This window comes from Cytobacillus gottheilii (assembly GCF_018582665.1).
GTDB lineage: Bacteria > Bacillota > Bacilli > Bacillales > Cytobacillaceae > Cytobacillus > Cytobacillus gottheilii.
In genome coordinates, this window is sequence record NZ_CP071709.1 from 3,885,937 (window position 1) to 4,116,622 (window position 230,686).

The window sequence follows — 230,686 nt, forward strand, 5'->3', positions numbered from 1 at the left end:
TAGCTGCGTCTTAAGAGCTTCAAGACGTTCTTCTAACCGTTGATATTGGCCTACAAGATAGAGAATTTCTTCACGAGCCATACGGAGACCTACGGTCATTCCAATACTCGAGGCAGCTGCTTGTTTTAACTTTCGTATTAGCGTGATACTAATATTCTTGTACACCGACGTCTTTAGTTCTTGGAGTAATTCATCTTCTCTCTTTTGACAGATATCTTTCGGCAAGTAGCCACATTTCAAGAGGTATATTGCCGTTTTCCCATCCCATTTTTTGAAAACGGTCAAGAATTCAGGGAAATATCGATCTAGTACATTATGCATTTGTGCTTTAATGGAGGAAAGATCTTCCTGAATAATGTCAAATAGTTTTACGCCTTCACGCAGCTCTGCATATACACCTTCAGGTAAAGTGGGCTCATGGTAGCGCCCGGCACGAATGAGTTGAGCAATGACTTTTGCATCCTTGGTGTCATTCTTGGTAGGGGAATCATCATCTAATTCCTTTGACTTTTTGACCTTCATTGGATTGACTAGAACCACCTTTATCCCTTGTGATTTCAAGAAATAAGCTAAGGGAATCCAATAATGGCCGGTCGGCTCCATGCCAATAATCACATTGGGACGGCCTGTTTTTTCGCTTAATTCTTTTGCCCACTCAAATAATAGCTTGAATCCCGCTAAACAGTTCCAGAAAATAAGCCGTTTGGATAACTCAATTCCCCGATCATCAATCACCCGGGCAACATGTCTGTACTTTGCAATATCGACACCGATAATCAGTGTGTGTTCATTAATTTGCTTAATTCGTTCATTTTGTGTAATATCCATAATAGAAGTCTCCCTTCGGTACTTAATTCGAGGTCATGCATGACACTCTCTATCGTACCAAGGGGACTTTTTTTTTGCACATCGCTTAAACTTCGAATTATAGCCAAATTACTTTATTACAGGAATGCTCCTCGGAGCAAGCTCCTGCGGGGTCTCACCTTTTCCTCTATTGCCCACAGGAGTCGAGTGTCCTCCGCTTCATTTCACTCATGTCTGAAAGATATAATATAAAATAATTAATAAAAAACCAAATGATTAGAAAGTGTTGTTTTCTAATCATTTGGTTGTATCACTAGACTGAATACTTATGCCAGCCCCTTTTTCATATTTATATAGGTATTCTGCCTTCTCTCTATTTCCCTGTTTCCGCAAACGTTTTAATCCGCTCGCTGATCTCATCTCTGACACGCTGGAAAAATGCCCACTTCTCTTCTTCTGTTCCTTCTGCTTTGGCAGGATCATCAAATCCCCAGTGTTCTCGTTTCACATGAGGAGGTGTCACTGGACATTTATCAGCCGCATCACCGCAAAGTGTGATAACTAAATCGGCATGATTCAAGATTTCAGGATCAATGATATCGGAAGTTTGAGATGTTATATCAATACCAGCTTCCTTCATCGCTTTAACAGCATTCGGGTTTAAACCATGCGCCTCAATACCTGCACTGTACACGTTCCACGAATCACCTAAATATTTCTTTGCCCATCCTTCAGCCATTTGGCTGCGGCAGGAATTGCCTGTACATAGAAAATAAATCGTTTTTTTAGACATATTTTATTCCTCCATTTAAATAATCAATAACCAAATATATAATCCAACCAGTGTGATAAATAATGTTGGAATCGTTAAGATGATTCCCGTCTTAAAATAGGTGCCCCACGAAATCTTTACTCCTTTAAGGGATAAAACATGAAGCCACAGCAAGGTTGCGAGTGAGCCAATTGGTGTAATTTTCGGCCCTAAATCAGAGCCAATCACATTTGCATAAATGAGCGCTTCACGAATAGCCCCCGTTGTATTTGTATCTGCGATCGCGAGCGCATCAATCATCACAGTCGGCATGTTATTCATAACCGACGAAAGGATCGCAGCAATAAAGCCCATCCCGATGGTTGCCGCAAAAAGACCCTGATCTGCTGTCGCTTGAATCACATCTGCTAAAACGCTAGTTAAACCTGCATTACGCAAACCATACACCACGACATACATTCCAATCGAAAAAAATACAATTGCCCATGGAGCTCCTTTAATGACTGTACCTGTATTTACCGCTGGACTTCTTTTTGCCATGATTAAAAAGAAAATAGCAATAAGACCAGCAATGATGGAAACAGGAACCTTTATAAACTCACTAACAAAATAACCAATTAATAAGATCCCTAAAACAATCCAGGAGAGACGAAACATTTTTCCGTCTTTAACCGCTTCAGCCGGATTCTTCAAATGGTTTGAATCATATTGTTTTGGAATGCTTTTTCGAAAATATAAATACAAAACAATAATACTGGCCGCTAATGAGAAGAAATTTGGAATAATCATTCTGGATGCAAATTCTACAAATCCAATGTCGAAAAAGTCAGCAGACACAATGTTCACGAGATTACTGACGACTAATGGAAGTGAAGTTGTATCCGCAATAAATCCACTTGCAATGATAAACGGGAAAACCATCTTTTCCTCAAATTTAAGATTTCTGACCATCGCGAGTACAATTGGCGTCAAAATCAAAGCCGCACCATCATTTGCAAAAAAGGCTGCAACCAATGCTCCCAAAATGGAGACATAGACAAACATTCTGACTCCATTCCCTTTTGCCGCTCTCGCCATATGCAGTGCCGCCCATTCAAAGAAACCAATTTCATCTAAAATAAGAGAAATAATAATAATAGCAACGAATGTCAAAGTCGCGTTCCAAACAATTGATGTGACATCCAATACATCATTAAAATCGACTACACCCGCAAGAAGTGCAAGAATGGCACCTCCACAGGCTGACCACCCGATTGATAGCCCTTTAGGCTGCCAGATGACAAGGATCAGTGTGGCTAAAAAAATTACGGATGCCAGTATAATTTGAGTCATCTTACTCCCTCCTTTTACTCACAGGAAATTCTTAATCCCTGTTCTTCAAGTTGTGCTAATTTATCATCCTGACTTGGAAGGTGACTCAGCAGGTTCTGTACCAGTTGGTAGTATTCACTGTTTTTATTCAGCGAATAAAAAATCCACTGGCCTCTGCGTGTTTCCCCCACAACCCCTGCATCCTTCAGTTTTCTGAGATGCTGGCTGATTGCAGGCTGGCTCATGTTAAAAATCCCGACAAACTCACACACACAACAATCATGATGATCAAGAATTTTCACCATTGTTAAACGTGTTTTATCACCTAACAATTTAAGGATCTGTGCTGCTGTTCCGATATCAAGCGTTGATTCCAACATTTCCGCCTCCCTTTTCCCTACATCACTATATAATGATATGCTTATATATGTAAATACTTATTTTGTCTCTCTTCCTTATATGGATATCCGTCAATGTACAAAAATAGAAAAGTTTCTTTGTTTTACTTTTAAATAATAGTAAAAAGGTGAAAAATTGAATTATATAAACATTTTAGTGCTTAACAAAGATATGCCTGTTTATAAAACAGGAGTTAAGAAGAAGGTGAAACGTGGAAAAAAGGTGCAGAAAAATTTGGTATAACGATGAAATCTATTATCTCATTAAAACAAACGAGTCAGGATATTGCGAAATAAAAAAATCAAATCTGAACTATATTGAATTAATCCATCGCAGTGAACTCAAAGAAACAAAAGATGATCATAAGTTATAGAAAAAAGACCCTCTCTACGGGTCTTTTTTCTGAGATTATATTGGATATATGTCCCTAAAAAGTGAGCTATATAGCTTAAAAGTGTCTTAGAATTGTCGTATTACTATATACCGCGAAAATGTTATCATTAATATGATATATATGTTTTCGTAAAAGACTGATCCAGTCAGTATATGTATTTTTATTCTATGAGGAAAAGCTATAATATTAAAATGAAAAAGGAGCTGTACTTCTTGAAAATCCAAATTAGTGATAAAGCATTGCAGTGGTTTAAGGATGAGGTTGGTTTAGAGCCGGGAAAAAAGGTTCGCTTTTACTCGCAAATTTATGGAACAAGTCCAGTCCAAGAGGGATATGCTCTTGCCTTTACGATCGATAATGATTCGAGAAATGCGGTTGTCGAAACCGTATCAGACGGCATCACATTCTTTGTTGAAGATGCTGATCTATGGTTTTTTAATGGTCATGATCTATATGTAGATTATAATGAAAAAAGTGATGAAGTGGAGTATGACTATATTAAACCAGAATAATGTGATCATAATAAAACCCTCTGTGCGGGCAGACTCTTTATCTGCTCAGAGGGTTTTTGCATATATGTTATTTGAATCATCGTGTATTCGCATTTAATAGGAAGTATCAGCAGGTTGGTACCGTGGTAAGTTCCTCAAACTCTTTCATCGTGCTATTTATCTTCGTTTGAGTGGTAATGACTGTTTTTTGAGAATGCTGTGTAATCGCACTAACCTTTTGTACTTCTTGGTAAATATTTTCAATGTTTTCATTCATCTTTTTAATCGCACTGTCAACATTAGTAGCCAATTTCCTCACTTCTGTCGCTACTACATTAAAACCGCGGCCATGTTCTCCTGCCCGTGCTGCTTCAATCGCCGCATTTAACGCTAATATATTCGTTTGAGAAGAAAGATTTTGAATTGATTTAGACAATCCTCTAATGACATCTGTTTGTTCCTGCAGCAAGTGAATCGCTTTTATATTCTCATTCGAGTTATGGCTAACAATTTCCCCCAAATCAGTCGATAGGTCATTTAGCTGAGAAACAATTTCTACTGTTTTATTTTCACGCTGTGTTATATCGGTTGCTATTTTTAGGACGGCGTCCACTTTTCCTTCTTTGTTTAAAACAGGCATATACGTAGCCTCAAGCCAAATAAGCTTCCCGCATTTGCCAACGCGCTGGATTTTTTCCTGAAATTCTTTTCCAGCTTTTAAATGATTCCATAAGGCAGCATATTGAGGACTATGCTGCAATTCTAATGTGCAAAATTGCTTATGCCTCATCGTTTTCATTTCATTGACACTGTATCCTAATGTCTGGGCAAAATTTTCGTTTACCCAAATCACTCTGCCCTCTAAATCAAATTCTATAAGAGCTAAGTTACATTCCAATGAAGCTAACACAGAATTCGGATCCAATACTTGAGTACTGACGTATTTATTTATATCCATGACGTTAACTCCTTTCTTTATATAAAAATAATGATTGAAACTGAAAGGGGAAAAAATCCTTCCCCATAAAATACTAGTATTACATTTCTAAAGATCATTATATTAGGCTATCGAGGAATTCTCGATAGCCTACATAATTTAAAAATTCTCTACCGCTTCTGATTTCTTGCTGCGACGCCTTTTGACTAACACGATTATAAACAGGAATAGTAAAAATAGGAACTGGAATAAATAGGTAACTTTACTTTTTACGATATCTTCACTTCCCAGCAGCCAGTTTGATATTGTTTTTATGCCCAAATAATTACGATCGATCAATAAATCTGTTTTCCCATTGGAGGCATAGATCGTACCTTCTAATCCAGAATCGGGCTTAATATAATCTAAATTCATTCCATTGGCAGTTTGATAGAGTATATTTTCTGAGGAATTCTCACCTGTATCTGCTATGCTCAATATAGGTAATTCTTTATCAGCGGATTTCACTAAATTACTCCAGCCATCTTCTGGCATACTAAATTCTGCTGCCTCAATATGATTACCCAATGCATCGAGCACCATCACTATATGTCTCTGACCAGTGTCAGCCATATTCATCGTGATAGACCAATTCCCATTCTGATCTGCTGTGACTTTTTGATAGATTTTATTATCTACTTGTAATGCAATAGTTGCATTCGCTTCACTTTTACCAGAAATCAATATCTTTCCACTGCTAGTATAAGTTACATTAGGGACAAGTTTAGAAGTTGAACTGCTGCTATTCCTACTTACTTCGCCTATTGATGCTTGATTTACTGCTTGTTTGACTGTTATAAACACGTATTGACTTTGACTGTTTTTAGAATTCAATGCCTCAACCTTTATTCTCGCATCTGCCTTTTGACGGCTAATTGATACAGACCAATTCCCCTTGATATCTGCCACAGTCGTTACTTTGTTTCCATCTGGCAAGATAACTGTAATCTTGCTATAAGGGGCACTAGTCCCTTGAACCATTCTGCTATCTTCATTAACATTTTCTACACTCAAATTTAACTGTGTACCGTTATCGGCAGATGGCACTGTCTGTTGAACTGGCTTCCCTTCATTTCCTCCATTATCAGATGATCCTTCAGCTTCTGGAATTGATATAGAATCTTCCGATTGGATTGGTGATTCTGATTGTGAACCTGCTTGGTTTCCAACAGTTTCAGTTGGTGCTGATGCTGATGGATTTTCCGGTTGGTCTGATGTTGCTGGACCAGGCACAACCTCGTTTTCTTTTGAGCCATCAGATGGAGCTTCTGGTTCCGATGTTTCCGAATCTTCTTTTTTGGTTGGTAATTCTGTCTCTGATCCTTCTTCATTTCCACCAGTTTCTGTTGGTGGTGTTGTTGGATTTTCTGGTTGTACTGGTATTTCAGTTTCAGCCTCTTCTTTACTTTCCGCTTCTTCAGATGGTACTTCTGCTTCAGATGATGTTGAATCTTCTGGTTGTGTTGATGTTTCTGTCTCTGTTCCATCTTCGGTTCCACCAGTTTCAGTTGGAACTTCTTCTGTTGGTGGTGATGATGGATCTTCCAGTTGTGCTGGTGTTTCAGAGCCTGATTCTTCTTCAGTTGTTGGATCTTCAGTTTGCACTGGTGCTTCTATTTCTGTCCCATCATCGTTCCCACCAGTTTCACTTGGTGCTTCTTCTGTTGGTGGTGTTGTTGGATTTTCAGGTTGCGCTGGTGGTTCTGTTCCAGACTCTTCTTCCGTTCCTTCAGTTTCCTCAGATGGTACTTCTACTTCAGTTGTTGGATCTTCAGTTTGCACTGGTGCTTCTGTTTGTGTTCCATCTTCGTTCCCACCAGTTTCACTTGGTGCTTCTTCGATTGGTGTTGTTGATGGATTTTCAGGTTGTTCTGGCGATCCTGTGCCTGACTCTTCTTCCATTCCTTCAGTTTCCTCAGATGGTACTTCTACTTCAGTTGTTGGATCTTCAGTTTGGATTGGTGCTTCTGTTTGTGTTCCATCTTCATTTCCACCAGTTTCACTTGGTGCTTCTTCTGTTGGTGATGTAGTTGGATTTTCCGGTTGTTCTGGCGATCCTGTGCCTGACTCTTCTTCCATTCCTTCAGTTTCCTCAGATGGTACTTCTACTTCAGTTGTTGGATCTTCAGTTTGGATTGGTGCTTCTGTTTGTGTTCCATCTTCATTTCCACCAGTTTCACTTGGTGCTTCTTCTGTTGGTGATGTAGTTGGATTTTCCGGTTGTTCTGGCGATCCTGTGCCTGACTCTTCTTCCATTCCTTCAGTTTCCTCAGATGGTACTTCTACTTCTGGTGTTGGATCTTCAGTTTGCACTGGTGCTTCTGTTTCTGTTCCGTCTTCGTTCCCACCATTTTCAGTTGATTCTTCTTCTGTTGGTGATGTTGTTGGATTTTCCAGTTGAGCTGGTGGTTCTGTACCAGACTCTTCTTCAATTCCTTCTGATCCCTCAGATGGTACTTCTACTTCTGGTGTTGTTGGATCTTCTATTTCTGAACCATTTTCATTTCCACCTGACTCAGTTGGTCCTTCTTCTGTTGGTGATGTTGTTGGATTTTCCGGTTGCGCCGGTGTTTCTGTTCCAGACTCTTCTTCTGCTCCTTCTACTTCCTCAGATGGCACTTCTACTTCTGGTGTTGTTGGATCTTCAGTTTGGACTGGTGCTTCTGTTTCTGTTCCATCTTCGTTCCCACCTGTTTCAATTGCTTCTTCTTCCGTTGGAGGGGTTGTTGGATTTTCCTGTTGCGCTGGCGTTTCTGTTCCAGCCTCTTCTTCCGTTCCTTCTGACCCCTTAGTCGGAATTTCTTCCGGAGTTGTTACAGGTTCATATGGTTGCTCCGATGCTCCTGTCTCAGTTCCTTCTTCCGTTCCACCAGCTTCAGTTGGTTCTTCGTCTGTTGGTGGTGTTGTTGGATTTTCAATTTGGCCTGGTACTTCTATTTCTGAACCATTTTCATTTCCACCTGACTCAGTTGGTCCTTCTTCTGCTGGTTGTGTAGCTGGACTCTCTTCTTGGACTGGTGTTTCAGAACCTGAATCTTCTGCATTACCTTCTGATGGTTCTTCTGGATTAGTCACAGGTTCGTTTGGTTGCTCGGTTGTTCCTGGTTCTGTGCCTTCTTCATTTCCACCAGTTTCAGTTGGAGCTTCTTCTATTGGTGTGGATGGATTTTCTGGTTGAGCTGGTATTTCGGTTCCAGCCTCTTCTTCAATTCCTTCTGATCCCTCAGATGGTACTTCTACTTCAGGTGTTGTTGGATCTTCAATTTGGCTTGGTACTTCTATTTCTGAACCATTTTCATTTCCACCTGACTCAGTTGGTCCTTCTTCTGCTGGTTGTGTAGCTGGACTCTCTTCTTGGACTGGTGTTTCAGAACCAGAATCTTCTGCATTACCTTCTGATGGTTCTTCTGGATTAGTCACAGGTTCGTATGGTTGCTCAGATATTCCTGGTTCTGCGCCTTCTTCATTTCCACCAGTTTCGGTTGGAGCTTCTTCTGTTGGTGGTGTTGGATCTTCAGTTTGGACTGGTGCCTCTGTTTCTGAACTATTTTCATTTCCACCTGTTCCATTTGGCTCTTCTTCTGTTGCTGTTGGATTTTCCGGTTGCTCAGGTGTTTCTGTGTCAGCCTCTTCTACCGTTCCTTCTGTTGCATCAGATGGCACCTCTACTTCAAGTGTTGAAGCAGGTTCTTCTGGCTGCAGAGGTGTTTCTGTTGACCCTTCTGAAACAGGAGTAGCATTCATGGTTGTAGACACCGATTCACTTCGGTTTCCAGCATCATCTACTGCAGTAATCATTAATCTTCTACTTAATGAATACGTATTAATGCGTACATACCATTTTCCCTGATCATCAGCTTGAGTATAGACTTCACTTTCATCTGGAAGAGTTAATATAATTTTTGCATACTTTTCACTCTCTCCATATATTTCTCCAGTTGTTTCATCCATAGAAGTTATAACAGGAAGTGCTGGTGCTTCTGTATCTGCCTTTTCGATTGGCTGCACGACCACAGTAACAGCTTCACTTATATTTCCAGCTGCGTCCGTTGCTGTTACTATTAATTCCGCGTTGACTGCTTGTGGATTTATTGCAACTGTCCATTCGCCACCTTCATTCGCTACAGTCGTTTTTTCACTTCCATCTGGAAAAACTACTTTCACTAATGCTCCGACTTCACTGTTTCCAGTAATCACTGTACTCGTTTCGTTGACCGAATCGACAATCGGCTGCGCCGGTGCTTCTGTATCTGCCTTTTCGATTGGCTGCACGAACACAGTAACAGCTTCACTTGTATTTCCAGCTGCGTCCGTTGCTGTCACACTTAATTCCGTGTTTGCCGCTTGAGGATCTGCCGCAACTGTCCAGTCTCCTTCTTCATTCGCTACTGTCGTTTTTTCACTTCCATCTGAAAAAATTACTTTCACTAATGCTCCGACTTCACTGTTTCCAGTAATCACTGTACTCGTTTCGTTGACCGAATCTACAATCGGCTGTTCCGGTGCTTCTGTATCTGCCTTTTCAATTGGCTGCACGAACACAGTAACAGCTTCACTTGTATTCCCGGCTGCATCCGTTGCCGTCACTATCAGTTCTGCGTTGACTGCTTGTGGATCTATTGCAACTGTCCATTTGCCTTCTTCATTCGCTACAGTCGTTTTCTCACTTCCATCCGGGAATACAATTTTCACCACCGCTCCCGCTTCACTTGTTCCACTCACATCTGTGCTCATACCATTGACCGCTTCTACAACCGGCTGGCCAGGAGCTGTCTTGTCAACAAAGGTGGTATTTAATGTTGATACCGCTCCAAGACCATTCAAAACATTAAGATCCAGCAAAAAACTGTCAACAGCTATTGCTTTGGATGTAAGCTTACCGTCTAAACTTGGAGGAAGCTCATTTACTCCTAAGTTTTTTAAATTAATGCTGAGAGTAAAGGTCGTAGGAGTACTTACATTTACTCCTAATAAGTGGGCGATATTGGCACCAACTAAAGCATTTTCATTGTTAGTAAGAATATTAAATCCTGTAATTGTACCTTTATTCTCTAAAAGGCTGCCTCCTAACCCTAGAAATGGGATAGAGTAAGTAATCGTCGTTTCTTTTTTAAAATTATTGTTGCTCAATAAATACGAAAGTTCCTCTGGCAGCTGAAAGATAGGAACATAATTATTTAACAATCCTATATTCGCCACCTGATTGCCTGTAATGGTTAAAGAAAATTCACCATTTTGATATGAAGATACTAGGCTCTGATTGCCAATTACATTTATGTTAACTGCTGAAGCCTTGTTTTCTTCAACAAAAAATCCGAATGGAGCCATCATTAATATAAATGCGAACAATACCATAAACCTTAACTTAGATCTAAACCAGTTTGATCTTTTCATAACTATTCAATCTCCCTAAATATAAATTCGTTTCTTCCAAATGATAGGATTATTATCTAATTTAAGGAGATTACTGATAATAGCCTGTATTTCCTTTTTCCATTTATTAAGCAAATATAGGAACTATTGACTAGTATGATAAAAACAGAGAGAATTCCTAGGCAAAATAAAAAAGCCAGTTCACACCAGCTTTAATAAATGAATTACTATTACCATATTTTATATATTGGAATGAACTAAATACAATCTACCAATATATCTACAATTGAAGGATCAAAGTGCTTTCCCTTTTCCTGAATAATGTAATTCAATGCCTCCCTTTTACTCCATGCCTTTTTATAAGGTCTTACAGCGGTTAAAGCATCGTATACATCTACAATGGCCACAATTCTTGCTTCTAAAGGAATAGCACATCCCTTTAATCCATATGGATAGCCAGTACCGTCCCACTTTTCATGATGATACAGGATAATATTTTCAACGACTTTCATGTTTATGGATTCGCAATATGTAATATTGGATGTTTTCTCTCTCAAAATTGCCCATCCCCATAAAGGATGCATCTCAATGACTTTCCGCTCAAATTCATTTAAACTCGCTGGCTTATTTAAAATATATTTAGGAATACAGAACTTTCCTATATCATGTAAAATGCTGAAATGAATAATATTCTCTATATAATGTTCATCAAGGATCACTTTAGCTTGCTTGTTATACTCCTTAGCAAGGATTCCTGTTAATTTCTGCACATTTCTTAAATGCTCCATGATTTCAAACTTACCAACCTCACACCTATCAATTAAGTAATCGATCAGCTCTTTTTGTGACTTTTTCTTACAAGCCTGAATCCACTTATAAGATGGACTCTGTTCATATATGGCAATGCCGCACTCCATGTTTATCCCCCTCTCTTTTCTGTGTAACTGCTCCTTACAAAGTCTTCTTTTATCTTTAAAATAACATCCACAAGACCGAACATAGTATAAAATGACTATTTAATCGAATTATATTCAGTATCTCTGTCTTTTTAAATAGGAGGTATCTCCCTTTTAATACCTATAAATCACTTTTAGGCATACTTAATAAATAGGAGTTGTTTCCTATTTCGGTCTATTATTGGGAAACATATGGATTCTATTTTTTATTAAAAGGTAAAATGATGTGAACAGTTTAAAGAAGATAAATATATGAAAATCAGCCTTTTAATTAGCTCATTATGTGAAGCAAACCAAATTATCCCAAATCATAAAGCTTAAATTATCCAAGGTAAAAACCAGTATAGTTAATGGAAGTCAAAATATAGAAATTCAAGTCTTCAGGATAGTCGTCCTAGACCTAAAAGCACGGTTCTTTTCCTTCATAGCCCATGGTAAACTTTAGGAAAAAGGGATAGGTGGGATGGTATGAAGCTAAAAGGATTGATGCTTATTTTGTTTATTCTGATTCTGTTAGTGGGATGCAGCCCGAGCCAGAGTCAGGACCAGGATCAGAAAGAGGGAATCAGTGAAGATCAGTTAGCAGTAATCAGGCTTGACGACGGTGCCAAAATTTCCTATGGCATGACAAGAGACGAAGTAAATGAAGAGCTGGGCGAGGATAATTTCGATGAAGATGGTCTCACAGGCTATGATTCTGGGCTCGGTGTTGTATATAGAGAAGATAAAGTTGTATCAATGATCCTTAGTGAAGACTCGGAAGGTGTATATGAAACTGCTGATGGGGTCAGCCTGGGGATGAATGAACAAGAAACGATGGAAGTATACGGTGACAAATCCCGTGCGACGCAGCAAGAGCCCGAAAACTCGCTGAGTTATATTTATGACAAAGAAACTAAGGAATATTGGTCTTCGCATCATGAAGTGGAAATTAAATCTCAGGATATTAAGAGTTTATATCTTATACACTCCAGATTCGATCCGAATGGCAGTCTTTATATGATATCGTTAGGCGACTATTTAGGTGTCGCAAATATGTTATGAATGATTTCGAGCAGGAAAACAGAAAAAGAGCAGGAAGTTTTTCTCCGCCCTTTTATATTAGTAGATCAGCCAAAATCAGCGACTGGTCTACTTCGTTTGAAATTTATAATTGAAAGTGATGTAAACCATAGCCTTTCCACCAAATAAGGGCATAACCTTTCCACGCCTAGAGACACTTGAATTGACGGCACATTTCAGTCAGGCTTTCAATTTTCACTCATTGAATATTTTCAATATATCAAATGAAAACTCGTTATTTAATGTTTTGGGAAAGCTTATACTTTATTTTTGTTCTAGGAAATTTCACTTCTGAACTAGAGAATATCTACCGCAATTTGTGACCAGGGTTCTAATCGGTCATATGTACAGGACTGTTTTAACTCATCAATAGTTAACCAGTAACCTTTAAGTTGTTCTACTTCACGAACAGCTACAGTAGCATCATTTGATAATTCAAGGATTGCTAAGATGCCTAGATGTACTTTACCTACCTCATTTAAGTCGTCATTAATTAATCCGATAAATTGTAAATTGCGAGCAGAAGATTGGATGTTTAATTCTTCCTCTAATTCACGATTAAGATTATACATTAACACTTCTTGAAAATTACCTTCTTCTGGATTCATATGACCACCGACCCCAAGAGATAACTTGCTATGCAATCGTGATTCCCCTCCGCCGGATAAACGTTCATACGTATAGATTTCATTACAACGTTTAATTAATACGTAAGGAATAGGTTGTTTATAGTCAGTATTAATTTCAGCATTATTCTCTTTAGGTGTAGGATCGGTTGTTGCACCTCTTCGAAAGGAAGTATTAGAATCGGATAAGTTAGTGATGATTTCTTCTACTACTTCCTTGCGTTGTTCAGTACCTTGAAAAGCTAATGATTCATTGTTGAATACTGTATTACGAGGTGCAACCAAGATAATTTCTTCCCATTTTTTATTTGTCATTTATGTAATACTCCCTTTTTCTTAATTTGAATTATGTGTTATTTGTTTGATAGGAGAATCGATTAGGACTCTTCTATGTTTAAATATCGATATCTCTTTTGGTTTTTAGGAAGGAGAATTTAGCTATAGTATTTTATATGGCATTACTGTTCTTCTTTTTATTCTTTGCAATCGTTATACACGCACTAATTATCAGCATATAGATAATCAAGTGGAAGATAGAAAAAAATATTTTGTTCTACATAGAAATAAATAAAATATTCACTATCCCCATTGCACAAGCCATTAAACTTAGGATTCTAGTATATTTCCTTTGAGGTTCGAATTAAAGATAATAGAGAGATTAGCTTTAATTTAATAATGATATACATTCTATTTTGTTTTGCTCCCCTCAATTTAAATCATAATCTATAAATATAACAACGGGTACAACCTTTCCATAGCCATTATATTGTTATTTAATATTAATTTTTTATGACGGATTAACTGAACAATCCAGAAATCCACTTATAAATGCTTTCACCTACTTTAGTTAATACGGCACCAATCACCAATAATACAATTGGATTTAATAAAAAATTATTATAGAACCTCTTTAATGGAGTATCTTGTCTTAACTGTTTGTATATGTCAGACTCTCTCATATTCTTTTTAATTCTAAATGGAGTTCTATGCTCATTTCCTTGTAAATATTGTAGCCTTTTTGACTCAATATCCGACATATCAAATCTATTATAAATATCTTGTCTACTTGCTGCGATCTCTACATGATCTTTTGAAGCTTTTCTATTTAAATAATCAAAAGTTAAGGTTACAATACCATCCCCTACATTAATACTCTGATCATACTTAGAATTATTTGTGATTGATATTAAAGATAACCCACACCATTTAGGATCTAATGTTGTTGAAATGTTACTTAAGCCTTTTGCTGAAAACGAAACCCTTGAATGATAAGTGCCGCTAATTTTTCGTGAAACCCATATTGCTTCTTGAGTTAATATATTTACAGTTTCTCCTTTTGGAATATTTATTTTCCCTTGTTTTACAAGCATACTTACCAGGAATATCAATAATAATTGGTTCTCCTTGTGAGTCAGTTCCTGTACTTTTTTCAGCAGAATACCATGCCAAATCACTGGCAGTTAAATTAATTGAACTGCCATTTATATATTCAGTATTTAATGGATAAATAGCTAAGTTCTTACTTTTAATAATTTCTCTTACTATATCTTTATTACTAAGCATCATTTCCTCCGAATATACGATTTTAATATAAATAATACACTTTGGTAACTATTTTTACCATACTCAAATAGATGGATTGAAAAGCTCTAAATTTGCCGATAGTAATAAGAGTGTATCATTACAAAACAAATCATTGGCTTCCAGTATTATTTAATAAAGGTGAAAATTTTGCTCAATTTTTAATGAATAATAATGCTATTATAATGAAATAAAATGCCTATTTATAGAATTCAAGCATAAAGTTTCCCAAAAAAAAAAAACATAAAGCTTCCAAACGGAAAATTTATGCTTTACGTCACAAAAAATAAAAAACCACCAAATATGTATTTGGTGGAGACGGAGGGAGTCGAACCCTCGTCCAAAGATATCGGCACTTAAGCTTCTACGAGTGTAGTCGATATATTCGTATTTCGCTGAGCCATCTGCCTATCGACTGGCGCCCGGTCAGCTAGTCTGGTTATTCTCTTCCTTCATCCTCAGACGGTGGAATCCGGCGTAGCCCACTAAGTTTGAGTCCCTTACCCTACCACATGGGCAATGGAGGGAGGAACCACTAAAGCGCTATTAAGCAGCTAAAGCGAAGTTGTTTTGTTGTTTGCCAGTTATAGGCGTTGACGTTTTAACGAGGTCGATCCCCTCGACTCGCAACCTAAGCTCGAACTATCCCTGTCGAATCCGTAGCGTCCCCATTATAAGAAAAGCGTCGGTATTTAACCTATTCCCGCTTTATAAATGAGTCAAACATGACGTCATGCTGACGTTTCGGAAGCTCGAAATAGATGAGCTAAAGTTTGTATCACCACTTGGTGACATAAATTATTATAACATAGTGACAGAGAATTTCAATTGTAAGGTTTTGGAACTACATCTTCTGCCGTTCACGGAAAGCACGTTCAACCTCGCGTTTCGCTTCTTTTTTCTTCAGATCTTCACGCTTGTCATATTTCTTTTTCCCTCTTGCCAAGCCAATTGCCACTTTAGCATACCCATTTTTCAAATAGAGTTTTAGAGGCACAAGTGCATAACCGGACTGCTTTGTTTCACCGATCAGCTTGTTGATCTCCTTGCGGTGAAGCAGCAGTTTTCTTGTTCTTAACGGATCATGGTTATATCGATTTCCCTGCTCATATGGACTTACATGCATGCCAATCAAGAACATTTCACCGTTAATGATGCGTGCATAAGAATCTTTTAAATTAACGCGGCCATTTCGAATGGACTTAATCTCTGTACCCTGTAAAACAAGACCTGCTTCATATGTTTCTTCTATTGCATAATCATGAAAGGCTTTTTTATTTTGCGCAATAACCTTTCCACTACCCTTTGGCATACTGACTTCCCCCTTGTGTTGCAGCTCGCGTACAAAGCGTTTCCTTCTATTGTAGCAAAAAGGGGTTAAAAACGGAATATTGACTGCTCCAAGTGAATTCACACTTGGAGCAATAGCTTATCGTTTTTTCTTACGCTTTGCTTTTGGAGCATTCTCAAAATGCTTTTTATTCTTTTTATGTTTGCGTTTTGAACCTTCAGCAGCACTGCCTTTTCTCTCACCCTCACCACTTTTGCCACGGCGCGGTTTACGATCTGAGCTGCCTGTTTTAAATACTTTTGGTGCGTCATTTGTTTCACGGCGGCGAGTGCCCTTCATGCCGACAATTTCAAAGTCAATTGAACGCTCATCTTTATTGACATTGACTACACGTACTGTGATCTCATCACCAATTCGGAAAACCTTGCCTGTACGTTCTCCGATCATCGCCATATGGCGTTCTTCGTAGCGATAATAATCATCGGTCATATAGCTGACATGAACAAGTCCTTCAATCGTATTTGGCAGCTCGACGAACATTCCGAAGTTTGTAACAGAACTAATAATCCCGTCGTACTCTTCGCCAATTTTATCTGCCATATATTCTGCTTTTTTCAGCTCGTCCGTTTCACGCTCAGCTTCTACTGCCCGGCGCTCCATATTAGAAGAGTGCTCAGCAATATCAGGCAGAAGCATATTCCATTTCTCTCTTGTTGCTTGGTCAATTTTTCCTTCAATTAAATACGTGCGGATCAGACGATGCACGATTAAGTCCGGATAACGGCGGATCGGAGAGGTAAAATGCGTATAGAACTCTGTTGATAATCCAAAGTGTCCTAAGCTTTCCGGATCGTATTTTGCCTGCTGCATCGAGCGAAGCATAACGGTTGAAACCACCATTTCCTCTGGTTTCCCTTGTACTTCTTCAATGATTTCCTGAAGTGCACGCGGATGTACAGCATTGGCTGTTCCTTTTACGATATAGCCGAAGTTCGTGATAAATTCAAAGAATCGGCGCAGCTTGTCTTCTTTTGGATCCTCGTGAATACGATAGATGAACGGAACTTCCATCCAGTGAAAATGTTCAGCAACGGTTTCATTGGCCGCAAGCATGAACTCTTCAATCAAGCGCTCTGCAACTGAACGTTCACGAATAACGACTTCCTTTGGAGCACCTTCGTCATCAACAAGCACCTTTGCTTCTTTAAAATCAAAGTCGATTGCTCCGCGCTGCATCCGCTTCTTGCGTAAGATTGCAGCAAGCTCTTCCATCATTTTAAACATTGGCACTAATGGTTCATAGCGCTTGATCAGTTCTTCATCTTCATCCTCAAGAATTTTATTCACATCATGATACGTCATCCGCTCTGCCGTTTTAATCACACTTTGATAGATCTCATGATTGACCACTTCACCGTCTTCTGTAATCTCCATATTACAAGATAACGTTAAACGATCAACCTGCGGGTTAAGTGAACAAATTCCATTTGAAAGACGATGCGGAATCATCGGAATCACGCGATCAACGAGATATACACTTGTCGCACGGTCTGCAGCTTCGCGGTCAATTGAAGAATCCTCCGTAACATAATAGGTAACATCGGCAATATGTACACCAAGTCTGTAGTTTCCGTTCTCAAGCTTTGTAACCGTAACAGCGTCATCCAAGTCCTTCGCATCTGCGCCATCAATCGTCACGATCGTTTCGTTTCTGAGGTCACGGCGGTTTTTCAGTTCACTTTCATCAATGGTTTCAGGTGTATCAGATGCCTGCTTAAGCACATCGTCTGGAAACTCCATTGGCAGGCCATGCTTATGGATAACCGAAAGAATATCAACACCCGGATCATTTTTATGGCCAAGAATTTCAATAACTTCGCCTTCTGCGCTTTTTCGTCCTTCTGGGTAAGTTGTCAGTTTTACAACGACTTTATGGCCTTCTATTGCCCCTTTCGAGCTTGCTTTTGGGATAAAAATATCACTGGCAAACTTTTTATCATCAGGGATCACAAATCCAAAATGCTTGCTTTCCGTATACGTACCGACAATTTGCTGAATGCCGCGCTCTAGAATACGGACGATCGTTCCTTCTCTGCGCTGACCTGACGATTCAGCTGTTACACGAGCAAGCACGATATCCCCATGCATCGCATTATTTGTTTCATTTGGCGGGATAAAAATATCATCCATGCCCTGCTCATCCGGAACAACAAACGCAAAGCCTTTTGCATGGCCTATCATTTTTCCGCGGATTAAATTCATTTTTTCCGGCAGTCCATAACGATTGCTGCGGGTTCTAACGACTAACCCTTTTTCCTCCATTACAACGAGCGCCTTCACAAAATCCTTAAAATCAGCGGAATCTTCAATTCCAAATGCTTCTTCCAGCTCCTGAACGGTTAAAGGCTTATACGCTTCATCTTTCATATGGCTCAAAAGCTGTTCAATTATTTCTGCTGACTTATTCTCCAAAGGATTCCCTCCTTTTATATCTATTTGTTTTAGTCTTCCCAATTTAACTGTTCTAAAAACTGATAAACATCCTCGTGAAGCTCATCACGCTGTTTATCAAGCGTAATAACATGTCCAGATTCTTCATACCATTTTAGTTTCTTTAAATCGTTTTCTACTTCATTAAAGATAATGTTTGCACTATCAGTGTTAATCATGTGGTCATGTCTTGCTTGTGCAACAAATGTTGGCGAATAGATCATATCCACATGGTTTCTTACATCTGCAATCAGCTCTTGAAGGGCTTTTAGGGTATTCATTGGCGTTTTTTCAAATTCCGCCATCTCAGAATCAATCTGTTCCGCAGATTTCCCTTCAAGTTTTTTATATTCCCTAGCATACGCCAATATGCCCTTGTACATCGTCTCTTCGCTTTTAATATACATTGGCGCGCACATTGGAACAATTCCCTTTACAGGAACAGTGTAACCCAATTTAAGTGAAAATACGCCTCCAAGTGACAGTCCAGCAACAGCGATCTCCTGATGCCCCATCTCTTTTAAAAGCTCATATCCTTCCATTACATCCTTCCACCAATCCTCTGGTCCTGTATGAACAAGCTCTTCTGGCGGAACTCCATGACCTTTAAATAACGGTGCATGACACGTATAGCCTTTTCCTTCAAGATAGCGAGCCAGCATTCTGACGTCTGCAGTATTTCCCGTAAATCCGTGTAGAAGCAATACAGCTCTCTTTCCATTTCCGAACGTAAACGGCTTTGGTGCAACAACTTTCATTCTTCTTACCCCTTTTCAATCAAACGTTTGATTAATGTGTATGTTCTATTTTTAACAGACCGAAACAAAACAATCCATTTAGAAGTCTTGAAGGAGGAATATTATTCCATTTTTTCGAAGCATAATAAAAGCCTGACCTTTTTCGGCCAGGCAGGAAAGGCTTATAGAGCAAAATAAGATACAGCAATCGTTAATAGGAAAAATAGTACAGAAAGCACAATCGTTACACGGTGAAGAATTAAGTCAATTCCACGCGCCTTTTGTTTTCCGAAAAGCTGCTCAGCTCCTCCGGAAATTGCACCCGAAAGTCCTGCACTCTTACCAGATTGAAGAAGTACAACAACAATAAGTCCAATCGAAACAATGACCAGTAATGTAATGAATAATGTATGCATTAAGCCCACCTCCTGAAACTGAAACGTACACTTACAGTATTTTAAATTTTATCATATTTATTGGAATTGGACAATATCTTGGGTAAGATGTGTTGATTTTTTGTTGATTAGCCCTTCTGCCTCACACCGTATTTGTAAAAGCAACTGAATGAAGGAATGCGACTCCTTGTTTTCCTCTTTCAGCTTTTCCAGACGCCTTTTCCCTAATCTGCGGTCTAGCATAGCAAACGCCTTAATGACAGGGTCCTGCGATTGGAGCGCTTCATCAATAGACAGTTGGATATATTCAAGCAAAGAATGATACATACTGTATTCTGCAATCACATTCTTCTTTATTACAATCTGTTCTGCCTCCTCATAAGCATCAAGCAGGGCTGCTCTTTCCTTTGACTGAAACATAGTTGTCCAATCAGAATCATATGGAATCGGCTCTAGTTGCTGTTCTTCTTTTAACAACTGATATTGCTCTTCTACGTTCATTTCAAAGACTTGATCAGCTGCACAATAAATCTCTTTTTTATCTAATGTAATCCACATTCTGCTTGGCTGGTCATGCGCTTTTCGGTAAGCTGTTGTGCGGATTTCCAATCGTCCTTTAAGGGACTCGCATAAGCGATTTTCGAGTAGTTTTTTCAATTTGGTCCATTTCATGGGGGATTGCCTCCTTATTAACTTATATTTTATGACTCTATTCACATTTACGAAAGGAATTTTATAAAAAGAAGGGAATTATTTTAGAAAGGAGGCGATACTTTGATTGTTAAAGAACGATCCATTCCTGCAAGGATCTTTAGTTTAGAAGTTTTATCTGAAAGGCTGCTTATCAGCCATCCGAAAGTGCCGCTTATTCAACAGGATTTAATAAAAGTTTCGGCTGGGTTCAAGGGTGAAAAAGCCGTTTCCTATTACTTGGATTTCCTGCCCCCAAATGATGCCTTCATCTTTCACTCTCCCCGCTTACCCAGCGGAAAACACTACTTTCAAATTGATTATCTAATTCTCACACAGCGATATGCCTTAATCCTCGAATGCAAAAACTTCTTTGGTACATTATTTTTCGATCAATCCTTCAACCAGCTAATCCGCACAGCCAATGATAAAGAGGAAGGCTTTCAAGATCCAATCTCCCAAGCAAAGTGGCATCAGCAGCAGCTTCGGCAATGGCTGTACAAACATGATATTCAGATGCCAATTGAATTTTTCGTTGTAATCAGCAATCCTTCTACCATTCTAAAAACAAATCCCCAAAACCAGTATGCTTTGAAAAAAGTAATTCATGGCCACAGTTTGCTTGAAAAAATAGAGGAGGTGAATCAGCGTTATAAAAAAGAGCACTTGGATATGAAGGGAGTTCGCAAACTAAATAAGCAGCTGCTTAAAAGTCATACTCCAGAGTCATTTAATGCTTTGGATCGGTATGGCATCAGGCCAGAGGAGATTGTAACTGGAGTGAGATGTCCAAATTGCGGTCACCTTCCTATGATGCGAACGAAAAGAACATGGTTGTGTCCTAAGTGTGGTGCAAAGGACAGGCAAGCACATGTTAAAGCGTTACAGGACTATTTTTATTTGATGGGTCCGTCTATAACAAATAAACAATTTAGGGATTTTGTGCATTTGGAGTCCGTTCATGCAGCTCAAAAGTTGTTAAAAGCAATGGATTTGCCTTTTTCAGGTGATAAAAAGGGAAGAATCTACTTTAAACGAGAGTGAGAGAGATCACTTAGCTTGGATATTCGCCGTCCAGAGAATTTATTCGCTGAAAAAATGAATATATTCGCCGTTATTCCGATATATTCGCCGTTAAAATTTTTTATTCGCCATAAACATCATTTTATTCGCTAAATTCTAAATTAACATTTTCATTCCCTAAGATCTGCAATGTGAGAGCCAATTCATATACACCTTTAATGACGGCTGCAAAATAGCTCCCTAATATGACCAATTTTCAGTTAAATACTTGTCAAAAGAATCAGTTTGTCTCTTTCGGTTAGTTCCATACCAAAAAAACATTATAAACTCCAGTGAGTTTGAATATGTAATTTGATATATTCGCCGTCCTAAGAATATATTCGCTGTAAAATGAATATATTCGCCGTTATTCCAATATATTCGCCGTTAAAATTTTTTATTCGCCATAAACACCATATTATTCGCCAAAACGCCACTCAAAAAACCAAACACACAAAAAAAAGAGCGGCCCCCACAGGCCGCTCCTCACTCAAAACTTACTTGCTCAAGTTATAAAAAGATTTCAAACCATCATAAACAGCTAAATCGCCAAGTTCGTCTTCGATGCGAAGAAGTTGGTTGTATTTCGCGATACGGTCTGTACGGGACATAGAACCAGTTTTGATTTGGCCAGCGTTTGTTGCAACAGCGATGTCAGCGATTGTTGCGTCTTCTGTTTCACCAGAACGGTGAGAAACTACTGCTGTGTAGCCAGCGCGCTTCGCCATTTCGATTGCTTCGAATGTTTCTGTAAGTGTACCGATTTGGTTTACTTTGATTAGGATTGAGTTACCAACGCCTTGCTCAATACCTTGTGCAAGTTTCTTCGTGTTAGTAACGAATAGGTCGTCACCAACAAGTTGAACTTTGCCGCCAATACGCTCAGTTAATAGTTTGTGGCCATCCCAGTCGTTTTCGTCAAGACCATCTTCAATTGAGATGATTGGGAATTCGTTAACAAGCTCTTCGTAGAAGTTAACCATATCTTCAGAAGTTAAGCCTGTGCGTCCTTCGCCTGCAAGATCGTATTTGCTTGTTTCTTTGTTATAGAACTCAGAAGAAGCAACGTCCATTGCAAGGTAGATGTCTTTACCAGCTTCGTAGCCAGCGTTTGTGATTGCTTCGATGATTACTTCAAGAGCTTCACGGTTAGAACCAAGGTTTGGAGCAAATCCGCCTTCGTCACCAACAGCTGTGTTTAAACCTTTGCCAGAAAGAACCTTTTTCAAGCTGTGGAATACTTCAGCACCCATACGGATTGCTTCTTTGAATGTTGGAGCTCCAACAGGCATGATCATGAATTCTTGGAAGTCAACGTTGTTATCAGCATGAGAACCACCGTTGATGATGTTCATCATTGGAGTTGGAAGCTGCTTCGCGTTGAAACCGCCAAGGTAACGGTATAAAGGAAGTCCTACAGACTCAGCAGCAGCATGTGCAGCAGCCATAGAAACACCTAGGATAGCGTTAGCGCCTAGTTTGCCTTTGTTTTCAGTACCATCTAGTTCGATCATTGTGCGGTCGATGCCCACTTGATCTGTTACATCTAAGCCAATTACTGCTTCAGCGATAAGGTTATTTACGTTATCTACTGCTTTTTGAACACCTTTTCCAAGGTAGCGAGACTTGTCGCCATCGCGAAGTTCTACAGCTTCGTGCTCACCAGTTGATGCACCAGATGGCACCATTGCACGGCCGAAAAAGCCTGATTCTGTTAACACTTCTACTTCGATTGTTGGGTTACCGCGAGAGTCTAATACTTCACGAGCATATACATGTTGGATAAATGGCATAATAATTCTCTCCTTTTTATATAAAAAAATAGTTTAAAAAACAAGTTATTTCTTCAGAATGGATGTGCCTGTCATTTCTGTTGGCTTCTCAAGACCTAATAGATCCAAAACTGTTGGAGCAAGATCACCAAGAATTCCATCCTCACGCAAAGTCACGCCTTCTTTTGTCACAATGACCGGAACCGGATTTGTCGTATGAGCGGTCATTGGATTGCCGTCCAATGTCACAACTTCATCAGCATTTCCGTGGTCAGCAGTAATGATTGCATGTCCGCCCTTAGCTACAAGAGCATCAATAATCTTGCCAAGACATTCATCAACTGTTTCTACCGCTTTGATTGTCGGCTCCAGCATGCCAGAGTGTCCAACCATATCCGGATTGGCAAAGTTTAAAATGATTGCATCGAAATTATCGGCTTCAATCTCTTTTAAAAGAGCATCCGTTAATTCGTATGCACTCATTTCCGGCTGTAAATCGTACGTTGCAACTTTTGGAGAATTGATCAGAATTCTTTCTTCACCAGGGAACTTCTCCTCACGTCCACCACTCATAAAGAAGGTAACATGTGGATATTTCTCTGTTTCAGCAATTCGAAGCTGTCTTAATTTGTTTTGCGATAATACCTCTCCTAAAGTATTATCCAAGTTTGTTGGTTTAAACGCAACAAATCCGTCAACTGTTTCACTAAAATGTGTCAAACAAACGAAATATAGGCTATTCGGATGCTTTGGACCTCTGTCGAAAGATCTGAAATCCTTGTTCGTAAATGTATTGGAAATTTGGATCGCACGGTCAGGACGGAAGTTATAGAAAATAACTGCATCCTCGTCTTCGATTGCTCCTACAGGTGTACCGTCTTCTTTTGTAATAACAGACGGAATCACGAACTCATCAAAGATCCCGTTGCGATAATTATCCTCTACTAAATCAAGGGCAGAAGAATAAGAAGGACCTTCACCGTATACCATCGAGCGATAAGACTTTTCCACACGCTCCCAGCGTTTGTCGCGGTCCATAGAGTAATAGCGTCCAGAAATGGTCGCGAATTGGCCGACACCATATTCCTTCATCTTTTCCTCAGCAGCTTTGATGTACTTCTCAGCTGTTTTTGGTCCTACATCACGTCCATCAAGGAAGGCGTGCACATATACATTTTTTACGCCTTCTTCAGCAGCTAAACGAAGAAGTGCATATAAATGTTCGATATGGCTATGAACACCGCCGTCAGAAAGCAAGCCCATTAAGTGAAGATTCTTGCCCGTTTTCTTAACATGTTCAATTGCTGAAAGGAATGTTTCGTTTTTCTCAAAATTTCCTTCACGAATCGCAACGTTCACTCTTGTTAAGCTTTGGTAAACAACACGTCCGGCACCAATATTTAAATGGCCAACTTCAGAGTTACCCATTTGTCCTTCTGGCAATCCTACCGCTTCACCGCTTGCAACAAGCTGTGCATGCGGATATTGATTCCAAAACCGGTCAAAGTTTGGCTTTTTAGCTTGAGCAACCGCATTACCCATTGTTTCGCCTCTTAACGCGAATCCATCCAGGATAATCAGTGCTACTGGTGATTTAGTCATTCTTGCCTGCCTCCAATAATTGCAGGAATGATTGTGCTTCTAAGCTAGCACCGCCAACAAGAGCACCATCAATATCAGATTCGCTCATGTATTCTTTAATGTTAGCAGGCTTTACACTGCCGCCATATTGAATGCGGACTGCATCAGCAGCTGTTTGAGAGAATTGTTTTGCTACTACTTGGCGAATGTGTGCACATACTTCATTAGCATCTGCTGCTGTAGAAGATTTACCAGTGCCGATTGCCCAGATTGGTTCGTATGCAATAACTGTTTCTTTTACTTGATCTTCAGTTAATCCAGCAAGAGCTTTTTCAACTTGATCACCAACAAGCTGGTTTGTTTCGCCGTTTTCACGCTGTTCAAGCGATTCACCAACACAAACAATTGGAGTTAGACCGTGAGCAAATGCTGCCAATGTCTTTTTGTTAACAGACTCGTCTGTTTCGTTAAACATTTCACGGCGCTCAGAGTGGCCTAAAATGACATATTTCACACCAAGATCTGCAAGTGCAACTGGGCTTGTTTCACCTGTAAAAGCACCTGAGTTTTCAAAGTGCATGTTTTGTGCACCGATTTGTACAGCTGTACCTTCAGTGCTTTCAACTAAACGCTCTAAAAATAGTGCAGGTGCACAAACAACTGTTTCAACCTTTTCTTGATCAGGAACTAGTCCGTTTACTTCTTCAATAAATGATTTTGCCTCGGAAAGTGTTTTATGCATTTTCCAGTTTCCTGCGATAATAGGTTTACGCATGGTGGGCACATCCTTTCATTCGTTCTTTCATTTAGGCTGTTTCACAGATCTTATTGCCATCTTATTTCAAACAAGAGTAGCGTGATTTTCCACTGCATGGCACTCGCTTTCCGCGGGTGAGAGCTGAGCCTCCTCGGCGCTTTCGCACCTGCGGGGTCTCAGCTTTCTCACTTCTCCCGCAGGAGTCTCGCGCCATTCCGCTCCAATCAACTAGAATACTCAAAATAATTCTGTTCAAAAGTTAATAAACAACAATCAGTTTCCAACCTTATTTATCGTTTAACGCTACTACTCCAGGAAGTTCTTTTCCTTCGATAAACTCAAGGGAAGCACCGCCGCCTGTAGAGATGTGGCTCATTCTGTCTGCTAAGTGGAACTTTTCAACTGCAGCTGCAGAGTCTCCGCCACCGATGACTGAATATGTATCGTTTGCTTCAGCAAGTGCTTCTGCAACAGCTTTTGTTCCGCCAGCGAATTTGTTTAGTTCAAATACACCCATTGGTCCGTTCCAGATCACAAGCTTAGAATTTTGAATAACTTCGCTGTAAATTTCAGCTGTTTTCGGTCCAATATCTAATGCTTCCCAATCTGCAGGGATTTCTTCAATGGATACTACTTTTGTATTTGCATCTTCTGAGAAATCATCAGAAACAATTACATCAACTGGCATATAGAATTTAACGCCTTTTTCTTTCGCTTTTTCAATGAAAGAAAGAGCTAAATCCATTTTGTCTTCTTCTAGAAGAGATTTTCCGATCTCATGGCCTTGAGCTTTTACAAATGTGTAAGCAAGTCCGCCGCCGATGATTAGGTTATCTACTTTATCAAGAAGGTTTTCAATAACACCGATTTTATCTTTTACTTTTGCTCCGCCAATGATTGCAGTGAAAGGACGCTCAGGATTGGACATTGCTTTTCCAAGTACAGCTAATTCTTTCTCCATTAGCAATCCGGAAACAGCTGGAAGATGGTGTGCAATTCCTTCTGTTGAAGCATGCGCACGGTGTGCTGCTCCAAATGCATCATTCACATAAACATCTGCAAGTTCAGCAAAAGCTTTCGCTAATTCAGGATCATTCTTTTCTTCACCAGCATAAAAACGAACGTTTTCTAATAATAAAACATCGCCTTCATTCATTGTTCCTACTAATTCTTTAACAGAATCGCCATATGCCTCATCTGCCTTTTTCACTTCTTTGCCAAGAAGCTCTGAAAGACGTTTTGCAACAGGAGTTAAACGAAGTTCTTCAACAACGGCTCCTTTTGGACGGCCAAGGTGGCTTGCAAGAATAACTTTTGCTCCTTGCTCTGTTAAATAATTAATCGTAGACAATGCTGCACGTATACGTGTTTCGTCTGTAACTTGACCGTCCTTCATTGGAACGTTAAAGTCTACACGGCAAAATACACGTTTGCCTTTTAAATCAACATCTTTGACGCTTTTCTTGTTCATAGCAAAAGAACCTCCTATTAGAAGATTTGCTGATCTTCTAAATATAATATTTGCTTTGCCAATAAGAAACTCGTACACTGGCAAGCCTAAAAAAGCATGCCTGGGACGCAGTTTGCGCTAACTGCTTTTCATAAGCCATATGCCCATGAAAAGACAACGGGGGAGAGGGATATGTTCCCTGCTCCCCCGTTCCCATTTATCATTATAGACATTCACATATGTTATATCCATTATGATGAGGTTAAATTAGCGTTAATATCGGTAAAATTAAAGACCTTTTTGAGCGATATAATCAACTAGGTCAACTACACGGTTAGAGTAGCCAGATTCGTTGTCATACCAAGAGATAACTTTTACCATGCTGTCTTCTAGAACCATTGTAGATAATGCATCGATTGTAGAAGAAGCTGGGTTACCGTTGTAGTCGCTAGATACTAATGGCTCTTCGCTGAATGCAAGAATGCCTTTAAGATCGCCTTCAGCAGCTTCTTTAAGTGCAGCATTTACTTCTTCAGCTGTAACGTTTTGATCAAGCTCAGCAACTAAGTCAACTAGTGAAACGTTAGGAGTTGGAACACGCATTGCTCCACCGTTTAATTTACCTTTAAGTTCAGGCAATACTAGAGAAACTGCTTTTGCAGCACCAGTTGTTGTAGGAATGATGTTTTCAGCTGCTGCACGTGCACGGCGGTAGTCTTTGTGCGGCAAGTCAAGGATTTGCTGATCATTTGTGTATGAGTGAACTGTTGTCATCATACCGCGTTTGATTCCGAACTTGTCGTTTAATACTTTAGCAAAAGGAGCTAAGCAGTTTGTCGTACAAGAAGCGTTAGAGATAACATCATGTTGTGCTGGATCATATTTATCATGGTTAACACCCATAACAACTGTGATATCTTCGTCAGTTGCAGGAGCAGAGATGATTACTTTTTTAGCGCCAGCTTCTAAGTGTTTAGCAGCGTCAGAACGCTTAGTGAAACGTCCAGTAGATTCTACTACTACTTCTACGCCAAGATCTCCCCATCCAAGTTGAGCAGGATCGCGCTCTGCGATAACTTTTACACGTTGTCCGCCAACTACTAGGTATTCACCATCAACTGTAACTTCTTCGTTTAATGTTCCGTGAACAGTATCATATTTTAAAAGGTGTGCAAGCATATTTGCATCTGTAAGGTCATTTACTGCAACAACCTCTACATTAGGATTTTTTAAAGCTGCACGGAAAACCACACGCCCGATTCTACCAAAACCATTAATACCAACTTTTACTGCCATGAATAACTTCCTCCTTTGAAAGGATCATTTTTTTATTTAAAGGTTTTACCCTTTTAACAACTGATTTGCTGCACCTTCATCCGTGATCAAAATAGTGGATTTCGGAGCTCTTTTCATATAAGCAGCAATGGCTTTTGCCTTTGAGCCTCCACCGGCAACAGCTAGGACATGCTGAATAGCAGTCAAGTCTGCGAGCTGCAGGCCAACCGTTTGAATTTTATGAACGATCTCACCGGTTTCATTGAAATAATAACCAAACGCTTCGCCCACTGCATTAGCTGCAATAAGCTTTTCCACATTCTCACTGCTAGTTTTACGGCGTTCCGCCATTGTAATAGCATCTCCAATTCCGTGGAGAACCATGCATGCAGACTTAATCAAATGAAGAACTTCAGTAAAGTTTGGATCCTTAATCATGGACTCATACATTTCCTTGCTCACTTCGTCTGGCGCATACAAGACTCGATGTTTTGAATCTGTGTTTTCCGCCATTTGTGAACATATTGTATTTGCCTGATTTTTGACATCCTCCCCAATACCGCCTCTAGCCGGTACAAACAGCCATTCCTGATCAGGTTTCGTTGGCGTCAGCATTTTTGCCACAGTTGACATGGTTGTTCCACCAGTCACACCGATGATATTCTCTCCATGCAAAGAGGATTTCATCCATTGTGCTGTTGCTCTGCCGAGTTCATTTTTAACCCAAGGAGCTTCGTCCGCGTTTCCGGAAACGATAATAGCTCTTTGGATGCCCAATTTATCGGCCAGCTGCTGTTCCATTTTCACTATACCCGAAATTTCTCTCATTATGCTGCGAAGTTCGACAAGTAATTTTCGACCATCTTCCGTAACGCTCATTCCTAAGCTGGCAACGGTAATCAAGTCCTGTGTTTTCAGGAAATCTACTTCACTGCGAAGTACTCGCTCAGTAAGCCCTAGACTCACTGCCAAGCTCCTTCTGCCCACAGGCTGCATTTGGTTTATGTACTCAAGAATATGGTAGCGTTTCTGCATAACAGCAAGCAAATCTGGCAATAATTTTTTCTGAATATCAATTAGTGAGTACATCTCGCAGCTCCTTACAATCACCTGTTGGTCAATTTTAGTCCCGCATAGACATATTATGTCCCACCGACTGAAAAAAAAATCACGCTTGCTACAATTTGAATTTTAGCAAGAATGATTCTCGAATGCAACTAATATTGTCTTATTTTAAAGCCTATTTTTTTAGAAATAAATTCAGTGGCAATTTTTGTTATAGCAGCTGCAGCTTCTGCCTATTTAACTAGAGCTTCCTCTACTGTAAAACGATCCACTTGGCCATACTGAATCTCTTCTCCATCGACATGGACAACTGGAATCATTAAGCCGTATCGTTCGGTCAGCTCATCACGATCATCAATATCATATTCAATATATTGAAAGTTGAATTCTTCTTTTAATTCCATAATGATTTGTTTCGCTTTATCGCATAGTGGACATTTATTTCGAGTATATAAGGTTAACGTTTTATTCACGGATAGCCTCCTTTCAATCATATCTTTTTCGTTTTGAAGAGGACAGAATTCCCAGCTGCTCACGATATTTAGCTGCTGTCCTTCGTGAAATGACAAAGCCAGACTCTGTTTTCAGCAAATTGGCAATCTCCTGATCTGAAAGTGGTTTTTGTTTATTTTCTGAGGAGATAAGCTTGTGAATCGCCGCTTTTGCCTCTTCAGATGACGCATCAGCATTGCCTGCCGTCTTAATCATACTTACAAAAAAGGTACGCAGTTCAAATGTTCCAAACGGAGTCTGCATATATTTCCCTCTAACCGCCCTGCTCACAGTTGATTCATGGATTTCAAGTTCATCCGCAATTTCCTTCATCGTCATCGGCTTTATAAAAGCCGGCCCCTTTTGAAAAAATTGCGGCTGGCGCTCTGCGATCTTTTTTGTAACTTTTAAAATTGTTTCTTTCCTTTGTTCAATTGAGCGTTTAATCCATTGGTAATCCTGCTGCCGGTTCTGCAGGTAACGTCCCACCTGCTGATCACCTGCACTAAGAAGTTTCTTTGCATATCCTTCATTATAGGAAATACTAGGTATGCTTTCATCATAAAGCTGGACGTGTAGTCCATTTTGTTCTGAATACACGATGACATCAGGTATGATATATGCTGGCTTTTCGGAGGCAAAGCTTGCTCCCGGTTTCGGATTTAACGTTTGCACCAGATCATAGACTGCTTGAATTTCCTTTATATCTGCTTTGATTTCCTTCGCTAATGGTTTCCACTTTTTATCTGCAAACAGCTGAAACTGCTGGCGGATAATTTCTTCAGCCATTTCGTTGACTGGCACAAGACGCTCCAGCTGCAATAATAAACATTCCTGCAAACTGCGCGCACCAATCCCTGCCGGTTCTAAATGCTGCAGGAGGTCGAGCTGTTCTTCAACAGTTTCTGCTTCAGCTCCATAAAGCTGAGCAACCTGCGGCAAATCGATATTATATAAGTAACCGTTTTCATCAAGGCTATATATAAAATGAAGAATGATTTTTTTCTCCGGTTCTGTCAGATGGGTCGGAAGCTGCTGAATCAGATAATCATCCAATTGCTGAACACTAACAGCAAGCTGTTCAATCCAATTCTCTTTATCTTGATTTTGTTTAAGCTTTGATTTTTTTATTTGCTGTGCACGGGGATCCATTGTTTTCACAAAGTTTGAGTTTAGTTCCATCAGGGGATTTTCCAAAGCCTTCTCTTCCAGGAAGGCAGTGAGCTCCTGGGAATTAAACTGCAATAGCTCAATAGACTGCTTTAGCTCTTGAGTCATCGCTAACTTCAAGGTTTGCTGCTGCCATAAACCTACTTTTAAATCCATACTGCTTCCCCCTTCACTCCTATTTTACCGTAAGATGAATGATTATTGTATGGAGAAATTCTGTTAGCAGAAAAGCACTTAAAAACGGTTTAACTCTAAGTCTGCAATAGTTGCCTTTATTTCTATTTTGTTACAAATCAAAATTTTTAAATGATTTATCTTTCATTTTATGGTATTATTCCATTGGGCAAATTTTACGAAAGTAAAAGACGCAAAGCCACGGGCCTAAAGTATGTGCTTGTACACATGCCATGGCAGCCGGGTTGCATATAAGTCGATCATTCCTTTTTAATTTGCCTAATACAACTTTAAGAAGGGTGAACAATGATTTTTCCAACAGTACTCAGCAAAGACAAAGAAACTAGACACGTCGTCAAGGACCAGCACACATGCTTATGCGGACACAAGTACAATGTCTTTACGACTTTCACCAAGAACGATTTCAAGAAGATTCAGTTCAGAAAGAATGAAGTTATCACCTGTCGAGCATGCCGATCCATCATTGAATGATGGACCGGCATTTTTGATTTCTGCCACTTTCTTTCGGCTCAATTCCAGCAAACTCGTAGACACGCTAAAAGATTGTTGCATTGTTGATCATATTATCCTATAATTAGTATTCGTAACGCTTAAGGAATTGGAGCGTTTACAGCACTTGATACTCTGCCCTCGTGGTGCAACGGATAGCACGTAAGATTCCGGTTCTTGAGATGGGGGTTCGATTCCCTCCGAGGGTGTAAAACACATGATTAACAAAGGTTTTTCGGTGGTTTTGGCAATTGTCTGTCCGACTTTTGTCCAACTACTTCGAAAAACCTTTGTTTTTTGTTCTTTTTTTAGTATTTAACACTCTCATAGAACCGAATGGTTAGGTAATCTATCTAATCATTCGGTTTTTTTATGATTATAAGATATATTTTATTAACATGAGTGAAATGGAGCGGAGGACACTCGACTCCTGTGGGCAATAGAGGAAAAGGTGAGACCCCGGAGGAGCTTGCTCCGAGGAGGCTCAGCTTCCTCCCCACGGAAAGCGAGGGTCCGCAGCGCAAAGGAACGGACTTGTTTAAATACCCAAATCAAGAAATTGAATATTCGTGTTTTAGAAAGATTAATTACGTTTTTTTTGTCTCAGCCTCTTTAAAGACCGCATACTTAATCTACGGTTACTTTATTCCTTACTCCCAAAATATACCCACGTTCAACAGCCACATATAATAAAGCAATTTTTTATTTTCCCACAAGGTGTTAAAAATATGCAGGTTGGGTAAAATATAAAGTGGAATGTTCACAAAAAGTATTTAGAAATAGGTCAATCAAAATCTGTCGAACGATTTCGCTTCCCTGAAGGTGCGATTCTTTTGACCTTTATTGACCATTAGTGTATGATGAAACTACATAAAAATGGTGTATGTCTTACAGAATGAAGTCTGCACTATCCCTTAATTTTAAAGGAGGAATTAGAATGAATTTAATCCCTACAGTTATCGAACAAACAAACCGCGGGGAACGTGCTTATGATATTTACTCCCGCCTTTTAAAAGACCGTATTATTATGCTTGGCAGTGCAATCGATGATAATGTTGCCAACTCAATTGTAGCTCAATTGCTATTCTTAGAGGCTGAAAATCCTGAGAAAGATATTACATTATACATCAACTCTCCAGGCGGAAGCATCACGGCTGGTATGGCGATTTACGATACAATGCAATACATCAAGCCAAGCGTTTCTACAATCTGCACAGGTATGGCTGCTTCAATGGGTGCCTTCCTTCTTGCTGCCGGTGAAAAAGGAAAACGCTTTGCACTTCCAAACAGTGAAGTAATGATTCACCAGCCACTTGGCGGTGCTCAAGGGCAGGCAACTGAAATTGAAATTGCTGCAAAACGGATTCTTTTCCTTCGCGAAAAATTAAATACGATTCTTGCAGAGCGCACTGGTCAGCCGCTTGAAGTGATTGCAAAGGATACAGATCGCGATAACTTTATGACAGCTGAAAGAGCATTAGAGTACGGCTTGATCGACAAAATCATTTCCCGCAATCCAAACGAAGCAAAATAATGTTTCAGAGTGAGGCACTAACATGTGCCTCACTTTTTTTGTTCCTCAAATTAGATTCATAAATAGGCAGCTGAGTGAATCTACTCCTCTGCTGCTAGTTATATTTTTGGAATACAAAATGCAAAAAGGACACATTCCAAAGAATGTGCCCTTTCTTTCTATTGTTCTTGTTGAATGTATTTAGCCAATTGCTCTAGCGCTTCTTGTTCATCACTGCCGCTTGCCATTAATGTGATTGTGGCACCCGTGCTGACAGCCAGGCTCATTAAGCCCATTATACTTTTCGCATTTACCTTTTTTCCATCTCGTTCTAAGAAAATATCAGATGAAAAACGATTTGCTTCCTGAACGAATAATGCCGCTGGCCGTGCCTGTAAGCCTGTTTTTAATTTTACCTCAACCTGTTTCTCCACCATAAAAATCAATCCTCCTATTGCTCGCTACTGGGGGATTGTAATATCACCCGCTTTTAGCTTTTCTGCAATTTCATCAATTTTACGAAGTCGGTGATTAATGCCTGATTTGCTGATATTTCCGCCAGACACCATTTCCCCAAGCTCTTTTAAAGTTACATCCTGATAAGCTACACGCAGTTCTGCAATTTCCCGTAATTTATCTGGAAGGATTTGCAGCCCTACCGTTTGTTCAATATATTTTATGTTTTCGACTTGGCGCAGTGCTGCACCAATCGTTTTGTTCAAGTTCGCAGTTTCACAATTTACAAGACGGTTAACCGAGTTTCGCATATCACGGACAATCCTGATATCCTCAAACCGCAGCAAAGCAGCATGAGCGCCAATAATATTTAAGAATTCGGTTATTTTTTCTGCTTCTTTTAAATACGTAATAAAGCCTTTTTTTCGTTCCAGTGTTTTGCTATTTAAGCCAAATGTGTTCATAAGCTCGCATAATGCATCATTGTGTTCCTTATATAAAGAGGCAATTTCAAGGTGATACGACGATGTTTCCGGATTGTTGACAGAACCGCCGGCAAGAAAAGCTCCGCGAAGGTAAGAACGCTTACAGCATTTCTTTTTTACAAGCTCCTGGGCGATATCATGTGTAAAAACAAAGCCTTCACTTAAGATCTTTAAATCATCCAGGATTGTACTTGCCCCTTCAGCAAGACGGACAATATAGACATTGTTTTTCTTTAATCTCATTTTTTTACGAACAAGTAGCTCTACCTGAACACTATAATTCTTTTTAATTAGCGTATAGATTCTTCTGGCAATCGCTGCATTTTCCGTCTGTATGTCAACAACCAATTTACGATTGGAAAAGGATAAGGAGCCATTCATCCGGATTAAGGCAGAGAGTTCTGATATACTGCAGCAGTCCTTTGTTTCAATATTGGTAAGTTCTTTTTTTGTTTCTGAAGCGAAAGACATTCCTTCACCCCCTACCTGGCACAATGTTTTAGATTCAAACATTGGCACTGTATATACTACGCTTCAAAACGCTTTTTGGTTTCAGCTAAAAGCAAATGATAAAGAATATCTGCCACTTCCTGTGTATCATGGCGGATGATTCCGCCTTCATAGCTGACGATCTCACCTGGTATTACCTCAAGTCCCAACTCATGAAGCCGATCTACATCGTAAAAAACAGGCTTCGCCATTTCTTCAATATATTTTTCCTGCACGTGTGCCGGTATATTCTCCTTGTTAACGAGAATGGTATTCATAAATGCTGCATTCATATGATCATATATGGCTTTAACATGATCACTTGCTGTGTAATTATGAGTTTCACCAGCCTGAGTCATTAAGTTGCATATATAAACTTTTTTTGCTCGTGAACGGCGCACCTCATTGCCAAGCTTCGGCACAAGCAGATTAGGCAGGATGCTTGTATATAAACTGCCTGGACCAATAATAATCATATCCGCCTGTCTTATAGCATGGACCGATTCAGGCAAAGGGTGGATTTGCTCAGGCTCAAGAAAAACCCTCTTAATCTTTTTCCCAGAGTACGGAATTTTGGACTCACCTGACACAATCGTGCCGTCCTCCATCTCTGCTTTCAAAATCACACTCTGATTAGCCGCAGGAAGCACTTTGCCTCGTACATTCAATACTTTGCTCATCTCTTGAATGGCATGAACAAAATTTCCTGTAATCGATGTCATGGCAGCCAATATTAAATTCCCTAATGAATGACCTGCAAGTTCATTGCTTGTTGAAAATCGGTGCTGAAACATTTCCTCAATCAGCGGTTCAACATCAGAAAGCGCCGCTAACACATTGCGAATATCACCAGGAGGCGGAATATTTAAATCATCTCTCAGCCTGCCTGAACTGCCGCCATCATCAGCTACGGTTACAATGGCTGTAATATCAACAGGATACTTTTTCAATCCTCTTAAGAGAACTGGCAGTCCTGTGCCGCCGCCAATGATGACAATCCTCGGCTGTCTGTTCATTTTGTCTTTTCCTTTCTCCTCTCAATGTCACGATGCGTAATTTTCGTATGATAGTCTTCTTGAAAGAAGTGGCCCAAATATTCAGCAAGCGCAACAGAACGGTGCTGGCCGCCAGTACAGCCAATGGCAATGACAAGCTGTGATTTTCCTTCTCTTTTATAATGAGGAAGCATAAAATTCAGCAATTCAGTCACTTTTTCAAGAAATTTCGTTGTTTCAGTCCATTTCAGCACATAGCTTGAAACCTCTTCATCTAACCCTGTTTTAGGACGCATATGGTCGATATAGTGCGGGTTAGGCAAAAAGCGAACATCAAACACAAGATCCGCATCGATTGGAAGGCCATATTTAAAGCCAAAAGACATGACATTGACAGTAAAAATGGTTTTTTTATTCACTGAAAATTCCATTAGTATTTTTTCACGAAGTTCCCTTGGCTTCATAGAAGAGGTTTTATAAATAAGCTGTGCTCTTCCCTTCAGTTCTTCAAGCAGCTCCCGCTCAAGCTTAATGCCTTCAAGAGGCAGCCCTGATGGCGCCAATGGGTGAGACCTTCTTGTTTCCTTATACCTGCTTACGAGCGTCGAATCATCAGCGTCTAAAAAAAGAATCTTAGGTGTGACCCATGATTTTTCAGCCAGCTCGTCTAACGCTTTAAAAAGGTGATCAAAAAACTCACGGCCGCGAAGGTCCATTACCAGCGCAACCTTATTCATCTTATTCCCGGATTCCTTCATCAGTTCAAGAAATTTTGGCAGAAGAGTTGGGGGCAAGTTATCAACACAGAAAAACCCGAGATCTTCAAAGCTTTGAATTGCTACTGTTTTTCCTGCTCCAGACATACCTGTAATAATAACCATTTGTGTTTCATTTATTGAACCCGTACTCATCATTATTTCCCCCCGAAACTGCTTCGATTTTTATAGAACATTAACTAGGATCGAGCCTATAACTGATCAGTTCAAAATCTGGTGTATACGTAAACGTGCCGTAAATCATACCATTTCCATGAATCATGTAGTCCAAAATGTGATAATCACCAGCTGCCATCGGCAAATTTTTTATCTCCTCAAGCTTATGCCATGAAAGTTTTCCTTCCTCAGACTCATCCACATTAAGTCCATCAGATTCCTGCGCCATAAAGGTGAACATCATCCATTCAGACAGCACCTTATCGCCATCCTTCATAATAAAAGTGAAAATGCCTTTTATATTCGGATTGCGCAAGTAAATACCTGTTTCCTCCCGAAATTCTCTAATGCAAGAATCTCTAACCGATTCTCCCGGCTCCATTTTTCCGCCAGGCGCAACCCACCAGCCGCGTCTCGGTTTTTGAAGAAGCAACACTTTATTCTCTTTTAACAATACACAATTGGTGACTCTTTGCACTACTTTCACCTGACCTTTATGACCGGGCCGCATTACCCGAAGCCCACGTTATGCCGTTTTTATATTCCTTATATTATACTATGTTTGCAGGACAGCGACAACGATTGACTGCCGCTGCCACAGCTTTTATCCAATTTCAGCTAATCGGTCTTGTCCTAAAACAGACAGCTCTAGACAAAGGTTTCTTTTTATTTGTATTTTATACCAAATCATTTGAACGCAAAAAAAAGGAGCCCAGCTCTCACTGTGCTCAACAAGATTTATATCTTAAAAAGGGGGTCAATTTCTATTCTTATATTACCCGAAATTTGTTTCACTAACGTTACAGCACAGTTAAAACATAATGACTTTTTGTAAAGTCTATACTAAGCAAAATTCTACAGACTATTTTGCTTCTGCTTTAAAACTCTCCTGCAGTTCTTCAACATAATGCTGAACACTTTGAGCAGCGATGCTTCCATCACCTGTCGCAGTTACGATTTGACGCAATGTTTTCTCACGAATATCTCCTGCTGCAAAAATGCCAGGCACTTTTGTTTCCATGCGCTCGTTTGTTTCAATATAGCCATTTTCATTTGTAATGCCAAGGCTTTCAAATGGCTTTGATAAAGGCACCATACCGATATAAACGAAAACACCGTCTGCTTTAAATTCTTGTTCTTCGCCATCCACAGTGGAAACAAGTGTTGCGCTGCCCACTTTGCCGTCTTTTTCATTGATCTCTTTTACCGTATGATTCCAGATGAAATCGATCTTGTCATTGTCAAATGCACGCTGCTGCAAGATAGCTTGTGCACGAAGCTCATCACGGCGGTGAACAATTGTCACTTTGCTTGCGAAACGAGTTAAATAAACTCCCTCTTCAACAGCAGAGTCTCCTCCTCCGACAACGACTAGCTCTTTGTTTTTAAAGAATGCCCCGTCACATACTGCGCAATAAGAAACGCCGCGTCCGCCAAGCTCTTTTTCTCCAGGAATGCCAAGTTTTTTATACTCTGCTCCAGTTGTAATAATTACAGCACGAGCTTTGTATTGCTTTGAACCTGCAATGACTGTTTTATATTCGCGTCCATCAATAATTTCTTTAATATCGCCATATGCGTATTCCGCGCCAAATTTCTTCGCATGATCAAACATCTTCGTAGAAAGCTCAGGTCCAAGAATATGTTCAAATCCAGGATAGTTTTCTACTTCTTCTGTGTTTGCCATTTGCCCGCCAGGAACGCCGCGCTCTAACATTAAAGTCGTCAGGTTTGCACGAGATGTATAAACAGCTGCCGTCATTCCCGCAGGGCCAGCTCCAGCTATAATGACATCATAAATTTTTTCTTCCGCCACAATACTTCCTCCTTATATAAAATGTGCAGGAGATTACCCAGCCGCAGTTTATGCTGCGCTTCTTATTTCCATACCCATTTATTATCTTCTCCATCTAACATAATCCTATAAAAAATCGGTTTGCACGTTTCTTAATCAGCCCAAATGGCTGATATCAAGCATTTTCGGCAGTAAATTTCACTGCTGATTATTTTTCTTAATCATATAAAAAAGAGCAGATTTCGTCCAAAAATCTGCTCATTAAAGGAAATTATTTACCAATTTGATGTATTTTCCTAAAGTAGAAACGGAAATGCCATACTGTCCAGCCAATTGTACCTGTGAAACCTTTTCACTGCGCATCTTTTTCCAAACATACTCAAGTGCAGCTGCCCAGGCTAGCTTATTTTTAATAAGTACACTGTTTTTTTCCATTTCAATAAATACAGTAAACCACAGCAAATAAAGACCTGCTTCCGTTGTGCCAATCGGATGATGATTTTCATATAAAAGCTGGGCAATTTCATGTGCGCCAACCGCTGTGCTCTTCGCTGAACCTGTTGTAATATAGGATACATACTCATGTTCAAGCGCAGATAATTTATGGTTTTTCTTAATTCCTTCCGATAAAAGCAGTTCATCCCGCTTACTCGAAACCGAAATCAAGAATAGAGCAAACATTCTTTCCTCTTTATAATCACTCTTCAGCTTTTTTAGAATAGAAGAAGGATGATCTTCAAAACCATTTTGCTCCTGTTTCTCTTCGTTCCACGGCTCGAAGCCCTCTTTATCAGGATTCATTTCGACTGCTTTTTTCCAAGTAGAGCGGGCAATATCCTCTCTCCCGGTAAAATAAGCCGCATACGACAGCCAATAATAAAATGGCCCATCACCGTCAAAACCTGATTTCTGCAGTTTCCGAAGCCATTGAAACGCCGCTTCATACTCTCCAGTCAACGCAAACGTTGCTCCAAGCTTAAACTGATGCTCAGCAGACATCGGCTTAATTTTCTTTAATGTTTCTTTTAACAGCTTGATCTCTGTAAAACTGCGCTGATAAAAGGCAAAAACAAGCCTGTTGCATAACGCATGCAAATTCCCTGGATTCTCTTCCAGCACTTTATTTAAAATTTCGGAAGCCTTCTGCACTTCCCCTAAATAAAAATACGCAAGCGCCAAATTATTGTAAGCCGACCAATATTCCGGATAATCTTCAATAACAGACGTTAAGATTTCTACCGCCTTAGGAAAATGGCCTGATTCCAGCAATTCCCTAGCCTGCTCCTGCTTAATAATCAGATCATCCTGCTCATAGAGATCCTCATCATTCTCCTCAGCCTCCAGTGTTAATAAATCAAGCAAATCCTCTGTATCATCAGAAAACTCCCCATCATCATTTAACTCCAGATAAAGATTCGCATGCTGATACGCATCCTTAAAAAAGCCCATATGAGCATAATTGTTAGCTAAAAAATAATGACACTCACTCATGTCCTCATCCAGCTCTTCCAGAATCATATGAAGCAGACGATTCGACTGCTGATGCTCACCCATCTCTGAATAAACAATCGCAAGCTGACACACAATCATCGGCTCACCCGGCTCCAGCTGCATGGCACGCTGTAAATACTTTGTTGCTTTATAAAAATCCCTGCGATGATAAGCCTTTACTCCTTTTGAAAAGTAATACTCACCCGAAGGATTAAACGACAATAACTTTCCCATCTGATGTCTCGCTTTAGAGTCTTTACTCATGAAATCCTCCATCATACATATTAACTGTAGTAGTATATCATATGTACAAGCATTAGGAGAAGGGCTTGTGGGGATGTAATTTGGTTTGGGGGATCAGAAAAGAATAATAACTGATTCAATTCAGTGTAAACTATAGTACACACGACTTCTCCCATTACCAGGATGAGGAAGATTCATCTTTTTCAGAAGTCTACTTGCTGTCTGCTCAGAATCCATGAGAGTAAAGTCACGAAATTTTTGATTTGTCAGTGGTGAATCGAATAATAGGAAATAATTCTCCACTGTTTTGACATGCGCGTTTATATCTATCTTGCAGCAATTCGTGCATTTCCATGTTCCATGCTTGCGCTGCATTGGCGTGTGACCACAATCAGAACAGCGTACGCCCTTCTGTACATCCTCTTGGGTGAACTGATTGGCCTTTAAAACATCATATGTTTCCCGACAATGAAGTTTTGACAGCATTTTTGCCATTTTCTTCACTGCTTTCTGTTCATGAATGACCATGTGATACTTCTTATTTAGGCGTTCAATCTCTTCAATTAGATATTGTGCATGAATTATTTTGGAGATCGCATATTTGGAATTGGTTTTCAGAATGGTAGAGGGCTTGCTGATTATTACGAGGTACTCAATGGGAAGGTGGATTGCTTTAGTTTGAAATACTTTATCTAAATCTTGCTTTTGATACTTCGCCTGCTGTACTGGATTTTGATAGCCTTTCACTTCTCCTTCCGGTGTTGTTTGAATCAGCTGATTACAATTAACATCGATAAAAAGTTCACCTGTCAGATTTTTCACTTCAATAATTAAGGCATACTTATCTGTTAATAACAGCGTGTCAATCTGAAAGTAATCGGAGTTCATTTTCAATCTTAAACTGTGGAGAATGCAGTAATCATTTTCGGGTAATTTCCTCAAATAATAATCAATCGCCTTTTCTCCATAATAACCAGCTAGCCTCGATTTTAACTCCCCTTCTAATATTGCTCTTTTTTCAGGAGGCAGGGTTACTCTGTCTAATAAGGCTTGAATTTTAAGAATCCGAATGGGTATTTCCCGTTCTTTTATAATCAAATCATCACTTCCTTTAAGGTTATATTTGCTTATTGGTTTGAAGTATCCTTCCTTTGGGATAAATCCTCACAGAAAGTTCAAAAATGAGTTAGTTTTAGAAGGTTTTTTAATTGATGATCGTTTTTTGGAATTCCTGATTAAATGCGTGTGATTTCTTGTTAAGATGCTTTTTCCAGGTCTGGAATTGGTTTTCATGGACCAGATTTCTGCTTTTTTGCTTGAAAGCAGGGACAATTCGAGCTTTTTGCTCCTTTCTTTAGTCTGTTTCTTTCTTGGGATGGGGGATATCTATCAAATTTTCTGCGGTTCCTATCAAAATATCTCTCTTTCCTATCAAAAGTGCATGGTTTCCTATCAAACTTTTGAAGTTTCCTATCAAAATTTCCGCTTTTTTAGTTCTGATTTCTGCTTTTTCACCTGGTATCTGCATAATTTCGGACTTTTTTGCCCCTTTATTTAGTCCGTTTTTCTTCAGGTGGGGATATCTATCAAATTTTCTGCGGTTCTATCAAAATATCTTTTATCAAAAGTGCATGATTTCCTATCAAACTTTTGAAGTTTCCTATCAAATCGAATTTACAGACGCAAAATTACCTTTTTAGTTCTGATTTCTGCTTTTTTTTCTGCATAATTTCGAACTTTTGCCCCTTTATTTAGTCCGTTTTTCTTCAGGTGGGGATATCTATCAAATTTTCTGCGGTTCCTATCAAAATATCTCTTTCCTATCAAAAGTGCATGATTTCCTATCAAACTTTTGAAGTTTCCTATCAAAATTTCCGCTTTTCCTATCAAATCGAATTTACAGACGCAAAATTACCTTTTTCTAGTTCTGATTTCTGCTTTTCACCTGGTATCTGCATAATTTCGGACTTTTTGCCCCTTTATTTAGTCCGTTTTTCTCTTCAGGTGGGGGATTCCTATCAAATTTTCTGCGGTTCCTATCAAAATATTTCTTTTTCCTATCAAAAGTGCATGGTTTCCTATCAAATTTCTTAAGTTTCCTATCAAAATTTCCGCTTTTCCTATCAAATCGAATTTCCAGACGCAAAACTACCTATTCTAGTTTAAAATCCCGCTCTTTCCGATCAAACCGCAGCTCCCCTCAACAATAAAAAAACCGCCCACTCTACTCAGCGGCCGGTTTCTCATGTCTTTTCTCCAATACATTCAATACGTCTCCAAATGGAAGGTCTTGTTCACGCAGTAGGACAAGCAGGTGATACAGCAGATCTGCTGATTCCCATTTTAGTTCTTCTTTGTCACGGTTTTTAGCAGCGATAATGACTTCGGAGGCTTCTTCGCCCACTTTTTTCAAAATCTTATCAACGCCTTTTTCAAACAAATATGTGGTATAAGCGCCTTCTGGGCGTTCAGCTTCGCGATCACGGATCACCTTTTCAAGTTTTCCTAAAATGCTGTAATCTGCGGGGGCATCTCCCAAAGCCTCTCCCTTATAAACACTCTCCTCAAAGCAGCTTTCTGTGCCTTTATGACAAGCCGGTCCAGCTGGCTGAACGAGGACAACTAAGGCATCTTGATCACAATCGAGTTTCATTTCTACGATTTTTTGCGTATTCCCGCTTGTTGCGCCTTTGTGCCAAAGCTCTTGTCTGGAACGGCTAAAGAACCAGGTTTCTCCAGTTTTAAGCGATTTCTCATAGGATTCTTCATTCATATATGCGAGGGTCAGCACTTCTTTTGTCTCGGCATGCTGAACGATTGCCGGGATGAGTCCATTGCCATCAAATTCAATATTCATCGGATACACACTCCTCTTTGTTTCACACTTTCCTTCACTTCTGCTACAGAGGTTTCTTTATAGTGAAAAATAGAAGCTGCCAGAGCGGCATCTGCCTTGCCGTCCAGGAATGCTTCCGCAAAATGGTCAGCGTTTCCTGCACCGCCTGAAGCGATAACCGGCACGGTAACAGCCTCACTGACTGCTTTAGTTAAAGCAATGTTAAAGCCCTTCTTTTCACCGTCTGCATCCATGCTTGTCAGCAGCAGTTCGCCGGCACCTCTTTCGACCGCTTCTTTTGCCCATGAGATGACATCCCGCTCTGTCGCTTTGCGGCCGCCGTGTGTGTACACCCGCCAAGTGCCAATCTCTTCATCATACTTGGCATCAATGGCAACGACGATGCATTGTGAACCGTAAAAGTTGGCTCCTTCTGTAATCAGCTCTGGACGCAGAACAGCTGCTGTATTTAATGAAACCTTGTCAGCTCCTGCTCGTAAAATGCGCTTCATATCTTCAAGCGAGTTGATGCCGCCCCCGACGGTAAACGGAATGGCAAGCTCAGAAGCAACAGCTTTTACTACCTCCACCATTGTTTTACGCCCTTCATGTGAAGCTGAAATATCTAAAAAGACAAGCTCATCGGCTCCCTGTTCATCGTAAAAACAAGCGAGTTCAACTGGATCGCCAGCATCGCGGAGCTCCACAAATTGAATTCCCTTTACGACTCTTCCTTCCTTTACATCAAGACAGGGAATGATTCTTTTTGTCAGCATAACGCCACCGCCTCTTTCACTGAGAACCGCCCTTCATATATCGCTTTCCCAACGATAGCACCCGCGACTCCCTGATCTGCATGCTTCTTTAAAGCAGCAAGATCTGCAAGACTGCTGACTCCGCCTGAAGCAATTACATTTTTGCCGGTTTCCGCTGCCAGTTCAACAACAGCTTCCACATTTGGTCCAGACAGCATGCCGTCAGTAGCAATATCAGTAAATATAAATGTTTCCGCTCCGGCTTCAGCGAAGGTTTTTCCAAGCTCAACTGCTCTTACTTCTGAAGTTTGCAGCCAGCCATGTGTAGCTACATAGCCATTTTTCGCATCAAGTCCGACAGCAATCTTTTCTCCATATTTACGGATCATTTCAACCGCAAACTCAGGGTTGCTGACAGCAATGCTCCCGATAATGACGCGGGAAATTCCGCGATCCAGGTAATGAACGATGTCTTCCTCTGTACGGATTCCACCGCCAATTTGCACTTTTGCGTGCAGATTCTGTGCCGCTTCTACAACAAAACGATCATTGATTCTTTTGCCGTCTTTTGCTCCATCAAGATCGACCATGTGAATCCACTCTGCCCCAGCATCAGCAAATGCTTTCGCCATGTCAAAGGGTGAATCACCGTATACCGTTTCCTGATCGTAGTCTCCTTGCAGCAGGCGCACACATTTGCCGGCACGCATATCAATTGCGGGATAGATTGTAAAACTCATCTGCAGTACTTCCCTTCTCTGTCAGCTTTGTAAAATTACGCAATAACTGCATGCCCATCACACTGCTTTTCTCCGGATGGAACTGCATGCCGAATACATTTTCCTTGCCCACTACTGCGGCAACATTTACATCGTAGTTTGCTTCAGCAAGCACAACATCCGACTGATCAGCATCCACATAAAAGGAATGCACAAAATAAACATAGTCTTCATCTACACCTTGCAAAAGCGGAGAATCTTGATCAAAACGAAGCTTATTCCAGCCCATGTGAGGCACTTTATAAGATTCTCCTTTGCGATCTACACCTGAGAAACGGATGACTTTTCCCGGCAGCAGTGAAAGACCATTCGTTAATCCGTTCTCCTCGCTGCTCTCAAACAGCAGCTGCATGCCAAGGCATATGCCCAGAAACGGCTTACCTGTTTGTACATACTCGTGAATCATTTTCGTTAATCCGTTTTCGTTCAGGAGATCCATCGCATCTTTAAATGCACCGACACCAGGTAAAATGAGGCCATCAGCCTGCCTTAATCTCTCATGATCGTCTGAAATAAAAGCTTCAACACCTAACCGTTCCAGCGCTTTTTCAACGCTGAACAAATTGCCCATGCCATAATCAATGATGCCGATCATTTACAACATTCCTTTCGTGGATGGAACTCCTTTTATACGAGGATCAATGGTCGTTGCCTCATCAAGAGCACGTGCCAGTGCTTTAAAAATAGCTTCTATAATATGATGCGTGTTTTGTCCGTAATGTACGATCACATGCAAATTCATTCTTGCCTCTAATGCAAGCTTCCAGAGAAATTCATGAACCAGTTCGGTATCAAATGTGCCAACCTTCTGGCTCGGAAATTCTGCTCGCATTTCTAAGTGTGGGCGGTTGCTCAAGTCAACCACTACCTGCGCTAACGCTTCGTCCATTGGCACAAAAGCATTTCCATAGCGCTTAATTCCTTTTTTATCACCTAAAGCTTCCTTCAGTACATGACCAAGGCAGATTCCAATGTCCTCTGTCGTATGGTGATCGTCTACTTCGGTATCGCCATCAGCATTAACAGTCAAGTCAAATTGGCCGTGTTTGGCAAAAAGGTCCAGCATGTGGGTTAAAAAAGGCACGCCTGTTTGTAAATCACTTTTGCCTTCTCCATCTATATTTAATGACAATTGAATTTTGGTTTCGTTTGTATTTCTAGTGATTTCTGCTGTACGAGTCATGTTATTTTCCTCCTATTTAAACCGCGATTCAACGGCACGAGCATGTGCTTCAAGGCCTTCCATTCTGGCAAAAGCAGCAATATCTTCCGCATTCTTCCGCAATGCTTTTTCACTGTAGTAGATAATACTCGATTTTTTCACAAAGTCATCGACACTTAATGGACTAGAGAATCGCGCTGTTCCATTTGTCGGCAGTACATGATTGGGTCCGGCAAAATAATCACCCACAGGCTCTGAGCTGTATCGTCCCATAAAAATGGCACCAGCATGGCGAATGCTCCCCAATAGTGTCATCGGCTCTGCCGTCAGCAGTTCCAGATGCTCAGGAGCAAGCTGATTCACCAAATCTACTGCTTCATCCATTGAATCTGTAACATAAATGGCACCGTAGTTTTCAATCGATGATGCGGCGATTTCTTTGCGCGGCAGGGTTTTGAGCTGCTTTTCTACTTCCAGCTTTACGTTTTCCGCTAACATCATGCTGTCTGTAACGAGAATGGCACAGGCGCGTTCATCGTGCTCAGCCTGTGATAAAAGATCTGCAGCCACCTCATTGGGAAGGGCTGTTTCATCTGCAAGAACAACAATTTCACTCGGTCCGGCAATCATATCAATATCCACATCTCCGTACACTTCCCGCTTGGCAAGAGCGACATATATATTGCCTGGTCCTGTGATTTTATCAACACTAGGAATGGTCTCTGTTCCGTACGCAAGTGCTCCAATGGCCTGTGCTCCGCCAACTTTGTATATTTCCGTGACACCTGCTTCATTGGCTGCGACTAAAACAGCAGGAGGCAGCTTGCCTGTCGTGCGATCAGGAGGAGAAGTGATCACGATTTTACTGACACCGGCAACCTGGGCAGGAATCACATTCATCAGCACTGATGACGGGTAGGCTGCTGTTCCGCCTGGCACGTATAAGCCAGCTGAATCGAGCGGTGTTACCTTTTGTCCAAGTGTCGTTCCATCGGCATCTGTTGTGATCCAAGATTGAGTTCGCTGCTTCTCGTGGAAAGCACGAATATTAGCTGCAGCCCGCTGGATGATCTCCTTTTGCTCTTCCTCCAGAAGAGTGTAGGCCTCTTCAATCTCTTCAGCTGTTGCCATAATAGAGGACAGCGTTATGCCATCAAATTTTTCTGTATACTTTAGGACAGCTGCATCGCCATTTTTCCGTACATCAGCTATGATGCTCTGAACGGCAGCACGCTGCTCGTCCGTTCCGCCATCAACAGAACGCTGAATAGAAAGGTTTGGCGTTGCTTTTAATAGTTTCATCATGCGAGCTCTCCTTTTTGCTTAATAACCTCGCTTAGCTTTTCAACGATTTCTGTAATGCGCTCGTCCTTCACCCGATAGCTTACGCGGTTGACAATTAATCTCGATGTAATATGTTCTATCACTTCATACTCAACTAGACCATTCTCAACTAACGTTCTGCCTGTGGAAACGATATCCACAATTCTGTCTGCAAGACCAATCAATGGTGCAAGTTCAATCGAGCCGTTCAGCTTAATGATTTCAACCTGCTCTCCCTGCTGACGGAAATAAGCTGCCGCTACATGCGGATATTTTGTTGCCACCTTTGGCGCCACTTCGTTCATTTTGGTATTCGGAAGACCGGCTACAGCCAGGTAGCAGGCGCTTATTTTCAAATCCAGCAGCTCATATACATCACGCTCTTCTTCGAGCATAACATCTTTACCTGCAATCCCAAGGTCAGCTACTCCATGCTCCACATATGTCGCCACATCCATTGGCTTTGCTAAAATAAAGCGGAATTGAGCCTCAGGAACATCAATAATGAGTTTCCTGGAATCATCAAACTCTGGCGGCAAAGGGAAGCCTGCTTTTCTGAGGAGCTCTGCCGCTTCTGTGAAGATTCTCCCTTTTGGCATCGCAATCGTCAGCAGATTATTCATTGCATTGACTCCTTTCCGCTCTTTCCTAATAAATACACTATATCTTCATATTGCTTTGTGTTGGCATCCAGATCGTGAACACCGCTTATATCCTGCAGCACAACCTTTTTCCCGGATGCTCTTTGTTCACCTGCAAGCTGAAAGGCTTCTTTTCTTCTTTCTGCACTAAAAAAGATGGCGTAAAGTGGTTCAGCCGCTTCTGTTTCTTCTAACGCTTCGAGCAGCCGATCGAAACGAATCGCAAACCCTGTTGCACCCGTATTTTTGCCGAACTTACCCAGCAGTCCATCGTATCGGCCGCCATTGCCAATCGGGAAGCCAACCTTTTCGGCGTAGGCTTCATAGACAATCCCTGTATAATAGCTCATATGACTGACTTGCGTTAAATCGAACTTCACGATATCCTCATAGCCATAATCGGCTATGATATCCCAAAGCTGTCGCAATTCCTCGACTTCTTCTGTTCCCTGCCCATTTTCGAGGATGTCAAAAGCTGCAGTAATGGTTTCATCCTGCCCTTTTAGATGAAGAAAACGAAGCAGGCGCTGCTTATCGATGGAAGATAGAGATAGATTTTCCACATGCATCTTAAAGCCCACATAGTTTTTCTCATATAGGAACCTGGTCAGTGCCTCTACTCTTTCCTCTGTACCTACTATTTGCTGAAACAGCTTACGGACAAATCCGATATGCCCAACAGATAATTGGAATTCCTGCAATCCCGCTGCTTTAAGAGCAGAAATCATAAGGGCGATTCCTTCTCCATCCGCACTAATGGTAGAGTCTCCTATACACTCAACCCCGATTTGTTCAAATTCAGCCGGTCTGCCGCCCTCTCTTTGCTGTGCGCGGTAAACATTTTCCGAGTATGCCAGCCGAATCGGGATATTTCTTTTTAACAGTTTTGAAGCTGCTACTCTCGCAATAGGAGCGGTCATATCCGGACGCAGCACCAAGGTGCGCCCCTGCTGATCAAGAAGTTTAAACAGCTGCTGCTCCATAATCGCCGATGCAGCTCCTACGGTTTCATCATATTCCAGTGCTGGTGTAGCAATAAATTGATAGCCCCAGCTTCTCATTTCATTTTCAACTGATGCACGGACATTTCGTTTTATTTCATAAAGCTCAGGCAAGGTATCTCTCATGCCTAATGGCTTTTCAAACATATATAATGGACTCATTCTGTTCGTCACCTCTGTCAAATCCTTTAGTTCGCTACCATGCTAATAAAGTGAAGTTATTAGTTAGTTTACATCTGAAAGAGTGAAGCGTCAATGAAAAACTCTTTGTTTTCGGAAAAATAAGACTAGGAGTGTGAGGATTTATTAGAATATGCAAAAGAACCCTCTCCCAAAAGGAAGAGGGTTTCAATCAAGATTCATTTCCATAAATCTCATCGTTTGCCCAGCGTTCTGCCAGCTGTTCTTTTGTGTAAATAATCCGCATCGGATTGCCGCCGACAAAAACGCCATCTGGCACATCCTTATGAACAAGCGTACCGGCTGAGACGATAGCGCCATCCCCAATTTTCACTCCAGGAAGAATGGTTGTGTTGGCGCCAATCATCACTTCATCACCAATGACGACTTCTCCCAATCTGTACTCTTTGATTAAATACTCATGTGCAAGAATGGTTGTATTATAGCCAATTACGGTGTTTCGGCCGACGCTTATTTTTTCCGGAAACATCACATCAAGCATGACCATTAACGCAAATGAGGTCTGGTCGCCAACCTTCATTCTTAAAAATGTACGGTAAAGCCAGTTTTTCAAACCTAATATCGGTGTATATCGAGCAAGCTGAATGACGACAAAGTTTTTCACAACCTTGAGAAATGGCACGGTTTTGTATACATGCCAAAGTGAATTGCCTCCTGTTACAGGATACCTTGTCGTTCTTCTCATTTGTTTTCTGCCTCTAAAACATCCAGTAAGTCCGCCATATTTTCTAACATATAGTCAGGTTGATAAGTCATGAGATGATCTTTGCCTTTCACAGACCAGGCAACGGCAGCTGTTTTTGTGCCTGCATTTTTGCCGCCTAAAATATCATGATGATTATCTCCCACCATGATTGCCTCTTCCGGCTTTGAATTCAGCTGATCTAATGCCTTCAGCAGCGGCTCTGGATCTGGTTTGGCATTTTCAACATGATCCAAAGCTACCACGACATCAAAAAATTGATCCAGATTGGTTAAAACAAGTCCTTTTTTTACAACATCTAAGATCTTCGTTGTTACGATCGCCAGCTTATAGCCTGACTCATTCAAGGTCCTAATTGTTTCAAAAACACCTTCAAATTCTGTCACTAGGAGATCATGATTGGCAATGTTATAGCTTCTATAGACAGCGATCATTTCGTCTGTTTTTTCGGGATTCAGTTTATGAAACGTTTCATGCAAAGTCGGCCCTAAGAATGGCAGAACATCTTCACGGCTATATTTTCCCGGAAAATATTGTTCCAATGTATGCAAAAAGGTAGAAATAATCAGTTCATTTGTATTAATGAGTGTTCCATCTAAATCAAATAGAATGGTATTTATCTTAGTGTTCATAAGTTGCTTCCTTTCTTTTTGACAAGTCCGCCCTTCTCCAAAAATACGCTACAGCGAGTGTAAGCACAATGGCGACCCCAAGCCGGATAAGCAAGAGCGGCAGCACAGGGATTCCAAGCGGAATAAAAATCAATGTATCCTCAACAACTGCGTGGCACGCAACTAGGAATATAAACGCAAGGGTGACATCCTTTTTGCTGACGCCATCCTCTTTTACAGCTTGAATCATTACACCTGCACCGAATGCCAGACCAAACAGCAGACCTGCTGCAAGAGTTGTCGATGTATTCTCTTTCATCCCTAACATTCTTGTCACAGGTGCCATCCATTTTGAAAAGACAGCAAGCCACTTTAAATCTTTTAAAATCTGAATGGCAATCATTAACGGAATAACGATTAACGCCAGCTGAAAAATCCCTAAAGCAGCCTTTTGCAGACCGTCCAGTAAAATGGCGCCCCAGCCGGTTAATTCGGTCTCATTTTGGGGAATAAACCCATAACGGGCCATTTCCGAGCCGCCCTTCCAAACAAGATTGATAATCAGTGCTGAGAAAAACGCGAGACCAATCCGGACAGCAAGAATGACCCACAGCTTAACACCAACCTTTAATGCTACTCCTGATTCAATCAGAAGATTATGTGAAAAGGACAGCATCACGGCAATAATAAATACTTCTTTTACCGTGAGATCCAATGTTAAGATCGCACCGATTCCAGCATATAAATTCAGCAAATTTCCTAATACGATCGGAATGGCTGCATCACCTGATAATCCGATGATATTCATCAGCGGGGTGATCAAGGAAATCACCCATGGAAGCACCGGGGTGTATTGCAGCAGTGAAACAATTAATGTGACTGGAAAGATGACCTTTCCTAATGTCCATGTTGTCTTTAAACCAACAAGAAAACCTTTTTGTACAGATTGCAGCATACGATTTTACACACCTTTGTCGAGATAGCGCGCGTTTGCATAGCCTTTAACTCTTCTAAAAATGATCAGCGCAATTGCACCAACAATGAGAGCAACCGAAAGCAATTGGGCAGCACGCAAGAAATCGGTAACCATTAGGCTGTCTGTACGCATTCCTTCAATAAAGAATCTTCCGATGGAATACCAAATGACATAGGTTAAGAACAGTTCACCGCGGCGAAGATTTACCCTTCTGAGCAAAATTAAAAGGATAAAGCCCGCAAAATTCCAGAGCGATTCATATAAAAATGTTGGATGATAATAAGTTCCATTGATATACATTTGATTTACAATAAAATCAGGCAAATAAAGATTTTCCAAGAATTGACGTGTAACCTCTTCGCCATGTGCTTCCTGGTTCATAAAGTTCCCCCAGCGGCCAATGGCTTGCCCAAGGATGATGCTTGGAGCAGCAATATCAGCAATTTTCCAGAAAGAAACTTTCTTTATTCTTGTAAAGATGTACGCTGTAATGACGGCTCCAATGAGGGCTCCGTGAATGGCAATACCGCCATTCCAGATCTTAATAATGTCACCTGGATTTTGTGAATAATAGTCCCATTGAAAAATAACATAATAAATTCTTGCTGAAATAATCGCAATTGGAATCGCCCATAACATTAAGTCAGCGAAGATCTCTTTATCCAATCCGCGGCGGTCGGATTCGCGCATTGCGATCACTAACGCAAGGGCAATTCCAATACCAATAATTAAGCCATACCAATTGACCGTGAGCGGCCCTATTTCAAAGGCCACTCGATTAAGCGGTTCTATATTTCGCTCCACTCTGTATTCTCCTCCTCTTATCTGTTCCTGCTTTTTATGTAAAGAGACCCTTAACGATCTTCATGGTCTCCGTCTTCTATAACATCTGACAGTTTATCCGTAAATTGCTGTGCAGCATTTACTCCCATTTTTTTGAGACGGAAATTCATGGCTGCCACTTCGATAATAACAGCTAAATTTCGGCCTGGTCGAACAGGGACTGTTAACCTTGTCACTTCGGTATCGATAATTTTCATTTTTTCTTCATCGAGCCCTAAACGGTCGTATTGTTTTTTCGGATCCCATATTTCTAAGTCCATCACAAGGGCAATTTTTTTATAGCTGCGAACCGCACCTGCTCCAAATAAGGTCATGACATTAATAATGCCAAGTCCGCGAATCTCGAGTAAATGTTCAATAAGCTCCGGGGAACTGCCGACAAGTGTATCTTCATCCTCCTGGCGAATTTCCACGCAGTCATCCGCCACAAGGCGATGCCCTCTCTTCACAAGCTCCAGGGCGGTTTCACTTTTTCCGACACCACTTTTCCCCGTAATTAGAACACCCACACCATATATATCCACTAGTACTCCGTGAATGGCCGTGGTTGGAGCAAGTTTACTTTCTAAGAAGTTTGTCAGCATACTGGAGAAACGTGTGGTTTTTTGCTTTGTCCGCAACAAAGGAACTGCTTCTCTTTCAGATGCCTCTATTAATTCTTCCGGAATTTCCATTTCTCTTGTTACAATGATCGCCGGAGTTATATCTGAACATAATCTTTCCAGTCTGCCTGCACGTTCTGACTTATTTAGTTTTTTAGCAAACGTCAATTCCGTTTTTCCGATCAGCTGGATTCTCTCAGCTGGATAATAATCGAAAAATCCGGCAAGTTCAATTCCTGGTCTTGAAATATCAGTCGTCGTGATGGGTCTGTTAATGCCTTCCTCACCACTAATTAATTCTAAATTGAATTTTTCAATAACTTCTTTCGTGCGAACCTTTGGCATAAAAACGCCTCCTTTTATCTCGCTAGCCTTTAACACGTTCTTAACGGTTATTATGCATCAATCTATTTTAGCATTTTTTTCACAAGAACCAAATCGCTGAGATTGTTTTTTAGGTGTTTTTGCATACTTTGTTGCCTTATTAAAGAAGAGAGTGTGTTTCCACTCCATGGCAGTCGCTTTCCGCTGCAAGAGATTTTAAAAACACAAAAACCCGAACCATCAGGCAGATTCATGAAACTCTGCTAACAGTTCGGGTTTATTTTTGGTTGAAATGCCTCGTTTGTTAGTCTTTTGCAAATGTGCTTTGGATGATAATATTTGCTATGGACATGATGATGCTGACGATAAAGGCGGTTCCGAAGCCTGCCAGTTCAAATGAGCTGCCCATAATGCCATCCGTTATAAGCAGTGTAACCGCATTGATGACAAATAGGAATAATCCAAGTGTGAGAAACGTAATCGGCAGTGTCAGGATAATTAAAATCGGTCTGACCAGAATGTTTAGAATCGATAGCACCACACTTGCAATGACCGCTGCTCCAAATCCCGATAAATAAAAGGAGTCTCCAAAAAAGCCACCCAACGCGATAAATAGAACAGCATTTATGAGAATTCCTACTAACCATTTCATTCGCTACACCTCTTTTAACAGCATTGCTGCAGACAGCACTCTTCGCAGCTGTCTATTTTATATGATCGCGGATTTTTTTACAGATATAGAACCTGTTTTTGAATCAGCAAGGAGCCTTAATCCGCTGACAGGATCCTTCAATGAGCGAAAGCGCAGATTCTTTTGAATGACTTCGCTCTTCTCTTCAATGACTTCAATGCCATCCAGCTCTACATTAAAGCTGCCCAGATTCGTCTTTAATTCTCCATTTACAGCAGTAAATTCTGGGACAAATAACTCAATATTTCCTGTCGTTACTTTTGCTTCAAGCTGCTCACAGCCTGTTCCTTTTATTGTGCAATGAATATCTCCATGGAAGGTTTGAATATCTGCTTTTTTGCAGCTTCCTTCAACATGAACCACTCCATTAATCGTTTCGATTTCGAATTCATCTACAGTACTATTCGAAATATTGATTTGGCCATTTGCTGTTTCAACCTCTGCATATTTCCCCTGCAGACCTGCTACATTAATTTTACCATTCGCTGATTTTGCTTTAAAGCTTTCCGCATATAAGTTTTCACCATCTATCGGTCCATTAAACATGCGCACTTTAATGTTTTCATATTGTGATTGAGGTACATAAATGGAAGCTTCAAGCTTCATCCATTTTTGCTGCGCTGAAAAGCGAAGCTTCTCTCCTTCAACCGCAAATAGTACGTCTTTTAAGAATTTCTGGCGTGCCTCTTCCTGTGTTTCAACTCGATAAACCTTTGCGTTACACTCGATCCTAACATCCTGCTGCTCCCAAGGAATTAACTTAATTCCCCCGTTCGCTACATCGATGTCTATGTTCTTTAAATATACATTCGAATATTGGAAAATATGCGTAATATCAACGGACTGGCCAAAATTCAAATCAAAATCTGCATCCTTAATTTTCTTAAGAGCTGAATCGACAAAATCAATGATTTTCACTTTCGCGCTATTAAACTTTTCATTTAATGGATCTTCTTTTTTCGCTTCTTCAAAATGGACTTTATTGCTTAATTCCGGGAACATGTTCTGTTCTTTTTCTTGTGCTGTTTTGCTTGATTTTTCAAGCTCTTCAAGAAGAATAAGTGCTTCATCAACCTTTAATTTTCCATCCTCAACCATTTTTAATATACGTTTTCTTTCTTCTTGCATAGGAATCCCTCCATATTTTATAAACTTTTATTCTTTAAATAAGGTTAGTGTGGTTTCAACTTCATGGTACTCTCTCTCAGTGTGAAGTCATGTATTTCAATCACATTTCTCTGAAATGAGCTTTTATAAATACGCTAATTTAGACAACAATCTTCTATATTATTAAACAGTAAAGACTTTAATTCCTTTAATGATATTCCAAATAACTACAATAAAAGATAATAGAAGACTTAGCAGCAGTGCTCCTAGAAAAAAGAACGGAATTTCATTAGTACCTGATATAAATGTCGGCTCCATGAATACTGCAAAGATTAAAAGAGGCAATGAGAGAAGCGGAATGATATGTGATATAAACGCTTTTTTGGCATGCTCTTTTACACTTTCGCTGTCTGTTGCAAAAAATAAAACGAGCGGAAAAATAAATCCAGCAAAGAAAATACTAAAATAGCCTAAGGCTGAAAGAATTTTATCGGTATCCATTACGTTCAACTCCCTTTATCTCTTTGTACGGCATAAGTTCAAAAAAGTTTCAGGCTTTTTCATTTCCATGACATTTTTCCTGTTTTTTACGAGTGAATTTCTTAAAAACAGGGTAGGGTAAAAAGGTGTAATGGCCTATTGGGACAGGGATCTGAAAGCGATTTATTTCTCGTTGACAAATCTGTATATACAAGTTAGAATGAAACCGTAATCATAATTTGTATATACAAGTTTAGTTTTTTAAGAGGAAAACATTTTTATAAAAAGTTAGGGGGAGAAAAAATGAGCAAGTACAGCGAACCTGCTAAACGGCTGTTAGACGAAATCGGCGGAAGCGAAAACATTTCAGCTGTTACCCACTGCGCAACTCGGATGAGATTTGTGCTCGTTGATCCAAAGAAAGCGGATGTTGAAAAAATTGAAGCAATCCCAATTGTAAAAGGTACTTTTACACAAGCTGGTCAGTTCCAAGTTATCGTAGGTAATGAAGTTTCGACATTTTACAATGAGTTTGTGAAAATGGCCGGTGTAAGTGACACTTCAAAAGATGATGCGAAGGATGCTGCGAAAAAGAATATGAATTTCCTGCAGCGCATGATTGCTCATCTAGCTGATATTTTCACTCCGTTAATTCCCGCACTTGTTGTAGGGGGATTAATCTTAGGTTTCCGTAATCTTATGGAAATTGATTTACTCGAAGGCAGAACAATGACTCTCGTTGAGTCTTCCCAATTTTGGGCAGGCGTGCACTCATTCCTTTGGTTAATTGGTGAAGCAATCTTTCATTTCCTTCCTGTCGGTATCACATGGGCTGTTGCCCGTAAAATGGGAGCATCCCAAATTCTCGGGATTGTGCTGGGGATTACGCTCGTTTCTCCACAGCTTCTTAATGCCTACGGTGTGGCAGGTGCAGAGTCCGGGGATATTCCTGTATGGGATTTCGGCTTCATCCAAATTGAAATGATCGGTTATCAGGCTCAGGTAATTCCTGCGATCTTAGCCGGACTTCTATTCTCCGTATTGGAAATTAATTTAAGAAAAGTTATACCAAATGCCATTTCAATGATTTTTGTACCATTTTTATCTTTAGTGCCGACTGTATTATTGGCACATACCGTTTTAGGTCCTATCGGCTGGCAGATCGGTACCTTTATTTCTGATGTTGTGTACGGTGGATTAACATCCGCATTTGGCTGGCTGTTTGCAGCACTATTTGGATTTGTTTATGCACCATTAGTTATCACAGGCTTGCATCATATGACAAATGCGATTGACCTTCAGCTTATGAATGCGTTAGACGGTACACCATTATGGCCTATGATTGCTCTATCTAATATTGCGCAAGGTTCAGCTGTATTGGCGATCATTTATATTAACCGTAAAAACAAAGAAGAAAGACAGGTTTCCGTACCAGCAGCCATTTCCTGTTATTTAGGAGTAACAGAACCGGCCATGTTCGGTATTAACTTGAAATATGGCTTCCCGTTCCTAGCAGCGATGATTGGTTCCATGGTAGCAGCAGTTATTTCCGTTGGTAGCGGCGTAATGGCAAACTCGATCGGTGTCGGCGGATTGCCTGGAATTCTTTCCATCCAGCCTCTCCACATGGTGATGTTTGCTATCGCAATGGTTGTCGCAATCGTGATTCCATTCATTTTAACGGTTGTATTCTCAAAAATGAACTTTGGAAAGATCCCTTTCCAAAAGAGAGCATAAGAAAGAAAAACTTTGCGGTTAACCCTAACAGCCAAACAATAAAAAATCAGCTAGGCTATTATCGCCCAGCTGATTTTTTTTATGCATTTGCTGCACTTGCTTCTTTTTCTTGAATTTCTTTTTTCATTCGTTCCCGATCACGTTCGAGAATTGGCTTTAAATATTTGCCTGTATAGGAACCAGGAGCTTCTGCTACTTTTTCCGGCGTTCCGGCAGCAACAATCGTTCCACCCTTGTCTCCGCCTTCTGGTCCTAGGTCAATGATATAATCAGTTGCTTTAATAACATCAAGATTGTGTTCAATGACTAAAACGGTATCGCCATTTTCCACAAGACGCTGCAGGACTACTAGCAATCTGGAAATATCATCAACATGCAAACCTGTTGTTGGTTCATCTAAAATATAGAGCGACCTTCCAGTTGAGCGGCGATGCAGTTCTGATGCAAGCTTGACACGCTGTGCTTCCCCTCCTGAAAGGGTTGTTGCAGGCTGGCCAAGTTTGACGTACCCTAAGCCGACATCAAAAATGGTTTGTAGCTTACGGCTGATTTTCGGGATATTTTCAAAGAATTCTAGTGCGTTTTCCACTGTCATATCTAGAATGTCTGCAATGTTTTTGCCCTTATATGTGACATCAAGCGTTTCACGATTATATCGTTTGCCATGGCACACTTCACATGGTACATACACATCAGGCAGGAAGTGCATTTCAATTTTAATAATTCCATCTCCGCGGCATGCTTCACAGCGGCCGCCTTTGACATTGAAACTGAAGCGGCCTTTTTTATATCCGCGCACTTTCGCTTCATTTGTTGTGGCAAAGACATCACGAATATCATCAAACACACCCGTATAGGTAGCTGGATTGGATCTTGGTGTCCGGCCGATTGGCGACTGATCAATATCAATGACCTTATCCAAATATTCAACACCATTAATCTCTTTATGCTCACCTGGTTTGCTTTTCGCATTATGAAGCTTCTGAGCAAGACTCTTATGAAGAATTTCATTGATCAGTGTACTCTTACCTGACCCTGAAACCCCAGTAACCGCCACAAATGAGCCGAGTGGAAACTTAAAGTTTACGTTATTAAGATTATTCGCCTTCGCACCCTTTACCTCAATGTATCTTCCATCACTTTTTCGTCTTTCGGCAGGCAGCGGAATGAACTTTTTCCCTGCTAAATATTGACCTGTCAGTGAATTTGGATCATCCATGACTTCTTGCGGTGTGCCGGCTGAGACAATTTGACCGCCGTGAACGCCAGCACCAGGGCCAACATCGATTAAATAGTCGGCTGCCATCATTGTATCCTCATCATGCTCCACAACAATAAGGGTGTTCCCAATGTCACGCATATTTTTTAAGGTTTCAATTAGACGATCATTATCACGCTGATGCAGCCCAATTGATGGCTCGTCCAATATATATAGTACTCCTGTCAATCTCGAACCGATTTGAGTAGCGAGACGAATCCGCTGAGCTTCACCGCCCGATAGTGTTCCGGCCGCTCTGCTGAGAGTCAGGTAGTCTAGTCCAACATTGATTAAAAAGCCAATACGCTCTTTAATTTCTCTCAAAATTAGATTGGCAATGGCCATCTCTTTTTCTGTTAATGATAGTTGTTCAAAGAAATAAAAAGCTTCTTGAATGGAAAGAGCTGTTACCTTTCCGACATGTTCTCCATTAATTAAGACAGCCAGACTTTCCGGCTTTAAGCGATAGCCTTGACATGAAGGACATGAATGCTGAGCCATATACTTTTCCATCTGCTCCCGGATGAAATCAGAGCTTGTTTCTTTGTAGCGGCGCTCAATATTGGGAATGACTCCTTCAAAATTGATATAGCCTTCGCGGATTTGTCCAAAGTCATTTTCATAGCGAAAATAGATTTTATCTTTCCCAGAACCATATAAAACCCGTTCAAGCTGATCTTTAGGCAAATCTTTAACAGGAATACCCATATCAATTCCATAATGATTGCACACTGCTTCTAACAGCTGCGGATAGTATTGTGAGCTTGTCGGCTCCCAAGGGGCAATTGCTCCTTTATTTAAAGGAAGGTCCCAATTCGGGATGACTAGTTCTGGATCGACCTCAAGCTTAGATCCTAATCCATCACATTTCGGACAAGCGCCAAAGGGACTGTTAAAAGAAAACATCCGCGGCTCAAGTTCGTCGATGGAAAAGCCGCAATGCGGACAAGCATGGTTTTCACTGAAAAGCAATTCCTCTTCTCCAATGACATCCACAAGTACTTTTCCAGAACCAAGCTTTAATGCAGTCTCCATTGAATCGGTTAAACGGGCTGTTACGCCATCCTTCACCACGATACGGTCGATTACAACCTCAATGGAGTGCTTCTTGTTCTTTTCAAGCTCGATCTCTTCCCCAAGGTCGCGCATTTCACCATCAACACGAACACGGACAAATCCTTGCTTTTTCACTTCTTCTAAAATTTTTACATGTGTGCCTTTTCTGCCAGATACAAGTGGTGCCAGAACTTGGAGCTTCGTTCTCTCCGGATACTCCATAATGCGGTCAACCATCTGTTCAATGGTTTGTGAAGAAATTTCGATTCCGTGGATTGGACACGTCGGACGGCCAACACGAGCGAACAGAAGCCGCAAGTAATCGTAAATTTCTGTAACCGTACCAACCGTTGAACGCGGGTTGCGGCTGGTGGTTTTCTGATCAATTGAGATGGCCGGTGATAAACCATCAATGGCATCAACATCCGGTTTATCCATTTGCCCTAAAAACTGACGGGCGTAAGCAGACAGCGACTCTACATAGCGGCGCTGTCCTTCCGCATAAATCGTATCAAAGGCGAGCGACGACTTTCCGGAACCTGAAAGCCCTGTTAAGACAACAAGCTTATCTCGCGGGATGGTGACATCAATATTTTTTAAGTTATGTGCTCGGGCACCTTTTACAATCAGTTTATCCATTGCCATAGGGTCATCATCCTTCCGCCTTTAGTTCAAGTATTAGATCGCGAAGTTCAGCTGCACGCTCGAAATTGAGGTTCTTTGCTGCATCCTTCATCTCTTTCTCCATTTCGCTTAACAGCTTGTCGCGTTCTTTCTTGTTCATTTTGCCAAGCTTTGCTGGTGCATTGTATTCTTCTGTTTCCTCTGCCGCATGTGTAGCTCGAATGACATCGCGGATATCCTTCTGGATCGTCTGCGGAGTAATGCCATGCTTTTCGTTGTATTCTTCCTGTATAGAACGGCGGCGCTTCGTTTCATTTATAGCTATATCCATTGATTTCGTGATTTTATCAGCATACATAATAACATGGCCTGCTGAATTTCTCGCTGCACGGCCAATCGTTTGAATAAGGGATCTTTCTGAACGAAGGAATCCTTCTTTGTCTGCATCTAAAATCGTCACTAATGAAACTTCCGGAATATCCAGTCCTTCTCTTAAAAGATTGATTCCCACAAGAACATCGTATTTACCAAGGCGAAGTTCACGGATAATTTCAATTCGTTCAAGTGTTTTTATTTCAGAATGCAGATATTGCACTTTAATGCCAATTTCCTTTAAATAATCGGTTAAATCCTCGGACATTTTTTTCGTCAGTGTTGTGATTAAGACCCGTTCATTGCGATCGACTCGTTCATGAATCTCACCAATCAGATCATCAATCTGCCCTTCAATCGGACGGATATCAATCGTAGGATCAAGCAAACCGGTTGGACGGATAATCTGTTCAATCATCTCTGGTGTATGTTCCATTTCATACTGCCCAGGTGTTGCCGATACATAGACAATCTGATTGATATGCTCTTCAAATTCAGGGAAAGTAAGCGGCCTGTTATCCATCGCAGAAGGCAGACGGAAGCCATGCTCAACCAACACGTTTTTACGGGCCTGGTCACCATTAAACATCCCGCGTACTTGCGGAATGGTAACATGAGATTCATCGACAACCAGAAGAAAATCCTTCGGGAAGTAATCTATTAATGTATATGGTGTTGAGCCTGGGGGTCTTAAAGTCAGATGACGGGAATAGTTTTCAATTCCTGAGCAAAAGCCCATTTCTCTCATCATTTCTAAGTCATAACGAGTTCTCTGTTCGAGACGCTGCGCTTCAAGCAAACGGTCATCTTCTCTTAAGACTTTTAGGCGCTCCTCAAGTTCTTTCTCAATATTTTCTATCGCTACGCGCATTTTTTCTTCACGCGTTACGAAGTGAGATGCCGGGAAGATGGCAACATGCTCGCGTTCACCGATAATTTCTCCGGTTAGCGCATCCACCTCACGAATCCGGTCAATCTCATCGCCAAAGAATTCAACGCGAATGCAATGTTCATCCTTTGAGGCAGGGAAAATCTCAACTACGTCACCGCGCACACGGAATGTACCGCGCTTAAAATCAATGTCGTTTCGTTCATACTGAATATCCACTAATCGATGAAGAAGCTGATTTCTTTCGATTTCCATTCCTGTTCGCAAAGACAAAACAAGCTCCCTATACTCTTCCGGGGAACCTAAGCCATATATACATGATACACTCGCAATAATAATGACATCCTGCCTTTCAAATAGGGATGAGGTTGCAGAGTGCCGGAGTTTATCTATTTCATCATTGATGCTTGCATCTTTTTCAATAAATGTATCGGTTTGCGGAACATATGCTTCCGGCTGATAATAGTCATAATAGCTGACAAAATATTCTACCGCGTTATTCGGGAAAAAGTCTTTAAATTCGCTGTAAAGCTGTCCTGCTAATGTTTTATTATGAGCGATGACAAGCGTCGGTTTATTCACTTCTTTAATGACGTTTGAAATCGTAAATGTCTTTCCTGTACCTGTTGCTCCAAGCAGTGTTTGATGTTTCTTGCCAGCACGGATTCCTTCAACGATCTTTTGAATGGCTGCTGGCTGGTCTCCTTGTGGAGAATACTTGGATACTAATTCAAATTGGTCCTTCACTCAAAATCCTCCCGTTCAAATCCGTAATTGAAATCATCTACTTTACAAATGCACATGCTTTCTGTTTGCATAAGGACCACGCTGCTGCATTTGTCAGTATTTAACTTCCATACCCATAACATCATTCTACCACAAACTCTCATATACAAACCAATAATATGCGAACGGATATTCGTTTTTTTTATAATTCTTATGTTCTTTTGACTCTTTAGCCAATAAAAATACGAACAGAGCTCTTAATCAAATGATTGATTAGGAACTCTGTTCGCATGAAGTGTTTAGGTCGTTGACTTTTTTAACTTATTTTTCATCACTTGAGCATACCAAAAACCAACGGTCAGTGAAAATGCATCAATGACAATCAGCCAATAAGAGTCTGTATACCCTTTGTACACAGAAGCTGCAATTAACGCCACAGTCAAGACTAGTCCGATGACGCGATTATATGTCACTCTTGTAAAAAATAAGACCAATAAGCCCGGCAGAATAAATGCTGATAAGTATTTTAATGCCATATATCTACACCTTCTTTGTTCACAAAATGTACACACTCTTACAATAGCTCTTGTTCTCTTTGAAAACAAGTATTTTATGGTGGTGTTGGAGATGCTACTAATGAAGAACTTTAGATGGAGGGTTATCTATGGCACGAAGACGACGACGCCCGCTCGTACCTGAAGCGAGGTCTGGCCTTGATGAACTGAAGAGCAAACTGATGGGTACACAAACCGGAGAAGAAGCAAAATTTGAAGCAGCGAAGGAAGTAGGTGTTCCTCTTCAAAAGGGCTATAATGGAAGGCTTACATCTGTTGAAGCCGGACAGGTCGGCGGCAGACTGGGCGGCAGCATGGTAAAAGAACTCGTCCGTTTGGCGCAGGAGGAACTGAAGAAGAAGTAAAAAGAAACTTTTAATAATAAAGCTGCTGAATCTCCTCAGCAGCTTTGCTATTTTAAACTGGCAATTATACTGACCTAACCGCAGGCTCAGCTTTTACAAATTTTATAAAGATCAGACGAACTAGCGGCCCCATTATTAGAATCTGAAGCGGCAATGCCATCAGCAGATTTTTACCGAACACAGCTAGATATGACATAAAGATATGATCAGTAATGCCGTTATGCAGACTGGACATGATGACACCATAAATGGACATGAAAAACGCCATTCCTAAAACCATACAAACCGATATGGCCAGAACTTTAAAAATGACTTTGTTTGTATTGGCTGTCAGCTTCATCGCAATTCTTTTCGCCATTGGACCTACTAAATATAAATCAAGGATCAGTGCAATGATAAATCCGATGGCAAAGTTAACAGCAGTATCCATAAACGTCATTTTTCCTAATGTGCCATTCAGATAAAAGTTATAAAACGTCATAACCAATACCATTCCAAAACACATCATTAAACCAAATTGTACACTTTCTTTTTTCGTTGTTGGCAATTCCATCATCCCTTCTTTTTAACACTTTCTGATTATACTTATAGGGAAATCCTCTTCGTAAGTGAACATTTTGTGAACAATTGGTTATGACACTGTTTTTTTACATATCTTTTTTATTGACATCGTTAAAAACTCTAAGCAAAAAAAGAGCCCTGCAATCATGCAGAGGCTCCTTCGATCAAATAGGCGGTATTTCCGATTGGGCCAATTTTCTGGTCCGGAAAAATTTCACTGTATTAACGAAAATGGTTTTAGCGACAGCATACGTTGGCACCGCAAGAATCATACCGAGGATTCCCGCTAAATTACCTGCAACAAGCAACAAGATAATAATCGTTGCTGGATGCGTATTTAAGCTTTTTCCTAAGATTAAAGGAGAAAGTACATTTCCTTCAATTTGCTGTGCAACCAAAATCACGATGACAACTAAAATCGCTTTTCCAGGTGAATCAAATAAGGCAACAATAACGGCTGGAGCACCGCCCAAAAACGGTCCAACATAAGGAATAATATTAGTTACAGCAACAATTAACGCCATGACCAGCATATAAGGCAAATCAATAATCCAATAACCGATTAGAGAAAGTGTACCGACAAACAGTGCGACCGTAATCTGACCTTGGATATAAGAAGACAGTGTGTTAGCTGTTTCTTTTAACGTTTTAATTCCTTCTTCACGGTAGCCGGCAGGAAAAAATTTTGCAATTGCCGCAGGAAACTTATCTCCGTCCTTCATCATATAAAATAGAAGGAATGGAACCGTCACAATGGTAATCGCTATATTCGTAACTACACTGAAGATGCCGGATATCCCTGAAGTGATTCGGTCAGGAAGCGTATTAGCATACTCTGTAATTCTTCTAATGATTTCTTCCTGTGTGACATATTGCTGTGTTGTAATCCACTGGAATTCTTGTGTTTCGGATAATGAATCAAAGAATTCCTCCGTTTTTTCCACATAGGTTGGCATATCATTAACAAGTGCAGCGATCTGATTGGAGATCATTGGAACGAGGTTGCCAACTGCGAGCACGACAACACCGATCACCGCTGCATAGATAAGGAGAATTGCAACAACCTTTGGAACCTTCCACTTATGTAATCTTTGCACGAGCGGATTGAGCATAAAAAATAGAAAACCAGAGATGATGATTGGGAAAAACAAGGTAGATACAAAGATTCCTACTGGCTGAAATAAAAAAGAAATCTTAGTTGAAACATAGATAATGGTTAAAACAATTAAAAACTGTAAAGCCCAAAACTGAAACTTCTTCTTTGGCACATTCTCACCTTTTTCTGCAGCATTTTGAACTATTATACCAAAATGCCAGTGAGAAGGCACATTAAAGCTGTATGAAGAAAAGCTGTAAATATAGATTTGGTGTAAAGAACTGGGACAACAATAAAAATAAGGCCCTTTTTAAAAGGCCTTATCCCCTGAACACTTTATCATTCATTTCTACCTTAATATTTCTTCTCCTCATACCACTTCGCAGCCGCCAGCACTTCATCTAATGTAAGCTGATGGCCTCTATTTTCCCAATGCAGTTCAACAGAGGCATTGGCTCCTTCAAGCAATGATTTAAGATCTTCTGATTCGCTTGATGGGCAGATCGGGTCATTTGTTCCTGCTGCAATGAAAACAGAAGTTCCTGTTAAATCAGGAAGCTGAATGCCTCTTCTTGGCACCATTGGGTGGTGCAGAATGGCTCCCTTCAAGCTATCAGCGTAATGGAACATTAAACTAGCGGCAATATTGGCTCCGTTTGAATAGCCTACTGCAATAATATTTTTGCGGTCGAATCCGTATTTTTGTGAGGCTTCATCCAGAAATTCATATAATTCTTTTGTTCGGAATTGCAGATCCTCTTCATCAAATACCCCTTCAGCCAGGCGTCTAAAAAAGCGCGGCATGCCATTCTCCAGGACATTCCCCCGTACACTTAACACTGAAGCTTCTCCATCAATTTTTTCAGCAAGCGGTAATAAATCTAATTCATTCCCACCCGTGCCATGCAATAGCAGTAAAACTGGTTTATTAGGATTGGTGCCTTTTTCAAAAATATGCTTCATAAAATTCTCCCCCATTCTATTGATTAAGATCTCTTACTTCAATCGGAATAAGTGATTGCTCAAGTTTGCTTCTATATTGTTCATATTGCTCAGGGAGCTTCAGTTCTGTTCCCATTGTTTCTAAAGATTCATCGTGTGCAAAACCAGGCGGATCTGTAGCAATTTCAAAAAGAATCTCTCCATACTCACGGAAATAGATGGCATTAAAATAGTTGCGATCCTGAACAGGCGTCACTCCTAAGCCTTTATTCTCAATATATTGTTTCCAGTCTAATTGATCTTCGTCATCCTGTGCACGCCAGGCAATATGATGGACCATCCCTACACCCATTCGCCCTTTACCAGTGGATACCTTCTTAACATCGACAATATTTCCGATCTCCGCACTTGATTGAAAACGGATATATTCATCATTTTCAGCGACCTTTTCCAGTCCCATGACTTCTTCAAGCACCTCAGCTGTTTTTAAAGGATATGCTGAAAAAAATATTGCACCTGCAAAGCCTTTAATAGCTTTATCTGCCGGAACGCCAGACTCTCCCCATTGATTCAGTTCACCGCTTGCACGTTCAACCAGCTCGAGCTTCAGCCCATGCGGGTCCGTAAACGCTATTATCTCTTCGCCAAAACGCTCTGTCTTTTCAAAGGAAATTCCCAAACGGGCAAATCTTTCTTCCCAAAATGGCAGTGCTTCAGCTGGAACAGCATAGCTGGTTACGCCAACTTGTCCGTCGCCAATTTTCCCCGGATATGCATTTGCCCATGGAAAAAAAGTAATGATGGTGCCCGGATTGCCGTTTTGATCACCAAAATATAAATGATATGTGCCCGGATCATCAAAATTAATCGTCTTTTTAACAAGTCTAAGCCCTAATACACCATGATAGAAATCTACATTTTCCTGTGGATGCCCCACAATGGCAGTAATATGGTGAATACCTGCTGTTGCTTTTTTCAAAACTGCTCCCTCCTTTTTCTGTACAACTCTGGTTTTTATTTTGTTTTTAATTCTATTTTAGCTAAAGCAGAAGCGGTGCTGTTCATTTCACTTTTTGTCACTTCTTCAAATAACGCCTCTATTGCATTTTTATAGGAAGGATATAAATCGTTCATGAGACGCTGCCCTTCTGCTGCCATCTCAACATGAACGACTCTGCGATCCTCTTTGCAATCACTTCGCATGACATATTCTTTTTCAACAAGCTTATCGATTACGTAGGTCATTGAGCCTGCAGCAAGATACACTTTGCCTGCAATTTGGTGTACGGTCTGTTTTCCATGCTCGTATAATACCTCAAGAACGGCAAATTCAGTCGTGGTAAGCGCGAATTCCCGCAAAAATTGCTTTAGAAAATCCTGAATCGCTTTAGATGTTTTTAAAATCGAGACAAAAACTTCATTCATTAAGCTTGCCTCCTTTATTACACTTAATTAAAATATCTTGAATATGAGATAATTATATTGCAGATAGTTGAAGCTGTCAATATCGTCGGTTTGTATGAGGTTGCTATGGTGATTTTTCATGGGTGCGAGCTGAATTAGTTATGGAATTCGTTCTGAAAAAGTGTTTTTTTTAAGAAATAATTCCAAAAGGGGGAAATTTGCTGCGATTCCTGTTGGAAACCTCACTGATTTTATCCTGTAAGGTGAAGTTATCCGCCGTCCAGCAAATATATCCGCCGTTATTTTCATTTATCCGCCAAAAACAGCATTTTATCCGCCAAACGCCTTCCTCACTTCCAAATAAACATGCAAAGCAAAAAGGACGGCCTCTCAGCCGTCCTTCACCAAACCCACATTATTTCACTTTAAATGCCAAAATCAGATTATTTAACTTAGCCGTGTTTCCTTCTAAAGTAGCGATGCTTCCAGCTACTTGTTCAATCGTACTGCTGGATTGCTGTGCTGTTGCTGCAACCTGTTCGATGCCGGCAGCCGATTCTTCTGAAATGGACGCGACCGATTCAATCGCTTCGTTTATTCCTCTGGAATGATCAAGAATTTCATATAAAACAGCAGACATTTCCGCAATTTGGACACCTGTGTTTTTAATGGATTCTTGAACAGCTGTAAAGGATTTGCCTGTTTCAACAATGCCGCTTGTTCCATCTGTTACAAGGTCATAGCCTTCCTGCAGAGATGAAACAACAAGCTCTGATTCAGTCTGTATGCCTGCAACGATTTCGGTAATATCGGCTATGGAATGTGAAACCTGTTCCGCCAGCTTGCGCACTTCATCAGCAACCACCGCAAAGCCACGGCCGCTTTCACCAGCCCGTGCCGCTTCAATGGCAGCATTTAATGCCAACAGATTCGTCTGCTCTGCAATTCCCTGAATCACATGAACAATTTGCGATATTTCCCTTGTGCGCTGATCCAAGCCTTGTACCATCGCCAAAGAATTTAGCATTTTTTCATTAATTGCATTCATTTTGTTAATAGAATCATCCATATATTCACTGCTTTTATCTGTGCTTTTAATGGTTTCGTCCGTCATGATCCTTGCGTCCTCGCCTTTTAAAGCAGCATCCATCAGCTGTGTTGCAAAATGATTCATGCTCTCACTAAGAGTGCTTGAAGAGTTCGCCTGTTCCTCAGCTCCTTTTGAAAGCTCCTCCATCGTCATCGCTATCTGCTGGCCACCAGCTTTAACTTCCTCCGAATAACGGCGCAGATCTTCACTTTGACTTGTCACCTGATCAGAAACAGATGCTATATTTCCAACAATCGAGCTAAGATTGTTATTCATTTCATTAATCGACGCCACAAGCTGACCGATCTCGCCTTTGTCTCTTGTCAACATAGGCTCCGTTGAAAGCTCTCCGCTTGCAATCGCCTTCATTCGAGCTGCCACACGTTTGATTGGGTTGGAAATATTCTGAGCAGTTACGATCGCAATAACAAGACCTAATATGATAATAAGTGCAGATACACCTAAGCCAATCAGATTAATGGTTTCTCCATATGAGAGGAGAGTATCTCCACTTTCTACAATTTCCGCTTCTCTGAGTGCAGCCAATTCAGTCAGCTGCTCAGTTAGTTCACGGGCTGCAGGCTGAACTTCCCCCACTAATAATTGTGTTGCACCATCTCTGTCACCAGAATCGTATGTAGCAAACACTTCATTTTCAACGAGTGTTGACCAATTTTGATAATCTTTCCTTAACTCATCAACCTTTGGATTATTTGAGATTTTAAGAATTTTATCAAACTCCTCCATACTATTGTAGTGATAAGAAGAAAACTCCTCCTTATGCACACTATCTCCATATAGCACATACCCTCTTACGGCTGAAACACCTTGCGCAATATTTGTTAAAAGATTCTCATCAGCAATTAATAACGGAAGCTCTTCTGAAACGACCTCTTCAGTTCGATCATTCATAGAAGATACGGTCCAAAAATTATAAACAGACTGTGCGATACTCAGCACAATAACAACTAAAAATCCTAGTATTAACTTCCCGCGTATCGTTTTCATAGTTTCTCCTTTAATGAAAAATGAATAAATTTCTCCATCTTTATTATCGGCAGAAAGCGGAAACAATTGAGTAATATTTTGAAGTGGTAGGAATTTTTTCAAGGAACAGAATAGTTTCCATTCTAAAACAAAAAGAGCCTGAGACAAAACAAAATTAATCTTTCTAAAACACGAATTTTCAATATCTTGGTTTGGGTATTTAAACAAGTCCGTTCCATTGCGCTGCAGACCCTCGCTTTCCGTGGGGAGGAAGCTGAGCCTCCTCGTCGCGCGTGCACTGGACCCATAAAGTTGGACACTTATATTTAAGCAGCTATTACTTCAGTACTAACCCGATATGCTACTGGACTTTTCCGATTCAATCTTGATTTGATTCTCAAGTGATTGTAGTAATAGATGTATTTTTCTAACTCGGCTTTAAAATGCTCGATACTTTCAAACTCTTGTAAATAAAGAAACTCTGATTTTAAGATCCCAAAAAAGTTTTCCATGACAGAATTGTCAAGACAGTTTCCTTTCCTAGACATGCTTTGTGTAATCTTATGTTCTTTCAGCGTCCTTCGGTATTTGGGCATTCGATAGTGCCATCCCTGGTCGGAATGTAGTAAGAGCTCATCGCCTTCTTTTACGTATTTTAATCCTTGGGCCAACATCCTATCGACCAAATCAAACGTCGGCCTTGATTGAAGTGTATAGGTGATGACCTCGCTATTAAATAGATCTAAAATGGGAGAAAGATAAAGCTTCTCTCCAAACACTTTAAATTCTGTAATGTCCGTCACCCACTTTTGGTTCGGTTTCTGGGCACGGAAGTCACGGTTAAGGATATTAGGAGCTGCTTTTCCAACTTCCCCTTTATACGATTTATACTTTTTCATACGCACAATGCATTTAAGCCCTAGGTCTCTCATAATTCGAAGTACTTTCTTTTTGTTGATCTGATATCCTTTTTCCTGAAGCACATCCGTAATGCGGCAATATCCAAACCGACCTGAGTGTCTGCGGTAAATGAATGAAATTCTTCTTTTCCATTTGCGGTCAGGATCTGGTTGATTCCACTTTTTTAGGAGGCTGTAGTATGTGCTTCTAGGCATCTTGGCTATTTTGATCGTTTTAATCACCGGGAAGTCGTTCCTTAGTTCATATATTACTTTCGCTTTAATTTGGTTGGTGATTGTTCTTCCTGAACTAAGGCTTTCAGCTTTTTTAAATACGCGTTCTCCATACGAAGGTATTCCAGTTCTTCTATCAGCTCTTCTACCGATGGATTCTGAGAGTTACTCTTGTCCTTATTTTTCCTCTGATTAGATGTCATAATAGAAAGCCCCTTTTCTTTTGGTTCAATGGCACCTACTCCAACTGTCTCCCACTTTTTCTTCCACTTGCGAAGCATAGATGGATCAGGGAGATGGAAAATCGCGGATGCCTCTCGAATGGAGTAATTCTTTTCCGTGATAAATTGAATTACCCTCATTTTAAAGGCAGAAGGATAGTTTGTATAGGGAAAGGAAAAAGCCTGATCCCCATGGTAACGAACGAGCAGCACCCAGTAACGGAGAGTGGAATGATCTATGCCCACTTGCTTCGCTAGTTCTCGATAACTAATCATTTCGTTCAGATAACGTTTAGCAATTTGAAGTTTCTTTTCCTTGGTAAGATGGGTCATTTATGAGTTCTCCTCCTATTGTTGGAGTGTCCAACAATAGGGGGGCAGTGCAGCGCTCCTGCGGGGTCTCACCCTTTCCTCTATTGCCCACAGGAGTCGAGTGTCCTCCGCTCCATTTCACTCATGTTAATAAAATATTTTATAATCAAAAAAAACGAATGAATAGAAAGATGACTTCCTAACCATTCGGTTCTATGAGAGTGTTAAATACTTATGTCCCAGACTCCAGCAAGCAAACGGAAATTTATGATCGATGCAGCTGCATCAGACGACTGATATTATTCTTCACCGGCTGATCTGATTTCAAAACTTCTATGACTTTTCCTTCCTTCATAAAAAGAATTTCACTGCCGATTTCTGCAGCAACATCCATCATATGTGTCGAAAAGATAATAATCGTACCGTTACTTTTAAGCTCAGTGAGGACAGCTAAAAATTGATCAACCCAATATGGGTCAAGCCCATTTGTTGGTTCATCCATGATGAGTAATTTAGGATTGGAAAGCAATGACTGGCCAAATAGAAGTCTTTGCTTCATTCCTTTTGAGAGGCTCTTAACAAGCATGGAACTTTTATCGGATAATCCAATCTGATCAAGCACCTCACCAACCCGACCCTTATGAATGCGTCGGATGGAGGCATAAAACAGAAGAAATTCTTTTACAGAAAGCGTATCTTGTGCCCGATAATCATCCGGCATAAAACCGATTTGCTGTAAATATTCTTTTCTCTTCGAATTGGGATTCACATCCCCAAGAAACACATTCCCTTCATCAGGGACTGAAATCCCTGCCAAAATATTAATCATCGTGCTTTTTCCGGCTCCGTTGCCTCCGCACAGAACAATACAGCTTCCAGGGTCAGCCTTGAAAGAGGTTGTATGAAGTGCCACTTTTTCTTTATACACTTTGCTGATGCCATCCACAATGAACTGACTCATACCTGTCTCCTCCGCTTCAAAACAAATGCAGATGTAAAAATACATGCTGCAGATAAAACAATTAAATAGTTAAATAACATAAAAAGCGAAAACGGAGATTCCCAAAATTTCACGAGACCGTCATATGGCTGCCCAAATACAGCGCCGCCATCTAAGGTAATCACATAGATGACGCGGAGCAATTCGGCTGGATTAAGAAACAGTGAAATCTTCATCAGCGGCGAAATCCATGGATAGGGAAATAAGCTTAATACGTTGATCCAAGCGATGGGCCACACCATGATCAGGAAAAACCAAATCCCAACAGATATCGATAATGATTGCCACCTTGTTGAAACAAAGGAACCGACCGTAAATCCAATGACTAGAAAGATATACATTAATAGAGCGGAAAATACATAGAGCAGCATAACCCACTTTAGCGTAACTCCCCCGCCCGTCAGCAGCGAGATGACAATACTGACGCCAAAACTGAACGTAAAAACAGTGATCTGGGAGATAAACTGTCCGGCAATTTTCCCGAGTACATATTCCAGCGTATTAATAGGATAGGTGCTAAGCAACCGCCACTGCCCGTTTTCCATCTCAGCTGAAATGGAAAATGAGCCGGCTAATAGCATAAACAGCGGAATAATATATAGTGCTATATTCATGACCGTGCCCGTCATATTCGTATATAACGTGAGGGCAGGCACACTTTTCTGCAGCATAAATAATAACGTCAAAACAGCAATCCACAAGATACTAAAAGAATAATAGGAACGCTGCCTGATTGTCGTATAGATTTCGGATAAACAGAAATTCTGCATCAAGACCATCCTTTGTTTAGGGTAACCGGGAAAGATTAATGAGTGGATTCTCCCTCTTCCGTATGGCTTTCTGAATCCATTTCACCATGTCCGTGATCACCTTCGTGACCATGGCCTTCCATCATTTCATGATTCATCTGCCAATCATGATCAGCAAGTGCATCTGCTGCAATTAATTCTCCTTCATTTTCAGCGATAAATTCATCTGCAGAAGCTTGATCTTCAAAGGAGATCATATTATAAGCCATCGGCGTCTTTACATCCATGTTGTACACATAGAAAGCATCTTCAGAGCGAATCCATTCCTCATTGTTATAATCTCTTACAAATGTCGCTGCAATTTCTTCATCTGGGTTTTCATCCAGCCACACATACATACAGCCTAAGTCATCAAATACATGGGATAAACCATCTTCCAAAACAACTTGTGTTGCAAACTGGTTATCCATGACTGACATATTGCAGACTGGACATTTATCTGTTTCCTCATTAATGGCTCTAGGCTGAACCTCATCATTGCCGCAGCCCATCAGCAGCACGCCAATAACAACACTTAACAGTGAAAAATAGATTACTTTCTTCATAAACTTCTCCTCCATTTTTGAATGAATATGAAACTAACTAGGATAAAGACCACACCGACAAACCACAAAATGATTTGTTTATCATTTTTTTGACTGTTTTCAGAGCTTGCATAAACCATAGAAGGCTCTAAATCCCTTAATAATTCATCTTCTGGTCCATTGAAAACTTGTTTTAACAAAGTAATGCCTGGATGCTGGAAAAACAATTGGTACTCAGGAATTCTTTGAACAAGCGCCATGAAGTATGGGTCCGCCGCATGAGGAAGTTCACTCACCCCATCTCCGTCTATATCGAGTTTGAGGGCAGCATCCCAGTAATTATTTTTGATGATATTATTAGCGCTTTCATTCGCTTGGGTATCATTCACATTTCCATTAAAAGTATTACCCACTAATGAATTGTCGCTGGAATTCTTCCATTGCGCGCCTATTGTATTAGATTGAAAGATGTCTCTATAGCTGCATTTGAAGAATCCTCTATGAAAGCTCCTACCCGATTCGAAGCAAATAGATTATTCTCTGCCACTATATCCGAAGTTAAGTACAGCAATAGTCCCTGCGAATTGACATTTTGGTTATTAAAGGAGAAATCATTGTTCTTGATCAGCACATTCTGAGCCTCCATCACCATAGCCCCTGTAAAGTTATGCTGCGATTGATTCTGTTCAATGACTGTATCATTCGTAAACATTAAATGAATGCCGTAACGCGCATTCTCAATGACATTTTGTACGATTGTATTTCGATGACTTTGCTCCATATAGATCCCATCTAAAATAGTGTCGATTTTCACTTCTTTGATGGTAGTATCATTCGTTTTCCAAAGGTCAATGCCGTTTTCCTTTCTGGTGCCCCTGATTGTACTTTCTTCAACAACAATCTGATTTGCTTCAAACAGCTGCAAGCCCATTTGGGATGACTGAATCTCCAAATTGCTCAAATGATGCTGATCTCCCGTTACATATACAGCAGCCAGATCTCCATTATCTTCATTGCATTGTTCAATCGAAACGTTGTCTAATTGGACTCCATCTCCGCTTATCGCTACAACGGGAGCATTTTCGCACGAGTTAATCGTGACATCCCGCTCACCGATTAAACTCAGAGGTTTATCAATGGTAATGTTTTCTTCATAATACCCTGGTGAAATCATCACAGTGCCGCCAGCTTCCGCCTCATCAATCATTGCTTGTAAAGAGGGCCTTTCTGCTGAGATTGAATTTGGGAAAAGCAATAAACATAGTGATAAGAAAAGTATGTAGGTGATCTTCATTCATAACCCCCTTTTCAATTCTATTGCATTATTGACAAGAGAATCCTTATCAAAACATGATTTTTTCCCCATTATAATCTGGAAAAGTGAAGAAATAATGAAGTTATCTTGAAGACTTTTAAAATTTGAAGGGTTATGAAACTTCTCTTTATAGGGGTTAATAAGGAATAAGAAGCTTAGATACTAAACAGTACTACTATAGCTGTCAAAACAAGTCCGTTCCATTGCGCTGCAGACCCTCGCTTTCCGCGGGGAGGAAGCTGAGCCTCCTCGTCGCTATCGCTCCTGTGGGGTCTCACCCTTTCCTCTACTGCCCGCAGGAGTCGAGGGTCCTCCGCTCCATTTCACTCATGTTTAAAAATTGAGGTTTTTAAAGAAAAAGAAAATTAGTTTCTATCATTTGAATGTATCACTATGCTAAATACTTCTGTCCATATCTATTTCTCTTTCCTTCTATTTTCAGCCATTGTCTGCTCATGTTTCAATAGCCATTCTTTTCTCCATAAGCCGCCTGCATAGCCTGTGAGTTTTCCGCTGCTGCCGATGATTCGATGGCAAGGAACTGCGATGCTGATTGGGTTTTTGCTGTTAGCCATCCCTACCGCTCGCACTGCTTTTTCGTTGCCGATTGCAACCGCAATTTGTTTATATGAACCTGTCTTCGCATATGGTATTGTTGTCAGTGCATTCCACACCTTCTTTTGAAATTCAGTACCGGCAAAATCAAATGGAAATGAGAATTCCATTCTTTCTCCTTTAAAATATTCATCCAGCTGCTGCAGACATTTTTTCATTGCTGCTGGAACAATGTCTGAATCCACAAGAACAGGATCTCCTGCTTGCTCTTCAGAGAATAAAATGGAGACTATCCCCTGCTCAGTTCCAGTAATTTCAATCAATCCAAGTGGTGATTGGTACGTGATCATTTTCGTTTCCATCCTTATTTCCTCCAAAAAGTGGACTTCCTATTTATTAATAACAATCGACACTTTATATCCCGCATGTTTGCTCAAGGCTATTAAAAACTCATCTAGAGCAGTGTTAGAAGGGAATTTGCATTCTAGAATATAACAGCTTTCTCCGCTTGTTTTGTAGTTGTTTAAGACAAAATTCTTCTGCTCTTTCACAAACTCAAGGTAAGCTTGGTGATGTGGACTCCGCATAAAAATGTGGATGATTGTATGCACCGTGTTCCCCATTTTCTCCTCATTCACTTTAATCGTATATCCTTCAATCACGCCAAGATCCTCCAGCTTTACCACTCGTGCTGAAGCTGCCTGACCAGTTAAATGGACTTTTTCACCTAATTCCTTCATTTTAATACGGCTATTCTTAGCTAGTTCCTCAATGATTTTAAAATCCGTGTGATCTAACATCTATTCAAATCCTTTCAATAATCAAGTGAAATGGCAAAAAGACTTGATTTTATCTCTGTATGTCAGAAGTGTCCACATTATAAACTATAAGTACATTATATAAAAAGGAGCATGATCATGAATATAAAACAAATCCGAAATGCAACCATTGTTGTTGAATATGCTGGCAAGAAATTTTTAATCGATCCATTTTTAGGCGAAAAAGGGGCATACCCTCCGTTCCCAAATTCAGCGAGACAGGATCAGAATAATCCGTTAGTGGACTTACCTGTTTCTATTGAAGAATTGCTGGATCAGACAGATGCTGTTATTGTAACTCATTTACACCTGGATCACTATGACCCTGCTGCAAAAGAAGCTTTGCCAAAGGGCATGAAAATGTTTGTGCAAAATGAAGAAGATGCAGAAGTAATGAAAAGTGACGGCTTTCAAAATGTAGAAGTATTAACGGAAAGCACAACATATGAGAGCATTTCATTAACTAAAACAAAAGGAGAACATGGCCGAGGCGAAATTTTGAAAATGGCCGGACTTGTATGTGGGATTGTATTTAGCCACCAAAGTGAAAAAACATTATATGTAGCTGGAGACACAGTCTGGTATGAAGGTGTGCAGGAAGTCCTTGATACACACAAGCCTGAAATTATTGTGGTAAACGCAGGGGACAACCAATTCCTTCAGGGCGGATCACTCGTCATGAGCAAAGAAGATGTGTACGAAGTGCATAAGGCAGCTCCAAACAGCAAAATCATCGCAAGCCATATGGAAGCCGTAAACCACTGGACACTATCAAGAGAAGAGTTAAAAAGATTTGTAAAAGAGAAAGGTTTCTCTGATCTAGTATTTGTTCCTAATGACGGTGAGACATATACATTTTAATATTTGAAGGCTGGGACATAAACCCGAACAATTAGCAGATATGTTGATGATCTGTCTAATTGTTCGAGTCTTTTTGCTGCTTTTAGAAAGATCGTGTTTTGTCCAGAGAAGACAGGGTAGTAATACTACTAAAACGCATAGTAAGGAGAGTTCACTATGACTCAGCAGCAATATGAAGAATGCATCAAAGCCTGTTTAGAATGTATGGAAGCATGTAATGTATGCTTTGACGCTTGTTTAGAGGAAGATAACGTTAAAATGATGGCCGATTGTATCCGGTTAGACCGTGATTGTGCGGATTTATGCGGTTTAGCTGTGAAAGCAATGCAAACCAACAGCCCAGCTGCAAAACGGATTTGTGCTCTTTGTGCGGAAATCTGTGAGAGATGCGGAAACGAATGTAAAAAACATGATCATGACCACTGCCAAAAATGTGCAGAGGCATGCTTTAAGTGTGCGGAAGTCTGCCGCAGCATGGCAGCTTAATAATACAAGAAGCACAACATTCTAAAGTATTTGCTGCTTTAGGATGTTGTGCTTTTTATTAATGGATGCTCTGAAACCGTCTTAAGGGTCAATCTGCTCTCCTTTATCGCTCCATTTTAAACGCTTCACTATACATTTCACGGAGCTCAGCTGCATTCTCTTCCCACTTAACCTGCTCTCCGTTAACGATCTGCCCAAAAGCATCAAGACAGCGATGCCATCCTGCTGCGGTCGGAACCGCCCATGAAGGATCCTCAAATGTATGAACAAAAGTCATTCGGCACCCGTTATTTTCTTCCTGCAATGAGATTCGTATTAAATCAGCACCGCCCTCATGAAAAGCAAAAAGGAAGGGCTCTTCAAACTCGGTAATACTTCCCTTATATGCTGTTCCTTCTCCATCATCAAAGGCTATTTCACCGCCAAGCCTAACATCCATCTCACCAGTTGCAAAAGGGTACCACTGTGTGAATGAATCAGGATCAGTTAGAACGGCAAAAACCTCTTCTGCTTTTTGAGAAAAAGAACGTTTAAACCTTAAAGAATAACGTCCGTTTGACTCATGAAATGTTCCATTTTCACTCATATGAATCCTCCTTCAATTTACAATAATAGCAGCTGTATTGATGCCTATATTGTATCAAATAACAAGAACAAGCCCAAAATGATCCTATAAGAAAGCCCCTTCAGGCTTATTATTTGAAGGGACTTAAATGACTATTTTAGTAGGTTTGAAGTATTAGCAGGCTTCCATCTAATTTTGTTGTACAGATGACTAATTTTTTTTGTTGAAATACTAACACTCTATAGTTTAATTGTATTGTTCGCAAACTTGTAAATTAAATAGTTATATCGACTTTTTTTCAATTGCCATACGCAAGTGTGAGATAACTCCAAGAAGCAATACTAACGAAATAACCATTCTTTCAAAAGGTGTTCCAAACAATTGCTGTATAAATCCAAAAGACCAAAGTGCAACAAAAAACCAACTTATAATGGTTATTCCTCTTTTGTATTTATATTGTTTAAATTTACCAACAAACAACGTAAAAAACATTCCAATAATCGAAACAACGGTATTTATAACAGATATAGGAAGCTGTTCAGCAAATGATTCAGACCTTCCACCATTAACCCATGTGAAGGGTATGCTTTTGCTAAAAATAAGAAAATGGATTAAGATCGTCAAAGAGTAAAAAATAATTCCCATAAATACAGCCGTTTTCATATTCATCTTTCTGAGTTTTTCTAAAATAAAATCACCTCATTTCTTCCTTTTTAGGTTTTGTTTATTCCTAATATTTCCATCATACAGCACCCTTGAATTTTTGTTATTAGACTTGAGGTACATTTTAAGCTAAGGCCTGAGATGTAAAAACTAATAAAAAGGGGCTTGTTAGTACAAGCTCCTGCACATAACTAATGTGATAGTAGAGTTCTTATTCAATAAAAATTCCCCGTTAGCTTTAAAAAAGGTCATTCACATTGAGGAATCACATAAGTTATTTGGAGAAAATGTTATAAAGTATAAATGCAATAATTGAACCAATTACAATAAGACCACCTATTGTAGGGCTGCCATAAACAGCCCTATTCCAACCGTCATTGGTCTCTATTTTGCTTTTTTCATCATTCTTATTTTCCTTATTCAATGAGAAACCTCCCTAATGTGCTAGCCTTTTACTTTTTATAAATATTCTGTTTCATTGTAAGAATTCCTTTTTCAGCAAGGTTGCCCCTTTTCCTAAAATAAAAAACGGGCATCCCTTTTTAAGGAAAGCCCTATTAGTGAGAATAATTATATTTTCATCATACAAATTTAGATGATTATTTCTGTACAGACAGCCATTTGCAAATTGACATAAATCATCCAACAAGTTTATTTATTTTGCCTCAAACTTCTAGTGGCTTACTCGCCTACCATACCGTCACCGTCTCGATCATCCATATATTTGTACAACCAATGATCACTCATTATTGGCATGCTGAAACCTGCTGCTTTTGCTTCTGCGATTGTCACCTGTCCATTCCCGTTTGTATCAATATTAGAAAGATCTCCTTCATTTGTGGAAGAACTTGCTGAATCGGACTCGGTGTCTTTATTTCCGGTTAGTCCAAGTGATTCGTTTACCTTGTCAGGGTTCACATTGTCAAATGAATCCATAACGACATTTCCTTTTACTGTATACGTATACTGATAACTCGAAGGAATCTGTGTTACTGTATCCGGGTAGGTGATAATCGCTTCGAAATTAGTGGCACCGCCTGCCTTGCGGATCGTATCTTCTAAATAGGCTTGGTCACCATGTCGGTTGAGCGTACTATCTTGTGGAGTAATATTATAAGCATTCGATACCCCTCCGAGAGAATCAGCAATGACATGTCCTTCATCTAAAACGTCACTTTCGACGCCAGGAACCTTTGCTTCATCCGAATAGTAGCGGCCAGTCGATAATATAGGTTCCTTACTGTCATCTTGTAGAATGATTTCGTCAGCAATAACACGCACTAATTGTCCGTATTCATTCGTAAATGCCCAATATTCACGGTCTCCGTAACCAATGTCAACGACGACATTCGATTTACGACTTCCAGACAAATCACCCCCATCAACTTCCATGAGTTCGTATCCTGCAAATCGTTCATCATTTGCTTGGATTACTGTTTCTTCTGCTGGTTCATCCTCCACCGTAGTGACAATTTCTTCTTTTTCACTATTTTTATTTGTCTCAACTGTTGTAACTTCTTGTGAATCTGTTTCTATATCTGTGGTGGCTGCATGATCCTGGTTCGTACAGCCAACCATGATGATGGCCGTTAAAAGTAATATAAAATAATTCTTTTTCATTTTTAGTATTCTCCTATGAGTTTCATGTTGTACATTCTAAAAATATTGGAATGATAGGGTAGAATATGTTTTTAACATTAACCCGTTGATAATAGTATATTCCAATATTAACTTTATTTCAGTAGTTATTTTGTTGGAAGTGATGCGGCGAATACACATAAATAAAGAACCCCCTCAATAATTGAAGGGGCTCGAAGTTTTTTATTATGTTTGTAATACCGAAAGATTAAGAATCTTTTCCGATTATTAATTAAAAAATCACTCAATCAAACTGCTTCATTTCCCCACTTCTTCTCATTCTGCACAAACAGAATACCAAGTTCATGGTGGTCACCTTCATAGAGTGCGCGCTGGACGAAGCGCACTTCGCCGTTGACGTCTAGAACTTCGAGTTTGCAGTGGGCACGGTTTTTTTGCAGTGCTTCGTAAAAGCCATTTTCATTTGAGACCTTTACGCCATTCACTTTTGTGATCATTTCGCCAACCTGCAGAGCCATTTTGCTTGCTGGAGTGTTGGGAATGATCGCTAAAATCATGAGCGCATGATTTTGCTTGGAGAAATAGAATGTGGCATTGTCTTCTTGAACCCTGTTGCGGAGCGCCAGAATTTCCCGGCCAAGGATCGCCCCTGTAATAGCCGCTACTGCCACAATTGGATACCAATAGGCCGCAATCGAAGTTAACAGCACAAGTGCACCAAGAACCGTAATTCTTCTGCCGACATTTTTTACAGCCAATTTTGGCAGTGAACTTTGGATATGCTGGTAAAAACCAACGGCAAATGGCACTAAAATCAGAGAATAGACATTATCTCCGATTGAAAAGACTGGCCACCATTCAAACGAAGTCTGCAGGGCATCTCCTGGAATCAGAAGGAATACCGGCACCATCCATACTCTCTTTACTTCATGGGCACCAACAATCTGGCCGCGCTTACTCTTCATCAGCCGCGGTGATGTGCCTTTGCTGCCGTTTCTCGCAATTAAAATCCCTTCTCCGATCAGCATCAAACCAGCCAAAACAGCCACCGCTGGGAAAATAATAGCATCTCCTTCAATAACAGATTGAAGCCAAGAAGGAATCGGCCATTTCTGCTGGACAGCAATCGTGGTCAGAAAGAACGCAAAGCCCAGTGTATAAACCGGCGATAACCATCTTACCTTCCCTGTTAATGAAAGCAGCACGGTTAAAGCAGCTGCGAACACAACCGTTTCAAGAGGTACAGCCAATCCTGCTCCTGTCATAATGATCGAAAAGATCAGGCCCAGCAGCAAACCAAGAGGCAATAACTGCCTCAGTTCAAAATAGGCATTCTCAGCACGCACTGAAAAATCTCTTCTTTCTTTTTTGACACGAGAAACCCCAAGCCATGCGGCATAAAAGAACATCAAATAAAATACCGGATTCAATAGCAGCTTGGCCGCTCCTTTTCCTATTTCAACCAGCCATAATTCAGCCATTGTTCCACCAACCTCTATATTCAAAATTAATTGCTTATTCATTACATTTTTCAATGTTTTATCTTTTTCTATATGTATTATATTCTACCAAATTGCTGCAGCAAAACCTATTGATAATTCTATGGATCTGAAATTAAAGAAAACTTGCCAACTGACAAGTCTTGAAAGGGACGGCTTTCCTAACTTAAGCCATTACGACGAGTCTTCTTCCTCGCTGCTCATTTATATTCTTGGATACTATAAAATATGAAAGGCCTCGCCATTCCCATGTCGGAAAGTAGCGAGGCCTGTCGCGTTTTTATTGTTACTGCGCTAAATATTTCAGTCCAGCCTGAAGCTGCAGATCGTTATTTTCGTTTTTAATCTCTTCTAAAACAGCCTGCTGTAAGGCTTGTGCCGTTTTCCCATCGATCTCTCCACTCGTTTCAAGATCATGCATACGCTGAAATGCCCTTACAGCAACCTCTGTTTCGGTGCTGAAATAGCCGTCCGCTCTGCCTGGTTCGAACCCTAATGCTGTTAAAATTTCCTGAGCGAACTGAACCTCTTCGGCATTCATATCCATTTTTAAGGTTTCTTCCAGCTGTAACGGATGGGTCCGATATAAATCAGGCTGAGTTACCTCGAGTGTCGGTTCAATCCCTTTTTTATGAATCCAATTGCCATCTGGTGTCAGCCACTTGAAAAGGGTAAGCTTGATGTTGCTTCCGTCGCCCATTGCCATCGGCTGCTGAACGGTTCCCTTGCCAAATGTTTTTTCTCCAATGAGCGTGTATCCGCCTGCTTCCTTTAATGCGCCAGCCAAAATCTCAGAGGCAGAAGCACTGCCTTTATCAATTAACACAGCGATCGGATAATCTTTTTTCTCTTCTCTTTCTGAAAAGTAGGTGGAGCGTTCACCATTGCGCTGTTCAATTTGAACGAATGGTTTTTCCTTTGTGACAAGCTCGCCCAGTATTTCTTCAACTGATGTGAGAAAGCCGCCTGGATTTCCGCGCACATCAATCAAAAGGCCTTCCACGTCCTCTTTTTCCAGCTTTTTCAACTGATCGGAAAACTCACTTGCTGTATCCTCTGAAAAAGAGGTAATCTCCATATAACCAATCTTTTTTCCATTAACTTTTTTCACTTCTGAGTAAACGGTGATCTGCGGGATCTCGTCTCTTTTCACTTCAATCTGCAAAGGTTTGTTCAAACCTGTACGGGCAATTTCAAGCTTCACCTTGGTCCCTTTTTCGCCGCGAATCTTTAAGGTCGCTTCATTCAGATCTAAGCCTTCAACACTGTCGCCATCTACTTTTAAAATCTCATCATCTGGCTTTAACCCTGCTTTTTCTGCAGGCGAGTCTTTAAAAGGAGAAACGATAACGATCTTTCCGTCTACCTTGCTGACTTCTGCTCCAATTCCTTCAAATGAGGATTCTAACGCTTCATTGAACTGCCGTGCACTTTCCTCGTCCATATAGACAGAATAAGGATCATCTAAGGTAGCGAGCATTCCCTGAATCGCTCCCTCTGCGAGCTCTTCACTTTCAACCTCTTCTACATAGCTATTTAAAATTAACTGATAAGCTGATTCCATTTTTTCAATATCAAACGTTACCGCACTATTTTCATTTGCTCCGGAATGAGTCTTGGCCTTTTCAGCATCGATTTCTTCTCCAGCGTAATAAGAAATCCCTATATATGTTCCTCCTGCTCCAGCAAGCATAGAACTGGCTACAATAGCTGCGATCCATCTTTTTCTCATGTAATCGTCCTCTCTTTTGTCCAATAGCTGTCACTCAGGCATAGTAATTCTGCAGCATTTTCTACAAACCAATATATGAACAAGAAGGACGAGTTATGATTATTAAAGGTGAGAGGGGGTAAATGAATAGTAGAAATACAAAGCGGTTTTAAGACTTTAGCAGTTCTCAAAAAAATAAAAACGGAAGAAGCATCGCCTCTTCCGTTAAAACGTATATTTTTACAATGGAACAATTCCAACCGGATTAATAGCGTTTGATTTTGACGCATTCCACTCGCCGCGGTGGAGTTCAAAATGCAAATGCTGGCCATAAGACTGTCCTGTGTTCCCCATGTATCCAAGCTGCTGTCCTTTGGAAACAACAGCACCTGAGCCAACTGATCTGCTGCTTAAATGAGCGTAAACTGTTGTATAAACAACACCATCAATCGAATGGGCAACGAAAATTGCATTTCCATAGCTGGAAGAATAATAGGAACGAATAACCACACCATCAGCTGCCGCTACAACCGGAACACTGCCTTTTGCAGCAAGGTCAATACCGTAGTGGAACGTACCCCAGCGCGGACCGAATCCAGAAGACAAACGGCCAGCAGATGGACGTGTGAACGCACCGCCTGATACTGGTGGTGCAGATACTTGCTGTCCTCCGCCTGAAGATGATGATGAAGATCCGCTATTATTCTTCTTAGCAGCTGCTGCTGCAGCGGCTGCCTGAGCTGCTTTTCTTGCCGCTTCCGCCTGACGTTGCTTTTCAAGCTTAATTGCTTTTTGAACAGCTGCCGTTTGAGCAGCTAAAATTTCTTTCTGCTCTTCAAGATCAGTGATTTCAGCATGCTTTTGTTCCTCTTTCTTTTCTAGAGAAGCCATTAGCTTGTCCTTTTCACCTTTTTGGCTGTTCAATTCCTTTTGAAGCTGCTTAAGATCTGCAAGCATTTTTTCAAGTGAAGCAAGTTCCTCTTCTACAGCATTTTGCTTTCCTTCTAAAAGCTCTTTATCTGCCTGATGCTCTTCTAAAATACTTTGATCAGCTTCCATAATGGTTGCAACCGCACCAACACGATCAATGAAGTCACTAAAGCTTTGCGCTCCCATGAGAACATCAATATAGCTGACAGCACCGCCCGTTTCCTGGAATGAACGAGCACGATCCTTCAGAAGTTCATTACGTTTTTCAATCCGCTCTTTCAAAACTTTAATTTCTTCCTGAAGCTTTACAATCTCTTCTTTTGTCTTCGTAATCTGTTCATTTTTTTCAGTGATTTTTGTTTGAGCATCACTGATGGCAAGATCTAATCGTTTAATCTCTGCCTGAACATCCTTTTGTTCCTTTTGCAGCTGTTCAATTTCAGAGCCTGCTTTATTTATGTCAGTTTCTACACCTGAACGTTCCTGCTGTAGCTTTTCCTGTTCTTTTTGCAGATTATTGATTTTGCTTTCCGCAAAAGCTTGATTGGCTGGAGTGCCTATCGCCAAACCGCCCGCACCTAACATAGCAGCCATTGATAGAACTAGTAAACGTTTTTTCTTCACTTTTCTTTTCTCCCCTCGTACAAATACTGATGATATCGGTCCCGCGCCAAGTTAGATTCAATTTGTCTTTGTCTAGATTCAAATACTTTTAGAAAAGCCCAGAAAATATTTCATAGAAATTTTGTGTTCTATGTAAAGAAAACGGCCTAATGGTCAGAAAGTATATAAAAGGGAAGAGTGCGATTTTATACAACCGCATCTCTTCGTTTCTATTAAACTTTTAAGAATTTACGGACAGACATTAAGCTTCCCCAAATACCAATTAAAGCACCCATTAAGATTAGAAGGGTTGAAACTTGGAATACAAATGGGTTAAATTCTAAGAGCTGGATAAAGTGACCGTCCAGCCTTGGTGCAATATAGTCATACGCATAGGAATAGGATGTTGCGATCAACGCGATCGGAAGGATCGATCCCAGTATTCCAAGCCATAAGCCTTCAAGGAAGAACGGCCAGCGAATAAATGCGTTTGTTGCACCGACAAGCTTCATAATTTCGATTTCCCGTCGTCTTGACACGATCGTAATTTTAATTGTGTTTGAGATTAAAAACATTGCTGTGAATAAGAGCCCAATAATCAGCACTAAGCCGACATTTCGGCTCACATTAATGAACGAGAATAGTTTTTCCACTTCGCCTTGTCCATATTTTACTTTTGATGCATATGGCAGTTCTTGAAGTTCTTCAGCAACTGTCATCGTATCTGTCGGATTTTTCGTCTTTACGACAAAAATATCATTCAATGGATTGTCTTGTTCAAACAGTTTAAAAGCTTCCCCGTCTTCTCCAAGACTATTGATCATGTTATCTAGCTCTTCTTCTTTTGGAATAAAAGCAATAGAGCCCACTTCTGATATTTGTTCAATTTGTTCCCTTAAAATCTGCTGATCTTCTTCTGTAGCTGCAACATCAATATGAACACGAATTTCTACATCTTCTTCAATTGAAGTTGCTACATTATTAAGGTTCATCATAATGACGAAAAATACGCCTACTAAAATTAAAGTGACTGTTACCGCACTAGCTGAAGCAAAGGTCATCCACCCATTGCGGGCAAGACTTTTAAAACTTTCACGGAAGTGACGGCGCAATGTTCTAGACTTCATAGCCGTAATCACCTCTTTGCTCATCGCGGACAATTTTTCCGCCCTCAATTGCGATGACACGATGTTTAATCGTATTTACAATATCTTTGTTATGAGTTGCCATGACCACTGTCGTTCCCCTCGTGTTGATCTCCTCAAAAATGTTCATGATTTCCCAAGATGTATCAGGGTCAAGGTTTCCAGTCGGCTCATCTGCGATTACTAGCTTTGGTGCGTTCACAATTGATCGGGCAATTGACACACGCTGCTGTTCTCCCCCTGAAAGCTCAGTTGGCAGCATTCTAACTTTATGTTTTAAATTCACAAGATCCAGCGTGTCCATTACACGTTTCTTAATGTTTTTCGGCTGTTCTTCAATTACTTCCAATGCAAACGCAACATTTTCATAAACGGTTAATGTAGGAAGCAGTTTGAAATCCTGGAAAACAACTCCTATATCTCTGCGCAAATTCGGAACCTTACTATTTTTCAGCTCACCAAGGTTCACGCCATTCATAAAAATTTTCCCGCTTGTTGGCTTTTCTTCTCTATACATCATTTTTATAAAAGTTGATTTCCCAGCTCCGCTCGGTCCAACTACATAAACAAATTCGCCTTGCTTTATATGAACATCTATTCCATTGGCTGCTGTTACACCATTAGGATACCTCTTATATACGTCTTGCATTTCAATCATCTATATCACCTAAAATATGTCTTAGTTTTATTATTCTTGCAGATAATTCACCAAAATACGACATCTATCGACATAATGAGAGAAAAAAGAACACATTCCTTGTTCTATTTCTCACAGACTTCATTATAACATCATACTTTGTCAAAATAACGGAAAAAATTATTACATTTTCTTTTCATTTATATCCTTTATTCCTACTATTTTCCTAAATTGATTATAAAAGATTCAATAAATCGACGGGATTCTCCTTCTTTCTTCCTCTATTTTTTCCTAATTTTTTGATGAACGGTGTAAATAATTGGGATATCTATAAGGGAGAAGGGTAAAGAGATATGGGAATTTTGTAGAGTGGAAGAGCATATTATGGGGATATTTGATATGTAATGCATCAGAAAATTTAATTTTGTCTGTTAAGACTGATTAAAACACTCGTTAAAATGACCGAATCGGTCAGTGAAATGATTGATACTAGTACTAGATTGATCGATCATCTTGGGGAAATGGTTGAAACTCGTTAGCTGTATCTACATAAAATTAAGAAGAATCCAATAAAAAAACGCCCTGCTGGACGTTTTTCTTCTATTATTACTTTTTAGCAGCAAGCCATTCTGCAACTGTGGAAGCATCTTCACCAGTCAGCTGGCCTTTAGGCATCGCGCCTTGACCGTTAATAATAATGTTTTCAATTTCTTCTTGCGATAGTTTAGACCCGACTGTCTGCAAACCAGGTCCCGCTCCGCCTGAAAGATCCTGCGCATGGCATTGAGAACATTTTTGATTGTATAGCTTTTCTGCATTGCCGGCATCTGCTGTTGTGGTTTCTCCACCAGATGTGCCGGTACCGCCTGTATCCTCAGAAGCGTCGTCACCGCCGCCGCAAGCAGCAAGTACAAGAGCCGATCCTAATAATAATGCCAATAGCTTCTTTTTCACCTTAAACTCCCCCTCAGGAAATGAATCCATAATACAGTTATATTATACCAATCCTAGTCCCTTTTGAAACCCTCGCCAAGCACCTCTGCAGCATCCGTTACAATGATAAATGCAGATGGATCAATCGTTTTCACTAGTTGTTTCAATTTTGTGAACTCCGTCTGATCAACGACACATAAGAGCACAGGACGCTCATGATCAGTATAACCACCGTATGCAGATAGTTTTGTCACACCACGGTCAATTTTATTCAGAATCCCTTCACGAACCTCGTCTTGTTTTTCTGTAATAATAAGAGCCATTTTCGATCTGCCGAAGCCAACCTGCACCAGATCAATTGTTTTACTTGTAACATAGAGACCGATGAGTGCATATAACCCCTGTTCAATATTAAAGACAATGGCAGCTGATAAAACAATCAGTCCGTCAATTAGGGCAACACAGGTACCTAATGATAGACCCGTATACTTATTAATAATTTGTGCGGCAAGATCCGTTCCGCCAGTAGATGCTTTTCCTCTAAAAACAATGCCTAAACCAAGCCCCACGCCAATTCCGCCAAATAAAGAAGCGAGCAATGGATCACTTGTCCAAGCACCCCAATCATTCGTTAAAAAAACAACAAACGGCAAGAAGATCGTCCCCGCAAGTGTTTTCGCCCCAAACTGCCTGCCGAGCAAAATGACTCCTGCAATAAACAGCGGAATATTAAAAGCCCACTGCACATAAGCAGGTTCCCAGCCGACAACAGCATCGAGAATCGTACTGATCCCGCTAACTCCGCCAGATGCAACCCGGTTTGGCAGTAAAAAAACATTAAATGAAATCGCCACAATAGCAGATCCCAATAATACAAATGCATATTCCATCACCCAGGCTAAGGGTGATTTTTTTCCGGTCAAAGCTGCTCTATTTTTTCTTCCCATATTCGTCTCCCTCTAACCTCTTTTAAGTGCTTCTTTTGATATGACTTCCAATACAGGAAACCTGCACCAGGCCTCATTTTAGCATGCACCTTCCTACTTTGTGAATGCCAGCGGACTACTGTGGTAAAGAGGTGAATGAACTCAGTATGATCGGAACTTGTGTCTTTTTATAGCTTTTGTTTTCTTTGGGAAAATATGAGCGGGGGTTGCGTTGAAAGATTCTTTTTGGGGGATTTATAAGTAGAGGGTTTCTGCTGATTAGTAGGTATAATCCAGGGAGAATGTATCGACTTTGAGAAAAATAAAGGGAGAAATTCCGCTTATTCCGAGAAATCGCCTCATTTCCTGTTAAATAAGGGGAGGATTTCCGACTATTTGAACAAAATCATTAAATTTCAGTACTAATATAGCTGTTAACCGGAATTTCTCCGCTTATTTTGGCTGTTTTAGCCCTTTTTTACATATTAAGCGGAATTTCTCCGCTTATGGATAGGTATTGGCCGGGAGAACGTATCGACTTCAGAAAATAAAGGGAGAAATTCCGCTTATTCCGAGAAATCGCCTCATTTCCTGCAAAATAAGGGGAGGATTTCCGACTATTTGAACAAAATCATTAAATTTCAGTACAAATTTAGCTGTTAACCGGAATTTCTCCGCTTATGGATAGGTATTGGCCGGGAGAACGTATCGACTTCAGAAAATAAAGGGAGAAATTCCGCTTATTCCGAGAAATCACCTCATTTCCTGTTAAATAAGGGGAGGATTTCCGACTATTTGAACAAAATCATTAAATTTCAGTACAAATTTAGCTGTTAACCGGAATTTCTCCGCTTATTTTGGCTGTTTTAGCCCTTTTTTACATATTAAGCGGAATTTCTCCGCTTATGGATAGGTATTGGCCGGGAGAACGTATCGACTTCAGAAAATAAAGGGAGAAATTCCGCTTATTCCGAGAAATCACCTCATTTCCTGTTAAATAAGGGGAGGATTTCCGACTATTTGAACAAAATCATTAAATTTCAGTACAAATTTAGCTGTTAACCGGAATTTCTCCGCTTATTTTGGCTGTTTTAGCCCTTTTTTACACTTTAACCGGAATTTCTCCGCCTATTCTGAGTACTCAACTCATCCCCTGAAAGCTCTCACTCCCTCACCAAGTCTACTCTCCAACAAAAACCACATTTACCGCCTTCAATTTTCATAACTCATCAAAAAAGACCTCTGCTGTTCCATAAGCAAAGGTCTTTTCATATTTCTTAGCTCAAGCGCGAACGCAGGTAAGCATTGATAAAGCTGTCGAGGTCTCCGTCCATAACACCTTGGACATTTCCTGATTCTGTGCTCGTACGGTGGTCCTTCACCATGGAATATGGGTGGAAGACGTATGAGCGGATTTGGCTGCCCCAGCCGATTTCTTTTTGCTCGCCGCGGATTTCGGCAAGCTCTTGCTCTTGCTCCTCAATTTTACGCTGATATAGCTTAGCTTGGAGCATTTTCATCGCACGTTCACGGTTTTTGATTTGCGAGCGTTCCGTTTGGCATGTAACAACCACGCCAGTTGGCGTATGCGTAATCCGAACGGCTGAGTCTGTTGTATTGATATGCTGACCGCCGGCGCCGCTCGCACGATACGTATCAACTTTTAAATCCTCTGTGCGGATATCGATTTCGATTTCATCATTAAATTCCGGCATAATTTCGCATGATACGAAAGATGTATGGCGGCGTCCGGATGAATCGAACGGTGAAATACGGACAAGACGGTGTACGCCTTTTTCTGCTTTTAAATAGCCGTATGCGTTGTGACCTTTAATCGCAAGCGTTACACTCTTGATACCTGCTTCATCTCCAGGCAGGTAGTCGAGCGTTTCCACCTTGAAGCCTTTTTTCTCTGCCCAGCGTGTATACATACGAAGAAGCATGGAACCCCAGTCTTGTGATTCGGTTCCGCCAGCCCCTGGGTGAAGTTCAAGGATTGCATTGTTTTTATCATATTCTTCGCTTAAAAGCAGCTGTAATTCAAAGTCGCTTAAGCGCTTCATTAAATCCTTCATTTCGCTTTCAAGTTCTGCCTGCAGCTCTTCATCGCTTTCTTCGCGAACAAGCTCATATGTTAATTCAAGATTTTCATATGTTTCATTTAAATCATGGAATTCATTGACTGCATCTTTTAATGCGTTGGATTCACTGATGACTGTTTGCGCCTGCTGCTGGTCATCCCAGAAATTAGGCTGAAGCATAACATCATCCAGTTCTGCAATACGTGCCTCTTTGTTTTCTAAGTCAAAGAGACCCCCTAAAGTCCGCTAAAATCTTAGCTGTTTTTTCAAGTTCATTCCGAATATCTGCTAATTCCATTTACGTCACCTCATTATTTTTTTCCATCATACATTATATCCTACCAGAAACAAAATGGTACACGGTGATTTCAAAACGATAAGCCGGCAAAGATTATGCCGGCTTCTGAATTCTTTATTTTCCTGCACCGCAGCAGTTTTTATATTTTTTGCCGCTTCCACAGATACATGGGTCATTACGCCCCACATCCATCTGCTTCACAACTGGTTTTTTCTTCAGCTTTTCGCCGCCATCCTCTTTCGGATTGACTGCTTGGCCTTTCGCTACTTCCTGACGCTCCAGGTTATTGCGGATTTCAGCTTTCATGACTAATCTTGAAACTTCATCCTCAATCGATGTAATCATATGTTCAAACATCGCAAAGCCTTCTTGCTGATACTCACGAAGCGGATCGATTTGTCCATATGCACGAAGGTGAATTCCCTGGCGTAGCTGGTCCATCGCATCGATATGATCCATCCATTTTGTATCAACTGTTCTGAGCACGATAACCTTTTCGAACTCGCGCATTTGATCGGCAAGATGAACTTCTTTTTCGTCATATTTCACTTTTACTTTATCTAAAAGAAGCTTTACAATTTCTTCGCTGTCCTTGCCCTGCAGCTCAGCAATTGTTAAATCTCCTTCATTTAAAAGATTTCCATTCACATAGTCAATTAAACCTTGCAGATTCCACTTTTCCTCTTCCTCATGAGCAGGAGTAAAAGCTTCAACATTGCGCTGAATGGACGTCGACATCATTCTCTCAATGATTTCTCTTAAGCTCTCAGCCTCAAGCACTTCGTTTCTTTGCGTATAGAGGATTTCACGCTGCTGGCGAAGCACATCATCATAAGAAAGAAGCTGTTTACGAGCATCAAAGTTATTACCTTCAACTCGTTTCTGCGCTGATTCTACTGCTCTTGACACCATTTTACTCTGAATCGGCTGTGTATCGTCCATGCCAAGACGAGCCATCATTGACTTCATATTGTCAGAACCAAAGCGGCGCATTAACTCATCTTCCATTGATAAATAGAATTGTGTGACCCCCGGATCTCCCTGACGTCCTGAACGTCCGCGGAGCTGGTTGTCAATCCGTCGGCTTTCGTGGCGCTCTGTTCCAAGTACGGCAAGTCCGCCAAGTTCTTTTACGCCTTCACCAAGCTTGATGTCGGTACCACGGCCCGCCATGTTCGTCGCAATTGTGACCGCGCCTTGCTTTCCGGCATCAGCGATGATTTCTGCTTCTCTTCCATGGTTTTTCGCATTCAGGACATTATGCGGAATGCCTTTTTTCGATAAGTATCTAGAAATAATTTCAGACGTTTCAATCGCAACCGTACCAACAAGCACAGGCTGTCCATTTTTATGGCGTTCGGCAATATCTTCGCCAACCGCACGATACTTGCCTTCCATTGATGCATAAATTAAATCAGCACGGTCATCACGGGCGATCGGACGGTTTGTTGGAATAACGACTACGTTCATATTATAAATATTGCGGAATTCTTCTTCCTCTGTTTTCGCCGTACCAGTCATACCGGCAAGCTTTTCGTACATACGGAAGTAGTTTTGGAAAGTGATGGTCGCAAGTGTCATGCTCTCATTCTGAATTTCCAATCCTTCCTTCGCTTCAATTGCCTGGTGAAGCCCGTCACTGTAGCGGCGCCCTTTCATTAGACGGCCAGTGAATTGGTCAACAATGACAATTTCGCCTTCCTGCACAACATAATCCACATCAACATGCATGCTGGAATGAGCTTTTAACGCCTGTGTAATATGATGGTTCAGTGAAACATGAGAGATATCGAATAAGTTATCGATTCCAAACGCTTTTTCCGCCTTTGTCATCCCTTCTTCTGTCAGCTGAACACCTTTTGTTTTTTCGTCATACGTGTAGTCTTCCTCTGCCTTCAATCTGCTGACAAACGCATTTGCCTGGATATACAGCTGAGTAGACTTTTGCGCAGAACCAGAAATAATAAGCGGTGTACGCGCTTCGTCAATTAAAATGGAGTCGACTTCATCAATAACAGCATAAAAAAGCGGACGCTGAACCTTCTGCTCTCTATAAAGCACCATGTTGTCACGCAAGTAATCGAAGCCAAGCTCATTGTTTGTGCTATAAGTAATATCTGCTAAATAAGCTGCCTGTTTTTCTTCTTTTGTAATGCCATTTAAGTTTAATCCGACTGAGAGCCCCAGGAATTCATAAAGCTGTCCCATTTCAGTCGCATCACGGCTTGCCAAATATTCATTGACTGTCACCACGTGCACACCTTTGCCGGCAAGCGCATTTAAATAAACAGGCAATGTAGAAGTAAGTGTTTTACCTTCCCCTGTTTTCATCTCAGAAATATTGCCATCATGAAGGGACGCGCCCCCCATAAGCTGTACCTTATATGGATATAGGCCCAGCACGCGTTTTGCTGCCTCACGGACAACAGCAAAAGCTTCTGTTAATAAATCATCTAGGGTTTCCCCTTTTTGATAGCGGCCTTTAAATTCTTCAGTTTTTGCCTTTAATTCCTCATCAGAAAGCTTTTCCATACTTGCTGCCAGCGCATCCACCTGATCAGCCGTTTTTTCAAGTCGCTTTAATTCACGTTTGTTTTGGTCAAACACTTTATTTAAAATTCCAAGCATTAAAAACGCTCCTTTAATAGAAAAGTAAGGTCGAAATAAACCTCCGCAGCTTGTCTGCGTGAAGTGAGCGAATACAATTATCCTTCTCTTATGTCAATCATTTTAAGAATGCGAGGATGAAGCGTATAAGCTGAGTCAATCTGCCTGTAAAAGGCAATATGATCCATGGCAGATAAAATAATAGCTCCGCCAATGAACATTTCACTATAAATACGAATTCTTTCCCTATTAATATTACCACTTACACTAGGGAGTGACAACTTATGTAAGAAGGCTGAAGAAATGTTCACGGTTACATCTTTGGACATTGTATGAATAAATAGTCTCTTTTGCAGCTGAATGCGTTTTAAACCATGTGGAGGTGATATAGATAGGGTAAATGAGGATTCAAAAAAAATCATTCTAAAGGAATTCAGGTGAATACATGCTTAAAAATGTTAAACGAAAAGAGTATGATGGCGGAATTGATATAGAAATCGACCAGGGAAGATTTAAAATTCAGTTTGCTCAATACACCTATATCATTCAATGGATTGCGGATACCGTAATAGGCTGTTTTTTTATCACCGGAAGTATCTTAAACTTGCTAAATGTACCTTCTGTTTACCCTAACTCAGCATACCTCATCGGCAGTCTGGCAATGATCGTCCGCCCCATCATTCGGGTGTTTCGTCATATTAACATAAGGAAACTTACACAAGAAGATGAGGAGAAAAATGATACAAGTCTTGAAGAACCCGATCAAAGCAGCGATGGACAAGTATATAAGGGTTAAAGAAACTCTCCACCTGCCTTAAGCTGCTAAAAAGAAGAAGCCATAGATAAGGCCAATGGCAATGACATACGCTGGATGCACCTTCAGTACTTCTAATAAAAGAAAGGCTGCACCGCCAATCAAAACAGTTTGCCCAAGACCCGCACCCTCCCACGAGGAATAGAAAAACTCAAGCGTCATTACACATAAAAGAACGGCAATAACAGGTCTAATATAGATGGTCAGTCGCCGCACTTTCGGAGACTCCTTATGTTTCATCAATAAATTCAGGAGGGTCAGCATGAGGATCAGCGATGGTGCAACTGTGGCGAAAATCGTGATCAAGGCGCCTAAAATCCCAGCCTGCTCATATCCGATATAACCGGCCATCTTTGTGGCGATTGGCCCAGGAAGTGTATTGCCAAGGGCCAGCATCTCACTGAACTCACTAACTGTCAGCCACTGATAACGGTCGACCACTTCCTTTTCAATCAATGGAATGGAGGCTGGTCCCCCGCCATAGCCTAAAATCCCAGGAATGAAAAAAGCGAGAAACAGCTGTATATAAATACTCATCTTCCTTCACCTTCCTTTTTTAAAAATGCGGCCGCGATGAGCACTCCAATCAGAATGGCCGGATGTATATGCAACAGCTGCATGCAAACGATCCCTAATGCTAGCAGCAGAATGGTTCCCCTCCATCCTAATGCCGATTTTCCCGCACTCTTTATAAAATCCCATGTCAAACTTCCGAGCATAACAGCAACGATCGGAACCACGGCCTGCGACATTCCAGCGACCATTGGGTTGTTTTTGTAGGCGTTTAACACGGTAAGCACAACAATCATGAGAATAATCGTTGGTACAGTTGTAGCTGCAACAGCATTCAGCATCCCGATCCAGCCGCCCATGCGATAGCCGATATACCCAGCCATTTTCGTAGCAATCGGTCCGGGCAGAGCATTTCCGAGCGCTAACACATCTGCAAACTCATCACGGTCCATCCACTTATAGCGTTCAACTGCCTCCACGTGCACAAGAGGAATCGAAGACGGCCCGCCGCCATACCCTAATAGCCCCACTTTTAAAAACGCCAAAAATAACTGCAGCTGTATTTTCATATGTCACCACTTCCACCGTCTTTTACCTTTAAATTGTTCTGGAAACCCTTTTTCATACCGCTAAATATTTGACAATTTCGCGTAAATCTAATAAAATAAAAGTATAAATTTAATAGTTGTTCTCCTAAAGGGGAGTAGCTTTTACAGCAGAGTCGTCATTTCAGAGCACATGCTCTCGGTTCTGTTGGCAATTTCTAAAATTGTTAGCCAGACCTTTACCAGATGGTAGAGGTCTTTATTTATGACCTTTGCCGTCTATGGCAAAGGTCTTTTACTTGTTGCAAGCTGGCATTGTTCTTTACACAAAATTGACAACAAAATTTGCTAATGGATAGTGGACAACATCAAACTAGAACTTTACAATGAGGTGGAGAAACGATGAAAAAGAAAATTAGATTTTCACTTGAGGAACTAACAAAGAAAAACAAAGAAGAACTGTTAAAAAATCAAGTAGAGCTTGATAAAATTGAAAAGAAAATTGATGAACGCTACAGCAATTCAAAATAATATTTCAGGAGAGAGAGTACACTTTGATGCTACAAAAATACATGTGCATGCTTGGTATCGGATCGGCCAAAATTGACTTAGTTTTACCCAAATATGAATTCACAGTTGGAGAAAACATCGAAGGACAATTTAACATCGCCGGCGGCTTTATCTCGCAGCCGCTCAAACGAATTGAATGCGACCTGATTATGCATTGTGAAAAACGAGAAATAGATGAAGTCATTGGCAGCTCAACCATTCTGACTTCAAAAATTATTAAACCTAAACAAACCCAATCGATTACCTTCAGCTACCAGCTGCCGGAAGAATTGCCCGAAACATCTGTTAACCCGCAATTCAAATTTCGGACAAGACTCATCTTCCATGAAGGCGTAAAAAGTGCTGATACCGATAATATCGTCATTAAAAACGACTGATCAGAGGTTTACAAATCGCCAGTCCGGATAAATTAAAAAGAACTATTTCTTAAATACAACTAAAGGGGGATACTTATGAGGTGGATGAAACGAGTAAAATTCATCTTTAAATTTTGGAAGTTTATCCCTTTCTTAAAAGAGTACTTTCTATCACGGGAAGTTTCCACGGCAAAGAAAGTACTGCCCGTCGCTGGAGTAGTTGCCTATATCCTTCTGCCCTTCGATATCATTCCCGATTTCCTGACGATCTTCGGCGTAACCGACGACATCGTCTTAACCACCTTTCTCCTGCAGCAAATGGTTAAAATGGCACCAGAAAGGCTGAAAGAAAAGTATAAAGTGTTGAATGATTAATAGTTTGGGAGAGCCTGCGGAATGCAGGCTCTCTTTTATTTGGGGTGGGGTGGATTTTTGAGTGAGGGGGGTGGGTGCTTTTGTGGGGTGAGATTTAGATTTTGGGGAGTGGTTAGAGTGGTAATACACTTTTATAATCCAGCGTGGTAAGGTGAAAAACATACCTCTATACTCTAGTATATGGGAAACAATAAGGTGGTAAAGCGAGAAACACACCTCTTTAATCCAGCTTTTGGTAAATGGAGTCGCGATAATGCGAGAAACACACCTCTGTAATCCAGCTTTTGGTAAATAGAGTCCCGATAAAGTGCGAAACACACCTCTATAATCCAGCTTTTGGTAATAAGAGTCGCGATAAAGTGCGAAACACACCTCCATAATCCAGATTTTGTTAATAAGAGTCGCGATAAAGCGAGAAACACACCTCTATAATCCAGATTTTGGTAATAAGAGTCCCGATAAAGCGAGAAACACACCTCTATAATCCAGCTTTTGGTAATAAGAGTCGCGATAAAGTGCGAAACACACCTCTATAATCCAGATTTTGGTAATAATAGTCGCGATAAAGTGTGAAATACACAACTATACACTAGTATCAAAAAACAATAGTTATCTGTAGCCATTTACCGACCTTACCATTGACTATTCAATCATTCCACAAAATGATTTGCTCAATTTCCCGGTCAATCCCTTGGTTTATTCAATCACTTCAAAAATTTTACGACTCTCGCTTTCCTATGCCAGAATCCACACCCTAACGAAGTCAATTTCCCATCCCGAATTTTCCAACCATTCTGCATACTAAATCCCCTCCCCCTAACTTCCAAAATCTATCTCCACCCCCAGCAAAAAATGTTACTCGAAGTCAGGCATTCTATTAAACAACCCAGTCATTCTGCCGATATCATCTAAGTAAAACGTCTACGTCTCATTACACATCAGGAGGATGAACTTGAAAAAAATTACTATTGCAATCATGATAATAGCAATATTCCTTGCCGGCTGTTCAGGACAGTCAACAACAGAGCAAGCTGAAAAAGAATATAAGATTGGAATCATGCTTTCCGATTCTGGTCTGGGGGATGAATCTTTTAATGACTCCGCTTTTCAAGGGCTGGAACAAGCGCGTGATGAACTTGGTGTTCTTTTTGACTATAAAGAAGCTCCAGATGGAAATTACGAAGAAAAGATTACAGAACTTGTGGAAGAAAAATACGATCTGATCATCGGGCTTGGTTTTTCCGTAAAGGATGCATTGGAGAGTGTTGCAAAACAATATCCAGAGCAGCAATTTTTACTGATTGACGAACAGTCTGAGCTTGAAAATATCGTTTCCTTAACATTTAAAGAGCAAGAAGGCAGCTTTTTAGTAGGAATGGTAGCGGCAATGGCCAGCAAAACAGGAAAAATCGGTTTTGTCGGCGGAGTCGATACCCCGCTCATTCACCATTTTGAAATGGGCTATATCGACGGTGCAAAGCATTATAATCCAGAGATTGAGATTGTTACCGAATATGTAGGTTCATTTGATGATGCCGAGGCAGGCTCTGCCATCGCTGCCGATTTTATTAAAAATGATGTTGATTTCCTTTACCATGCGGCTGGCTTCTCAGGCTTTGGCATGATAAAAAAAGCGGAGGAAGCAGGAGTTTTTGCAGCCGGTGTTGACTCTGATCAATTTTTCATCGCTGAGAAAGCAGTTGTGACTTCTATGCTGAAAAATGTGAATACAGCAGTTTTCCAGATTGCTCAGACATTGCAGGAAGAAGGCAGCATCTCTGAGAAAAGCTACTTATTTGGCTTATCAGAAGAGGGCGTGGGATTGGCACCAATCCGCAACATCACTTTAACGGCGGAACAACAGGCTGCCATTGAGAAGGCGCAGGAAGAGATCGTCTCAGGTAAAATCACCGTCACTTCCGAAAAGGAGAACAGCCAATGACATTACGAAACCGCCTATTAATCAATATATTAATTCCGATTATCCTTTCGATCGCTATGATCGGTTTTATCATATACCAAACAGTCGATATCCAGACGGCAGCTGAAGACGATACTGCCCTGCTTCTCTCTGTAAAAGAGCTGGAGCAAAGCTTAGTGGTCACAAGCCAGTCATTAAACAACTACACATTTTTAAGCAGCGAGGGGAATAAAAATGAATCCCTCTCTATGCTGGAGGAAACCGGTGCAAACTTAGCCGAACTATCATCAATGGCAAATGTAAAGAGCCATCAGGAGATTATCGCAAAAATCGAAACAAAATTTATTGCATTAGATGAAGCGGCAGATGCCGGCTTTGCTGCCAATAATGGCGCCGAAATTAAAAAGCAGTCGATCCGAATTTCAGGTATTTTGAACGATATGTACCTTCTAAAAAAGGAAACAAATGAGTGGTACAAACAAATGACTGCTGAAACAACACAGAAGGTTTCCATGATTGCAACAACTGCATTGATTGGAGCAGTACTTTTAATTATCCTTACATCGATTTACTCGTGGGTAGCAGCGCGTAATATCACCAGACCGATTCATCGCCTTGTAAAATCAGCGAAAATGGTTGCTGCGGGAGACTTAACGATCGATGCTTCAAGCCTTACTTATAAAGAGAACAGCCGCAATGAACTGCACCAGCTGACAGAAGCTTTTTCTAGTATGGTCAGCAGCTTAAAAGGAACCGTGCAATCCATTGACTCCGTTGGAAAAAATGTCGGCAGCTTTACCGAAGATGTGACAAGCTATATGCAAAGCTTAAACGAAGGCAGCAAACAAGTTGCGGTCTCTACTGATGAACTCGCAAAAGGAAGTGCAACCATTTCCGAGGATATTCAAGCAACCGCATCACTTATGAGCTCCATGACCGACCAATTCGAAATGGTCAAACAGACGAGTGAACAGTCTGCTGAAAGCAGCAAAGAGGCATTAACAGCGGTTCAAGCCGGACGCAGCTCACTTCAGAAACAAGTTGAAATCGCAGATAAAATCTCTGCCTCTTCCAGAGAAATCAAAGAATCAGTTAGTGAGTTTTCAAGATTTACAACTGAGATAGATGGTGCAGCCAAAACGGTTAATGCCATTGCTGAACAAACGAACCTGCTCGCATTGAACGCAGCGATTGAAGCAGCTCGTGCCGGTGAGGCAGGAAAAGGCTTTGCTGTTGTTGCAGATGAAGTTCGAAAACTAGCAGATGAAACGGCGAAAGCCACAAGCCTTATCACTTCCATGGTCAGCAATATCCAAAATGGAATTACCGTCATATACGATGCAACCGAACATGGACACGGACTTTCTACACAGCAATCCCAATCCATGTCTGAAACAGAACAATCTTTTGAAGAAATTTCTGCTCACGTGTCGGGCATCAACACCCAGCTGCAGCGCTTAAACGAAGATATGGAACAAACCAATGCCATGAGCCAGCAGGTTAACTCAGCCATTGAAAACATATCCGCCGTCACAGAAGAAACAGCCGCAGGAACCGAAGAAATCTCAGCATCTACTGAAGAACAGCTTCACGCCTTCCAGCAAGTAAGCGAAAAAGTCGCTGAACTGCAGGAAATGACAAACGTATTGACGTCAGAATTAGAGAAATTTACGATTTAATGAGGAAAGAGTCCGGCGGGTGCCGGGCTCTTTTTTATGGGTTGTTCTATTAGATTGGGGATTTTTCCGGTAAGCTAATTTCCGATTTGGTTTTTGGGTTTCCCATCATTATAGAGGATTTTTTAGTAAACTGGTTGGACGCTTATCAGGGTGAGGGAGTTTTTTATCAAACTAGGCAGTTTTCCTATCAGATTATGGATTTTTCTTATTAGACTTGGTTGGTTTTTAACCTGAAATAGGATTTTACTCATTAATTCTGTTTAGTTTCCTATCCAATCTATGATTTCCCCGGTCCAACTTCTCCTTTCCTATCAAATTTTTGCTTTTTCCTATCAAAATATCTCGGTTTCCTATCAAAATTTTTCTCTTTCCTATCAAACTTTTCCGGTTTCCTATCAAAATTCTGCTTTTTCCTATCAAACCGCCTATTTCACTCAGGTTCCGTCTTATTTATTCCTTCCTCCATGGGAATCGATCATTTCCTCAATTATCGATCATTTGTCCTTTTCAGCTGGGACGTTTAAGATTCTTTTTTGTAACAGGAACAAAAAAAAGAGGCCGACTCCACGTCGGCCCTCTTTTTTCCATATTTTATTGAGCTTCGATTAAACCGTAACGGCCATCTTTTCGTTTGTATACTACGTTTGTTAGATTAGTTTCTGCGTTCGTGAAGACATAGAAGCTATGGCCAAGCATGTTCATTTGCAGGATGGCTTCTTCGCTGTCCATTGGCTTCAAGTCGAAGCTCTTTTGGCGGACAACTTCTAATTCTTCTGTATCGTCCTCTTCAATTGCTGGTGCACCGCCGTCATCCGTTGCAGCAAATAGTGCGTTGATGTTGCCTTTTTCACGGAATTTGCGGTTTACTTTTGTTTTATGTTTGCGAATTTGGCGTTCAAGCTTATCTGTGATTAAATCAATGGCTGCGTACATATCCACATGTACTTCCTCGGCACGGAGCACAAGGTTTTGCATTGGAATGGTTACTTCTACCTTTGATGATTTATCATTATACGTTTTTAAATTGACATTTACATTTGCGTTAGGAGTTTCAGTAAAATACCTTTCCAATTTAGCAATTTTCTTCTCAACATACTCGCGAATTGCTGGAGTTACCTCAATGTTTTCACCACGAATGTTGTAATTCATATGTGAACTCCTCCTTTTCAATGGGCAATAATGACTGCTGGGTTCTGCGGGAATCCCCGTAAAAAAACACCATAATAGCTTTCCCAAACAGCCTCGTCTTATGAGAAAACTTCTTCTTTTTGAAGAACATTTCCCCTTTAAAAAAGACTATGTATTACATTTCTATTTTACCCCAACATATTCCTGCTAAAACGGAAAAAGAATTAGAAGAATTTTGTCGAATTCGTGAAGATTATGGGAGAAGAAGGGAAAGCTATCCATTAAATGCGTTCTAATTTTCTTGAAGTCATTTAAGTTTGCGTAAGGGAGAAGTCCTTATAATAAGAATTAATATCATCTTTTAATTGTTCAGGATCTGTAAAACCCCAATCCTCTTCCACTTCTGGAAGGTTTCCCAAAGTTGCTTTTACACAGTAGGGATAATGTAAATCGCTATCATACGGCACTATTTTCTCCAAGATAATATCATGCTGAAAATAATTGCCATAGTCATAAACATACGTCAATTTATCATTTTCACAAACAAGCCACTTTGAGAGGAGTTCTTCATTGTCATTATATTCATTGTTTTTCCGCTTGAAAACCTCACCGTCATATTCTTGCGGTCGTATTAAAATGGGTAAACTGCTTAGATCTTTTCCATTGACCTTTTTAGGCTCAAATCCATGCAAAAATACACCTTCCCAATTAAAAGCAATTTGAATAACTTCATGAAGGTCTGCAAATGTCATATCTTTCTGTACAAGCACTCTTCTCCAACACGGAGGTTTTGTATCTTTTAAAAGGATTTTTAATTGGTAGATCATATGTACAGCTCCTCTCCACAGCCTTTTCTATTAGTATAGCTATATGAGAGGGATTCTAAACAATCAATCTATAATAATGAGGTTTTTTACTTGAAGTAATTTTGTTGTAGAATGACAGTAACTTTTGATCCGATGGTAAAATTACTGACGATTGAATTCACGGAGCTTTTTTTCATGCTGAACTGTCTTCGCCGAGATAAAATCAACGGTTTCCTGCATTTCAGACATTTCTGCGCGAAAGCCGCCCATTTTTTTCTCCACTCGATCTAATCTTTCTTCGATGCGATCGAAGCGGGCATCTACTTGGTTAAAACGTGCTTCCATTTGTTCGAATCTGGCATCTACTTGCTCAAATCGGGCATCCACTTTTTCAAATTTCTCATCCATTTTACGAGAATGTAAATTTAGGGCATTTAAAATTTCCTTTAACATTGTTTCCTGATCCATGTTCTCACCACCTTTAAAAATAGTATACCTTTCACAGCATTTTCTATCAATCCACTGCGGTCTTGTTCACAAAATTTCCATAAAACGGAATGGGTCAAAGAACCTGTCCCCATGACCCACTCTGACCCACGCCTCAAATTTATCTCGAATTCATATATTTGCATTATCGAAATTTAATAATTATGATGGAATTGTAGACAATATTAATTATAAAACATATGCAAAGGGGTAATAGTTATGAGTTTCTCAGATAAAATTGTTTTAATTACAGGCGCAGCTGGCGGAATTGGAATAGCAGCTGCTAAGGCATATGCGCAAGAAGGAGCAAAATTAGCATTAGTGGATTTATCGAAAGAAGCATTAGAAAAGGCAGCACAAGAAATTAACGCAAGTGATATGCTACTTCTGACGGCTGATGTTTCAAAAGAAGAAGATGTTAAGCAATATGTGGAAGATACTAAGTCTAAATACGGACGCATCGATGTCTTTCTAAATAATGCAGGGATCAATGGAGCGTTTGCAACCATCGATGAACAGACTGCAGAAAACTACCAAGCTGTTTTTGGCGTTAATGTGATGGGAGCATTCTTTGGCTTAAAATATGTATTAAAGATAATGAAGGAACAAAAAAGCGGTGCGATTGTCAATACAGCATCCAATGGCGGCCTAATTGGTGCACCAGGGATGAGTGCATATGCAGCTTCGAAACATGCAGTCATTGGCTTAAATAAAACAGCTGCATTAGAAGCAGCTCCTTTTGGTATTCGTGTTAATGCGGTAGCTCCATCTGGAGTTGATACAGCAATGGTTCACGCGATTGAAGCCAATGCAATGCCAGGCAATGAAGACGAAGCAGGAAAGCAATTTAAAGCAAGCGTTCCGATGAACCGTTATGCAACTGCAGAAGAAATTGCAAACTTAATGGTATTCCTTTCTTCTGAAAGTGCTTCATTTATCACTGGTGCATATTATCGAATTGATGGCGGACAAGGAGCAACGTCTGCATAATAAATTAACATCTCCTATATATGAAAAGTGAAATCAGTTTATTGATTTCACTTTTTCGTTTTGTTCACCAAATAAAAAGTGGGTCAAAGGAACCTGTCCCTCTAACCCAAAATAAAAAGTGGGTCAAGGAACCTGTCCCCCTGACCCACTCAGTCAATGAAACCCAAATTGATAAATACCCATTCCCGCACCAACGACAAGAGATAACAGGATAACTAAGGCTGGGTGAACTTTTAATTTTTCTAAAAGGAAGTAGCTTCCAGCAATAAGAATGACGGTATAAAGTGCGCCTAAACCGATCACCGAATCTTTCACAAAATCAAAGGTCATCACGCCTAAAAGAACGGCGATAACCGGTCGTACAATAACAGAGATGCTTTTTACTTGTGGTGTGTCTTTGTATTTCAATAGAATGGCCATTAAAACCAGCATCAGGATGATGGAAGGGGCAATGGTTGCAAATAAGCCGATCAAACTGCCTAGAATGCCGCCTTCTGTATACCCAATATAGGCAGCCATTTTTGTCGCAATCGGACCTGGCAAGGAGTTTCCGACGGCTAATACCTCACTAAATTCCTGTGTCGTCATCCAGCCGTATTTCTCAACCACTTCATTTTCGATTAAGGGAATAGATGCTGGACCTCCGCCGTAGCCTAATATTCCGGGAATGAAAAAAGCAAGGAAAATTTCCCAATAGTTCATTCTATGACCTCCTCTTTGGAAGGAAGACATAAATGATGAGCATTAGAATAAGAATGGCTGGATGCAGATTCAGCACTTCCATCAGCAGAAGAGCAAGGAAAATAAGAATTAACCCTTTAACCCATCCCAATGATTCCCCAGACTTTTTCGCAAAATCCCAGGTCATAACAGCTAGCATAACTCCTACTACTGGAACAACAGACAATGACATAAACTGAACCCATGGAATATCTTTAAATTCCTGCAGCAGCTGCAGCAAAAAAATAATAGCAATGGCTGTTGGCCCGACCGTTGCAAGCAGGGCTGCCAGACAACCCACGATGCCAGTTACACGGTAGCCAATGTAACCAGCCATCTTTGTCGCAATGGGACCTGGCATCGTATTGGCGATCGCAAGCGTATCCGCAAATTCCTCTTCATTCATCCACTGATATTTTTTAACCGTTTCTTGATGCACTAAGGGGATCGACGATGGGCCCCCGCCAAATCCCAATATTCCAACACGGAAAAAGGCAGCCATGATATCCCAATTTCTTCTCCAATATGGGCGTGGAGCGGGCGATGGCGATTCTACCGGTTGCTCTTTTGCTAGTGCATTTACCAAGCCGCAATTACTCCATCAGTACGTGATTCTGTTCCACCCTGAAGCACTCCAGTTTTCGGATCTCTCCAGATGATTTGGCCTCGCCCAAAGCTTCCTCCGTCTGGTGTTACATGTACTTCATGTCCTTTTCGGGAAAGAGCCTGCACTAAGTAGTTCGGGAATTCAGGTTCCACATGGACAGATTTCCCCTTCATCCACTGCCACCTTGGCATATCCAAAGCTGCCTGCGGATTTAGCAAGTAGTCGACTGTGTTCGTGACAACCTGAAAATGCCCTTGCGGCTGCATGTATCCGCCCATTACGCCAAACGGGCCAACTGCCTGGCCATCTTTTGTTAAGAATCCAGGAATGATCGTGTGATATGTTCTCTTGCCAGGCTTTAGCACATTTGGATGTGTCTCGTCTAAGCTAAAATCATGCCCGCGATTTTGCAGGGCAATGCCGGTACCTGGAATAACAATGCCTGAACCAAAGCCCATATAATTACTTTGGATATATGAAATCATATTTCCTTCTTCATCCGCTGCCGCTAAATAAACCGTACCGCCTTTTGGAAGCTCATATGGTTTTGGATCTGCCGCAGTGTCTGAGATCACCTTACTTCGCTTTTCTGCATAAGCATCGGACAATAATTCTTCAGCGGAGATTGGCATTTCTTCCGGTTCCGTGATGAAAGCTTGGCCATCAGTGAATGCCAGTTTCATTGCTTCGATTTGCTGATGCAATGTTTCTGCGTTTTGCCATGCTGGCGGTGATAATTTTTTAAACACGTTTAAAGCCATTAAAGCGACCATCCCTTGGCCATTTGGCGGGATCTCCCACACATCATAGCCTTTATAATTGGTTGAAATAGGTGTAACCCATTCTGGCTGAAACTTGCTCAGATCACTTTTTGATAAAAATCCGCCATGTTTTTTCATAAACGTTTCTATTTTATCTGCCTGTTCTCCTTCATAAAAAGAACGGGCAGCCGTTTCACCGATTGATCTCAAAGTAGAAGCGTGGCCAGGAGATTTCCAGACTTCCCCGATCTCTGGAGCTTTTCCATCAGGTGCAAACGTGTTAAACCATTCTTCAAATTCCTCTGTTGTAAATTTTTCTTTAAATCGATTATATGCTAACTTCCAATACTTCCCTAAAATTGGTGTAAGAGGATATCCTTCTTCAGCATAGCGAATAGCTGGTGCTAAACTTTCACCTAATGGCAGTCGCCCAAATTTCTTCGAAAGTTCTGCCCATGCAGCTGGAACACCCGGCACCGTCACTGGCACAACACCATGTACAGGCATTTTTTCATGTCCCAGTTCTTTTACTGCATCAACAGAGATCGACTCGGGAGATGGACCGGATGCATTTAAGCCATGCAGCTTGTCTTTTATCCATACAAGTGCAAAGGCATCTCCGCCAATTCCATTTGATGTTGGTTCTACTACAGTTAACGCAGCTGCTGCTGCAATCGCTGCATCAATCGCATTTCCTCCCTTTTGCAGAATTTCTAACCCTGCTTGTGCAGCAAGAGGCTGTGATGTCGCAACCATACCTTTTTTAGCAAACACTGTATGGCGCTTTGAAGCAAAGGGGTGATGTAAATAATCCATGTTGGTTCCTCCTCGATTGATTTTTTAAAATACAAACTTGCAAATGATGTACTATGTACTAGACGAGCTAGAGTAAAGACACCCCCTGCTAGACAGCAGTGGGGTGTGATTGTTATAGACGATCCAGGCAAAAAATATCTGGAATGTGGCGGGTTAAAGAACTTGTCCCTTAGTCCGAATGTTTTGGATCAAGGAACCTGTCCCCATGACCCACTTCTGTCCCACTGTTTTGGGTCAAAGAACCTGTCCCCCTAACCCACTGCCTCCGTCCCAAGTTCTGGGTCAAAGAACCTGTCCCCATAACCCACTTAGCCCACCCACCTCACTGTATAGGCTGCCCCGCAAAATGACACGCAGCGAAGTGGTTCGGTTCGTATTCAATCCATGCTGGTTTTTCGGATGAGCATTTTTCCGCTGCAATGGGACATCTTGTATGAAATGGGCAGCCGCTTGGCGGATTTGCAGGGTTTGGCAAGTCGCCCTGCAACCGGACCCGCTTGCGCTTCGCATTAACGGATGGTCTTGGAATAGCCGATAATAAAGCCTGTGTATAAGGATGCAATGGCTTATTGAATAGATCAGCTACTGTACCTAATTCAACTGTATTTCCTAAATACATAACCAGTACCCGATCGCAAAAATAGCGAACGACCCCTAAGTCATGAGAGATGAATAAATAGGAAAGCTGATATTTTTCCTGTAAGGTTTTAAGCAGCTTTAATACTTGGGCCTGCACAGATACATCCAGTGCTGAAACAGCTTCATCGCAAATGACAAAGGATGGGTTCAGAGCAATTGCCCGTGCGATTCCAATCCTCTGGCGCTGTCCGCCGCTGAATTCATGCGGATATTTGTAGAAATGCTCTTCTTTTAAGCCAACCTCTACAAGCAAATCAATGACCGCTTTTCGTTTTTCTTTTGCAGACATGTCGGTATGCATGGTGAATACTTCTTCAAGCGCATGCCCAATACGCTGCCGAGGATTTAATGAAGCAAAAGGATCCTGGAAGATCATCTGCATTTCTTTTACAAACTTTAACTTTTCTTTTCTTTTTAAATCCTGGATTTCAGTGTCCTGGAAAACAATTTTACCTTCTGTCAGCTCTTCTAAGCCTAAAACAGCTTTTCCTAATGTTGATTTGCCGCAGCCGGATTCACCTACTACACCTAAACTTTCACCTTCAAACAGCTTTAAAGAGACATTTTCTACAGCTTTCACATCACCCTGTTTCCGCTGCAGAATTCCGCCCTTAATCGGATAATATTTTTTGATTCCTTCGAGTTCCAGGAGCACCTTTGGCTCATGTTTAGCATTTGTTGTCTTCTTCTGTTCAGCTACCGCCATTAGTGCACCTCCGTCTCTAACCAGCAGCTAACCTTATGCGTATCAGATACACTCACTACCTGCGGCTCTTTGTTTCTGCAGATATCAGATGCAAATTTGCATCTGGCATGGAATCTGCATCCTGTTATCTGTTCATTTAAACTCGGGAGTGACCCAGGAATCGGCTCTAATTCGAAATCAGGGTCATCCACGTTTGGTACCGAATTCAGCAATCCAATCGTATATGGATGTTTAGGATTATTGAAAATTTCTTCAACCAATCCCTCTTCGACTTTCTTTCCTGCATACATAACCATCACACGGTCTGCTACTTCCGCCACAACACCCATATCATGGGTAATCATCATGACCCCCATGTTCAGTTTGTCTTTTAAGTCATTAATGAGATCTAAGATTTGTGCCTGAATCGTAACATCCAAAGCAGTAGTTGGCTCATCCGCAATAAGAAGACCCGGATTACATGATAAGGCAATGGCAATCATTACACGCTGCCTCATCCCTCCGCTCAATTCATGCGGATATTGGTCTATTCTCTTTTCCGGATATGGAATCCCTACTTGTTTTAAAAGTTCAATTCCTTGTTTTGTTGCTTCGCTTTTTGATAGTTTGTGATGAAGCATGAGCGGTTCGCGTATTTGGAAGCCGATCGTCAGCACTGGATTTAAAGCGGTCATTGGCTCCTGGAAAATCATTGAGATTTTATTCCCGCGAATCTGGCGCATTTTTTCGGCCGGCAAATTATGAATCGGTGCTCCTTCATAAAGAATTTCCCCGCTTGTAATTTTTCCATTGCTCGGCAATAGACCTATTACCGAGAGGGAGGTAATACTTTTGCCGCAGCCTGATTCTCCAACAATACAAAGTGTTTCTCCCTTTTTCAGTGAAAAGGAGACATCACGCACAGCAGGCAGCTGCCCGTCTGCTGTGCGAAATTCAGTCACAATGTTTTTGACTTCAAGTAATGTCTCTCCCATACTAGCAACCTACTTTCCTGTAACTTTCGAAACGTCCCATTGTCCAGTTGGATCAAGAATTAATCCTTCCAGGTTATCGCTAAGTGCCGCTGTAACCACATCATGGTACATAATGACAACTGCATCGTCTTGAAGCATTAATTCATTCGCCTGATTTAAAATATCTAAACGTTCATCTTGATCTGTAGTTGTTCTTGAAGCTTCTACTAACTGATCAAATTCCGGGTTATTATATTGCGCACGGTTAGATGAGCCAATATTATCGCTATGGAAGTTAGGGTATAACAATTCTGAACCGTCAGCTGTTACATTGGACCAGCTTAAGAATGTCAGATCATAGTCACCTGCACGTGCAGTATCTAAGAATGCTGCCCATTCCATTGTCTCAATTTGAACATCAAATCCAGCTTCAGCTAATTGTGCCTGTACAACTTCAGCCATTAAGACAAAATTTCCTCTATTGGCCGCCAGTAATTTAATTGGACGATCGCCATAACCATTTTTCTCTACTAGTTCTTTTGCTGCTTCAAGATCAAATGCAGTTCCTGCAGAATCAGCAGATTCATTATAGCCAAACACCTCTGGTCCGATGACACTGTCGCTTCTCACACCTAAGCCGTTTAACTTTTGAATAATCGCATCACGGTCAATCGCACTTGCTACTGCTTTTCTAAATTCAGGATCCTGGTTCTCCTCATTTGAGAAGTTAAACGTTAAATAATATTGACCAGTTCCATTTACTTTTTCAATATTTACATTGTTCATGCTCTCAACTCGGCTTAACTGCTCTGTTGGAAGCTTGTCGATAAATTGAACTTCTCCAGCCTGCAGCATGGAAATAGCTGTTGAAACTTCAGGTACAACTTTTAAAATGAATTGCTTTACTTTTGGTGCTCCGTCACGGTAATCAGGGTTAGCTTCTAATACAACTTGGTCACCAGGAGTCCAGCTGACAAACTTGAATGGACCTGTACCAACGGGCTCTTTCATTAGGTCTTGCTTTTGATCAGCTGTTGGACTTACAATTGCTGCATTTGAGTGAGATAGCGCTGCTAAAAATGGTCCATATGGATATTTCGTTTTGATCTCGACTGTGTAATCATCTACCACCGTGATCGTATCAACCGGCTCTAATAAACTTGCACGAGGAGCAGCTGTTGCTGGATCACGTAATTTATCGAACGTATATTTTACAGCTTCAGCATTAAAATCTGTTCCGTCGTGGAATTTAATTCCTTCTTTTAAATTGATCACCCAAGTCAGTTCATCTGGATTTTCATAAGACTCTGCTAACACCGGTGTAAAATCTTTTGTTTCTGCATCACGCTTGAAAAGTGTTTCATAAACATGCTCGTTGACATTAGAAGACGCTGAGTCATTTGTCATGATTGGGCTTAATCCAACTGCATCTGTTAAGGAAGCATAAGTTAACGTCTCAACTTCCTCTGAACCGCCGCCAGATTCACTGCCGGATGATGAAGATGACTCACCACCTGAACATGCTGCTAATAAAAGTGCTGCCATGATTGTAAATACAAGCAACCAATTCTTTTTCTTCATTTTAAATCCCCCTTATTTTTAAATATCCATATTTGGATCAATTGCATCTCTTAAGCCGTCCCCTACCACGTTAAAGGCGAATACCGTTAACATAATCGCAATCCCCGGAATAATGGTTAAATGAGGTGAACTCCACATGAACGCTTGTCCCTGTGAAATCATCGCTCCCCATTCAGGTGTGGGCGGCTGGGCGCCTAGTCCAAGATAACTTAATGATGCTGTTGATAAAATCGCTGTAGCCATCCTCATGGTGGCAAATACAATAATCGGTGCAAAAGCATTCGGCAGGATATGCTTAAACATAATCCGCAGGTCAGATGCTCCCAGAGATTTCATGGCCATGACATATTCCTTCTCTTTAATAGAAAGAACAGAACCTCTGACAATTCTTGCACAAGTCGGAATCGACCAAATACTAATCGCAATGGCCACATTGACCAAGCTCGTTCCCAATATTGCGATAATTAACATTGCAAGCAGAATACCTGGGAATGAGAATAGCAAATCGACAATTCGCATAATGATCCCATCCAGCTTTTTGTAATAGCCGCCAAGCATTCCCAGGATCGTTCCTCCGATAAGTCCCAGAGTTACAGCGATTAATCCTACCACTAAGGAAATGCGTGCGCCGTATACAATCCGGCTCCATACATCACGGCCATAGTTATCGGTGCCTAACCAATGATCTTCACTAAAGACAGGAAGCTCACTGGCATTGATATCCTGTTTCACTGGGTCATGAAAGGTAATCAGCGGAGCAAAAATGGCCATTCCAATTTGAAGGACAATAATGATTAAGCCTGCGACCGCTAATTTGTTTTTTAATAGCCGCTTCATCGTTACCACAAAGGTACGCTCTCTTTTAATTTCCTTATTGACACCCGCACCCGGCGCTGTTGCTAATTCAGCCATCGTCATCCCCCTTTCTTATTGAAATTTAATTCTTGGATCGACGTATGTATAAACAATGTCAACAATCAGGTTTACTAAAACAAATAATGTAGCTACAAGAAGAACGGAGCCTTGCACCATCGGGAAATCACGGGCTGCAATCGCATCAATCATCAAACGCCCTACCCCGTTAATGGCGAACACTTTTTCCGTAATAATCGTTCCTCCTAAAAGAGCTCCAAAGTTCAAACCAATGACAGTAATAACAGGAATCATTGCATTCTTTAACGTATGTATCCAAATAACCTGACCCTCTTTTACCCCTTTCGCCCGAGCCGTACGAACATAATCTGCTCGAACCACTTCAAGCATTGAAGACCTAACCATCCTGGCAATCATCGCTGCTGATCCAGTTCCTAACGTGATGGCCGGCAAAATTAACTGCTTCATCCCTTCAACCGTATACCATGGATCTGCTAGCCCAGCGACTGGCAGCCACTGAAGATTAACGGAGAACACAAGGATTAATAGTGAACCAAGCCAGAAGTTCGGAATGGAGATTCCGCCTAAAGCAAATGTTGTGGATGTAACATCCAGCCAGCTGTTATGCTTCAGTGCTGAGATTAACCCTGCAAAAATACCTATTATGACCGCTACGATCATACTGGCTACTGCCAATTTAAAGGTATTTGGGAAACGAATCGAAATGGCTTCCGCAACAGACTGCTTCGTTTGATACGAATAACCTAAATCCCCTTGGAAAATACCAGCCAGGTAGTTGCCGTATTGAGTGAGAAACGAATCATTCAAACCAAGATTATCCCGAATGGCTTCTAAATCTGATTCTGTGGCTGTTGGCCCGCCAATCATGGAAGCTGGATCTCCTGGAGCTAGATACATAGATGAAAAGACCAAAAACGAAATTCCGAATAATAGAAATACCAGTTGAAAAAACCTTCTGACAATCATTGAAATCAATTTCAGCCCCCCTTTTTTACCATTTGTTAATTGATTTCTAATTTTCAATTACTTAATGTTTAGAATTGTATAAAAGTGATTATATGACATACAAAACGAAAAATCTACAAAAAATACGAATTTTTTTAACAATTTTGTCATATTTATTTTCTTTAAGGCATAATAATTCATTTTTTGATTTCTAAAAGGTTGTAAATAGTCATATTTACTTATGTTTCGATAAACAAAATATAAAGCGGTTACATTCCTTTTTATGGTTACAGAAAGGTGGGAAACATATTACTTTGGTTTCTTTTTGTAGAGTGAGTTTACGTAGAGGAAAGAGGGGGTGGGTGATCTTCACTGCATGGCACTCGCTTTCCGCGGGGCGGGTGGTGAGCTTCCTCGGCGCTGCGCACCTGCGGGATCTCACCTTCCCACTCGTCCCACAGGAGTCTCGCACCATTCCGTTTCGATCAACGGGCATATTGCTAAAATAATCCCATTTACAAGTAGAATTCATATACATCTTTAAATCAAAGCAAAAAAATAAACCCATTTTGTGTAATGGGTTTATCAGTTAGAGTTTTAATCCTCTTCTGCTTTTAAATCTGCGCAGCAAGATTTGACTGTCTACTCTTGTAATACCTTTTAAAGCATAAAGCTCTTCGTTAATAAATCTTTCTAATGCATCAAAATCATCTACCAGGACGTGTGTGTGCAAGGTAGAGGGTCCTGTCATTTGATAGCAGCTCGCCACACTTGGATTTTCTGCCAACGCTTCTGCTACCTTTACTAAAGAATTTGGTTCACAGTCGATATTAAAAAAAGCTGATACCCCTTTTCCAAATTTCCCGCTATTAATCACAACTGTAAACTGCTCGATCACTTCATCGTCTATTAATTTATTCACTCTTTCTCTGACAGCTACCCGCGAAAGACCTAATTCCTTCCCAATATCCACATAAGAAAGCCGCCCGTTGTGAATCAGCAACTCTAGTATTCTCTTATCAACTGCATCCATAATGTACCACCTTCATTTACCTGTAATTAACAGTATTATATGAAAATTACTTATAAAAAGAAATAGTGCGGGGAAATATGTTGGGGTTTTATGGTGAAGAAGCTAGATTATAAATTATTTTAATAAAATAAGATACTTTAATTTTACAGCCTTTTGCTGGTTATTAAAAGATGAACGTTTCGTAAGGTTTTATAGTTGATAATACTTAAATTACTACTTTTAAGTAGTTCTCAGCATAAACTTCTATATAACGATTTAATTCACCTTACTTCGTATGAAGATTACTTTTTCACCCTATTCTTTTTGCCATCTTCATTCCACAGACAGTCTGCAAATTCCCATTAAAATCTAACGAAGTAATCATTATATCAAAATAACGAATAAATATTCCTATTAAAATAACAAAACAGCCCGAAGGAAACCCCTCCGGACTATTTTTATAAAACAACATATGGTTTTAACTCTTGCTGAATCATGACGCTCCATGCTGCGAAGGCTGGGTAAAGCTGTTCGCGGATGACAGTTTGTTTGACCTGTGCATTGCCGAAATTTCCGTCCAGCAGTTCTGCTTTTTCCATGACAACATCGAATACTTGCAGTACTTTTTGAATCGATGGGTAGTCCTGAAAAAGGATGCTCAGCTGCTCGTTAACGGTCACGATTTGCGGCAGTGCTTGGAAAACATCCGCAAGCAGGACGTCTCCTTCTGTTTTCTCCAGGTTTGTAAAACTGTCGACGATATACTCAAATGCTTCCTCAACGGTGTTTAGTACATCGGTATATTCTTTGATGAGGACATGCTGATCTTCCGTTACTTTTAACAAAAAGGTTCACCTATTTTCTTTTATCGTAGAATATGCCATCCTGCTGTGCCAGCGATTGATATGGGTTGGTATATTGCTTCTTTTTTTGGCGCTGTGCTTTAAGCCTTTTAATGTCTTCCTTGATTATGTTCTGCTGTTCTGCCATCATTTTTCTAATTTCGGCGTCTTCCCGAACAAGCTGTTCCTTTTGCTGCTGAACAGCACCATCAGAAAAGTCAACGTTCATTAAAACTGTATTTCGTTTATCCAGAAGCTTATTGATGTCTGCCAAATAAGCCTCGCGTTTTTCGTCTTGAGGAAGACCTTTGCGCAGCATCTGCAAAAGGTCTTCGTTGCATAACAAGAGATCCTGAATCGAGGACACTACTGTTCACTTCCCGCCACTTGCGGCTTTTTCTGGTTTTGCATCATTTCTTTCCACGTGTTGCGCAGATCAAGCACCATCTCTTCTGCTTCTTTTAGAGCCGTTAGATCGCTATGCGTATTGGCATCAACGAGCTTGCGGAAGATAAAATCGTACAGACGCATTAAGTCTTCAGACATTGCCACATCACGATTTAGAGTAACCATAAATTCCTGAATAATCATTTGTGCACGCTGGATATATTCATTCTTTTTTTCAATGTTGTTTTGCTCAATCGCCTGTTTCGCCTGGCTCATAAATTTTAAACAGCCATTATATAGCATTAGGCTCAATTCAGCTGGTGATGCTGTATTAACCGATGTTTGCTGATATTTTTGGTAAGGATTTTTAACAGCCATTTCTGATTCACTCCTCTATTTTTATGCGGTTGTGCCCATGCCTAACTGTGACATCATATAATTCATTTGATCGTTCATCTTCTGCATCGCCGTTTCCATTGCGGTAAACTGTTGCCAGAAGCGATCTTCTTTTTCCGTTAAACGTGCTTCCATATCGGTGATTCTTGAATTGATCTCATCTAAATTTTTGCCGAGTGTAAACTGGCTATTGGTTTGCATGCCATTACCAGCTCGCTGTGTAATCGTTGTGATTGAATTGGACAAAGAATCACGCAGACGACGGGCAATACCCTGCTCACTTGAAGTAGGGCCATCCGCTGCGAATAAGTTATAGACACCATCCGCATCTTTTTCAAGAGCTTCCTTGAGTTTTTCCTCATTGATCTGCAGTTTCCCGCCATCCAGGTAGTTGGCAGTTGTGGTGATGCCGATAGCAGATAGTTGACTGAACATGCTATCACTTTCGCCTTCAACTGGCGTATAAAAATCCATACGCATTTGGTTTAAGAGACTGCTTAAGGTCTGGTCATTACGCAACAAACCGCTTTTTGCCTTCTCTTCCCACTTTTCAACCTGATCGTCTGATAAAGCTTCTCGTTCTTCATCTGTTAACGGAGCATAATCCCGATACTTTTCTTCTTTCATCGTGCCTTGAAGCTTATCAATCAACTCGTTGTAATCTTCAACGAACTTTTTAATGTTGTCAAATGCTTTAGTTGTATCATTTTGTACAGATACGGTTACGGCTGCATCTGTGCCATCTACCGAATCAAATGTATCTTTAAGTGTAAATGTAACACCGCTAACTGTGAAGTTATTGGATGTACGTTCTGTTTCAAGTCCATTTAGGGTGAATTTGGCATTCTCGCCGCCCTGCTCGTTGGCTTGGTCCATTTGCAAGCCGATCTTTAAAAAGTTGCTATTGCGGAAGCCAATTTCTTTTCCATTGCCTGCATCATTAAAATTACCAGTTTCCGTGCGCGTCATCGTGATTTTATCTGAGAACTCATCGTAGAACATATTAACGCCAAGTTCTGATTTGTTAACGGTATCCATTACTTTCGTTAACGATGCTCTGCCATCAAATTGAAAGTTTTCGATTACTTGGCCAGTTTCATTATGAGTAGTCATGCCAAATTCGAAATAGTTATGATGGTAGGATGCTTCCACTCTTGAACCTGATTCCAGGTCCTTACCGAATGTAATTTCCCCTGTATCTTCGTTCAAGAAAAATTCATCTTCACCAAGGTTATCAGCACTGGTAGCTTGTTTAAATGTAACGGTGTTTTCAATCGGATTTCCGTCTGTATCTTTTTTGATTTTGCCAGCAGCGTCTTTTTCATAGTTTTTAACAGCAATGGTGTCACTTGTTAACGAAGAGATCCCAACGTGGGAGAGTGTGACTTTGTTCCCTTTTTCGGAAACTGTTACTGTATCCTTCACTGCAGATGTGTAATCAACATCAATCTGGCTATCCTTTGCAATCTCGTTGCTGAATGTCATTTTTCCAGTTGTTTTATCAACGAAGACTTGGTTTTGACCTTCTGTTAAATCCTCGACGTTCTCTACAACCGTATAGTCTGTACCTGAAACACTGACCGATTTGATATCTTCAATAGATCCTGAAAGTGATTTCTTTAGAGAAAACTCTTTCCCCTCAGCTTCTACTTTAATTTGTTCTTTAATACCAGTACCAGTATTTTTCCACTCAAAAGCTCCATCCTGAAACTTACCTTGAATAGAATACAACTTATCTGTCGTATTAATTTTCTCAGTCTGAGATTTTGAAATGGAACCAGCACTTGAATTTGTTGCTGAAGTTGCCAGCTGCTGCACCTTTGAAAGTGTATAAGAAACATTTCCAGAAGTCGCTGCAGCTATTGCTGTAACTTTATCTGAATTTGATGAATTGGTTATTTTCGTCGTAAAAGATGACTGGATACGCATGTTAAGCGTCTTGTCTCTAAAACTAGTTAATAAAAGATTCGTTTCTCTATAGGAATCACGCTGCCATTCAAGCGTTTGCTTCTTCTGCTTTAATTTATCTACAGGGAGACGCTCAACGCGCATCATATCTTTAATAATACTTTCTGTATCCAATCCTGAGGCGATCCCGCCAAAACGTATACTTGGCATATATCTCGGTCCCTTCTTCCGCTCTTATTTCAACTATGTATTATATCGGCACAAAATTGAGAACTTGAAGAAAAAAAGAAGGAACAATTGTCCCTTCTTTTGGAGATTATATCTTCTTATCTATTAATACACCTAAAAAGTCTGTCATCTTTGCGATCATGTCGAGGAACTCCTTGGCAGGAATTTCCCGGACAACCTCTTTTGAATCAGAATCAATGACTTCGACATAATAGCGGTTTAAATCTTCATGAAGCTTGAATTTTACTGAAGTAAAGTTTGGCTCTAAGAAATTATTTGTATCATTGATTTTTTCTTCTAAATAATTTTTCGTAACCTCTTGCTGGTCTTCCTCTTTTTTTTCTGTCTTAACAAATGGCTTCACTGACTCTGGTTGTTCTGCTTTTTCTATTTTTTGAACAGGTGCTGCAGATAAATTGGACTTTAACCCTATATCAGCTTCTAATTTCATCCTAATCTCCCCTATACAACACTATAAACTAACAAAACTTTCTTAATTTTTTGATAACTTAACTAGTAAAAAAGAGACTCTAGTAACCTAGAGCCCCTTTTGGAAGTAAAGCCTTTTATTATCCTAGTAATTGAAGGACAGATTGTGGCTTTTGGTTTGCTTGTGCAAGCATTGCTTGAGAAGCTTGAGAAAGAATGTTTGTACGAGTCATTTCCATTACTTCTTTAGCCATGTCTACGTCACGGATACGAGACTCAGCAGCTGATAAGTTCTCAGAAGATGTTCCTAAGTTAGAGATTGTGTGCTCTAAACGGTTTTGGAATGCACCTAAGTTTGAACGTTGAGCAGATACAGACTCAATTGCATTATTGATTACAGTAATTGACGCTGCAGCTGATTCATGTGTAGATACATCTAGAGCGTATTCCACATTCTCGTTATCTGTACCATCAGTTACTGTTGAAGTTGCAGTGAATTTTGCGTTTTCAATAGCCTTTCCATCTTTTCCAGTAATACTAGCATTTGCATCGTTACCAGAAATTCCAAGAGCTAGTGAACGCATATCATTGATTTCAATTCCCATGCTTTGTCCTTGGTTCGCACCAACTTGGAAAGAAGCTTTGAATGTTGCGTTGCTAGTAACAGCAGCTACATCTACGCCATCTTTTACAGTGATACCGTCGCCTTTTTCACCATTAGCTGTAGAAGTGAAAGTTAATTGACCAGCATCATTATCTGTAATTTTCAATCCTTCAATTTTGTCTGAAAGTTGAGATGAAATTGCATCAGCTAATGCAGCACCTGAACCACTTGCAGTTCCACTTAATACTTCATTAATGTTTACAGCAAAATCAGCTTCACCTTTGTAGACACCATCATTTGCATTGTAGAACTCTACAGTTTTACCGTTTACCGTAATACCTTGCCCTACAAGTGCTTTTAGTGCATCTTCATCAGCAACGTCGTTTACAGTAACGTTCGTTGAAGAAGCAGTATACTCAACATCTGTACCAGTTGCAAAATCACTATTTGAAATTGCAGCATTGCTAGCATCACCTTTAATAAATTGGTTAGCACCTGTTGCAACAGAAGTTAGTGTTACTTCATCATTAGATCCTGAAACTTCATATTTTCCTTTAAGATCTTCGTTTTCACTAATAATTTCAGTTAAAGCATCTCTATATTGTCCACCCATAACAGTTGCAGCAGTATCTGCAGCAACTGTTATCGTTGCAGAAACTCCATCTTCACCATAAGTGATACCATGATTATCAGTGTCTGCATCATGAACTACTGTTAAAGTAACTTCTTTTCCACCAAGATTGACTTTAAGTGTTTCACCATCTGCTGCTGTAACTGATTGAGCAGCTGTTAACGTTAACTCTGCACCTGTAGCTTCAGTTGTATCTCCACTAGCAGTTACCCCACCAGCAAATACTTCTGCACCAAGACCTTCTAATTTTAACGCAGCCTTAGTTTCAGTTTCATCCACAGATCCTTTTAAGATCTTCTGTGTATTGAATTCTGTTGTGTTACCGATACGGTTAATTTCAGAAGTTAATGCGTTCATTTCTTTTTGAATCTCTGCACGGTCAACTTCTACATTTGTATCGTTCGCAGATTGTGTTGCAAGCTCACGCATACGTTGAAGGATGTTTTGAGTTTCTTGTAAAGCACCTTCAGCAGTTTGAATCATAGAGATACCATCTTGTGAGTTACGGCTAGCTTGATCTAAACCGCGAACTTGTGCACGCATTTTTTCAGAGATTGCTAGACCTGCAGCGTCATCTCCTGCACGGTTGATGCGAAGACCTGAAGATAGTTTTTCCATTGATTTTGCGTTTGCACCTTGGTTAGCTCCAAGTTGACGATATGTGTTTAATGCTGAAACATTATTGTTGATAATCATTGTTTGTTTCCTCCCTGAGTTTAAGTGTCCCACATCCATGTGGTAGTTTTAGTTTAGCTGGGCTGAAGGGCGGCCGTCCCTTCAGCTTCTATAAATTATATCGGCATATTGTTTAATAGTTTTACAGTTATTTTTACTTTTTTATTTTTTATTTTTTATTTTTTAGAAGTTCCAGCAGGTTGGTTGGAAGGTTAGAAGCTTCACTATTTTCCTTCTGGATCTGCAGATAGATTTCTTTTCTGTATATATCGACTTCTCTTGGTGCGTTGATGCCGAGCTTAATTTGGTCGCCATCGATCGCAAGGATCGTTAGTTCTATCGTATCGTTGATTATGATGGATTCATTTAGTTTTCTTGTTAGCACTAACATGAGGATCCCTCCTTAGTTGAGGCTGGGAAAAGAGGCTGCTTCGTCTCATAGGCTGAATCATTAAGAATAAGCTGTTTACCTTCGTTCTTTTTCACATTAATAACAATCGGACCTTTTAAATTGGCAGTTGAAGCTGCAAATGGTTCTTTTAACGTTAGGATGACAAAAGTTACGACGTCTTCGGGACTCTCAATGTTTAATGAATCAATGATTGATGAAGGTAGCTCGTATTGATAGTTTTGGAAAAACGGATATGGATCCACGACTACAAAAGCAAGCTCCGCAGTTTTGGTCGATTGCAGAATAAAATAGGGCATTTCCTCTAAAAATGGCAGCAATGCAAATTGAGTCTCATCCTGAAAACCGGGTATTCCATTTTGAAAATGGATCAATTGTTTCTCATTTACTTCTTGTTCGCCTTGATATTTCGTAGCTAATTTCACTCTTTTCACCTCTTATACATACTTGTCCATTTGAAAGTTTGCTATTTCTAGATCAAAGGAGTCTTTTTGCTGTAAATAAATATCTGCTCTCCAGTTTTCATGCTGAATGATTGGTTTGTTTGGTGTGACATCAATTCTAGGTTTATTAGGTGTAACGTTTATGTCGACTTCTCCTGGTTCATAATCGATTTTTACACGAAAATGCGTTTTTGGCAGATATCCTAGACCGATTTCTTTCACGGGGGGATTGCTTTTTTGCTTGGAGATCTGGGCAACTGCACCGCCGCCATTTTCGATTTTCATCATTTGATCTCCTTCACGCGCTCTCCTGGCCACACCTTGCGCAAGCATCTGCTTGGCTTGTTCTGCCCATTCTCTTGTTCTTCTTGCAGCACTTTTCTGATCAACATCTGCAAAAGCTTCGGTTTGATCGATATGGAGCTCGGACTTTTTAAAGTTGATGTCTAATATAGCAGCGGGCTGTTCAATCCGCATATCTGCTTGCGGCTGCTGAATTTTCATATTCGGCTGATAATAATTGATTCCTAATTGGCCTCCTGTTTGATTCACCTGCAAATACGGCATGTTCATAGTTTCACCACTTTTATCTCAAAATAGAAAGAAAAGCTATCAAAAATTGATAGCTTAACGTAAAAAGTCAATTAAAGAAGGCTGAATCATCTTTGCACCAACTGCTAAAGATGCACGGTGTAATGTTTCTTGAGAAGTTAATTCAATGATCGTTTTTTCAGCATCAATATCTTCGTTTTCAGACATCGTTGACTTTGCAATGATTTCCTGAGAAAGCAATCGGCTTTCGACCATCTCCACCCGATTATAACGAGCACCTAATTCTGCTCTTTCAGAAATAATTTGATCAACATGACCATCTAATTTCCCTAGGAACTCACTTACATCCTCTCCCTTAGTTTCGGGAGATTCTAGAGTTTTCACAAGGTCACCAAGATCGGAAAAGAATTCTAATGAAAACACATTTTGCGGTGTGATATTAACGTTAAGGTTAACACCTTTGGTAACTTCCATATCTACGTCTCTTTGATTGACAGAAACAGCACCAATTTCCTTGGCGACATAATCACCAGATACAGGAATCTCAACCTTTGTTCCGTTAGAATCAACAAATCCTCCGCTAATATCATTCCATAACAGCTGCTTGCCGTCCTGAGCAAATAGAGCGTAATCTTTTGCGTTATCTGCAGTAATAGCTGATAAATCAATTTCCTTATCGACCTTGCTAAGATCAACTGGTTTAGCAGATGTATCAGATCCATTAAAGATATACTTATTGTTTACTTTCGTATTGGCAAGAGATTCTAAGTGAACACGAAGCTGCTTCACTTCACTGGCAATCGCCTGACGCTGCTTCGTTTCATACGTGTCATTTGCCGCTTGGTTTGTCAGCTCCCGAATCCTCTGCATCACAGAATTCACTTCATCCAAAGCCGCATCCCCATTATCCATCCAGTTATAAACTTCAGATAGATTACGGTTAAACTGCTCCACTTCAACTACTTGTGATCGATAGCGCATGCCTTTCATCGCGACGACAGGGTCGTCTGAAGGGCGGCTTACTTTTTTACCAGTTGTAAGCTGCTCTTCTAGTTTGCCGAGGTTTTTGTAACTGTTTTGTATATGCCGCAGCGAGTTGGCTGAGAGCATGGATTGTGTTACGCGCATTTAGTTTCCTCCTTATCTGCCGACTCTGCCCATGCCGTTGATTACTGTATCAAGCATTTCGTCGATGGCAGTCATTTGCCGTGCGGCAGCGTTGTAGGCGTGCTGGTATTGAATCATATTGGTCATTTCTTCATCAAGTGAAACCGAGCTGACAGATGAACGATTATATTGGACTGTGTCTACTAGGTTTCCTGTATTACGGACCATGCGGTTGGCTTCTTCTGTATCAACACCCATTTGGCCGATGATTCCTTGGTAGAAGCTCATGATGCTCGATGTTGAGCCGTTGAATTCCATGTTGCTGTCTTTCACGTTGGCAAGTGCTAGTGCATTTGAACCGTCTCCGACAAAGGATTGGTTAGACGGATTAACACCTGTTCCTTCAAGATCAAATGACCAGCTGTCGCCAGCGCTGAGATTCTTAATCGTAGATGTATCTAGTTTAAGACCGAATAATTCCATGTTCTCTGGTACATTTTGATTTTCATGCCCAGCAATTGGGTTGCCGGTATTCATATCAGTAGCTGTATATGTCCACTGTCCACCATTATAGGAAACTTCTATTTTTACCTGGTCATGGATTACAGGTGGTGTATCCGTAGAAGTAACACCTGCAAAAGCGCCTAGTACTGTTGGATTGCCAGTCGAAGTGTTTGCTCCGCCAGCCGTAATGCCGCCGCTGAACATTTTTCCGCTAGATGATGCGGCAATATTATTCAGTTCGTTTTTGATATCATCAGAGAGTTTTAGCTTGGAAGCAGCACCTTCTGGTGACCGCAGCTCACCGCCTTCAAAAGAGAAGAAGTCGAAGCCTTGTTTTGCCCCATTTTGAATTTCAGTAATGCTCCAGCCGCTGTTATGAACAGCATTAAACGCATTGGCAAAACGGAAAGCCATTAGGTCAAGGTTTTCTAGCATTTTTGGATATTCGCCCACTTGAGTTCCGGTTGCATCCATATATCCATATGATTGCACCTGTGAAAGCAGTTGTCCGTTTGAAGTGAAATCTGCGGCAGCTATTTCTTTGTTGCCAACAGTGAAGCCTGTAATTGCTCCAGATTCTTGATCTTTTTTAACGGTCATTTCGTTAATGAGGTTATTTTTCCCATCAACTAGAGTACCGACTGATTTGCCGCTGCTGTTTAAAATTTCTATTGTATATTTACCTTCAGCTAAGCTGCTGGACATGCCGCCGCTTTGCGCAGGTGTAATCTTAATGTTTACGAGACCAGATAGCTGATCAACAAGCGCATCTCTAGCATCGTACAAATCGTTTGGCAGATAGCCGTGCGGTTCAACATCGCCGATTTGGTTATTGATGTTTTGAATCTGTCTGACGAGCGAGTTAATTTCTTTCACTGAATGATCAATTTGATTGCCTAGGTCTGTTTTTTGCGCTTGGATTTGACCTGATAGGTAGTTAAACGTTTCAGCCACTGCAATTCCGCGCTGTCTTACAACCGATCGTGCACCAGAGTCCTCCGGCTGAACGGAAAGGTCCTGCAGAGAGTTCCAGAAGCGATCAAGCGTTTGAGCCAGTCCATCCTCGGAAGGCTCGTTCATCACGTCTTCCATTCGTGTTAAAGCCTCACTGCGGGAGCTCCAGTATCCGAATTTATTGTTTTCATTACGAAACTGTGAATCTAGGAATCCTTCGCGAATGCGCTGTACAGACCCAGCTTCAACACCTGTTCCCATTTGACCAGGCAGAAGCGGACTGTTCATGCCGATGGATGGGTAGGCTTCCGTCTGATTGAAGTTAACACGCTGACGGGAGTAACCTGGTGTATTTGCGTTTGAAATATTATGCGCAGTTGTATATAAAGCACCCTGCTGCGTGAAAAGCGCGCGGCGTGCTGTTTCTAACCCCATAAATGATGATCTCATCGTTATCCTCCGATCGCTGTAAGGCTACGCACGTGAATTGAACATGCCTTTTTGCGGTTTAAACTGGTTACTCTTTGGATTTGTATAATTAAAGTTCTGCACCGATTGTGGCTGCAGAAGACTCATAGACATATTGACGAATTGCAGTGACTGGTAAATGAGCTGCTGATTAAGCTGATTGCGCTCCTGCAGTGCTTCTACTTCTTTTACCAGACTGTCTTTTAAGGTTAAAGCCTTGCTTTTGATGTCTTCCTCTAAAAGCGGAAGGCAGTCTTCAAGCGTTGGTTTTTCCTGCTGAACAACCTTGCTGCAGGCTGCTTGCCGCAGCTGTTCCATTTTTTCAATCGCGGCAACATGGGACTGCTCGTCCTTCAGCATTTGATCAAGGGCAGGCATGTCGCCTGCCTTAATAATGTCAGTCTTTTTAATCGCAAGCTCATTGAGACTTTTATGCAGCTTCAGCAAATTCTCCATCGCTGTTATAAGAGCAGTGGCAGACATGCGCTTCCCTCCTTAATGTTTTGTGTAATAGCTGGCGATGCTTTTCGCAATATCTTTTGGATTTGGCTTGTAGTTGCCGTTTTCGATTTGAACTTTCAAATCGTCAATCTTCGCTTGGCGGGCCTGTGTTGTTGAAGACGCCTGCTGCATTTCTTTTGCTGCAGATGAGATTTCAATTTTATCAGACGCAGATGCCGCACTTTTGCTCGTTTGATCGATTTTGTTCATTTGACGTTTATACGGATTAATTCCTGAAGTTCCAATATTATTGATTTTCATTGTTTATCACTCACTTTCGTTTCCGTGCAAAATAATTCTTACTTCTATTATCGGTGAAAAACGCAGATTTTTAAATATTTCTTAGCATTTAGTAAAAATTACTTATCTATGCATACTGATTTTATTGCATATAAAGTTTCTGCGTGTTGTTTTCCGCTGCAGGGTACTCGCTTTCCGCGGGGCGGGTGGCGAGCCTCCTCGGCGCAAGCGCCTGTGGGGTCTCGCCTTCCCACTCTTCCCGCAGGAGTCTCGCACCCTTTCGCTCCAAACAACAAAGTTAATATCAAATCGTTTTCAAAAGAAAAGCAAGTGAGAAATATAACTTTTTCCCTACTTGCTTTTAACTTATTGTTATTTCAGTTTTTCATCAAAGACAAAGTAAGCGCCTTGTTTATCACGTTTTTCGATGTCTTTTTTGCGTTCTTCTTCGGTTTCGTGATTTTGCAGTTCTTTGCGCAGGGAGACTGCACAGCTTGAGCAAATTTTTCCTTCGCGGATGGATGTGCCGCATTTTTCACAAGGATAGCCAAGGTTCGGGAACTGTGCCAGTTTCAGACGCCCAGTTTTAATAAATTTGAGGATCAGTGTTTCCTCAACACCAGTTGCTTCGACAACCTGGTTCATCATGGCTGTGCGATTTTCACGTTTGCGAATGTATTGGTAAACCGTTTCATATGCTTTTTCTTCTTCGTTATAGCAGTTTTGACAAATGTTTCGGAATTGATTCATGACAAAGAGTGCATCACATTTAGGGCAATTTGATAGTTCAGCCATTGTTTTCACCTCTAATTTTCTTATCTCCACTAGATCAGTTATGGACTCTACCCGCGCGCGACGGTCAGTGAAGTTACCGTCTTGGCACCAGCCTCCTTTAAGAGGATGGCTGCATGCCGCAATGTAGATCCTGTTGTATATATATCGTCAATTAAGACAATTTGTTTACCGGATAAATTTGTCTGTTGAGTTAACTGAAACACCTGCGGTAGATGAATACGGTCATGTCGGGATTTTTTCGACTGCTTTTCAGAGTGTTTTCTGGAGAGGAGGTGGGCGGGTTCTTTTCCTAATGAAAGAATGAGCGCTTCGGATTGATTAAATCCCCGCTCATAAAGGCGCTCGGGACTAAGCGGGACAGGTACAATGAGGTCGTATGTTAAGGTTTGGAGCTTGTGTTTCAGCAAGCTTGCAAACGCAGCTGCCACAGCATAATCACCTCTATATTTAAAAAGTGCGATCAGTTCCTTACAATAATCATTATACATCAGCACCGAAATATTACGATCCAAAACACCGGACCACGCTTCGTTTTCCTCCCATCGCAGACAATCCAGACAGATTCCATCCTGCTGGTATCGGTTTTGCCCGAGCGGTCTCGAGCAGAGACCGCAAACCTCGCCAGTGATCATTTCTAATTTTTCTAAACACTCCTGGCATAAAACAGGACCTTCCTCCTTCGCAAACAAGCTATGCCAGCTCACCGCTTTCTTTAATTCAGTTCCGCATCCCAGGCAAAACATAATCAATCAGCCCTTTCTCATACGCTTCTTTATTCATGCTGGTGATCTGCCTGCATGCCTTATTCATCGCATTTGTTTTTCCATAATGAAAAAAAGTGATATTTCCGTTCGGCTGGCTCGCACTTCTTCCTGCCCTGCCGGCAATCTGCACCAGGGCACTTTCGGTGAAAATGCGATCCTCCGCGCCAAGCACCGCAACATCTACACCAGGAAAAGTAACCCCTCTCTCTAAAATCGTTGTCGTCACAAGCAGCGGTGTTTCCCTTTTCCGCATCCGCTGTACTTTTTCTTTTCTTTGCGGATCCTCCGCATGGACCGCTTCAATACGTTCATCAAAGGCTTTCATGTAAGGAAGCAGTGTTTCCATTAATTCAATTTTCGGCAGAAAAAGGAGAGCTGGTGTTTGATCTGCTAGTCTCTTTGTAATCCATACTTCTACAATTCGAGGAAGTTTTCTGCGCTTTAAGGTTTTCTCCCAATTGCCGCACCACTTCTGTTCAGGCACGGGCAGTGGATGGCGATGGTAGCGGCCGGGTATGGTAACGAAAGGACGGGTTCCTCGCTTGCATTCATTTTGCCATTTTTCGTTTGGGGTTGCTGATAGGTAGATGAGGGACGAAACTTTTTTGCGCGCCTTTTGAGCAGCTCGCTGTAAGGATACGTCCGCTGAAAATGGAAAGGCATCGACTTCATCAATGATGATCGTGTCGAACGCGTCATGGAAGCGGAATAATTGATGTGTGGTTGAGATCGTTAAGATGCTGTTTTCATTGCGGTCTTCACTTCCTCCATAAAGAGCCGCCACTTTGATATCAGAGAAAACAGCTTGGAGACGCGGGCTGAGCTCGAGGACAACATCTGTACGCGGAGTGGCGATACAAACACGTTTTCCTTGTGCTAGTGCCGCCTCGATGCCAGCAAAAAGCACTTCCGTTTTCCCAGCTCCGCATACCGCCCAAACGAGCAGCTCCCCGTTCGCTTTGATTGCCTCGGTGACTTTTTTTGAAGCATGCGCCTGTCCTTGCGAAAGGGTTCCTTCCCATTTCAGTGGCACTGATTCTTTTGTTTGAACTTCAGGACCTGTCCATATTAAAAGGGGTGTGCAGCTGCTGACTCTGCCCATGATGATGCATTGCCGGCAATACAAACATTCTTTTTCGCCGCAGCGAGCACAAGGAAATGCTGCAAATTGATGCCTGCTGCTGTTTCCACAGCGTGTGCATATTGGTTTGTTTTTCTCGATGCTGATTCCTTTATGATAGTGGATATAGCCATTTTCATAGTGCTCATGGAGTTGTTCTTTTGGAAAAGGGATTTCGTCGTGAAGGAGCATTCGACCTTGGAGAAAGTGTTGAAGGTCTTGGCTGATAGAGTAATTGAGGTTTGTTTCTGGCTGAGGGATTACGGGAAGTGATGCGATGGGTTTGCTGTCTGGGTCTGTGGGGGCTGAAAACTTTAGTTTGTTTTCCTGCAGGATAAAGCGCAAATGGGACCACCTCTCTTTTTATGATTATTTTAACATAGATTTGGGTGTGGGGTCATTCTTTAAGAGGTGGAATGCGGGCCGTTTGAATGTAGATTCTTGGTCATGTCGAAATGCTAATGGTTCGAGGTTGGATATTCGCCGTCCAGGGGATTTATTCGCTGTTTATTTGGTTTATTCGCCGTGAAAAAATTTTATTCGCCTTTAAATTCATATATTCGCTTTAAACATACTTTTATTCGCCAAACCTCTGATTCGTCACTGCCAACCACAAGAATTTACCGCCAACCCAGCCCAAAAACAACAAAAAACACCATCCCCGCCCAGCGGAAATGGTGCTTTCTCATTTCTATTTCTTCACCCAGCCAAGTCCCATCGATCCTTCGCCAAGATGAGTGCCAATAACCGGTCCAAAGTAACTGATCACAAATTCAACATGAGGGTATTGTTCCTCAAGCTCTGCTTTCCAGTCAAATGCTTCCTGCTCACGATTTGCATGGATAATCACTGCACGGTGCGGTTCTCCGCCTTTGACTGCTTCGCCGAGCAGTTCAACGATACGTTTCATCGCTTTTTTTCTTGTGCGGATTTTTTCAAATGGCACAATTAGTTTGTTTTCGAAATGCAATAGTGGCTTCACTTGAAGAAGGCTGCCGATGAGTGCCTGTGCACTTGATAGGCGTCCGCCGCGCTGCAGGTGGGAAAGGTCATCTACCATGAAATAGGCTTTTAGGGTTTTGCGCATTTCTTCGAGGCGTTCCATGATTTCTGCTGCATTTTTTCCTGCCGCTGCCATTTCCGCCGCTTCTAACACATAAAATCCTTGGACCATGCAGCTGATTTCTGAATCAAATGGAAGTACTTTAATATCTTCTACCAGACTTCCAGCAGACACAGCTCCTTGGAATGTGCCGCTAATGCCGCTTGAGAGGTGAATCGAAACGACTTCATCGTATTCTTTTGAAAGCTTTTCGAACAGCTCCATAAACTCGCCAACTGGTGGCTGAGATGTGGTTGGCAGTTCTTTTGTTTTGACTTCTTCGTAAAAGCCATCTGCGGTAATTTCTACTTCCTCTTGATATGTTTCGTTGCCGAAAATCACACTTAGAGGAATCATATGTATGTTCAATTTTTCCCGTATTTCTAGAGGTATGTATGCCGTACTATCTGTAACAACAGCTGTTTTCATAAATAGAGCTACCATCCTTATCCTTTTTTCTCTACTATATGTTCTTCTATTATTTTATATGAATGAATGGAAAATTGCATTACTTCCAAGCAGATTCTTACAGATCCCTATGTAAATATTTAATAAAAGTCTGGCCTTAAATATAATAGGCAATATATATAGAAAAATTTTAAAATTACGTGAATCTGTAAACATCTTCTAATTTCTAACAAATGTGTTAAACTCTATACTTGTTGAATTTACAAATTTTATAAGAAAGGTGGCTTTAGAAGTACTTGGAAGACTTTTTCCGTTCTCGATTTCTGTATAAGGATCGAGACTACTATGAAGGCAAAAATGTTTTTAATCACAATATTCTCCGGAACGAATTACAAAAACACGATACTATTATAATTCCTGCTCTTAAGGAACATCTCACCGGTTCCGAGCTAGCAGATTGGCTCATACTCAATTCTTCTCCTCAAGATATAGAAAAGCTCGTGTTGATGATTCAAAAAGCACGCAAACATCAATCTGATACTAAAGCTGTTATCGAAATGGCTGTATCAGCTCTCACCATGGTTTCTCTCACATTAAAAAAAGAAGTCTTATAAATCTACACATATACTTATTCCTTTACTTCAAGACATAAAATATAGAATTCAAATTTTGCGTGCCTAATTTCTTTCATTACAAAAAAACACGTAAAGGGCGTCCCCCTTTACGTGCAGATTTTTTTATCGAACCTCAACCCAGCCATTTTTAATCGCTACAACAACAGCTTGTGTACGGTCGTTTACGTTCATTTTTTGCAGAATATTACTCACATGGTTTTTAACAGTTTTTTCGCTAATGTATAAAGCTTCGCCAATTCCGCGGTTGCTTTTTCCGTCAGCCAGAAGCTGAAGGACTTCGCATTCACGGCGTGTCAGCAAATGAAGCGGTCTGCGAATCTCCACTTGAACATACGTACTGCGATTGTTTGTCCCTTCAGAAGCCAAACGGCGGTATTCGTTCACAAGGTTATGCGTTACTTTTGGATGCAGATATGATCCGCCATCAGCCACAACCTTAACTGCTTCTACTAAAGCATCAGCGTCCATTTCTTTTAGGAGATAGCCGCTTGCACCTGTTTTTAATGCGTGTGTTACATAGTTTTCATCATCGTGAATCGATAAGATGATCACTTTTGATTCTGGATATTTTTCAGTCAGCAAACGAGTTGCTTCTACCCCATTTGTATTTGGCATATTAATATCCATAATGACTACATCCGGGCGATACTTCTCAACAAGATCCATTGCCTCGCTGCCGTCATCTCCTTCTGCTACTACATCAAAAGAATTTTCAAAGTCTAAAATTCTTTTTACCCCTTCTCTAAATAACTGATGATCATCGATGATTACGATTTTTGTTGTCAAATTCTCCGCCTCCCAAGGTCTCTCTCTTTTATATCGCTTGCTTTATAAACTTAAAGGGATCTGTATAATAACGACTGTGCCTTTTCCTTGTTTTGAATCAATGGAAAGCTGACCTTCAACAAGTTCAACACGTTCCCGCATTCCCATAATACCAAAGGAATCCCCTTTTTTCTCTTTAATGTTAAATCCTTTACCATTGTCGCGGATCACCGCTGCCACTCTGTCGCTGCGGATTTCCAGCTTGACCGAAATATCTGAGCATTGTGCATGCTTCAAGGCGTTTTGAACCGACTCTTGAATAAGCCGGAATAACGCAACCTCATATTGAGGAGGCAAACGCAGCTCTTCTCCGATATTCTGGAAATTTATTTGAACGTTTTGATGATATTCTTCTATCGTTTGCAAGTATTTTTTCAAAGTCGGAACAAGCCCTAAATCATCAAGCGCCATTGGCCGCAGATCATATATAATCCTCCGCACTTCATATAAGGCGCTTCTGACCATTTTCTTCAGACTCTTGATTTCCAGAATGGCCTCTTCCCCGCCGCGCTCTTTGTATACTCGTTCAATTAAATCAGAGCGCATCATGACATTCGCCATCATTTGGGCTGGTCCATCATGAATTTCACGCGACAGGCGCTTTCTTTCTTCCTCCTGTGCTTCGATGATTTTCAAGCCAAATTCCTGCTTTAGCCTTGCATCCTCCAACACCTCGCCCATTTGCTTGAGATCACTCGTTAAATAGTTCATCACGACCGTAATCTGCGAAATCAGGTGCTCAGCTCGTTCAATCGTATCATGAACGGTTACAAGCCTTCTTTCAATGTCATCACGCTTGTCTCTCAGCTGTTTTTCCGTTTGCCGGTTCATGGAAAGATCCATTTGCAGCTGATGAGCCTTTTCGTATGCCTCGCGCACTTCCACTTCTGTGTAGTCCTTGAAATGCATACTGACCTCAGACAGCCGTTTACGGGCAAACCTTGTCTTTACTTCAAGGTCGTCACCAGTAGAGATGATCTTAGCTACATTCAGCTTGACCTCTTTGAGCTCGTCCGTTAGTGTTTCATAATCCTTACGGCACTGCTCGCCAATCCGAAAGATTTCATCTTTGCTTGTTCCGACTGTATCAATCATTTTCTGCAATATTAAATCAAGTGCTTTAGTATCAAATTTCTTTAAACTCATTTACAGTCCTCCAAGGGAAAGAAAAGCTCAGTCATAAGGTACTTGACGCTACTATCTATTGTGTATCTCTTTTTGTCAGAATAGCCTGTCAGACCTATTTCCATCATAATCTCCTTGTTGCTATTCCCTATTTTAACTCGAAAAAATGCTCGTTACTATATAAGAAGACCGCAAAATGTGCGAAATTCCGCCAAATTCGTTAAATAGACTCATGGTTGAATTCAGATATCATGTCATTTATCCTATATTCTGTACGATGAATCACAGAAAACGTTGTCACTGGAAGAATATTTTTTATTATAACATGGTCCTAAGACAACCATATTAAAGTTTTATTACAATCCCTTTAAAGTAAACTTACTAATCAGCAAGCAAGCCAGCTGGAGACAAGGCTTATATTACATTTATATAATCGTTCTCTCTGCTGTCTTCTTTCATATATAAATTATGATAGTATAAAAGAAGACATGTTGGATTATGTCGATTTATAATAGGAATACACATCGAATGTAAGGCATTCCAATGTCATATGTTTAACTAGACAGGTTCACTGCTGTGAGCCGCCCAATTGACGAACATTGAAAACAACCGTTAGGAGCGACACTTTATGCTGCCGAGCTATTTGACCGTAAAAGGATATGGAGAACACGAAATCGTGATCCAGAAATCCCGTTTCATTGCCTTTATTTCAAGAGCTGAAACAGAGGAAGAAGCACAGGAATTCATTCAAAAAATTAAAAAAGAACACTGGAACGCAACCCATAATTGTTCTGCCTATTTAATTGGTGAGAACGACCAAATTCAAAAGGCAAATGACGACGGGGAACCAAGCGGAACTGCTGGTGTACCCATCTTAGAAGTTTTGAAAAAAAGACAGCTGAAAGATACCGTAGCTGTTATTACCCGGTACTTTGGGGGTATAAAACTAGGAGCAGGCGGTTTAATCCGCGCATATGGAAAAGCGACATCTGAAGGATTAACAGCGACTGGAATCGTTGAAAGAAAGCTGATGGCTGTTATGCATACAACTGTAGATTATACATGGCTCGGCAAGCTTGAAAATGAGCTGCGCTCTTCCGTATATAGTATTAAAGACATTCATTACTTAGACAATGTCGAAATAGAAGTTTATGTAGAAGAAAATCAAACTTCCGCTTTCACGGACTGGATGACCGAACTGACAAACGGACAAGGTAAGATCCGCAAAGGTGAAAGTCTTTATATGGAGGAACTTGTTCAATAAGAACATCTTCGAATATCGAAAAAGTATTGTACGAATTATAGCGAAAATTGTAAAATAGATAAATGAATCTAATTTAAAGGAGAAAAGCTCTATGTCTCTTGATAGACAATCAATCAAGCGCCAAAAGAAACGAAGCAAACGAAAGAAAGTATTAATGCTGATCCTTCTTCCGCTGCTCGTCCTAACCTTAAGCGCAACTGCATATGGTGCATTTTTATTTAACAAAGCCGAATCTGTAATGGATAAGTCTTATGAGCCAGTAGAACGAGATACAAAGAGAACCGATTCAATGCCTGAAAGCGAAGATACTTCGATCCTGTTTATCGGTGTCGACGATAGTGAGCTTCGCAGTTATAACACGGGATCCCGTTCAGATGCCCTAATCCTTGCTACATTCAACGCCGAGGAAAAATCAGTCAAATTGCTGAGTATCCCCCGCGACTCCTACGTATATATACCTGATGTAGGATATGAAGATAAAATTACACATGCACATGCCTTTGGCGGTGTATCTGCTACACTTGAAACAGTTGAAGAAATGCTTGATATCCCGATCGAGTATTATGTAAAAATGAACTTTAATGCCTTTATCGATGTGGTCGACACATTAGGCGGCATTGAAGCAGAAGTCCCTTATGCTATTTCTGAAATGAATTCGCTGGATCAGAAAGGCTCCATCAATCTTGAGCCTGGCATTCAAGAATTAAACGGTGAAGAAGCGTTGGCACTTGCCCGGACACGAAAGCAGGACAATGACATTGAACGCGGCAAACGCCAGCAGGAAATTATTAAAGCTATTGTTAAAAAGACGGTATCTGTTTCCGGCGTAACCAAGTATGGTGATTTAATGGAAGCAGTCGGTGATAACATGACGACAGATCTTCCTTTTGGCGAAATGAAATCGTTCTTTGACTTTGCCACAGCAGGAAGCAGTTTAAACATTGATACACTCAACCTAGCTGGAAGTGATTCATATATCAATTCTGTCTATTACTATCAATTAGACGAAACCGAATTAGAAAACGCAAAAAATATCTTAAAAGCTCATATGAACCTGGACAACGGTGAGACGGATTTGAACTCACCTGAATCAGAGACTGAGCAGCTTGAAGGCAATGAAACAACTGGATATGAGTAATACGATAAACAGAGGCTGAATAGTACTTATTCTCGGCCAACAAAAAGACCCGATGAAATTAGCAGATTGTATCTGTCTAATGTCTCGGGTCTTTTTGTTGCACTTAATAACAACCTTTAAAAACGGGTGGAATGGAGCGGAGGACCTCGACTCCGGAGGGAAATAGAGGAAAGGCTGAGACCCACAGGCTCGCTGAGGAGGCTCAGCTTCCTCCCCTCGGAAAGCGAGATCCACAGCGCAATGGAACATACTACTTAAGACTAAATATTGATACAAAAAAATGGCCCTGATCACAGGGCCATTTTTCATATCTTACATCTTCTTCGGAGCCTTCACCATTTTCAGCAAAGGTTTATAGTCATTATTCACTAAACCAATTTTTTCAACAACAAGTTCAATTCCGACAATCAGCAGTCCAATCAGCAGGATTGCACCCCAGACAGTTGCCTGTGAAAGGATGATCGCTGCTAAACCAAACATTGCCGCCATTGCATAAATCAATAACACTGTCTGGCTATGGGAGAAACCAAGTCGCAGTAAACAGTGGTGCAAATGTGATTTATCCGGTGCTGATAACGGCTGCTTATTGACAATACGTCTGATAATCGCAAAGAATGTATCAGAGATCGGCACACCGAGAATAATAACTGGGATAATCAATGAAATCATTGTAATGTTTTTAAATCCTAATAGGGAAAGCACTGCGATCATATAGCCTAAGAACAATGCTCCAGTATCACCCATGAAAATCTTCGCTGGATGAAAGTTGTAAAGCAGAAAGCCTAATGTGCTTCCGAGCACAATGAATCCGATGCTTACAACAAATGGATCACCTTTAATGATTGCCATTCCGGAAATCGTGATTAACGCGATCGAAGATACCCCTGCAGCTAATCCGTCCAGGCCGTCAATCAGGTTAATCGCATTGGTGATTCCGACAATCCAAATCAGTGTCAATGGAATGCTGAATATGCCAAAGTTAAGCTCGCCTATCAACGGAACAGTAATATATTCAAGCTGAACGCCGCCTAAAACAACGACAACAGCAGCAGCGATTTGGCCCAGCAGCTTATACTTAGCAGAAAGCTCTACGAGATCATCCAGAACTCCTGTAATAATAATGATTAAACTCCCGATCACAATGGGCCAGGTTAATGCATCGTCCGGTCTTAATACCAAAAGGCCAATAATGAAGCTTATATATATTGCCAATCCGCCTAAACGCGGCATAATTTTCTGATGGACCTTTCGCTGGTTGGGCTTGTCAACTGCCCCAATTCTGATGGCCAGCTTTTTAACGAAAGGAGTAATAATAATTGAAGCGATAAAGCATATTAACAAGGTAAGGTAAACCATAAAGTACCTCCTCAATGATTAGCATATCCAATTGATATCAATTTTAATTTAACAACTTAGTCTTTTGTTACATTTTAATGGAAGGGCTTTTCCCCAGCAGCGGAAAAAGGCTTCTAGCAATCTCGTAAGTAAAATATTCCAAATGGGCATATCTCAACTTTTTTCATTATATCTAGTTCCGATAAATATATCTACAGAAATTTTTATAATTAATTTCCCATATTACATGCCCAATTTTTAAATAAGTTAAACACATGCCTACTGTCCCAATACATAGACGAGCTTAGTCGCCATTTAGTTACACATTTTGCAATAAAATTGCAATTAAATTTTAATAGAAACATTTATTTCCATATCATGAATATTAATAGTAAATCCATTCTTCTTTTGGTAATATTAATTAATGTCAAGACTTATGTAGTTTACTAGAGATTAAGGGGCGTCATTAATGTTTACGTTTCTAAAGAATAAAATGACTAATACAAACGAAAAGCGTTTGAAAAAATATTATAAATTGGTCGAAGAAATTAATATGCTGGAAAGCAAATATGAAGCTTATGATAATGAACAGCTTCAGAATATGACAAATCAGTTTAAAGAAGAACTCCAAAACGGCAAAAGTATTCATGATATTACAGCGGATGCCTTTGCTGTCGTGCGTGAAGTTTCTAAGCGTGTATTAGGCTTGCGTCACTATGATGTACAGCTGATCGGCGGCTTAGTATTAACAGAAGGAAACATTGCGGAGATGCCCACTGGTGAAGGAAAAACATTAGTGGCTTCCCTTCCGAGCTATTTGCGTGCCTTAGAAGGCAAAGGCGTTCACGTTATTACGGTCAACGATTACTTAGCAACACGCGACAAAGAAAAGATCGGCAAGATTCACGAATTCCTTGGATTAACGGTTGGGCTGAATATCGCCCAAATAGATCCGGAAGAAAAGAAGGCTGCTTATTCTGCGGATATCACGTACGGAGTCGGAACAGAATTCGGCTTCGACTATCTGCGTGACAATATGGCAAGAGAAGCGTCCGAAAAAACGCAAAGACCTTATCATTTTGCCATCATTGACGAAGTGGATAGCGTACTGATTGATGAAGCGAAAACACCATTGATTATCGCTGGTAAAATGACTTCCAGCTCAAACCTTCATCATATAGCCGCTAAACTGGCCAAACGGTTTAAAAAGGATGAAGAGTATTCCTTTGATGAAGAAACGAAAGCGACGAGCTTAACCGAAAAAGGAATTGAGCAGGTGGAAAAGGCTTTTGGTGTCGATAACTTGTATGAGCTCGAGCATCAAACGTTATACCACTATGTGATTCAGGCGGTTCGTGCACATGTTATGTTTGAGCGTGATGTGGACTATATTGTCCATGAAGGTAAAATCATGCTTGTCGACATGTTCACCGGACGGATTATGGAAGGCCGGACATTAAGTGATGGTCTTCACCAGGCGATTGAAGCAAAAGAAGCCCTGGAAATTACAGACGAAAATAAAACGCAAGCTTCGATTACGATTCAGAACTATTTTAGAATGTATAAATATTTATCAGGCATGACCGGTACAGCGAAAACAGAGGAAAAAGAATTTCAGCAAGTTTACAATATGCAGGTAATTCAAATTCCAACCAACAAGCCGCGCCAGCGTGAAGACTTGCCTGATATCGTCTTCCTGACAACAAAAGATAAATACAAGGCGGTTACAGCAAAGGTAAAAGAGATTCATTCAAAAGGACAACCTGTTCTCGTTGGAACCACATCCATTCTTCAATCAGAAAAGGTTGCGAAATTTTTTGATGAAGCAGGTCTATCCTACGAAATTTTAAATGCCAAAAGCGTAGAGCAAGAGGTAGAACTGATTGCAGCGGCCGGGCAAAAAAATACGATTACCATTGCGACCAATATGGCCGGAAGAGGTACGGATATCTTATTAGGTGAAGGTGTTCACGAATTAGGCGGGCTATTCGTCCTTGGGACCGAAAAACACGAAAGCCGCCGAGTCGATAATCAGCTTAAAGGCCGTTCAGGCAGACAAGGCGATCCAGGCTTCAGCCAATTTTTCATCTCGCTTGAAGATGATATGTTTAGAAGATTCGCCAAAGATGATCTTGAAAAGTTAAATAAAAATCTAAAAGTGTCAGATGGCATCGTGCAAAATAAAAATATTCACGAATTTGTTGACCGCGTTCAAAGAATCGTTGAAGGTGCCAACTACTCGATGCGTGAATACAACTTAAAACTCGATGACGTCATTAACGAGCAGCGTGAAATTATTTATACACTGCGAAACCGCATTATAAATGAAGACAATCATCTCAACACTGTTTCTACTCTTGTAGAAGATGCCGTTCAAAATGAAATTGAATCGACTCAATTAGAAGATATGGTTCCAGAAGATGTGGACGTAAAACAAATTGAGGCAAGGTTAAAAGGTATGCTACCAGCTCAATTTGACGTCACACTGCCTAATGTGATTAATGATATCTCAGATATAGAAGAAACCGTTCATCCGAAGGTAAAAGAATACCTGGCCAGTCTCGAGACTTATTCTGACCATGTACAATTTCAAACAACATTGAAATACTTAATGTTAAGTATTATTGATAAGTTTTGGATTGAACATATTGAAGGAATGACAAGGCTAAAAGAAGGAATTGGATTAAGACATTATCAGCAGGAAGATCCAATGCGCCTTTATCAGAAGGAAGGCCTTGAGCTCTTCACTCATTCTTTTAATAAAATCAGAAGACACACGGCCATTGAGCTTGCCAATGTATTAAAAGCCATAGAAGAACAAAACGTATAAACATGGAGGTATGGAGAAATGGGGATCTTATCAATCTTTCGCCGCAAAAATAAAGAAGACATCAAAATGACTGGTCTGGACAGCAGCGTATCATCAACTGAGCTTTTAAATGAAACAGATGAAAAAAGCCAAGAGGATCAAATCCATACAGAACTGTCACTTCATCCTAGCTGGAATGTCGAAAACGAACAGCTTTATGTACTAAGATTCTTAAACAATGACTTAGCACCTTTAAAGCCAAATCAAATTTCTCTTGCTGGAATTGAGTTAAATGATGACAACGAAGGAATTGAAGTAACAGCATTCGTTCGAAACAGTCTTGCAAAAGGCATTAAGTTTCATGAGTTAACTTTGGTTCTTTTAGATGCTGATAAAAAGCTGGCAGCCAGACATACATTTGATCTAGGTGCTCTTGGTGAAGTTCCAGGCAGAAGCAGCCGTCCATGGACATTCGTATTCCCAGTTCACTCCATTGTGAATCGGGAATTTAGCCATAAAGATTGGACTCTTGCGATTGAATTAAAAGAAAAGCATAAGCTTGACTTACATGAAACCTGGGTAAAGGCTATTTCAACTGAACAGCGCGAAAATCTTGAAAAGCTCGTTTCCTCTCTTGAGGCTCCTAAGCCAGGAGAAGTAAACTTCTATGGATTAAATGCTCAAATTGCCGAAAATAAAGATCTTCAAGTGACGATGCTGCTTCGCAATGGCCATGAGAAAAACGTTGCATTCCACCAGCTGCCACTAATCGTTGAAGATGCTGCAGGTGAAAAAGTAGCAGAAGGAAGCTTTAAACTTGAAGATTTCGAATTAAAGGCCAACACATCCAGACCTTGGACTTTTATCTTCCCAGCCTCATTAGTTAAAAAAGAGAATCCGGATTTATCTAAATGGAGAGCATATCCGATTCAATAAAAAACAGCGATATCCTTCGATATTAAGAATTTACACGTCAAAAAAGATCAGCCATCAAAGCTGATCTTTTTTGTTATCCTTTATTGAGCTTTAAAGGTCATATAAAAATCTTTTCTCAATCCCATGCCCTTTGTTGATGTTACATACTTCGTAACGGTCAGGCGATAGTTTTCACCAGATCGATAGCCTGCAGAAGGTGCATTTACGAGCACTGTTTTAAGGTCATTAGACAGCTTGACCGAAATCGGCATCCGCTCACCTTTGCTATTTTCCACATAGATGTTTTCTTTCGTGATGGATAACGGACTTAACGGAATATTAAATTCAACTTTCCATTGCTTATTAGCCGGTGCAGTCCTTGTATCAGAACCCGTCTCAAAATAAGTCTCATTATGTGGCAGATCATATACAGCCTGGAGCTGATCAAATACAATCCTGCCTTTATTTTGTTTAGAAATGGTCGGCTCTGCTAAGTAAATTCGGTCAAAGGATAATGGATAACGAACAGTAGATGGAAGCTGTGCCTGTACGTATTTCCAGCCCTTCCAATTCAGACCGGCTTCTTTCGTGAAGTCAATTGTTACTTCCTTGCCTTGCGCATCATAAACGCGTCCTCTCAGCCAATGCGATTTTCCGTCGCCATATACCCATGCACCAATTGCTTTCGGTTTGCCTGGAATTGCAATTCTTTTGGAAGCGACCGCGTATGATGCTGTTGTACCGCTTTTGTTGCCCGTAAAGTCATAATTTAAGCGCAGGGCCCCATTTCCTTCATATTGAGTGCCATCTGCTATGGAGCTAAGTGTCGTGCTGGCGCGAATGCTCTCAGCCTTCCACTCTGCTTTTGAGTTAAACCCATTCAGAAGTCTTGGCTTGTTGCTTACAGTTACAGGAATCGAAACTTTCTTGCTGCCCATTTGTGCAACGATCGTTCCCTTCCCTTCCGCATTTCCAGCCGTAAACTTTCCATTATCATCAATCTTTCCAGCATTTCCGGTAACAGACCATGAAACAGAATCCTTATTCATGATAATTGGCTTGCCGTCTGCATCTGTTGCCGTAACCGATAGTGTCTGTTCTCCGCCTTTTTGCAGATAAACTTCACCAGGTGTCACTTTGAATTGAGATGGAGTTGCTACAACAGTAACAGGCACTTTCACTTGAGCTTTTCCATATTTAACAGTGACATTTGTTGTGCCTTCTTTTAAGCCTACAAAACGGCCGTTTTCAATTTTGCCAATGTTATTATCAGCAACATATTCTACTTGACTCTCATTATACGGAATTAAGTTGTTATATCCGTCAAGGGCATCTGATATTTTAAAAGAAACAGAAGCGCCAACCGCTACTTTTCCAACTTCAGCCTGAGCTGCTTTAAACGAAACAGCTTCACTATATGGAGCGGTGCTGACAGCCTGCAAGATCGCAGAAACCCGTCTTTGTGTTCCATCAGATGGCCTATTAATTAATCCTGCATAGCGGTTTCCTGGCATTCTGGCTGCCAATGTTGTCGAACCGCCGCCATCGAGATTCAGAGCTTGATAGGCTCCAAGTCCAACTAAGTAAGAAGAAAATTCCTTCAGCGTCATTCCCTGGCTATAGCCAGCCGTGCCTTTATCTACCGTTACAAGGAATACTTTTGTACCCGTTTTATCAACCACAACCGCTGTTCTTGATGTTCTTGAAGTCGCACGGGGACTTGTAGGATCAATCGACATATTCACCTTTCCTGCTTGTACAAGAAGCGGACCGCTTGCAAGCATAAAGGAAGCATCTTTCCATTTATCATCAATATCTACTTTAAGAGATACAGGATCTCCAATTTTTAGATCTCTTACTTGATCCACTTGTGTTCCGTGCGCAGAAATAACATACCCATCTTTAGGAATTGTCGCACTTGTAAGCTGTCCATATGGCCGGATGGATGTAACCTCACCTGTAATGGTATCTCCAAAGCTCGCGCCCGGATCTAGGTTCTTATTCAATTTTTGAACAACAATCTCTAAACCTGTTTGGTTTGTCCGTGTTTTATCATAACGATTACTGCTCGTAAAGAGGATGCTTTCATTCGGATCTCTTTGTCTATTAAAAGAATCAATCTTAAAGCTTTTGTTATGATGTGATAACGTAATATCTAAATTAAATTTACTTACTAATCCTTTCCCGGCTTTATCAATACCAAAAGCTGCCGGTGTATGCATAAATCCATTACTTAAAGCAGATACCGCTCCGAGAAAATCAATTTTATTATTACGAGCAAGCAAGTATGTAGGGTACCCGCTGTCCATATGAAATAAAGAAGCATTTACTGCACCAACAACATGATGTTTCTCGCGTGTATTGGCTTTCGCAAGTGCGGTTACAGTCGAACGCTGATTGATTGGACTGGAGATTCCATAATTTATTGTTGTATATGGATCTAGTAAATTAACATTTAAAATATTAACTGCCTGCTTTTTACTGGAAATGGTTGTATTCCGTTTTTCCAGTTTAACGCCTGGCGTTACATTCGTCACAGTGTCTGCAAATGCTGTAATGCCGCTAAAATGCCAAGTAACCAGGAACAGTGACAACACCAACAAAAACGCTTTTTTCATTCTTCTTTTACATCCCCTAACTTTCACTCTTTTTATAAAATCTACCATTCTAGTTCTAGTATATATGATTTCCTATAAAATCCAACACAATATGTAAAATTATCCTTGTGGAGATGCAGGTAATTTTGTCCAATTAGTTAGTTAAAATGAAATAGCGGTACATAACTTAATTAATCTTAATAGGCTGTTTGTTCCATTGCGCTGCAAACCCTCGCTTTCCGCGGGGAGGAAGCTGAGCCTCCTCGGCAAGCCTGCGGGGTCTCACCCTTTCCTCTATAGCCCGCAGGAGTCGAAGGTCCTCCGCTCCATTGCACCTGTTTTTAAACTTAGTTTCTAAAAGACTTATAAATCCATAACCAATTATAAGACTGTTAATTATGTAATACATCATTCTTCTATAAAAAAGCATAAAAAAAAGATATCCGTTTATTAAAAACGGATATCTTTCCAGCCTTAGGCCAACCATCGCCCACAATTTATCAGTATACCAAAACGGAGTTGTATTACATTTTTATTTTAACATATACAGGCTTTTATACAAGAAGGAATATGAAGATTTTTCTTATTTTGGTTAAATTATAGCTAATAAGTATTTAGTGGTTTGTACCCCAGAATCTCCTATAGACTATTTCTTAACCAAGGCTAATACCATAACAGTGTTTCATCTTAAAATGGACATAGGTCTTTTAAAGGACATATGGTTCTTTAAATTCGCTAATGCCAATAATGCGCAGAAAATCCTGAATTCGGCCCATGGAATCCTGTTTGTATTCATCCATCACTTGGAATTCCTTGAGGTAGGCAATCTTTTTTTCACAATGGATATTTTCACTCATAAATGCAACCGACATTTCCATTTCTGTCTGGTTTCCATCTGTAAAAAAGGCTTCTGAACATGTACAAATGACGGCCTCTCCAATCTTCTTCTCTTCTTCTTGAAAATAAAACGAAAACAGGATCGAGCAGCTTCCCTCTTGAAAGGATGGCATCACTTTCATTTCTAATGCGTTCATACGATCACCTCATTATTCTTCAGGATAACTCTATCATAGCAAATTTAGTAAATATTCAGAAAACCATTGAGGTTGCTTGAATGTGAGCCTCAACTCTAATTTATCTAGAAAGATCTTGTTTTTGAGTATAAATATAACTATAAGCATATTTTATACCATTTTTATTCAATACAAGCCTAAATAGGCAAGTTGTTTATAAAAATTTCTTCTATTATTATTGATCTTTATTTTGAACTAAATATTTACTGGATCCTTTTCATATTTTCATGGCCTTAACACCCTCTCCATATATATATCAAAATGCAAAAAAAATCACTTCAAAACGAAGTGATCAAAGGAGATTATGATGTATAAACGTTGAGGCCTAGTGACACTAGCTTAAAACTTAATGTACGGATGGTAATTCTAAAGTTGTTGCTCCTCCATCTGGACCGCTAGCGCTGATCGCTCCTCCAGACAAGCTAAGTGCGATTAATACAGCTGTGAATAATACAAAAAATTTCTTTTTCATATAACTGCCTCCTTCAATTAGTAATTAACTGACCTTTGACAAAAGCTTGATTAATCTTTACAGTTTCATTTAACCATAATTTGAAAAAGTGCAAATTCTCTATTATAAGGATTTAGTAGGAGGTTTTCAGTCTATATCTCTTAATTTTTCAGTGGTACAATCAGAAATATAATTATAGGAATATTTAGGATGTGGTCAACATGAATTTTATTGTGATCGGGGAAAAAATCAAGGAGCTGCGAAAACAGCTGAAGCTTTCTCAAAAAGAACTGGCTGATGGCATTTGTACGCAGGCGCAAATAAGTAAAATCGAAAAGGGCGATGTCTACCCGTATGCTTCGACACTCTATCTTATTTCACAAAAATTAGGAGTTGATGTCAACTACTTTTTTGATATCGGAACAACTCCCAGAATTGATTATGTGCGGGAAGTAAGCCGGCAACTTATTACAGCCCGACGTGATTTAAGATATGAAGAAATGCAGTTGATCGTTAAAGCGGAGGAAAAAAATCCGCTTTTTCATCAAAATCGGAAAAATGCCCAGCTCCTTCTTTGGCATAAAGGCATTTATACCTACCACCTAGATAATAAAGTGAATACTGCACTGAAATATTTGGACGAGGCGATTCAAATGACTCATGACAAAGTGTGGTCTGAGCGAGAAGTTGAAATTCTTCAAAGCAAAGGCATCATCCTTTTTGAGCAAGGTGACCTTCCAAAAGCGCTTGAAATCTATGAGTATGCAAAAGAACATCTTAAACAGCTTCCATATATACAGGATGATACGATCCAAACACGATTATATTATAATCTCGCTCGGACACTCACTCGCCTCGGGCAATATCGGCAATCAACATTATACTGTAAACAGGCGATCGCCTACTGTATTGAACGAGATCATTTGTATCTGCTTGGCGAGCTTCATTACCATGTTGGCTACAACTTCGAACTGATCGGCAATCTGAAAGAAGCCAAATCATTTATGGAAAGAGCTTTGATCATATTTGAACTGCAGCTTGATACTAAATACATTCAATTTATTACGGAGAAGATTAGGAACTGGTAGATTATCACCAGGATCATAGCAGCATTATGTATAGTGATTGAAACGGATTGCAGCGCGCGACAAGGAGGGAACAACACCCTCCCCGCCGGAAAGCGAGTGTATATTGCAGTAAAAATAACCCTTTCCTCCGTTGCGTCTAAAATCCCCGCTCAATCTAGTTAATTTTATTCATTTTGTAAAATATTACATGCGTTTTTAGAGGTAATTACTGCCTTTTTGTCACATTTTAAGTTAAAATAGGATTTAGTGTAATAAAAATGAATGATACCTAATCACTGGAGGATTTATATGATTTATGAAGTTCGGCTCATAAAAGGGCTACTCCACCCTTATGATTTTTTCTATCAGCTTCAAAAAGCGGAGGAAGTACGAAATCTAACAAATCGAATAGTGTTCCTTTTTATTGCCAGCATCCTTATTTTTACAATCGGTGCGTACTTTGGAATGGGCAATGACATTATTTCAAACGAATTAACGAGTGTGTCTACAGGTGAATTTGAAGCAAAGAAATTATTTTTCGCGTTAGGTCAGATTTTATGGGGTGTTTGCTATCCTGCCCTACTTCTGTTTATTCCAGCGCTTTATTTCTGGTCACTGACAGATATTCCGTATAAAAAAGTTCTTACATTGCAATTATTTGCGGTAAGTATTCTGGTTGCTGAGAAAGCGATCTTTTTGTTCCTCGCGTTCCAGCTTGGACTTGATAAAGATTCATCTCCATTATCTTTAGGAATCATAGCGCAAAGTTTAACTGATAATCTATTTGTTACATCATTCTTTGGACAAATCAGCCTGATTGGGATCTTCGTGATCTGGCTGCAGTATAAAGGGTTAGTATATCTCTCAGAACGGAAGCCAAGGGTACTATTTCTGATGGTTCTTTCCATTCATCTCCTTTACTGGCTGATTTCCGCTTTACTTTCATACATAAAATTTGAAAAGCTTCTATAAAAGGTGTTGAAAATGATGAAGAAATGGCAGATCATTGCTGGATCAGCTGCATCCGTTCTCCTGATCAGTGTAAACAGTTACTTACTCCTTAAGAAAGATAGTGAGATTGATAGAATTTCTTATGTGAGTCAGTATGAAGAAACCAAACGGGGCGATCTGCAGGAAGCCTTCCATACAGAAGGTGTCGTCGTTCCTTTGGAAGAGCACAAAGTTTATTTTAACGAACAAATCGGGGCTTTCAGCCAGTTCACCGTTGCAGAAGGCGATACTGTGAATCCTGGTGATCCTTTATTTGAATATGAATCCTTCAATATTGAAGAAGATCAGCGAATGCTGGAATTTGAAGCAGATAAATTAGAAGAACAAATCGAAAGCATTGAAGATCATATTGATGAGCTGCGCAGCTTTATTATTGTCATTGAGGCAAAAGAAAGCACGGAAAATGCAGACGAAGATTCCACTAACTTCATCTATAATTCTGTCGTTGATGTTGAAAAAGAAATTTACCAAAAAGAGCTTGAGCGAGAGTTATTAATGGCTGAAGCAAGTGTCATCCAAAAGCAAATATCCAATATAGATCAGCAAAACAATATGCTGACCACCCTCAGCACCTATGCTGGTACGGTTACAGATATTAACACCAGTCTGGGTAACCCGGTCATCACCATCCATTCTGATACTCCTTCGATCAAAGGCAGTTTAACAGAAGAAGATGTGGACAAAATTGAGGTGGGCATGCCTGCTCATGTTTTTGCTGCTGATGAAGGAAAAATAAATGGAATCGTCAGCAAGATCAACACATATCCTGAATCCGAACCATCCCTTAACAAGGAGAGTACTTATCCCTTCTCCGTTGAACTTCAACTTGAAGAAGAACAGGAGTCATTATTAACAGGCAAACATGTAAATGTAAATGTGGTCACAAATGAAATACTTGATGCCGTAACCATTCCAGTTAAAGCATTAAGCACAACTGGCATCGCAAAGAACGCATTTGTTATTGGCCAGGACGGGACATTGCAGAAAACGCCATTAACAGTGGGATTGAAAATGGGACAAACACAAGAAGTAGTAGAAGGACTTTCGTCTGAGCAGCTTGTCGCTATCCAGCCGGATATTCACAGTGAAAATGACATCACTTCATTCAACACCCCGATCTGGACGAAATACACTTCAAAAACAGCGATTGAAAACCTTGGAACAAAACAAATCGCTAAATATATTTTTACAGGTTTTATTCAAAGATAAACGGGTGACGGACAGCTTATGCAAGCTGTCTTTTTCTTTGGTTATAAAGAGAGCCGATGGAGAGAGGGGCGCGGCTATGTGCCCGTTAGGTTGGAGAAAGTGTGGCAGCGGGCACTTAAGTAACTGCTATGTGCCTCTCACCTCGAATAAAGTGTCTCGACGGGCACTTAGGTTACCGCTATGTTCCCTTCACGCCGTAAAAAGTGTGCCTACGAGCATCAAAGAAGTACTAAGTGCCCCTCCCTTCGACAGCATTCCCTATTTCCCTCTTAAATTTATTGTAAAAATAATTAAAATTTTGTCATTCTTTTTTAAATATTCTCCTACAAAGGTTGTAATCTTTGCTATAATATTTTCGGGTCTATTATTCTATTTTTCTTCATTTTAGGAAAATACGAACCATTTACATAACAATCAAGGGGGAAGAGAAACATGACAAAGGGTAACCGCAAGTTTATTGCAACAGCTGCAACGGCAGCATTAGTTGCTTCTGCTATCGCGCCTGCCGCTTCTGCTGCAGCAAAGGATTTTACAGATGTACCGGATCGTTATAAGGATGCCGTTGACTTCTTAGTAGAAAAAGGAGCAAAGGGAGTTTCTGCTACATCTTTTGGCACAAACCAATCCATTAAACGTGTGGACGCAGCTGTATTTGTAGCAAATGTATTAGGTTTAGATACAGATAATGCACCAGCATCAGGTTTCACTGATGTACCAGATCGCGCTGCGGGTGCTGTAAATGCTCTTAAAGCTGCTGGCATTACATCTGGTAAAACTGCTACATCTTTTGGTTCTTCCAGTGAGATTACTAGAGGAGAGCTTGCGATTTGGCTTCAAAGAGGCTTTAAACTTAAAGGTTCTGCTGACAGCGCATTTACGGATATTAGCGATCGTTATGCCAAAGCGGTAGAAGCACTTGTTGCAAATGAAATCACAAATGGTGTTTCTGCAACAAAATATGGTGTCGGCCAGCAAGCAAAACGCGGTGACTTTGCTATTTTCCTTCATAAAGCAGATGCAGTAAAACCTGCTTTTGAATTATCTCTTATGCATACAAACGACCAGCACGGAAATGCACAAAACGCACCTAAGCTTGCGACAGCTGTAAAGGAATTCCGTGCAGCTAACCCTGAAGCACTTCTTCTTGATGCTGGGGATGTTTTCTCAGGCACACTTTATTTCAATGAATTTGAAGGACAAGCAGACCTTCAATTCATGAACTACCTTGAGTACGATGCCATGACGTTCGGAAACCACGAATTTGACCTAGGTTCAAGCGAAGATGGCCATAAAGCACTTGCGGAATTTGTAAAAGCTGCTAAATTCCCATTTGTTACTGCAAACGTAGATTTCTCAAAAGATTCCTTGTTTGATGGATTAGTAGAAGGCACTGTTGCAGCAGATGCTGAAGACGGTAAAATCTATAATGCGATCATCCAGGAAGTAGATGGAGAAAAAGTAGGTATTTTCGGATTAACAACTTCTGAAACAGCTGAAATCTCAAGCCCTGGTCAAGTTGAATTTAAAAACTACATTGAAGAAGCAAAAGCTTCTGTTAAAGCATTGCAAGAGCAAGGTGTAAACAAAATCATTGTTCTTACACATATCGGCTATGATGATAACATCGAATTCGACAACGATTTAGAGCTTGCTAAGCAAGTAGACGGCATCGATATCATCGTTGGCGGACATACACATACAAAACTGGAAGAAGCAGTTGTGATTAGCGAGAATAAAACAGAACCTACTGTAATTGTTCAAGCAAATGAGTACAATAAATATCTTGGAACATTAAGTGTAAACTTTGACAGTGAAGGTGTTGTAACAACTCTTGATGGCGAACTAGTTGATCTTGGTGAAGTGGCGGAAGATGCTGAAGCAGTGAAGATCCTTAAGCCTTATAAAGAGACAATCGACGCGATGCAGCAAGAATCAATTGGTGTTGAAACTGCAGTAGCACTTGATGGTGAGCGTGCAAATGTACGTACAGTAGAAACGAATCTTGGTAACTTAATTACGGATGGGATGCTGAAAAAAGCTCAATCCATTAATCCAAATACAGTGATCGCGCTGACAAATGGCGGCGGAATCCGTGCTTCCATTGACCAAGGCGATATCACACTGGGCGAAATTCTAACAGTTATGCCATTCGGTAATGCTCTTGGAATCATGCAATTAACTGGAGAAGAAATCGTTGAAGCTCTTGAGCACAGCGTAAGCCAAGCTCCAGAACAAAACGGCGGATTCCTGCAAGTATCTGGTCTTAAATTCTCTTATGACAGCTCGGAGCCAGCTGGTGAGCGCGTTGTTTCTGTAGAAGTAAAAGGCACTGACGGCAATTTCGCAGAGCTTGCTGCAGATCAAACTTATGCTGTTGCAACAAACACTTTCACCGCTAAGGGCGGCGACGGCTATGACGTATTTGCAAAAGCCTATGCTGATGGACGCGTGAGTGAGCCAGGATTTGTAGACTTCCAAGTTTTCACAGACTATCTAACAGGCTTTGAAACAATTGAACCTGTAATAGAAGGTCGTATTACAGACCTTTCTGCTGAGTAATATAAGAAAGAGAAGCCGGCATTTTGCCGGCTTTTTTTGTACCAAACTAAAAGAGAGTGTCCTCGAATAAGGACACTCTCTAATCTTATTTTACTTCAATCTTAAGGCTAACCGTTGTTGCATGATTAGCTGTATCTGAAAATTCTGCTTCCAGTGTGTAATGTCCAACTGGAATGATATCGTAATTTGTTGAATCTACTAACTGCCATTGACCATCTTTGTACTCTAGAGTTCCCCAGTTTTGGCCAATTCCTGGTGCAACTGTAGCTACATCTGTATCTTTAAGGATTACATTGACATTTGTTTCATCCGCATTTTGATCAAGCACTTCCATGCTCATGCTGTTTAAGTTAACAAAGTCTGCTTCTCCGCTCTCAAGTGTAACGGACGCTGTTGTTCCTCCAGCAAAATCGAAAGTCACAGCTGAATCTTGGCCTTCTAAGATGATATCGCCTTTTCCAGCGACAGGAGCTGAATAGTCATACGGGATTTCGAATTCATCCAGATAGAAAATACCTTCTTGTCCTTGAAGATCAAGATGTGTCATCGTTAATTCCTTACGATCTGCAGAGAACTTAGCTGTGTAAGGCATTAGCATAACAAATTCTTCATTTTTGTAGTCAACGCCCATGATCATATACTCAGCCACTTCTTCAGCTGTAATGTCCTCTGGCATTGCTTCAGCAAAAGTTACTGTAACTGTTTTGGAGTCAACTAGTTTTACATCTGTCACAGGAGATTCAAATAGATCTCCACTAAACATCAATGAACTATATAAAAGATTAGCAAAATCGCCGCGTTTGATATTGTCATGAATTCCATATTGTGTTGCACTTTTTCCATTTGTAATTTCAGCTCCATATAAAGCTTCTACATAAGGAGCAAACGTTCCGCCAACATCTGTAAATGGCGTTTCAACTGCGTACTCTTCCAGCTCAAATGCATTTACTAATAGCTTAGCCATCGCACCGCGTGAAAGCTTATCGTCTGGTGCAAACTTTGTAGCTGAAACCCCAGATATAATACCTTCTGCATATAAAGCATTAACAGCACCTTTTACACGCTTATTTAAATCAGTAAAGCCTGCATCAGGTGCGTTTTCTGTATCCAAACCAAGCGTATTTGCTAAAATCACAGCAGCATCTCCGCGCTTTAACTGAAGATCCGTTCCAAACGATGTTTCAGAAACACCTGAAATCACTTCAATAAAATATAAAAAGCTGACAGCTTCTTCATAGCTTGCTTTTACATCTGTAAATGGATGTTCAAATCCAAAGTCAAATTCAAAGTCCTCTTCTGTTACTTCTTCTGCAGATACTGCAGGTGCTACAACAGATACTGCTACTGCCGCTGTCGTTCCAGCTGCTAAAAACTTGGATAATTGCTTGTTCATTCGTTTCTTTTCCTCCTAAGATGGCTATCTATTAAAATGGTACAGATCAAAGTCTGCCCTGCATTTAAGGCGCAAATATCCTTGAATGTAATCTTATAGTAGCAAATTTAATAAAATTGAAATACAGGTAAATTACGCCAGATTTGTTGATTTTTCAAGCGCTGCATTGTATTGGTTTTTAGCAGGTCGGATGCACGGTTCGCAATTGCTGTTTTTTTAAACAGTAGAACCCTATTTTTCTATTAAAAATCGTTAAAATATCACCGTTTATACTAAATTCTACTAAGAAATCAATCTTTAACGTCGTGTAATTGACTCTTTATCTTGGATATCCGCCGTCCAGACAAAATATCGCCAAAAATGAGGATTTATCCGCCGTAAAAAAATTATATCCGCCGTTATTTTAATATATCCGCCAAACCCAACTTACAAAGACGCAAACAAAAAAGAGATAACACCCCACAAGGGCATTATCTCTTTCATATGGTTTATTTTAAAATAAGCTTGTATGGTTGGCTGCTGGCTCCGCCTTGAACGTCTTCAACTTTGATGTAGTATGTTCCTTTTTTCAGGTTTAACGGCAGGGATTCTGCATCGCCTTTGCCATAGTAGTCGGCTGTGGCAACAGATTGGCCTTTTGCGTTGTAAACCGTCACTTTTCCATCAAGGTCTGAAGGAAGTTCAAGAGATAGTGTTAGTTTGCTGTTTTTGCTTAAAGATAGTTTGTAATAATCTGTGTCAGGCTTGTTGGCTGTCATATTCATGTATCCATATGCATAGTAGCGGTCTTTCGCTGGGCGATTTAGCGCTATCGGCTTGGATGGAATATTATTTTTGACTACAGATGTACTGTCTTCATCTTTTTGTTTGACTTCATCAATATTAAATACGTAAGGAACCACTGGTGAGTTTGTTCCTGTATAATCAGCTGTCAGGAAGAAGTAGCCTGCATTCTTTTTAGAACGAAAGCTGATGCGTTCTTCTTCGTTGTACATTGCGCTGTCAACGAGAGTCATATTCGCCTGTTCCTCTAAATCCATCTTTCCATTTCCGTTCGTGTCTTCAATGACCGCAAGAATTGGATCAATATCAGACTTGTGGATTGTAGGAACATTTTTATATTTCGCTGGGATCGTACCTGGTTTCACACTCACGTTATATACGCTTTCTTTTCCAGGCTTGAAATAATACATATCGATGTCACCAACTGAAGCATAGTTCCCAGTAATTGCTTTAGTTGTTACCTTTACTGCATCTTCAAATGTATCATTTGTCTCAAACTGATCAGCCACGTTTTTCACTAGTGGTTTGACAGTAAAGCGGTAAGGATCAAATTTTGCTCTGTAATTTTGATCAATTGCAACAAAGTAATACGTTTCTCCTGCTTGTAACCCTACAGAGAACTGATCATTAATACTCATAGATGTCAAAGAGAATGATGCATTAGAATATACATACGTGAACCCTTGTGACTCTTTATCATATTTCACAATGTCCATTCCAGTTGGCGCATAACCATTCGTTGTGTCCATTTTCACGTCAAAAAGACCGCTTTGTTCAGGTGTAAAGGCATACCAATCTTCATCACCCATTGTCTGCAAGTAACCTGTATTTGCTTCGTTCTCTGCAAATGGAATGGCTGCATCCATAATCATTTGTGAATACTCATCAACCTCTGCCTCTTCTTCACTAGCAATTTTATAGGAAGATGATAACGCTTTTGAACGAAGCTCTTTCTTGGCTTCCTCAAAGCCTGCAAAGTCTCCTTCAAACAGCATATCTTCTGGGGACATGCCAATTAAGTCTGGAATGCCATCTTCATCAGCTGTTACATCCTGAATATCAAGCGAAAGCTCGTATGGAGTTTGGGAAGAGAAGCTGCGATTCAAATCCATTTCCATTCCGCCGCCTAATAAAATCATGATCGGATCAAAATAATAAGATTTATTCGTTACTTCAGCAACAAACTCCTGGCCAGGATAAGCACTGAACGACAATGTTTCACCTTTGCCAAAGCCGTTGTCCATAGCTGAATCCATCTCATACTGATACTCTTCTCCGTCCATATTTTCAATGGTGTGAAGAATAATCGTTGGATCAATACCCGGAACATCGGACAGGTCAATTTTCACCATCTTCATGCCGTCTTCTTCATTTCCTGGAATTGTGAAGCGGAAATAATCAGAATCTCCAGGCATTGCTTCTTCTGCATACTCCATCTCTTCATCTGCTGATTCACTATCTTCTCCAGCTAGTAAACTTTCATCTGTATAATAGTTTACCAGTCCGCTTTCAAATGGCAGACTTTCAATTACTTCTGGTGTTTCGTACGTATTGGTATCTTCAGGCAGTGCTAAACTCTTACCTAATGAAAGCTTGTATGCAGATTGCCCTGCTTCATTGTAATTTCCATAACTATCTTTTACTTTTACAACAAGCGTACCGTTTTCCGGTGCTTTAAATAATGTGCCTTCTGTGCTTCCTTGAGCTGCATCATTCACTTCTAAGACAGAATCCGGAGTCTTTGCACCGTCTTTAAAGAATTGCAGTTCAAATTTAAGATCATATTTGCTGCTGCCCTCAAGAGTGACATCGAGGTACTCGTCCTTATTCAGCTCGACCTTGTATAAGTCTTCCTGATTTAGTTTGACAAATTTTCCAGAAGCCTCTGTTGCTGTTTCAAATGAACCAAGATCTTTGGCTTTCGAAAGAATATCTGCTCCTTTTACAGCTGGATCAGCAGGAATTTTCTTTGGATCGAAAGAAAGCATTTTCTCAAGATCGATTTGGCCATGACCGTATTTCGTGTCATATCCTTTAGTGCCTAAATCTTTAGCTGTTTTTGTTAAAATATAGTTGACTTGATAAGGTGTAAGATCAGGATGCTTCGATAATAGCAATGCAGCAGCGCCTGCCACAACAGGTGATGCCATTGACGTTCCGCTCATGTTCACAAAAGAAGAACCTTTCCCGGCATCAAAAACAGAAGAATAAACCTGATCTCCTGGTGCCACTACATCAACAGACGGTCCGTATGTAGAAAAATATGCAAGCTGGTTAGAGGCATTTGTTGCACCTACACTGATGACGCCTTCATAGGAAGCTGGGTAATTTAGAATATCCGCTCCATCATTTCCAGCTGCTGCAACCACAACAATTCCGCTATCCACTGCCTTTTTCACTGCTTCTTTTAAAAGAGGAGAGGAAGCATACGAGCCTAAACTCATGTTAATAACATCAGCCTTTTGACGAATCGCTTCTAAAATTCCTTCTGCAATCGTATAATCCGTAACGGTCATAGCACGATTAAAGACATCAATGGAAATTATATCTGCGTTAGGAGCAATTCCGTAGCCGCCAATTCCATTGTTCTTTTCAGCAGCGATAATACCAGCCACATGAGTTCCGTGCGAATCAGCCAGTCCCTTTTTCACTGGGTCCATTGCATTTTTATTAGCAATGATCTGGTTCTTTAATTCAGGGTGGCTTGCATCAACACCTGTATCAATAACAGCAACCTTTACTTTATTCTTGCCTGCTAAAGACTGTGCTTTAGCAACATTCAGATTTTTCAGGTGGTACATATCTGATGTTTTAGGATCGATCGCACCAAGACGCTTAACATAAGCACTGCGTGAAATGGAAGTTACATTTGGCAAGGCTGCATAAGCTTGTGCAACTTCCTGCAGCTCACGCTTTCCTTGAACTTCAATGACATCATAGCCTAATGTTGAAAAGCGCTTAAGCAGTTTTCCTCCTGCTTTTCGGTGTTCACTCGATGTAATTGGCGATGTGTACTTGACCACTAACTGATTTTCTGCGAATGCTTTCTCCTCGCCTTTTGTCAGCTGGCTTGTTTTCACATCTCCTAGCTTTAAGTTGAAACGCTCAAGCTGTTCGTAAGTCTTTTCGCCTATACCCTTTTCAGCAGCGAAAGAAAGACCCGGCATCATTGTGCTGACCGCTAAAGTTGCAGCCAAACCAACGGCTAATCCTTTCTTTTTCATAGACTTCTTCATCTTATTGCCTCCTACATGCAGTTTGTGCGATAAGTGATCATTCTGCTAGACCGAGACTTTTCGCATAATATATTAGACGAATGAGATGAAAAATAGTTTCATAATTTTACCTATTTTTTAAATAAATTTTTCCATTATAGATAAATTAAGCTAAAATCATTGAGTTTCTTAATGTTTTTTTCACTCTTTCTAAAGGAGATCTTTAGCAAAGCTCATTGATTGAAACGGAATGATGCGAGACTCCTGCGGGAGGAGTGGGAAGGTGAGACCCCACAGGAGCGTGCGACGAGGAGGCTCACCACCCGCCCCGTCGGAAAGCGAGTATCATGGAGTGGAAATCCCAATGAATCATTATATGAAAAATCGACAACTTCTCTTTAAGAAAAAAGATTCTATCTGCAAAAAAAGAATTAAGATGACAAATTATGTAGAAAATAGGTACAATAGATGAGAAAGATTGTGAATGGGGTAAAATCGGAGGTAGCTGAATGACGAGAAAAGGAACATCAAAGCGCAGAAAATGGCTAAAGATTATTGGGATCATTAGCGTCCTTTTAATTGTTGCTTTAGGCGGATATGCTTATCTTGTATATAAATCACTAAATGAAGCAGTAGATACGATGCACCAGCCAATAGAAAATCGGGAAAAGTCAGATAAACGGATTGAACAAATTACGCTTGAGGAAAGAGAACCTTTCTCCGTTTTAATGCTTGGTGTGGATGAGCGTGAAGGAGATAAAGGCCGTTCAGATACGATGATTGTTTTAACGGTCAACCCAAACACGCAATCCATTAAAATGCTGAGCATTCCACGTGATACTCGCACTGAGATCGTCGGCCACGGAACAGAAGATAAAATCAATCATGCCTATGCATTTGGAAATGAAGAAATGTCGATGGCAACAGTTGAAAACTTCCTTGATATTCCGCTTGATTATTATATTAAGGTCAATATGGAAGGTTTTAAGGATATTGTTGATGCAGTTGGCGGCATTAACGTTAACAATCAGATGGCATTTTCTCAAAGCGGCAAGCAATTTGAAGAAGGAAATATTGACCTTAACGGTGATGAGGCATTAGCGTATATTCGCATGAGAAAACAAGATCCAAACGGTGACTTTGGACGCCAGGAACGCCAGCGCCAAATCATCCAAGGTGTAATTAGAAAAGGAATTAGCTTTAATTCTCTTACTAATTTTGATGATATCTTCGATGCTTTAGGAAGAAATGTACGTACAAACATGACTTTTGCTGAGATGAGAGATATTCAAAAGAACTACCGTGATGCTGCTGGAACGATTGATCAGCTCCAGATAAGCGGATCTGGCGAATATATTGGCTCTATTTGGTATTTAATTGTACCTGAAGAAGAAAAAACTCGTGTGCAAAACGAATTGAAGGAACATCTTGAATTAGAAGAATCAGAGGCGCCAGCTTAAGCTGAGCGTCTTTTTTTATGCAGTATGAAACGCATAAAACTGCGCAGAAAAATTATTGGAAAATCATAGAATTGCCCATTAAACTGCTGTTTTTCAGCTAATAGAATGCTATTAAAATTACTTTTAATGCATTTTTCAGAAAACGAAACAGAAATTCATTTTCCCCCTCTTTCCGGCAAATACATATTCTATAAAAGTTCGTTTCCCCCCTCTCTTTTTATTAACTCTAAATTGAAAAGCCCGATTTGCCTATTCGCAGTATTTACTCTGATCTTTTATGTTTAACATACCCGGGAATCATTGAAAGCGCGCTTTCCGAAGGACGTTATGATGGAAAGCTTTGAAGACATTCTTAATCAATATGAACCAATGATCCATAAAATTATCCATACCTTAAAGATCTATCAAAACAAAGATGACTATTTTCAGATCGGTGTCATTAGCTTATGGGAAGCATGGAAACAATTCAATCCAGAAAAAGGCAAGTTTCTCAATTTTGCTTATACCAGTGTAAAAGGAAGAATTCTGAATGAATTAACAAAAAATAATTCCAGAGAGGAGCGTACGCAGTTTGCTAAAGATGAATACTGGGCATTAATTGAAGATCAAAATACATTGGATCCTTTAGAGTTCGATACGATTTTAGGTCTTTGTCAGCCATTAACAGACAAACAAAAAAGATGGGTATTCTATACGGTTTTTAATGGCATGAGCATTACCGATATCGCCAAGCAGGAAGGTGTTTCGCCTTCCGCGGTAAAACTATGGAGAAAGGGTGCAACAGAGAAATTGAGGCAAATTCTAAGCAATTAGTTAATGAAAAATAGCTCCGCAAATTGCGGAGCTATTTTTATGATAAGTGGCTGTCTGCTAAAGTCCAGTGCGGTTTTATTCATTTTTTTATATTCTCATGAACCGCATTATTTAAGGGCGATGGTTGTGGACTTAACAGCATGATTATCTATATTATCTATTTTATCTATATTGTACAGATATCCAGCCATCTTCCATTAATGATATTTCATAATAAACACCATTATCTGCTTCTACGGTTACCGTAGCACCAGTTTCTAGTACAACATCAAGGTTATGATAAAGTCCTGTTTGATTGTAGAATTCTAGAACTTCTTTTGTATAGTCTAAATATGCAGGATGAGTCTGAATATTGCCGACCGTCATTGCGCCAATTTCTTTTCCATCCTTTACCAAAGCGTAGACATCTGAATATGGGATGGCAAACACCTCAGCACCGATTGCTTCAGCTGCTTCAATCTTGTACGCATGTTTTGGGTATTTTTCTTTATCCATTAGTCTGAAATAGGTATAACCACGGATTACCATTTCTTCTTCCTGTACATTCTGTTCAGGCTGCTGTTTCTCTGTTACTTCAGCAGGTTCATTTGTTGTTGAATCTGTTTCCAGCGATTTATCTTCTTCAGGCTGGTTCTTTATTTCTTCTTCATTTGACCTTTCGATCACAGGCTGGTTCTGTTGTTCCTCGCTTGCCTCTGCTTTTTCAGGTTTTCCTTCATAATAAAAGGCACCAGCGGCAGATAGCATCAAGGCTGCTAAGATTGCAACATGCCATTTCTTCTTTACCTTCACTATGCTCACCCCCTTTTTCTCTATTCATTAGACGATGCCGACTGAAAGAAAGTTACTTTTATTACGAAAAAATTTCATTTTTGTTACAAAATACCTAAAATAAGGATTTTTAAATTTTGACTTCACTTTTTTAGACGAGGAGCGTGAGAAAAAAGTTTAGGTTTTCACTTGTTTTTTTAAAAAATCATCATATAAAATTCATTTATAGTCAGATAGGTTGAAAGAATGAATGTTAGAACGTGTTGGGGAGGTAATTTTCATCTATAGAATCCTACCTTTTAAGGTCCGAATGGGGTTACATTAGGTATGATTTTTTTGTGCCATTATAACGAGATTCGCTTGTTTTCAATCTAGTAAACTGGCAGTCTTATACAATCAAAAGGGGCATCCGTAATGGATGCCCCTTCTTTATGCTTATTTCAACTCATCTAGAGCATCAAGCATTCTGTAAAGTACTACAGCCGCTTGAGCACGAGTTGTGTTTTTCTTAGGACCGAATGTGCCATTTGAATTACCGTTTAGTAATTTCAGAGCAACAGCTTGGTCAATTGCTTCCTTCGCATACGAATTGATTCTGTCAGCATCTTTGAATGGAGCTGATGGCTTCAATCCTTCTAAAAGCGAAGCATCTTTGTACTCAACTGCACGGATGAGCATAGCAGCCATTTGTTCACGAGTGATGTTTTCACTTGGAGCAAATGAACCGTCAAGCTTACCGCTGATGATGCCTGCAGCATAAGCAGCTTCGATATCAGAAGCAGCCCAGTGATTAGCACTTACATCCTTGAATGATCCTTGCTCTTCAGATACAGGAAGATTTAAGGAACGAACAAGCAATGCTGCGAATTGAGCACGAGTGATATCTTCTTCAGGAGCAAACGATCCAGAAGTTTTACCATTAATGATGGAGCGTGAAGCTAATACTTCTACTTCATCCTTTGCCCAGTGCTTAGCTACATCCTTGAATGTAACGTTGTTTTCAATAACAGCGTAAGTTGAGAAGTGGTTAACCGTAAATGTGAAGCTGTCGCCTGACACTTTACCGCCAACATATTCCCAAGCTGCATCGTCTTCATTTAAGTAGTAAGCAGCAGTTTTTCTTGCATCATCGATTTCGTCAGCATCAACAGAAACAGTTACTTCAACTGGCTCAGCAAATGCGCTGTAGTCAGTGCTCTTGCCGTCTTTGTGTAATGTGATAGAGAAATCATAAAGCTCTGATACAAGGTTTTTGCCTTTTGAAGCTGGTACATTTTTCGCTTCAAGTGTTTCAATTGTTATTTGAACATTGTCACTGCCTTGCTCAGCAATATCAGCAACAACAGCAGCTGGTAATGCAACAGTTTCAGTTCCCGCCTTCACGACAAGTCCTTTTTTGCTGTCAGCCACTTTCTTGAACGTATCTTTGCCTACTTTTGCAGTCAGCTTAGATACATCGCCAGTTACTAAGGATGATAGATCAACTGTAACCTCAGATTTAGAAGAATCGTTGATTTGATCAATCACTTTTCCTTCTGTTACATCAAGTACAGCTTCCCCGTCATCAGTTGTTGGCGGTGGTGTTACCGGTGGTGTTGGAGGAATAATCGGACCTGTGCCGCCGCCATTACCAGGAGGTGTTTCTTCTAATTTTTCGATTGTAACGGTTTTAGATGCCTTATGACCAGCAAGGTCTGTTACTTCAAAGACAAAAGTATTCTTTCCGTCTTTCAAAGCAAGCTCTACATCTTCAATCGTCTTTTCGTAGCCGCGCATTTCATATGGCTCTAGGAATTCATTTGTAAAGATTTCGCTTCCGTTGTTGTATACTCTGATTTCATCAAAGTTATCAGCAACTTCTAGGGAAACTTCTACACTATCTTTTCCAGTTGATGCTGGAGCGCCTTTTACATCAATTGTTGGAGCTGTGCTATCAACAAATACCGTGCGCTGGAAGGCAATTTCATTATCACGGTTGTCAACAGTCTTCACATCAAACTTCTTAACGCCATCTGTTTCATAAGAAATAGTTGTTGAGAATTCATGCTCTCCTGTAGTTGGATTCACTACTACTTCAACTAATTCCCCATTGATTTCAAGCTCTTTAATACCAGACTTATCGTTAACATAACCAGAAACGACAACATCCTTCGAACCAACTGTTCCAAATGCTTCTGGAGTTAAGACATGCACATCCGGAATAACTGTATCTTCTGCAACTTGTAATTTTTCTGTTGTGCTGTTTCCAGCAAAGTCATAAACTACAACTTCCAGATTGTTATCTGCTGTTAGACCATTTACAGCATATGTTTCCGTATCAGGACTTAATGGACCTGAAAGGACAGTAGACCCATCTACTAATACATCGATGTAATAAACACCGCTGCCGCCTTCATTATCAGCAACATTAGCAAATGTAATTTCTTTTGATTCTGCATCATAGCTTGCTTCAATTTCTGGAGCCGTCACGTCGACTTTGATTGGCATTGTAAATGACTGCCATTCTGCATCAGGATAGTCAACAACTGCGCGGATTTCATACTGATAATCGCCTTCTGCAGCAGGTTTTAGATCAATTTGACCATCCCAGCCGCGAACTGTGCTTAGGGAGTATTCTTGCGCTCTTCCGCCATCATAATAATTTTTGCGGGCATGATTCTCAGTACGGATTGTTCTGAGTTTATTGCCTTCGCTATCTAAAATATTGTATTCCACTTTCTTCGCATTTCTTAAGAAAGAAACAACTGGAATTGCCTGATCCTGTACGCCATCTCCATTTGGAGAGAATGCGATATTTTCTGGATTAATTCCAGTTTCAAACGCACTGTAGCCTAGGAAGCTTAAGCTTTCATCGACTAAGCTAGTCATTCCGTAGAATGTTGTATCTGTCCAGCGTGCATCATCCACGATTTGCGCTTTATCCCATTCGCCTTTAAAGCCAACGTAAGGAACAGAAAGCTCAGGGTTAACATCGGCAGTGTCCGTTAACGTTACGAAACCTTCAACGAAGTAGCCGTTCGTGAAAATGTCAGCTGCTGGTACTAGAGCAGATGCATTTTCGTTATAGACTGAAGCGTTTGTAAGATCTAGTTCAACTTTAATCGTTTTCTCTTCGCCTGCAGCTAATTCAACAACAGCTGTTTCAGAGCCATTTACTGACACACCAACATTTTGTAATGCTTGTGCTTCTAGTACGTTTGCTGCATAACCAAGTTCACCGAATAAAGCAAGATCAGTCTGAACATTTACACCAACATCATAGCTAACAGCATCGTCAGAGTAGTTTTTAGCGACTAACGTAAATTCAACATTATCGCCTACTTCTTTCAGAGAAACTTTCGCTTCATTTGTTGCTTGTTCAGCTACTACAACAGGTGTAGCCAATGCTGCATGAAGCTGCATTAATCCAGCACCTTGTCGGCGAGGAGAGTAAGGATTTACTTGTCCTAAAATATCATTAGCTTGTCCTTTGTCCTCTAATGTTTTAGCTGTGTTCATTAAAATATTTTTCGCCATATTGACGCGTTCAGCGTTTTCTAAGCCAAATTCATTATCAACACGCTCAAGAACAAGAGCAGATCCGCCAGCTACATGTGGTGCAGCCATTGATGTACCGCTCATCATTCCATATTCATTATTTTGAAGTGTAGATAAAATTTGTCCGCCTGGAGCTGTGATTTCAGGCTTAAAGTCAAGGTTTGGTGTAACTCCCCATGAAGTGAAATCACTCATTGCACCAGCAGTTGGGTTTGGCGCTTGTGTTGTTTCACCGTTAAATGCAATCGTAACACTTTCACCAGCTTGTAAAGCAGCTGCTAACGTGTCTCCATCAGATTTAAGCATGAATAACTGAGGGATTGTAATTGCTGCATCGGATGCCATATTGACATAGCCATCTGCATTATTATAAACAATTACACCTAGCGCACCTGCTGCCTGTGCGTTAAGAGCTTTTGTAACGAAATCAAGCTCACCACGTCGGATCAACGCGAATTTCCCTTCAACATCTCCAAGCTCTTCAGGCTTCCCTAATCCGCCATAAGCAAGTTCATATTCTTTTGTTTCTAAAGAGTTCGGATGCACACTTCCAGCTGAAAGGAATGGAGCTGCATCAGCTGTTCCTTCGCCAATTACGTATTCAACCGCATCTAAATTCATATAGCTATTTTCATATGATGCTACTTGTAAAGAATCATATGAAATACCCGGTGAACCAGAAACTCCGATATCCGGATTTTGTGGCCATGGATTAGCAAATCCATTACCAAAGTGAGCAGAGTTACCAGCAGAAATAGCCATTAATACGCCACTTTCAACTGCGCGCTCAACTGCTTTTTGCTCAGGATCTTCCGGCAATACAAATGCAGCCGTGGAACCTAAGCTCATGTTAATAACATCAACGCCAAGTTTGATAGCATCATCGATTGCCTTTACATAAATATCACTGTATGTAGAAGGCATTTCAGGATCATTGCCAAAAACTTTCAATCCTAAAATTTGTGCTTCAGGAGCGACGCCTTTTAAACCGCCATTTTCTTCATCCCCGTTGGCACCAACAGTACCTGATACGTGCATTCCATGCTCAGATGCTTCTGCACCAAGGTCAAGAATCGTATCGTTTTGATCCATATAGTTATAAGCATATGGAACTTTCTCAGTATAGTACTTACCAGGAAGACCTTTTTCAGCGACGATTCCGTCTACAACGTCTTTTGTAAGTGTTTCTTCTGTTTCTTCAGAAAGAACCATGTCTCTATGTTCAGTATCAATGCCGGTATCAATAACACCAACAACCATGCCTTCACCTTTAAAGCCATACTCGTCCCACGCACGCTGCGCTTCAACTAATTCCTTACTGTATAGCATTTCGGGCTTCACTTCTGGCCGTGTGTATTCGTGCGCAATATGTACAGTCGCCACACGGTCCGCTTGCTCAATAAATTTAATTTTTCCGTATTGTACTTCAGTACTAAAGCCATTAACAACTGTTGTAAAGTTATTAATTACTTCAATTCCAAGCTTGTCTGCATTTAATTCATTAACTACTTGATTTTGCTGTTCAATCAGATCTTTTTCTACACTTTCTTTCTCTGTTTCAGTTAATTCGCTATAAATTTTACCTTGCTGCTGTGCTTTTTGGACTGCAGCTTCTCCGTCCAATTCTACGATAATACGAACTTCATCTTCATCATTATATTCATGTTCTGGTGATTCTAATTTTTCTCCTGATGTAACCGGCTTTTCTCTTTCAGCTTTAGGCGGTACTGCACCATAAGCTGCGCTTGAAAATACCATCAGAAAAATAAGCAGTGCTAAAGACACCTTTCTGATCAAGGCAATTCCCCCTATAGTTGTTTTTAATATTCCTGACATCTGCCCTCCTCTATTTTTAATAATATTCTGGATGTTGAAATATTTGTGATAATCTGATTATAATCATAGGTATTTCGATAAGTAAATGAAATTTTGTAATATTTTTTTATAATCAAAATATTTGTTTAATTGTGTCAATATGTGGGTAAAAAGATTGTTGGATGCTGTAGAGAGCTGTCATTTCGGGTGTAAGCGTTATCTCTATTTAGTAAGAAATGAGCAGTTCGATTTCCGTTTTATAGCACTCGCTTACCCACAGGAGTCCAGCCCATTCTGCCCAAATCCACAAGATTTCCTTATACAACCTAGTTAAAAAGGGAAAAAAAAAGAGAGTGTAAAAGATTTCTCTTCCCCACCCTCTTAACCTATTATTCATTTCCTTCTATATACCCACGTTCAACTGCTACATAAAGTAACCCGATTGCGTCTGAGATCGTTAGTTGTCCGTTCAAGAATTGTTCTCTCCATTGTCTGGCGAGGGCTGGGTCCTTTTGCTCAAATCTTGCCAGTACGGTTGCAACTGAATTTCGAATGGTTGGCGTTGTAGGATTGAAGGGCTGTGCCATAAGATCATCCTCCTCCGGTGTATTGGTATTAGGTTTTCCTTGCAAATTATAAAATGAAACAATTCCTTGAACATGACCGACTGCAATAGCGGTTATGACCTCCGATTGTTTCAACAAATTAGCATCCGCGGCATTATCAATAAACAGATTTTCGGTTAACACTGCTGGACTATCTGACTCACGGAGCATATGAAAATTGGCTGTTTTCACTCCGCGATTCACTACGCGGAAAGATGATAACGACGTCATAACTGCTGCATGGATCTCCCGCTGAATTCTCCCAGAAGCAGAAGATGCGGATTGATTGCTGTGCCTGAAATCCTCATACCCTGTTCCTCCTCCAGCATTTATATGAACAGATAAAACAAAATCAGCTCCCCACGCATTAGCCATACTGGTCCGCTGATTTAACGTTAACGTCTGATCACCTTCACGGCTCATCCGGACCGAAACATTTTCATATTGCAAAAGCAAATCACGAATCACACGTGAAATCTGTAAAGTTAGATTCTTCTCCAGCAGCCCATTTCCCACTGCTCCTGAATCACTGCCTCCGTGGCCTGGGTCAATAAAGATTTTCACCATAAATACTCACCCCCCTTTAGGATATGCAGGAGAGGGGTGGGACGAAACTGAGTTTATGAATCTGGTTATTGGATTATTATGGAAGTGTGTCGCTATAAAAAGGGATTGACTCTGCACAACCAATTAGAGAACCAAGAATTAGTAAAAAGGTCTCAATACTACCGATTATTAAAAAGATAACTTGGAAATCTCCAAAAATATTAAATTTTTGTAAAAAGACAGTTTTTTCCCAAAAAGGTCGTTCTCTTTAAAGAACTTTTCTAGTATAATGGCATTAAATAGAAAAAAGAGGTAATTAGTAACAAACTTTTTTCCATAAAGGGGATTGACAAATGAGCTTAAAAGGAATTATGTGCTTCTTTCAGAGAAAGCATAAATTTAGTTATTATACCGATACCTGTGTTCGCTGTGGAAAGAAAAGAAGATTATAGTATTAGAGGGTATTCTCTTTTACGGATGATCTACACAGAACTTATCACTTAGTTAATGCTTAAAATGGAGCTTTTATAAAAAGGCAAGAATGCTAAAGATGACGGCATTTTTGTCTTTTTTATTTCTATTGTTAGAAATGTACTTTAACGTTGATTTTTACCAAAACACTCAACTTATATAGAAAAAAACGGCACAGTATCGCTGCACCGTTTTCTCTTTTACAGATTTTATTGGTTTCTTCTTTCTTCCATTCCATCGATAAACGCTTGCTCATCTTCAAATAGCTCTGTGCCTTGCAGGTAAGAAATAATGCGCGGCAGGTCTGTGTTATTGATTAAACCAACAAATTGGTCAGAACCTTTTCCGTATGCATATAGAGGGATTTCAACACCAGAGTGGTTGCGTGTTCCCCAGCTAATATAAGCATGGTTGGAAATGATTGTTCCAAGTGTGTTAACCAAAGTGCTTCCGTTCCATGGCTGAGATGTTAATAATTCTAAATCCTCATCATTGATATCAAGCTTCGTGTGCTTTTCTAAGACACTTTCAGCATCAACTACATATGCTTTGTTGTCAGCTTTGTTGTCACCGATTTGATAACCAGCTTGTAAATCAAATAACTCTGTGAAGTCTTGGAAATCTACATGGTTTACACCAGGTGTTTTCACGATGCCAATACGGCCATTTTCACCTTTTACTGCAGTTGTTCTCTTCAATAAATCGATTGTCGCTTTTGTACCATCTAAAGTAACCGTTGCTTTTCCTGATTTAGAGTTAAAAGAGAATTTAGCTCCTAGTTCTTTTGCAGCATCACGAATTGGCAAGTAGTAATTACCTTCAGATTCTTTCGCATTTGTAATCGAAATTACGTCCGCTTCTTCTGCTAGTTTCGTAGCTAAAACGTTGTTGCTCATTTTGATATTTTTCAAAACATCAATGTTATCCGCATAACCGCCGTCAGTAGTACCAATGTTCATTCCGCCTGTTTCATGATCTCCAACCACGACAACAAGTGTGTTCTTATCTTTCTTAGCGAAATCTAGCGCCTTTTCAACAGCACGATCAAATTCAAGCATATCTGTAACTGCTGCTACTGGGTCGTTCGCATGTCCAGCCCAGTCAATCTGGCTTCCTTCTACCATAAGGAAGAATCCATCTTGATCTTTGCTTAGTGTATCAATCGCAAATTCTGTCATATCTGTTAAGCTTGGCTGCTCCTGATCAACTCTATCAATCTCGTAAGTTAGTGCAGCATCTGCAAATAAACCTAGTACTTTATTGCCTTCTACTGAATCTAATTGAGATTTTTCTGTAACATATTCATAGCCCGCTTCTTTAGCTTCAGCTACTAAGTCACGATCCGTTTGATTACCGCCATCTTTTTCAAGTGTGAACATATCACGTCCGCCGCCAAGGATTACATCAACATTGTTAATATACTGCTGTGCAAGAACGGCTTCATTTCCTCTTGATGGATCATGAGAAGTGAACACTGCCGGAGTTGCGTGTGTAATACGAGAAGTTGCTACTAATCCAGTTGCTTTATCTTTATCGCGGGCAGCATCTAAAATCGAATCCGGCTGTTCTCCATCTGGAGTTACGGAAATCATGCCGTTATCTGTCTTATATCCTGTTGCCATTGCCGTACCTGCTGCAGCTGAATCCGTTACACTTGTGTCTGCAGAGTACGTTTTCATCATGCCTTTCATATAACGTTCAAAGCTAAGCTCTTCCCCTTTGAAAATACGAGATGCTGTCAAATAGCTCGCACCCATTCCATCCGGGATCATTAAAATAACATTCTTAGCTGTACCTTTCTCCGCAGCACTTGCTGCTGATGTTGGGATGCCTGCTGAAAGAACAACAGATGTTGCTACTAAAGCTCCTACCGCTTTCTTCCAAGAAAAGTTCTTCTTCAATTCTCAACACTCCCTACTATGTATTAGTTATACATTCCAATCCTAGCAATTATTTGTAAATAATAGATTTCAGAATTGTAAGCGTTTGTGGATAAATCGTTAAGGTTTTGTTTAGTCGGGACTTTGGGCGGGGGTTGGTGTGGTTGGGGTTTTTGGGGGCGTTCGAGGCTTGCACTTTTGGGGCGTTTTCGGGGCGTTTTCGGGGCGTTTTCGGGGCGTCACAGTGACGCCCCGAAGAATCCCGATTTTTGTCGATTTATTCAAAAACAAAAAAAGAAACTAGCATAATAGCTTTTGCTATCGCTAGTTTCTTCTATATAAATATCAATCATAATGTACAATCAAATATCCATCTTCAAGGGAAAGCAAGTAGTATGAATAATTCTCAAACTCTGCGTGTACTTTTGCTCCTGTGTTTAGAACAAGGTCGATATTCTCTTCAATTCCTCTTTCCTTGCGATGCTGGACATAATTTGACACAAACTCTTTATACTCCGGAAGGATTCTCATCGTCCCAACAGACATATTGGCAATAACTTCTCCGTCTTTTACAAGTGCAGCTACATCTGATTGAGGGATAGCATAGAAATCAGCGCCAATAGATTGAGCTGCCTTCACAGACTTCGCATTAGGATCATCCATCATAAGATGATAAGTTTCTCCGTAAATGGTTATAGTCTTTTTTTTATCATGATTTTCGGACTTATACTCCTGTTTACCTTCTTCTTGTTTCTCCCCAGATTGCTGTTCATCCTTTTCAGAGCCAACAGGCTGCTCCTCTTTTGCTTCTTCCTTAATGGTTTCAACTTGAGGCTCTTCATCTAATTCTCCTTCAGATGACACGTTTTCCTGTTGTTCCTTAGCTTCAACAGGGACTGGGGCACCTTCGTAATAAAATACTCCCGCAGATAAAATTAATAATAATGACAATAAAAATGCAGATAACTTATTCTTTAATTCTGTCACTCCTTTTTCGTTTTCATATCATTAGACGAAGAAGGCCACAAAAAAGTTATAGACTGAAGGAGAATTTTAAACATTAATTATCGACAAAAAATGATGAAAAAGGAGATATATTTATTTTCTTAATTATCGTTTTAAAACGTATGTGATTCCATTGAATTTTTATTAAAATTGCCTGCTGACTCTATATTGAAATCTAAAATCCTGACCTTTGTCTTGCGGATGGCGTCATAAAGATCGACAATTATCGCCAAAATGCGGGGCGTCACTGTGACGAATAAAGATATTGACAATTAACAATATTCAGTTTTATGATACTAATTAATATAACGTCATATGATGTTATAAATTTTCGGAGGTGGAATGATGAAACAAGAAAGTGGAGTATTGGTGAGTAATAAGTCTATGAAGCCGGAACATGTGGAGCAGCTCGAAAATGTGATTGAGGCTGTGAAGAGCAGACAGATTAAGAATGTTTTCTTTATCGCTTGTGGAGGTTCGATGGCTTCTCTGTCACTGGGTGATTACTTTTTTACGAAAGAAACAAGTGTCGCATCCTTTGTCTACACATCAAATGAATTCATCCATCGTAATCCAAAGTCTTTAGGCCAGAACAGCTTAGTTATTCTCAGATCTCATTCTGGTACAACTCCTGAAACCGTAAAGGCTGCAAGCTTTGCCAGACAAAAAGGTGCTCTAACCGTTGCCATATCAATGGAAACAGATTCTCCTCTTTGTCAGTCATCAGAATATATCATTCATTACAACTATAAAGATGGCTCAGATGCGATCGATGGTGAAACAGGAATGTTCTATAGCTTAATCTTCCAGCTTTTAAATGTATTTGCCCCTAACGAAAAATTTGCACGTGTAGTCACACAATTAGCTCTTCTCGAAGATCTGTACACAAAAAACAGAGAAAAATTCGCTGAAACAGCAGATACCTTTGGCAAAAAGAACAAGCGTGAAAATATCATCTACACCATGGCCAGCGGAGCCTACATCCATCAGGCATATTCGTTTACAAGCTGCCTGCTGATGGAAATGCTATGGATTCATTCAAACGCCATTCATTCCGGTGAATATTTCCACGGACCTTTCGAGGTAACAGATTATGATGTACCATTCCTCTTAATCCTAGGAGAAGGTCCAAGCCGCCCACTCGATGAACGCGCATTAAGCTTTGCGAAAAAGTTCAGTGAAAAGGTCGAGGTTGTGGATGTAGAAACGTTAATATATGAAGGAATTGACGAAGATCTTAAAGAATACTTTGGTCCAGCGATCATTGGAGTTGTGCTCCGTTTGTATGCGGATGCTTTAGCAGAGCATACAGGCCACCCGCTGTCTGTACGAAGATATATGTGGAAAATGGACTATTAATCTCGTAAAGCTTAATGGATGAAGGGTTTTAAAAAAGTGCGTAATAGGCAGGGAAAACATCACGGAATCCGCCTATGAGATCTAGACAGTCACTCGCTGCCGAAAACCGCCATATTTGGGGGAGGCTTATCATGAGAGGGAGAAAATATTGGGTCTTATTGCTCGTAATCGTATCAATATTGTCCGCCTGCAATTCCAGCGATGGAGCCAGTTCAAGTGAAGGAAAAACTGAAATAGACTTTTTCCACCGGTGGCCAAATGAGCCGAGAAAATCCTTTTACGATCAAAAAATTGAAGAGTTTATGGAGCAAAATCCGGATGTCCATATTAACGTTGATTATGTGTTAAATGATTCCTACAAAGAAAAAATTAAAGTGCTTGTCTCCAACGACAACCTGCCTGACATCTTTTCATCTTGGTCTGATTCATTTGCAAAAAACCTGGTATCCTCAGGAAAAATCTTGCCTGTCGATGATATTTTAAAGGAAGACACCGAATGGTCTTCTAAGATAGTAGAATCCCAGTTTAAAGGATTTACTTTTGATGATGCGACATACGGTGTTCCATTCACAGTTGACGGTAAAGCTTTCTTCTATAATAAGAAGGTCTTTGAAGAGCACGGAATTGAAATTCCAAAAACATATGATGAATTTATCGCTGTCTTAGATGACCTGCAAAAGGCTGGCTACGAGCAGCCATTAGTAGAAGGACTAACAAATACATGGGCCATCTCCCATTACTTAGGCACAATCTTTCAAAGATTAGTAGACCCTGAAGTGCTAGCAACAGATTATAGCTTGGAAAATGCCGAATTTACAGATGAAGGTTATATCAAAGGTCTTGAGGTTTTCCAAGAATTAACCACTTATATGGGCGATGTCTCGACTGCAATCGATCATGAAGCTGCCCGGAATATGTTCGGCAGCGGTGAAGTTCCGATTCTTTACATGCAATTTGCTGAGATTAAACTTGTAGAGGAAATTGGAGATGTAGAATTTGGTTTCTTCGACTTCCCTTCCTTTGAAGATGGCAAAGGCGATCAAACAGCTTTAACTGGCGCTCCTGAAGGCTGGATGTTAAGTAAAAACGCCCCTGAGGAAGCAGTAGAATTCTTGAAATTCTTAACTTCTAATGAGACAGCTTTCAGTTTCACGGAAACAGACGGACAGCTTAATGCCATTGAAGGATCCGTGACAGCTGAAAATGCAAATGAAACGAGTTTGGAAGCTTATGATCTTGTGTTAAATGCGACGTCTGTTTCACCATGGTTTGATAATGCTCTAGATATCAATGTAGCTGATGTATTTATGCGAGGCAGTCAAGGTCTTGCCACTGGCCAATCGACTCCCGCTGATATCTTAAGCGAGGTGCAGCAGACAGTAGAAGGCATGAAATAGAAAATATAACTTGATCGATGAGATACACACATAATATCCTAAAAATTCAAACAAGCTCCTTTCTTCTTAGGAAGATTGGAGCTATTCCTCAAATGGTTACATTATATCCGAAAGTAGGTGTAAAGGGTGGTCAGCAGAAAAAACAAATGGATTCCTTTCCTATTTCTTTTACCAAGCCTCTTATTTTTAGGAATCTTCATCTATATTCCACTTATTCAAAATTTCTATAATAGTCTCTTTGAATTTAGCGTTTTTTCCCAAACAAAAGAATTTGTCGGATTGAAGGCTTTTAAAAACCTATTCGAAGATCAGATCGTGACAACCGCTTTTATCAATAACATTAAATATGCTGTCCTTTCCGTACTGTTTCAAGTCTTTTTTGCATTAATATTGGCAGCTATTTTAGAAGATAAGCTCTTTCGAAGAGCAGCTCCTGTACTGCGGATTATTTACTTTGTCCCAGTTATGATATCCATTTCTGTTATCGCCCTTTTGTTTGGTTTCATATATAACCCGCAGATCGGAATCTTGAATAGCTTCTTGGAATTAATTGGTCTTGAGAATTTGGCCAAGCCGTGGCTAGGCAATAGCACCACTTCTATTTATGCCGTCATAGCGATGTCGCAATGGCAAAGCATCGGCTTCATTACAATGCTCTTTATCGTTGCGATTCAGAAAATTCCAAAAGAATTATATGAAGCAGCCGATATTGATGGTGCAGGCAAAATCAGAAAGTTTTTCAGCATTACGGTTCCACAAGTAAAAGAAACGATGTTTGTTAACCTGCTCATAACCGTAACCGGCTCTATGCTCGTTTTTAATGAGCCGTATATTTTAACAAATGGCGGACCTGGCTTTAGTTCTATGACTCTAGCAGTCCATATGTATCAGGAAGGCTTTGTGAAGGATAATATGGGCTACGCTTCAGCAATTGCAACGCTGATCTTCATTTTGACTGCTATTTTTGCAGTGATTCAAATTAAAGTCTCAGGTACAGGAAAGGAGGATTAAGCCATGTTTAAGAGCAAAAACCATTTTGGGACCGCTGCCTCATCTCTTTCCCGGAACATCACTTTTATAGGTCTGATTATTTTCTCGTTAATCATCCTTTATCCTCTATACTGGATGGTGATCTCTTCGTTAAAAAGCTATGATGAGATATACAACAATGTATGGGGATTACCGGAAGTTTGGCATTTCGAAAACTATGCAACCGCCTGGTCATTGGGAATTTCAAGCTATTTTCTCAATAGTGTAGTTGTGACAGGTGCAACGATCATTTTAGTCGTGTTCATTGGCTCCATGGCGGCATTTGCACTATCCAGATATAAATCCAAATGGATCGATATTTCGCTCTATATTATTATCGGCGGCTTGATGATGAATCCGCAGGTTGCGCTGATTCCTCTATTCGAACTGCTGACATGGATGGATTTGATTAATACAAGATGGGCGCTGATTTTAATCTATGTGGCTTACCGTTTGCCCCTAACCATTATTTTAATTCGTGCCTTCTTCTTAAGTATTCCGCGGGAGCTTGAGGAATCGGCGATTATTGATGGGTGCAGTGAATTTAAAATTTACACGAAAATTTATCTTCCATTATCGATTCCTATCCTTATTACAACAGTTGTTTTAACAGCTTACTTTGCTTGGAATGAGTTTTTATTTGCAACCGTATTTATTGATTCAAATGATTTAAAAACAATTCCTTCCGGGCTCATGAATTTCAGAGATGCTCTTCGTACAGATTGGGGCGTGCTGCTTTCAGGCATGGTGATCGCTTCGATCCCGATGATCATTCTGCTGATTTTTCTGCAGAAGTATTTGGTTAGAGGATTGTCTGAGGGGTCTGTTAAAGGATAGTACACACATATAATAGGAGGAAACACGATGAAACTGATTGCAATTGGTGATAATGTAGTAGATTGTTATTTGGACCAGGATATTTATTATCCTGGCGGAAATTGTGTGAATGTAGCTGTCAATGCCCGGCGTAATGGGGCAGAACAGGTTTCCTATATCGGGATTTTCGGGAATGATGAGAAAGCGGACCATATCAAATATGCTTTAAAGCAGGAAGATATAGATTTCCAGTATTCCAGAACCGTCATGGGACTTAGCGGCCAGCCGCGGGTTACACTCGAGAATGGAGACCGCATTTTTGTCGGAGGTCCCAAAAACACGGTACAGCGAATGTTTAAGCTTCAGCTTATTGATGATGAGCTGGAATATACCAAAGGATTCGACCTTTGTCATGTAAGCTGCTATTCTTCGATGGAAAGTGAGCTTGAGAAGCTGTCAAAAATTATTGAGATCTCCTATGATTTTTCCGGCCGAAAGGATATGGATTATATACGTTCTATTGCTCCCTATATCCAATATGCCTTCTTTTCAGCAGCAGAATTATCGGAAGCAGAGCTAGCTGCTTTTATTAAGGAATTAAAAGCTTTACCATTTGGGGTTTTTACCTTAACAAGAGGCAGCGAACCGGCTTTATTTTTCGAAAATGGCGTTCAATATGAGCAGAAGCTAAACCCTATTTCAATTGTGGATACGATGGGTGCCGGTGATAGTCTCATTGCAGGCTTTCTTGTAAACTACAAAAACGGAGACAGCATGCCATCTGCTATTGAAAAGGCTACTCTTTCTGCTGAAAAGACGTGCGGGATGTACGGCGGATTCGGATACCCTAAAAAAATGTAAAATTATTGTATTCAATCCTCTCCTCATGTAGAGTAAAATTACAAAGTAACAGAAGAAAAAACAGCTATAGGAGAGTATGAAATGAGCCATGAAAAATCGGATGTACAAATAGACGGCCCAGTCCCCCTATACGAGCAAATTAAGGCTGGGATTAAAGAATACGTGAAAAAACACGACCTTAAGGCCGGACAAAAAATACCGAATGAAGCAGAGCTTTGTGACCTCTTTGAAGTTAGCCGCATTACCATCCGAAGAGCGATCAAAGAACTGGTGGAAGAAGGATTTATTGAGATTATACGCGGCAAAGGTACCTTTGTGAAAATTGCTAAAAAGGACCTTCATCTTTTAAACCTTAAAGGATTTACAGAAGGATTATCAACTGGGGAAAAGGAAAACCATATTCAAAAAGAGATTAAGTATAAGGAAATCATTGAAGATACATCAGAGATTGCCAAAGCATTCGGCACTGGACACACTTCCTTTTTAAAACTGATTCGGGTAGTGAAAGATTCCCACGGCCCCTTCAGTGTTGATTTCGCCTACTTCCCCACCAACCTATACCCTGGCATAGAAAGCAAAATTACTGACGATACATCCACCTTTGCGATCATTCGAGGACATTATCACATCAAATTCACCAAAGTAGAGAAAGAAATTGAATACAGCCTGCCTACCCAAGAAATATGCACATACCTTGGGATCAGCAAAACCACCCCCGTCATCCTAATAAAAAAAGTCATCTACGGAACCTATGGAACACCCGTGCACTACTCCAGATACTACTTAATTGGAGAACGAGTTAAATTTTATATTGATGCAGAATACGACGTGTCACAGTGACGCCCCGAGTTTTGTCGAATTTTCGCAAACAAAAAAACTAGCAGTATAGCATTTGCTACTGCTAGTTTTTTTGTTTAGTCATACTCCCCAACAGAATACTAGTCAATCTAATCTGTTTGATCATACATTTTTACTTTTATTTGAAATCCTTCGTAAGACATAATTAGTCTGCCCACTTCTTCCCATGTGTAGGCTCTCCCATCAATAATAATGAGCGGAAGACCTTCTGCGAATTCATCATACTCAATTCGGCCAGCAAAATGATCTTTGATCAATGACTCATATGGCTGGCCGCTTAGAAAAACTTTAGATTCGATATATTTCTCTTTGATTCCTTTTTTTGTTTTCTCAATTAATCTATTGAGCAATTGCTGCTGCTCATCCTCCAGTTCACCGTGGACAGCAAAAGTATAACCAAACTCAATATTCTCCTTTGCCTCCATGAAGATTCCAATGGGGTATAATCGAGTCTCTACAAGAAAAGTTCGAACAACTCCTTCAGAATCCTTTAACGAAAAGGATTCCAGCAACTCCTCTAGCTCAACCTCCAGTTCACCAGCCATGTATTCGTTATAACAATCATTACATAAACTCAACTGATCATCTTCTATTGATAGGTGTATTTTGGCCTCTCTCAATCCACAAGCATCACACTTAGCCATGGAATTCACCTGCTTTTTTTAACTACATTTTATCATATATGTCATTAATCTATTTTCGACATGGTTCGAGGAATTTCGGGGCGTCACTGTGACGCCGGCCAAGGTTTCTCTTTCAAAAACCGAAAATACTGCTCCCGCCTTTCTTCTTTTGTTCCCTCAAAACAATCTAGAATGCAGTCAATGTTTAGGTAGCGTGGTGTTTCCATATCAGTCATAAAGTATTGCATGCTGCTCCATGGGTATTGATCAGGACTTTTCACCATAAGGGCTTCTACTGGATTCAGGTGAATATAGCGGCTGACCGCTAATATCGATCTTTGGTCAACCAGGATGTCATCAAAAAATCTTTTTTCATAGACATGACCAGTCAGTTTATATTTCGTATTGTAGTAGTTTGCGTATTTTTTATTAATCAGGGCCATTAATTTGCTGATGGAAATGATTTGAGAACGGAGCTGCAGGTGGTAGTGGTTGTTCATGAGGCAATAAGAGGTGATTTCGAAGGGGTATTTGTCGTAAATGTCTTCCAGATTGTAAAAAAAGACATCATAATCTTCCCAGTCCATAAACAAAGGATCCCGGCGGTTTCCTCTGCTCACAACATGATAATGACATTCTGGTACGTATATTCTTTTTTTGTACGGCATTAAACTGTTTCCACATCCTTTTTGAAATTTTAAATTTGATTAACTTGCTGGGAATTTTTTTAGCATGAAACATATTAAAGAGGAAACAACTAATTGGGGAGCATAGCTTATACATTCAACAGCAACGTTTTAACTCCTCTATTGCTTTGCATAAATCTTCATTACATGGAGGAATATCGACAAAAACCACGATTTTTCGGGTGGTCACTGTGACGCCCCGAATAAAATAATGTATACTTAAAAGTGAATCTAGTTTACATAAAAGGGGGAGTCAGTTTGACAGAATTCACAATTTGGGGTTTTTTGGTTGATTTCAGTTTGATGTCCGGGTTGATTTTACTTGGAACAATTTTAAGAGCAAAGGTTAAATTCCTGCAGGCGTTGTTCTTGCCAGCCAGTATTATTGGAGGATTTATCGGGCTAGCTCTTGGTCCATTCGGCGCAGATCTTCTGCCATTTTCCGATCAATTTTCTTCATACCCAGGATTATTAATTGCCTTTATTTTTGCAGCCATTCCAATTGGTGCAGCGAAAGTACAAATTAGAGAGATTATCCATCGGGTTCGGGAAATGTGGTCTTACTCCATGCTTCTGACTACATTGATGTGGGGCGGCGGTGCTCTATTTGGTCTAGTTGTCATTAATCAAGTATTCCAAGACTTGCCTAGCGGATTTGGGATTATTTTAGGAGCCGGCTTTGTGGGCGGGCACGGAACAGCCGCAGCCATTGGAGATGGCTTTGCACAATATGGCTGGGACGAAGCCATGACGCTTGGCATGACATCTGCAACGATCGGTCTATTAGTAGCTGTCATCGGCGGACTTATTCTTGTTAAAAGAGGAACACAAAAAGGACATACACAATTTATATCCAGCTTCAAAGACCTTCCAACTGAACTGCGTACAGGGCTAATCCCCGCTTCAAAACGCGTACATATGGGTACAGAAACCATTTCTCCTAGTGCTATTGATCCTTTAGTTCTGCATATTTCGATCATGTTTTTTGTAGTTGGTGCAGCTTACTGGCTGACAGAAAGACTCGGCGAGCTTATTCCGGTCATTTCGATTCCATTGCTAAGTGTTGCCTTTGTGGTCGGGCTCATCTTCCAATTTATTATGCGTAAAACAAAAGCAGATTCCTACATCGACCAGCGAGTGATGGATCGGATCGGCGGAAGTGCTACAGATTATTTAGTTGTGAGCGGAATTGCCTCAATTAATTTAACGGTCGTTCTTGATTATGCTGTTCCACTCATTTTACTTTTTGTATTCGGTATCATTTGGGCTTACCTCATGTTCCGCTTTCTTGGACCGAACATTTTTAGAAACTACTGGTTTGAGAAATCTTTATTTGGATGGGGCTGGAGCACGGGAACGGTCGCAATGGGCTTAGCATTATTGCGCATCGTTGATCCTGAATTAAAAAGCAAAACCATTGATGATTATGCCTTGGCCTATATCGGCATGGTTCCGGTAGAAGTCGCCATCATCACCTTTGCACCAATACTGGCATTCTCTGGCTTGCCATGGGTCACACCGATTGTCCTTCTGATTACCGCAGCTATAATTGTTGTAGTTCATAAACGAGCTGGGGTTTGGGGCAGGAGAGTGTTGGACTCGAAGCAGGAATAAGTGGGTTTTGGGTGGGTTTTGGGGACAGGTTCCTTGACCCACTTTCTCGCATAGTTGAAAAACAGCCTTCCCATTAGTGGAAGGGCTGTTTTTTTTCGACAAATTCCGGGGTGTCACTGTGACAAGTGCAAATTCCGAGCAAATTTGCTAAAATTTTGTAAAAGGAGTGACGAATATGACAGATTTTAAATTCAATGAAAATGATTTCAATAAAGCCTATGATGATGAGATGAAAAAAGTAAATGAACAGCTTGAGAAAGAAATTGTTTTTGCCATGATTGGTGATGTTAATGCAGGGAAATCTTCTACATTAAACCGATTAATTGGGGAAGAAGTCGCTTCTGTTGGTGCCGAGCCAGGAGAAACTGTCATTGTAAAGAAGTATCCATACAAAGACAAAATCATATTTGCTGACACACCTGGACTTGATGATATTAATCATAAAAATTCCGAAGAAACGCTGAAGTTTTATAAAGAGGCAGATGTCATCTTATTTTTCTTAAATGCTGCAGGAACTGTGTTTTCCGAAGGTGAAAAGAAGCATTTTGACAATATAAGAAAAGTAAACAAGAACATCATCTTTGTTTTGAATAAAATAGATGCTGCTGAGGACATTCCTAATCTTGTAAAATATGTACAAGATAAAACAAACTACGATTTTAAAGTCACACCGATTTCCTCAAGAACTGGGCAAAACGTGGATATGCTCAGAAATGCTATCTTGGATATCCTTAAAGAAAAAAATAAAGACATTCTCTTTGCCAGGCAAATTAAAGAAAAGTCTTCGACGGCGAACAAATGGATTCTAGCAGCTGCCTCATCTGCCGCTGCTGTAGGTGCGGTGCCACTCCCTGGTTCTGATATTATTCCGCTTACCAGTATTCAAGTGGGGCTAATGGTAAAATTAGCAACATTATACGAAAAGCCGCTCTCTAAAGACCGGGCAAAAGAACTGGCAATCGCAACATTCGCAGGTAATATTGGCAAAAGCTTATTCAGACAAGCAGTAAAATTCATTCCCGGCGCTGGCTCCGCTGCAGGTGCAGGCATAGCCGGCAGTATGACGCTCGGATTAGGATATGCCATTAAATATGCGTATGAAAATGACATTGAACTAAATGCCGAAATCTTGAAGACTCTTTCTAAGTCTTTTATGAAGGATAAGGTTGAATCTTAAAAAAGCTAACGTTATGTTAGCTTTTTTATTTTGGCGGTGGGTTGTGGGTGGGTTGTGGGGACAGGTTCCTTGACCCAGTTTGCGGCGGGTTTTAGGGACAGGTTCCTCGACCCACTCTATTCATTCATACCTTTTAAACCCCAACACCATTCGACAAATTCCGGGACGTCACTGTGACGCCAGCAAAATAATTAGAGCTCCCCACACATAAGCAGCCATTAAGAAGTTCCCTAGAAATCCAATAATTGTGAAGATGTTTCTCCATTTAAATAGCCAGACAATCCCTATTATCGTTCCAATTGTACATATATAAATATCACCAAAAGTAAATATAGGCAGTCCAAACACGAAATGATCATAGAGCTGAAGCATAAGATTGATAATTAAAAAGGCAAAAGAAAAATACATTAATATTTTTTTCACGTAAAGATCCCCCAAGAATATTGTATTTGTAACTCTATCGCTGTCACTACCAGAGGAGCTTCTAGAAGATAGGAGTTTACTACTCTTATTTAGTGTAATTTTACACTAATAATAACAAAAATACTTAGTATGTCAAGCCTTATTCACTGCAAATATTTAAAGATCGCAAACTAAAATTGGATATCGCGTTCGACAAATTCCGGGGCGTCACTGTGACGCACATACGACGCACAAACAAGCACAAACAAGCACACCCACGCACTAGCCGCATATACAAACAAATACACACAAAACAGGAACAATCTTCCACCCCATATTTCCGCACAAATCGCTAAATTAATTATATAATGTGCTAAGGACAAAAGTACCACTTTCGCATCTAAGATCAGGAGGATCGTCCATGGTGAATTTACTATTTTATTTACTTGTTTGCTGTGTGATTTGTGTTTCTATATTGAATATAAATATATATGTAGCAAGTACGAGTGCTGGGAAGAAGTTGAAAGAGGTATTTTATATGCTATTTTTAGCTCTCCAATGTAGCGTAATTATTTCCTTTATTCCATACATATCTCTTTTAAGTATGAAAGTCATTAAATTATCAGAAGAAAGTATATTTCTTACTTTACAGAGTAGTATTTATACATATACTTCTAGCTTCATTATCTTCTTGCTATTGAATACTCTTGGAAAATTTACGATATATCCATCCAGAGTCGTAACCAATCAGAGGAAGGGAATTCTCGGCTATCTTTTATTAAGCGGGATGGTTGCCTCTTTTATTTTACTTTATATACATTATTTGCTGGGAAGCGTTTATTCTATCTCCATTCATATGAACGGCAAAATAATTGCTTACTCTTTCGTACTCTTATCAGCATCTATTTATAATATTGCAAGGATTTTCGAGCACCTTCATATAGACAGATTAATGCTCAATCGAACAAATACCTATGCAAAGAGTTCTGTTTTCTTTATCATATTTAGTATTTCTTACTCTTCTATTATTTATCTTTTTATAGAAAGTCTAGTTTATGGATTAAACTACTCTATGACAATCATTTCTTTAAGCAGCTTGCTTATATTGTTTATTATCACCATCAATTATATTGAAAACCAGATGATCTATCAGCATGGCCTTGTAGAGAAACAAAATATGAAATTAAAAATAAAGGAACAGCAATATAGATCATTATTTCAATACAATCCTGATGCTATTTTCATTTTAGATCTTGAGGGGAATCTTAAAGATGTGAACCCCTCCGTTTACCCTTTAACAGGCTACACTTCAGAGGAAATTCTGCAGCTCAAAATAAATGATTTATTGTATAAGGATGAAACCGAGAAATTAAAAACATTTCTTCATCAGATAAAAAAAGGAAGCAGTATTAGTTTTGAGACCTTTATCATTGCTAAAAATAAAGAGATCGTAAATCTCAAAGCGACAGCAACACAAATCAACATAGATGATTCTGTTACAGGCATATATGTCATTGCCCAGGATGTTACAGAACAAAATAAAGTTCAAAAAAGAGTGAACTTCCTGGCGTACCATGACGAACTCACCGGACTACTGAACCGGCGGGCAATATATAAAGAAGTAGACGACCAGATTAAAAAAGACAGCTTTTTTGCGACCATACTAATTGATGTTGATTTGTTCAAAGATATTAACGACCATCTCGGCCATGCTGCCGGGGATACTTTATTGAAATTAATTACTATGAGATTAAAATATGCCGTCCAGAAAAATGGTCTAATTGCCAGACTTGGCGGGGACGAATTTCTCGTCTGCTTAACCGAAGTCACAAACGCTAATGAAGTAAAAAAAATAATAGAAGAGATTCAGCTAGAGATGCAGAAAACCTTTAATCTAGAAGGACAGCAGAAGGAAATTACGTTAAGTATGGGAATCTCCTATTATCCGAAAGATGGACAAGACTATCATAAATTAATTAAACATGCAGATATGGCCATGTATGCTGCAAAAAAAGCTGGCCGCAATAATTACTCAGAGTATAAAGAATCTCTAGAGGAAAATATGCTGTCCAAAATTACGATGTATGAGGAATTGAAAGTTGCGATTGAAGAAGAACAATTTGAACTATATTATCAACCTAAACATAGTGCTAAAGATAAGAAAATTGTTGGTGCAGAAGCGTTGATACGCTGGCAGCATCCTACTAAAGGCTTTGTCAGCCCAGGCGAGTTTATCCCTTTAGCAGAAGAAACAGATTTAATCATTCAATTAGGCAAATGGATTATCAGACAAGCGCTTAAGCAATATAGTGATTGGGTAAAAGGAGCTGCAACCGAGTGTCATATATCCATAAATATATCTCCCAAGCAATTCCTTGATCCTAACTTTGTTCCTTATCTTATGAAAAGCTTGAAAGAATTCTCTGTTTCTCCATGCAAAATAGATATCGAGATCACTGAAAGTTTGGCGATTGAGAACACTGAACTCACGATTGAAAAAATAAAAATTCTCAAGGATCTAGGTGTGCAAATCACGATGGATGACTTTGGCACAGGCTATACATCCTTAACGATCTTATCAAAATTCCCATTAGATCGAATTAAGATTGATCAATCCTTTATTCGAGACCTTCCAAACCATCAAAGGCATGCCGCGATTGTACAATCTTTGATATCAATAGCAAGAAACCTTGGAATCCAAGTAACAGCCGAAGGAGTAGAAAACGAAGATCAACTGCAATGTCTTCATGAGTGGGAGTGCGATGAAATTCAAGGTTTTTTCTATAGCAGACCATTGCCGGCTAGTGCGTTTATTGAGTATTGGGTGGAGCATAATAGAGATCTTAAATCCGGGGCATAGTAGTTCGGGGCGTAGCGGGGCGTTCGGGTCGTCACTGTGACGCCCCGAAATTTGTCGATCATGGGTTATAGGGACAGGAACCTCGACCCACTATTTCATATACGGGCACTCTCGGTAGTTTGACAATTAGTTACCTTATTTTGGTTATAGCTTAAAAGGAAGATCTCTGTATTATTAGGTTTGGGGAAGTAAGAAAAAAGACTATAATTGACGGATCGCCGTATGTGATGAAAGTCATCCGTACGGTGAAGGCTCGATATAAAGCGAAGAGCTATAAGACGAGAATAGCGTAGTAACTGTCCCAACCGTAGGACAATTTTCTTTGATTGAAGGCGCAACCACTACTAGTATTTTTATATCTTTCTATAAAACAACTACAGAGTTTAAAAATGGAAGTATCAATTTCCAAGCTAACTTTGAATGGGACTTAAATGACATGGTCTTGTTAAATGGGGCTTGGACTAAAATTTCAGAGCTAGCTGTTACTGACGCTACAATTAGCGAAGACTCAAAAACGTTAACATTAACAAATGTAAATACCACTTCTGAAGTACGCGGAAGAGCCTCTACAAATATTGTACAAGGGCAGACATATGAAGTAACAATGACTGTTGATGCTGATGGAAGTAGCAATCAATACTCTCCTGTTTCTCAAAAGCTACCAGTTTCAATGAAATAAATGCTTCTTCAGAAAGAGGCTGGCACAAATAGTTTCAGCTATTGAAAAAAGTGAAATCGCCGAGCGATTTCACTTTTTCTTATATATTCTGATGTTCGATAGGCTAGATCTTAAGCTCCTCTCGTGTATTTTCTTATGTTCACGGCCATTAACGCGAGGCCGATTTCGTTATCGACTTTCGATTGCCCTCGAACTGAGAACCGAGTGAAACCTAAATTAGCCTTCAAGAATCCTAAAACTGGCTCTGCGTCTATTTTGCGTTAACGGTAAATGGCAGCCGTTTCTTCTTCCGAAAGCTTCGTCTTTACATATTCTTTTTGCTGTTCCATTTTTCTTTGATCATGAGTTTACGATTTGTACCTTCTTTCGCTTTTGTACAAAACGTTCGCAATGGGCAGCTTGAACAGTCCTCGCATTCATACGCTTTAACATGTCGCTGAAATCCTGTTTTATCTGTTCGTGTTGAATCGTACCGGAACGTGACCTTTTGTTTATTGGGGCAGGTAAACGTATCATTTTTCTCATCATATGCCCAGCCAGACAAACGTGAATTTATTGTCGTTGGCTTCTTGAGGAATACTCTCGACTAAGTGATGGGTGGAAAACGTGATATCATTTTTCTTGTAATTTTACTGCTAAATCTAAAGGCAAAATAATTTGATTCATGTTATAATCTTTAAACATAAGGACCCTTCTTTCTGGTTGAATTTTGTGTGGTAACTTTATTTTATCAGAAGTGGTCCTTATGTTTATTGAAGAAGAAATAAAAGCCGGTGGAAATTTTACTCGTCGTAAAATTTCACCGGCTTTTTCATCTTAGAAATCTGTTTGTCCCAGCCTGATTCTTTTTAGAAGCTTCTTAATTCGAGAATCCGATGATGCTTAACAACACTCTACAAAGCCCACCAACCCAAGAGTGTCATTGTACAGCGTCCTACAAAGGTATGAGAACGAACATTCCTTCAAAGCGTTATCTTAAAATATAAAAGCATTTTTTATATGAAAAAGTAAATTAGTTAGCTTTACATTGATTAAACCATTTGTTCGTTTGTGCTATCATAAACTTGAAGGTATTGTAAAATTTCTAGGCATATTGACAGGAGTGAAATGATGGGCAGTGTAGACGTACAGGCGGTGCTAAAAGCTTGGGGTTTAGTTGAAGCTATGGCTCCAGGAGAGGTTTCTGGAAAGAAAGCCGAATATAAAAAAGATTATTTTAAAAATAACGAGTCACGTAAACGAACTCGTAAGATAGAACATTATGAAAAACCTTGGGTAAATCACCAATTAAAAAATCAAAATGAACATAAAATACAGTTTCGGTATTACATGGGTTGTTACACACATTACAAACTTGTTGAAGTTCTTCGAGATATTTTTAAGAATGAAGATGAAATTATTAACAAGGATCTAAAATCCTTATTTAGCTTCACCTTTTTGGTTGATAACAATGGAAATTATATTGAAAACTCAATGTTTGTTCCTTTTCTTATGTATGCACTTAAAACAATGAAAAGAAACTCAAATATACAATACAAAGAACTAACTACTCCTTATCGTGATTTAATCCAACTATTTGAAGAAGATGCACAAAATATTTTTTTAAATGGAGTGACAAAAGATTCTTTAAACTTAATTCACGATGCTTACCTAAAATATTTTTATATTTTAGAGGATAACTCCCTAACTTATCTAGAAATTGAGATTAAAAAAATTGAATCTGCTTTCTCTTCCAAAAACTTTAATAGTTTCTATTTAGAAGATATAAAGCAAATTCTCGCAAAGGGAGAAAATGATACACTTCGTAGATTTATAAACGGTTCATCTTCAAATGAACGATTAGATATAAATGAAAATCGAAGCTATATTGAAGAGACTATCCAGCCAATTAACCTCCCTGATGGTCGCTGGCCATCGCCAGTAAAACATAGATTGTCTTTAATGCAACAGATTTCTGTAAATCAAATCTTAAATAATAACGAGAAGATTAGCTCAGTTAATGGACCTCCAGGAACAGGAAAAACTACACTTTTGAAAGATATATTTGCCAATATCATAGTTCAAAGAGCACAAGCAATGACTCTGCTGGACCAGCCTACTAAAGCTTTTACAAAAATAAAAACAATCCAACTCGAAGGTTACAATTATCCAATCTACGCTTTAGATCCAAAGTTAAGTAAGTATTCAATGGTAGTTACTTCTAGTAACAATGGTGCAGTCGAAAATATTTCTAAAGATCTTCCTAAATTAGATGAAGTTATTCGGTCTTCTAATAATGATTTTGATCGTGTATATGCTACTGAAGCAAAAGAATTATCCATGTTTCCATTGACTGCAAAAGAACTATTAGGTAACAACTATGAAACATGGGGTCTCTTCTCAGCAGCTCTAGGAAAAAATGAAAATATAAACACCTATGGTTCTACATTATTTAGAACAAATGATCAGGAATGTTTTATCGCAAAGCTTGAAGAGGAAAGTACAAATGTAAGTATACAAGATTGGGAAGATGCAATAAATGAATTTAAAAATATATACAATACAATTCAGCAAGAAAAGAATAAACTTCAAAAAGTATATGAGGAATTCAACGAGATTAAGGAATATAATAGGCAATTAAAAATAGTAACTGAAGAATTTACAAAAAATAAGGCAAAACATGCTAATGCACTTGAAAAGAAGAAACACCTTGAGCACCAAAAAATGCTCACCGAGCAGCAAATACATAATTCACCAAATATTCCTTTGATTAAAAAGCTCTTGGGGTTTAAAAATGTTAAGAAAATTGAACTGAAAAAAGAGCTAAACGATATTATTTCACAATTGAAGAGTGAAGAAGAAACTCTTTATTTAATGGGTAAGAAAACTAACAATAGCAATAAACAAATAATAGAATTAAAAATGAAAATTAAAATTTTCAATGATCAATTAAACCAGTACCAAAAGCAAGGTCTTGTGATCTCCGATGATCAGTATTGGTCGAATACCCCGGAGGCATATAAAAATAGACAATTAAATACTCCTTGGATTACCGATGAACTAAACTTTAAACGGGGGCAGCTGTTTTTAAAGGCTATGAAAATTCATAAGTTAATTTTGTGTTTTAATTATGCAGCAATTAAATCTACCGTACGCTTAATAAAGTTTCGCTCACAATTGAATCTTAACGATAAAGAACATAAAGAATATTTAAAAAACATGTGGCAGACAGCACACTTAATTACACCTTTAATCAGTACAACCTTTGCAAGCTTTAGTTCTATGTATAAAGGAATAGAGCATGATTTTATTGATTTCTTATTTATAGATGAGGCAGGGCAAGCTAGCCCTCAACAATCGGCTGGTGCAATCTGGAGATCTAAAAAGGTTATAGCAGTTGGTGATCCTGTCCAAATTGAACCTGTAATCACAATGGATCAAACTATATTAAGTGATATAAGAAAATATTACAAAGTAAATGATACGTTTATCGGAAAAGGCGTGTCTGTTCAAAACTTAGCAGATGCAGCAAACCCATATGGAACTTTTAATAGTTATGGTGACTGGATTGGAATACCCTTATGGGTCCATAGACGTTGTAAAAATCCTATGTTTTCTATTGCAAATATAATCGCATATGATAACAAAATGGTATTAAGCAATAATGGAGAAGGAAAAGGGGTTTGGTTTGACTGTAAAGGGGCAACATCAAATCGTCAATTTGTTAAAGAGCAAGGAGATTTAGTATCAGATAAAATTGCTGAGTTATGGAGAAAAACGGATAGTCCACCTAATGCATACGTCATATCCCCTTTTACTGAGGTTAAAAATGAAATAAAAAAACTTTTAAGAAACAGACTATTAGCTATGAATATTTCTAAAATAGAAGTAGAGAGTTGGCTAAGAAAATCAGTAGGTACAGTCCATACCTTTCAAGGTAAAGAAGCCAATATCGTTTTCTTTGTAACAGGGACAGACGAAAGCACAGATGGGGCTGCTAATTGGTCCTGTTCCAAACCAAACTTGATAAATGTTGCTGTTACGCGAGCTAAAGAAGAATTTTATATCATCGGTGATCATGAACGCCTATCTAAAAAACCATACTACGCTAATATCTCAAATAATGTAGAATTAATAGATGTTAATAAATTTGCTATTAAAAACTAGGGGAAAAAAGGACAGATAAATTCCTGTCCTTTTTTTGTTTATTGAAGATTTCGAGGCATCACTCTCCTCGTATCCCAATGTCTGAACGCAGTCCCTTCAATCTCTTCATAATCCCCTTAAACTCGACTCCAAAATAATGATAGAGGGTTTCATATTCCTTGTATAAGCTGTCATAGACTTTTGTGTTTTCTGGGTTCGGATAGTATACTTTGTCATTTAGTTTGCCCATTGCCTGGCCGGCTTCGAAGACATCGTCATAGCCCCCGCGTTCTGATCCGGCAGCTACCGCGCCAAAAATCGCGCTTGCTAGAGCAGGGCCCTGTGAACCGCCTCCCACTTTAACTGGCATATTGATGACATCAGCGTATATTTGCATAACAAGCGGATTTTTCTGTGCAATTCCTCCTGAAGCAAAAAATTCATTAACAGGAACGCCATTGTTTCTAAATGTTTCAATGATTTTTCTTGTTCCATAGGCGGTGCCTTCAATTAGCGCACGGTAGATATCCTCTGCTCTTGTTTGAAGAGTCAGACCGACGATCATGCCTGTTAAATCAACATCAACAAGTGTTGAGCGGTTGCCATTCCACCAGTCAAGAGCGATTAGCCCATTTTCACCTGCTCTCAGCTTTTCAGCCTTCTTCGTTAAGAACTCATGGATACTAACTCCTTCATTCTTAGCTTGTTCATGGTACTCTGCAGGAACACAATGATCTATAAACCATCCGAAAATATCACCGACACAATTTTGCCCTGCTTCATAACTGAAGAAGCCAGGAACAATTCCATCCTCTACAACACCGCAAATGCCTGGCACTTGGTGTTCTTCTTCACTTAAAATTAAATGACAGCTGGATGTTCCAATGATATCGAGCATTTTTCCGGGACCATCAATTTTCACCGCTGGAAAGCACACATGGGCATCAGCATGCGCGATTGCAACAGCAGTTCCTTCTTTTAAGCCCGTTAATTCTGCCGCTTTTTTCGTTATTTCTCCTGCTTTTTGTCCAATTGGCGTAATATCCGTGCTCAGTTTATCTTCTACTACATTTTCCAAGCGAGGATCTAATGATTTAAAAAATTCCTGATCCGGATATCCGTCTTGTTTATGCCAAATTGCCTTAAATCCGGCAGTACAGGCATTTCTCGTATGAACACCAGTTAGCTGCCACACCGTCCAGTCAGACGCTTCAATGAAGTAATCAGCTTCGTCATAAATATGCGGCGCTTCATCTAATACCTGCCAAATCTTCGGGAAAATCCACTCAGAGGATATCTTTCCGCCATAGCGGCTGAGCCATTTTTCTCCTCTTTGTTCAGCCATTTCATTTAATTTATTTGCTTTATCCTGTGCGGCATGATGCTTCCATAGCTTTAAATAAGCATGTGGCTCATCTTTATATTGATCCATAAAACATAACGGAGTGCCATCTGCTTTAATTGGTAAAACAGAACAAGCAGTAAAGTCTACACCAACGCCGATAACATCCACCGCTGAAACGCCAGATTGCTTCAGAACAGCTTGAATAACGGTTGACAGGACCTCTAAATAATCCTGCGGATGCTGAAGGGCCCAATCTAACGACAATTTTTTCCCGCTTGGAAGTTCTCCATCAATAACTCCATGCGCATAATCATGTGCAACTGACGCTAATTCTTCACCTGTTACTACATCTACTAAAACGGCACGTCCTGAAAGGGTGCCGAAATCCAATCCAATAGTATACTTTGACATCCTTATTCCCCCTTCTGAGTGAGAGCTTCTCCCACTTTTCCGCCAGGATGGATGACTGCAAACTGCTCTTTTGTAAAGCCTTTAAACCGGGTCATTGCAATAGCGATCGCGTCAAAAAGGGCAATGGCTGCAATTGTACTAGATGTTGCCAGCATGTTAAAATCATCCGGTTCCTTTGAGACTTTCACTTTTAAAATATAGTGTGATTGCTGGGCAATGTATGAGTTTTCCGCTTCGGTTACAGCTATCAACGTTGCACCTTTTGCTATGCATCCTGGAATCAGATTGTTGATCTCCTGGGTTGCGCCACCTTTAGAAAAGGCAATCACAATGTCCTCTTTTTGGACCACACCAAGTGCACCATGTACGGCATCGGATGGTGTTAAAAATAATGATGGGCACTCTACACAGCTTAATGTATGTGCAATTTTTTTCGCTGCTGCCCCTGAGGTTCCACAGCCCGTGGTAATAATTTTCCCTTGGCAATTCTTGATCAGTTCAAAAACCGTTTCAACCTGTTTGTGATCAAATGTATTTTTCACTTCAAGAATCGCTTCGGCTTCTTTTGTTAACGTATCATTAACTGAATCTATCACATTAGCAAACAATCTAAACACACTCCTCTCTAGTCCAGCAAATTCAGAAATGTATTTCCCTGTCCGTAAACTGCTTCCCAGTCCTTTTTGAAGTCACTTACTGCTGTTTCAATAAATGGCAGTTTAAGTGAATCCCCGAGAAGCATAGGATCAACAGTTGCACAGTGCGCACCGCAGTTAAACGCTTTCATAACTTGCCCGATATTCTTAAAGCTGGCCGCCAATATCTTCGTCTGGTAGCCGCCCACTTCAATTCTGTCAGCAAAATGGCTGATCACATTTTCAGCATTTATATTGGTATTTTCCATTCGATTGTAATACGGTGCAAGATAGTCTGCGCCCGCCATGATGGCATAGTCCCCTTGTGCCATGGTATAGATCGCAGTTGCTGTTATCTTAAAATGATCTTGTTTTAACTGTTTAATCGCTTTTAATCCTTCTTCATTGATTGGGATTTTAATATAAACTTCTTTGCCCAGTTTTTCCGTTATTTTATAGGCTTCTTCGATCATTTTTTCGGACGTCCCTGCTGTTAATTGAATATGCAGTGAGCGTTCCCCGCCAATAATGCTCTGAATCTCCTTAAAATGATGAACCAGGTCACGTTTGCCTTCCTTTTTCAGAATGCTGGGATTAGAAGTAATTCCAACATAGGGAAAGATTCCGTTAAAATAGCGAATGTTATCTAAATTGGCTGTATCAAACATCAATTCCATTGGGAATACCCCCATTTCTATCGCTGAGTTGCTTCAGCAAAGTTTTGGTGCATTTTTTCACAGGCTAGTTCAATATTTTCGTCCAAATTGAATAACCCGGAGGATCCGAGAACATATACATCGGCACCGGCTCTGTTTAACTCTTTAAAGGTGCTTTTGTTGACTGCTCCATCTACTTGTATCTTGTATTTATAGCCTTTTTCTTCTCTTAATTTTGCTGCTTCTTTTATTTTTCCGATCATCTCATGAATGAATGGCTGTCCGGGAAAACCGGGATCCACCGTCATAATGGTTAATAAGTCGACTCTTCCTAAATAGGATTCGATATACTGAAGTGGGGTTGCCGGGTTAAGAACAATGCCGATCTTACAGCCAGCCTGCTGAATCATATTCAGGATCCGGAAAGCATGATGATTAATGGTTTCCGCCTGCGGAGAAATATAGGCTGCCCCGGCATTTGCACAAACCTCAATCCAATCTTCAGGATTTGTTGTTGCTAAATGGACATCCATTGGTTTTGTCACTACTTTTCTGAAAGCCTTCATGAGATCAGGTGAAAGAGAGAGATTCTTGCTGTAGTGGCCATCAATAATATCGATATGGTAATAATCCATAGCATTGTTTAATACTTTTAACTGATTTTCCACCTGTAAAAAATCCATACACATAAGAGATGCGGAGAATGCTGGCTGCATCATATCCCTCTTTTCAAGCGATCATATTTTTATTCTAAATTGGCATGGTATTGCCATAAGTCTTCAATCTCACTGTTCCCTTCTTCAAGCATCATCATGGCTGTTATATCTCCAAACAGCAATAAGGTTTGTTCAAATAAGGATGTCATTGGCTGAAGAGACTGAATTTCGTCCGCTCTTTTTAACTTGCTGGCAACAGGGATTCTGACAAACAAGTCTGTACATTCCGTCATGCTATTTTCCGGGTTGCTTCCGATATGTATAACGGTCGCCCCGATTTGTTTGGCTTTTTTCGCAATGGCTACAGGAAATAAGGTGTTGCCGCTCCCTGATCCAACAATCAAAACATCTTTATCTGTCATGGCGGGCTCTGTAATATCACCGACCACCACAGCATGAATGCCGAGATGTGCATATCGTTTACAGATGGCCTTTAAGGAAAGAAGGACGCGACCTACTCCGACAAAAAATACTTTTTCCGCGTTTTTCAATAGTTCGATATAATCCGAGACAATAACGGGGTCAACCGCCTGTAAAGCTTTTGTACATTCGCCCAGCACAATATTACACTTATCGTAGTAAACAGAGTGATTCATAAATATCCCCTCCTTTATCCCTGTAATAAATCTTTGATTTGTTTTGCTGCTTGTGATTTATTTTCCTGACCTGTTATACCATTTCCGACAATGATAATTTCGGGGCTGTATTCCAGCACCCTATGAACAGATTCCTTATTAAGTCCGCCGGCAATGGCACATCGCTCCGAACCCACACTGTCTTGAACCTTAGCCAACGAAGCGAACGGGCTTTGTGTACCTTGAACATCATGTGCCGTATGAACACAAATATAATCAACACCAAGTTCGACCAGTTCTTTTGCCCGCTCTTCTAAATTGACCACACACATCATATCTGCTAACACTTTTCCATTCGCTTTTCTGGCAGATTTGACAGCGCCTCGAATCGTTTCATTATGGGTAATGCCCATCACAGATACAATGGATGCTCCCGCATTAAAAGCAATATCTGCTTCAAACTCCCCGGCATCCATGATTTTCAGATCAGCAATAATCCTCATGTCAGGGTATTGCTCTGACACTTTTTGAACCGGCTCCATTCCGTAGTGCATAATCATTGGTGTACCGATTTCGACAATGTCTATAAAGCTTTCCACTTCCCTTACTATTTGCAATGCCTCTTCTGTATTACATGTATCTAATGCCAGCTGCAGCTTCATGACCGTCCTCCTTTAGGTAAGATTCCTGTATTCAAAATATTACAAATGCTAAAGCTGAATGACTTCATTAAGATCCTATGATTTCCCGAAATCTCTTACAATTCTCCACAATCGAGTTCTCTTTACTAAACACACTGGATGAGCCGCCTACATAAATATCTGCACCTTTTTCATACATAAGCTTGGCATGATCAAAGCTGACATTGCCATCAACCTCTATTTCAATTTCCGAATAACCCTTTTCGTTCAAAAGTGCTCTCAATTTTTCAATTTTTTCTAGCATGCTTGGAATTAGCTTCTGGCCAGCAAACCCTGGGTTAACGGTCATGATTAACACCATATCCAGATCAGGAAGCAAGTTCTCAATAACCCCAATAGGTGTGCCCGGATTCAGTGCTAAGCCTACTTTTACGCCTAAATCTTTGATCATTCCGATCGCACGATGGATGTGGATGGTAGATTCATAATGAATGCATACAATATCCCCGGCTGTCAGCATATCCAAATATTGAAGACTTTCTTCTGGATTATTAATCATCAGATGAACATCCAGAGGAATGTCTGTAATCCTTTTAATCGACTTAATAAAATCAAAGCTCAGTGTAATATTCGGCACAAAGTGGTTATCCATAATATCAACGTGCAGATAATCGACCCCTGCTTCTTCAAGCAGCTTAATATCTCTTTCAACATTCAAGAGATCCACGCACATAAGTGAGGGTGCTATTTTTCCCACCATATGATTTCCTCCATTCTATTAATCTATAATGAGTTGATTTTGCAAGAATTTCTCCACTTCTTCTGCTGTTGGAATCGAGATCTGTGCTCCTTTTCGTGTTACACAAAAGGCGGCTGCTCCAGATGCATACTGAATGGCATCATCAAGACTTTCTCCCAGACAGATTTTGTTCACTAAAGCAGCATTGAATGTATCACCTGCACCTGTGGAATCAATGGCGTTCACTTTATAGGCCGGATACATTTTGGCCGTTTTCCCATCATATAAAAAAGCACCGCGGCTTCCCATTTTCAAAATGACATACTCTGGATTTGCTCTTTCATATAATTGTCTGGCCGCTTCCATTGCATCTGTCTCATTTTCGACAGCTATACCTGTCAAAGCTTCTGTTTCCGCTTCATTTGGTGAAATGATATAAATTCCTTTTAAGCGATCCAATGAAATATTCATGGCAGGTCCGGCATCTAAAAATACAGGAATATTGCGTTCCCTTGCTAATTCATACGTTCTATAGACTGTTTCTAACGGCATCTCCAATTGCATAAGGACCATGTCAAAACTCATCTCGCTGAGTGCTTTTTCAACGTCCTCGGGACTCAGTTTGTTATTTGCGCCAAGCGATACATATGAGAAATATCGCCCAAGGTCATCAACCATAATGGTTGCTAAACCTGTTTGATCATTCTTGTCTGCTACAATATAACCTGTGTGAATTCCGACTCTTTCAAGCTCTGTAATAAGGGAATGGCCGTTATGATCATTGCCGACTCTGCCGACCATTGTGACATTCGCTCCCTGCAGGGCGGCCGCATAGGCCTGATTCGCACCTTTGCCTCCAGTTGCATATTTGTAAGCTTCACAGCCTACGGACTCTCCAAATTGAGAAATCCTCGGAATGCCGTACAGATTTAAATCCATATTCATGCTTCCAACTACTAAAATATTAGGTTGCTTCAAGTGGATATCCCCCCAGCTATTGCGATGTTAGCCGCATTAATTTAGCTTCGCTTTTCTTATTTAATACATGGTTCACAATCAGTACTAGAATAAGAGCAATTCCCCAAATCATATCGCGATAGAAGTTACTAATCTCCGGAAACATATTTAAGTAGGATGACATAAGCTGGACGGTAATAGTAGCTAAGAAGATACCTAATATCTTACCTGCACCGCCATCTGGGTTAATTCCTCCTAATACAGCGATCAGAATGGTCAGCATGACAAAGCTTGAACCAAAGTCTGCTTTTGCCGAGTTAATGCGCGCAAGGCTTAATAATCCAGCAGATGCTGCAATAACGCCCGACAGCATATAGGCTCTAATGATAATCTGATTATTTTTTATGCCTGCAAATTTAGATGCCTTTTCATTTGTGCCTAACAAATATAATTTCAAGCCATATTTCGTTTTACCAATGTAATAGGCAACAATGGCAACAATTACGATATAAACGATGAAGGACATAGTGAAGATTCCAAATACATTTGTACGGCCGATTAGCGCAAATGGCTCCGGCAGTCCGCTTACGATGCTTCCCCCTGTCACAATAATGGCGATTCCCATATACAGCTGCATCGTTCCCAGTGTTGCCAGCATCGCAGGAATACGCAATTTTGCAATTAAGAAACCGTTAAACAGACCACAAACAATTCCTGTTAATACCCCTAGTAAAATACCAAGTACAATAAAGAAGATTTGTTCAGGACCTGACACTGCTACAGCAAACTTCTGCATAAACAAACCTGCAACAATGGCACTGAGGTTGGCGATATACACAACGGAAAGATCAATTCCGCCTGCAATCATGGCAATTCCTACGCCAATCGCCATCAGTCCATATTCCACCATCTGCTTTTCCATCGAAAGAAAGTTAGCGACCGACAAAAAGGTACTCGGCTTGGTGATACTCGCGATGATGAAGATGGTCAGCATGATGATTAATAAACGCAGGATATTGCCATCCATTTTGATAAAAGAAAGTCTGGTTTTTGGAGCAGCTGGTTCATTTGTCTTTAGCGCAGTCTTCATTTAGGCCACCTCCACCTTTTTCCGCTTACTTCTTCTGAACCCTTTTAATTCGGCAATCTGGATCACAGATATGGCTGTACCGACGATGATGATGGCTCCAATAATGAATTTTTGCCAATAGATCGGAACACCAACGAGAATTAAACTATTTGTTACGATCGTTAAGAGCAATGTCCCTAATACGCATCCTGTCAGGGTGCCCACACCGCCCATTAATCGAGTACCACCGAGAATAACTGCAGCAATGACGATCATTTCCATGCCTGCAAATTCAGTCGGCAGGAAATACGTCGATTCAACGGAATAACATACACCAGCAATGGCTGCCAAACCGCCGTTTACCGTAAATACACCAAAGCGGATTTTCTTTACATTAAAACCTGCTCTTTCGGCTGAGGTTTCATCTCCGCCTACTGCAAATACTCCGCGTCCAGCCATCGTAAAGTTAAGGAATAAGTAAGTCAGAATATACAAACCGATGGCAATTAAGAAGGTCATCGGCAGAGAAGATCCTAAGCCTGTTTCTGCATTCGTTACTTTAATGAGTGATTGCTGGCCAAATTCGATCATAGATTCCGGAAGCTTAATACGGCCTGCTTCAAAAACACCAAGGAGGATGCCGCTGAAAATCGAGGTCGTTCCCAGGGTCACAATCAAACTTGGAAAGTTATATTTAGCAATAATAAAACCATTAATGGCACCCATGACGAGCCCGCAGGCAATGGCAACTAAAAATACGACAATAATGGATCCGGAATAGCCTGTTACCATCACGAATTGTGTTGCTAAATACCCGCTTAAGGCAGCGATCAATGGAAAGGAAACATCTGGTCCAGTACTGATGAAACCTAAGTAGGCACAGATGGCATAAATCAGCGGAACTGTCATCGAACGCAACAAATCCACGATGTTATTATTCGTAAAGAAAAGTCCTGACTTCGCCTGAATAAAAAGGCTCAGCAGCAAAATAATGATGAAAACATAAAATTCAGGACGCACAGCCAGCTTTTTTAATGACTTTGCTGTTAATAGATTCATCCTTCACACCCCTATCTTTTAAACATAGTTCGCTAAAGTCTTTACATTCAGATCTTCTTCTTTCACTTCAGCTGTAATTTGACCCTTTTGCATCACAAGCACACGGTCACAAGTATTCACGATTTCAGTTGCATCATCTGATTCGATGATAATGCCCATCCCTGCACTCGCAAGATTACGCAATAGATTGTGAATATCATATTTAGCACCGATGTCGACCCCAACAGTTGGTCCATTTAGTATCAAAACCTTTGGGTTGGAAGCAATCCATCTGGCCAAAAGAACCTTCTGCTGATTACCGCCCGAAAGAGTTGATACTGGAAACTCATCGTTCTTTGTTGCAACCCCAATATCCCGAACCCATTTGGCAGATTCATCATCCAGCAAATCACCGTTTACAACGCCCAGTTTGTTCGATAATTCATCTAATCTGGTTATCGCAATATTTCTTTTGATGGACTGTGGCAGGAACAACCCTTCTGTCAGTCGATCCTCCGGCACAAGTGCAATCCCTAACTCCTGTGCTTTTGTCGGATTAGGAATATTTACTTTCTGACCTTCTATTAATATCTCACCTTCATCAGGTTTCAATAGCCCAAACAGGGCAAGTGATAACTCTGTCCGTCCAGAACCGAGCTGACCTGTAATCCCTAGAATCTCGCCTTTTCGTAATGTAAAACTTACATCGTTAAAGCCTCGTGCAGATAATTGCTTGGTCTCCAGAACCATTTCACCTAAGTCTCTCTTCTTGCCTTCTGTCACTTCTTCAAAATGCCGTCCTGTCATATGAAAGCTAAACTTCTTTTCATCCATTTCTGACACAGGACAAGAAATAACATTCTCCCCGTTTCTGAAAATCGTAACAGTATCACAAATTTCAAAAACCTCTTCCAATTTGTGCGATACAAAAAGAATGGTTACACCTTCGTCTTTCAGCTTGTTAATGATTTCAAACATTCGTTTTACTTCTTTTTTGGTTAAGGCGGTTGTAGGCTCATCCATAATAATTAACTTCGCATTATCCAAAAGGGCTCTTGAAATGGCGATTAACTGCTTATCTGCAACAGGCAAAGTTTCTACTAAAGCATCCAGATCTACATCAAAGTTGATTTTTTTGATGGCCTCCTCAGCAATTCTTCTAAACTCTTTCCTATTCACGAACTTCTTTTTACTTGCCAGTACTTTATTAAAAGCTAAGTTTTCAATAACAGTAAGATTGGGAAATACCGAAAAGTCCTGATAAATGATTTGAATGCCTTGTTTAATTGACTCTGACGGGGTCATATGGTCAACCTTTTCTCCGTTTACTTCAATCTCTCCGCCATCCGGCTTATGCACACCGGATATCACCTTAATAATGGTCGATTTACCGCAGCCGTTTTCACCAGCTAAACAATGCACTTCGCCTTTTTTAATCTGCAGGTCTACCCCTTTTAAGGCATGGACCCCTCCAAAATATTTATGTATTCCTTTAACAGAGATAATGTTTTCAGACACTGTAATCCCTCCTCGAATTCTGAGCTTGGATTTTTTGAAAATATAAGGAATGAAAGAAATACCGCATCACTGTCCTTCTATTAGAATTTTGCGATACGGTATTCCCTAGTTTTCAGTTAGGTTAATGCCAGTAAAATTTTAGAAATCGTAATCATCAATATTGCTTTCATCCAATTTAAGCGGAGCATTACCGACTAGCATTTTATTTGTTCCTTCGATAACCTGAATGCTTTCATATCCATCGATCCCCAGGTCAGTACCTTCCGCAACTTCCTCACCAGCTAAGATTTTAGCTGCGACTGAAACCATCGCATAACCGGCTGCTGCAGGATCCCATAGCTGTAGTTCATTGATTGTTCCAGCTTTGATATAATCAGAGAATTCGTTAGGAGTTCCTACCCCTACAATGCTCACTTTTCCAGATAGTCCAAGCTCTTCTACCGCGTTTGCAATTCCCGGGCTATCCGTTGACGCCACTCCTGTAAACCCTTTCAAATCTGGGTATGCTTTTAACAGTTCTTTCGCTTTTTCATAGGCAACGTCTACACTTTCTTCTGATTCAGCACTCGGCACTTCTCCGCCATTGATTAATTCCATGTTTGCATATGATTCTTCCTGGCGAGCTTTTTGAGCTTCAGCATATTCCATGTGAGTAGTACTTGTTGTGTAGCCAACCATCATGGCATATTTCCCTTCTTCACCCATTGCAGCTGCAAGTGAATCCATCATGCTTGCACCAAAATCTTCTGAAGTAAAGGCTTCGATATCAAACAATGTGTTCTTTTGATTCGATGCTTCATGTGTTACAACGGCAATTCCTTGTGATAAAGCATTCTGCAAGGAGGCTTCGATTGCACCAGGATCGATTGGCACTACTGCAAGAGCGTCTACACCTTGAGCGATTAAATCTTCAATTACTTGAACCTGTGAAGCAGCATCAGCATTTGCCGGTCCTTTTTGAATCACATTGATATTCATTTCTTCACCAAACTCATTTACGCCAACTTCCATACGCTTGAACCATGCAGCCGTATTATCTTTTGTGACAACACCAATCGTCCACTCCGATTGCTCTTTGTCAGACTTATAGCTTGCAGGATCCAGAAGGTTTTCATTTGCTGCTCCGCCAGATCCAGTATCGCCTGATCCTGAATCACCTGACCCGCCGCTTTCTGTCGAACAAGCTGCCAGAAATAAACTCATAATCACAAATAATGCAAAAAACTTTCTCTTCATCCTTAACCCCTCCTGATACTTGGTTTATATATGAATTCAGCTGTGAAAAAACAAAACAGCCGCCCGTGAAGGCTATTCAAGATTGGCATGGTTGCCAAACATCTGATCCGAATGAGCTGATTTCTGTTCCATAAGCTCAAGTATTAAAAGATCCAGACAAATCAATAAGGATTGTTCAAAAAGCGTGCCCATTGGCTGAATCGATGTGACCTCACTCGTTTTTTCTGATTTAGGTGTTGGACTAGAAATCTGAACCACTTCATCTGCCATTTCTCCTAAGGTGGAATCCACAAAAGATGTTAGCGCTATCATTTTCAATCCAAGGTTTTTGGCCTTTTGGGCATATGTAATCAGACTGCCCGTCTCCCCGGAACCAGTTCCTACTATGAGAAGATCTCCTTCGCTCGCTCCTGGTGTGGTAGCGTTTCCAATTACATGTACATCAAATCCTAAGTGCATCAGCCTCATCGCAAATGCTTCCATCATAAAACCGGATCGGCCGACCCCTTTGACAAAAATCCGAGGTGCTTTGACAATACACTGAACAACAGCTTTCAATTCATCATCTTTGATGCTTCTAATAACAGCAGCCAGCTCAGCTGCAACTGCCTCCAATTTGCCTATTCCCATTTCACCCTCTCCTTCAGCTTCAATTATCTGCTTTCGATACTTATACTATATAAGCCGCAGGGTTTATTTTGTAGGAGATAAATGTCAGATTGGGAGGTCATTCTTCGGGAGTGGGAGAAAAATAAAAAACCTTGCCGACCGACAAGGTTCAAAAAAAAGGTATCCAAAGGCAAATACTCCCTTCGAATCACCTTACTATCCTAGATAATCTCTTTCATCGTGGATGTGCGTTTAAAAAATGCGTCACGGTATTGTGACGGTGTATTGCCATGCCACTTTTTAAATAGCTTGCTGAAATATTTTGTATCATGATATCCTACTGAATCCGAAATATCATAGATCTTCAAATCAGGAATCTCCAGTAATTCCTTCGCCTTTTCAAGACGCTTCTGTGTGACATAATCCAATACGGTTATTCCTGTATTATTCTTAAAGTATTCACAGAAATAAGTAGGATTCATATAAACCAGATCTGCAATTCTTTTAACCGTAATATTTTCTCCAAGATGCTCGTCAATCCACTGTTTAACCTGCTGGATAGAATCAGGCTGCTTATTAGACAATGATTGAATTTTATTCATCATTCCAATAATCCAGTATGCTGTTTCCTCTTTAAGCTGATCAAAACTAGTAGCATATTTCATCATGTTCATTGCTTCTGTGAGAATATAAGGTTCTACACAGTAACCGTCCTTATCTATCCACAAGTTTGTGATTTTAATAAATAAATAATGTAGCGCTTCTTCCACCAAGCTTGGTGAAGAAAGATGATCCAGTTCATCAAAAAATGTCTGCAATGCCTCATCAGCTTTTTTGTTATTCTGCTGCTCGATCCAGTGCATGATTTGCTGGGCACGTATATAAATAGATGGAGGTATTCCTTTTGAGCCTTTTTCTAACTCATTTTTTATTAAGTCAGATTTGAAAATATGATTTCCGCCCTGTATGATGCGAAATTGCAATAGAGACAGCAGTTTATTTTTGTTGCTCAATAGTTGCCGGATATCCTCAAACTCATTTCCCGCTGCTATTGAAACAGTATATGGTGTATAAATATTTATATTTTCCTGTAAAACGTTCAATATTTGATAAGCTGTTTCTGAGGAAGAGTTATCATTTTCTATACTATTTTCATTAAGCAGCAGCCAGTAATTATACTTGCCATTATGCCACCACCAACTTCGCACTCGGTGATCCTGCAGTTGGTTTGTTAACGTTTCCTCTATTATATTTTCAATCGCAAAGTTCCAGACATCTGATTCACTGGGTTGTAATTCTTTATTTTTCGGTTCAGCCTGATCCACACTAATATAAGCTAATTTATATTTGCCAATCGGGAACTCATTATCCCAATTCAGCATAGAAACATCTGTATGATCCATCCACGTCATTTCACTTAATAATTGCACCTGCTTTGTATAGGTGACGAGTGATGCCTTTTTATATACTGCTTCCAGCTCATGCTGTTCTTGTCTTTTAATCATGATTTGCTCTTTTACTTTATCTAATTCGGAACGAAATTGCTTTCGGTCAATCGGCTTTAGGATATAGTTCACAGCACCTTCACGAATGGCACTCTGAAGGTATTGAAAATCATCAAACCCGCTAATAAAAAAAGCAAAGAAAGAATGTGATTTCTTTAATTCTCTGATAAAAGATAACCCATCCATTTCAGGCATTTTTACGTCAGTAATCACAAGGTCAACATGAATATGGTTATTGATTATATTTTCATAGGCTTCTCTTCCATCTGAATATGTTCCAACAATTTCCCATTCCTCACCAAACGACTTTACTAAACGCTCAATTCCCCGGCGGATCCGTGCCTCATCATCAACTACAATGGTTTTAATGGTTTGCATCTCCGTATACCTCCCCGCTATCCGAATACTCCGCAATCTCACTTTGCTCCACTAACTTTGTCCGAATGATCACTTCTGTCCCATTTCCCTCGGTACTATTTATGCTGACACCATATGGGTCGCCAAACATAGTTACGAGTCTTGCGTGGACATTGGTAATGCCAAATCCAGAATCACGCTTGATCATCGGTTCAGATTGCAGCAACTTCCGAATTCGATTCAATTCTTCATGAGTGATTCCTGGCCCATTATCCCGGATAACATAGATAATCTGCTCTTTGTTCGGATGAATAGATTCCTTCTTAACACTCAGTTCAATGGTCAATTCTCTGCGTTTCTCTAATCCATACTTTATGGCATTTTCGACAATTGGCTGCAGGATAAATTTAGGTGTATAATACCTCTCACTATCGATAGTTTCGTTAATTTGAAAAGACAGGCGCTCTTCAAACCGAAATGTCTGCAGACTTAAATAGTCTCGGATATGGGCAACCTCTTTTGTAATGGGAATAATTCGTTCTTTATTGCTTAAAGAAAAGCGCAGCATTCTTCCTAAGATGGTTACCATATCAACCACAACCTCTGAATCTCCATCCTCAACGGCCATACCGATCGTCTCTAAGGTGTTGTACATAAAATGGGGATTGATTTGGGACTGCAGCGCATAAAGCTCCGCATTCTTCTGCCGGATCTCTTTTTCATAGTTCTTCTGAATCAGTTCTCTTACCTGTGTAATCATCGAATCAAAGCTTTGCGCTAAGTAGCCTACTTCATCATGAGAGTTAATGGGAATCTGAACCTGAAAGTTTCCCTTTTCAACCTCTTTCATCAAGTTTCCCAAGGTCTTTATAGGCCGTACTACTGTTAATGCTAAATATATGGAGATTAAGGTAGCGACTAGAACGAGAATGATGAACATAACAATAATCACATTTGTTACAATATCGGTTCTCTCCGTTAAAAATTTCGTCTCAATACTGTGAGCAAGAATCCAGCCCATATTGGCTGATTCATCTACGCTGGTTAATGTGTTATCACCGTAGTCGGTATGAAAACTCCCACTCAAAGTTGGAAATCCTTTAATCTCATTATATGTTTGTCCAATTCTATCTATATCGGTATGGTAAATAATCCTGCCTTCGCTGTTCATCAGCCAAATATCCGCTTTATCTTCATGATCCAAGTTTGCAAATACCCGCTCTATAAAAGCAGTTTCAACCGCAAATACTAAAGTTCCAATCGTCCTGCGATTATCAACATCAATGATGTCTTTTTTTAATAAAAAATATGGTGTATTGTCCTGAAAAACTAAATTACTTTGATAGGGAAGCAGGATCTCCATATCCCCTTGGAACATGATCCCGTCCTGTTCGTTTATATTTTCAATATCGAATCCTTTGTAAGACGTGCGAGAATGTTCAAATATATGATGATTCGAGACTAAAAAAACACCTAAAATTTCATTGCTGTTATTGCCCAAAAAGGTTCTTGAAAAGAAACTTCGAATAATATAGCTGTCTCTATTTAACTCTGCCTGACTTTCATACTCTTCTTTTCTAAGAATGCCCATTACATTATCGGAGTTGTAAATCAAGTCAGGAAGTGAGGCTAACTCTTTAAAATTATTCTCGATGTTCTCATTCGACTGATGCAATAATCTAGGAATATATTCGCCGATCTGCTCCTCAATAGACTCCGTATACTGCACATACGCAATGGATCCTAAAAATGCCATTGGCAATACAGTAAGCAATATGTAAGTAATGAGCAGTTTGGTGGATAAGTGAAAATTTTTAAATTTTAGATGGCTAAATCGTTTAAAAGTCATATTGATCGATATTTTCCTTTGTAAAGTCAATTGGCAGTCCCATAATAATCATTTCTTCATTCACCTTTATTATGCCTACATCCGGAATAACCTGCCCATCATATGGAAGGATGTCTTCACATAGATCCTTACCTAAGCTCACCGTTAAATAGCCAAGTTTCTGCGGGCTCCATAAGGTATTTACATCTACGGTACCATCTTTAATATCCTCTTTAATTAAATTAGGCGTTGTTGTTCCGATGATCACAATTTCACCATTCTTATTCAGCGATTTTACTGCTTCTGCAGCAGCGGGAGGATTAAGAGTTGATATAGCAAGAATACCTGCTAAGTCGGGGTATTTTTCGATCATCTGAACAGAAGATGTGTAAGCCTTTTCATAATTTTCATCTGTCGCAATGGTTTCTAATAGATGCAAATTAGGGTAATACTCCTCATTTTGAACCTTTATCCACTTAATCCAATCATTTAAATTGGCTGATGTCTCGGATCCTGTCAGAATAATATAATTCCCTGACTCATTTGTTCTCAGGGCTAATGAATCCATCAGATGTCTCCCAAGAATTTCCGGATCCAGCATATTAATATAGAATTCTCTTAATTCAGGATTGGTATCAGAATCCCATGTAATCACCCGAATGCCTTTTTCCTTCGCATTTTGTAAGACAGGACCTAGCTTTTCGGGATCATTTGCTGAAATGGCCAGCACATCCACTCCATTCGAGATCATTTCCTCTATGATCTTCTCTTGCCCTTCCCAAGTAGCATCAATAGGCGCGTCAATAATGACCTCTACCCCCAAGTCATCTGCCGCTTCCTGCACCCCTTCCCGTACAGCATGATAATAGGAAATTCCGCTAATTTTTGAAACAATTCCGATTGTATAAGACCCGTGCTGCTCCTTTTCCTGTTCTTCTTCTAACAGTTTATTATCACTACTATAGATGACCTCAAATTGCTGCTTCCCACTGCAGCCAGCACTAATCATAACTACAAGAACAGTGATAAAAATCCTTAACATATTGACCCTCCTTACTATTTCTACTTTACAACTGTTATGGAAGTATAAAAATTTAGGTACAAATACTCTTTTTATATACTTATATGGTAAACGTTTTCAAAATATTAATCTTAACCCTATAGTATAACAATCTCTTTACAATGAACAGATTATTTGGAATATTGGGTGGGTTTTTGGGGACAGGTTCTTTGTCCCATTTTTGGGGTGGGGTTTGGGTGGGTTCTCGCCCACTTTTCTCTTTTCGTTGAAAAACAGCCTTCCCAATAGATGGGAAGGCTGTTTTTTCGACATGTTTCGGGGCGTTTCGGGGCGTCACTGCGACGCCCCGAACCCAATGGACAGATTGCTTAAAATCGCTTCAACTCTCCAATCGTTCTCTCCAAGTCAATCGTTCCATCGCTTTTAGTCCAGAGATAGTCATTCCGCTCAGCCACCGTTACTGTTTTACCAACCCCTAATCTAGCTGGCTTCCGCAACTGTAAACAGCTTTCTTCTGATTTTTCAAGAATGCCTTTTAATGCCTTCTTAGCTGTTGGATGTGAAACTCGGCCTTCTTCTTCTGTTGCTTTCAATTTTACACATAGTCGCTTTTGTTCAAGCTGCAACAGATAAGGTGCAAAGGATGCTGATCTCCACCAGAATCCCCAGAATCCGCCTTGCTTATTTGAGACATATCCCCAATTCCCATTTATTTCTTTTTGAAGCTCTTGGTAAAATCCTTGCCAGGCAAAAGCGTCCCACTCTTCTATCCGTTTTGTTCTAAATGCAGCCACACTGTTTTCGATATGCTGCAGGTGTATTTGATAGTCTGTAAAAATAGAATTGCTCACCCTATTAGCGATTCCTCTATTTAAAACTTCCAGCATCATACTTCTTGTAAATGACTTATACCCTGCCCCTTCAGGTGAACGATAGTGACTTTGATCCGCTATTTTAAAATAAATCGGCAGCTGTATCAGCTCAGGGTATGCTGCTTTAACAGCCTCCCGATAGCGCAAAAGCTGATTAGAGTGATCTTTAGTATAGGTTTTATCTTCTATTAAAATCGCAAACTTATTGTTTACAATCGCAAGAATATCGAGCGATTTAAATTGACGTTCAAGTTTAACCGAGTCTATGACTGGCACAGGAAGACCATGCAGGTTAAAAATGGCGGTCATAAAGTCTAAAGATGCTTTGTGCAGAGCATGATCCAATGTTCTATAAGGCTGTTCACACCAGCTCATCAGCCAGCATAAAAAAGCATCCTGAGAAAGCTCACTTGTTGCAAACTGAAATAAATTCGGCTGTTCTAAATGAGCTGCCCGGGTGTCCCTTGCCTTTTCAAGCAGTGACTGAACATCGTGATTACCAGCATAGTCTTCCCAGCCGCCACGCGACAATAAAGACATATAATGCATCGGCGGCCACAAAACAGAGTCAATTACTTCCAATATTCTCCCCTGTTCATTGGGATACAAAAGCAGTAATCGATCTTCCCCTTGCTGAGCGATTATAGTGGGACCGTCCACCGCTTCACGCATATAGCCACACTTCTGTTGACAGACCATAACCGGCAGTACATCCACCGTAACACCGCCGTTGTTGTTTTCCTGTATATCTTCCCATGAACCTTCCATTAAATCTGCATTACATCTTGGACATTTGGTTTGCTGCATTGATGTCCCCCCATTTCCCATTATTCATTGACAAAAATTACCAAATTTCAGGGCGTCACTGTGACCGCTATTACGCACCCTTCTTCATCTCTAGCATCCACCCCATCAACTCTTTCCGGTCTATCAATTTAACCTGATTAGAGTTTGCCAGTTTTTTAGCTTGCTCGGTAAAGAAGCTATTCGTCATAACCCAGCATTCATCTGCTCTATAGTGTGATTTGGCGGAAGCAATTTCTTGTACAGCTTTAACACCCACATTTTTCTTATACCTTTTAGCTTGAACTATAATTCTCTTCTCTTTTGTTGTTAACACTAGGTCTGCACCATAGTCTCCAGTGGCAGGTGTTAGTTGCACCTGATATCCTTTTGTCCTTAGCAGCGTTTGAAGATATTCTTCAAACATTCTTCCTGACATAGTATCAACATCTAAAATACCTGACTTTCTTAACTTTTGTTCTCTAAGGAAGTTAACGATTAGAGCAAAGATAAACAAGCCTCCAAATAATACGGCTAGTCCAATTGATAATAAAGGTTCAGCAGTAAGCATAGCCCACATGAACTCTAAGCCCATTTTAAATCCATCAAAAAAATTCAGATCCATTTCTTCTCTCCTTTACAGTTAAATATTACATTTTTACTTCTATAAAATACCAATTTAAACATATTTACCTATTTCTATTTTACTATATCAATTCAATCAATTCCCTATATCTTCTAGACATAATTCGACACTTCTTATTGATTGAATACTATTGCCTAAGTTTAAATAAAAATAGGCGGCCACGGCTCTATATAAAGTTTGCACATAATCGACAAACTTCGAGCAATTCCGGGGCGTCACTGTGACCAGTCAGACTGCACAACACTACACAACCCCAACATCCCCAAACAAACCGCACAATCCCCCTCGCAATTCGTCTATATTTTCACAAAATTGTAACTAATTTACGAGGTAAAATTTGGTATGTTAGACATAAGACATTTAGACTAGCTTATTCATATAGCCAGGAACACAATCTTACATATATTTGCCTTATCCATTCATAGAACAAAAGAAAGCTAGTCCAGATGCAAAGCAGTTATAAAGGTGGTGGAATGTATACAAGAAATGATCCAATCATGAAAACGCAGTTGATGACCGCAGCTTAGGATGTAGTTGGCTTTACAAGCCTTTAGAGACTTTTCAAAGGTACTATACTAAATAGGAGAGTGAAAAATGAACATTCTTGATCGTTACGCAGTTAATCACCTTACTAGTTTAATTAAAGGTGAGCACTACATGTACGGACATTTATACACTCGAGTGATAGAAGGTAATCAGACCTTCTTAGTTCGTATGACACCTTTAGAAGTCCTCGAATACACCCTCACCTCTGTCGGCTCAGATTTGAAAGGCGCAACGAAGAGTGCCCGCATCATTCTTGGAAAAGGGTATATGACACCCATCATCGTGAACGCATACCAGGAAGTTTGTATGTTTCCTACTCACTCGCCAAAAAGCGAGCACTGCATCTGGTTTAACCCTAAGAATATTATCAATATTGAAGAAAATGGAAGTAGCACGAAAGTCATACTCAACTACCACTTCACAATTCTTGTGGAAGTTAATATTAAATCCATTAAAAACAAACGATATGATGGATTTAGCTTACTGGATTCCACCAAACAGAATGGTATTAAAGTAAGAGATATCAGCACTAATGAAAAAACAAAACAGTATCCAATTATTCGTGAAAAAAGCGGAAAGTATAATTTTGATGTATTTAAGAAAAAGGATGACAACGAAGACGATAAATAATGTAGAAGCAAAAGGTGAACCAGTTAGCGGTTCACTTTTTTGTTTGAGGTCAAAGCTGCACTTGCGACTAATACGTCTAAATCCGTTCAATTCTGTTCATAATGGGTATTTATAATAAGGCAGGAGTTGACGGATTAAGATGAAACAACTAGGTTTAAAACTTTGGGTAATTGTGATGTGCGTTGGTCTCTTCACAAATAATGTAGCAGCATTCTTTTTAGAAGGGAGCATATCATTTCATATAGACCCCAATCCCTCCGCTGATTTTTATTTCCCTGTTTACCCGCTTATGGAAGCGAGCGCTTTTGAGCTCGCTGGGCATGCGCTCATGTTTGCAGCTTTTACATTTCTGCTATATAAAAATATCTCACGTTTAACATTAACTTTTGGAATCTCAATCCTTTATGCCATCATCACAGAATTGCTGCAGCCCTTTTTTGGACGGGGAGCGGATTGGTATGATTTAGCTGCTGATTTTATTGGGATCAGTGGTGTTTTGTTTTTCTTTTTAATTGAAAAAAACATGGCTGGAGTGCAGAAAGACACATCGAAAACTCACTAAGGGAGAAATGACTGAAGCCTCTATTAGCGTAGCATGCTTCAACCATTAACACATAGTTTGTCAAAAAGAAAAACCCCACCAAAAAAGTGAGGTTTTTTCTTAAGACTGCTTATCTAGTTAACACTACATCTTCGTAGCCATCAGCAGAGATGGTAATTGTATATTTAATACTTTCAATTGGCCATGTTCCTCCTAGATCTATTTGACCAGGAGTTACTATGCTGCTGTTGAGAAAGTTTTCTTCTAGTTCTTCATCATCGACAACTAGTGTGATTGATGTAAGAGCATTTCTCCAATTTTCATCATCTGTAAATGTAAAAAGACATCTGCTGCCTAGATTTGGATCAGCAATGGTAACGTTTGGTGCATCTAATACTATTGGTGTTAATTCTGGAACACTATTCTCGTCTTATGACTTATAACGAGCCTTCACCGAACGGGCGACTTTCATCGCATACGGCGATCCGTCAACGGCAGGTCTTTCCTCTCATTTCCCCTAAGCATTATTATATTCATTTAGAGGAGAAAGTCACTACAATTTTCGATAAAGGGGGGAAAATCACCTTCTATAAATCTTATTTTGTTCACAAAGTATTTATTATGTACAAAGCTAGTTTTGGTCTATCTCTCAATATCAATATTAAACAACGGTAAAAATTTCCCAATTAAATAGTCTTCTAAATAAAACCTATTCACTGCATTTTCATAGCCATGTAAATTTATAACGGTGTATCCAATGTGATTTACAATTAAATCAGTAGTATTGGAATTCGGAAATAGGGTTTTAATTCCTCTGCGAAGCTGGTTAGATGTTGTTTTCCCTTTATATTGTTCATGATTGATTTGCAAGTGTAAGGTGAACCGCTTTAATAAGCAATCCGTATTCTTGCCGACATTTAAAGGGATATGTCCTTTGTACCTTTCTAACCAATCATCTGTTATTTCAATTTCAACCTGTTGAAACATATTCATTGCACTAGGAGATGTTATTTTCTTTCCCTGCAATGTATATTTTCGAGAGCACTGTTCTTCATCATAGAAAGGTTTAAGACTATCAGCCTGATCATTCATCCACCAAAAAACATAGATTCCACCTTCTTTTAAACAAGAAGGCAATGCAGGGTTATTTATATTTTTTATTTTCCAGCCAGAGGAATATCTGCTGTGAAAGGTCCCATCTTTTTTGCTGATCTTCTCTAAAATATCAGTAATCGGTCTTGGTTCCGTACTTTTAAGCTGTTCAAATAATCCATCTATATCTTTCGTTAAAGATGCCATTTTTTCCACCCTATTATTTTGAAATTTGGAAAACAAACGAACTTGTTCTTCCCTTCACACTCATCTCCTCCTCAACATCCAATTCACCCGCTCCAACTCAAACTCCTCATACCCCTGCTCTCTCCCCCACTGAAGCATATGCTCATAATCAGGATCATCGGGATTCGCTATGATAGATAGGAAATGTTCGTATCCAAATGATCCGCCGACATCTTCTGGCGGGGTGTTGCCTTGCCCTTCGAGACAGATGGGATATGATGTTTCATAGTCTTCAATCGTCTTCTCCACCTCTATTTCATGCTTCCAATCATCACCGAAGTCATAAGTGTAGGTAAGGAATTGCTGCTCAGGCAGGTACTCCGAAAGCTTGATGTCCGTTTCCATCCTCATTTCATGCTGACTGGGATTATAAAATGCCTCTTCACCACAAGCTAGCGTCAGTACAGGTTTTGGAAAGGATGGCGCTTGGTCTGACTTTCCTCCTTCATAAAAAGTAAATTCGTGAAGATGGTTGTCCTCCCATCCAAAGGCGGTCTGTAGGATCTCATGGAGGTCGGGAAATGTCCGGTGCAACGGAACAACCAACCGGCGCCAAACATTGTGTCCCTCTAGCTGCAGGCTGACTTTCAATTGAACTGCTTCCATACGAAAGATCGGCTCTCCAGCAAAATCCTCAAGGTGTTTAAACAATTCTTCGTGTGGATAAAGGTAACCCTTCTTTCCATCACTCACTAAAAACAAACTAGCCAGTTTCCCCGCTTTTGGATTAGAGATTTTCTGATCATCCAATTCATCCACATAAACCTGAACATACTCACATCCTTTATTCAGACGTGCTACGTGAGTACGGTCTTTTGTCTTCGTAAACCTAACCTTTTGAGCATGATTGAAATACCGTTCAATCACCTCTTCTTTAATTCCTTCTTCATGAAGGGCATCAGAAATGGCTTCTATCATCAGTTCGTCTATTTTTTTAAAATCCTTACTCTTTAATCCATATAAAACAACACTGTACCGAGTTAAATTATTGACCAGCACAATCGTTTTCCTGCGATTAATGGTTAGCAAATTGGCATGCCAGGAAAAAAGCGGCTCTTCCTCAGCAGCTGCTTCAGCTTTCATATTCAGTTGGTCTAATAATTTTTTCGTGCATTGAATAAGCATATTTTTTTACTCCTTAATTTGACGTATCTAGTACTTAGATTATAACTAATTTGAAGATGAACATCGAAGATTAGAATAGAGACCTCAAACAATAACCAGAATCAGACAAACAAATCCCTACATAAGCTCTACTGAGGTGAGGGTGATGACATCTAAGAACGTGTTGATCTGTCCAGTACCTATTATCACGATGACATGAAGAATGAGGAACGAGCAAATAAAGAGCATATGATTTCGTTGCTGAATTCATTTTTGGAGGATGAACTTTAGGTCTCACTCTTAGACAAAACACCCCTTCGTTACCGCGCAATTTCCTCCAATTACGCACGAAAAAACCCCACCCAAAAGGTGAGGCTAATTCTATCAATTAATTCTATTAAATATTTAATTATACTCCAGGTAATTCTTCTGGTAAGCTATTCTCGTCTTATGTATTATCCCGAGCCTTCACCGAACAGGCGACTTTCATCGCATACGGCGATCCGTCAACAATAGTACCCTTTTCTTATTCCCCTTCATCTATTATATCTACTTTCTTTGAAAAGTCATCATAAATTTGCTGTATGTAACAGGTATCTCTCTTTTGGGTTAAGGAACCTGTCCCCAAAACCCATCTTTGGGTCAAAGAACCTGTCCCCCTGACCCACTGCCCCCACCGCCCTCATCCCACCCTTGTCCCCTCCCCACTTCTACGATAAAATATGTGTAAAAATGGAGAATTTTTCATCATAAAATAAATAGAAAGAAATCGGCTTTCAATAAAGCCATAAAGGGTGAGAACATGGAAACGTTGGCAAGACCGCCGCTGCTGCATGAGATGGAAGTTCTTCCGGATCATAAGACAAGGGACTATGAACTTAAGTTAACGATAATGGCTGAAGGCCTGGAGGACACCGAATATCACGAATTACATACCTTCCTCAGCCAAAATTTTTATACAACCACCGAGAGTAAAGATATTCTTTTTTCTATTTTCGTGCTGCTGGCCACTTATGCACGGAGAATGAAGAATATCAGTCAGTTCAAGGATTTAGTTGGGGTTTACGGAGAACACTTTGTTGATTATCCGCTTTATCCTCATATCCTCTCTCTCTTATATAAAGAAATTGGAACGAATGAGGCCATTGAGCAAGAGATGGTTTTCGCCAGAGAAGCGACACAGAAGCTGCCAAATCAAGTCGGAGTTTTGCACCATTATGCTGAAGCAGTGGTCAATTCAAGAGAACAAGGTCTCGCTGTTAGCACCCAAGATCTAGAAGAAGCTTATCAAACGATCAACCGCGTTGTTCATCTTTCGCCGCGTTATGCCAAGTTTCACTCCACGAAAGGAAGGGTACTGGCAGCATTAGGGAAATATGCGGAGGCCAAGGATGCTATCCGGAAAGCTATCGATATGGAGGAGTCTACTAAAAAGGATTATGCGATTCGAATTAATGATTACCTATACCATTTAAATCGCATTCAGACTAATGAGTTTACAGACATGTTTTCTGAAAAAATTACGGTTACGGAAAAAAGCTTGGAGGAATCAAAGGTTGAAGTAGAAGAATCAATCTCGAAGCTAAAATCCGAGAATCTTCAGATGCTTGGATTTTTTACGGCGATTATTAGTTTTACCATTGGATCCATGAATCTATTAGAAAATCGAACCTTTCTCGAGAGTGCGTTGTTAATCCTGATTCTCTCAAGTTCACTCGTATTAGCGTTCGTCGGGTTTGGTTTCCTTTTTCCAGTCAAAAAAACAAATCGGCGGAGCACCATTTGGGTTAGCCTGACAGCCGTAATCACGATTATTGGTTCATTTCTAGCATACTATTTCATAAAATAGGCAGGTGACGGGAGCATGAAGATTAGCACAGTGTATACAAAAGGAATTGGCGAAGTAAATGAAGATGCCATAGTCGTCAACAAGGTCGAGGATATTTTCGCCGTTATAGATGGAGCAACAGGACTCGGAGGGCTTTCAGGGGCAATTGCTGCAAATATTATAAAAGAAAGTCTGGAACAAGAGTCTGATCTTTCCCTGCAGGAAAGGGTGAAAGACGGAAATACCAAGCTTCATCAGGCTGTTGAACAGCAATACAAAGACATCTCTTTTGAAGAAATCCCTAAATATAAAAGAAGCTCTTGCGGAATTAGTGCCATTCAAATTCATAGAGATCCGAAGGGAAATCCAACCTTCCTTGAATATGTTTCAGCGGGTGACTGTATGCTGTTCTTGCAGTTCGCAGATGCTTCCATTCGTCAAGTCACGTACGACCATCTCGACCGCTTAGACCTTGCTGCCATTAGCAAAATTGAAGCCAAATGGAGAAAATTTGAACAAACAGAACCAATTGAAACCCTTTCTCTTGAAAAAATAAAACAGAAACAAACTGAATTCAGACAGGAAGAAGAAGAACTCCTCCGTTCCAACCGCAATAAGCTCAATACATATGAAGGCTATGGCATAATTGATGGAGATGAAGCCGCCATTGAGTTCTTAGAATCTGGGAAAATTCCTTTAATCGCCGTTAAACAGATTCTATTACTTTCCGATGGTTTAAAAGTCCATGATCATAGAAACTATCCTAGCAAAAACACTTGGATTCAGTCGGCTGATAAAGCCTTTTCCAATGGGCTTGAAACACTGGAACAAGAGATTATCGAAACGGAAACAGAAGACCCGGCATGTATTTACTATCCTCGGTTGAAGCAGCATGATGATAAGTCTGGGGTTTTATTGACGTTGTAGGAGGGCATTGTGTACCGCAGATTCTGATAGAAATTCAGGATCTGCGGTTATTCATCTTGTAGGTTAGAAGGCCCTGCCTTAATCTGAAAACTACTAAAATAACAAAAACAGTGCCCACCACATTTCGTGATGAGCATTCTTTTGTTAGTTTAGTACCTAAGGTGCCAGTTATCAACTTATTAATTGTATAACTCGCTGCGAGTTTTGGTTTGACTGACTCAGCATCGCTTGAGATGAACAGCAGGAGGGACTGATACTGGATTAATTTGTTCTTTGTTTAATAGATTAATCCCATTAAACTCCGTATTGTTTGCTATTTCGTTAATCCCTTTTTTCAAGTTGGTTAACTTCTTTTTGAATTTGTTGTCTATCTTTATCCGTCAGTGTATCATTTGCCGACTGCACAGCAAGTTCCCTCAGTCTTAAAAGATTCGGCTCCTGTATAGCCCCTAAACCACCTTCAGCTGTTTGGATGAGAGATATACTATCTTGGGTATTTCTTTGGGCTTGTTGGAGTCCACGAATTTGTGCTCTCATTTTTTCAGATATAGCTAGCCCTGCAGAATCATCGCTGGCCTTATTGATCCGTAATCCAGACGCTAACTTCCCGACAGCATTCGCAGTATTCTTATTGTTTTTATGTAATTTATTTAATGTATTTAACGCTGAAATATTATGATTAATGATCACATATAATACCCCTTTTGAACTGTACGCAAATAACCTTCATTATTATATCGGTAATATATTACAAATAATCAAGTCTATTTCCTTTTTTTCAGCAAATTAATTACATAGTTTGAAAAACTATGGGATATACCCTGGGATTAATAAATTCAGGGATATTATACAAAATAATCTAATAAAAGGTTATTTTTGTTATAATAGTACCTATATACTATATTTCAATGGTTATTATATGCGCAAAATGTAGGATTAAAAAGTGCATAGATATAAACTCTATTAAAATTTTTGGTATAAGTATAAAATTCTTTGAAAGATAGTTTCAGTTTCATCCTAAATATGCATTCGGAGGAAATTATGATGTTAAAACAGGTGGATTTTTTTGAGGAGCTTGAAAGTAAAGGAATTTCAATAAGCCATGAACAAAGAAAAGCAATCGAAAACAAGCTAAATGAAATAATGGATTATGAGCCTAAAATAGGTATTTTCGGGAAAACAGGTGTTGGTAAATCCAGCCTTTGTAATTCTTTATTTGGTAAAGATATATGCCCTATTAGTGATGTAGAGGCATGTACAAGAAATCCACAAGAAGTTATTGTTGGCTTAGGACAAAAGGGATTAAAGCTATTAGATGTTCCAGGTGTTGGGGAAAGCAGTGAACGTGATAAAGAGTATTCTCAATTATATGCTAAACTTATGCCCGAATTAGATCTAGTGCTCTGGGTCATAAAAGCTGATGATAGAGCTTTGACATCTGATGAAGTATTTTATAAATCTGTTGTTAAACCACATGTAGATGAAGGTAAGCCGTTCTTTTTTGTATTAAATCAAGTTGATAAAATTGAGCCATTTAGAGAATGGGATGAAGATAAAAGTGAACCGGGACCAAAACAATTTCAAAACATCCATAGAAAGATAGAAGATGTTGCTACATTCTTTGGGATCACAGCTTCAAGGGTGATTCCCGTTTCTGCAAATGAAAAATATAATCTTACAAAGCTTGTTGATGAGATAGTCTTTGCTCTACCAAAGGAGAAGAAATTGACAGTCTTTCGAGAAGTTGAGGAAGAGCATCAGTCACAAGTGGCTCAAGGTCATGTAAAGAGAAGTGTTGCAGAGGTAATTGGAGATACAATTGTTTCTGTAGTTGAAACAGCGGGAAGAGTTGTTGAAAAAGTTGTTGATAGAGCAATTGATTTTATAGAAAAGTTACCTATTCCTCGTCTGCCTTGGGGACGTGGCAAAAGCAGCAGCGGCGGTTGTTACATAACAACAGCAACAATGCAATTTTTAAACAAGCCTGATGACTGTTATGAATTAAACACATTAAGAAAATATAGAGATAATTGGTTAGCTAATCAATCAGATGGTATTGAACTAATAAACAAATATTATGAAATAGCACCTAAACTTGTTGATATAATAGATAGTAGTTCAAATAAAGATGAAATTTACAATCAAATATGGGTAAATTACATATCTAAGTGTTTGAAATTTATAGAAAATAAACAATATAGTGCATGTAAAGAGCTATATATTGAGATGGTTCATCACCTCGAGAGCGAGGTTACTTCCGTTGTCGCTTGATGTACAAATTGAGTACGAGTCAGACATTGATGAACTTATAGAAAGATACAGCAGCCTTTCATTCTTAAAGTCTATCCAGTTGAGGGCGGATGCATCTATTTCATGGGATAGAGAAAGTGGAACAACTTATGATTTACAGGTTATTTTTATAGGGAAAACTGGATATGGAAAATCCACAACATTAAATAGCATTATAGGCAATAGGGTTTTTGAAACTAATGACGTATCAAGTTGTACAAAAAAACTCCATTCAGCTGAATACAAACTCCATAGCAAAAAACCTTACTATTTCTCTTTATGTGATTTACCTGGGGTTGGAGAATCTACTGAGGCTGATGAGAGGTACTTAGAATGGTATAGAGATATTCTTCTTAAGTCAAATTGTGTTGTATATGTACTTAGAGCGGACCAAAGAGACTTTACTATTGATGAGAAGATTTTTAGTTCCCTTTTTCAAAACCAAGCTGAGAAAAAGAAAGTCATTATTGCTTTAAATTATGCAGATAAAGTCGAACCTATTAATAGAAAGTATCCTTTTCAACCAAGTGAAGCACAACTAATAAATCTTAGGAATCGAGTGAATCAAGTAAGTCAAGTATTCGATATCCAAAGAGGTAATATTCTATTTTATAGTGCTGGTGAACAATATAATATGAAAATCTTAATTAATGCGATAAGAGGAATCATTCAACAACAATATAAATTATTGCGTTAGGAGGTTTTAAAGAATAGATCAATGCCAGAGAATCAGTAACGTGCCCGATTTAGTCCGTTACTGATTCTTTTAATATTTAAATTTATCCATGTGTAATATGCCTTTTTTTAAAGAATTATATTAAGTATAGGAAAATTTACTGCTACCCATGAAATCTACTAAACCTCCCAAAGCTCAATATAATATTCTTAATAGGAACCACGGATAGAAGCTTTTATTCTTCTGGAAATCTGACTTATTAAAGGAATGTGACAAACTAAGGCAATTTTCAAATTTCGATTTACTAATCATTAACCCTATTATCCAGATACTTTTTAGATCCCAACTATTTCTCTTCTTCACGCCTTATATATTACCTTCTTGCTCTTTCTCCATATACTCTTCCCGTATCTGTGAAAGTGTCTTCCCAGTATCCTTATGAACTGCAAATACATAAGTCTGAATACTAGACCAGCCAAATAGCTCCTTTAGCCATTTCTGCATAGAGGTTTCTTCACCATTAACTTCTACATTTCCGTTGGTCAAAAGCGTGCCCTCTTCCTCCCGACCTTTTGCAACGATCTTATCACCAGCCTTTACAACTCCCCATTCAATCATTTCATTAATTTTAGGCAGCGATCTCCGTGTGAAGCCTTTCTTCTGCGAACTTCCTTTTATTGGGCTGTCTAAGAAATTCACATAGTAATCTTTATATGTACTTAATGGTAATATCTTTTCAATGTTTATATACACTTCATTGTTAATGTTGTATGGTATCATTTTAAAACAACTGATATCAACATTATTACTATTCAGCCAAGCAACAGCCGATAAAGTTTGTTCATCATAGTCAGAAGCAACCAATATGATTTTTTGGTTTTTATTAAAGTTAGTCTCCGCACCATTTTCCCTCAAGAATTCAGTTATTTTTCTAGTCCCAAGCTCTGCACTGGTTAAGGAGCTCTCTTCAAAGTCATTACGATATTTTTCGATGTATGGTGCATAAATTTTATTCACCAAATCCTCTGGATCCTCAATCGTTGCATAACTGGCTGCATATCGTATGGCCTGAAATTCAAATGCCTCTCTTCGCCCTTCGATATCCTTACGATCTCTTTTTATCTCAACTAAAACAATATTCCCCTTATTATCAACTGCCGTAAGATCACTAATACCATGCTGGGAGTTTCTAACTTGCTTGCCGACAATGAGCATCGATTCTTCTTCATCACATATCATATCGATATTTTTTCTAAGCAATTCTTCGAGATCACTCTCTTTGTAATTAAGCTCTGCAAAAGTAGTTACTCCAATTTTTATTGCCTTCTCATTGGATATATTGTACATATTCATCGCCTCCTCAAAAAGAACATGTTTATTAGTTAATTTTACCATATTAGGACCTTTGGAAAAACATAGGGACAGGTCCCTTAACCCAAATAGGTCAAGGAACCTGTCCCCGTCATTCTTATCTCGTCAACAAATTATATAAAACTTTCGATAGTTCGGATCTTGTTGTGCGATCTAAAGGATTCATTTTTCCTTTGTTACCAACAATGATTCCTGCTTCGATCAGGTGGTTCACTGCTTCTTTTGCATGGTCTGAAACCTGCCCAGCGTCAGCATAATCGCTGAGGGTTTTGTTTGTTGTTGGTTCAGGAAGTTTTTCTAAAAATGCTAATGTACGGTAAATCAGTGTAAACATATCTTGGCGAGTAATTTGTCTTCCCGGAGCAAATTTCTTTCCGTCTATGCCATTTGTGATGCCTAATTTCTTAGCAGTTGCAAGATAATCAGTGTAATAAGTATTACCTGCATCTACGAAATTATCTGTTACTGTATCATCAACATCAATTCCGTATGAACGCAATAACATCACAAGGAATTGACCTCTTGTCAGTTTTGCATCTGGACTGAATTTACCATTTCCTGTACCATCAGTGATTCCATGTGCTGCAATATATGTGACTGGATCGTAATACCATGCGGTTGTCCGTACATCTTTAAACGATACTTTATTGTATCCAATACTGTAGCTCGTGAATTGAGTTGTGGTAAATTCAACTGATTTTGTTTCCGGATTATATTTACCTATAACATTTTGTAATTCATTGTTGTCAATAATCTTGTAGATCACAACTGCGTTTGGATCTTCATTAGGTAACAAAGTATACGGTATACTGATCAATGCGTTTCCGCCATTTAAGCCGGATATTGTTGTATCTCCCGCATTGACAGAGATGTCGTAAATTGGTCTGCCGTCAAGTTGTGTTTTCATGTCTTGGGACATTTCTGCAGAATCTGATTTCACCATACTAACTTGAACATTCTTCTCGTTAGATGATGACGAATGTATGGCATTCAATGCTTTTACATCGAAAGTGACAATGCTGACTCCTGCATCTACTTTCAGTTGTACATTGTCATTTTCAGCAAGTTGAGTAAATAAGTACTGTGGAATTGTAACATCTACTGATGTAGCTGAGGTATTCCCATTAAGTACAATCTCTACTACTGCTGCTCTTCCTGCTGCTTCTGCATCCTTCACTGCAGTTAACAACTTAGAAGCCGTCGCGTCATCGATCGTAGCTTTGACGTTCTCTAAACTGTTGTTCGCATTTAGTTGAAGACGAATATGATTTATATCTCCAGATACAGTATTCTCGATAGCTGGTGAATGGTTCGGATTGCCGCCTGATCCACCGCCAGTATTCCCAGTAGAATCGTTACCATCTTTTGTATTGAAAGAAACTAATTCACTGTAAGCTTTTCCTGAATTGTTTTCTGCGATCGCAATCCATTTGTCATATGTTTTTGAAGAAACATTTTCAGCTAAAATGGAAGCCGAAGCATCTTCTGCTGGTACTTCATCAATCGCAGAATTGCTAAATAGTACGGCATCAACACTATCTACTGTAAGTGATTTCGCATTCACATCAAAGTCCAAATCCAGCTCAAAAATGTCTTGTGAAGATGCTTGGACACCAATGTCGTATGAATTTAATTTTGGCGCGTCAAATAAATTAAAATCATTTAGTTTTGGCGAATAAGAATTCATATAAATCTTCCCATTTGCCAAATCAAAATACAGCATTTTGTAATAGGCATTTCCGCCTTCTTCACCCGATTGATAATTTGTTAACAACTGATAAACTTTACGTTCTTCAATTCCGTCATTATCGTCATCAAATCCAGAAACATTGATGGCAGCTCCATGGTAATGTCCGCCAAGCACTAGTTTCACATTTGGATTTTTAGCTACTACTTCTTTTTGGAAATACTGCCCTGCCGCATCCAATTCTCCATCTCTGTTAATATAGTTATGGAAATTTAAGATTGCGAAACGATCAGAGTGTTCCGCAAGAACCTTGTTAATCCATGCTGCTGCTTCTTGATCGAAATCATAACTCATGTAGACGAGGATGAAATCTTGTCCTCCAGCAGTTACAAGATCATAGTGCCCAAGGTTATTTTTGTAGGAATCACCATATACGTCATTTCCTTCGAAACGGTCTGCTCCGAAATAAGTTTGGTAATTTTCGTATCTGCGATTATGGTTTGCAATATCATGGTTACCAGCTAATACACCATAAGGCAAATTGGCATCCTCTAATATTTTCATATATTTGTCAGCATATTCCCATTGGTATGTTTCGTCTATATCATCGATAAGATCTCCCGTATGAATGACATAGCGGATATCCTTACGATCTTTATTAGCGACAATATGGTTGTTCATAAGTTCAAAATTATTAGGGTAACTTTGTGAATAATATTGTGTGTCACTTGTCCAAGCGAAAGAGAAATCGTATTGTTCTGGTTCGCCTGTGCCGTCCCATAAATAATTATTTTTCACAGTGCTTGGACCACTATCCTTTTGGCTTGGTAACATCTCCATACCTCTGCCTTGTGCAAGCACGTATACTTTTCCATCCTTAATAAAATTGGCCGTTTCAAATACTGCAGTCACAATACTATCTTCATATTTTGAATCCAGTAGTTCCCACTCATTTGTTAACTTGTTACTTACGTATAAGCGCACGTCTTTACCATAATCAGTAGTCGCATTTAATGCGAAACGCAAAGAAGTATCCGCATCATTCACATCTAATTCATAAATTTGATATGGCAGACTGCCATTTTCACTTGTAATTTCCCCTAACTTTCCGAGTTGTGAACGATTTGTATCATCTCCAGTACCTTCATACACAGTAATACCGTTATCAACAGTCAACGCTTTTGCGTCATGGAATGAAACATCCGCATCAACTCCTTTACTCAACGCAGCAGTCAAAGTAGATGCATCATGATTCGCACCTGTTGATGAAACATCTGAAAAGACTGGATAATTGACGCTAGAAGTGAACGTCCATGTTTTTGTCCCTACATTTCCTAATTCATCTTGAATAGTAGCTTTTAATGTATGGGTACCCAGGCTAAGTTCAGAGCCATTGAATGATGTACCATCTAATAAAGTTCCATCTAGTTCAAGAGAAAGTGTATCGTTGACAACAGCTGATGCATCTTGATAATCCGCTGCAAACGTGTAAGTACCATCAATTTGAGCAGGTACATCCGCAATGATTTCAGGACCTAAGTTGTCCACATTTACAGTAAATTCTTTGCTAGCACCATCAGGATTGGAAATAGAGATCGTATGAGCTCCATCACTTACTGAATTTGTATCCCAGTTTGTACTATTTGCATTCATTAACTCTTGAGGAATTGTAAATTGTAATTCTAATTCGCGCTTGTTCTTGTTTAACGTAATAGCATCAGTAGATTTAACATCACCAATTGGGTATAGGGTTGTACCACCTGGTATTTCTAATGCAAAATTCGTCATGTTGAAATTATCACTGGCAGTTCCAGGTGAAATATCCATTGCATCGATTTCTGTCCCAGCTAGAATGCGGATCTTTACTTCAGCATCTCCGTTTTCGTTAAAAGTAAAGAAACTACTGTCTATTTTCACAGCACGTGATGGCATAACATCGTACCAGCGAGAGAATGTTTGTACTAGTTCTCCATTAGCTAAAAGAGCATTCTTTCTTCCGTCTAAGCCTTCGATATCTAATGTGAAGTACACACCTTGTTCAAGCATACGTGTATTTTCCATAAGGTTCCCATCAACCTTAATGTCTACATTCGCATCATCTTGTGATCTTCCTATGATATTTACTGTACCTGATACGACTTCATTATCTGATAGATTTGAACGTATTTTCCCTGTAAATTCATTAGAATGAACAACGCTCACTCGATGGATCGGTGTATTTGTGGTATGGAATGTATTGTTCGCTTCCACATAATATTCAATATACTCGCTGTTAAGGTAACGGTCCGCACCAATCTCTACGTAATACTTTCCAGGAACACGAGTATTGAACGAATTTGATGCTTGTGCAGTCCAGTCGTCAGATTTATTCGTACGATAATAAACTACAAAACTATTGATGTCTGTTGATTCATTATAAGCGTAAGGAATGCTAAGATCCGTTCCTTCCTCAATCAAGTTATCTTGAGGATTTTCCTCTAATTTTGATATCTCAGGTTTTATACCTAAGTCAATTAAAGGCGTTTTTTGAATTTCACTTACAAGACCTGCCGTATGATTGGCTTGTGTAGCAATAGAAACACTTTGTGCAATTCCTTCTGCGGATTGTAAGTGAACACTGCTGCCTTCTTTCGCACCAGCATCCGTTCTATTGTAAGTAAAAGTAGAAATTGTTTCATTGCTAGCCTTTGCAACAATAGCCACTGTAGCTGTTGTGTTTCTCATAGCGGTCTGATTATTAACAGAAAATACTGGTACATCATTTGGAATATTTAAGCTTTCCCGGAAATCAGCTTCATCCGGCATAGTCTTGCCTTTATTCTCCAGATCAACGCGTCGCATCCAGAAAACCGCAGTTGATTCAGCTGGGATTTTCACTTCTTCTTCGGTAAACGTCAATAATTTTTCTGATCCATCTGTATAAACAAGATTGAAGTTTGTTCCGAAGTCCATTTCAGAATCAGAAGCATTATATACTTCAATAAAGTCCATACTGTCGATCGATGTACTACTTAATCCTGTATACACTTCATTTCGTGCAATATCATTCGGGTATATCTCTGTTAAAAATACATTTGTATTTGAAACGAATAAAGGAATATCAATTTTCAGTGCATCACTAATATTATTTGTTTCATCTTTCACCACTACATATAGATCATGGGCACCTGCTTTTAAGTTTGAAAGTTCAATTTTTGTTTCAACATTCTCAATAATCGGCGTTCCCTCACCAGTTGTATCGATACTTGGTGCATCAGCCCCATCATCAACCACTGCATAATAGTAACTACCTGATTTATTTGAAGTGAAGGATACGTTCGCTTCACTATCGCTGGAACGGATTTCACTTCCTGGTGTAAGTATTGCTTTTGTAAAATAGTTTTTTTGGACTTCTCTTACAGAACCTGCTGAAGGTGTTGCTTGCTTCTCAATTGCTAAAGAATCCGGTGTTCCTTCGAGAGCTAGTAAATGAACACTTGTCCCTTCTGCTGATCCTACATCCGATAAGTCGTAAGTGTAGCTAGATACCGTCTCATTCGTGCTTTTAGCAACAATAGAAACGGTACCTCCTGGATTTTTTAAAGCTTTCTGATTATTAACCGAAAACACTGGTACGTCATTTGGAATATTTAAGCTTTCACGAAAAGCTGCTTCATTCGGCATGGTTTTTCCACTTTTCTCTAAATCTACGCGTCGGATCCAGAAAATTGCCGTTGATTCAGCAGGGATTTTCACCTCTTCTTCGTTAAACGTTAATGTACTATCTGTATAGATAAGATTAAAGTTTGTTCCAAAGTCTAGTTCAGAATCAGAAGCATTATAGACTTCAATATAGTCCATACTGTCGATCGTTGCACCACTTAACCCTGTATACACGTCATTTCGTGCAATATCATTCGGGTATACTTCTGTCAAAAATACCTCATTATTTGAGTTGTAATGTGGAATATCTATTTTCAATAGATTACTAAGATTATTTGTTTCATCTTTTACAACTACGTACAAATCCTGTGGATCCGCTGTTAGCGAAGTAAGACTAATTGGTGTATCAACGTTTTCAACAATAGGCGTTCCCTCACCTGTTGTATCAATAATTGGTGCATCAGCCCCATCGTTAACCACAGCATAATAGTAACTACCAGATTTATTTGAAGTGAAGGTAACTGTAGCGTTTTTTTCACTAGTTCGACTTATACTTCCTGATGTAAGGATTGCTTTTGCAGATACGTTTTCTTGCATTTCGCTTACGATACCCGCTGAAGGTGCAGCCTGCTTAGCAATCGCACGAGAATCAGATGTTCCTTCAACAGCTTGTAAATGAACACTTGTCCCTTGTTCAGATCCTACGTCTGTTAAATCGTAAGTATATGTAGAAACCGGTTCATTCGTGCTTTTACCAACGATAGAAACTGTAGCTGCTGGATTTTTTAGAGCCTTCTGATTATTTACGGAAAATACCGGTACTTCATCTGGGATATTTAAGCTCTCACGAAAAGCAGCTTCATCCGGCATAGTACCTTTACTTTCTAAATCAACACGTTTTACCCAAAATACCGCGGCTGATTTAGCAGGGATGATCAACTCTTCTTCGATAAATGTTAAAGTTTTATCAGAAGTATCTGAGTAGACAAGATCGAAGTTTGATCCAAAATCCAATTCAGAATCTGATGAGTTATACACTTCAATATAATCCATACTATCAATGGTTGATCCGCTAAGCCCTGTGTAGTTTTCGTTACGCGGAATATCATTGATATACAGTTCGGTAAGCCACATTGCTTCAGTTATCTCGTTATTTCCCATTTCGGAAGCAAGCGTAAATGTTGGTTGTAGCGTTGGAAAAATCAATAAAAATGCTAACATGCAAGAAAATAACTTTTTAAATGTTTTACTCATCTTCCTTAGCTCCTTTTTACTTATTTACAACACATGATTCTGAAACAACAAATGAGCTAATGGTTAGCTATAAAGTAAATTGGCCTCACTAATCAAGGTTTGCTAAAACAACTTACAATCTTAGGAAATACTAACCTCCTCCCCAATTAAAAACATAATATTTAACACCAAGTGCTAGATTTTCGAATTTATTACAAAAATAAAATACTGCCATTCTATCTTCACGAAAATTCGAAAAAAACCTAATAATTGAATTTAGCTTGTTATCCATCCCTAATCTAGTAACAGTTTTACTTCATACATCATTGTGTTCCTAGTTAAATGTTACTAATTGAATGTAAAATTTCATAAAGTATTTCGTAAAGCGAATATTAATTCATAAAATATAGGGACAGGTTCCTTGATCCAAATGGGTCGAGGAACCTGTCCCTATTATTCTTAAAAATCTTTCAAAATACGAAACCTTCAGAAAGGAAAATCAGTATATATATCAATACATAAAATTGCTATTAAGGATGGATTTGGAAACAGAGTGGATAACTACAGTGGTAGAAAAAACAGGGCTGGTTGGAAGTTTTACTGTTAAAATAATCTCTGCATTCTTACTAACCTCCAACAAATTCAATAGAAACGGTGTGAAATTCTATGAAAATGGATATCGACAAAATTCTAGAAACTATTAGGTATCAAAGTCTAGGCAATCCGGAAATCATGGCTAAGTATTTTCAGGAGACAGGTTATACAAAGAGGGATTTGGATGAGGATGATGGGATTTATGGTGAATATTTGACGTATGAGTATTTGCATGATGCGCCTGGGTATTCGCGAACTTTATGCAATTTATATATTGAAAGAGATAACGGTTATATTAGTGAGATCGATCTTGTTTTTATTCATGAGACTGGTATTTATATTATGGAGTCAAAGAATTATAGCGGATGGATTTTTGGGCATGAGAAGGATCAATTTTGGACACAGGTTTTAAAGAATGGGAAGAAAAATAAGTTCTATAATCCGATTAAGCAGAACCAAACACATATAGAGGCCGTGATGAAGGTGTTATATGCGTTAACAGATAAATTCATCTTTAATATCGTTGTTTTCAGCGAACGATGTGAGCTTAAAAGTATTACATATGACAACCTCAACACCTCTGTTATTAACAGAGATCTATTGCCAATGTTTATGAGATACGAAGATGCCAATAGTCCGAAGCATTTGAACAAGAAAGAGATTGACGCACTTTATGACATGTTAAAACCATATACATTGGCCTCTGTTAAGGTGAAAGAAAAGCATAGAAAACAGTACAACTATTCAGGATAAGCGTCTTTGACCATCACATATAGATGGTCATTTTTTATTATTTTCAAGAAACCTTTGATGTATACCTGCATTTCGGATAGCCGCTGCATCCGTAAAAGGCGCCATATTTTCCTTTTTTCAATGACAATGCTCCACCGCATTTCGGGCATTTTTGCTGTTTAGTTTCTTCTTTTACTTTTTGCACCTTCGCTTTGCGGTTTTGTTTAATATCTTCTATATGCTTTCTCTTCATCTCTTTCTTCGTGTTCTGATCTGTAATGATTAATCTTTCAAGCGCTGCATCAATCTTTTTCAGCTGCGTTTCATTTAAAACCGCAGAATCCCATTCCTTGATGGCTTGTATTAATTGCGGAAATTGAATCACTTTTGCAGAGTGAAAGTCTTCTTTAAATTTGAAAGTTGAATTCTGAGAGAAAGCAATGATTGAGTGAATATTAGCAAAGTCTTCTTGATAGATGTATTTTTTTATGGTCTGGATATGACCATAGTTTTGCCAGATCGGATTGAGGAATTTCTCTTTTCGTTTATAAATGGTCTGTGTCAATTGCTTCTGCTTCTCTCTGCCAAAAATCCAGCCTTCATAATGCTTGGTTTCAATGACAAAGATCCCATATGGTGACGTCACAACATGATCCACCTGCGAGGTCCCACCTTCTCCATTTGGCACATAAAGATCATGATAGATTCTATAATTCTCGCCGAGTTTAAGCAGCTCTTTATTTACATACCGCTCCCCTACTGCCCCTTTAATAGCCGGATACTGCCTTTTCAATACGAGAATACCGGCTAGCAGCAAGAACGGAATAGCAAATGGAGCTAGAATGATTAGAAGCGGTAAAAGAAGAATGATGGCTAGAATGATTAGCAATGCTTTTTTCATGATAAACACTACTTTCAAATTATTTCACTTGATAATTTTACCATTATAATGAGTAAATTGGCATATATCCGAACAACTTGTCACAAAAAAGCAAAACACTAATTAGACAAAGCATAGCTACTCCAGATACACACGAAAAAACCCCACCAAAAGGTGAGGTACATTCAAATACTAATTGCGCATCCTTTTGGGTTGAGGAACCTGTCCCCAAAACCCACTTCCTCAAACCCCCACAACCTCCAGCTCTTCCCCAAATAACTCCTCCATTGACAGTTCGTGATTGTATTGATTTCTCATTTTGTGTTCGAGGATTCGGGTTTTTATTCTGTTGATTTTTACGGCTTCTGGTATTTCTTTTCCATGCATTTGGTAATAATATTTATCCAGAATGTCAGTAAAGTGATTTCTCATAGAAAAAGTATTGATTTCAAGTGTTTTTTCTAGGAGTAATAGGATTAGTTCGTGTGGTCCTAATAGGCCTTTATATGTATCTTTAAGAATCGTTTCTTCAATAATATGTTTCGCTTTTTCATTAAAAGTAGAATCTCTTTGGTTGTTTTCATTATCAAACATAAATTTTACTAGTTGGCGGAAGATTTTCTTTTCTACTTCTCTACTTTTATCAATTGTATTTAAGCTGGCGATTTCTTCATCCGTAATTAAAACAGTATTGTAGTAAAACTGAATAACATATTCTAGAAATTTATATTTGTAAATCTGGTCGCAATGTCCAAATAGATTAAGATGTGTCATCACTCTTGCAAAATTGTATAACCTAAGCGGTTCATACTTTTTGGAAATCTGCCTGTCTCCATCAAAAATACGCAGGATTTCGATCGTCCATTTGTCCTGCAGCTCACAACTCCGGAATAATTGGAAATATTCATAGGAGATATCATGAATGCCATTCGAGTTATTTCTGTAGATATAGGGGGATATTTGATATTTTCTTTTTAATTTTTTCCTAGACCGTTTGGAGTAATCATAGAGCAAAGATTCCACTCCGAATATTTCCTCAAAGGCATTTTGTGATTCACTATTATATGTATTAAAGTAATTAATCACATTACTTGATAATTTCTTGTTTGTTCTAGAACCGCCCGTCATTTCAGTTAAAACATCGGTTTCCTGATGGTTGAGATTATCGCTCTCAAAATAGAGCCCAACTAATTCATCTTCATATATTTGCCTCTTTACCAATTTATTTTCCGAAATAATATAGGCAAAGAAGTAATAGATAGCAAATATTAGGCTAACCATTAGGAGAATTGAGTTAATTAGCCGAAACTGAAATGTTTCAACAAACATTAAAAATAGCGAACTGACATTGATAATGGCAAAGACGATGAGCAGCTCGTATATTCTTAACTTATTAAAAAGTCGATACTTTTTAACCAGAAACTTTCCGTAGTCAACCCCAATCACCTTTCTTGTTTCTGCCAAAGAGGTTAATCCGATAATCGTCATATTAATAGCTATGATCGCTATAATTAAACTGTTATCAAAAATAATATTTTTAAAATTGATAAAATCCACAAATAGTCCTCCTGATTATTTAAAAATATTTATTATAAAAAGCAATAATCTCACTAAAAGAGATGCATATCACCTTATGAGCTATATGTATTCGCCATGCCTAGCTATATCTTGTTGGTATGCAACAATCAACTAGACTTAAAAAACACATGCCTAGTTTTTTAGATACCGGAAATACCAAATGTTACAAACCTATCTCCAATTAGGAGTTCCACTCTTCTCTTTACACCTGTTATTTGTTCATCGGAGACTGCCAGATTAATAGTACTTTAAGTAACCAAAGTGTGTAGAATATTCTCATGTTTAATATTCCTTATAATCACTCTTACTATATATATATACGACTATTGTAATACTTTGGTAAATTAATGTTAATAGAATTTCGATAAATGGATGTTATATTTAAGGATATTAGCTTTTAATTCTAATGAGCTTAGAAAATTAATAGACTAACCGATTGTAGCTATCTAGTTAGAAGCTCCAATATACCCTGGAAGAGGCGGCTAATTTAATTTAGAAGTTACAACTGGTAAACCACTATTTGCTGGTACATAACTTGTCATTAGGTGGTAAATAGAATGTCATTGGTGGTACATTGCGCTGGCTGTAATCAATTTTAAATAATCGGAGTTCTGGTCTCTCTTACAGATGCTTTAACAATGTACAACTTTTCTCCATCTAGATCTTGATCCGAACTCCCTTGAAAGGAGTCCTAAAAATGTTAACTCAATATCAATTTTCACAAGTTGCAAGGATCAACAATGAGTACGGAGATGAAGTAGAAATTGAGCTTATGAAACATCCTGATTATTACAGAGTAGTAGCAACCATTTGTGAAGATTCAACACCTTTTAAAGACTATATCGGTATTGGATTAGACAATTACAATCAAGCCCTGGCTTTAAGGCAGGCTATTCATAAGCTACACTGGGCAGCTTACAGAAGTTGCCACTGCAGTTTACTAGACTCGTCATAGACGAGTTTGATGCGTCATAAAGGAAAGTACTAAAAATAAAAAAGCAGCTAGTTTTTATGAAACTAACTGTAGCAATTTTCTTGAGAGATGTTGAATGACTTCATGTAGTGTGGAGATATAGAACATTTCCAATACATCCACCTTGCTTTCAGGTAGAATAAAATCAAATGGCATGTAAACTATCGTAAGCCTACATGCCTGTCACTGTCGCCAATTTTATAAAGTGAAATATGGTTACCAGAGTTACTGGATGAATTAGTTATAGCAAAGTATGAAGCAAATGATAGCTTCCGTAAGTTAATTCAGAAGTACAAAAAGATTGATTTATTAATCCTAGATGAGTGGCTACTAACAGAGCTGTCAGAGAAAAATGTACTTCATGTGTTGGAGATTATTGAAGCAAGGCTCAAAAGAGCCTCTACTATATTCTGTTCTCAATTTTCACCAGAGGGATGGCATTCCAAACTGGGACAGGCACAAATAGCAGATGCGATTCTTGACAGAATCGTTCATGATTCATATAAGATTCTAGTTGATGGTGAAGTTTCGATGAGGGAACGTCATGGATTGCGGGTATTTAAATGATTCCGCCAGCAGTCGAAAACCGTATAGCTAGATATTTTCTGCATATGTACTTACCTGATAAGGTACAGCAGGCTGTAGAGGAAAAACTATTACCCTCCTGCATTCGGAACGATGAAGAGAATATAGATCAAGATGAATTAGTTCGTTGAGCTATTGAGATTATTGATCAGGAATTGAGAGATAAGAGATTCAAATAATAATATAAACAACCATTGGAGCGAGTGAAGTTCCAGTGGTTGTTTATATTATTAGCTACATTAATAAGAATGGCTCTCACCCCCGCACTTAATGGCTCAGTTGACCGCAAATAGTGGTGTAAACGCTAGAATAAAGTTGACAGTTTTCGCTTGATAAGATTTTACACTTTTGCTCAATTAACATACTACTTTAGTAAAATAGATATTGATATTATTTTACTGGAGGTTAGGGTTTTGGAGGAGAAGTTAGTGTTATATGTAAAGATTCATGAACTACGCAAAAGAAAATTTAAAGTAGCACAAATCGCTAAGGAGCTTAAAATCTCAAGACCAACTGTCTATAAGTATTTAGAAATGACTTTTGAGGAGGCAAGAGCTTACACTGAACAGCCTTTGGGGAAGAAGAAAAAACTAAATCACTATAAAGACTGGATACTTGCCTGGCTAGAGGAGTATCCTCACCTGAGTAGTGCTCAGATTCATGATTGGCTTTTGGAGAGATATCCCGACCTATCGGTCGGTGGAAGTACTGTGAGATCTTATGTGAAAGATATTCGTGAAGTCTATCAGATTAAGAAAAAGGTCATTGTCCGTCAATACGAAGCAGTTCCTGAACAACCAATGGGCAAACAACTTCAGGTGGACTGGGGTGAAACAAAACAGAAAACGACAGACAACAAAGAAATCAAACTGTACTTTATTGCCTTTGTACTCGCTCACTCCAGACATAAATATATGGAATGGCAGGCACGTGTATTTTGCAAGAAAAAAGTGCATAACTGCGCAAGACTTTTTGCAGAGTTTTGCCACCCAATCTATTTAACTTACCTAGCCTTAGATAATGCGTTGAAAGCCTATAACTTCCTCCATTGAACGTTAATACATGTGCGTGATGAATTAACCGATCCACTAAAGCAGCTGTCAGCCTCGAGTCAATGAAGATCCGATTCCATTGGCTAAATTCAAGATTTGAAGTAATGATTAAGCTTTTTTGTTCATACCAATCGGCAATTAGCTGAAACAACAATTCGGAACCTTCTTTACTAAAAGGTAGATAACCCATCTCATCAAGTATAATCAAGTCTACCTTCTCAAACCTTTTTCTAAAGGATGGTAACTTATCCTGCTTTAGTGCCTGTTCTAATTGCTCTATGAGGAGAGATACACGATAGAATCTCACCTCATAGCCCATTTCACAAGCTTTTCTTCCTAATCCTGTTGCTAAATGCGACTTTCCGGTCCCTGGTGACCCAATTAATACTACATTCTGCTTTTGTTTGATAAAGTCCAAGCTCGTTAGACCTTCTTTATCAATATGGGTTGGAAATCGAATTCTTTCGTTCCATTCATAGTTGCTTAGACTTTTAGAGTCTAAGAATTTAGCATTTTTAATAAGACGCTGTACCTTTGCTTTCTCACGCAAACGAAACTCTTCCTTAAATAATGCTTCTAAATATTGTACCGGAGAGTCAAAAGGGATGTTCTCGTATATTTCAGATACATAAGCTAATCTCAATGACTTACACATAGAACGAATTGATTCACTCATGATGACTCACCCCTTTCTAAAGGAGCCAAAGAGTCGTATTCAGACCAGTCTAGCCCGAAGGGATTTTCGTTCTTCCCCGAAATTAAATCATAGAATTCCTCGTTAATTCTCTTCATATCATGTGTTACAAGTAAATTTACTAATTCCAGTAATCTCTCTTTTCTAACCATTAAATCATCAACCATTAGGTAATCATTAACTCTTCCCGGCAGGTATTTTTGATATCTTGAGTATGGTACAACCCTTGGTTTTCTAATCCAATCCTTGAAGATTGAAACCCAGGGAATAGCTCTTTTCTTGTTCATATAAGGCCTAAAATCTTCTAATAGAATTTCCCCATCGGGGGAAACAGCCTTAAATTTATCCCAATATAATACAAAATAAATATATGGATAATTCGATGCTTTGGGAATATGTATCAAAGTGCCATCTATCTTCGCTTCGTTAAACTTATTCACCTTTGCTTCTACTTCCTTAAAGACTGGGTAATCCTCAGTTGGCAACTCTAGTAAGAAACCCTTCTCTTTATTCCAAAGGTGCTCAATCATTATCTCTTTCTCATAGTGTAGTCTTTGTCTATCCATTTGCAGCTGAGCACGAAGTGTTTCTGTTAATTCTTCGTAGCTGCTCATGACGGGAGATGTTGTAAAGAAGTTATACCGAATATATCCTACTTTATTTTCAACGCTCCCTTTTTCATGTCCACTTCGTGGATTACATACCTGAACTTCAAAACCATAATGGTTTTGGAATTGGATAAAAGCATCAGTTAATTTTGCTTCTTCGGTTATGGACCTTACTTTCTTTACTGCTGGGGTCAGGTTATCAATTCTAATTCTTCTTGGAATCCCTCCCGATTGCGAGAATAATAGTTTCAGCCCATAAAGAAAGCATTCCTGGTTTTCAGAGGGTAACGGTACTGCAAAAGCTGCATTACTATGTGGATATGACATAACTAGAACATGCGTATCCACAAATTCTCCCTCTTTTACAACCTCCATTACTCCAAAGTCTACCTGGGCTTCACTAGGAGGATGCTCTAGACGATCATGCCCTTTATCAATTTCTTCATTATGGCTATTCTCCCAATCAGAAATAAAATAACATACTGTCCGATAGGAACCAGCAAAACCAAGAGCCTGTAGGTCCTTAAACAGCGCTTTCTTATTTCGACGTAACTTCTTCTTTAGTTTGCTATCTTCAAATAGCCAATCTGAAATAATTTCTCCCCACTTTTCTGTATACATCATGCCATTGGGTTGTTTTATCTTAGATTCGGGTAATTGATTTTCATCTGCATATTTCTTTGCTGTCCTCCAATTAATCCCTAATGTTTCCTTAATTTTTGTTATGGATAATCCTTTTTTGTTTCTTAGGTGTTTGATACAATTAATATCAGACATTGCTAGCATCCTTTCGTAATCCTCCACTCTGTATTGATTCGACACCTATACAGTAGAGGGACTTGGGGTGGCTGGCAAGTCTTTTTTTGTGCACATATTAAATAAGTGCAGGACTCTGCAGTTATTACTTGCAAAGGTCTGCACTTTTATTTTGCAATAAACAGCACGTCCATTTACTACAA

Annotated in this window: 197 protein-coding genes, 1 tRNA gene, 1 other RNA gene, 5 pseudogenes and 1 riboswitch (2 of these 205 running past the window's edge); of the genes and pseudogenes, 49 read left to right on the forward strand and 155 right to left on the reverse strand. The window is 39.8% G+C overall.

Annotated features, from left to right (window positions below; translation table 11 throughout):
• The 4 genes from J1899_RS19400 to J1899_RS19415 form a co-directional block, all read right to left on the reverse strand.
• Positions 1-828, reverse strand: partial view of an IS110 family RNA-guided transposase gene (locus tag J1899_RS19400; RefSeq protein ID WP_214476062.1) — the 5' portion only. Its footprint begins 459 nt before the window's first position; only the first 828 of its 1,287 coding nucleotides appear in the window; its start codon is at positions 826-828; the stop codon falls past the left edge of the window.
• Between the two features lie 352 nt (positions 829-1,180).
• Positions 1,181-1,600 carry an arsenate reductase (thioredoxin) gene (arsC, locus tag J1899_RS19405; RefSeq protein WP_214476064.1) on the reverse strand — a complete coding sequence of 140 codons (420 nt, stop codon included), beginning with the start codon at positions 1,598-1,600 and terminating at the stop codon, positions 1,181-1,183.
• Positions 1,601-1,615: 15 nt separating this feature from the next.
• Positions 1,616-2,911, reverse strand: coding sequence for an arsenic transporter (locus tag J1899_RS19410; protein ID WP_066442676.1), 1,296 nt, complete (start codon positions 2,909-2,911; stop codon positions 1,616-1,618).
• Positions 2,912-2,925: 14 nt separating this feature from the next.
• A complete protein-coding gene (locus J1899_RS19415) occupies positions 2,926-3,270 on the reverse strand; it encodes an ArsR/SmtB family transcription factor (RefSeq protein WP_066442675.1) in 345 nt (114 codons plus the stop codon).
• Between the two features lie 625 nt (positions 3,271-3,895).
• Here J1899_RS19415 and J1899_RS19420 point away from each other — a divergent pair.
• On the forward strand, positions 3,896-4,195 hold the full coding sequence (locus J1899_RS19420; protein WP_066442674.1) for a HesB/YadR/YfhF family protein: 300 nt from the start codon (positions 3,896-3,898) through the stop codon (positions 4,193-4,195).
• A 106-nt stretch (positions 4,196-4,301) separates the two neighbouring features.
• Here the strand turns inward: J1899_RS19420 and J1899_RS19425 are convergent, their stop codons facing one another.
• From J1899_RS19425 to J1899_RS19435, 3 genes are all read right to left on the reverse strand, one after another.
• Positions 4,302-5,132: a methyl-accepting chemotaxis protein gene (locus J1899_RS19425; protein ID WP_214476066.1), complete on the reverse strand. Its 831-nt coding sequence runs from the start codon at positions 5,130-5,132 to the stop codon at positions 4,302-4,304.
• A 138-nt stretch (positions 5,133-5,270) separates the two neighbouring features.
• On the reverse strand, positions 5,271-10,544 hold the full coding sequence (locus J1899_RS19430) for an Ig-like domain-containing protein (protein WP_214476069.1): 5,274 nt from the start codon (positions 10,542-10,544) through the stop codon (positions 5,271-5,273).
• Positions 10,545-10,780: 236 nt separating this feature from the next.
• On the reverse strand, positions 10,781-11,440 hold the full coding sequence (locus tag J1899_RS19435) for an HD-GYP domain-containing protein (protein ID WP_214476071.1): 660 nt from the start codon (positions 11,438-11,440) through the stop codon (positions 10,781-10,783).
• Positions 11,441-11,947: 507 nt separating this feature from the next.
• Here J1899_RS19435 and J1899_RS19440 point away from each other — a divergent pair.
• Complete coding sequence (locus J1899_RS19440) at positions 11,948-12,523, forward strand: hypothetical protein (protein WP_214476072.1); 576 nt, start codon at positions 11,948-11,950, stop codon at positions 12,521-12,523.
• Between the two features lie 314 nt (positions 12,524-12,837).
• On the opposite strand, the gene J1899_RS19445 is transcribed toward J1899_RS19440, so the two are convergent.
• The 8 genes from J1899_RS19445 to J1899_RS19480 all read right to left on the reverse strand — a co-directional run bounded on the left by J1899_RS19445 (position 12,838) and on the right by J1899_RS19480 (position 20,333).
• Entirely contained in the window at positions 12,838-13,482 is a 645-nt protein-coding gene (locus tag J1899_RS19445; protein ID WP_214476075.1) for a hypothetical protein, read from the reverse strand.
• Positions 13,483-13,964: 482 nt separating this feature from the next.
• On the reverse strand, positions 13,965-14,555 hold the full coding sequence (locus J1899_RS19450; protein ID WP_214476077.1) for a dCTP deaminase/dUTPase family protein: 591 nt from the start codon (positions 14,553-14,555) through the stop codon (positions 13,965-13,967).
• Positions 14,556-15,058: 503 nt separating this feature from the next.
• Positions 15,059-15,418: a transfer-messenger RNA gene (gene ssrA, locus J1899_RS19455) on the reverse strand.
• Between the two features lie 174 nt (positions 15,419-15,592).
• Positions 15,593-16,060: an SsrA-binding protein SmpB gene (gene smpB, locus J1899_RS19460; protein ID WP_066442645.1), complete on the reverse strand. Its 468-nt coding sequence runs from the start codon at positions 16,058-16,060 to the stop codon at positions 15,593-15,595.
• A 117-nt stretch (positions 16,061-16,177) separates the two neighbouring features.
• Entirely contained in the window at positions 16,178-18,466 is a 2,289-nt protein-coding gene (gene rnr, locus J1899_RS19465) for a ribonuclease R (RefSeq protein WP_425515014.1), read from the reverse strand.
• 74 nt (positions 18,467-18,540) lie between these two features.
• Positions 18,541-19,287 carry an alpha/beta hydrolase gene (locus tag J1899_RS19470; protein ID WP_214476081.1) on the reverse strand — a complete coding sequence of 249 codons (747 nt, stop codon included), beginning with the start codon at positions 19,285-19,287 and terminating at the stop codon, positions 18,541-18,543.
• A 161-nt stretch (positions 19,288-19,448) separates the two neighbouring features.
• On the reverse strand, positions 19,449-19,682 hold the full coding sequence (gene secG / locus J1899_RS19475; protein WP_066442642.1) for a preprotein translocase subunit SecG: 234 nt from the start codon (positions 19,680-19,682) through the stop codon (positions 19,449-19,451).
• Between the two features lie 57 nt (positions 19,683-19,739).
• The gene (locus tag J1899_RS19480; protein ID WP_214476083.1) at positions 19,740-20,333 is read right to left on the reverse strand and encodes an SF0329 family protein; all 594 of its coding nucleotides are present in this window, start codon (positions 20,331-20,333) and stop codon (positions 19,740-19,742) included.
• A gap of 102 nt (positions 20,334-20,435) precedes the next feature.
• Here J1899_RS19480 and J1899_RS19485 point away from each other — a divergent pair, with 102 nt between their 5' ends.
• The gene (locus J1899_RS19485; protein WP_214476085.1) at positions 20,436-21,395 is read left to right on the forward strand and encodes an NERD domain-containing protein; all 960 of its coding nucleotides are present in this window, start codon (positions 20,436-20,438) and stop codon (positions 21,393-21,395) included.
• A 515-nt stretch (positions 21,396-21,910) separates the two neighbouring features.
• On the opposite strand, the gene eno is transcribed toward J1899_RS19485, so the two are convergent.
• The 9 genes from eno to J1899_RS19530 all read right to left on the reverse strand — a co-directional run bounded on the left by eno (position 21,911) and on the right by J1899_RS19530 (position 31,722).
• Positions 21,911-23,206, reverse strand: a complete 1,296-nt coding sequence (gene eno / locus J1899_RS19490; RefSeq protein WP_066442638.1) for a phosphopyruvate hydratase — start codon at positions 23,204-23,206, stop codon at positions 21,911-21,913.
• A 45-nt stretch (positions 23,207-23,251) separates the two neighbouring features.
• Entirely contained in the window at positions 23,252-24,787 is a 1,536-nt protein-coding gene (gene gpmI, locus J1899_RS19495) for a 2,3-bisphosphoglycerate-independent phosphoglycerate mutase (RefSeq protein WP_214476087.1), read from the reverse strand.
• Positions 24,780-25,541 (reverse strand): triose-phosphate isomerase, encoded by a 762-nt coding sequence (gene tpiA / locus J1899_RS19500; protein ID WP_214476089.1) that lies wholly within the window; start codon positions 25,539-25,541, stop codon positions 24,780-24,782. Before tpiA ends, gpmI begins: the two co-directional genes overlap by 8 nt.
• Before the next feature lie 268 nt (positions 25,542-25,809).
• Positions 25,810-26,994 (reverse strand): phosphoglycerate kinase, encoded by a 1,185-nt coding sequence (locus J1899_RS19505; RefSeq protein ID WP_066442635.1) that lies wholly within the window; start codon positions 26,992-26,994, stop codon positions 25,810-25,812.
• Between the two features lie 267 nt (positions 26,995-27,261).
• A complete protein-coding gene (gap, locus tag J1899_RS19510; protein ID WP_066442634.1) occupies positions 27,262-28,269 on the reverse strand; it encodes a type I glyceraldehyde-3-phosphate dehydrogenase in 1,008 nt (335 codons plus the stop codon).
• 45 nt (positions 28,270-28,314) lie between these two features.
• On the reverse strand, positions 28,315-29,337 hold the full coding sequence (locus J1899_RS19515; RefSeq protein WP_214476091.1) for a sugar-binding transcriptional regulator: 1,023 nt from the start codon (positions 29,335-29,337) through the stop codon (positions 28,315-28,317).
• Positions 29,338-29,546: 209 nt separating this feature from the next.
• Positions 29,547-29,786, reverse strand: coding sequence for a glutaredoxin family protein (locus J1899_RS19520; RefSeq protein ID WP_066442632.1), 240 nt, complete (start codon positions 29,784-29,786; stop codon positions 29,547-29,549).
• Between the two features lie 13 nt (positions 29,787-29,799).
• Positions 29,800-31,131, reverse strand: a complete 1,332-nt coding sequence (rpoN, locus tag J1899_RS19525) for an RNA polymerase factor sigma-54 (protein WP_214476092.1) — start codon at positions 31,129-31,131, stop codon at positions 29,800-29,802.
• A 176-nt stretch (positions 31,132-31,307) separates the two neighbouring features.
• Positions 31,308-31,402, forward strand: a riboswitch (cyclic di-GMP riboswitch).
• 122 nt (positions 31,403-31,524) lie between these two features.
• Complete coding sequence (locus tag J1899_RS19530; protein WP_214476094.1) at positions 31,525-31,722, reverse strand: hypothetical protein; 198 nt, start codon at positions 31,720-31,722, stop codon at positions 31,525-31,527.
• 74 nt (positions 31,723-31,796) lie between these two features.
• Between J1899_RS19530 and J1899_RS19535 the strand changes: the two genes are divergently transcribed.
• Together J1899_RS19535 and clpP are read left to right on the forward strand one after the other, a co-directional pair.
• Positions 31,797-31,868: transfer RNA gene (locus J1899_RS19535), tRNA-Arg, on the forward strand.
• 728 nt (positions 31,869-32,596) lie between these two features.
• On the forward strand, positions 32,597-33,193 hold the full coding sequence (gene clpP / locus J1899_RS19540) for an ATP-dependent Clp endopeptidase proteolytic subunit ClpP (protein WP_066442629.1): 597 nt from the start codon (positions 32,597-32,599) through the stop codon (positions 33,191-33,193).
• Between the two features lie 158 nt (positions 33,194-33,351).
• Here the strand turns inward: clpP and J1899_RS19545 are convergent, their stop codons facing one another.
• From J1899_RS19545 to J1899_RS19660, 24 genes are all read right to left on the reverse strand, one after another.
• Complete coding sequence (locus tag J1899_RS19545; RefSeq protein ID WP_066442628.1) at positions 33,352-33,609, reverse strand: HPr family phosphocarrier protein; 258 nt, start codon at positions 33,607-33,609, stop codon at positions 33,352-33,354.
• A 24-nt stretch (positions 33,610-33,633) separates the two neighbouring features.
• Complete coding sequence (gene whiA / locus J1899_RS19550; protein WP_214476095.1) at positions 33,634-34,584, reverse strand: DNA-binding protein WhiA; 951 nt, start codon at positions 34,582-34,584, stop codon at positions 33,634-33,636.
• Between the two features lie 56 nt (positions 34,585-34,640).
• Positions 34,641-35,618, reverse strand: coding sequence for a gluconeogenesis factor YvcK family protein (locus J1899_RS19555; RefSeq protein ID WP_214476097.1), 978 nt, complete (start codon positions 35,616-35,618; stop codon positions 34,641-34,643).
• Complete coding sequence (gene rapZ / locus J1899_RS19560; protein WP_214478923.1) at positions 35,615-36,508, reverse strand: RNase adapter RapZ; 894 nt, start codon at positions 36,506-36,508, stop codon at positions 35,615-35,617. The genes J1899_RS19555 and rapZ overlap by 4 nt, the downstream gene beginning before the upstream one ends.
• 40 nt (positions 36,509-36,548) lie before the next feature.
• The gene (locus J1899_RS19565; RefSeq protein WP_214476099.1) at positions 36,549-37,007 is read right to left on the reverse strand and encodes an NUDIX hydrolase; all 459 of its coding nucleotides are present in this window, start codon (positions 37,005-37,007) and stop codon (positions 36,549-36,551) included.
• Positions 37,008-37,391: 384 nt separating this feature from the next.
• Positions 37,392-38,348, reverse strand: coding sequence for a thioredoxin-disulfide reductase (gene trxB / locus J1899_RS19570; protein ID WP_281420741.1), 957 nt, complete (start codon positions 38,346-38,348; stop codon positions 37,392-37,394).
• A gap of 237 nt (positions 38,349-38,585) precedes the next feature.
• A complete protein-coding gene (locus tag J1899_RS19575) occupies positions 38,586-40,079 on the reverse strand; it encodes a tetratricopeptide repeat protein (protein WP_214476104.1) in 1,494 nt (497 codons plus the stop codon).
• Positions 40,080-40,199: 120 nt separating this feature from the next.
• Positions 40,200-41,156, reverse strand: coding sequence for a nuclease-related domain-containing protein (locus J1899_RS19580; RefSeq protein WP_214476106.1), 957 nt, complete (start codon positions 41,154-41,156; stop codon positions 40,200-40,202).
• 1,126 nt (positions 41,157-42,282) lie between these two features.
• A complete protein-coding gene (hisIE, locus tag J1899_RS19585) occupies positions 42,283-42,915 on the reverse strand; it encodes a bifunctional phosphoribosyl-AMP cyclohydrolase/phosphoribosyl-ATP diphosphatase HisIE (RefSeq protein WP_214476108.1) in 633 nt (210 codons plus the stop codon).
• Positions 42,912-43,670, reverse strand: a complete 759-nt coding sequence (gene hisF / locus J1899_RS19590) for an imidazole glycerol phosphate synthase subunit HisF (protein ID WP_214476110.1) — start codon at positions 43,668-43,670, stop codon at positions 42,912-42,914. The genes hisIE and hisF overlap by 4 nt, the downstream gene beginning before the upstream one ends.
• Complete coding sequence (hisA, locus tag J1899_RS19595) at positions 43,664-44,389, reverse strand: 1-(5-phosphoribosyl)-5-[(5-phosphoribosylamino)methylideneamino]imidazole-4-carboxamide isomerase (RefSeq protein ID WP_066442616.1); 726 nt, start codon at positions 44,387-44,389, stop codon at positions 43,664-43,666. Before hisA ends, hisF begins: the two co-directional genes overlap by 7 nt.
• On the reverse strand, positions 44,361-45,023 hold the full coding sequence (gene hisH, locus J1899_RS19600; protein WP_066442615.1) for an imidazole glycerol phosphate synthase subunit HisH: 663 nt from the start codon (positions 45,021-45,023) through the stop codon (positions 44,361-44,363). The genes hisA and hisH overlap by 29 nt, the downstream gene beginning before the upstream one ends.
• A complete protein-coding gene (gene hisB / locus J1899_RS19605; RefSeq protein WP_066442614.1) occupies positions 45,024-45,611 on the reverse strand; it encodes an imidazoleglycerol-phosphate dehydratase HisB in 588 nt (195 codons plus the stop codon).
• 12 nt (positions 45,612-45,623) lie between these two features.
• Positions 45,624-46,892 (reverse strand): histidinol dehydrogenase, encoded by a 1,269-nt coding sequence (gene hisD, locus J1899_RS19610; protein WP_214478924.1) that lies wholly within the window; start codon positions 46,890-46,892, stop codon positions 45,624-45,626.
• Entirely contained in the window at positions 46,892-47,536 is a 645-nt protein-coding gene (gene hisG, locus J1899_RS19615; RefSeq protein WP_066442613.1) for an ATP phosphoribosyltransferase, read from the reverse strand. Before hisG ends, hisD begins: the two co-directional genes overlap by 1 nt.
• Complete coding sequence (locus J1899_RS19620) at positions 47,533-48,717, reverse strand: ATP phosphoribosyltransferase regulatory subunit (RefSeq protein ID WP_214476112.1); 1,185 nt, start codon at positions 48,715-48,717, stop codon at positions 47,533-47,535. Before J1899_RS19620 ends, hisG begins: the two co-directional genes overlap by 4 nt.
• 190 nt (positions 48,718-48,907) lie before the next feature.
• A complete protein-coding gene (locus J1899_RS19625; RefSeq protein ID WP_214476114.1) occupies positions 48,908-49,441 on the reverse strand; it encodes an acyltransferase in 534 nt (177 codons plus the stop codon).
• On the reverse strand, positions 49,438-50,091 hold the full coding sequence (gene ppaX, locus J1899_RS19630) for a pyrophosphatase PpaX (RefSeq protein ID WP_214476116.1): 654 nt from the start codon (positions 50,089-50,091) through the stop codon (positions 49,438-49,440). The genes J1899_RS19625 and ppaX overlap by 4 nt, the downstream gene beginning before the upstream one ends.
• Complete coding sequence (locus tag J1899_RS19635) at positions 50,081-51,025, reverse strand: nucleoside recognition domain-containing protein (protein WP_214476118.1); 945 nt, start codon at positions 51,023-51,025, stop codon at positions 50,081-50,083. Before J1899_RS19635 ends, ppaX begins: the two co-directional genes overlap by 11 nt.
• A 6-nt stretch (positions 51,026-51,031) precedes the next feature.
• The gene (lgt, locus tag J1899_RS19640; RefSeq protein WP_066442608.1) at positions 51,032-51,850 is read right to left on the reverse strand and encodes a prolipoprotein diacylglyceryl transferase; all 819 of its coding nucleotides are present in this window, start codon (positions 51,848-51,850) and stop codon (positions 51,032-51,034) included.
• Positions 51,851-51,900: 50 nt separating this feature from the next.
• Positions 51,901-52,836 carry an HPr(Ser) kinase/phosphatase gene (gene hprK / locus J1899_RS19645; protein WP_066442607.1) on the reverse strand — a complete coding sequence of 312 codons (936 nt, stop codon included), beginning with the start codon at positions 52,834-52,836 and terminating at the stop codon, positions 51,901-51,903.
• A 283-nt stretch (positions 52,837-53,119) separates the two neighbouring features.
• The gene (locus tag J1899_RS19650; RefSeq protein WP_066442606.1) at positions 53,120-53,467 is read right to left on the reverse strand and encodes a phage holin family protein; all 348 of its coding nucleotides are present in this window, start codon (positions 53,465-53,467) and stop codon (positions 53,120-53,122) included.
• 57 nt (positions 53,468-53,524) lie between these two features.
• A complete protein-coding gene (locus J1899_RS19655; RefSeq protein ID WP_066442605.1) occupies positions 53,525-54,634 on the reverse strand; it encodes a DUF4097 family beta strand repeat-containing protein in 1,110 nt (369 codons plus the stop codon).
• Between the two features lie 162 nt (positions 54,635-54,796).
• Complete coding sequence (locus J1899_RS19660) at positions 54,797-55,114, reverse strand: magnetosome magnetite crystal formation protein family (protein WP_214476120.1); 318 nt, start codon at positions 55,112-55,114, stop codon at positions 54,797-54,799.
• 282 nt (positions 55,115-55,396) lie between these two features.
• On the opposite strand from J1899_RS19660, the gene treP reads away from it, so the two are divergent.
• Positions 55,397-56,830 (forward strand): PTS system trehalose-specific EIIBC component, encoded by a 1,434-nt coding sequence (gene treP / locus J1899_RS19665; RefSeq protein ID WP_214476123.1) that lies wholly within the window; start codon positions 55,397-55,399, stop codon positions 56,828-56,830.
• 79 nt (positions 56,831-56,909) lie between these two features.
• Here treP and uvrA read toward each other — a convergent pair whose 3' ends face one another.
• From uvrA to J1899_RS19680, 3 genes are all read right to left on the reverse strand, one after another.
• Positions 56,910-59,789, reverse strand: coding sequence for an excinuclease ABC subunit UvrA (gene uvrA / locus J1899_RS19670; protein WP_066442602.1), 2,880 nt, complete (start codon positions 59,787-59,789; stop codon positions 56,910-56,912).
• A 7-nt stretch (positions 59,790-59,796) separates the two neighbouring features.
• Positions 59,797-61,776: an excinuclease ABC subunit UvrB gene (gene uvrB / locus J1899_RS19675; RefSeq protein WP_214476125.1), complete on the reverse strand. Its 1,980-nt coding sequence runs from the start codon at positions 61,774-61,776 to the stop codon at positions 59,797-59,799.
• A gap of 278 nt (positions 61,777-62,054) precedes the next feature.
• Positions 62,055-62,291 carry a CsbA family protein gene (locus J1899_RS19680; protein ID WP_151574032.1) on the reverse strand — a complete coding sequence of 79 codons (237 nt, stop codon included), beginning with the start codon at positions 62,289-62,291 and terminating at the stop codon, positions 62,055-62,057.
• Positions 62,292-62,419: 128 nt separating this feature from the next.
• Here J1899_RS19680 and J1899_RS19685 point away from each other — a divergent pair, with 128 nt between their 5' ends.
• Complete coding sequence (locus tag J1899_RS19685) at positions 62,420-62,674, forward strand: alpha/beta-type small acid-soluble spore protein (RefSeq protein WP_214476127.1); 255 nt, start codon at positions 62,420-62,422, stop codon at positions 62,672-62,674.
• Between the two features lie 64 nt (positions 62,675-62,738).
• Here the strand turns inward: J1899_RS19685 and J1899_RS19690 are convergent, their stop codons facing one another.
• The 14 genes from J1899_RS19690 to J1899_RS19755 form a co-directional block, all read right to left on the reverse strand.
• The gene (locus J1899_RS19690; protein ID WP_214476129.1) at positions 62,739-63,221 is read right to left on the reverse strand and encodes a DUF2798 domain-containing protein; all 483 of its coding nucleotides are present in this window, start codon (positions 63,219-63,221) and stop codon (positions 62,739-62,741) included.
• A gap of 178 nt (positions 63,222-63,399) precedes the next feature.
• Positions 63,400-64,503 carry an AI-2E family transporter gene (locus tag J1899_RS19695; protein WP_214476131.1) on the reverse strand — a complete coding sequence of 368 codons (1,104 nt, stop codon included), beginning with the start codon at positions 64,501-64,503 and terminating at the stop codon, positions 63,400-63,402.
• A 182-nt stretch (positions 64,504-64,685) separates the two neighbouring features.
• Positions 64,686-65,294, reverse strand: coding sequence for an alpha/beta hydrolase (locus tag J1899_RS19700; protein WP_214476133.1), 609 nt, complete (start codon positions 65,292-65,294; stop codon positions 64,686-64,688).
• A 16-nt stretch (positions 65,295-65,310) separates the two neighbouring features.
• Complete coding sequence (locus J1899_RS19705) at positions 65,311-66,252, reverse strand: ring-cleaving dioxygenase (RefSeq protein WP_214476135.1); 942 nt, start codon at positions 66,250-66,252, stop codon at positions 65,311-65,313.
• Between the two features lie 35 nt (positions 66,253-66,287).
• A complete protein-coding gene (locus J1899_RS19710) occupies positions 66,288-66,698 on the reverse strand; it encodes a MarR family winged helix-turn-helix transcriptional regulator (protein WP_214476136.1) in 411 nt (136 codons plus the stop codon).
• A gap of 394 nt (positions 66,699-67,092) precedes the next feature.
• Positions 67,093-68,775, reverse strand: coding sequence for a methyl-accepting chemotaxis protein (locus J1899_RS19715; RefSeq protein ID WP_214476138.1), 1,683 nt, complete (start codon positions 68,773-68,775; stop codon positions 67,093-67,095).
• 305 nt (positions 68,776-69,080) lie between these two features.
• Positions 69,081-70,441 (reverse strand): IS3 family transposase gene (locus J1899_RS19720; protein WP_425514984.1). Its coding sequence is split into 2 segments (ribosomal slippage): positions 69,081-69,970 and positions 69,970-70,441, totalling 1,362 coding nucleotides; the frame shifts between segments, so codons are not numbered across the junction.
• A gap of 244 nt (positions 70,442-70,685) precedes the next feature.
• Positions 70,686-71,381, reverse strand: a complete 696-nt coding sequence (locus J1899_RS19725; protein WP_214476141.1) for an ABC transporter ATP-binding protein — start codon at positions 71,379-71,381, stop codon at positions 70,686-70,688.
• Entirely contained in the window at positions 71,378-72,190 is an 813-nt protein-coding gene (locus J1899_RS19730) for an ABC transporter permease (protein WP_214476142.1), read from the reverse strand. Before J1899_RS19730 ends, J1899_RS19725 begins: the two co-directional genes overlap by 4 nt.
• A 35-nt stretch (positions 72,191-72,225) precedes the next feature.
• Positions 72,226-72,774 (reverse strand): nitrous oxide reductase accessory protein NosL, encoded by a 549-nt coding sequence (locus J1899_RS19735; protein WP_214476144.1) that lies wholly within the window; start codon positions 72,772-72,774, stop codon positions 72,226-72,228.
• Positions 72,771-73,166: a hypothetical protein gene (locus tag J1899_RS19740; RefSeq protein WP_214476146.1), complete on the reverse strand. Its 396-nt coding sequence runs from the start codon at positions 73,164-73,166 to the stop codon at positions 72,771-72,773. Before J1899_RS19740 ends, J1899_RS19735 begins: the two co-directional genes overlap by 4 nt.
• 35 nt (positions 73,167-73,201) lie before the next feature.
• On the reverse strand, positions 73,202-74,047 hold the full coding sequence (locus J1899_RS19745; protein ID WP_214476148.1) for a right-handed parallel beta-helix repeat-containing protein: 846 nt from the start codon (positions 74,045-74,047) through the stop codon (positions 73,202-73,204).
• A gap of 437 nt (positions 74,048-74,484) precedes the next feature.
• Entirely contained in the window at positions 74,485-74,985 is a 501-nt protein-coding gene (locus J1899_RS19750) for a methylated-DNA--[protein]-cysteine S-methyltransferase (RefSeq protein ID WP_214476150.1), read from the reverse strand.
• A 27-nt stretch (positions 74,986-75,012) separates the two neighbouring features.
• Positions 75,013-75,423, reverse strand: coding sequence for an Lrp/AsnC family transcriptional regulator (locus J1899_RS19755; protein WP_214476151.1), 411 nt, complete (start codon positions 75,421-75,423; stop codon positions 75,013-75,015).
• 117 nt (positions 75,424-75,540) lie between these two features.
• Here J1899_RS19755 and J1899_RS19760 point away from each other — a divergent pair, with 117 nt between their 5' ends.
• Together J1899_RS19760 and J1899_RS19765 are read left to right on the forward strand one after the other, a co-directional pair.
• A complete protein-coding gene (locus J1899_RS19760; protein ID WP_214476153.1) occupies positions 75,541-76,302 on the forward strand; it encodes an MBL fold metallo-hydrolase in 762 nt (253 codons plus the stop codon).
• Between the two features lie 156 nt (positions 76,303-76,458).
• On the forward strand, positions 76,459-76,788 hold the full coding sequence (locus tag J1899_RS19765) for a four-helix bundle copper-binding protein (RefSeq protein WP_214476155.1): 330 nt from the start codon (positions 76,459-76,461) through the stop codon (positions 76,786-76,788).
• A 103-nt stretch (positions 76,789-76,891) separates the two neighbouring features.
• On the opposite strand, the gene J1899_RS19770 is transcribed toward J1899_RS19765, so the two are convergent.
• From J1899_RS19770 to J1899_RS19835, 14 genes are all read right to left on the reverse strand, one after another.
• Positions 76,892-77,374 (reverse strand): SRPBCC family protein, encoded by a 483-nt coding sequence (locus tag J1899_RS19770; protein ID WP_214476156.1) that lies wholly within the window; start codon positions 77,372-77,374, stop codon positions 76,892-76,894.
• 261 nt (positions 77,375-77,635) lie between these two features.
• Positions 77,636-78,016 carry a hypothetical protein gene (locus tag J1899_RS19775; RefSeq protein WP_214476158.1) on the reverse strand — a complete coding sequence of 127 codons (381 nt, stop codon included), beginning with the start codon at positions 78,014-78,016 and terminating at the stop codon, positions 77,636-77,638.
• Between the two features lie 274 nt (positions 78,017-78,290).
• Entirely contained in the window at positions 78,291-78,440 is a 150-nt protein-coding gene (locus J1899_RS19780) for a hypothetical protein (RefSeq protein WP_214476160.1), read from the reverse strand.
• A 257-nt stretch (positions 78,441-78,697) separates the two neighbouring features.
• Entirely contained in the window at positions 78,698-79,636 is a 939-nt protein-coding gene (locus tag J1899_RS19785; protein ID WP_214476162.1) for a DNA/RNA non-specific endonuclease, read from the reverse strand.
• 266 nt (positions 79,637-79,902) lie between these two features.
• On the reverse strand, positions 79,903-81,096 hold the full coding sequence (locus J1899_RS19790; RefSeq protein WP_214476164.1) for a PDZ domain-containing protein: 1,194 nt from the start codon (positions 81,094-81,096) through the stop codon (positions 79,903-79,905).
• Positions 81,097-81,400: 304 nt separating this feature from the next.
• Entirely contained in the window at positions 81,401-82,846 is a 1,446-nt protein-coding gene (locus tag J1899_RS19795) for a S41 family peptidase (protein ID WP_214476166.1), read from the reverse strand.
• A gap of 219 nt (positions 82,847-83,065) precedes the next feature.
• Complete coding sequence (locus J1899_RS19800) at positions 83,066-84,349, reverse strand: murein hydrolase activator EnvC family protein (RefSeq protein WP_214478927.1); 1,284 nt, start codon at positions 84,347-84,349, stop codon at positions 83,066-83,068.
• A gap of 242 nt (positions 84,350-84,591) precedes the next feature.
• Positions 84,592-85,485 carry a permease-like cell division protein FtsX gene (gene ftsX / locus J1899_RS19805; RefSeq protein ID WP_214476168.1) on the reverse strand — a complete coding sequence of 298 codons (894 nt, stop codon included), beginning with the start codon at positions 85,483-85,485 and terminating at the stop codon, positions 84,592-84,594.
• Positions 85,475-86,161 (reverse strand): cell division ATP-binding protein FtsE, encoded by a 687-nt coding sequence (ftsE, locus tag J1899_RS19810; RefSeq protein WP_066442578.1) that lies wholly within the window; start codon positions 86,159-86,161, stop codon positions 85,475-85,477. Before ftsE ends, ftsX begins: the two co-directional genes overlap by 11 nt.
• A 585-nt stretch (positions 86,162-86,746) precedes the next feature.
• Positions 86,747-87,094: a cytochrome c551 gene (gene cccB / locus J1899_RS19815; protein ID WP_214476170.1), complete on the reverse strand. Its 348-nt coding sequence runs from the start codon at positions 87,092-87,094 to the stop codon at positions 86,747-86,749.
• A 53-nt stretch (positions 87,095-87,147) separates the two neighbouring features.
• Positions 87,148-88,020: a YitT family protein gene (locus J1899_RS19820; protein ID WP_214476172.1), complete on the reverse strand. Its 873-nt coding sequence runs from the start codon at positions 88,018-88,020 to the stop codon at positions 87,148-87,150.
• A 1,256-nt stretch (positions 88,021-89,276) separates the two neighbouring features.
• Positions 89,277-90,378, reverse strand: a protein-coding gene (gene prfB, locus J1899_RS19825; RefSeq protein WP_214476174.1) for a peptide chain release factor 2 whose coding sequence is annotated in 2 segments (ribosomal slippage) — positions 89,277-90,305 and positions 90,307-90,378 — 1,101 coding nt in all. Because the reading frame shifts where the segments join, the coding sequence is not laid out codon by codon here.
• 114 nt (positions 90,379-90,492) lie between these two features.
• Positions 90,493-93,006 carry a preprotein translocase subunit SecA gene (gene secA, locus J1899_RS19830; protein WP_214476176.1) on the reverse strand — a complete coding sequence of 838 codons (2,514 nt, stop codon included), beginning with the start codon at positions 93,004-93,006 and terminating at the stop codon, positions 90,493-90,495.
• A 77-nt stretch (positions 93,007-93,083) separates the two neighbouring features.
• Entirely contained in the window at positions 93,084-93,407 is a 324-nt protein-coding gene (locus J1899_RS19835) for a hypothetical protein (RefSeq protein ID WP_214476178.1), read from the reverse strand.
• Between the two features lie 23 nt (positions 93,408-93,430).
• On the opposite strand from J1899_RS19835, the gene J1899_RS19840 reads away from it, so the two are divergent.
• Positions 93,431-93,781, forward strand: a complete 351-nt coding sequence (locus tag J1899_RS19840; protein WP_214476180.1) for a YrhK family protein — start codon at positions 93,431-93,433, stop codon at positions 93,779-93,781.
• 18 nt (positions 93,782-93,799) lie between these two features.
• Here the strand turns inward: J1899_RS19840 and J1899_RS19845 are convergent, their stop codons facing one another.
• Both J1899_RS19845 and J1899_RS19850 read right to left on the reverse strand, forming a co-directional pair.
• The gene (locus J1899_RS19845) at positions 93,800-94,336 is read right to left on the reverse strand and encodes a chromate transporter (protein WP_214476182.1); all 537 of its coding nucleotides are present in this window, start codon (positions 94,334-94,336) and stop codon (positions 93,800-93,802) included.
• A complete protein-coding gene (locus tag J1899_RS19850; RefSeq protein ID WP_214476183.1) occupies positions 94,333-94,881 on the reverse strand; it encodes a chromate transporter in 549 nt (182 codons plus the stop codon). The genes J1899_RS19845 and J1899_RS19850 overlap by 4 nt, the downstream gene beginning before the upstream one ends.
• Before the next feature lie 378 nt (positions 94,882-95,259).
• Here J1899_RS19850 and J1899_RS19855 point away from each other — a divergent pair, with 378 nt between their 5' ends.
• The 5 genes from J1899_RS19855 to J1899_RS19875 all read left to right on the forward strand — a co-directional run bounded on the left by J1899_RS19855 (position 95,260) and on the right by J1899_RS19875 (position 99,758).
• Positions 95,260-95,388 carry an FbpB family small basic protein gene (locus J1899_RS19855; RefSeq protein WP_156495685.1) on the forward strand — a complete coding sequence of 43 codons (129 nt, stop codon included), beginning with the start codon at positions 95,260-95,262 and terminating at the stop codon, positions 95,386-95,388.
• 26 nt (positions 95,389-95,414) lie between these two features.
• Complete coding sequence (locus J1899_RS19860) at positions 95,415-95,804, forward strand: sporulation protein (protein ID WP_246586727.1); 390 nt, start codon at positions 95,415-95,417, stop codon at positions 95,802-95,804.
• A 75-nt stretch (positions 95,805-95,879) separates the two neighbouring features.
• Positions 95,880-96,158, forward strand: coding sequence for a YkvA family protein (locus J1899_RS19865; protein WP_214476187.1), 279 nt, complete (start codon positions 95,880-95,882; stop codon positions 96,156-96,158).
• Positions 96,159-97,104: 946 nt separating this feature from the next.
• Positions 97,105-98,100, forward strand: a complete 996-nt coding sequence (locus tag J1899_RS19870) for a BMP family lipoprotein (protein WP_425514985.1) — start codon at positions 97,105-97,107, stop codon at positions 98,098-98,100.
• Positions 98,097-99,758, forward strand: a complete 1,662-nt coding sequence (locus J1899_RS19875) for a methyl-accepting chemotaxis protein (protein WP_214476191.1) — start codon at positions 98,097-98,099, stop codon at positions 99,756-99,758. The genes J1899_RS19870 and J1899_RS19875 overlap by 4 nt, the downstream gene beginning before the upstream one ends.
• Before the next feature lie 591 nt (positions 99,759-100,349).
• Here J1899_RS19875 and hpf read toward each other — a convergent pair.
• The 3 genes from hpf to J1899_RS19890 form a co-directional block, all read right to left on the reverse strand.
• Positions 100,350-100,907, reverse strand: a complete 558-nt coding sequence (gene hpf, locus J1899_RS19880; protein WP_066442564.1) for a ribosome hibernation-promoting factor, HPF/YfiA family — start codon at positions 100,905-100,907, stop codon at positions 100,350-100,352.
• 290 nt (positions 100,908-101,197) lie between these two features.
• Complete coding sequence (locus J1899_RS19885) at positions 101,198-101,713, reverse strand: plasmid pRiA4b ORF-3 family protein (protein ID WP_214476194.1); 516 nt, start codon at positions 101,711-101,713, stop codon at positions 101,198-101,200.
• 141 nt (positions 101,714-101,854) lie between these two features.
• The gene (locus J1899_RS19890) at positions 101,855-102,160 is read right to left on the reverse strand and encodes a hypothetical protein (RefSeq protein WP_214476195.1); all 306 of its coding nucleotides are present in this window, start codon (positions 102,158-102,160) and stop codon (positions 101,855-101,857) included.
• 237 nt (positions 102,161-102,397) lie between these two features.
• Here J1899_RS19890 and J1899_RS19895 point away from each other — a divergent pair, with 237 nt between their 5' ends.
• On the forward strand, positions 102,398-103,168 hold the full coding sequence (locus J1899_RS19895; RefSeq protein WP_214476196.1) for an SDR family NAD(P)-dependent oxidoreductase: 771 nt from the start codon (positions 102,398-102,400) through the stop codon (positions 103,166-103,168).
• 153 nt (positions 103,169-103,321) lie between these two features.
• Here J1899_RS19895 and J1899_RS19900 read toward each other — a convergent pair whose 3' ends face one another.
• From J1899_RS19900 to J1899_RS20025, 26 genes are all read right to left on the reverse strand, one after another.
• Positions 103,322-103,870 carry a chromate transporter gene (locus J1899_RS19900; protein ID WP_214476199.1) on the reverse strand — a complete coding sequence of 183 codons (549 nt, stop codon included), beginning with the start codon at positions 103,868-103,870 and terminating at the stop codon, positions 103,322-103,324.
• A 1-nt stretch (position 103,871) separates the two neighbouring features.
• The gene (locus J1899_RS19905; RefSeq protein WP_214478929.1) at positions 103,872-104,390 is read right to left on the reverse strand and encodes a chromate transporter; all 519 of its coding nucleotides are present in this window, start codon (positions 104,388-104,390) and stop codon (positions 103,872-103,874) included.
• Positions 104,391-104,467: 77 nt separating this feature from the next.
• A complete protein-coding gene (locus J1899_RS19910) occupies positions 104,468-106,072 on the reverse strand; it encodes a gamma-glutamyltransferase family protein (protein ID WP_214476201.1) in 1,605 nt (534 codons plus the stop codon).
• Between the two features lie 322 nt (positions 106,073-106,394).
• Positions 106,395-107,417, reverse strand: a complete 1,023-nt coding sequence (locus tag J1899_RS19915) for an ABC transporter ATP-binding protein (protein WP_214476203.1) — start codon at positions 107,415-107,417, stop codon at positions 106,395-106,397.
• Entirely contained in the window at positions 107,417-108,391 is a 975-nt protein-coding gene (locus tag J1899_RS19920; RefSeq protein ID WP_066442558.1) for an ABC transporter ATP-binding protein, read from the reverse strand. Before J1899_RS19920 ends, J1899_RS19915 begins: the two co-directional genes overlap by 1 nt.
• A gap of 9 nt (positions 108,392-108,400) precedes the next feature.
• Positions 108,401-109,951, reverse strand: a complete 1,551-nt coding sequence (locus J1899_RS19925; protein WP_214476205.1) for a glutathione ABC transporter substrate-binding protein — start codon at positions 109,949-109,951, stop codon at positions 108,401-108,403.
• 18 nt (positions 109,952-109,969) lie between these two features.
• The gene (locus J1899_RS19930; RefSeq protein ID WP_425514986.1) at positions 109,970-110,869 is read right to left on the reverse strand and encodes an ABC transporter permease; all 900 of its coding nucleotides are present in this window, start codon (positions 110,867-110,869) and stop codon (positions 109,970-109,972) included.
• Positions 110,870-110,878: 9 nt separating this feature from the next.
• Entirely contained in the window at positions 110,879-111,820 is a 942-nt protein-coding gene (gene nikB, locus J1899_RS19935) for a nickel ABC transporter permease (RefSeq protein ID WP_066442555.1), read from the reverse strand.
• A 559-nt stretch (positions 111,821-112,379) separates the two neighbouring features.
• Positions 112,380-112,823, reverse strand: coding sequence for an Lrp/AsnC family transcriptional regulator (locus J1899_RS19940; RefSeq protein WP_214476209.1), 444 nt, complete (start codon positions 112,821-112,823; stop codon positions 112,380-112,382).
• A gap of 437 nt (positions 112,824-113,260) precedes the next feature.
• Positions 113,261-113,647, reverse strand: coding sequence for a DUF8042 domain-containing protein (locus J1899_RS19945; RefSeq protein ID WP_214476211.1), 387 nt, complete (start codon positions 113,645-113,647; stop codon positions 113,261-113,263).
• 10 nt (positions 113,648-113,657) lie between these two features.
• Positions 113,658-114,011, reverse strand: coding sequence for a hypothetical protein (locus J1899_RS19950; protein WP_214476213.1), 354 nt, complete (start codon positions 114,009-114,011; stop codon positions 113,658-113,660).
• Positions 114,011-114,409, reverse strand: a complete 399-nt coding sequence (gene fliS / locus J1899_RS19955) for a flagellar export chaperone FliS (RefSeq protein ID WP_214476216.1) — start codon at positions 114,407-114,409, stop codon at positions 114,011-114,013. Before fliS ends, J1899_RS19950 begins: the two co-directional genes overlap by 1 nt.
• A gap of 21 nt (positions 114,410-114,430) precedes the next feature.
• On the reverse strand, positions 114,431-116,545 hold the full coding sequence (gene fliD, locus J1899_RS19960; protein WP_214476218.1) for a flagellar filament capping protein FliD: 2,115 nt from the start codon (positions 116,543-116,545) through the stop codon (positions 114,431-114,433).
• Positions 116,546-116,651: 106 nt separating this feature from the next.
• A complete protein-coding gene (flaG, locus tag J1899_RS19965; protein WP_214476220.1) occupies positions 116,652-117,014 on the reverse strand; it encodes a flagellar protein FlaG in 363 nt (120 codons plus the stop codon).
• Positions 117,015-117,132: 118 nt separating this feature from the next.
• A complete protein-coding gene (locus tag J1899_RS22770) occupies positions 117,133-118,923 on the reverse strand; it encodes a flagellin N-terminal helical domain-containing protein (RefSeq protein ID WP_214476222.1) in 1,791 nt (596 codons plus the stop codon).
• Between the two features lie 148 nt (positions 118,924-119,071).
• Positions 119,072-119,293, reverse strand: a complete 222-nt coding sequence (gene csrA / locus J1899_RS19975) for a carbon storage regulator CsrA (protein ID WP_214476224.1) — start codon at positions 119,291-119,293, stop codon at positions 119,072-119,074.
• Positions 119,287-119,736 (reverse strand): flagellar assembly protein FliW, encoded by a 450-nt coding sequence (gene fliW, locus J1899_RS19980; RefSeq protein ID WP_214476226.1) that lies wholly within the window; start codon positions 119,734-119,736, stop codon positions 119,287-119,289. Before fliW ends, csrA begins: the two co-directional genes overlap by 7 nt.
• Positions 119,737-119,748: 12 nt before the next feature.
• Positions 119,749-120,327 carry a DUF6470 family protein gene (locus J1899_RS19985; protein ID WP_214476228.1) on the reverse strand — a complete coding sequence of 193 codons (579 nt, stop codon included), beginning with the start codon at positions 120,325-120,327 and terminating at the stop codon, positions 119,749-119,751.
• A gap of 54 nt (positions 120,328-120,381) precedes the next feature.
• Complete coding sequence (gene flgL / locus J1899_RS19990) at positions 120,382-121,434, reverse strand: flagellar hook-associated protein FlgL (protein ID WP_214476230.1); 1,053 nt, start codon at positions 121,432-121,434, stop codon at positions 120,382-120,384.
• Between the two features lie 12 nt (positions 121,435-121,446).
• Positions 121,447-123,321 (reverse strand): flagellar hook-associated protein FlgK, encoded by a 1,875-nt coding sequence (flgK, locus tag J1899_RS19995; protein WP_214476232.1) that lies wholly within the window; start codon positions 123,319-123,321, stop codon positions 121,447-121,449.
• 24 nt (positions 123,322-123,345) lie between these two features.
• Positions 123,346-123,822, reverse strand: a complete 477-nt coding sequence (locus J1899_RS20000; RefSeq protein ID WP_214476234.1) for a flagellar protein FlgN — start codon at positions 123,820-123,822, stop codon at positions 123,346-123,348.
• A 12-nt stretch (positions 123,823-123,834) separates the two neighbouring features.
• Positions 123,835-124,101 (reverse strand): flagellar biosynthesis anti-sigma factor FlgM, encoded by a 267-nt coding sequence (gene flgM / locus J1899_RS20005; RefSeq protein ID WP_214476236.1) that lies wholly within the window; start codon positions 124,099-124,101, stop codon positions 123,835-123,837.
• A gap of 351 nt (positions 124,102-124,452) precedes the next feature.
• Positions 124,453-124,875: a TIGR03826 family flagellar region protein gene (locus J1899_RS20010; RefSeq protein ID WP_214476239.1), complete on the reverse strand. Its 423-nt coding sequence runs from the start codon at positions 124,873-124,875 to the stop codon at positions 124,453-124,455.
• Positions 124,876-124,922: 47 nt separating this feature from the next.
• The gene (locus J1899_RS20015) at positions 124,923-125,618 is read right to left on the reverse strand and encodes a ComFC family protein (protein ID WP_214476241.1); all 696 of its coding nucleotides are present in this window, start codon (positions 125,616-125,618) and stop codon (positions 124,923-124,925) included.
• Complete coding sequence (locus tag J1899_RS20020; protein WP_281420584.1) at positions 125,593-127,104, reverse strand: ATP-dependent helicase ComFA; 1,512 nt, start codon at positions 127,102-127,104, stop codon at positions 125,593-125,595. Before J1899_RS20020 ends, J1899_RS20015 begins: the two co-directional genes overlap by 26 nt.
• 346 nt (positions 127,105-127,450) lie before the next feature.
• A complete protein-coding gene (locus tag J1899_RS20025; RefSeq protein WP_214476243.1) occupies positions 127,451-128,290 on the reverse strand; it encodes a DegV family protein in 840 nt (279 codons plus the stop codon).
• A 275-nt stretch (positions 128,291-128,565) separates the two neighbouring features.
• Between J1899_RS20025 and J1899_RS20030 the strand changes: the two genes are divergently transcribed.
• Positions 128,566-128,883: a hypothetical protein gene (locus tag J1899_RS20030; RefSeq protein ID WP_214476245.1), complete on the forward strand. Its 318-nt coding sequence runs from the start codon at positions 128,566-128,568 to the stop codon at positions 128,881-128,883.
• A 123-nt stretch (positions 128,884-129,006) separates the two neighbouring features.
• On the opposite strand, the gene J1899_RS20035 is transcribed toward J1899_RS20030, so the two are convergent.
• Both J1899_RS20035 and J1899_RS20040 read right to left on the reverse strand, forming a co-directional pair.
• Entirely contained in the window at positions 129,007-129,690 is a 684-nt protein-coding gene (locus J1899_RS20035) for a response regulator (protein WP_066442522.1), read from the reverse strand.
• Positions 129,691-129,732: 42 nt separating this feature from the next.
• Positions 129,733-130,875, reverse strand: coding sequence for a sensor histidine kinase (locus tag J1899_RS20040; protein ID WP_214476247.1), 1,143 nt, complete (start codon positions 130,873-130,875; stop codon positions 129,733-129,735).
• Positions 130,876-131,482: 607 nt separating this feature from the next.
• Between J1899_RS20040 and J1899_RS20045 the strand changes: the two genes are divergently transcribed.
• Positions 131,483-132,118 carry a YigZ family protein gene (locus J1899_RS20045; protein WP_214476249.1) on the forward strand — a complete coding sequence of 212 codons (636 nt, stop codon included), beginning with the start codon at positions 131,483-131,485 and terminating at the stop codon, positions 132,116-132,118.
• A gap of 91 nt (positions 132,119-132,209) precedes the next feature.
• The gene (locus J1899_RS20050; RefSeq protein WP_214476251.1) at positions 132,210-133,256 is read left to right on the forward strand and encodes an LCP family protein; all 1,047 of its coding nucleotides are present in this window, start codon (positions 132,210-132,212) and stop codon (positions 133,254-133,256) included.
• A 312-nt stretch (positions 133,257-133,568) separates the two neighbouring features.
• On the opposite strand, the gene J1899_RS20055 is transcribed toward J1899_RS20050, so the two are convergent.
• On the reverse strand, positions 133,569-134,612 hold the full coding sequence (locus tag J1899_RS20055; RefSeq protein WP_066442518.1) for a glycosyltransferase family 4 protein: 1,044 nt from the start codon (positions 134,610-134,612) through the stop codon (positions 133,569-133,571).
• A 448-nt stretch (positions 134,613-135,060) separates the two neighbouring features.
• Between J1899_RS20055 and secA2 the strand changes: the two genes are divergently transcribed.
• Together secA2 and J1899_RS20065 are read left to right on the forward strand one after the other, a co-directional pair.
• Positions 135,061-137,421, forward strand: coding sequence for an accessory Sec system translocase SecA2 (gene secA2 / locus J1899_RS20060; RefSeq protein WP_214476253.1), 2,361 nt, complete (start codon positions 135,061-135,063; stop codon positions 137,419-137,421).
• A gap of 18 nt (positions 137,422-137,439) precedes the next feature.
• Positions 137,440-138,336, forward strand: a complete 897-nt coding sequence (locus tag J1899_RS20065) for an accessory Sec system S-layer assembly protein (protein WP_214476255.1) — start codon at positions 137,440-137,442, stop codon at positions 138,334-138,336.
• An 80-nt stretch (positions 138,337-138,416) separates the two neighbouring features.
• On the opposite strand, the gene J1899_RS20070 is transcribed toward J1899_RS20065, so the two are convergent.
• From J1899_RS20070 to J1899_RS22775, 3 genes are all read right to left on the reverse strand, one after another.
• Positions 138,417-140,933 carry a phosphodiester glycosidase family protein gene (locus J1899_RS20070; RefSeq protein WP_214476257.1) on the reverse strand — a complete coding sequence of 839 codons (2,517 nt, stop codon included), beginning with the start codon at positions 140,931-140,933 and terminating at the stop codon, positions 138,417-138,419.
• Positions 140,934-141,619: 686 nt separating this feature from the next.
• Positions 141,620-141,946, reverse strand: a complete 327-nt coding sequence (locus J1899_RS20075; RefSeq protein WP_066442514.1) for a hypothetical protein — start codon at positions 141,944-141,946, stop codon at positions 141,620-141,622.
• Between the two features lie 385 nt (positions 141,947-142,331).
• Entirely contained in the window at positions 142,332-142,457 is a 126-nt protein-coding gene (locus J1899_RS22775; protein ID WP_257297397.1) for a hypothetical protein, read from the reverse strand.
• 200 nt (positions 142,458-142,657) lie between these two features.
• Between J1899_RS22775 and J1899_RS20080 the strand changes: the two genes are divergently transcribed.
• From J1899_RS20080 to J1899_RS20095, 4 genes are all read left to right on the forward strand, one after another.
• Complete coding sequence (locus J1899_RS20080; protein ID WP_214476259.1) at positions 142,658-143,524, forward strand: helix-turn-helix domain-containing protein; 867 nt, start codon at positions 142,658-142,660, stop codon at positions 143,522-143,524.
• Between the two features lie 288 nt (positions 143,525-143,812).
• On the forward strand, positions 143,813-144,475 hold the full coding sequence (locus J1899_RS20085) for a hypothetical protein (RefSeq protein WP_214476261.1): 663 nt from the start codon (positions 143,813-143,815) through the stop codon (positions 144,473-144,475).
• A 12-nt stretch (positions 144,476-144,487) separates the two neighbouring features.
• Positions 144,488-145,723: an efflux RND transporter periplasmic adaptor subunit gene (locus J1899_RS20090; protein WP_214476263.1), complete on the forward strand. Its 1,236-nt coding sequence runs from the start codon at positions 144,488-144,490 to the stop codon at positions 145,721-145,723.
• A 432-nt stretch (positions 145,724-146,155) separates the two neighbouring features.
• A complete protein-coding gene (locus J1899_RS20095) occupies positions 146,156-148,282 on the forward strand; it encodes a 5'-nucleotidase C-terminal domain-containing protein (RefSeq protein WP_214476266.1) in 2,127 nt (708 codons plus the stop codon).
• Positions 148,283-148,367: 85 nt separating this feature from the next.
• On the opposite strand, the gene J1899_RS20100 is transcribed toward J1899_RS20095, so the two are convergent.
• A complete protein-coding gene (locus tag J1899_RS20100; RefSeq protein WP_214476268.1) occupies positions 148,368-149,675 on the reverse strand; it encodes an S-layer homology domain-containing protein in 1,308 nt (435 codons plus the stop codon).
• 488 nt (positions 149,676-150,163) lie between these two features.
• A complete protein-coding gene (locus tag J1899_RS20105) occupies positions 150,164-153,694 on the reverse strand; it encodes a S8 family serine peptidase (protein ID WP_214476270.1) in 3,531 nt (1,176 codons plus the stop codon).
• A 488-nt stretch (positions 153,695-154,182) separates the two neighbouring features.
• Between J1899_RS20105 and tagU the strand changes: the two genes are divergently transcribed.
• Both tagU and J1899_RS20115 read left to right on the forward strand, forming a co-directional pair.
• Positions 154,183-155,133, forward strand: coding sequence for a polyisoprenyl-teichoic acid--peptidoglycan teichoic acid transferase TagU (gene tagU, locus J1899_RS20110; RefSeq protein ID WP_066442507.1), 951 nt, complete (start codon positions 154,183-154,185; stop codon positions 155,131-155,133).
• A gap of 327 nt (positions 155,134-155,460) precedes the next feature.
• A complete protein-coding gene (locus tag J1899_RS20115) occupies positions 155,461-155,946 on the forward strand; it encodes a sigma-70 family RNA polymerase sigma factor (RefSeq protein WP_246586531.1) in 486 nt (161 codons plus the stop codon).
• A gap of 162 nt (positions 155,947-156,108) precedes the next feature.
• Here J1899_RS20115 and J1899_RS20120 read toward each other — a convergent pair whose 3' ends face one another.
• From J1899_RS20120 to J1899_RS20140, 5 genes are all read right to left on the reverse strand, one after another.
• The gene (locus tag J1899_RS20120) at positions 156,109-156,738 is read right to left on the reverse strand and encodes a hypothetical protein (protein WP_214476273.1); all 630 of its coding nucleotides are present in this window, start codon (positions 156,736-156,738) and stop codon (positions 156,109-156,111) included.
• A 414-nt stretch (positions 156,739-157,152) separates the two neighbouring features.
• Positions 157,153-162,090: a S8 family serine peptidase gene (locus J1899_RS20125; protein WP_214476275.1), complete on the reverse strand. Its 4,938-nt coding sequence runs from the start codon at positions 162,088-162,090 to the stop codon at positions 157,153-157,155.
• A 368-nt stretch (positions 162,091-162,458) separates the two neighbouring features.
• A complete protein-coding gene (locus J1899_RS20130) occupies positions 162,459-163,241 on the reverse strand; it encodes an N-acetylmuramoyl-L-alanine amidase family protein (protein WP_214476276.1) in 783 nt (260 codons plus the stop codon).
• Between the two features lie 659 nt (positions 163,242-163,900).
• Complete coding sequence (locus tag J1899_RS20135; protein ID WP_246586532.1) at positions 163,901-165,592, reverse strand: alkaline phosphatase; 1,692 nt, start codon at positions 165,590-165,592, stop codon at positions 163,901-163,903.
• Positions 165,593-165,916: 324 nt separating this feature from the next.
• A complete protein-coding gene (locus J1899_RS20140; RefSeq protein ID WP_214476278.1) occupies positions 165,917-166,558 on the reverse strand; it encodes a hypothetical protein in 642 nt (213 codons plus the stop codon).
• A 360-nt stretch (positions 166,559-166,918) separates the two neighbouring features.
• Between J1899_RS20140 and J1899_RS20145 the strand changes: the two genes are divergently transcribed.
• The 6 genes from J1899_RS20145 (at position 166,919) to J1899_RS20170 (ending at position 172,878) form a co-directional block, all read left to right on the forward strand.
• Positions 166,919-167,935 carry an SIS domain-containing protein gene (locus J1899_RS20145; RefSeq protein WP_343216730.1) on the forward strand — a complete coding sequence of 339 codons (1,017 nt, stop codon included), beginning with the start codon at positions 166,919-166,921 and terminating at the stop codon, positions 167,933-167,935.
• 131 nt (positions 167,936-168,066) lie between these two features.
• Entirely contained in the window at positions 168,067-169,332 is a 1,266-nt protein-coding gene (locus J1899_RS20150) for an ABC transporter substrate-binding protein (protein WP_214476280.1), read from the forward strand.
• 126 nt (positions 169,333-169,458) lie between these two features.
• On the forward strand, positions 169,459-170,343 hold the full coding sequence (locus J1899_RS20155; RefSeq protein ID WP_214476282.1) for a carbohydrate ABC transporter permease: 885 nt from the start codon (positions 169,459-169,461) through the stop codon (positions 170,341-170,343).
• Between the two features lie 3 nt (positions 170,344-170,346).
• Positions 170,347-171,198, forward strand: coding sequence for a carbohydrate ABC transporter permease (locus J1899_RS20160; protein ID WP_214476284.1), 852 nt, complete (start codon positions 170,347-170,349; stop codon positions 171,196-171,198).
• Between the two features lie 27 nt (positions 171,199-171,225).
• Positions 171,226-172,038 (forward strand): PfkB family carbohydrate kinase, encoded by an 813-nt coding sequence (locus J1899_RS20165; RefSeq protein ID WP_214476286.1) that lies wholly within the window; start codon positions 171,226-171,228, stop codon positions 172,036-172,038.
• Between the two features lie 81 nt (positions 172,039-172,119).
• The gene (locus J1899_RS20170; RefSeq protein ID WP_214476288.1) at positions 172,120-172,878 is read left to right on the forward strand and encodes a GntR family transcriptional regulator; all 759 of its coding nucleotides are present in this window, start codon (positions 172,120-172,122) and stop codon (positions 172,876-172,878) included.
• A 107-nt stretch (positions 172,879-172,985) separates the two neighbouring features.
• Here J1899_RS20170 and J1899_RS20175 read toward each other — a convergent pair whose 3' ends face one another.
• Both J1899_RS20175 and J1899_RS20180 read right to left on the reverse strand, forming a co-directional pair.
• The gene (locus tag J1899_RS20175) at positions 172,986-173,540 is read right to left on the reverse strand and encodes a DUF7686 domain-containing protein (protein WP_214476290.1); all 555 of its coding nucleotides are present in this window, start codon (positions 173,538-173,540) and stop codon (positions 172,986-172,988) included.
• An 83-nt stretch (positions 173,541-173,623) separates the two neighbouring features.
• Positions 173,624-174,187 carry a transposase gene (locus J1899_RS20180; protein WP_214476292.1) on the reverse strand — a complete coding sequence of 188 codons (564 nt, stop codon included), beginning with the start codon at positions 174,185-174,187 and terminating at the stop codon, positions 173,624-173,626.
• Positions 174,188-174,463: 276 nt separating this feature from the next.
• On the opposite strand from J1899_RS20180, the gene J1899_RS20185 reads away from it, so the two are divergent.
• A complete protein-coding gene (locus J1899_RS20185; protein ID WP_082851594.1) occupies positions 174,464-175,819 on the forward strand; it encodes a sodium/glutamate symporter in 1,356 nt (451 codons plus the stop codon).
• Positions 175,820-175,994: 175 nt separating this feature from the next.
• The gene (locus J1899_RS20190) at positions 175,995-176,996 is read left to right on the forward strand and encodes a GTPase (protein WP_214476294.1); all 1,002 of its coding nucleotides are present in this window, start codon (positions 175,995-175,997) and stop codon (positions 176,994-176,996) included.
• 168 nt (positions 176,997-177,164) lie between these two features.
• On the opposite strand, the gene J1899_RS20195 is transcribed toward J1899_RS20190, so the two are convergent.
• Positions 177,165-177,419 carry a hypothetical protein gene (locus J1899_RS20195; RefSeq protein ID WP_214476296.1) on the reverse strand — a complete coding sequence of 85 codons (255 nt, stop codon included), beginning with the start codon at positions 177,417-177,419 and terminating at the stop codon, positions 177,165-177,167.
• 400 nt (positions 177,420-177,819) lie between these two features.
• On the opposite strand from J1899_RS20195, the gene J1899_RS20200 reads away from it, so the two are divergent.
• Both J1899_RS20200 and J1899_RS20205 read left to right on the forward strand, forming a co-directional pair.
• A complete protein-coding gene (locus tag J1899_RS20200; RefSeq protein WP_214476298.1) occupies positions 177,820-180,258 on the forward strand; it encodes an EAL domain-containing protein in 2,439 nt (812 codons plus the stop codon).
• A gap of 322 nt (positions 180,259-180,580) precedes the next feature.
• Positions 180,581-180,937 (forward strand): hypothetical protein, encoded by a 357-nt coding sequence (locus J1899_RS20205; protein ID WP_214476300.1) that lies wholly within the window; start codon positions 180,581-180,583, stop codon positions 180,935-180,937.
• Positions 180,938-181,047: 110 nt separating this feature from the next.
• Here J1899_RS20205 and J1899_RS20210 read toward each other — a convergent pair.
• A pseudogene (locus J1899_RS20210) lies at positions 181,048-181,478 on the reverse strand (transposase); the annotation flags it as partial.
• 569 nt (positions 181,479-182,047) lie between these two features.
• Between J1899_RS20210 and J1899_RS20215 the strand changes: the two are divergent.
• A complete protein-coding gene (locus J1899_RS20215) occupies positions 182,048-185,083 on the forward strand; it encodes a DEAD/DEAH box helicase (protein ID WP_214476302.1) in 3,036 nt (1,011 codons plus the stop codon).
• A gap of 58 nt (positions 185,084-185,141) precedes the next feature.
• On the opposite strand, the gene araB is transcribed toward J1899_RS20215, so the two are convergent.
• From araB to J1899_RS20305, 18 genes are all read right to left on the reverse strand, one after another.
• Positions 185,142-186,818: a ribulokinase gene (gene araB / locus J1899_RS20220; protein WP_214476304.1), complete on the reverse strand. Its 1,677-nt coding sequence runs from the start codon at positions 186,816-186,818 to the stop codon at positions 185,142-185,144.
• A gap of 2 nt (positions 186,819-186,820) precedes the next feature.
• Positions 186,821-187,426, reverse strand: a complete 606-nt coding sequence (locus J1899_RS20225; RefSeq protein ID WP_214476306.1) for a KpsF/GutQ family sugar-phosphate isomerase — start codon at positions 187,424-187,426, stop codon at positions 186,821-186,823.
• Positions 187,427-187,443: 17 nt separating this feature from the next.
• A complete protein-coding gene (locus tag J1899_RS20230; protein ID WP_214476308.1) occupies positions 187,444-188,130 on the reverse strand; it encodes a fructose-6-phosphate aldolase in 687 nt (228 codons plus the stop codon).
• A gap of 17 nt (positions 188,131-188,147) precedes the next feature.
• Positions 188,148-188,828, reverse strand: a complete 681-nt coding sequence (gene alsE / locus J1899_RS20235) for a D-allulose 6-phosphate 3-epimerase (protein ID WP_343216731.1) — start codon at positions 188,826-188,828, stop codon at positions 188,148-188,150.
• A 26-nt stretch (positions 188,829-188,854) separates the two neighbouring features.
• The gene (hxlB, locus tag J1899_RS20240; protein WP_214476310.1) at positions 188,855-189,421 is read right to left on the reverse strand and encodes a 6-phospho-3-hexuloisomerase; all 567 of its coding nucleotides are present in this window, start codon (positions 189,419-189,421) and stop codon (positions 188,855-188,857) included.
• A gap of 14 nt (positions 189,422-189,435) precedes the next feature.
• A complete protein-coding gene (gene hxlA, locus J1899_RS20245) occupies positions 189,436-190,062 on the reverse strand; it encodes a 3-hexulose-6-phosphate synthase (protein WP_214476313.1) in 627 nt (208 codons plus the stop codon).
• A gap of 67 nt (positions 190,063-190,129) precedes the next feature.
• On the reverse strand, positions 190,130-190,801 hold the full coding sequence (gene rpe, locus J1899_RS20250; protein WP_246586534.1) for a ribulose-phosphate 3-epimerase: 672 nt from the start codon (positions 190,799-190,801) through the stop codon (positions 190,130-190,132).
• A gap of 18 nt (positions 190,802-190,819) precedes the next feature.
• On the reverse strand, positions 190,820-191,758 hold the full coding sequence (locus J1899_RS20255) for a PfkB family carbohydrate kinase (RefSeq protein ID WP_214476315.1): 939 nt from the start codon (positions 191,756-191,758) through the stop codon (positions 190,820-190,822).
• A 16-nt stretch (positions 191,759-191,774) separates the two neighbouring features.
• Entirely contained in the window at positions 191,775-192,827 is a 1,053-nt protein-coding gene (locus tag J1899_RS20260) for an ABC transporter permease (protein WP_214476316.1), read from the reverse strand.
• Entirely contained in the window at positions 192,828-193,865 is a 1,038-nt protein-coding gene (locus tag J1899_RS20265; RefSeq protein ID WP_214476319.1) for an ABC transporter permease, read from the reverse strand.
• Positions 193,866-193,883: 18 nt separating this feature from the next.
• A complete protein-coding gene (locus J1899_RS20270; protein ID WP_214476321.1) occupies positions 193,884-195,362 on the reverse strand; it encodes a sugar ABC transporter ATP-binding protein in 1,479 nt (492 codons plus the stop codon).
• A gap of 138 nt (positions 195,363-195,500) precedes the next feature.
• The gene (locus J1899_RS20275; protein WP_214476323.1) at positions 195,501-196,598 is read right to left on the reverse strand and encodes an autoinducer 2 ABC transporter substrate-binding protein; all 1,098 of its coding nucleotides are present in this window, start codon (positions 196,596-196,598) and stop codon (positions 195,501-195,503) included.
• A 72-nt stretch (positions 196,599-196,670) separates the two neighbouring features.
• Complete coding sequence (gene hxlB, locus J1899_RS20280; RefSeq protein ID WP_214476324.1) at positions 196,671-197,228, reverse strand: 6-phospho-3-hexuloisomerase; 558 nt, start codon at positions 197,226-197,228, stop codon at positions 196,671-196,673.
• 200 nt (positions 197,229-197,428) lie between these two features.
• Positions 197,429-199,090 (reverse strand): response regulator transcription factor, encoded by a 1,662-nt coding sequence (locus J1899_RS20285; RefSeq protein WP_214476326.1) that lies wholly within the window; start codon positions 199,088-199,090, stop codon positions 197,429-197,431.
• Positions 199,077-200,948: a sensor histidine kinase gene (locus tag J1899_RS20290; RefSeq protein WP_214476329.1), complete on the reverse strand. Its 1,872-nt coding sequence runs from the start codon at positions 200,946-200,948 to the stop codon at positions 199,077-199,079. The genes J1899_RS20285 and J1899_RS20290 overlap by 14 nt, the downstream gene beginning before the upstream one ends.
• The gene (locus J1899_RS20295) at positions 200,908-201,939 is read right to left on the reverse strand and encodes an autoinducer 2 ABC transporter substrate-binding protein (RefSeq protein WP_214476331.1); all 1,032 of its coding nucleotides are present in this window, start codon (positions 201,937-201,939) and stop codon (positions 200,908-200,910) included. The genes J1899_RS20290 and J1899_RS20295 overlap by 41 nt, the downstream gene beginning before the upstream one ends.
• 347 nt (positions 201,940-202,286) lie before the next feature.
• Complete coding sequence (locus J1899_RS20300; protein ID WP_214476333.1) at positions 202,287-203,597, reverse strand: PD-(D/E)XK nuclease family protein; 1,311 nt, start codon at positions 203,595-203,597, stop codon at positions 202,287-202,289.
• Between the two features lie 70 nt (positions 203,598-203,667).
• Positions 203,668-204,198, reverse strand: coding sequence for a restriction endonuclease (locus tag J1899_RS20305; protein ID WP_246586535.1), 531 nt, complete (start codon positions 204,196-204,198; stop codon positions 203,668-203,670).
• Between the two features lie 615 nt (positions 204,199-204,813).
• Between J1899_RS20305 and J1899_RS20310 the strand changes: the two genes are divergently transcribed.
• Together J1899_RS20310 and J1899_RS20315 are read left to right on the forward strand one after the other, a co-directional pair.
• Positions 204,814-205,395, forward strand: a complete 582-nt coding sequence (locus J1899_RS20310) for a competence protein ComK (RefSeq protein ID WP_214476335.1) — start codon at positions 204,814-204,816, stop codon at positions 205,393-205,395.
• A gap of 139 nt (positions 205,396-205,534) precedes the next feature.
• The gene (locus J1899_RS20315; protein ID WP_214476337.1) at positions 205,535-205,957 is read left to right on the forward strand and encodes a VanZ family protein; all 423 of its coding nucleotides are present in this window, start codon (positions 205,535-205,537) and stop codon (positions 205,955-205,957) included.
• Positions 205,958-206,066: 109 nt separating this feature from the next.
• Here J1899_RS20315 and J1899_RS22860 read toward each other — a convergent pair whose 3' ends face one another.
• The 3 genes from J1899_RS22860 to J1899_RS20330 form a co-directional block, all read right to left on the reverse strand.
• On the reverse strand, positions 206,067-206,336 hold the full coding sequence (locus J1899_RS22860) for a DUF1533 domain-containing protein (RefSeq protein WP_214478939.1): 270 nt from the start codon (positions 206,334-206,336) through the stop codon (positions 206,067-206,069).
• Positions 206,337-206,578: 242 nt separating this feature from the next.
• Positions 206,579-207,235 (reverse strand): hypothetical protein, encoded by a 657-nt coding sequence (locus J1899_RS20325; RefSeq protein ID WP_214476339.1) that lies wholly within the window; start codon positions 207,233-207,235, stop codon positions 206,579-206,581.
• A 60-nt stretch (positions 207,236-207,295) separates the two neighbouring features.
• Complete coding sequence (locus tag J1899_RS20330; RefSeq protein WP_214476341.1) at positions 207,296-208,399, reverse strand: plasmid pRiA4b ORF-3 family protein; 1,104 nt, start codon at positions 208,397-208,399, stop codon at positions 207,296-207,298.
• Between the two features lie 781 nt (positions 208,400-209,180).
• Between J1899_RS20330 and J1899_RS20335 the strand changes: the two genes are divergently transcribed.
• Both J1899_RS20335 and J1899_RS20340 read left to right on the forward strand, forming a co-directional pair.
• Positions 209,181-210,227 (forward strand): tetratricopeptide repeat protein, encoded by a 1,047-nt coding sequence (locus tag J1899_RS20335; RefSeq protein WP_214476343.1) that lies wholly within the window; start codon positions 209,181-209,183, stop codon positions 210,225-210,227.
• A gap of 15 nt (positions 210,228-210,242) precedes the next feature.
• A complete protein-coding gene (locus J1899_RS20340; RefSeq protein ID WP_214476345.1) occupies positions 210,243-211,133 on the forward strand; it encodes a hypothetical protein in 891 nt (296 codons plus the stop codon).
• A gap of 321 nt (positions 211,134-211,454) precedes the next feature.
• Here J1899_RS20340 and J1899_RS20345 read toward each other — a convergent pair whose 3' ends face one another.
• On the reverse strand, positions 211,455-211,823 hold the full coding sequence (locus tag J1899_RS20345) for a flagellin (RefSeq protein ID WP_246586537.1): 369 nt from the start codon (positions 211,821-211,823) through the stop codon (positions 211,455-211,457).
• Positions 211,824-212,174: 351 nt separating this feature from the next.
• On the opposite strand from J1899_RS20345, the gene J1899_RS20350 reads away from it, so the two are divergent.
• Together J1899_RS20350 and J1899_RS20355 are read left to right on the forward strand one after the other, a co-directional pair.
• Positions 212,175-213,404, forward strand: coding sequence for a GTPase family protein (locus J1899_RS20350; protein ID WP_214476347.1), 1,230 nt, complete (start codon positions 212,175-212,177; stop codon positions 213,402-213,404).
• The gene (locus J1899_RS20355) at positions 213,394-214,119 is read left to right on the forward strand and encodes a GTPase family protein (protein ID WP_214476349.1); all 726 of its coding nucleotides are present in this window, start codon (positions 213,394-213,396) and stop codon (positions 214,117-214,119) included. Before J1899_RS20350 ends, J1899_RS20355 begins: the two co-directional genes overlap by 11 nt.
• 345 nt (positions 214,120-214,464) lie before the next feature.
• Here the strand turns inward: J1899_RS20355 and J1899_RS20360 are convergent, their stop codons facing one another.
• Both J1899_RS20360 and J1899_RS20365 read right to left on the reverse strand, forming a co-directional pair.
• The gene (locus J1899_RS20360) at positions 214,465-215,445 is read right to left on the reverse strand and encodes a hypothetical protein (protein ID WP_214476351.1); all 981 of its coding nucleotides are present in this window, start codon (positions 215,443-215,445) and stop codon (positions 214,465-214,467) included.
• A gap of 121 nt (positions 215,446-215,566) precedes the next feature.
• A complete protein-coding gene (locus J1899_RS20365) occupies positions 215,567-222,052 on the reverse strand; it encodes an S-layer homology domain-containing protein (protein WP_214476352.1) in 6,486 nt (2,161 codons plus the stop codon).
• A 645-nt stretch (positions 222,053-222,697) separates the two neighbouring features.
• Between J1899_RS20365 and J1899_RS20370 the strand changes: the two genes are divergently transcribed.
• Positions 222,698-223,378, forward strand: a complete 681-nt coding sequence (locus J1899_RS20370; RefSeq protein ID WP_214476354.1) for a nuclease-related domain-containing protein — start codon at positions 222,698-222,700, stop codon at positions 223,376-223,378.
• Positions 223,379-223,421: 43 nt separating this feature from the next.
• On the opposite strand, the gene J1899_RS20375 is transcribed toward J1899_RS20370, so the two are convergent.
• The gene (locus tag J1899_RS20375; RefSeq protein WP_214476356.1) at positions 223,422-224,258 is read right to left on the reverse strand and encodes an NERD domain-containing protein; all 837 of its coding nucleotides are present in this window, start codon (positions 224,256-224,258) and stop codon (positions 223,422-223,424) included.
• 222 nt (positions 224,259-224,480) lie between these two features.
• Positions 224,481-225,794 (reverse strand): hypothetical protein, encoded by a 1,314-nt coding sequence (locus J1899_RS20380; RefSeq protein WP_214476358.1) that lies wholly within the window; start codon positions 225,792-225,794, stop codon positions 224,481-224,483.
• Between the two features lie 718 nt (positions 225,795-226,512).
• Between J1899_RS20380 and J1899_RS20385 the strand changes: the two genes are divergently transcribed.
• The 3 genes and pseudogenes from J1899_RS20385 to J1899_RS20395 form a co-directional block, all read left to right on the forward strand.
• On the forward strand, positions 226,513-226,770 hold the full coding sequence (locus tag J1899_RS20385) for a hypothetical protein (protein ID WP_214476360.1): 258 nt from the start codon (positions 226,513-226,515) through the stop codon (positions 226,768-226,770).
• A 205-nt stretch (positions 226,771-226,975) separates the two neighbouring features.
• Positions 226,976-227,355 (forward strand): annotated as a pseudogene (locus J1899_RS20390) (ATP-binding protein); the annotation flags it as partial.
• Positions 227,356-227,801: 446 nt separating this feature from the next.
• A pseudogene (locus tag J1899_RS20395) lies at positions 227,802-228,335 on the forward strand (helix-turn-helix domain-containing protein); the annotation flags it as partial.
• Between the two features lie 41 nt (positions 228,336-228,376).
• On the opposite strand, the pseudogene istB reads toward J1899_RS20395, so the two are convergent.
• Both istB and istA read right to left on the reverse strand, forming a co-directional pair.
• Positions 228,377-229,101, reverse strand: a pseudogene (istB, locus tag J1899_RS20400) (IS21-like element helper ATPase IstB).
• Positions 229,098-230,513 (reverse strand): IS21 family transposase, encoded by a 1,416-nt coding sequence (istA, locus tag J1899_RS20405; RefSeq protein ID WP_214476364.1) that lies wholly within the window; start codon positions 230,511-230,513, stop codon positions 229,098-229,100. The pseudogene istB and the gene istA overlap by 4 nt, the downstream one beginning before the upstream one ends.
• A gap of 154 nt (positions 230,514-230,667) precedes the next feature.
• On the opposite strand from istA, the pseudogene J1899_RS20410 reads away from it, so the two are divergent.
• Positions 230,668-230,686 (forward strand): annotated as a pseudogene (locus tag J1899_RS20410) (transposase); its annotated part runs 776 nt beyond the window's last position; the annotation flags it as partial.

Excerpts from the sequence above, each read along its gene's own strand:
- J1899_RS20150 (WP_214476280.1), top strand. The coding sequence starts at position 168,067 with ATGAGAGGGAGAAAATATTGGGTCTTATTGCTCGTAATCGTATCAATA.
- J1899_RS19700 (WP_214476133.1), bottom strand. The coding sequence starts at position 65,294 with ATGAAGCATATTTTTGAAAAAGGCACCAATCCTAATAAACCAGTTTTA.
- J1899_RS19470 (WP_214476081.1), bottom strand. The coding sequence starts at position 19,287 with ATGAAAGTTGTTGCACCAAAGCCGTTTACGTTCGGAAATGGAAAGAGA.
- J1899_RS19835 (WP_214476178.1), bottom strand. The coding sequence starts at position 93,407 with ATGATTTTTTTTGAATCCTCATTTACCCTATCTATATCACCTCCACAT.
- J1899_RS19730 (WP_214476142.1), bottom strand. The coding sequence starts at position 72,190 with ATGCAGAATTTCTGTTTATCCGAAATCTATACGACAATCAGGCAGCGT.
- J1899_RS20095 (WP_214476266.1), top strand. The coding sequence starts at position 146,156 with ATGACAAAGGGTAACCGCAAGTTTATTGCAACAGCTGCAACGGCAGCA.
- J1899_RS20340 (WP_214476345.1), top strand. The coding sequence starts at position 210,243 with ATGAAGATTAGCACAGTGTATACAAAAGGAATTGGCGAAGTAAATGAA.
- J1899_RS19940 (WP_214476209.1), bottom strand. The coding sequence starts at position 112,823 with ATGGATGCAGTTGATAAGAGAATACTAGAGTTGCTGATTCACAACGGG.
- J1899_RS19770 (WP_214476156.1), bottom strand. The coding sequence starts at position 77,374 with ATGAGTGAAAATGGAACATTTCATGAGTCAAACGGACGTTATTCTTTA.
- J1899_RS19415 (WP_066442675.1), bottom strand. The coding sequence starts at position 3,270 with ATGTTGGAATCAACGCTTGATATCGGAACAGCAGCACAGATCCTTAAA.
- hisD (WP_214478924.1), bottom strand. The coding sequence starts at position 46,892 with ATGAAACTATTAAAAGCAACGCCAAACCTTTCTATTCAGCGTTCTGTT.
- J1899_RS20375 (WP_214476356.1), bottom strand. The coding sequence starts at position 224,258 with ATGAAAAAAGCATTGCTAATCATTCTAGCCATCATTCTTCTTTTACCG.
- J1899_RS19715 (WP_214476138.1), bottom strand. The coding sequence starts at position 68,775 with ATGAAAACGATACGCGGGAAGTTAATACTAGGATTTTTAGTTGTTATT.
- J1899_RS19760 (WP_214476153.1), top strand. The coding sequence starts at position 75,541 with ATGAATATAAAACAAATCCGAAATGCAACCATTGTTGTTGAATATGCT.
- J1899_RS19575 (WP_214476104.1), bottom strand. The coding sequence starts at position 40,079 with ATGAGTAAAGACTCTAAAGCGAGACATCAGATGGGAAAGTTATTGTCG.
- J1899_RS20100 (WP_214476268.1), bottom strand. The coding sequence starts at position 149,675 with ATGAACAAGCAATTATCCAAGTTTTTAGCAGCTGGAACGACAGCGGCA.
- J1899_RS19710 (WP_214476136.1), bottom strand. The coding sequence starts at position 66,698 with ATGAATGAAGTTTTTGTCTCGATTTTAAAAACATCTAAAGCGATTCAG.
- J1899_RS20310 (WP_214476335.1), top strand. The coding sequence starts at position 204,814 with ATGAACATTCTTGATCGTTACGCAGTTAATCACCTTACTAGTTTAATT.
- J1899_RS20040 (WP_214476247.1), bottom strand. The coding sequence starts at position 130,875 with ATGAGTTTAAAGAAATTTGATACTAAAGCACTTGATTTAATATTGCAG.
- J1899_RS19635 (WP_214476118.1), bottom strand. The coding sequence starts at position 51,025 with ATGCTGCAATCTGTACAAAAAGGTTTTCTTGTTGGTTTAAAGACAACA.
- J1899_RS19865 (WP_214476187.1), top strand. The coding sequence starts at position 95,880 with ATGAGGTGGATGAAACGAGTAAAATTCATCTTTAAATTTTGGAAGTTT.
- flaG (WP_214476220.1), bottom strand. The coding sequence starts at position 117,014 with ATGAAATTAGAAGCTGATATAGGGTTAAAGTCCAATTTATCTGCAGCA.
- hprK (WP_066442607.1), bottom strand. The coding sequence starts at position 52,836 with ATGCCAAAGGTTCGCACGAAAGAAGTTATTGAAAAATTCAATTTAGAA.
- J1899_RS20285 (WP_214476326.1), bottom strand. The coding sequence starts at position 199,090 with ATGCAAACCATTAAAACCATTGTAGTTGATGATGAGGCACGGATCCGC.
- J1899_RS20365 (WP_214476352.1), bottom strand. The coding sequence starts at position 222,052 with ATGAGTAAAACATTTAAAAAGTTATTTTCTTGCATGTTAGCATTTTTA.
- J1899_RS19915 (WP_214476203.1), bottom strand. The coding sequence starts at position 107,417 with ATGGCGGTAGCTGAACAGAAGAAGACAACAAATGCTAAACATGAGCCA.
- J1899_RS20125 (WP_214476275.1), bottom strand. The coding sequence starts at position 162,090 with ATGTCAGGAATATTAAAAACAACTATAGGGGGAATTGCCTTGATCAGA.
- J1899_RS19890 (WP_214476195.1), bottom strand. The coding sequence starts at position 102,160 with ATGGATCAGGAAACAATGTTAAAGGAAATTTTAAATGCCCTAAATTTA.
- J1899_RS20025 (WP_214476243.1), bottom strand. The coding sequence starts at position 128,290 with ATGAAAACAGCTGTTGTTACAGATAGTACGGCATACATACCTCTAGAA.
- hisF (WP_214476110.1), bottom strand. The coding sequence starts at position 43,670 with ATGCTGACAAAAAGAATCATTCCCTGTCTTGATGTAAAGGAAGGAAGA.
- J1899_RS19445 (WP_214476075.1), bottom strand. The coding sequence starts at position 13,482 with ATGACAAATAAAAAATGGGAAGAAATTATCTTGGTTGCACCTCGTAAT.
- J1899_RS20315 (WP_214476337.1), top strand. The coding sequence starts at position 205,535 with ATGAAACAACTAGGTTTAAAACTTTGGGTAATTGTGATGTGCGTTGGT.
- J1899_RS19545 (WP_066442628.1), bottom strand. The coding sequence starts at position 33,609 with ATGGTGGAGAAACAGGTTGAGGTAAAATTAAAAACAGGCTTACAGGCA.
- J1899_RS19765 (WP_214476155.1), top strand. The coding sequence starts at position 76,459 with ATGACTCAGCAGCAATATGAAGAATGCATCAAAGCCTGTTTAGAATGT.
- J1899_RS20200 (WP_214476298.1), top strand. The coding sequence starts at position 177,820 with ATGGTGAATTTACTATTTTATTTACTTGTTTGCTGTGTGATTTGTGTT.
- J1899_RS20050 (WP_214476251.1), top strand. The coding sequence starts at position 132,210 with ATGTCTCTTGATAGACAATCAATCAAGCGCCAAAAGAAACGAAGCAAA.
- treP (WP_214476123.1), top strand. The coding sequence starts at position 55,397 with ATGAGCAAGTACAGCGAACCTGCTAAACGGCTGTTAGACGAAATCGGC.
- J1899_RS19655 (WP_066442605.1), bottom strand. The coding sequence starts at position 54,634 with ATGCAAGAAGAAAGAAAACGTATATTAAAAATGGTTGAGGATGGAAAA.
- rpe (WP_246586534.1), bottom strand. The coding sequence starts at position 190,801 with ATGGTGGGAAAAATAGCACCCTCACTTATGTGCGTGGATCTCTTGAAT.
- J1899_RS20105 (WP_214476270.1), bottom strand. The coding sequence starts at position 153,694 with ATGAAGAAGTCTATGAAAAAGAAAGGATTAGCCGTTGGTTTGGCTGCA.
- J1899_RS20175 (WP_214476290.1), bottom strand. The coding sequence starts at position 173,540 with ATGGCTAAGTGTGATGCTTGTGGATTGAGAGAGGCCAAAATACACCTA.
- J1899_RS19680 (WP_151574032.1), bottom strand. The coding sequence starts at position 62,291 with ATGGCATTAAAATACTTATCAGCATTTATTCTGCCGGGCTTATTGGTC.
- J1899_RS19440 (WP_214476072.1), top strand. The coding sequence starts at position 11,948 with ATGAAGCTAAAAGGATTGATGCTTATTTTGTTTATTCTGATTCTGTTA.
- J1899_RS20010 (WP_214476239.1), bottom strand. The coding sequence starts at position 124,875 with ATGGCTGAACTATCAAATTGCCCTAAATGTGATGCACTCTTTGTCATG.
- J1899_RS19425 (WP_214476066.1), bottom strand. The coding sequence starts at position 5,132 with ATGGATATAAATAAATACGTCAGTACTCAAGTATTGGATCCGAATTCT.
- J1899_RS20160 (WP_214476284.1), top strand. The coding sequence starts at position 170,347 with ATGTTTAAGAGCAAAAACCATTTTGGGACCGCTGCCTCATCTCTTTCC.
- J1899_RS20260 (WP_214476316.1), bottom strand. The coding sequence starts at position 192,827 with ATGAAGACTGCGCTAAAGACAAATGAACCAGCTGCTCCAAAAACCAGA.
- J1899_RS19875 (WP_214476191.1), top strand. The coding sequence starts at position 98,097 with ATGACATTACGAAACCGCCTATTAATCAATATATTAATTCCGATTATC.
- flgK (WP_214476232.1), bottom strand. The coding sequence starts at position 123,321 with ATGAGATCATCATTTATGGGGTTAGAAACAGCACGCCGCGCGCTTTTC.
- J1899_RS20080 (WP_214476259.1), top strand. The coding sequence starts at position 142,658 with ATGAATTTTATTGTGATCGGGGAAAAAATCAAGGAGCTGCGAAAACAG.
- J1899_RS19725 (WP_214476141.1), bottom strand. The coding sequence starts at position 71,381 with ATGAGTCAGTTCATTGTGGATGGCATCAGCAAAGTGTATAAAGAAAAA.
- J1899_RS20265 (WP_214476319.1), bottom strand. The coding sequence starts at position 193,865 with ATGAATCTATTAACAGCAAAGTCATTAAAAAAGCTGGCTGTGCGTCCT.
- fliD (WP_214476218.1), bottom strand. The coding sequence starts at position 116,545 with ATGCCAAGTATACGTTTTGGCGGGATCGCCTCAGGATTGGATACAGAA.
- clpP (WP_066442629.1), top strand. The coding sequence starts at position 32,597 with ATGAATTTAATCCCTACAGTTATCGAACAAACAAACCGCGGGGAACGT.
- J1899_RS19925 (WP_214476205.1), bottom strand. The coding sequence starts at position 109,951 with ATGAAGAAAAAGAATTGGTTGCTTGTATTTACAATCATGGCAGCACTT.
- gap (WP_066442634.1), bottom strand. The coding sequence starts at position 28,269 with ATGGCAGTAAAAGTTGGTATTAATGGTTTTGGTAGAATCGGGCGTGTG.
- J1899_RS19905 (WP_214478929.1), bottom strand. The coding sequence starts at position 104,390 with ATGGCTGCCTTTTTCCGTGTTGGAATATTGGGATTTGGCGGGGGCCCA.
- J1899_RS19895 (WP_214476196.1), top strand. The coding sequence starts at position 102,398 with ATGAGTTTCTCAGATAAAATTGTTTTAATTACAGGCGCAGCTGGCGGA.
- J1899_RS19885 (WP_214476194.1), bottom strand. The coding sequence starts at position 101,713 with ATGATCTACCAATTAAAAATCCTTTTAAAAGATACAAAACCTCCGTGT.
- J1899_RS19840 (WP_214476180.1), top strand. The coding sequence starts at position 93,431 with ATGCTTAAAAATGTTAAACGAAAAGAGTATGATGGCGGAATTGATATA.
- hisA (WP_066442616.1), bottom strand. The coding sequence starts at position 44,389 with ATGAGTTTTACAATCTATCCCGCAATTGATATGCGTGCCGGCAAATGT.
- flgM (WP_214476236.1), bottom strand. The coding sequence starts at position 124,101 with ATGAAAATCAATAATATTGGAACTTCAGGAATTAATCCGTATAAACGT.
- J1899_RS20325 (WP_214476339.1), bottom strand. The coding sequence starts at position 207,235 with ATGGCATCTTTAACGAAAGATATAGATGGATTATTTGAACAGCTTAAA.
- J1899_RS20055 (WP_066442518.1), bottom strand. The coding sequence starts at position 134,612 with ATGGTTTACCTTACCTTGTTAATATGCTTTATCGCTTCAATTATTATT.
- araB (WP_214476304.1), bottom strand. The coding sequence starts at position 186,818 with ATGTCAAAGTATACTATTGGATTGGATTTCGGCACCCTTTCAGGACGT.
- J1899_RS20385 (WP_214476360.1), top strand. The coding sequence starts at position 226,513 with ATGTTAACTCAATATCAATTTTCACAAGTTGCAAGGATCAACAATGAG.
- J1899_RS19785 (WP_214476162.1), bottom strand. The coding sequence starts at position 79,636 with ATGAAAAAGAATTATTTTATATTACTTTTAACGGCCATCATCATGGTT.
- J1899_RS19930 (WP_425514986.1), bottom strand. The coding sequence starts at position 110,869 with ATGACGATGGCTGAATTAGCAACAGCGCCGGGTGCGGGTGTCAATAAG.
- J1899_RS20360 (WP_214476351.1), bottom strand. The coding sequence starts at position 215,445 with ATGTACAATATATCCAATGAGAAGGCAATAAAAATTGGAGTAACTACT.
- hxlB (WP_214476324.1), bottom strand. The coding sequence starts at position 197,228 with ATGGGAATAGGCAAATTGGAGGCAGTTGCAGCTGAGCTGGCTGCTGTT.
- eno (WP_066442638.1), bottom strand. The coding sequence starts at position 23,206 with ATGCCATTTATCCAACATGTATATGCTCGTGAAGTATTAGACTCTCGC.
- rpoN (WP_214476092.1), bottom strand. The coding sequence starts at position 31,131 with ATGGATTTAAAAGTAGGTTTATGGCAGCAGCAAACCTTGAAGTTAGCG.
- J1899_RS20300 (WP_214476333.1), bottom strand. The coding sequence starts at position 203,597 with ATGCAGCAAACCAAATGTCCAAGATGTAATGCAGATTTAATGGAAGGT.
- J1899_RS20015 (WP_214476241.1), bottom strand. The coding sequence starts at position 125,618 with ATGTTTTGCCTGGGATGCGGAACTGAATTAAAGAAAGCGGTGAGCTGG.
- J1899_RS20170 (WP_214476288.1), top strand. The coding sequence starts at position 172,120 with ATGAGCCATGAAAAATCGGATGTACAAATAGACGGCCCAGTCCCCCTA.
- J1899_RS20190 (WP_214476294.1), top strand. The coding sequence starts at position 175,995 with ATGACAGATTTTAAATTCAATGAAAATGATTTCAATAAAGCCTATGAT.
- ppaX (WP_214476116.1), bottom strand. The coding sequence starts at position 50,091 with ATGAACACTAAGATAAATACCATTCTATTTGATTTAGATGGAACACTC.
- J1899_RS19505 (WP_066442635.1), bottom strand. The coding sequence starts at position 26,994 with ATGAACAAGAAAAGCGTCAAAGATGTTGATTTAAAAGGCAAACGTGTA.
- tpiA (WP_214476089.1), bottom strand. The coding sequence starts at position 25,541 with ATGCGTAAACCTATTATCGCAGGAAACTGGAAAATGCATAAAACACTT.
- J1899_RS20295 (WP_214476331.1), bottom strand. The coding sequence starts at position 201,939 with ATGTTAAGGATTTTTATCACTGTTCTTGTAGTTATGATTAGTGCTGGC.
- hisB (WP_066442614.1), bottom strand. The coding sequence starts at position 45,611 with ATGACTCGTACAGCAGAAATCACTAGAAATACAAACGAAACCAAAATT.
- uvrA (WP_066442602.1), bottom strand. The coding sequence starts at position 59,789 with ATGGCAATGGATAAACTGATTGTAAAAGGTGCCCGAGCACATAACTTA.
- J1899_RS20065 (WP_214476255.1), top strand. The coding sequence starts at position 137,440 with ATGGGGATCTTATCAATCTTTCGCCGCAAAAATAAAGAAGACATCAAA.
- J1899_RS22775 (WP_257297397.1), bottom strand. The coding sequence starts at position 142,457 with ATGAAAAAGAAATTTTTTGTATTATTCACAGCTGTATTAATCGCACTT.
- istA (WP_214476364.1), bottom strand. The coding sequence starts at position 230,513 with ATGCTAGCAATGTCTGATATTAATTGTATCAAACACCTAAGAAACAAA.
- J1899_RS19795 (WP_214476166.1), bottom strand. The coding sequence starts at position 82,846 with ATGAGAAAAAGATGGATCGCAGCTATTGTAGCCAGTTCTATGCTTGCT.
- J1899_RS19775 (WP_214476158.1), bottom strand. The coding sequence starts at position 78,016 with ATGAAAACGGCTGTATTTATGGGAATTATTTTTTACTCTTTGACGATC.
- J1899_RS19820 (WP_214476172.1), bottom strand. The coding sequence starts at position 88,020 with ATGGGAAGAAAAAATAGAGCAGCTTTGACCGGAAAAAAATCACCCTTA.
- J1899_RS19620 (WP_214476112.1), bottom strand. The coding sequence starts at position 48,717 with ATGAGTCCATTATATATGTTTGAAAAGCCATTAGGCATGAGAGATACC.
- flgL (WP_214476230.1), bottom strand. The coding sequence starts at position 121,434 with ATGCGCGTAACACAATCCATGCTCTCAGCCAACTCGCTGCGGCATATA.
- J1899_RS20305 (WP_246586535.1), bottom strand. The coding sequence starts at position 204,198 with ATGGATCTGAATTTTTTTGATGGATTTAAAATGGGCTTAGAGTTCATG.
- J1899_RS19410 (WP_066442676.1), bottom strand. The coding sequence starts at position 2,911 with ATGACTCAAATTATACTGGCATCCGTAATTTTTTTAGCCACACTGATC.
- J1899_RS19800 (WP_214478927.1), bottom strand. The coding sequence starts at position 84,349 with ATGGCTGCTATGTTAGGTGCGGGCGGTTTGGCGATAGGCACTCCAGCC.
- J1899_RS19555 (WP_214476097.1), bottom strand. The coding sequence starts at position 35,618 with ATGAACAGACAGCCGAGGATTGTCATCATTGGCGGCGGCACAGGACTG.
- rnr (WP_425515014.1), bottom strand. The coding sequence starts at position 18,466 with ATGAAAGATGAAGCGTATAAGCCTTTAACCGTTCAGGAGCTGGAAGAA.
- J1899_RS19745 (WP_214476148.1), bottom strand. The coding sequence starts at position 74,047 with ATGAAGATCACCTACATACTTTTCTTATCACTATGTTTATTGCTTTTC.
- J1899_RS19480 (WP_214476083.1), bottom strand. The coding sequence starts at position 20,333 with ATGAAATGGACCAAATTGAAAAAACTACTCGAAAATCGCTTATGCGAG.
- J1899_RS19910 (WP_214476201.1), bottom strand. The coding sequence starts at position 106,072 with ATGGATTATTTACATCACCCCTTTGCTTCAAAGCGCCATACAGTGTTT.
- smpB (WP_066442645.1), bottom strand. The coding sequence starts at position 16,060 with ATGCCAAAGGGTAGTGGAAAGGTTATTGCGCAAAATAAAAAAGCCTTT.
- tagU (WP_066442507.1), top strand. The coding sequence starts at position 154,183 with ATGACGAGAAAAGGAACATCAAAGCGCAGAAAATGGCTAAAGATTATT.
- J1899_RS19870 (WP_425514985.1), top strand. The coding sequence starts at position 97,105 with ATGAACTTGAAAAAAATTACTATTGCAATCATGATAATAGCAATATTC.
- J1899_RS20090 (WP_214476263.1), top strand. The coding sequence starts at position 144,488 with ATGATGAAGAAATGGCAGATCATTGCTGGATCAGCTGCATCCGTTCTC.
- J1899_RS19515 (WP_214476091.1), bottom strand. The coding sequence starts at position 29,337 with ATGTACTCACTAATTGATATTCAGAAAAAATTATTGCCAGATTTGCTT.
- J1899_RS20350 (WP_214476347.1), top strand. The coding sequence starts at position 212,175 with ATGATGTTAAAACAGGTGGATTTTTTTGAGGAGCTTGAAAGTAAAGGA.
- J1899_RS19755 (WP_214476151.1), bottom strand. The coding sequence starts at position 75,423 with ATGTTAGATCACACGGATTTTAAAATCATTGAGGAACTAGCTAAGAAT.
- alsE (WP_343216731.1), bottom strand. The coding sequence starts at position 188,828 with ATGATGCAGCCAGCATTCTCCGCATCTCTTATGTGTATGGATTTTTTA.
- J1899_RS22770 (WP_214476222.1), bottom strand. The coding sequence starts at position 118,923 with ATGATTATCAACAATAATGTTTCAGCATTAAACACATATCGTCAACTT.
- J1899_RS19435 (WP_214476071.1), bottom strand. The coding sequence starts at position 11,440 with ATGGAGTGCGGCATTGCCATATATGAACAGAGTCCATCTTATAAGTGG.
- rapZ (WP_214478923.1), bottom strand. The coding sequence starts at position 36,508 with ATGAGTACGGGTTCAATAAATGAAACACAAATGGTTATTATTACAGGT.
- J1899_RS19860 (WP_246586727.1), top strand. The coding sequence starts at position 95,415 with ATGCTACAAAAATACATGTGCATGCTTGGTATCGGATCGGCCAAAATT.
- J1899_RS19750 (WP_214476150.1), bottom strand. The coding sequence starts at position 74,985 with ATGGAAACGAAAATGATCACGTACCAATCACCACTTGGATTGATTGAA.
- J1899_RS20180 (WP_214476292.1), bottom strand. The coding sequence starts at position 174,187 with ATGCCGTACAAAAAAAGAATATACGTACCAGAATGTCATTATCATGTT.
- fliS (WP_214476216.1), bottom strand. The coding sequence starts at position 114,409 with ATGGCTGTTAAAAATCCTTACCAAAAATATCAGCAAACATCGGTTAAT.
- J1899_RS20000 (WP_214476234.1), bottom strand. The coding sequence starts at position 123,822 with ATGTCTGCCACTGCTCTTATAACAGCGATGGAGAATTTGCTGAAGCTG.
- hpf (WP_066442564.1), bottom strand. The coding sequence starts at position 100,907 with ATGAATTACAACATTCGTGGTGAAAACATTGAGGTAACTCCAGCAATT.
- J1899_RS19845 (WP_214476182.1), bottom strand. The coding sequence starts at position 94,336 with ATGAGTATTTATATACAGCTGTTTCTCGCTTTTTTCATTCCTGGGATT.
- J1899_RS20085 (WP_214476261.1), top strand. The coding sequence starts at position 143,813 with ATGATTTATGAAGTTCGGCTCATAAAAGGGCTACTCCACCCTTATGAT.
- J1899_RS19530 (WP_214476094.1), bottom strand. The coding sequence starts at position 31,722 with ATGCAACAATCTTTTAGCGTGTCTACGAGTTTGCTGGAATTGAGCCGA.
- ftsX (WP_214476168.1), bottom strand. The coding sequence starts at position 85,485 with ATGAAGTCTAGAACATTGCGCCGTCACTTCCGTGAAAGTTTTAAAAGT.
- ftsE (WP_066442578.1), bottom strand. The coding sequence starts at position 86,161 with ATGATTGAAATGCAAGACGTATATAAGAGGTATCCTAATGGTGTAACA.
- whiA (WP_214476095.1), bottom strand. The coding sequence starts at position 34,584 with ATGTCTTTCGCTTCAGAAACAAAAAAAGAACTTACCAATATTGAAACA.
- J1899_RS19650 (WP_066442606.1), bottom strand. The coding sequence starts at position 53,467 with ATGAAATGGTTAGTAGGAATTCTCATAAATGCTGTTCTATTTATCGCG.
- J1899_RS19790 (WP_214476164.1), bottom strand. The coding sequence starts at position 81,096 with ATGGCTGAATTATGGCTGGTTGAAATAGGAAAAGGAGCGGCCAAGCTG.
- secA (WP_214476176.1), bottom strand. The coding sequence starts at position 93,006 with ATGCTTGGAATTTTAAATAAAGTGTTTGACCAAAACAAACGTGAATTA.
- csrA (WP_214476224.1), bottom strand. The coding sequence starts at position 119,293 with ATGTTAGTGCTAACAAGAAAACTAAATGAATCCATCATAATCAACGAT.
- J1899_RS19900 (WP_214476199.1), bottom strand. The coding sequence starts at position 103,870 with ATGAACTATTGGGAAATTTTCCTTGCTTTTTTCATTCCCGGAATATTA.
- J1899_RS20165 (WP_214476286.1), top strand. The coding sequence starts at position 171,226 with ATGAAACTGATTGCAATTGGTGATAATGTAGTAGATTGTTATTTGGAC.
- hxlB (WP_214476310.1), bottom strand. The coding sequence starts at position 189,421 with ATGAATCACTCTGTTTACTACGATAAGTGTAATATTGTGCTGGGCGAA.
- J1899_RS19430 (WP_214476069.1), bottom strand. The coding sequence starts at position 10,544 with ATGAAAAGATCAAACTGGTTTAGATCTAAGTTAAGGTTTATGGTATTG.
- J1899_RS19850 (WP_214476183.1), bottom strand. The coding sequence starts at position 94,881 with ATGAAAATACAGCTGCAGTTATTTTTGGCGTTTTTAAAAGTGGGGCTA.
- J1899_RS19625 (WP_214476114.1), bottom strand. The coding sequence starts at position 49,441 with ATGAGAAGAACGACAAGGTATCCTGTAACAGGAGGCAATTCACTTTGG.
- secA2 (WP_214476253.1), top strand. The coding sequence starts at position 135,061 with ATGTTTACGTTTCTAAAGAATAAAATGACTAATACAAACGAAAAGCGT.
- J1899_RS20275 (WP_214476323.1), bottom strand. The coding sequence starts at position 196,598 with ATGAAGAGAAAGTTTTTTGCATTATTTGTGATTATGAGTTTATTTCTG.
- arsC (WP_214476064.1), bottom strand. The coding sequence starts at position 1,600 with ATGTCTAAAAAAACGATTTATTTTCTATGTACAGGCAATTCCTGCCGC.
- J1899_RS20370 (WP_214476354.1), top strand. The coding sequence starts at position 222,698 with ATGAAAATGGATATCGACAAAATTCTAGAAACTATTAGGTATCAAAGT.
- J1899_RS19985 (WP_214476228.1), bottom strand. The coding sequence starts at position 120,327 with ATGAACATGCCGTATTTGCAGGTGAATCAAACAGGAGGCCAATTAGGA.
- hisG (WP_066442613.1), bottom strand. The coding sequence starts at position 47,536 with ATGAATAATCTGCTGACGATTGCGATGCCAAAAGGGAGAATCTTCACA.
- J1899_RS20215 (WP_214476302.1), top strand. The coding sequence starts at position 182,048 with ATGGGCAGTGTAGACGTACAGGCGGTGCTAAAAGCTTGGGGTTTAGTT.
- J1899_RS20075 (WP_066442514.1), bottom strand. The coding sequence starts at position 141,946 with ATGAACGCATTAGAAATGAAAGTGATGCCATCCTTTCAAGAGGGAAGC.
- J1899_RS20070 (WP_214476257.1), bottom strand. The coding sequence starts at position 140,933 with ATGAAAAAAGCGTTTTTGTTGGTGTTGTCACTGTTCCTGGTTACTTGG.
- J1899_RS20230 (WP_214476308.1), bottom strand. The coding sequence starts at position 188,130 with ATGGAATTGATGTTTGATACAGCCAATTTAGATAACATTCGCTATTTT.
- J1899_RS20330 (WP_214476341.1), bottom strand. The coding sequence starts at position 208,399 with ATGCTTATTCAATGCACGAAAAAATTATTAGACCAACTGAATATGAAA.
- J1899_RS19660 (WP_214476120.1), bottom strand. The coding sequence starts at position 55,114 with ATGGATACCGATAAAATTCTTTCAGCCTTAGGCTATTTTAGTATTTTC.
- hxlA (WP_214476313.1), bottom strand. The coding sequence starts at position 190,062 with ATGAAGCTGCAGCTGGCATTAGATACATGTAATACAGAAGAGGCATTG.
- J1899_RS19735 (WP_214476144.1), bottom strand. The coding sequence starts at position 72,774 with ATGAAGAAAGTAATCTATTTTTCACTGTTAAGTGTTGTTATTGGCGTG.
- hisH (WP_066442615.1), bottom strand. The coding sequence starts at position 45,023 with ATGATCGGCATCATTGATTATGGCATGGGCAATTTGTTCAGCGTTGAA.
- J1899_RS20335 (WP_214476343.1), top strand. The coding sequence starts at position 209,181 with ATGGAAACGTTGGCAAGACCGCCGCTGCTGCATGAGATGGAAGTTCTT.
- J1899_RS20145 (WP_343216730.1), top strand. The coding sequence starts at position 166,919 with ATGATGAAACAAGAAAGTGGAGTATTGGTGAGTAATAAGTCTATGAAG.
- gpmI (WP_214476087.1), bottom strand. The coding sequence starts at position 24,787 with ATGACTAAATCACCAGTAGCACTGATTATCCTGGATGGATTCGCGTTA.
- J1899_RS19855 (WP_156495685.1), top strand. The coding sequence starts at position 95,260 with ATGAAAAAGAAAATTAGATTTTCACTTGAGGAACTAACAAAGAAAAAC.
- hisIE (WP_214476108.1), bottom strand. The coding sequence starts at position 42,915 with ATGAATATTGAATTTGATGGCAATGGACTCATCCCGGCAATCGTTCAG.
- J1899_RS19920 (WP_066442558.1), bottom strand. The coding sequence starts at position 108,391 with ATGGGAGAGACATTACTTGAAGTCAAAAACATTGTGACTGAATTTCGC.
- J1899_RS20130 (WP_214476276.1), bottom strand. The coding sequence starts at position 163,241 with ATGGTGAAAATCTTTATTGACCCAGGCCACGGAGGCAGTGATTCAGGA.
- J1899_RS20045 (WP_214476249.1), top strand. The coding sequence starts at position 131,483 with ATGCTGCCGAGCTATTTGACCGTAAAAGGATATGGAGAACACGAAATC.
- J1899_RS19685 (WP_214476127.1), top strand. The coding sequence starts at position 62,420 with ATGGCACGAAGACGACGACGCCCGCTCGTACCTGAAGCGAGGTCTGGC.
- J1899_RS20115 (WP_246586531.1), top strand. The coding sequence starts at position 155,461 with ATGATGGAAAGCTTTGAAGACATTCTTAATCAATATGAACCAATGATC.
- secG (WP_066442642.1), bottom strand. The coding sequence starts at position 19,682 with ATGCATACATTATTCATTACATTACTGGTCATTGTTTCGATTGGACTT.